The organism is Aeromonas molluscorum, assembly GCF_051376105.1.
Lineage (GTDB): Bacteria > Pseudomonadota > Gammaproteobacteria > Enterobacterales > Aeromonadaceae > Aeromonas > Aeromonas molluscorum.
The window spans coordinates 455,072-684,424 of sequence record NZ_JBPQCY010000001.1 but is presented as its reverse complement, the minus strand read 5'-3'; the positions used below and the strand labels follow the sequence as shown (position 1 = coordinate 684,424).

The 229,353-nt window shown below is 59.2% G+C and carries 210 protein-coding genes, 6 tRNA genes, 2 pseudogenes and 1 riboswitch (1 of these 219 running past the window's edge); of the genes and pseudogenes, 135 read left to right on the top strand and 83 right to left on the bottom strand.

All coding sequences use genetic code 11. From position 1 onward, the window contains the following. Positions 1-55 precede the first annotated feature (55 nt). Positions 56-1,075, top strand: coding sequence for an adenosine deaminase (locus ACSMDR_RS03270; RefSeq protein WP_436467009.1), 1,020 nt, complete (start codon positions 56-58; stop codon positions 1,073-1,075). Between the two features lie 70 nt (positions 1,076-1,145). On the opposite strand, the gene ACSMDR_RS03265 is transcribed toward ACSMDR_RS03270, so the two are convergent. The 3 genes from ACSMDR_RS03265 to ACSMDR_RS03255 all read right to left on the bottom strand — a co-directional run bounded on the left by ACSMDR_RS03265 (position 1,146) and on the right by ACSMDR_RS03255 (position 4,590). Further along, positions 1,146-2,267, bottom strand: a complete 1,122-nt coding sequence (locus ACSMDR_RS03265; RefSeq protein WP_436467008.1) for an alkene reductase — start codon at positions 2,265-2,267, stop codon at positions 1,146-1,148. Between the two features lie 471 nt (positions 2,268-2,738). Then, positions 2,739-3,257 (bottom strand): hypothetical protein, encoded by a 519-nt coding sequence (locus ACSMDR_RS03260; RefSeq protein WP_436467007.1) that lies wholly within the window; start codon positions 3,255-3,257, stop codon positions 2,739-2,741. Between the two features lie 406 nt (positions 3,258-3,663). Next, a complete protein-coding gene (locus tag ACSMDR_RS03255; RefSeq protein WP_436467006.1) occupies positions 3,664-4,590 on the bottom strand; it encodes a cation diffusion facilitator family transporter in 927 nt (308 codons plus the stop codon). A gap of 179 nt (positions 4,591-4,769) precedes the next feature. On the opposite strand from ACSMDR_RS03255, the gene ydiJ reads away from it, so the two are divergent. The 6 genes from ydiJ (at position 4,770) to ACSMDR_RS03225 (ending at position 13,621) form a co-directional block, all read left to right on the top strand. Then, on the top strand, positions 4,770-7,847 hold the full coding sequence (ydiJ, locus tag ACSMDR_RS03250) for a D-2-hydroxyglutarate dehydrogenase YdiJ (protein ID WP_436467005.1): 3,078 nt from the start codon (positions 4,770-4,772) through the stop codon (positions 7,845-7,847). After that, positions 7,847-8,335 carry a hypothetical protein gene (locus ACSMDR_RS03245; protein WP_436467004.1) on the top strand — a complete coding sequence of 163 codons (489 nt, stop codon included), beginning with the start codon at positions 7,847-7,849 and terminating at the stop codon, positions 8,333-8,335. The genes ydiJ and ACSMDR_RS03245 overlap by 1 nt, the downstream gene beginning before the upstream one ends. An 84-nt stretch (positions 8,336-8,419) precedes the next feature. Then, a complete protein-coding gene (locus ACSMDR_RS03240; protein ID WP_436467003.1) occupies positions 8,420-8,869 on the top strand; it encodes a hotdog fold thioesterase in 450 nt (149 codons plus the stop codon). Positions 8,870-9,061: 192 nt separating this feature from the next. Beyond that, positions 9,062-10,945: a DEAD/DEAH box helicase gene (locus ACSMDR_RS03235; RefSeq protein WP_005900008.1), complete on the top strand. Its 1,884-nt coding sequence runs from the start codon at positions 9,062-9,064 to the stop codon at positions 10,943-10,945. An 815-nt stretch (positions 10,946-11,760) separates the two neighbouring features. Then, positions 11,761-13,023 carry an MFS transporter gene (locus tag ACSMDR_RS03230; protein WP_005900006.1) on the top strand — a complete coding sequence of 421 codons (1,263 nt, stop codon included), beginning with the start codon at positions 11,761-11,763 and terminating at the stop codon, positions 13,021-13,023. A gap of 115 nt (positions 13,024-13,138) precedes the next feature. Beyond that, positions 13,139-13,621 carry a GNAT family N-acetyltransferase gene (locus ACSMDR_RS03225; protein ID WP_436467002.1) on the top strand — a complete coding sequence of 161 codons (483 nt, stop codon included), beginning with the start codon at positions 13,139-13,141 and terminating at the stop codon, positions 13,619-13,621. 82 nt (positions 13,622-13,703) lie between these two features. Here ACSMDR_RS03225 and ahpF read toward each other — a convergent pair whose 3' ends face one another. The 3 genes from ahpF to ACSMDR_RS03210 all read right to left on the bottom strand — a co-directional run bounded on the left by ahpF (position 13,704) and on the right by ACSMDR_RS03210 (position 17,108). Next, entirely contained in the window at positions 13,704-15,287 is a 1,584-nt protein-coding gene (ahpF, locus tag ACSMDR_RS03220; protein WP_436467001.1) for an alkyl hydroperoxide reductase subunit F, read from the bottom strand. 108 nt (positions 15,288-15,395) lie between these two features. Beyond that, on the bottom strand, positions 15,396-15,962 hold the full coding sequence (gene ahpC, locus ACSMDR_RS03215; protein ID WP_436467000.1) for an alkyl hydroperoxide reductase subunit C: 567 nt from the start codon (positions 15,960-15,962) through the stop codon (positions 15,396-15,398). Between the two features lie 696 nt (positions 15,963-16,658). Continuing rightward, positions 16,659-17,108: a CBS domain-containing protein gene (locus tag ACSMDR_RS03210; RefSeq protein WP_005899998.1), complete on the bottom strand. Its 450-nt coding sequence runs from the start codon at positions 17,106-17,108 to the stop codon at positions 16,659-16,661. Positions 17,109-17,339: 231 nt separating this feature from the next. On the opposite strand from ACSMDR_RS03210, the gene queA reads away from it, so the two are divergent. The 7 genes from queA to nlpI all read left to right on the top strand — a co-directional run bounded on the left by queA (position 17,340) and on the right by nlpI (position 24,464). Next, on the top strand, positions 17,340-18,392 hold the full coding sequence (gene queA / locus ACSMDR_RS03205; protein WP_005899996.1) for a tRNA preQ1(34) S-adenosylmethionine ribosyltransferase-isomerase QueA: 1,053 nt from the start codon (positions 17,340-17,342) through the stop codon (positions 18,390-18,392). 120 nt (positions 18,393-18,512) lie between these two features. Beyond that, complete coding sequence (gene tgt / locus ACSMDR_RS03200) at positions 18,513-19,649, top strand: tRNA guanosine(34) transglycosylase Tgt (protein ID WP_005899995.1); 1,137 nt, start codon at positions 18,513-18,515, stop codon at positions 19,647-19,649. Between the two features lie 54 nt (positions 19,650-19,703). Next, on the top strand, positions 19,704-20,036 hold the full coding sequence (yajC, locus tag ACSMDR_RS03195) for a preprotein translocase subunit YajC (protein ID WP_005899993.1): 333 nt from the start codon (positions 19,704-19,706) through the stop codon (positions 20,034-20,036). An 18-nt stretch (positions 20,037-20,054) separates the two neighbouring features. After that, complete coding sequence (secD, locus tag ACSMDR_RS03190; RefSeq protein ID WP_005899991.1) at positions 20,055-21,908, top strand: protein translocase subunit SecD; 1,854 nt, start codon at positions 20,055-20,057, stop codon at positions 21,906-21,908. A 10-nt stretch (positions 21,909-21,918) separates the two neighbouring features. After that, positions 21,919-22,863, top strand: coding sequence for a protein translocase subunit SecF (secF, locus tag ACSMDR_RS03185; protein WP_005899990.1), 945 nt, complete (start codon positions 21,919-21,921; stop codon positions 22,861-22,863). A gap of 191 nt (positions 22,864-23,054) precedes the next feature. Continuing rightward, the gene (locus ACSMDR_RS03180) at positions 23,055-23,423 is read left to right on the top strand and encodes a rhodanese-like domain-containing protein (RefSeq protein WP_436466999.1); all 369 of its coding nucleotides are present in this window, start codon (positions 23,055-23,057) and stop codon (positions 23,421-23,423) included. A gap of 90 nt (positions 23,424-23,513) precedes the next feature. After that, positions 23,514-24,464 (top strand): lipoprotein NlpI, encoded by a 951-nt coding sequence (nlpI, locus tag ACSMDR_RS03175; RefSeq protein WP_436466998.1) that lies wholly within the window; start codon positions 23,514-23,516, stop codon positions 24,462-24,464. Positions 24,465-24,542: 78 nt separating this feature from the next. Here the strand turns inward: nlpI and ACSMDR_RS03170 are convergent, their stop codons facing one another. Beyond that, positions 24,543-25,415 carry a U32 family peptidase gene (locus ACSMDR_RS03170; protein ID WP_436468186.1) on the bottom strand — a complete coding sequence of 291 codons (873 nt, stop codon included), beginning with the start codon at positions 25,413-25,415 and terminating at the stop codon, positions 24,543-24,545. Positions 25,416-25,477: 62 nt separating this feature from the next. Next, entirely contained in the window at positions 25,478-26,473 is a 996-nt protein-coding gene (ubiU, locus tag ACSMDR_RS03165; protein ID WP_005899981.1) for a ubiquinone anaerobic biosynthesis protein UbiU, read from the bottom strand. Positions 26,474-26,658: 185 nt separating this feature from the next. Between ubiU and ubiT the strand changes: the two genes are divergently transcribed. Beyond that, positions 26,659-27,186: a ubiquinone anaerobic biosynthesis accessory factor UbiT gene (ubiT, locus tag ACSMDR_RS03160; RefSeq protein ID WP_436466997.1), complete on the top strand. Its 528-nt coding sequence runs from the start codon at positions 26,659-26,661 to the stop codon at positions 27,184-27,186. On the opposite strand, the gene ACSMDR_RS03155 is transcribed toward ubiT, so the two are convergent. After that, positions 27,145-27,552: a hypothetical protein gene (locus tag ACSMDR_RS03155; RefSeq protein WP_436466996.1), complete on the bottom strand. Its 408-nt coding sequence runs from the start codon at positions 27,550-27,552 to the stop codon at positions 27,145-27,147. The two genes, ubiT and ACSMDR_RS03155, sit on opposite strands and share 42 nt — an antisense overlap. A 157-nt stretch (positions 27,553-27,709) precedes the next feature. Here ACSMDR_RS03155 and trmJ point away from each other — a divergent pair, with 157 nt between their 5' ends. The 20 genes from trmJ to ACSMDR_RS03055 all read left to right on the top strand — a co-directional run bounded on the left by trmJ (position 27,710) and on the right by ACSMDR_RS03055 (position 46,741). After that, positions 27,710-28,438, top strand: coding sequence for a tRNA (cytosine(32)/uridine(32)-2'-O)-methyltransferase TrmJ (gene trmJ / locus ACSMDR_RS03150; protein WP_005907030.1), 729 nt, complete (start codon positions 27,710-27,712; stop codon positions 28,436-28,438). A gap of 89 nt (positions 28,439-28,527) precedes the next feature. Beyond that, complete coding sequence (iscR, locus tag ACSMDR_RS03145) at positions 28,528-29,031, top strand: Fe-S cluster assembly transcriptional regulator IscR (RefSeq protein WP_040319317.1); 504 nt, start codon at positions 28,528-28,530, stop codon at positions 29,029-29,031. Positions 29,032-29,083: 52 nt separating this feature from the next. Further along, positions 29,084-30,298: an IscS subfamily cysteine desulfurase gene (locus tag ACSMDR_RS03140; protein ID WP_436466995.1), complete on the top strand. Its 1,215-nt coding sequence runs from the start codon at positions 29,084-29,086 to the stop codon at positions 30,296-30,298. A 43-nt stretch (positions 30,299-30,341) separates the two neighbouring features. Next, a complete protein-coding gene (gene iscU / locus ACSMDR_RS03135) occupies positions 30,342-30,728 on the top strand; it encodes a Fe-S cluster assembly scaffold IscU (protein ID WP_005907033.1) in 387 nt (128 codons plus the stop codon). 15 nt (positions 30,729-30,743) lie between these two features. Further along, entirely contained in the window at positions 30,744-31,067 is a 324-nt protein-coding gene (gene iscA / locus ACSMDR_RS03130) for an iron-sulfur cluster assembly protein IscA (protein ID WP_005907034.1), read from the top strand. A 9-nt stretch (positions 31,068-31,076) separates the two neighbouring features. Further along, positions 31,077-31,595, top strand: a complete 519-nt coding sequence (gene hscB, locus ACSMDR_RS03125) for a co-chaperone HscB (RefSeq protein WP_005907035.1) — start codon at positions 31,077-31,079, stop codon at positions 31,593-31,595. 28 nt (positions 31,596-31,623) lie between these two features. Continuing rightward, positions 31,624-33,471, top strand: a complete 1,848-nt coding sequence (gene hscA / locus ACSMDR_RS03120; protein WP_436466994.1) for a Fe-S protein assembly chaperone HscA — start codon at positions 31,624-31,626, stop codon at positions 33,469-33,471. A gap of 1 nt (position 33,472) precedes the next feature. Next, positions 33,473-33,811 (top strand): ISC system 2Fe-2S type ferredoxin, encoded by a 339-nt coding sequence (gene fdx, locus ACSMDR_RS03115; RefSeq protein WP_005907038.1) that lies wholly within the window; start codon positions 33,473-33,475, stop codon positions 33,809-33,811. A gap of 184 nt (positions 33,812-33,995) precedes the next feature. After that, positions 33,996-35,285: an aminopeptidase PepB gene (gene pepB / locus ACSMDR_RS03110; protein ID WP_436466993.1), complete on the top strand. Its 1,290-nt coding sequence runs from the start codon at positions 33,996-33,998 to the stop codon at positions 35,283-35,285. Next, complete coding sequence (gene pepB, locus ACSMDR_RS03105) at positions 35,282-36,565, top strand: aminopeptidase PepB (RefSeq protein ID WP_436466992.1); 1,284 nt, start codon at positions 35,282-35,284, stop codon at positions 36,563-36,565. Before pepB (ACSMDR_RS03110) ends, pepB (ACSMDR_RS03105) begins: the two co-directional genes overlap by 4 nt. Positions 36,566-36,942: 377 nt before the next feature. Beyond that, the gene (gene ndk, locus ACSMDR_RS03100) at positions 36,943-37,371 is read left to right on the top strand and encodes a nucleoside-diphosphate kinase (RefSeq protein WP_005907853.1); all 429 of its coding nucleotides are present in this window, start codon (positions 36,943-36,945) and stop codon (positions 37,369-37,371) included. 171 nt (positions 37,372-37,542) lie between these two features. Then, positions 37,543-38,646: a dual-specificity RNA methyltransferase RlmN gene (rlmN, locus tag ACSMDR_RS03095; RefSeq protein ID WP_005907851.1), complete on the top strand. Its 1,104-nt coding sequence runs from the start codon at positions 37,543-37,545 to the stop codon at positions 38,644-38,646. Positions 38,647-38,673: 27 nt separating this feature from the next. Next, positions 38,674-39,450, top strand: coding sequence for a type IV pilus biogenesis/stability protein PilW (pilW, locus tag ACSMDR_RS03090; RefSeq protein ID WP_436466991.1), 777 nt, complete (start codon positions 38,674-38,676; stop codon positions 39,448-39,450). Beyond that, a complete protein-coding gene (locus ACSMDR_RS03085) occupies positions 39,440-40,366 on the top strand; it encodes a RodZ domain-containing protein (protein WP_005907849.1) in 927 nt (308 codons plus the stop codon). Before pilW ends, ACSMDR_RS03085 begins: the two co-directional genes overlap by 11 nt. A 9-nt stretch (positions 40,367-40,375) precedes the next feature. Then, on the top strand, positions 40,376-41,491 hold the full coding sequence (gene ispG, locus ACSMDR_RS03080) for a flavodoxin-dependent (E)-4-hydroxy-3-methylbut-2-enyl-diphosphate synthase (RefSeq protein ID WP_005907848.1): 1,116 nt from the start codon (positions 40,376-40,378) through the stop codon (positions 41,489-41,491). Between the two features lie 162 nt (positions 41,492-41,653). Beyond that, the gene (gene hisS, locus ACSMDR_RS03075; protein WP_005907847.1) at positions 41,654-42,931 is read left to right on the top strand and encodes a histidine--tRNA ligase; all 1,278 of its coding nucleotides are present in this window, start codon (positions 41,654-41,656) and stop codon (positions 42,929-42,931) included. A gap of 3 nt (positions 42,932-42,934) precedes the next feature. Further along, positions 42,935-43,585, top strand: coding sequence for a YfgM family protein (locus tag ACSMDR_RS03070; protein ID WP_436466990.1), 651 nt, complete (start codon positions 42,935-42,937; stop codon positions 43,583-43,585). Beyond that, on the top strand, positions 43,578-44,771 hold the full coding sequence (gene bamB, locus ACSMDR_RS03065; protein WP_436466989.1) for an outer membrane protein assembly factor BamB: 1,194 nt from the start codon (positions 43,578-43,580) through the stop codon (positions 44,769-44,771). The genes ACSMDR_RS03070 and bamB overlap by 8 nt, the downstream gene beginning before the upstream one ends. A 74-nt stretch (positions 44,772-44,845) precedes the next feature. Continuing rightward, entirely contained in the window at positions 44,846-46,330 is a 1,485-nt protein-coding gene (gene der / locus ACSMDR_RS03060) for a ribosome biogenesis GTPase Der (protein WP_436466988.1), read from the top strand. 168 nt (positions 46,331-46,498) lie between these two features. Continuing rightward, the gene (locus tag ACSMDR_RS03055) at positions 46,499-46,741 is read left to right on the top strand and encodes a zinc ribbon domain-containing protein (protein WP_436466987.1); all 243 of its coding nucleotides are present in this window, start codon (positions 46,499-46,501) and stop codon (positions 46,739-46,741) included. 142 nt (positions 46,742-46,883) lie between these two features. Here ACSMDR_RS03055 and ACSMDR_RS03050 read toward each other — a convergent pair whose 3' ends face one another. Then, positions 46,884-48,257, bottom strand: a complete 1,374-nt coding sequence (locus ACSMDR_RS03050; protein ID WP_436466986.1) for an amino acid permease — start codon at positions 48,255-48,257, stop codon at positions 46,884-46,886. 427 nt (positions 48,258-48,684) lie between these two features. Here ACSMDR_RS03050 and ACSMDR_RS03045 point away from each other — a divergent pair, with 427 nt between their 5' ends. After that, positions 48,685-48,951, top strand: a complete 267-nt coding sequence (locus tag ACSMDR_RS03045; protein WP_436466985.1) for a hypothetical protein — start codon at positions 48,685-48,687, stop codon at positions 48,949-48,951. Positions 48,952-49,079: 128 nt separating this feature from the next. On the opposite strand, the gene ppsR is transcribed toward ACSMDR_RS03045, so the two are convergent. Then, entirely contained in the window at positions 49,080-49,892 is an 813-nt protein-coding gene (gene ppsR, locus ACSMDR_RS03040; protein WP_436466984.1) for a posphoenolpyruvate synthetase regulatory kinase/phosphorylase PpsR, read from the bottom strand. A gap of 305 nt (positions 49,893-50,197) precedes the next feature. On the opposite strand from ppsR, the gene ppsA reads away from it, so the two are divergent. Then, positions 50,198-52,570 (top strand): phosphoenolpyruvate synthase, encoded by a 2,373-nt coding sequence (gene ppsA / locus ACSMDR_RS03035; protein ID WP_436466983.1) that lies wholly within the window; start codon positions 50,198-50,200, stop codon positions 52,568-52,570. 161 nt (positions 52,571-52,731) lie between these two features. On the opposite strand, the gene ACSMDR_RS03030 is transcribed toward ppsA, so the two are convergent. Continuing rightward, positions 52,732-53,271 carry an isochorismatase family protein gene (locus ACSMDR_RS03030; protein WP_436468185.1) on the bottom strand — a complete coding sequence of 180 codons (540 nt, stop codon included), beginning with the start codon at positions 53,269-53,271 and terminating at the stop codon, positions 52,732-52,734. 40 nt (positions 53,272-53,311) lie between these two features. Between ACSMDR_RS03030 and ACSMDR_RS03025 the strand changes: the two genes are divergently transcribed. After that, positions 53,312-53,728, top strand: a complete 417-nt coding sequence (locus tag ACSMDR_RS03025) for a hypothetical protein (protein ID WP_436466982.1) — start codon at positions 53,312-53,314, stop codon at positions 53,726-53,728. A 69-nt stretch (positions 53,729-53,797) separates the two neighbouring features. Here ACSMDR_RS03025 and ACSMDR_RS03020 read toward each other — a convergent pair whose 3' ends face one another. Both ACSMDR_RS03020 and ACSMDR_RS03015 read right to left on the bottom strand, forming a co-directional pair. Beyond that, positions 53,798-54,004, bottom strand: coding sequence for a hypothetical protein (locus ACSMDR_RS03020; protein ID WP_436466981.1), 207 nt, complete (start codon positions 54,002-54,004; stop codon positions 53,798-53,800). Continuing rightward, on the bottom strand, positions 54,004-54,519 hold the full coding sequence (locus ACSMDR_RS03015) for a lipocalin family protein (RefSeq protein WP_436468184.1): 516 nt from the start codon (positions 54,517-54,519) through the stop codon (positions 54,004-54,006). Before ACSMDR_RS03015 ends, ACSMDR_RS03020 begins: the two co-directional genes overlap by 1 nt. Before the next feature lie 351 nt (positions 54,520-54,870). On the opposite strand from ACSMDR_RS03015, the gene ACSMDR_RS03010 reads away from it, so the two are divergent. After that, positions 54,871-55,704, top strand: a complete 834-nt coding sequence (locus ACSMDR_RS03010) for a MetQ/NlpA family ABC transporter substrate-binding protein (RefSeq protein WP_436466980.1) — start codon at positions 54,871-54,873, stop codon at positions 55,702-55,704. Between the two features lie 98 nt (positions 55,705-55,802). Here the strand turns inward: ACSMDR_RS03010 and ACSMDR_RS03005 are convergent, their stop codons facing one another. After that, complete coding sequence (locus ACSMDR_RS03005; protein ID WP_436466979.1) at positions 55,803-56,525, bottom strand: phosphatase PAP2 family protein; 723 nt, start codon at positions 56,523-56,525, stop codon at positions 55,803-55,805. A gap of 299 nt (positions 56,526-56,824) precedes the next feature. Between ACSMDR_RS03005 and ACSMDR_RS03000 the strand changes: the two genes are divergently transcribed. The 7 genes from ACSMDR_RS03000 (at position 56,825) to dedD (ending at position 65,381) form a co-directional block, all read left to right on the top strand. Next, a complete protein-coding gene (locus tag ACSMDR_RS03000; protein WP_436466978.1) occupies positions 56,825-57,958 on the top strand; it encodes a 4-phosphoerythronate dehydrogenase in 1,134 nt (377 codons plus the stop codon). Positions 57,959-58,089: 131 nt separating this feature from the next. Next, entirely contained in the window at positions 58,090-59,106 is a 1,017-nt protein-coding gene (locus ACSMDR_RS02995) for an aspartate-semialdehyde dehydrogenase (protein ID WP_005904167.1), read from the top strand. 245 nt (positions 59,107-59,351) lie between these two features. Then, a complete protein-coding gene (locus tag ACSMDR_RS02990; protein WP_436466977.1) occupies positions 59,352-61,424 on the top strand; it encodes a FimV/HubP family polar landmark protein in 2,073 nt (690 codons plus the stop codon). A 109-nt stretch (positions 61,425-61,533) separates the two neighbouring features. Then, on the top strand, positions 61,534-62,343 hold the full coding sequence (gene truA / locus ACSMDR_RS02985; RefSeq protein WP_005904171.1) for a tRNA pseudouridine(38-40) synthase TruA: 810 nt from the start codon (positions 61,534-61,536) through the stop codon (positions 62,341-62,343). A 118-nt stretch (positions 62,344-62,461) separates the two neighbouring features. Further along, positions 62,462-63,325, top strand: coding sequence for an acetyl-CoA carboxylase, carboxyltransferase subunit beta (accD, locus tag ACSMDR_RS02980; RefSeq protein ID WP_005904174.1), 864 nt, complete (start codon positions 62,462-62,464; stop codon positions 63,323-63,325). A gap of 2 nt (positions 63,326-63,327) precedes the next feature. Next, entirely contained in the window at positions 63,328-64,596 is a 1,269-nt protein-coding gene (gene folC / locus ACSMDR_RS02975; protein WP_436466975.1) for a bifunctional tetrahydrofolate synthase/dihydrofolate synthase, read from the top strand. 50 nt (positions 64,597-64,646) lie between these two features. After that, positions 64,647-65,381: a cell division protein DedD gene (gene dedD, locus ACSMDR_RS02970; protein WP_436466973.1), complete on the top strand. Its 735-nt coding sequence runs from the start codon at positions 64,647-64,649 to the stop codon at positions 65,379-65,381. Positions 65,382-65,453: 72 nt separating this feature from the next. On the opposite strand, the gene ACSMDR_RS02965 is transcribed toward dedD, so the two are convergent. From ACSMDR_RS02965 to ACSMDR_RS02950, 4 genes are all read right to left on the bottom strand, one after another. Continuing rightward, positions 65,454-65,798: a TusE/DsrC/DsvC family sulfur relay protein gene (locus tag ACSMDR_RS02965; RefSeq protein ID WP_436466972.1), complete on the bottom strand. Its 345-nt coding sequence runs from the start codon at positions 65,796-65,798 to the stop codon at positions 65,454-65,456. 20 nt (positions 65,799-65,818) lie between these two features. Next, on the bottom strand, positions 65,819-67,975 hold the full coding sequence (yccS, locus tag ACSMDR_RS02960; RefSeq protein ID WP_436466971.1) for a YccS family putative transporter: 2,157 nt from the start codon (positions 67,973-67,975) through the stop codon (positions 65,819-65,821). Positions 67,976-68,103: 128 nt separating this feature from the next. Continuing rightward, the gene (locus ACSMDR_RS02955) at positions 68,104-68,760 is read right to left on the bottom strand and encodes a Bax inhibitor-1/YccA family protein (protein ID WP_427263191.1); all 657 of its coding nucleotides are present in this window, start codon (positions 68,758-68,760) and stop codon (positions 68,104-68,106) included. Positions 68,761-69,109: 349 nt separating this feature from the next. Further along, complete coding sequence (locus tag ACSMDR_RS02950; RefSeq protein WP_436466970.1) at positions 69,110-70,702, bottom strand: ABC transporter substrate-binding protein; 1,593 nt, start codon at positions 70,700-70,702, stop codon at positions 69,110-69,112. A 94-nt stretch (positions 70,703-70,796) separates the two neighbouring features. Between ACSMDR_RS02950 and ACSMDR_RS02945 the strand changes: the two genes are divergently transcribed. The 6 genes from ACSMDR_RS02945 to maiA all read left to right on the top strand — a co-directional run bounded on the left by ACSMDR_RS02945 (position 70,797) and on the right by maiA (position 76,404). After that, complete coding sequence (locus tag ACSMDR_RS02945; RefSeq protein WP_436466969.1) at positions 70,797-71,441, top strand: TIGR01621 family pseudouridine synthase; 645 nt, start codon at positions 70,797-70,799, stop codon at positions 71,439-71,441. Beyond that, positions 71,441-72,169 (top strand): HAD family hydrolase, encoded by a 729-nt coding sequence (locus ACSMDR_RS02940; protein WP_436466968.1) that lies wholly within the window; start codon positions 71,441-71,443, stop codon positions 72,167-72,169. Before ACSMDR_RS02945 ends, ACSMDR_RS02940 begins: the two co-directional genes overlap by 1 nt. A 215-nt stretch (positions 72,170-72,384) precedes the next feature. After that, the gene (hppD, locus tag ACSMDR_RS02935) at positions 72,385-73,482 is read left to right on the top strand and encodes a 4-hydroxyphenylpyruvate dioxygenase (RefSeq protein ID WP_436466967.1); all 1,098 of its coding nucleotides are present in this window, start codon (positions 72,385-72,387) and stop codon (positions 73,480-73,482) included. A gap of 68 nt (positions 73,483-73,550) precedes the next feature. After that, complete coding sequence (locus tag ACSMDR_RS02930; RefSeq protein WP_436466966.1) at positions 73,551-74,690, top strand: homogentisate 1,2-dioxygenase; 1,140 nt, start codon at positions 73,551-73,553, stop codon at positions 74,688-74,690. A gap of 37 nt (positions 74,691-74,727) precedes the next feature. After that, positions 74,728-75,723: a fumarylacetoacetate hydrolase family protein gene (locus ACSMDR_RS02925; RefSeq protein ID WP_436466965.1), complete on the top strand. Its 996-nt coding sequence runs from the start codon at positions 74,728-74,730 to the stop codon at positions 75,721-75,723. A 45-nt stretch (positions 75,724-75,768) separates the two neighbouring features. Further along, positions 75,769-76,404, top strand: coding sequence for a maleylacetoacetate isomerase (maiA, locus tag ACSMDR_RS02920; protein ID WP_436466964.1), 636 nt, complete (start codon positions 75,769-75,771; stop codon positions 76,402-76,404). Positions 76,405-76,490: 86 nt separating this feature from the next. Here maiA and ACSMDR_RS02915 read toward each other — a convergent pair whose 3' ends face one another. The 4 genes from ACSMDR_RS02915 to ACSMDR_RS02900 all read right to left on the bottom strand — a co-directional run bounded on the left by ACSMDR_RS02915 (position 76,491) and on the right by ACSMDR_RS02900 (position 79,572). Then, positions 76,491-76,925, bottom strand: a complete 435-nt coding sequence (locus ACSMDR_RS02915) for a PAS domain-containing protein (RefSeq protein ID WP_436466963.1) — start codon at positions 76,923-76,925, stop codon at positions 76,491-76,493. A gap of 8 nt (positions 76,926-76,933) precedes the next feature. Further along, a complete protein-coding gene (locus ACSMDR_RS02910; RefSeq protein WP_436466962.1) occupies positions 76,934-77,977 on the bottom strand; it encodes a response regulator in 1,044 nt (347 codons plus the stop codon). 86 nt (positions 77,978-78,063) lie between these two features. Next, positions 78,064-78,957: a LysR family transcriptional regulator gene (locus ACSMDR_RS02905; protein WP_436466961.1), complete on the bottom strand. Its 894-nt coding sequence runs from the start codon at positions 78,955-78,957 to the stop codon at positions 78,064-78,066. A gap of 72 nt (positions 78,958-79,029) precedes the next feature. Next, entirely contained in the window at positions 79,030-79,572 is a 543-nt protein-coding gene (locus ACSMDR_RS02900) for a DUF2982 domain-containing protein (protein ID WP_436468183.1), read from the bottom strand. A 289-nt stretch (positions 79,573-79,861) separates the two neighbouring features. Here ACSMDR_RS02900 and ACSMDR_RS02895 point away from each other — a divergent pair, with 289 nt between their 5' ends. The 4 genes from ACSMDR_RS02895 to ACSMDR_RS02880 all read left to right on the top strand — a co-directional run bounded on the left by ACSMDR_RS02895 (position 79,862) and on the right by ACSMDR_RS02880 (position 84,147). After that, the gene (locus ACSMDR_RS02895) at positions 79,862-81,835 is read left to right on the top strand and encodes a putative bifunctional diguanylate cyclase/phosphodiesterase (RefSeq protein ID WP_436466960.1); all 1,974 of its coding nucleotides are present in this window, start codon (positions 79,862-79,864) and stop codon (positions 81,833-81,835) included. A gap of 64 nt (positions 81,836-81,899) precedes the next feature. After that, positions 81,900-82,625, top strand: a complete 726-nt coding sequence (gene nfsA, locus ACSMDR_RS02890) for an oxygen-insensitive NADPH nitroreductase (RefSeq protein WP_436466958.1) — start codon at positions 81,900-81,902, stop codon at positions 82,623-82,625. Between the two features lie 177 nt (positions 82,626-82,802). Further along, complete coding sequence (locus ACSMDR_RS02885) at positions 82,803-83,570, top strand: DNA repair protein (protein ID WP_436466957.1); 768 nt, start codon at positions 82,803-82,805, stop codon at positions 83,568-83,570. Position 83,571: 1 nt separating this feature from the next. Continuing rightward, positions 83,572-84,147: a VOC family protein gene (locus tag ACSMDR_RS02880; protein ID WP_436466956.1), complete on the top strand. Its 576-nt coding sequence runs from the start codon at positions 83,572-83,574 to the stop codon at positions 84,145-84,147. A gap of 21 nt (positions 84,148-84,168) precedes the next feature. Here ACSMDR_RS02880 and ACSMDR_RS02875 read toward each other — a convergent pair whose 3' ends face one another. Further along, the gene (locus ACSMDR_RS02875) at positions 84,169-85,371 is read right to left on the bottom strand and encodes an MFS transporter (RefSeq protein ID WP_436466955.1); all 1,203 of its coding nucleotides are present in this window, start codon (positions 85,369-85,371) and stop codon (positions 84,169-84,171) included. Positions 85,372-85,460: 89 nt separating this feature from the next. Between ACSMDR_RS02875 and ACSMDR_RS02870 the strand changes: the two genes are divergently transcribed. Further along, positions 85,461-86,354: a LysR family transcriptional regulator gene (locus tag ACSMDR_RS02870; protein WP_436466954.1), complete on the top strand. Its 894-nt coding sequence runs from the start codon at positions 85,461-85,463 to the stop codon at positions 86,352-86,354. A gap of 44 nt (positions 86,355-86,398) precedes the next feature. Next, the gene (gene cysB / locus ACSMDR_RS02865) at positions 86,399-87,373 is read left to right on the top strand and encodes an HTH-type transcriptional regulator CysB (protein ID WP_436466953.1); all 975 of its coding nucleotides are present in this window, start codon (positions 86,399-86,401) and stop codon (positions 87,371-87,373) included. 106 nt (positions 87,374-87,479) lie between these two features. Here the strand turns inward: cysB and ribA are convergent, their stop codons facing one another. Further along, positions 87,480-88,073 (bottom strand): GTP cyclohydrolase II, encoded by a 594-nt coding sequence (gene ribA / locus ACSMDR_RS02860; protein ID WP_436466952.1) that lies wholly within the window; start codon positions 88,071-88,073, stop codon positions 87,480-87,482. A gap of 255 nt (positions 88,074-88,328) precedes the next feature. Between ribA and cmk the strand changes: the two genes are divergently transcribed. The 6 genes from cmk (at position 88,329) to pyrF (ending at position 93,510) form a co-directional block, all read left to right on the top strand. After that, on the top strand, positions 88,329-89,021 hold the full coding sequence (gene cmk, locus ACSMDR_RS02855; RefSeq protein WP_436466951.1) for a (d)CMP kinase: 693 nt from the start codon (positions 88,329-88,331) through the stop codon (positions 89,019-89,021). Positions 89,022-89,114: 93 nt separating this feature from the next. Next, positions 89,115-90,785, top strand: coding sequence for a 30S ribosomal protein S1 (gene rpsA / locus ACSMDR_RS02850; protein ID WP_436468182.1), 1,671 nt, complete (start codon positions 89,115-89,117; stop codon positions 90,783-90,785). 92 nt (positions 90,786-90,877) lie between these two features. Beyond that, positions 90,878-91,162 carry an integration host factor subunit beta gene (gene ihfB, locus ACSMDR_RS02845; RefSeq protein WP_005908129.1) on the top strand — a complete coding sequence of 95 codons (285 nt, stop codon included), beginning with the start codon at positions 90,878-90,880 and terminating at the stop codon, positions 91,160-91,162. A 158-nt stretch (positions 91,163-91,320) separates the two neighbouring features. Beyond that, positions 91,321-91,617, top strand: coding sequence for a LapA family protein (locus ACSMDR_RS02840; RefSeq protein ID WP_005908128.1), 297 nt, complete (start codon positions 91,321-91,323; stop codon positions 91,615-91,617). A gap of 9 nt (positions 91,618-91,626) precedes the next feature. Then, positions 91,627-92,793 carry a lipopolysaccharide assembly protein LapB gene (gene lapB, locus ACSMDR_RS02835; RefSeq protein ID WP_436466950.1) on the top strand — a complete coding sequence of 389 codons (1,167 nt, stop codon included), beginning with the start codon at positions 91,627-91,629 and terminating at the stop codon, positions 92,791-92,793. Positions 92,794-92,808: 15 nt separating this feature from the next. Continuing rightward, positions 92,809-93,510, top strand: a complete 702-nt coding sequence (gene pyrF, locus ACSMDR_RS02830; RefSeq protein WP_005908125.1) for an orotidine-5'-phosphate decarboxylase — start codon at positions 92,809-92,811, stop codon at positions 93,508-93,510. Here pyrF and rrtA read toward each other — a convergent pair. After that, the gene (gene rrtA / locus ACSMDR_RS02825; RefSeq protein WP_005908123.1) at positions 93,485-94,063 is read right to left on the bottom strand and encodes a rhombosortase; all 579 of its coding nucleotides are present in this window, start codon (positions 94,061-94,063) and stop codon (positions 93,485-93,487) included. The two genes, pyrF and rrtA, sit on opposite strands and share 26 nt — an antisense overlap. Here rrtA and ACSMDR_RS02820 point away from each other — a divergent pair. The 5 genes from ACSMDR_RS02820 to ACSMDR_RS02800 are packed head-to-tail and all read left to right on the top strand — an operon-like array spanning position 94,029 to position 96,899. Continuing rightward, complete coding sequence (locus ACSMDR_RS02820) at positions 94,029-94,685, top strand: tRNA-uridine aminocarboxypropyltransferase (protein WP_436466949.1); 657 nt, start codon at positions 94,029-94,031, stop codon at positions 94,683-94,685. The two genes, rrtA and ACSMDR_RS02820, sit on opposite strands and share 35 nt — an antisense overlap. Positions 94,686-94,698: 13 nt before the next feature. Continuing rightward, positions 94,699-95,388 carry a 7-cyano-7-deazaguanine synthase QueC gene (gene queC, locus ACSMDR_RS02815; RefSeq protein WP_436466948.1) on the top strand — a complete coding sequence of 230 codons (690 nt, stop codon included), beginning with the start codon at positions 94,699-94,701 and terminating at the stop codon, positions 95,386-95,388. Positions 95,389-95,439: 51 nt separating this feature from the next. Continuing rightward, positions 95,440-96,111: a 7-carboxy-7-deazaguanine synthase QueE gene (gene queE / locus ACSMDR_RS02810; protein ID WP_436466946.1), complete on the top strand. Its 672-nt coding sequence runs from the start codon at positions 95,440-95,442 to the stop codon at positions 96,109-96,111. Beyond that, entirely contained in the window at positions 96,112-96,342 is a 231-nt protein-coding gene (locus ACSMDR_RS02805) for a DUF3820 family protein (RefSeq protein WP_005907980.1), read from the top strand. Beyond that, positions 96,339-96,899, top strand: coding sequence for a cob(I)yrinic acid a,c-diamide adenosyltransferase (locus ACSMDR_RS02800; protein ID WP_005907978.1), 561 nt, complete (start codon positions 96,339-96,341; stop codon positions 96,897-96,899). The genes ACSMDR_RS02805 and ACSMDR_RS02800 overlap by 4 nt, the downstream gene beginning before the upstream one ends. Before the next feature lie 103 nt (positions 96,900-97,002). On the opposite strand, the gene ACSMDR_RS02795 is transcribed toward ACSMDR_RS02800, so the two are convergent. Beyond that, complete coding sequence (locus tag ACSMDR_RS02795) at positions 97,003-97,404, bottom strand: H-NS family histone-like protein (RefSeq protein WP_436466945.1); 402 nt, start codon at positions 97,402-97,404, stop codon at positions 97,003-97,005. Positions 97,405-97,722: 318 nt separating this feature from the next. Beyond that, positions 97,723-97,894: riboswitch (Lysine riboswitch) on the top strand. A gap of 84 nt (positions 97,895-97,978) precedes the next feature. Here ACSMDR_RS02795 and ACSMDR_RS02790 point away from each other — a divergent pair. Together ACSMDR_RS02790 and ACSMDR_RS02785 are read left to right on the top strand one after the other, a co-directional pair. Continuing rightward, a complete protein-coding gene (locus tag ACSMDR_RS02790) occupies positions 97,979-99,553 on the top strand; it encodes a Na+/H+ antiporter NhaC family protein (protein ID WP_436466944.1) in 1,575 nt (524 codons plus the stop codon). A gap of 85 nt (positions 99,554-99,638) precedes the next feature. Then, the gene (locus tag ACSMDR_RS02785) at positions 99,639-100,220 is read left to right on the top strand and encodes a thymidine kinase (protein WP_040319358.1); all 582 of its coding nucleotides are present in this window, start codon (positions 99,639-99,641) and stop codon (positions 100,218-100,220) included. 112 nt (positions 100,221-100,332) lie between these two features. Here the strand turns inward: ACSMDR_RS02785 and ACSMDR_RS02780 are convergent, their stop codons facing one another. Then, positions 100,333-101,670, bottom strand: coding sequence for a flavohemoglobin expression-modulating QEGLA motif protein (locus ACSMDR_RS02780; protein ID WP_005907973.1), 1,338 nt, complete (start codon positions 101,668-101,670; stop codon positions 100,333-100,335). A 154-nt stretch (positions 101,671-101,824) separates the two neighbouring features. On the opposite strand from ACSMDR_RS02780, the gene ACSMDR_RS02775 reads away from it, so the two are divergent. Beyond that, entirely contained in the window at positions 101,825-102,280 is a 456-nt protein-coding gene (locus ACSMDR_RS02775) for a type III secretion system chaperone family protein (RefSeq protein WP_083940412.1), read from the top strand. 228 nt (positions 102,281-102,508) lie between these two features. Continuing rightward, positions 102,509-102,596, top strand: a tRNA-Ser gene (locus ACSMDR_RS02770). Between the two features lie 207 nt (positions 102,597-102,803). Here the strand turns inward: ACSMDR_RS02770 and cspD are convergent. Further along, positions 102,804-103,022, bottom strand: coding sequence for a cold shock-like protein CspD (cspD, locus tag ACSMDR_RS02765; protein ID WP_005907684.1), 219 nt, complete (start codon positions 103,020-103,022; stop codon positions 102,804-102,806). 230 nt (positions 103,023-103,252) lie between these two features. On the opposite strand from cspD, the gene clpS reads away from it, so the two are divergent. Together clpS and clpA are read left to right on the top strand one after the other, a co-directional pair. Continuing rightward, positions 103,253-103,570, top strand: a complete 318-nt coding sequence (clpS, locus tag ACSMDR_RS02760; RefSeq protein ID WP_005907683.1) for an ATP-dependent Clp protease adapter ClpS — start codon at positions 103,253-103,255, stop codon at positions 103,568-103,570. Positions 103,571-103,629: 59 nt separating this feature from the next. Then, a complete protein-coding gene (clpA, locus tag ACSMDR_RS02755) occupies positions 103,630-105,882 on the top strand; it encodes an ATP-dependent Clp protease ATP-binding subunit ClpA (RefSeq protein WP_436466943.1) in 2,253 nt (750 codons plus the stop codon). Between the two features lie 65 nt (positions 105,883-105,947). Here the strand turns inward: clpA and infA are convergent, their stop codons facing one another. From infA to aat, 3 genes are all read right to left on the bottom strand, one after another. Beyond that, a complete protein-coding gene (gene infA / locus ACSMDR_RS02750; RefSeq protein WP_005300033.1) occupies positions 105,948-106,166 on the bottom strand; it encodes a translation initiation factor IF-1 in 219 nt (72 codons plus the stop codon). A gap of 68 nt (positions 106,167-106,234) precedes the next feature. Continuing rightward, positions 106,235-106,951, bottom strand: coding sequence for an arginyltransferase (locus ACSMDR_RS02745; protein WP_436466942.1), 717 nt, complete (start codon positions 106,949-106,951; stop codon positions 106,235-106,237). After that, positions 106,948-107,655, bottom strand: a complete 708-nt coding sequence (gene aat / locus ACSMDR_RS02740) for a leucyl/phenylalanyl-tRNA--protein transferase (protein ID WP_436468181.1) — start codon at positions 107,653-107,655, stop codon at positions 106,948-106,950. Before aat ends, ACSMDR_RS02745 begins: the two co-directional genes overlap by 4 nt. Before the next feature lie 20 nt (positions 107,656-107,675). Here aat and ACSMDR_RS02735 point away from each other — a divergent pair, with 20 nt between their 5' ends. After that, the gene (locus ACSMDR_RS02735) at positions 107,676-108,146 is read left to right on the top strand and encodes an outer membrane lipoprotein (protein ID WP_005907676.1); all 471 of its coding nucleotides are present in this window, start codon (positions 107,676-107,678) and stop codon (positions 108,144-108,146) included. Positions 108,147-108,335: 189 nt separating this feature from the next. Here the strand turns inward: ACSMDR_RS02735 and trxB are convergent, their stop codons facing one another. Both trxB and ACSMDR_RS02725 read right to left on the bottom strand, forming a co-directional pair. Further along, positions 108,336-109,286, bottom strand: coding sequence for a thioredoxin-disulfide reductase (gene trxB, locus ACSMDR_RS02730; protein ID WP_005907674.1), 951 nt, complete (start codon positions 109,284-109,286; stop codon positions 108,336-108,338). Between the two features lie 411 nt (positions 109,287-109,697). Further along, positions 109,698-110,117, bottom strand: coding sequence for a hypothetical protein (locus ACSMDR_RS02725; protein ID WP_436466941.1), 420 nt, complete (start codon positions 110,115-110,117; stop codon positions 109,698-109,700). A 202-nt stretch (positions 110,118-110,319) separates the two neighbouring features. Between ACSMDR_RS02725 and lrp the strand changes: the two genes are divergently transcribed. From lrp to purF, 8 genes are all read left to right on the top strand, one after another. Further along, on the top strand, positions 110,320-110,811 hold the full coding sequence (lrp, locus tag ACSMDR_RS02720; protein WP_005300047.1) for a leucine-responsive transcriptional regulator Lrp: 492 nt from the start codon (positions 110,320-110,322) through the stop codon (positions 110,809-110,811). A gap of 191 nt (positions 110,812-111,002) precedes the next feature. After that, on the top strand, positions 111,003-113,501 hold the full coding sequence (locus tag ACSMDR_RS02715; protein WP_436466940.1) for a DNA translocase FtsK: 2,499 nt from the start codon (positions 111,003-111,005) through the stop codon (positions 113,499-113,501). Positions 113,502-113,557: 56 nt separating this feature from the next. Further along, positions 113,558-114,166 carry an outer membrane lipoprotein periplasmic chaperone LolA gene (gene lolA, locus ACSMDR_RS02710; protein WP_436466939.1) on the top strand — a complete coding sequence of 203 codons (609 nt, stop codon included), beginning with the start codon at positions 113,558-113,560 and terminating at the stop codon, positions 114,164-114,166. After that, a complete protein-coding gene (locus ACSMDR_RS02705) occupies positions 114,166-115,503 on the top strand; it encodes a replication-associated recombination protein A (RefSeq protein ID WP_436466938.1) in 1,338 nt (445 codons plus the stop codon). Before lolA ends, ACSMDR_RS02705 begins: the two co-directional genes overlap by 1 nt. A gap of 303 nt (positions 115,504-115,806) precedes the next feature. Continuing rightward, complete coding sequence (gene serS, locus ACSMDR_RS02700; protein ID WP_436466937.1) at positions 115,807-117,102, top strand: serine--tRNA ligase; 1,296 nt, start codon at positions 115,807-115,809, stop codon at positions 117,100-117,102. A 235-nt stretch (positions 117,103-117,337) separates the two neighbouring features. After that, a complete protein-coding gene (locus ACSMDR_RS02695; protein WP_436466936.1) occupies positions 117,338-118,927 on the top strand; it encodes an AbgT family transporter in 1,590 nt (529 codons plus the stop codon). A gap of 123 nt (positions 118,928-119,050) precedes the next feature. Next, positions 119,051-119,542 carry a CvpA family protein gene (locus tag ACSMDR_RS02690; RefSeq protein WP_224432737.1) on the top strand — a complete coding sequence of 164 codons (492 nt, stop codon included), beginning with the start codon at positions 119,051-119,053 and terminating at the stop codon, positions 119,540-119,542. Between the two features lie 18 nt (positions 119,543-119,560). Further along, entirely contained in the window at positions 119,561-121,081 is a 1,521-nt protein-coding gene (purF, locus tag ACSMDR_RS02685; RefSeq protein ID WP_042042894.1) for an amidophosphoribosyltransferase, read from the top strand. A gap of 84 nt (positions 121,082-121,165) precedes the next feature. On the opposite strand, the gene ACSMDR_RS02680 is transcribed toward purF, so the two are convergent. Continuing rightward, complete coding sequence (locus ACSMDR_RS02680; RefSeq protein ID WP_436466935.1) at positions 121,166-121,765, bottom strand: Yip1 family protein; 600 nt, start codon at positions 121,763-121,765, stop codon at positions 121,166-121,168. 151 nt (positions 121,766-121,916) lie between these two features. On the opposite strand from ACSMDR_RS02680, the gene miaE reads away from it, so the two are divergent. Continuing rightward, the gene (gene miaE, locus ACSMDR_RS02675) at positions 121,917-122,684 is read left to right on the top strand and encodes a tRNA isopentenyl-2-thiomethyl-A-37 hydroxylase MiaE (RefSeq protein WP_436466934.1); all 768 of its coding nucleotides are present in this window, start codon (positions 121,917-121,919) and stop codon (positions 122,682-122,684) included. A gap of 148 nt (positions 122,685-122,832) precedes the next feature. On the opposite strand, the gene ACSMDR_RS02670 is transcribed toward miaE, so the two are convergent. The 6 genes from ACSMDR_RS02670 to pspF form a co-directional block, all read right to left on the bottom strand. After that, positions 122,833-123,633, bottom strand: a complete 801-nt coding sequence (locus ACSMDR_RS02670; RefSeq protein ID WP_005905299.1) for a peptide ABC transporter ATP-binding protein — start codon at positions 123,631-123,633, stop codon at positions 122,833-122,835. A 97-nt stretch (positions 123,634-123,730) separates the two neighbouring features. Further along, a complete protein-coding gene (locus tag ACSMDR_RS02665; RefSeq protein WP_436466933.1) occupies positions 123,731-124,729 on the bottom strand; it encodes a peptide ABC transporter ATP-binding protein in 999 nt (332 codons plus the stop codon). Between the two features lie 70 nt (positions 124,730-124,799). After that, on the bottom strand, positions 124,800-125,693 hold the full coding sequence (locus ACSMDR_RS02660; RefSeq protein ID WP_005911941.1) for an ABC transporter permease subunit: 894 nt from the start codon (positions 125,691-125,693) through the stop codon (positions 124,800-124,802). Further along, positions 125,677-126,636, bottom strand: coding sequence for an ABC transporter permease (locus ACSMDR_RS02655; RefSeq protein WP_005911944.1), 960 nt, complete (start codon positions 126,634-126,636; stop codon positions 125,677-125,679). The genes ACSMDR_RS02660 and ACSMDR_RS02655 overlap by 17 nt, the downstream gene beginning before the upstream one ends. A gap of 120 nt (positions 126,637-126,756) precedes the next feature. Beyond that, the gene (sapA, locus tag ACSMDR_RS02650) at positions 126,757-128,352 is read right to left on the bottom strand and encodes an ABC transporter substrate-binding protein SapA (RefSeq protein ID WP_436468180.1); all 1,596 of its coding nucleotides are present in this window, start codon (positions 128,350-128,352) and stop codon (positions 126,757-126,759) included. Positions 128,353-128,435: 83 nt separating this feature from the next. Further along, complete coding sequence (gene pspF, locus ACSMDR_RS02645; protein ID WP_436466932.1) at positions 128,436-129,488, bottom strand: phage shock protein operon transcriptional activator; 1,053 nt, start codon at positions 129,486-129,488, stop codon at positions 128,436-128,438. A gap of 195 nt (positions 129,489-129,683) precedes the next feature. Here pspF and pspA point away from each other — a divergent pair, with 195 nt between their 5' ends. The 21 genes and pseudogenes from pspA to alr all read left to right on the top strand — a co-directional run bounded on the left by pspA (position 129,684) and on the right by alr (position 151,183). Continuing rightward, positions 129,684-130,361 (top strand): phage shock protein PspA, encoded by a 678-nt coding sequence (gene pspA, locus ACSMDR_RS02640; RefSeq protein ID WP_005907557.1) that lies wholly within the window; start codon positions 129,684-129,686, stop codon positions 130,359-130,361. 3 nt (positions 130,362-130,364) lie between these two features. Continuing rightward, positions 130,365-130,601: an envelope stress response membrane protein PspB gene (pspB, locus tag ACSMDR_RS02635; RefSeq protein ID WP_005907556.1), complete on the top strand. Its 237-nt coding sequence runs from the start codon at positions 130,365-130,367 to the stop codon at positions 130,599-130,601. Positions 130,602-130,695: 94 nt separating this feature from the next. Then, complete coding sequence (gene pspC, locus ACSMDR_RS02630) at positions 130,696-131,103, top strand: envelope stress response membrane protein PspC (RefSeq protein WP_005907555.1); 408 nt, start codon at positions 130,696-130,698, stop codon at positions 131,101-131,103. Continuing rightward, positions 131,100-132,515, top strand: coding sequence for a YcjX family GTP-binding protein (locus tag ACSMDR_RS02625; RefSeq protein ID WP_436466931.1), 1,416 nt, complete (start codon positions 131,100-131,102; stop codon positions 132,513-132,515). The genes pspC and ACSMDR_RS02625 overlap by 4 nt, the downstream gene beginning before the upstream one ends. 185 nt (positions 132,516-132,700) lie before the next feature. After that, the gene (locus tag ACSMDR_RS02620; RefSeq protein WP_436466930.1) at positions 132,701-133,726 is read left to right on the top strand and encodes a YcjF family protein; all 1,026 of its coding nucleotides are present in this window, start codon (positions 132,701-132,703) and stop codon (positions 133,724-133,726) included. 178 nt (positions 133,727-133,904) lie between these two features. Continuing rightward, entirely contained in the window at positions 133,905-134,828 is a 924-nt protein-coding gene (locus ACSMDR_RS02615) for a LysR family transcriptional regulator (protein WP_436466929.1), read from the top strand. 207 nt (positions 134,829-135,035) lie between these two features. Then, a complete protein-coding gene (locus ACSMDR_RS02610) occupies positions 135,036-136,181 on the top strand; it encodes an ABC transporter substrate-binding protein (RefSeq protein ID WP_436466928.1) in 1,146 nt (381 codons plus the stop codon). A 153-nt stretch (positions 136,182-136,334) separates the two neighbouring features. Then, the gene (locus tag ACSMDR_RS02605; RefSeq protein WP_436466927.1) at positions 136,335-137,348 is read left to right on the top strand and encodes an ABC transporter ATP-binding protein; all 1,014 of its coding nucleotides are present in this window, start codon (positions 136,335-136,337) and stop codon (positions 137,346-137,348) included. Next, positions 137,345-138,313: an ABC transporter permease gene (locus tag ACSMDR_RS02600; RefSeq protein WP_436466926.1), complete on the top strand. Its 969-nt coding sequence runs from the start codon at positions 137,345-137,347 to the stop codon at positions 138,311-138,313. Before ACSMDR_RS02605 ends, ACSMDR_RS02600 begins: the two co-directional genes overlap by 4 nt. Before the next feature lie 7 nt (positions 138,314-138,320). Next, positions 138,321-139,136: an ABC transporter permease gene (locus ACSMDR_RS02595; protein WP_436468179.1), complete on the top strand. Its 816-nt coding sequence runs from the start codon at positions 138,321-138,323 to the stop codon at positions 139,134-139,136. Between the two features lie 29 nt (positions 139,137-139,165). Further along, entirely contained in the window at positions 139,166-140,596 is a 1,431-nt protein-coding gene (locus tag ACSMDR_RS02590) for a gamma-aminobutyraldehyde dehydrogenase (protein ID WP_436466925.1), read from the top strand. A 213-nt stretch (positions 140,597-140,809) separates the two neighbouring features. Beyond that, positions 140,810-141,604: a phenylalanine 4-monooxygenase gene (gene phhA / locus ACSMDR_RS02585; RefSeq protein WP_436466924.1), complete on the top strand. Its 795-nt coding sequence runs from the start codon at positions 140,810-140,812 to the stop codon at positions 141,602-141,604. 55 nt (positions 141,605-141,659) lie between these two features. Continuing rightward, entirely contained in the window at positions 141,660-141,998 is a 339-nt protein-coding gene (locus tag ACSMDR_RS02580) for a 4a-hydroxytetrahydrobiopterin dehydratase (RefSeq protein ID WP_005910398.1), read from the top strand. A gap of 162 nt (positions 141,999-142,160) precedes the next feature. Then, positions 142,161-143,708 carry a transcriptional regulator TyrR gene (tyrR, locus tag ACSMDR_RS02575; RefSeq protein WP_005910400.1) on the top strand — a complete coding sequence of 516 codons (1,548 nt, stop codon included), beginning with the start codon at positions 142,161-142,163 and terminating at the stop codon, positions 143,706-143,708. A gap of 241 nt (positions 143,709-143,949) precedes the next feature. After that, a complete protein-coding gene (gene yfiR / locus ACSMDR_RS02570; protein WP_436466923.1) occupies positions 143,950-144,504 on the top strand; it encodes a regulatory sequestration protein YfiR in 555 nt (184 codons plus the stop codon). Then, positions 144,501-145,728, top strand: a pseudogene (gene dgcN / locus ACSMDR_RS02565) (diguanylate cyclase DgcN/YfiN). Before yfiR ends, dgcN begins: the two are co-directional and overlap by 4 nt. A 32-nt stretch (positions 145,729-145,760) precedes the next feature. Continuing rightward, positions 145,761-146,240: an outer membrane lipoprotein YfiB gene (yfiB, locus tag ACSMDR_RS02560; RefSeq protein WP_436466922.1), complete on the top strand. Its 480-nt coding sequence runs from the start codon at positions 145,761-145,763 to the stop codon at positions 146,238-146,240. Positions 146,241-146,446: 206 nt separating this feature from the next. Further along, entirely contained in the window at positions 146,447-147,562 is a 1,116-nt protein-coding gene (locus tag ACSMDR_RS02555) for an ATP-NAD kinase family protein (protein WP_436466921.1), read from the top strand. A gap of 102 nt (positions 147,563-147,664) precedes the next feature. After that, a complete protein-coding gene (locus ACSMDR_RS02550; RefSeq protein WP_005905617.1) occupies positions 147,665-147,943 on the top strand; it encodes a YfcL family protein in 279 nt (92 codons plus the stop codon). Positions 147,944-148,041: 98 nt separating this feature from the next. After that, positions 148,042-149,706, top strand: a complete 1,665-nt coding sequence (locus tag ACSMDR_RS02545) for an AMP-binding protein (protein ID WP_436466920.1) — start codon at positions 148,042-148,044, stop codon at positions 149,704-149,706. Between the two features lie 412 nt (positions 149,707-150,118). Further along, entirely contained in the window at positions 150,119-151,183 is a 1,065-nt protein-coding gene (alr, locus tag ACSMDR_RS02540; protein ID WP_436466919.1) for an alanine racemase, read from the top strand. Positions 151,184-151,304: 121 nt separating this feature from the next. On the opposite strand, the gene ACSMDR_RS02535 is transcribed toward alr, so the two are convergent. Next, a complete protein-coding gene (locus ACSMDR_RS02535) occupies positions 151,305-152,990 on the bottom strand; it encodes an aspartate:alanine antiporter (protein WP_005905620.1) in 1,686 nt (561 codons plus the stop codon). Between the two features lie 769 nt (positions 152,991-153,759). Continuing rightward, a tRNA-Asn gene (locus tag ACSMDR_RS02530) sits at positions 153,760-153,835 on the bottom strand. Positions 153,836-153,968: 133 nt separating this feature from the next. Between ACSMDR_RS02530 and uvrB the strand changes: the two genes are divergently transcribed. The 3 genes from uvrB to ACSMDR_RS02515 all read left to right on the top strand — a co-directional run bounded on the left by uvrB (position 153,969) and on the right by ACSMDR_RS02515 (position 157,032). Further along, positions 153,969-155,981: an excinuclease ABC subunit UvrB gene (gene uvrB, locus ACSMDR_RS02525; protein WP_436466918.1), complete on the top strand. Its 2,013-nt coding sequence runs from the start codon at positions 153,969-153,971 to the stop codon at positions 155,979-155,981. Next, complete coding sequence (locus ACSMDR_RS02520; protein ID WP_436466917.1) at positions 155,978-156,259, top strand: YkvA family protein; 282 nt, start codon at positions 155,978-155,980, stop codon at positions 156,257-156,259. The genes uvrB and ACSMDR_RS02520 overlap by 4 nt, the downstream gene beginning before the upstream one ends. A 125-nt stretch (positions 156,260-156,384) precedes the next feature. Continuing rightward, positions 156,385-157,032 (top strand): DedA family protein, encoded by a 648-nt coding sequence (locus ACSMDR_RS02515; protein ID WP_436466916.1) that lies wholly within the window; start codon positions 156,385-156,387, stop codon positions 157,030-157,032. Positions 157,033-157,097: 65 nt separating this feature from the next. Here ACSMDR_RS02515 and ycaO read toward each other — a convergent pair whose 3' ends face one another. Further along, on the bottom strand, positions 157,098-158,858 hold the full coding sequence (ycaO, locus tag ACSMDR_RS02510; protein ID WP_436466915.1) for a 30S ribosomal protein S12 methylthiotransferase accessory factor YcaO: 1,761 nt from the start codon (positions 158,856-158,858) through the stop codon (positions 157,098-157,100). A gap of 254 nt (positions 158,859-159,112) precedes the next feature. Then, positions 159,113-159,427, bottom strand: coding sequence for a quaternary ammonium compound efflux SMR transporter SugE (gene sugE / locus ACSMDR_RS02505; RefSeq protein WP_005906869.1), 315 nt, complete (start codon positions 159,425-159,427; stop codon positions 159,113-159,115). Between the two features lie 361 nt (positions 159,428-159,788). Here sugE and asd point away from each other — a divergent pair, with 361 nt between their 5' ends. Next, positions 159,789-160,904 carry an aspartate-semialdehyde dehydrogenase gene (asd, locus tag ACSMDR_RS02500; protein WP_005906868.1) on the top strand — a complete coding sequence of 372 codons (1,116 nt, stop codon included), beginning with the start codon at positions 159,789-159,791 and terminating at the stop codon, positions 160,902-160,904. Positions 160,905-161,046: 142 nt separating this feature from the next. Here the strand turns inward: asd and ACSMDR_RS02495 are convergent, their stop codons facing one another. Both ACSMDR_RS02495 and ACSMDR_RS02490 read right to left on the bottom strand, forming a co-directional pair. Then, complete coding sequence (locus tag ACSMDR_RS02495; RefSeq protein ID WP_436466914.1) at positions 161,047-162,210, bottom strand: trans-sulfuration enzyme family protein; 1,164 nt, start codon at positions 162,208-162,210, stop codon at positions 161,047-161,049. Between the two features lie 32 nt (positions 162,211-162,242). Then, positions 162,243-163,272: pseudogene (locus ACSMDR_RS02490) on the bottom strand (isopenicillin N synthase family dioxygenase). Between the two features lie 472 nt (positions 163,273-163,744). On the opposite strand from ACSMDR_RS02490, the gene ACSMDR_RS02485 reads away from it, so the two are divergent. Beyond that, positions 163,745-165,082 carry a GGDEF domain-containing protein gene (locus tag ACSMDR_RS02485; RefSeq protein ID WP_436466913.1) on the top strand — a complete coding sequence of 446 codons (1,338 nt, stop codon included), beginning with the start codon at positions 163,745-163,747 and terminating at the stop codon, positions 165,080-165,082. Between the two features lie 85 nt (positions 165,083-165,167). Here the strand turns inward: ACSMDR_RS02485 and ACSMDR_RS02480 are convergent, their stop codons facing one another. Then, positions 165,168-165,806 (bottom strand): NAD(P)-dependent oxidoreductase, encoded by a 639-nt coding sequence (locus tag ACSMDR_RS02480; protein WP_436466912.1) that lies wholly within the window; start codon positions 165,804-165,806, stop codon positions 165,168-165,170. A 101-nt stretch (positions 165,807-165,907) separates the two neighbouring features. Between ACSMDR_RS02480 and ACSMDR_RS02475 the strand changes: the two genes are divergently transcribed. Continuing rightward, positions 165,908-166,810 carry a LysR family transcriptional regulator gene (locus tag ACSMDR_RS02475; RefSeq protein WP_436466911.1) on the top strand — a complete coding sequence of 301 codons (903 nt, stop codon included), beginning with the start codon at positions 165,908-165,910 and terminating at the stop codon, positions 166,808-166,810. Positions 166,811-166,897: 87 nt separating this feature from the next. On the opposite strand, the gene folD is transcribed toward ACSMDR_RS02475, so the two are convergent. Further along, a complete protein-coding gene (folD, locus tag ACSMDR_RS02470; RefSeq protein WP_436466910.1) occupies positions 166,898-167,752 on the bottom strand; it encodes a bifunctional methylenetetrahydrofolate dehydrogenase/methenyltetrahydrofolate cyclohydrolase FolD in 855 nt (284 codons plus the stop codon). 215 nt (positions 167,753-167,967) lie between these two features. Between folD and ACSMDR_RS02465 the strand changes: the two genes are divergently transcribed. From ACSMDR_RS02465 to ykgO, 6 genes are all read left to right on the top strand, one after another. Beyond that, positions 167,968-168,044, top strand: a tRNA-Pro gene (locus ACSMDR_RS02465). A 67-nt stretch (positions 168,045-168,111) separates the two neighbouring features. Further along, positions 168,112-168,188 (top strand) — tRNA-Arg (locus ACSMDR_RS02460). Positions 168,189-168,224: 36 nt separating this feature from the next. Continuing rightward, positions 168,225-168,300, top strand: a tRNA-His gene (locus ACSMDR_RS02455). A 61-nt stretch (positions 168,301-168,361) separates the two neighbouring features. Then, positions 168,362-168,445 (top strand) — tRNA-Leu (locus ACSMDR_RS02450). Between the two features lie 392 nt (positions 168,446-168,837). After that, a complete protein-coding gene (locus ACSMDR_RS02445; protein ID WP_436466909.1) occupies positions 168,838-169,107 on the top strand; it encodes a type B 50S ribosomal protein L31 in 270 nt (89 codons plus the stop codon). Beyond that, entirely contained in the window at positions 169,104-169,229 is a 126-nt protein-coding gene (gene ykgO / locus ACSMDR_RS02440) for a type B 50S ribosomal protein L36 (protein ID WP_005909330.1), read from the top strand. The genes ACSMDR_RS02445 and ykgO overlap by 4 nt, the downstream gene beginning before the upstream one ends. A gap of 85 nt (positions 169,230-169,314) precedes the next feature. Here ykgO and ACSMDR_RS02435 read toward each other — a convergent pair whose 3' ends face one another. From ACSMDR_RS02435 to ACSMDR_RS02425, 3 genes are read right to left on the bottom strand one after another with little or no spacing between them, the layout of a single operon-like run. After that, positions 169,315-170,085, bottom strand: coding sequence for a transporter substrate-binding domain-containing protein (locus ACSMDR_RS02435; RefSeq protein WP_005909332.1), 771 nt, complete (start codon positions 170,083-170,085; stop codon positions 169,315-169,317). A gap of 60 nt (positions 170,086-170,145) precedes the next feature. Then, positions 170,146-170,961, bottom strand: a complete 816-nt coding sequence (locus ACSMDR_RS02430) for a carbon-nitrogen hydrolase family protein (protein WP_436466908.1) — start codon at positions 170,959-170,961, stop codon at positions 170,146-170,148. Positions 170,962-170,969: 8 nt separating this feature from the next. Continuing rightward, positions 170,970-172,121: a methionine aminotransferase gene (locus ACSMDR_RS02425; RefSeq protein ID WP_436466907.1), complete on the bottom strand. Its 1,152-nt coding sequence runs from the start codon at positions 172,119-172,121 to the stop codon at positions 170,970-170,972. Positions 172,122-172,236: 115 nt separating this feature from the next. On the opposite strand from ACSMDR_RS02425, the gene ACSMDR_RS02420 reads away from it, so the two are divergent. Continuing rightward, positions 172,237-173,127 (top strand): LysR substrate-binding domain-containing protein, encoded by an 891-nt coding sequence (locus tag ACSMDR_RS02420; protein WP_436466906.1) that lies wholly within the window; start codon positions 172,237-172,239, stop codon positions 173,125-173,127. Positions 173,128-173,201: 74 nt separating this feature from the next. Continuing rightward, positions 173,202-173,450 (top strand): DinI-like family protein, encoded by a 249-nt coding sequence (locus tag ACSMDR_RS02415; RefSeq protein ID WP_005906260.1) that lies wholly within the window; start codon positions 173,202-173,204, stop codon positions 173,448-173,450. A gap of 88 nt (positions 173,451-173,538) precedes the next feature. On the opposite strand, the gene ACSMDR_RS02410 is transcribed toward ACSMDR_RS02415, so the two are convergent. From ACSMDR_RS02410 to dcuC, 5 genes are all read right to left on the bottom strand, one after another. Next, positions 173,539-174,315 (bottom strand): DUF2927 domain-containing protein, encoded by a 777-nt coding sequence (locus ACSMDR_RS02410; RefSeq protein ID WP_436466905.1) that lies wholly within the window; start codon positions 174,313-174,315, stop codon positions 173,539-173,541. Beyond that, positions 174,312-174,815 carry a M48 family metallopeptidase gene (locus ACSMDR_RS02405; RefSeq protein WP_436466904.1) on the bottom strand — a complete coding sequence of 168 codons (504 nt, stop codon included), beginning with the start codon at positions 174,813-174,815 and terminating at the stop codon, positions 174,312-174,314. Before ACSMDR_RS02405 ends, ACSMDR_RS02410 begins: the two co-directional genes overlap by 4 nt. A 155-nt stretch (positions 174,816-174,970) precedes the next feature. Beyond that, positions 174,971-176,614, bottom strand: coding sequence for a hypothetical protein (locus ACSMDR_RS02400; protein ID WP_436466903.1), 1,644 nt, complete (start codon positions 176,612-176,614; stop codon positions 174,971-174,973). Between the two features lie 216 nt (positions 176,615-176,830). Further along, positions 176,831-178,492 carry a bifunctional metallophosphatase/5'-nucleotidase gene (locus ACSMDR_RS02395; protein WP_436466902.1) on the bottom strand — a complete coding sequence of 554 codons (1,662 nt, stop codon included), beginning with the start codon at positions 178,490-178,492 and terminating at the stop codon, positions 176,831-176,833. Between the two features lie 94 nt (positions 178,493-178,586). After that, on the bottom strand, positions 178,587-179,939 hold the full coding sequence (gene dcuC, locus ACSMDR_RS02390) for an anaerobic C4-dicarboxylate transporter DcuC (protein ID WP_436466901.1): 1,353 nt from the start codon (positions 179,937-179,939) through the stop codon (positions 178,587-178,589). A 370-nt stretch (positions 179,940-180,309) separates the two neighbouring features. Here dcuC and ACSMDR_RS02385 point away from each other — a divergent pair, with 370 nt between their 5' ends. Then, a complete protein-coding gene (locus ACSMDR_RS02385; RefSeq protein WP_436466900.1) occupies positions 180,310-180,921 on the top strand; it encodes a DUF922 domain-containing protein in 612 nt (203 codons plus the stop codon). 115 nt (positions 180,922-181,036) lie between these two features. Here ACSMDR_RS02385 and mnmC read toward each other — a convergent pair whose 3' ends face one another. Further along, positions 181,037-183,052 (bottom strand): bifunctional tRNA (5-methylaminomethyl-2-thiouridine)(34)-methyltransferase MnmC2/FAD-dependent 5-carboxymethylaminomethyl-2-thiouridine(34) oxidoreductase MnmC1, encoded by a 2,016-nt coding sequence (gene mnmC / locus ACSMDR_RS02380; RefSeq protein WP_436466899.1) that lies wholly within the window; start codon positions 183,050-183,052, stop codon positions 181,037-181,039. A gap of 90 nt (positions 183,053-183,142) precedes the next feature. Here mnmC and fabB point away from each other — a divergent pair, with 90 nt between their 5' ends. Continuing rightward, on the top strand, positions 183,143-184,354 hold the full coding sequence (gene fabB / locus ACSMDR_RS02375) for a beta-ketoacyl-ACP synthase I (protein WP_436466898.1): 1,212 nt from the start codon (positions 183,143-183,145) through the stop codon (positions 184,352-184,354). A 51-nt stretch (positions 184,355-184,405) separates the two neighbouring features. On the opposite strand, the gene ACSMDR_RS02370 is transcribed toward fabB, so the two are convergent. Both ACSMDR_RS02370 and ppnP read right to left on the bottom strand, forming a co-directional pair. Then, the gene (locus tag ACSMDR_RS02370) at positions 184,406-184,945 is read right to left on the bottom strand and encodes a GNAT family N-acetyltransferase (protein ID WP_436466897.1); all 540 of its coding nucleotides are present in this window, start codon (positions 184,943-184,945) and stop codon (positions 184,406-184,408) included. Positions 184,946-185,074: 129 nt separating this feature from the next. Further along, positions 185,075-185,359, bottom strand: a complete 285-nt coding sequence (gene ppnP, locus ACSMDR_RS02365; RefSeq protein WP_436466896.1) for a pyrimidine/purine nucleoside phosphorylase — start codon at positions 185,357-185,359, stop codon at positions 185,075-185,077. Positions 185,360-185,629: 270 nt separating this feature from the next. Between ppnP and ACSMDR_RS02360 the strand changes: the two genes are divergently transcribed. Further along, entirely contained in the window at positions 185,630-186,868 is a 1,239-nt protein-coding gene (locus ACSMDR_RS02360) for a dicarboxylate/amino acid:cation symporter (protein WP_436466895.1), read from the top strand. Between the two features lie 176 nt (positions 186,869-187,044). On the opposite strand, the gene ACSMDR_RS02355 is transcribed toward ACSMDR_RS02360, so the two are convergent. Further along, positions 187,045-187,449, bottom strand: coding sequence for a MerR family transcriptional regulator (locus tag ACSMDR_RS02355; RefSeq protein WP_407919112.1), 405 nt, complete (start codon positions 187,447-187,449; stop codon positions 187,045-187,047). A 125-nt stretch (positions 187,450-187,574) separates the two neighbouring features. On the opposite strand from ACSMDR_RS02355, the gene ACSMDR_RS02350 reads away from it, so the two are divergent. Beyond that, complete coding sequence (locus ACSMDR_RS02350) at positions 187,575-188,738, top strand: thiolase family protein (RefSeq protein WP_436466894.1); 1,164 nt, start codon at positions 187,575-187,577, stop codon at positions 188,736-188,738. Here ACSMDR_RS02350 and ACSMDR_RS02345 read toward each other — a convergent pair. The 11 genes from ACSMDR_RS02345 to ACSMDR_RS02295 form a co-directional block, all read right to left on the bottom strand. Further along, the gene (locus ACSMDR_RS02345; RefSeq protein ID WP_436466893.1) at positions 188,735-189,955 is read right to left on the bottom strand and encodes an EAL and HDOD domain-containing protein; all 1,221 of its coding nucleotides are present in this window, start codon (positions 189,953-189,955) and stop codon (positions 188,735-188,737) included. The two genes, ACSMDR_RS02350 and ACSMDR_RS02345, sit on opposite strands and share 4 nt — an antisense overlap. Positions 189,956-190,231: 276 nt before the next feature. Continuing rightward, positions 190,232-191,506, bottom strand: coding sequence for an outer membrane protein transport protein (locus tag ACSMDR_RS02340; protein WP_436466892.1), 1,275 nt, complete (start codon positions 191,504-191,506; stop codon positions 190,232-190,234). A 231-nt stretch (positions 191,507-191,737) separates the two neighbouring features. Then, positions 191,738-193,027 carry an outer membrane protein transport protein gene (locus ACSMDR_RS02335; protein ID WP_436466891.1) on the bottom strand — a complete coding sequence of 430 codons (1,290 nt, stop codon included), beginning with the start codon at positions 193,025-193,027 and terminating at the stop codon, positions 191,738-191,740. A gap of 391 nt (positions 193,028-193,418) precedes the next feature. Beyond that, entirely contained in the window at positions 193,419-194,174 is a 756-nt protein-coding gene (locus tag ACSMDR_RS02330; RefSeq protein ID WP_436466890.1) for a DUF3379 domain-containing protein, read from the bottom strand. Further along, positions 194,167-194,748 (bottom strand): sigma-70 family RNA polymerase sigma factor, encoded by a 582-nt coding sequence (locus ACSMDR_RS02325; protein ID WP_436466889.1) that lies wholly within the window; start codon positions 194,746-194,748, stop codon positions 194,167-194,169. Before ACSMDR_RS02325 ends, ACSMDR_RS02330 begins: the two co-directional genes overlap by 8 nt. Beyond that, complete coding sequence (locus tag ACSMDR_RS02320) at positions 194,748-196,148, bottom strand: hypothetical protein (RefSeq protein WP_436466888.1); 1,401 nt, start codon at positions 196,146-196,148, stop codon at positions 194,748-194,750. Before ACSMDR_RS02320 ends, ACSMDR_RS02325 begins: the two co-directional genes overlap by 1 nt. 224 nt (positions 196,149-196,372) lie before the next feature. Then, positions 196,373-197,800, bottom strand: coding sequence for a vWA domain-containing protein (locus ACSMDR_RS02315; RefSeq protein WP_436466887.1), 1,428 nt, complete (start codon positions 197,798-197,800; stop codon positions 196,373-196,375). A gap of 49 nt (positions 197,801-197,849) precedes the next feature. After that, complete coding sequence (locus tag ACSMDR_RS02310; RefSeq protein WP_005908607.1) at positions 197,850-198,770, bottom strand: VWA domain-containing protein; 921 nt, start codon at positions 198,768-198,770, stop codon at positions 197,850-197,852. Beyond that, entirely contained in the window at positions 198,767-199,267 is a 501-nt protein-coding gene (locus tag ACSMDR_RS02305) for a DUF4381 family protein (RefSeq protein WP_436466886.1), read from the bottom strand. The genes ACSMDR_RS02310 and ACSMDR_RS02305 overlap by 4 nt, the downstream gene beginning before the upstream one ends. Beyond that, positions 199,264-200,175 (bottom strand): DUF58 domain-containing protein, encoded by a 912-nt coding sequence (locus tag ACSMDR_RS02300; RefSeq protein WP_436466884.1) that lies wholly within the window; start codon positions 200,173-200,175, stop codon positions 199,264-199,266. The genes ACSMDR_RS02305 and ACSMDR_RS02300 overlap by 4 nt, the downstream gene beginning before the upstream one ends. Next, on the bottom strand, positions 200,166-201,116 hold the full coding sequence (locus tag ACSMDR_RS02295; RefSeq protein WP_436466883.1) for an AAA family ATPase: 951 nt from the start codon (positions 201,114-201,116) through the stop codon (positions 200,166-200,168). The genes ACSMDR_RS02300 and ACSMDR_RS02295 overlap by 10 nt, the downstream gene beginning before the upstream one ends. A gap of 183 nt (positions 201,117-201,299) precedes the next feature. Between ACSMDR_RS02295 and fadI the strand changes: the two genes are divergently transcribed. The 4 genes from fadI (at position 201,300) to ACSMDR_RS02275 (ending at position 206,024) form a co-directional block, all read left to right on the top strand. After that, positions 201,300-202,610 carry an acetyl-CoA C-acyltransferase FadI gene (fadI, locus tag ACSMDR_RS02290; RefSeq protein ID WP_436466882.1) on the top strand — a complete coding sequence of 437 codons (1,311 nt, stop codon included), beginning with the start codon at positions 201,300-201,302 and terminating at the stop codon, positions 202,608-202,610. Then, positions 202,610-204,757, top strand: a complete 2,148-nt coding sequence (gene fadJ / locus ACSMDR_RS02285; RefSeq protein WP_436468178.1) for a fatty acid oxidation complex subunit alpha FadJ — start codon at positions 202,610-202,612, stop codon at positions 204,755-204,757. Before fadI ends, fadJ begins: the two co-directional genes overlap by 1 nt. 352 nt (positions 204,758-205,109) lie before the next feature. Next, positions 205,110-205,250: a TIGR02808 family protein gene (locus ACSMDR_RS02280; protein WP_005895982.1), complete on the top strand. Its 141-nt coding sequence runs from the start codon at positions 205,110-205,112 to the stop codon at positions 205,248-205,250. A gap of 213 nt (positions 205,251-205,463) precedes the next feature. Continuing rightward, positions 205,464-206,024, top strand: a complete 561-nt coding sequence (locus ACSMDR_RS02275; RefSeq protein WP_436466881.1) for a YaeQ family protein — start codon at positions 205,464-205,466, stop codon at positions 206,022-206,024. Between the two features lie 132 nt (positions 206,025-206,156). Here ACSMDR_RS02275 and minE read toward each other — a convergent pair whose 3' ends face one another. Genes minE through minC form a run of 3 tightly spaced genes read right to left on the bottom strand, consistent with a single transcriptional unit; the run spans position 206,157 to position 207,994 of the window. Then, positions 206,157-206,423, bottom strand: coding sequence for a cell division topological specificity factor MinE (gene minE, locus ACSMDR_RS02270; RefSeq protein WP_005895976.1), 267 nt, complete (start codon positions 206,421-206,423; stop codon positions 206,157-206,159). 2 nt (positions 206,424-206,425) lie between these two features. Next, a complete protein-coding gene (gene minD / locus ACSMDR_RS02265) occupies positions 206,426-207,238 on the bottom strand; it encodes a septum site-determining protein MinD (RefSeq protein WP_005895973.1) in 813 nt (270 codons plus the stop codon). 18 nt (positions 207,239-207,256) lie between these two features. Continuing rightward, positions 207,257-207,994, bottom strand: a complete 738-nt coding sequence (gene minC / locus ACSMDR_RS02260; RefSeq protein WP_436466880.1) for a septum site-determining protein MinC — start codon at positions 207,992-207,994, stop codon at positions 207,257-207,259. A 106-nt stretch (positions 207,995-208,100) separates the two neighbouring features. Between minC and ACSMDR_RS02255 the strand changes: the two genes are divergently transcribed. Next, complete coding sequence (locus ACSMDR_RS02255; RefSeq protein WP_436466879.1) at positions 208,101-208,385, top strand: YcgL domain-containing protein; 285 nt, start codon at positions 208,101-208,103, stop codon at positions 208,383-208,385. A 533-nt stretch (positions 208,386-208,918) separates the two neighbouring features. On the opposite strand, the gene ACSMDR_RS02250 is transcribed toward ACSMDR_RS02255, so the two are convergent. The 5 genes from ACSMDR_RS02250 to pabB all read right to left on the bottom strand — a co-directional run bounded on the left by ACSMDR_RS02250 (position 208,919) and on the right by pabB (position 215,476). Then, entirely contained in the window at positions 208,919-210,289 is a 1,371-nt protein-coding gene (locus ACSMDR_RS02250) for an L-serine ammonia-lyase (RefSeq protein WP_005895965.1), read from the bottom strand. 291 nt (positions 210,290-210,580) lie between these two features. After that, positions 210,581-211,963: an L-serine ammonia-lyase gene (locus ACSMDR_RS02245; protein ID WP_436466878.1), complete on the bottom strand. Its 1,383-nt coding sequence runs from the start codon at positions 211,961-211,963 to the stop codon at positions 210,581-210,583. A 142-nt stretch (positions 211,964-212,105) separates the two neighbouring features. Next, positions 212,106-213,404, bottom strand: coding sequence for an HAAAP family serine/threonine permease (locus ACSMDR_RS02240; protein ID WP_005895960.1), 1,299 nt, complete (start codon positions 213,402-213,404; stop codon positions 212,106-212,108). 216 nt (positions 213,405-213,620) lie between these two features. Then, positions 213,621-214,190: a CoA pyrophosphatase gene (locus ACSMDR_RS02235; RefSeq protein ID WP_436466877.1), complete on the bottom strand. Its 570-nt coding sequence runs from the start codon at positions 214,188-214,190 to the stop codon at positions 213,621-213,623. Continuing rightward, entirely contained in the window at positions 214,187-215,476 is a 1,290-nt protein-coding gene (pabB, locus tag ACSMDR_RS02230; protein ID WP_436468177.1) for an aminodeoxychorismate synthase component I, read from the bottom strand. Before pabB ends, ACSMDR_RS02235 begins: the two co-directional genes overlap by 4 nt. A 287-nt stretch (positions 215,477-215,763) precedes the next feature. Between pabB and ACSMDR_RS02225 the strand changes: the two genes are divergently transcribed. After that, the gene (locus tag ACSMDR_RS02225; RefSeq protein WP_436466876.1) at positions 215,764-217,290 is read left to right on the top strand and encodes a fumarate hydratase; all 1,527 of its coding nucleotides are present in this window, start codon (positions 215,764-215,766) and stop codon (positions 217,288-217,290) included. A 342-nt stretch (positions 217,291-217,632) separates the two neighbouring features. On the opposite strand, the gene ACSMDR_RS02220 is transcribed toward ACSMDR_RS02225, so the two are convergent. Further along, positions 217,633-218,112: a cell division inhibitor gene (locus ACSMDR_RS02220; RefSeq protein ID WP_436466875.1), complete on the bottom strand. Its 480-nt coding sequence runs from the start codon at positions 218,110-218,112 to the stop codon at positions 217,633-217,635. A gap of 231 nt (positions 218,113-218,343) precedes the next feature. Here ACSMDR_RS02220 and ACSMDR_RS02215 point away from each other — a divergent pair, with 231 nt between their 5' ends. Further along, the gene (locus ACSMDR_RS02215) at positions 218,344-218,544 is read left to right on the top strand and encodes a DUF4250 domain-containing protein (RefSeq protein ID WP_005895947.1); all 201 of its coding nucleotides are present in this window, start codon (positions 218,344-218,346) and stop codon (positions 218,542-218,544) included. Between the two features lie 427 nt (positions 218,545-218,971). After that, on the top strand, positions 218,972-221,446 hold the full coding sequence (locus ACSMDR_RS02210) for a glycogen/starch/alpha-glucan phosphorylase (RefSeq protein WP_436466874.1): 2,475 nt from the start codon (positions 218,972-218,974) through the stop codon (positions 221,444-221,446). A gap of 388 nt (positions 221,447-221,834) precedes the next feature. Here ACSMDR_RS02210 and ACSMDR_RS02205 read toward each other — a convergent pair whose 3' ends face one another. Further along, entirely contained in the window at positions 221,835-223,241 is a 1,407-nt protein-coding gene (locus tag ACSMDR_RS02205) for an SLC13 family permease (RefSeq protein WP_436466873.1), read from the bottom strand. A gap of 154 nt (positions 223,242-223,395) precedes the next feature. Next, positions 223,396-223,833: a thioredoxin TrxC gene (gene trxC / locus ACSMDR_RS02200; protein ID WP_436466872.1), complete on the bottom strand. Its 438-nt coding sequence runs from the start codon at positions 223,831-223,833 to the stop codon at positions 223,396-223,398. Between the two features lie 133 nt (positions 223,834-223,966). On the opposite strand from trxC, the gene ACSMDR_RS02195 reads away from it, so the two are divergent. From ACSMDR_RS02195 to ACSMDR_RS02185, 3 genes are all read left to right on the top strand, one after another. Continuing rightward, entirely contained in the window at positions 223,967-226,753 is a 2,787-nt protein-coding gene (locus ACSMDR_RS02195) for a hybrid sensor histidine kinase/response regulator (protein WP_436466871.1), read from the top strand. A 222-nt stretch (positions 226,754-226,975) separates the two neighbouring features. After that, positions 226,976-228,712, top strand: a complete 1,737-nt coding sequence (locus tag ACSMDR_RS02190) for an ABC transporter transmembrane domain-containing protein (RefSeq protein ID WP_436466869.1) — start codon at positions 226,976-226,978, stop codon at positions 228,710-228,712. A 106-nt stretch (positions 228,713-228,818) separates the two neighbouring features. Beyond that, positions 228,819-229,353, top strand: the start of a protein-coding gene (locus ACSMDR_RS02185; RefSeq protein WP_436466868.1) for an ABC transporter transmembrane domain-containing protein. The gene runs 1,217 nt beyond the window's last position; the window shows 535 of its 1,752 coding nt (coding positions 1-535); the start codon lies at positions 228,819-228,821; the stop codon falls past the right edge of the window.

Here is a 229,353-nt window from a genome sequence, read left to right as displayed (position 1 = left end):
CCATGGCACCTAATGAAACCGGGTGTACCAGTACTTAACTCAAGGGAGCGACATCATGGATGACTTCATCGCAGGTTTGCCCAAGCTGGAACTGCATCTGCACCTGGAAGGCACGCTGGAGCCTGCCTTGATGCTGCATCTGGCCGAGCGCAATGGCTTGACCCTGCCCTGGGCCGATGCGGCCACCCTGACGGCCGCCTATCAATTCGACTGCTTGCAGTCCTTCCTCGATCTCTACTATCAGGGCTGCAATGTCTTGCGCCAGGAACAGGATTTCTTCGATCTCACCTGGGCCTATCTAGAGCGCTGTGCGAGCGAGCAGGTGGTGCATGTGGAGGTCTTCTTCGATCCCCAGGCCCACACCAGCAGGGGCATCCCCTTTGAGACTGTGCTGGCGGGGATAGAGGCCGCGCTGCGGCAAGGCGAGCGGGATTTGGGGATCAGTTTTCGGCTCATCATGAGTTTTCTGCGCCACCTTGGGGAAGACGCTGCTCTGACCGCCCTGGCCCGGACCGAGCCCTGGCTGGATCGGATCCACGGCATCGGACTGGACTCTTCCGAGTTGGGTTATCCACCGGAGCAGTTCACCCGTCTGTTTGCCCGCGCCAAGGCGCTGGGCCTGCCGCTGGTGGCCCATGCCGGGGAGGAGGGGCCGGCCGACTACATCTGGCAGGCGATTCGTCAACTCGGGGTGCGGCGTATCGACCACGGGGTTCGCTGCTCCGAGGATCCCGACCTGTTGCGCTTCCTGGCCGATACCCGGCTGCCGCTTACCGTCTGTCCGCTCTCCAATGTGCGACTCAGGGTCTTCCCCACCATGGCGGATCACACTGTGTTGACGCTGCTCGAACAGGGACTCTGCGTCACCATCAACTCTGACGATCCTGCCTACTTCGGGGGATATATGGCGGCGAATATGCGTGCTCTGGTGGCGGAGCTTGGTGCCAGCCGCGAGCAGTTGTGTCGCCTGAGCCTCAACGCGGTGGAGGCGAGCTGGCTCAATCTGGAGGCCAAGGCGAGGCTGACCCGCAGCATTCTGGGTTATGCCGCCTGTCAGGGGGTCAGTCTGAGCTGAGCCCTAAGGAGGGCAGAAGAGAGCAATATCACAAGAAGGCCCTGCGGGGCCTTCTTGTGTGTGAGGGGGGTTAAGCGAGCTGCTGCTCTGTCTGCGGCTGGTAGACGGGGTAGTCGGTGAGGCCGCGCTCGCTACCACCAAACAGGGTGGCCGGATCGTGGGGGGCGAACGGATAACCGTGCCGCAACCGGTTGGGCAGATCCGGGTTGGCCACGAAGGGGCGACCAAAGCCAATCATGTCTGCCCAACCGGCCTGGAGGGCAGCCCGTGCCCGCTCGCCATCATACTTGCCCGCATAGATGAGGGTGTTGGGGAAGGCCGCACGCAGTCCCTGCTTGAAGTTTTCCGGCATCAGGGGCGCATCGTCCCAGTCCGCTTCGGCGATATGCAAATAGGTGACGTTGAGCTCAGCCAGCAAGGTTGCGGCGGCCAGATAGGTCTGCTCCGGGTTGGCATCCACAGTGCCGTTGAGAGTGGTCAGCGGGGCGAGGCGCACGCCGACCCGATCGGCCCCGATTTCGCTGCTGACCGCTTGTGTCACCTCCTTGAGGAAGCGCAGGCGATTTTCCAGCGAGCCACCGTAGTTGTCGGTGCGGGTGTTGGACTCGGAGTCGAGGAACTGGTTGATGAGATAGCCGTTGGCGGCGTGCAACTCTATGCCGTCAAAGCCGGCCAGCATGGCGTTGCGGGCCGCCTGGCGGAACTGGCCGACCACGGTATCTATGTCTTCCTGAGTCATGGCTCGCGGGGTCGTCGTCTCCACAAAGCCTGGCGCATCGCTGCCGTTATCGACAAACACCTTGACCCCAGCGGCCTTGATGGCTGACGAGGAGATGGGTTGGGCGCCACCGAGGTTATCGGGGTGCGTGACCCGGCCCACGTGCCAGAGCTGGGCGAACATGACCCCGCCCTTGGCGTGGACGGCGTCGGTGACCAGTTTCCATCCGGCCACCTGCTCGGCACTGTGGATACCCGGCGTCCAGGCGTAGCCCTTGCCCATGGAGTCGACTTGGGTACCTTCACTGATGATGAGACCGGCCTCGGCGCGCTGGGCATAATAGGTTGCCATCATGGCGTTGGCCGCATCGCCGGGCTGGCTGGCGCGGGAACGGGTCATGGGGGGCATGACGATACGGTTGTTGAGGTGAAGCTGGCCGAGGCGCAGCGGGCAGAACAGGGGATCATGGCTCATCTGGGTGTCCTCATCGGGTTGATGAAGTCACTCTAGCGAGACATATCATTGAGATAAACCCAGGTATTCTCAAAAGAGTGCTGCATTTATGTCAACAATGTGATCAGGGAAAGAGTCGGAGCTGACGGCCTCAGGGAGGCGACGGATTCTTTCCTGATCTGAATGGAAGGGGGGCAAGCTATTTATATGGACATACTCTGATATAACGAACCAGGCTGCGTTTAATTTAACACTATGTTCACGTCGGGAGTTTTAATATCGATCTGTCAAATACAGACTGTGGAATAGGTGGTGTTGTTCTACATCAATAAAGCGAACGAATTTATTTAAATGTATAATAATATTTTTCGATTAATTATATGCCCGCCCTGGCGGGCGGGAAATGAAAGATGGGAGGCATTGCCTCCCATCTTTGCTATTAAACCAGCTTGATGCTGCGTATCCGCCTGACACTTCGGAGCCGAATCTTGCTTAGGAGCCGGTATAGGCTGCACCCTGAACATGACCTTGTTTGTCACTCAGGCAGGACCAGGGCGCCTGGGCACCTGGTACTTCAATAGTGACGCCCACCCCAGCCTCTGAGTCCAGTACCTCAAGCACATTGAGTTTGCTGACGGCTGTCCCAGTCTTGCTTGCTACGGCCTTCAGACAGGCGCTCTCGGCAGCGCTGGCTTTAGCTTTATTGGCTGGGGCGGCTTTCCCTGCAGCTTGAGCCGGTTGGCAGATGCCAGAGCCCTGCTTGCTGGTATAGGAGACATCATACTGGGTGCCTGTCTTGCTGATGGAGAGGGTGACGCCGCCGCCCTTGGCCTCATAGAAGTCATCGCTGTATTTTTTGAGCTTGGCTTCTTTGCCATTGATGTAAACGGGGCCGCCAGCATCGGCGTGCAGTTCGATCTGGCCTGGACACTGGTAGTTCAACTGAGGAATGGCAGCACTGGCAGAGCCAGCCACGAACAATGCCGCCAGTGTGATAAAAGTCTTTCTCATGGGGTTTGCCTTTGAAGGTTTAATAACAGGTTATTGATGGTTGTCAGGCGAGTATTAATTCCATTGGGAGTAGTGGTGAGCCAAATCATCATGAAGCAATAAATAGCTGCGAAACGTAATTTTGGCAATCACTTTTTATTTGCAATACGGATAGCGGTGATTGATTGTCGCAGCAAGGTAAATATTTTTCGTTTATCTGGTTTTTATTAAATCATACCAAGTTGGGTAAATGTGATGCAGAAGATAGGCCCGCGCTGGGTATTGAGTGCGCGACGGGAGCCGGCAAGCTGAGGGAGAGGGAAATGGCGCCGTGTTGAGGTTGGTGGCATGGACGGCGATACAGGTAGGAAGCGGTCTGGACGCGGGGCAGGGCCCCGCGTTGCGTGCAGTTAATTACAACCAGTCTTTACAGCCAGCGCTTTTCGCGGGTGAAGCAGACCGACAGCCAGGCGTCCCCCAGGGTGTCGCCGAGGCGGGACCAGAGCTCCTGGCGCAGGGCATCCTGGCGCTCGACAGGCCACTCCTGATCCGGGGCCACCAGGATGTTGAGCTCGAGATCGAAGCGGCGGCCGCTTTTCGCCAGATGACTGTGGCACTCGAACCCGTAGCGCTGGCGCAGGGCCTCGATTTCGCGCGCGACCCGCCGTGGCACATCTCCTTTGGGAGCTACTTTGAGCACCTCCCGCAAGTTGCGGCCCAGTACCTTGATGGGGATCAGGGTGGCGCACAGGGCAAGCAGGGTGACCAGTATGGGGTCAATGTAGCGGTTGTAGTGGCCGTAACCGATGGCGTCCAGGCCGATGGCGACCACGAAACCGATGAGCAGGGTAGCACTGAGCAGGGTATCGACCAGCCACTCCTTGGAGTCGACGCGCACCAGTTCGGAGTTGACCCGTTCGGCAACCGCCGCCTCGACGTGGTAGATGATGGCGCAGAAGAAAGTGCAGACGGCGGCGTAGATGAGGGCGTGGCCGAGGTCTATCTCTCGTCCTCCCTCCAGCAAGGAGGTGATGCCGCTATAAAGCGCGCCGAGGCAGAGCAGCAGTATGATGGTGCCGTTGATGACGTTGGTGATGGGCTCAAAGTGGGCGTAGCCGTACTGAAAGCGATCGTCGGAGGGACGTGTGACCAGGTAGGCGGTGACTAATCCTAAGCCCGTCATGCCCATGCTGAACAGGGTGAAGATGCCATCGAGCATGATGGCGTTGGAACCGGCGAACAGACCATAACCGATCCCGAAGATGGCGAAGCTGATGCAACCAAACAGTGACAGTGTCAAAGCCTGTTTTTCGGTGGTGATAAACGTACTGATAACATGGCTGAGGTGAGCCATAACAATCCTCCTTTCAAATGGTGAATAATGGTGAATATTGCCGATCGCAAGCGGTTTTCTTGCTGATATACTGGCCGCCACATGTGAGCTGACCGCCCATGACTCGGCCAACGCCGCCGTGTCGGGCCGTCGTAGTCGCCGGTACGCCGGCATAAAGCAATGGAAGGCAACAAGGATTCATGATCCCGAGACTCGATTACCAGGACAGTTTGTCACCCACAACCCTGCAGTTTCTTGAGTTGCTAGGGCGCTGTGCATTTCGTGGTGATATCGAAAAGTCTTATGCAAGCCGGTTGGCGATGGCGACGGATAACAGCGTCTATCAGGTAGTCCCACAGGCGGTACTCTATCCGCGCAGCACGGATGATATAGCGACCTTGCTCAAGCTGGCTCAGGAGCCTGCTTACCAGAGCCTGAGCTTCTTCCCCCGCGGCGGCGGTACGGGCACCAATGGCCAGTCTTTGGGCGGCGGCATTATCGTCGATCTCTCCCGCCATATGAACCAGATCCTGGAAATTAATCTGGAGCAGGGCTGGGTGCGTGCCCAGGCCGGGGTCGTCAAGGATCAGCTCAATGCCTACTTGAAGCCCCATGGCTATTTTTTCTCGCCGGATCTCTCTACCTCCAACCGCGCCACCTTAGGGGGAATGGTCAACACCGATGCTTCGGGGCAGGGGTCGCTCGTCTACGGCAAGACCTCGGATCATGTGCTGGGTTTGAAGGCGGTGCTGGAAAACGGTGACATCATGGCGACCGAGCCAGTCACCGGCGCGCGTCTGGCGGACAAACTGGCGCTGGAGAGCCGGGAGGGGGAGATTTATCGCACCCTGTATCGCATCGGCCGCGAGCGCCGCGCCGACATAGAGGCCATCTTTCCCAAACTCAACCGCTTCCTGACCGGTTACGATCTCAAGCACCTCTATAGCCCGCAAACCGACACCCTGGATGCGAGCCGGGTACTGTGCGGCTCGGAAGGCTCCTTGGGGTTCATCACCGAAGCCAAACTCAACATCACCCCCATTCCACGCTACCGGACCCTGGTCAACGTCAAGTACGACAGCTTCCCATCAGCCCTGCGCAATGCCCCCTTCATGGTCGAGGCCCACGCCCTGTCGGTGGAGACCGTGGATTCCCGGGTGCTGGGACTGGCCCGCGCCGACATCATCTGGCATTCGGTGAAGGATCTGATCCAGGACGTGCCGGGCAAGGATCTGCAGGGACTCAACATCGTCGAGTTCGCCGACACCGACGAGCAAGAGCATCAGGCCAAGGTGGCTGAATTGCGCCGCCGCATCGATGCGCTGCTGGCGCGCGGGGAAGCGGGCATCATTGGCTATCAGCTGTGCAATCACCTGCCGAGTATCGAAACCATCTACGGCATGCGCAAAAAGTCGGTGGGGCTGCTTGGCAACGCCGAAGGGCGCAAGAAGCCGGTGGCCTTCACCGAAGATACCGCCGTGCCGCCAGAGTCCCTGGCTGACTTCATCATGGAGTTTCGTGCCCTGCTCGACGGCCACGGCCTCGACTACGGCATGTTCGGCCACGTCGATGCGGGGGTATTGCACGTGCGTCCCGCGCTGGACTTGTGCGATCCCGAGCAGGAGGTACTGCTGCGGCGCATCTCGGATCAGGTGGTGGCGCTCACCGCCAAATATGGCGGCTTGATGTGGGGGGAGCACGGCAAGGGGTTTCGCTCCGAATACAGCCCCGCCTTCTTCGGTGAGCTGTGGGAGGAACTGCAACGGGTGAAAGGCGCTTTTGACCCAGGTAACCGCCTCAATCCCGGCAAGATCTGCATGCCCTATGGCAGTGGTGCCGAGCTGGTGTCGGTCGATGGTCCCAAGCGCGGCAAGTTCGACCGCCAGATCCCCATTGCGGTGCAGGAAAGTTACACCCGCGCCATGGATTGCAATGGCAACGGCCTCTGCTTCACCTTCGAGACCGACTCCCCCATGTGCCCCTCGGTCAAGATAAGCCGCGACCGCCGCCACTCGCCGAAAGGTCGGGCAGGACTGATGCGCGAATGGTTGCGTCAACTCGCCGAGCAGGGCTTCGATCCGCTGGCAGAGGAGGTGGCGCTGCAAAGCCGTGGCTTAGCGATAAAGGGGATAGTCGACAAGTTTCGCAATACGGTGGCCCGCAGTCGTGGCCAGTATGACTTCTCCCACGAGGTGATGGAGGCGATGGAGGGGTGCCTGGCCTGCAAGGCATGCACCAGCCAGTGCCCCATCAAGGTGGATGTGCCAAGTTTTCGGGCTCGTTTCATCCAGCTCTATCACGCCCGCTACCTGCGTGGTCCCAAGGATTACTTCGTCGGCACCGTTGAGAGCTATACCCCCTGGCTTGCCAAGATGCCCAAATTGGTCAACTTCTTCCTGGAAAAGGAGTGGGCTCAGCGCCTGAGCGCCAAGAGTATCGGTATGGTGGATGTGCCGCTACTGAGTATTCCGACCCTGAACGAGGAGCTGCGCGACGATCGTGCCCGCTACTTCGACCTTGCCGGGCTGGAAGCCATGAGCGCCGAGCAGCGAGCCAAGGTGGTGCTGCTGGTGCAAGATCCCTTCACCAGCTATTACGATGCCCCCGTGGTACGAGACCTGGTCCGACTGATGACCAAACTCGGTTATCAGCCCTATCTGTTGCCTTTCCAGCCCAACGGCAAGCCTCAGCATGTGAAAGGCTTTTTGCGCGCCTTCGCCCGCACCGCAGCCAACAGTGCGCAATTTCTTAACCGTCTGGCCCGCCTCGATGTGCCGTTGGTGGGGGTCGACCCCTCCCTGGTGCTCTGTTATCGCGATGAGTATGTGAAAGCGCTGGGTTCAGCCCGCGGTGACTTCCAGGTACTGCTGCCCCAGGAGTGGCTGCTTTCTCTTCCGGCCGACACCCTGCCCCTTGCCAGGCCCACCGCGGATGTAGATGAAAAAGGAGAGGCTGAGCCCTGGTATCTGTTTGCCCACTGCACCGAGAAGACGGCCAAACCGTCGACTCATGGTGACTGGGGTACTTTGTTTGGCCGCTTCGGCGCTCGTTTGCAGCCTGTGTCGGTGGGCTGTTGCGGCATGGCGGGCACTTATGGTCACGACGCCAAGCAGGTGGACAATTCCAAGGGGATCTATGCCTTGAGCTGGGCCGAGCCGCTTTCCCGTCTGCCCAAGGCGCGCTGTCTGGCCACCGGCTATTCGTGCCGCAGCCAGGTCAAACGGATGGAGGGGGAGAAGCTCAAGCATCCGCTGCAGGCCCTGCTGGAACTGCTCTGATGCTGACGCTTCCCAAGCGGTTTCGGGTGCCGCAAGCCTTTCGGCACCCGAGTTTTCTGTTGCTGCCGGTCAACCCGACCCAGGCTGTGGTGGAGTTTGTGGCCATGTTGCGCGAGCGGGAACAGTTGCATCAGCTGTTTCGCCCCCAGGATGTCTGGCCTTCCGCCCAGTTCAGCCTGAGCCAGCATGAGGAGGATCTGGCCTGGCAACGATCCGAGTTTCTGGCCAAGCGATCGTTTGCCTATGGCCTCTGGAGCCCGGATCGGGAGCCGCAATTTTGGGGCGGGGTCTATCTCTACCCCTCGGTGCTGCCGGAGGTGGCGGTGGAGCTCTTCTTCTGGAAGGTGGCCGAGGCGCCGCTCACCGATGCCGAGCTCGAAACCGAGCTGCGGGCCTGGCTCGGCAAGGTCTGGCACTGGCCCGAGCCCTGCTTGCCGGGGCGGGAAGTGCCCTGGGCCGAGTGGCCCGGCATCAGCTATCCCTGGTAAACCGGATGCCGACCTGCTCAGGCTGGCTGCATCTGCCAGCTTGTTCCCCATGATGTTCACCCCATTTAAGGAGATCTGCAGTTCATGAGCGATGATAGACAGGCTATCTGGCAACAACCTCTGAGCTTGGCGCAGCTAAACGCGACATCGGCCAACACTCTGATGGCCCATCTGGATATCTGCTACTCCGACTTTGGGCCCGATTGGCTCGAGGCGACCATGCCAGTGGACGCGCGCACCCATCAGCCTTTTGGCATGTTGCACGGCGGTGCTTCTGTGGTCTTGGCGGAGAGTCTGGGATCGGTGGCGGCCAATATGTCGGTTGGCAGCGACAATTATTGCGTCGGCCTTGAGATTAACGCCAATCATCTGCGTGCCAAGCGGGAAGGGGTGGTGACAGGGCGCTGCTCGCCCCTGCACCTGGGGGCAACGACTCAGGTGTGGCAGATAGAGATTCGGGATGAAAGGGCGCGTTTGCTTTGTATTAGTCGTTTGACCGTTGCCGTGCTCAAACACAAGCGGGACAAGGGCTAGCGAGCATTGCGATCTGCTATCACGCACCATGGCTGAAAAATAAGCAAGCCATAGTCGCAAGATCCCTCTATAATTGCCAACGTCTTGAGAGGCTTATCACATTTTTCAAGACAGCAGAACAAAGTGGCGCTATAATCGCCGCCTTTTGCTATTCCGCGGTGTTTAGCCGCCTGCCTTAATCTGGAAGAATCTATGTCTGATACCGAACAACTGCCCCTTTTTAGTGAGCTTGGACTGGCCGCGCCCGTATTGAAAGCGCTGCAGGACGTGGGCTATGAGCGCCCGTCACCAATCCAGGCCGCAGCAATTCCCCACCTGATGGCGGGACACGATCTGCTGGGGCAGGCGCAAACCGGTACAGGGAAGACCGCTGCTTTTGCCTTGCCTCTGTTGTCTCGTCTGGAAGCTGGTAACCGCAACACCCAGGTTTTGGTGTTGGCTCCGACCCGTGAACTGGCGCTGCAGGTTGCAGAAGCTTGCCAACGTTATGCCAAGCACATGCCGGACTTCCACGTCCTGCCCATCTACGGCGGCTCCTCTTACGAAACCCAGACCCGCGCCCTGCGTCGTGGTGCCCAGGTTGTCGTGGGTACCCCTGGCCGTGTGATGGATCTTATCCGTCGCAAGAACCTGGACCTCTCTGGCCTGAGAGCTCTGGTACTGGACGAAGCCGATGAAATGCTGCGTATGGGTTTCATCGACGACGTGGACTGGATCATGGATCAGTGCCCGAGCACTCGTCAGGTCGCGCTGTTCTCTGCCACCATGCCGGACCAGATCCGTCGTGTTGCCCAGAAGCACCTGAAGCAGCCAAAAGAGATCAAGATCATCACCAAGACGTCCACTGCACCGACCATCCGCCAGCGCTACTGGCAGGTAACCGGTCTGCACAAGCTGGACGCCATGACCCGTTTGCTGGAAGTCGAGCCCTACGAAGCCGTACTGGTGTTTGTTCGCACCAAGAACGCCGCCGAAGAGCTGGCTGGTAAACTGGCCGCTCGCGGTCACGCCTGTGAAGCCCTGCACGGTGATATCCCGCAGAAGTTGCGTGAGCGTACCGTCGACAAGCTGCGTCAGGGCCAGTTGGACATCCTGATCGCCACCGACGTGGTCGCCCGTGGTCTGGACGTTGAGCGTATCACCCACGTGGTGAACTACGACATCCCTTACGACACCGAATCCTACGTACACCGTATCGGCCGTACCGGTCGTGCCGGTCGCAAGGGGGAAGCCATCCTGTTTGTTGCTCCCCGTGAGCGCCGCATGTTGCGCGCCATCGAGCACGCCACTCGTCAGGCCATCGAGCCGATGAAGATGCCGAGCACCGAGGACATCAACCAGCACCGTATGACCAAGTTCAAGGAGCGCATCCGGGAAACCATGATGGGCGAAGAGCTGGAGCTCTACCTGAACCTGGTGAACGAGCTGATCGAAGAAGATTCTGCCGATCCGCTGGAGCTGGCTGCCGCACTGGCCAAACTGGTACAAGGCGACCAGCCGTTGTTGCTGGATGACTCCATCCCTGAGCCGCAGTTCAATGCGGGCAGCGGTCGTGACTTCGAACGTCGTGACGGTGGCCGTGACTTCGGCAGCCGTGATGCGGGTGACCGTGGTGATCGTCCTGCTCGTCGCATGCCGTCCCTCGAGCCGCGTCCGCTCAAAGACAACCCGGATGTGGAGATGGAGCGCTACCGTGTAGACGTGGGTGCTCATCACGGCGTCAAGCCGGGCCAGATCGTTGGCGCCATCGCCAACGAAGCGAACATCGAGAGCCGCTTCATCGGTAACATCGACATCGCCGATGACTTCTCCACCGTCGACTTGCCCAAGGGCATGACTGCCGACGTACTGGAAGTGATCAAGAAGGCTCGTGTCTGCCAGCGTCCTCTGCAGATCACTCGCTATACCGAAGTGCCTGCCGGTACCAACACCGCGCCGCGCCCTCCGCGTAGCGATCGTCCTTTCAACAAGGATCGCCGCCCCAGCGGTGACCGCCCGTTCAACAAGGGTGGGGAGCGCCGTGAAGGTGGCTTCAATAAAGATCGTAAATTTGCTGGTAAGCGTCGCGACAGCTAAGCGCTAATACCATGCCAAGAGGCCGCTCATCGAGCGGCCTTTTTTATGCTTGCAAATTGTAGTCACAACGATGATGCGCTCACCCCGTAGCCGGGTAATTCCCTTTTGGCTCCACCTTGGTTCAAGGTGCTAGGCAAGCGGGAGCCTGCATCGAGAGACTACCGAATTTGCCATTGCCATACCGGTGGCCATGGCTCTTTCTGGTTTAGGTTCATGGCCAACACATGGGTGGCTAAAGCACTGTTGCCCCAGTGGTTGGGATGGGCATCCGCCTCTATGGGCTCGGTAGATGCAGATAACGCTGTTCAGCGTCGTTTATCGCGCGAACGCCACGGCAGGATGCGGCCATGACGCTATCACGGCCAATGAGACTGCACTCAACCTAGCCATTGGAGTTGTGCGGGCTTGGGAAGGCTTGCGACATGGTTCTCTCTGCTTGAGGGGCGGTGGGGTTATCTTGCTGGATTCGGGAGGCGGAAATCGCCCATCTATATATGGCCTCTAGCCTGAGAGCCGAGGGGGCAGGATCAAGACCCTGTATGGCGGGTATATTGTTAAGGGGCATCCAGGTCTCCTCGATGCTCTTGTTTTACGGGGTAACGACCAGGGAGATAACCCCTCGATAAGTTCGTGAAGCAGACTGCGCTGGCAATTCAGTGGAGGTTAGATGGGCCTCCGGCTATGAGTTGATTATCCGGGGGCCTGGTGCAGCATGGGGGCAACTGAGTCAGCCATGGTGACGCCGTATGGGTTGAAGCTCACGTCATTTATCCGTAGCCTGTGTGGTTCTGGCTTGAAAAAAGGGTGGCTTGTCTATGGCAGCAACGCGGTTGCAAGGGGTGATTTCTCCCCTGATAAGTTTAGTGATCTTCATTCTGGGTCATGGCTTGATGAGCACACTGCTGACGATGCGGCTCTCGGCCGAGCAGGTAGATGCTCAGGCCATAGGCCTGGTTTCTGGCGCCTACTTTGCCGGTCTGGTACTCGGCTCCTTTGCCAATGCCCGTCTCATCATCAGAGTGGGCCATATCCGTGCCTACGCCGCCTATGCCTCTCTCATCTGCACACTGACCATACTGCATGGTCTCATTGTCGATCCCTGGGTCTGGGCCGGGCTCAGGCTGCTGGGGGGCTTTGCCACCGGCGGCCTGTTTGTGGTGCTCGAATCCTGGATGCTGGTCTCCAGCACCCCGGCCAATAGGGGCAAGTTGATGTCCCTCTACATGATATTGCTCTACGGTGCCTTGGCCGCCGGTCAGCTGCTGCTCAAGGTAGTAGACCCCATGATGCTGGTGCCATTTGCCCTGTGCGCCATGGCCGCCTCTCTCTCAGTGATCCCGCTAGCTCTCTCCAGGGTTGCCATGCCCGCCATGATACAACCCCAGAAGGTGGGCTTTCTCGAGTTGTTCCGCCTCACGCCGGCAGGCATGTGGAGCAGCATGACCTCGGGCCTCATTTTGGGAGCCATCTATGGTCTGCTGCCGCTGTTTTTCACCGACAGTGGCTACCCCATCGAGCGGGTAGCCAACATGATGGCCGTGGTGATCCTGGGGGGGATGTGCCTGCAATACCCAATCGGGCGCATATCGGACCGCTTCGATCGGCGCCTCATCATTGGCGTCCTTGCTGCCCTGCTCTCCGTCATCGCCTTGCTGATGGCGGCATTGCCCGCGCCTCAACCTCAGTGGTTGATGACCGGACTCATCTTCCTGTTTGGCGGCCTGGCGTTCTCGATTTACCCCCTGAGCCTCAGCCATGCCTGTGATGAGCTCAAGCCGGATCAGGTACTCAGTGCCAACCAAGGGTTGTTGCTCTCCTATAGCCTGGGCGCCATGATAGGACCGGTGCTCGCGCCAACCGCCATCCACCTGTTTGGTCCCCAGGGCCTGTTTGCCTACTTCTGCCTGTGCGGCGTGTTGCTGACGCTGTTTCTGGTATGGCGTCAACGGGTTAGAGCGCCAGTCCCCCTGGCCGAACATCAGCAGTTTATGCCGGTGCCTCCCAATACACCCATGAGTGCCGAGCTTGAACCCAGACCCGATGTGGAGCTGGCAGAGCCCCAGGGGCAGACGAGTTAGCCGGGTACTGACCTGGTCAGGATCCGGGCTGAGCAGGACAAATAGCGTAAAGGACCTTGATGCCATGGTGAGACCCAGAGCGCAAGAGAGGCCAGCAGATCATCGAGGAGTTCATATGCAGACCGAGCTGGTGGCCATGAGCCAGGCTTATTATGAGAGTTATGTGGCACAATCTTGGCGTGACTATGCCGAGGAGAATGTGGCGACCGGTCGTTGGCCACTGGCCGGGGCAGTCGCGCGAGCCCAGGCCGAATATGAGGCCCTGCTGCCTCAAGGGTTGGATACCGCCGATCATCGACTGTTTGAGATCCGTGATGGGGAAGGGCAGACAGTGGGTGGGCTCTGGTTTGCGCTGCGAGGATCCGATGAGGGGCGCAGCGGTTTCGTGTTTGACATAACCATCTTGCCCCATGCGCGGCGCCTGGGCCATGGGCAGCGGGCCTTCGAGTTGCTCGAGCCCCTGGCCCGCGACTTGGGGCTTGCCAGCATAGGATTGAACGTGTTTGCCAACAATCCGGCGGCCTTGGCCCTCTATCGCAGGTTGGGCTATGAGGTGACCAATATCGCCATGAGCAAGCGGCTCACTCCACGGGAGTGACTGGGCGGCCCTGAAGCGATGCCCGAAACGGGAATAAAAAAACCGGTGCCTTGGCACCGGTTTGCGATCGGGTTGGTCGAGGTTAGGCCAGGGCGGGCTCAGCTTGTTGAACCTGAGCAGGCTCAGGGGTGCGGATCAGGTGATCAAATGCCGCCAATGCTGCGGTGGCACCCGCGCCCATGGAGATGATGATCTGCTTGAACGGCACCGTAGTGGCGTCCCCTGCGGCATAAACACCGGGCAGGGAAGTGGCGCCCCTCGCATCGATTTCTATCTCGCCAAAGCGGGTCAGGGCAATCTCGCTCCCCTTGAGGAACTCGGTGTTCGGTACCAGACCTATCTGGACGAAGATGCCCGCTACCGCCAGGTGCTTGATTTCCCCGGTGGTGCGATCTTCATAATCCATCCCCACCACCTTGCTGCCATCGCCTATCACTTCGGTGGTGCGGGCGCTCATGATGATGTCGATGTTGCCCATGGAGCGGGCCTTCTTCTGCAATACGTCGTCGGCACGCAGGGTATCGGCGAATTCCACCACAGTGACGTGCTCGACGATGCCAGCGAGATCGATGGCGGCTTCGATACCTGAGTTACCACCACCGATCACCGCCACGCGCTTGCCCTTGAAGAAGGGGCCGTCGCAGTGCGGGCAGTAGGCCACGCCCTTGGTGCGGTATTCGACCTCACCCGGTACGTTCAGATCGCGCCAGCGGGCACCGGTCGCCAGGATCACGGCGCGGCTCTTCAGAGTGGCACCGGAGGCCAGCTCCACATTGACATAACCATCCTTGCTGATGGCGGCGGCACGCTGTTCGGTGATCACTTCCACCCCGTACTGCTTGACGTGCTGCTCCAGGCTGGCGGCCAGCTTGGGACCTTCGGTGTAGGTCACGGAGATGAAGTTCTCGATGCCGACGGTGTCCATCACCTGGCCACCGAAACGCTCGGCGACGATGGCGGTACGGATCCCTTTGCGGGCGGCATAGATGGCGGCGGCTGCCCCCGCCGGGCCCCCCCCCACCACCAGGACGTCGTAGGGCGCTTTCTCGCTCAGCTCGGCGGCCTTGCGTTCTGCTGCGCCGGTATCGAGCTTGGCAACGATCTCCTCCAGGGAGATGCGGCCCTGACTGAACGGCTGGCCATTCATATAGACGTTTGGCACGGCCATGATCTGACGCTCATTCACCTCATCCTGGAACAGGGCACCGTCGATCATGGTGTGGGTGATGCCGGGGTTCAGGGTCGCCATCAGGTTCAGGGCCTGCACCACGTCCGGGCAGTTATGGCAGGACAGAGAGATATAAGTCTCAAAGTGGAACTCGCCCTTCAGGTTCTTGACCTGCTCCAGCACGGCCGGATCGGCCTTGGAGGGGTGGCCGCCGCTTTGCAGCAGGGCGAGCACCAGGGAGGTAAATTCATGACCCATGGGGATGCCGGCAAAATGAACACGCGGGGCCTGGCCCTGGGGCGCGATGCTCATGGAAGGCTTGCGGGCATTACTGCCATCAGTCATGGAAATTTTGGGGGACATGTCGCTGATTTCGCGGGCCAGGGCCAGCAGCTCTGCGGACTTGTCGCTGTCATTGCCGGACACGCTGATCTCGATAGGATTGACGATGTACTGCAAGTAACCGTTGAGCTGCTGTTTGAGGTTGGTATCTAACATGGTCGAATTCCTTCTTGTTATTGCGGGTCGGCACATTACTGGATTCAGAAAGCTATGGGCCAGAAAGCAGACCGGCCCTTGAATGGGCCGGTCTTGGAGGAGGGAGGCTTAGATTTTGCCTACCAGATCCAGGGACGGCGCCAGAGTGGCATCACCCTCTTTCCACTTGGCCGGGCACACTTCACCCGGGTGGGAGGCAACGTACTGGGCAGCTTTGACTTTGCGCAGCAGTTCCAGAGCGTCACGACCAATGCCACCAGCGTTGATTTCAACGATCTGGATGATGCCCTGCGGGTCGATGACGAAGGTGCCACGGTCAGCCAGGCCAGCTTCTTCAATCATCACGCCGAAGTTGCGGGTGATGGCACCAGTCGGGTCACCAATCATCGGATACTGGATCTTCTGGATGGTGTCGGAAGTGTCATGCCACGCTTTGTGAGTGAAGTGGGTGTCAGTGGAGACGGCGTAGATCTCGACGCCCAGCTTCTGGAATTCGGCGTAGTTGTCAGCCAGGTCACCCAGCTCGGTCGGGCAAACGAAAGTGAAGTCAGCCGGGTAGAAGAACACCACGGACCACTTGCCTTTCAAGTCAGCGTCGGAGACCTGAACGAATTTGCCATTGTGGTAGGCGGTAGCGTTGAACGGCTTGATCTCGGTATTGATATAGGTAGACATCTATTTGCTCCTGTGTGTCCCTGGGGCAACGATTTGCGACCCTGGGTTAGTTGACTGGGATGATGATAGGGCCATTTCCCAATCGGTTAAAGCGGCAATTATGAATCGGACAAATCTGTTTTTTAGATTAACCATCTTGCCTGTACCCAGGATGAATATACCGATCAATTTAGAATAAACATATGTTTTCTAAAGATAAGGAAGATGTTAAATCCAGCTTTACCCCATGCTGGAGGGGAAGTGTGAGGCGAAGGTGGTGTAGCGCCGGGAATCGGCGCTGGATGGGCAGTGATGAGCGGCTTGATCCGGAAAGGTCGCCCCAGCAAAGGAGATCTGCGCAGGCCCTGGGTCTTTGGTTTCCTGGGGGTTATCTGCGCGAAAATGACAGATAAAAAAATCCCGGCGCCAGGGCCGGGGTATCAAAACAAAGGAATGGCAATAAAAATAAAGACTCACTACGGGGTGTGCAAACTTGCAGAGAATGAGAAGACGCTAGGGTGGTTGCACGCGCCACAGGCATCTTCTCGGCAAACATTGCATGGGGGAATAATAGTGTGATCAATATCACATTGCAATGGCTTTATGTTCTTTTAAAGTCAAAATTGGTCATTAAAAAAAGGTTAATGGCGAAAATATCGCCTAAATAAATCTATTTTTGTAATTTAATTACCAAATCTAGATCTGTTCACTACAGCATTAGTCAGTGATGGGTGAGGGGTCACTGTCTTCCATCAGCTCCAGCAAGTTGATCGCCACCGTGATCATATCCGACTCGGTGACTATGCCGACCAGCTGTCCCTTGTCTTGTACCGGCAGGCAGCCATAGCGATGCCGTTGCAGATACAGTGCGGCTTCTTTGATACCGGCATGGGGGCTGACGGTGGCGACTTTGCGGGTCATGATCTCCTCGAGACGCACGCTGTCGGTAAATTCGGCCTCCCGTTCAGGGTCAATGAGCAATAGCTTGGATTCGCGCGTTGCCAGTATGTCGGTGAGTGTAACCAGGCCGAGTAGCTGCCGCTGTTCATCGACGATGGGAATATGGCGGATCCGCTCCTGCTGCATCAGGTCCATCGCCTGCTTGACGCTGTTGTCCGGCCCCAGGGTGAAGGGCTGCTCTGTCATTATCTCGCTCAGGGTCATCATGCGAACCTCCTTGGGACCAACCTTGTGTGGCTCACTTCACCCTAGCCCAGTGGCGAGGGGCAAAACATGATCGGAGTCAAGGGGGAAGGCAATAGCCAAATTAACTGATCCTGGTTCACAAAGCGGGTCTGTACCCCTTGTATCCCTTGTGTTTTTGGCCTTTTCGGTTGCCATGCCTGTGGGGGATAACTAGACTAGCCGCCGATCCTATTGCCAAGCCAAGTAGTCACGATGCAAGTATCCGATTTTTCCTTTGAGTTGCCCGATGAGCTGATCGCCCGCTATCCCATGAGCGAACGTACTGCCAGCCGTCTGCTTCAACTTGATGGCGACAGCGGCGCCCTGCGCCACGGCCAATTTGTCGACGTACTCGACCTGCTCAATCCCGGCGATCTGCTGGTGTTCAATAACACCCGGGTCATTCCTGCTCGCATGTTTGGCCAGAAGGCCAGCGGCGGCAAGCTGGAGGTGCTGGTAGAGCGTATTCTGGATGAGAAGAGCGTATTGGCCCATGTGCGCGCCTCCAAGGCGCCCAAGCCAGGCACCCGCCTCATACTCGATGGGGGTGTTGAAGCCGAGATGCGCGCCCGTCATGACGCCCTGTTCGAGATCCACTTCCTGGATCCCCGCCCCGTGCTCGACATCCTCGACGCCATCGGCCATATGCCGCTGCCGCCTTATATCGACAGGCCCGATGAGGATGCCGACAAGGAGCGCTACCAGACCGTTTACAACCAGAAGCCGGGTGCCGTGGCGGCGCCGACCGCGGGTCTGCACTTTGACGAGCCGCTGCTCGAGCGGATCAGGGCCAAAGGGGTGGAGACCGCCTTTGTCACTCTGCATGTGGGGGCGGGAACCTTCCAGCCGGTGCGGGTGGACAAGATTGAAGATCACCACATGCACTCGGAGTATGCCGAGGTGCCACAAGAGGTGGTCGACGCCATCGCGGCGACCCGTGCCCGTGGCGGCCGAGTCATTGCCGTGGGTACCACTTCGGTACGTTCGCTGGAGAGCGCCGCCAAGGCGACCCTGGCCCAGGGTCAGCCGCTGGCGCCCTTCTTCAGCGACACCGACATCTTTATCTTCCCCGGCTACCAGTTCCAGGTGGTCGATGCCATGGTCACCAACTTCCATCTGCCCGAGTCGACCCTGATCATGCTGGTCAGTGCCTTCGCCGGGTATGATAACGTGATGGCGGCCTATCAGGCGGCCGTGGCCGAGCAGTACCGTTTCTTTAGCTACGGGGACGCCATGTTCGTCACCCGTCGCCGGGCGAAGGTATAAACCTCGCCCTTCAGAAGCCGTTCAGGGACTGTTTGGCAGGATCCTGGCCGGCTTCTTGTTGTATCGGGCCCATCGGGTCCCCTGCTGTCAGACTGTTTCTCTGACTGAATCGAGGTAGCAATGAAATTTGAACTGAAAACCACCGACGGCCGGGCCCGTCGCGGCCAGCTGGTGTTTGAACGTGGCGTGGTCCAGACCCCGGCCTTCATGCCGGTCGGCACCTACGGCACCGTCAAGGGGATGACCCCGGAAGAAGTACGCGAGACCGGCGCCGAGATCCTGCTGGGCAACACTTTCCACCTCTGGCTGCGGCCGGGCCAGGCGGTGATGCGCGCCCACGGTGATCTGCACGATTTCATGAACTGGCAGGGTCCCATCCTGACCGATTCCGGTGGTTTCCAGGTATTCAGCCTGGGGCACATTCGCAAGATCACCGAGGCGGGTGTGCACTTCCGTCACCCCATCAATGGCGAGAAGATCTTCCTCGACCCCGAGAAATCCATGGAGATCCAGTACGATCTGGGCTCCGACATCGTCATGATCTTCGACGAGTGCACCCCCTATCCGGCCACTTACGAAGAAGCGCGCAAGTCCATGGAGATGTCCCTGCGCTGGGGCAAGCGCTCCCGCGACAAGTTTGATGCCCTGGGCAACAAAAATGCCCTGTTCGGTATCATCCAGGGCTCCGTGTATGAAGAGTTGCGGGACGTGTCCCTCAACGGCCTGCTGGAGATCGGCTTCGATGGTTATGCGGTCGGCGGTCTGGCGGTGGGCGAGCCCAAGGAAGACATGCACAGGATCCTCGAGCATGTCTGCCCGAAAATTCCGGCCGACAAGCCACGCTACCTGATGGGCGTGGGCAAGCCGGAAGATCTGGTGGAAGGGGTACGCCGTGGCGTCGACATGTTCGACTGTGTGATGCCGACCCGCAACGCCCGCAACGGTCATCTGTTTACCACCGATGGCGTGGTCAAGATCCGCAATGCCAAGTATCGCGAGGATACCAGTACCCTGGATGCCGATTGTGATTGCTACACCTGCAAGAATTACACTCGCAGCTATTTGTACCATCTGGACAAGTGCAACGAGATATTGGGTGCCCGTTTGAATACTATTCACAACCTGCGTTATTACCAGCGAGTGATGCAGGGTTTGCGGGACGCGATCGAGCAGGGTAAATTAGACGACTTTGTGACTGAGTTTTATCGTCGGCAAGGGAAGGCCGTGCCTCCATTAGCTGAAGAAAACGTGCAATAACAACAACGTAGCAGCGCGTTGTGTCTTAAATCCATATCAATAAGAGGTTGTTAAATGAGCATTATCTCCAAGGCCTATGCAGACGTCGGTGCCGGTCCCCAGGGTGGCGGCATGGAAATGATCATCATGCTTGCCGTGTTTGGCCTGATCTTCTACTTCATGATCTATCGTCCGCAAGCCAAGCGCGTGAAGGAACATAAAAACCTGATGAGCTCACTGGCCAAGGGTGACGAAGTGCTCACCTCCGGCGGCCTGGTCGGTAAAATCGCCAAAGTCTCCACCGAGAACGACTATCTGGTACTGGCCCTGAACGATCAGACTCAGGTCACCATCAAGCGTGATTTCGTCACCGCCGTTCTGCCCAAAGGTTCTATCCAGTCCCTTTAATCTCCCAAGGAGCACAGCGTGTTAAACCGCTATCCGCTGTGGAAATACCTGATGGTGATCATCGTGATCGCCATCGGTTTTCTATATGCAGCCCCCAACCTGTACGGTGAGGATCCGGCTCTGCAAGTCTCCGCCAGTCGCGGTGCCGAGGTTCAGCTCAAGACGCTGGACCAGGTTAAAGCGATCCTGGATGAGGCCGCTATTCCGGTCAAACATGCCGCCTTCGAACACGACCAGATCCTGGTGCGTTTTACCAATACCGAAGATCAACTCAAGGCCCGTGATCTGGTTGCATCCAAGCTGGGTGACAATTTTGTCACCGCGCTGAACCTGGCACCCTCTACCCCGGCCTGGCTCGAGGCGATCGGCGCCAACCCCCTCAAGCTGGGTCTCGACTTGCGCGGTGGTGTGCACTTCCTGATGGAAGTGGACATGGCCGAGGCGCTGGTCAAGCAGCAAGATCAGATGGTGCAAGATTTTCGCACCGAGCTGCGGACTCAGAAGATCCGTTATTCTGGTGTGCGCCGGGCAGGCGATCGGGTTGAAATCCTGTTCCGTGATGAAGCGGATCAAGAGAAGGCCATCGCCCATCTGCGTCGCCTGAATGCGGATCTGACCTTTAACAGCGAGCAGAAGGGTAATGATTTCCTGATCCTGGCCTCCCTGAGCGAAGCCAAGATCAAGGAAGTGAAGAAGTACGCCCTCGAGCAGAACATCACCATCATCCGAAACCGGGTCAACGAGCTGGGCGTCGCCGAGCCGCTGGTGCAGCAACAGGGTGCAGAGCGCATCGTGGTTGAGCTGCCTGGTATTCAGGACACGGCCCGCGCCAAGGAGATCCTGGGCGCAACGGCGACCCTGGAATTCCACATGGTGGATGAGACTGCCGACCCTCAGGCTGCCGCCGATGGCCGGGTACCGCCGAGCTCCAAGGTGTATACCGATCGCAATGGCCGCCCTGTGGTGCTGCAAAAACGCATCATTCTGACCGGTGATCATATTGTCGGTGCCCAGTCCGGTTTCGACGAGTACAGCCGTCCTCAGGTCAACATCAAGCTTGATGGCCAAGGTGGCAACAAGATGGCCAACTTTACCAAGGACAACGTTGGTAAAGGCATGGCCACCGTATTCATCGAGTACAAGCCGGTCGGTGAGCCGGGTCCCGATGGCAAGCGTAAGTTCCGCAAGCAGGAAGAGGTGATCAACGTCGCGACTATCCAGTCACGACTGGGTAGCCAGTTCCGCATTACCGGAATAGACAATGCCAACGAAGCCCACAACCTGGCGCTCCTACTGCGTGCCGGTGCCTTGATTGCGCCCATCCAGATTGTGGAAGAGCGCACCATAGGCCCGAGCCTGGGGCAGCAGAACATCGACTCCGGTCTGCAGGCCATGGGTTATGGCATGCTCGCCATCGTTATCTTCATGGCGCTCTACTATCGCAAGTTTGGCCTGGTGGCCAACCTGGCGCTGGTGGTCAACGTGGTGCTGATCATCGGGCTGATGTCCATGATCCCCGGTGCCACCATGACGCTGCCGGGGATTGCCGGCATCGTATTGACCATGGGCATGGCGGTGGATGCGAACGTGCTGATCTTCGAGCGTATTCGTGAAGAGCTCCGAGCCGGTCGCGGTGTGCAACAGGCCATCAATCTGGGTTATGAGAAGGCGTTTGGCACCATTGCCGACTCCAACATCACCACCCTGATCACCTGCATCATACTGTTTGCGGTCGGTACCGGCGCCATCAAGGGCTTCGCCCTGACCCTGGCCATCGGTATCCTGGCCTCGATGTTCACCGCCATCACGGGAACTCGTGCCATCGTGAACCTGGCCTGGGGCGGCAAGCGTCTCGACAAGCTGCCGATCTGAGGAAAGAGCCATGCATGAGTTATTGAAAACCGACAAAGCCATACCCTTCATGCGCTTTGCCAAACCGGCCTCTGCCCTCTCCATTCTCTTCGTGGTGCTGGCTTTTGCCAGCCTGTTCACCAAGGGCTTGAACTGGGGACTGGACTTTACCGGCGGCACCATCATCGAGGTGGCCTTTGAGCAGACCATTGAGCTGCCCAAGGTGCGCAATGTGCTGGAAAGCAAGGGGATAGAGGGCGCGACCGTGCAGAACTTCGGTTCTAGCCGCGACGTGCTCATCCGTCTGGCGCCGGAAGAGGGGCTGCAAGCCCAGCAGCAGGGTGACAAGGTACTGACTGCGGTCAAGACCTTGGGCGATGCCCAGATCAAGCGCGTCGAGTTTGTCGGCCCTGCGGTTGGGCAAGAGCTGGCGGAACAGGGCGGCCTCGCCATCCTGGCAGCGCTGCTCTGTATCCTGGCCTACATCAGCTTCCGGTTCGAATGGCGACTGTCGGCCGGTGCCGTACTGGCGCTGGCTCACGACGTCATCGTTACCCTGGGTTTCTTCTCCTTCTTCCAGTGGGAGTTTGACCTGACGGTACTGGCGGCCGTGATGACGGTGGTCGGCTACTCCCTCAACGACACCATAGTGGTGTTTGACCGGGTGCGGGAGAACTTCCGCAAGCTGCGTCGTGGCGATACTGCCGAGATCCTGGATGTCTCCATGACCGAAACCCTGAGCCGTACCCTGATAACCTCAGGTACGACGCTGGTGGTGGTGGTGGCGCTGTTCCTCAAGGGGGGCACGCTTATCCATGGTTTCGCGACGGCACTGCTGATAGGTATCGGTTTCGGTACCTACTCCTCGGTCTATGTGGCGAGCGCCTTTGCCATGTTCATTGGCATCAAGCGCGAGCACATGATGCCGACGCAAGTCGATAAAGAAGGGGCAGATCAACCCGATATCATGCCCTGATTTCTGGTCGACAGCCTTAACGAAAGAGAGCGCCTGCGGGCGCTCTCTTGTTTTTGGAGTGCCAGGTGTTGGTGGGGCAGGGAGGGGGGAGTGACAAATACGCCCATCCCCCGTATGGTCATGGTTTGTCATCTTCCTGGTTGGCTATCATGCCCGCCGTTGTTCGCCATTCCTGACAGCAAGGAGCCTTTATGCAACACAGTCCCCGTTTCCTCGCTTTGGTCGAGGCCGTCCGTGGCCAGATCGCCGAGACCGATGTGCACCAGATAAAACGCTGGCAGGATGAGGGGCGTACCTTTCACCTGATTGATGTCCGCGAGGAGAGCGAGTGGGCCCAGGGTCATCTGCCGGGTGCCAGCTACCTCGGCAAGGGCATCATAGAGCGCGATATCGAGGCCCGTTATCCGAGCCCTGACACTGAACTCTTCCTCTATTGCGGCGGTGGCTTTCGCTCCATACTGGCGGCCGATGCCCTGCAGAAGATGGGATATCGCCATGTGGTCAGCGTCGATGGAGGCTTTCGGGGCTGGTCCGAGGCTGGATACCCTGTCGAATCCTGATTTATTTGTCGGGAAGCGGATCAGCCACATGACAAAGCCTTGCTTCCTCTTTACCATATGCCAGGTCAAGGGTCTGCGTCGGAGTGTTCATTGAGCGTCAGTAAAGGGATGGGATACCTGCTCGGTGTCCTGGTGTTGCTGCCCCTGTGGGGATGCAGCAGTAGTAGTCAGGTAGAGCCCCCTAAAGTTACCCAACCGCAGCCCACTTCGCTGGTGCTGGCGACGCCGTTACAGGTTTCCTATCAGAGCGAACTGGCACTTGCCCGTCTGGGACAGATGCTGGGTGAGATGGAACTGACCCCTGAGCAACGTGCCGAGCTGTTCTACGAGCGTGCCGTGGTGTTCGATCGGGTGGGACTGCGCTCCCTGGCCCGGCTCGACTTCAACCGCGCCTTGCGCGAGAAGCCGGACTTTGCCGAGGCCTACAACTTCATCGGTGTCTATCTGGTTCAACAGCAGAACTATGACGAGGCCTATGAGGCGTTCGACTCGGCGCTGGAGCTGGCGCCAGATTATGACTATGCCTACCTCAATCGTGGTATCGCCCTCTATTACGGCAACAGACCATCACTGTCTATTTCGGACATGAAGCGTTTCTATGAGGCCCAGCCCGAAGATCCCTACCGGGCACTCTGGTTTTATCTGGCCGAGCGCAAGCTCGACGAGTCGACCGCCATGAGTCACCTGCGGGATCACTTGAACAAGCATGGTGATGATGCCTGGAACTGGGATCTGGTGCGCCTTTATACCGGCCAGATCAATGCGACCCAGCTGATGGGCAGCGTGGTGAAAGGAGTCAAGGATAACCGTGAGTTGGCCGAGCGCCTGTGCGAGACCTACTTCTACCTCGGCAAGTTCGAGCTGTTCAAGGGGAACCGCAAAGAGGCGATCAGCTACTTCAAGCTGGCGCTGGCCAACAACGTCTATGACTTCATCGAGCACAGATATGCGTTGCTGGAGCTGGAGCTGATGGCGAGAAAGTCGCCGCCGCCGGGCAGTCAGACCCAGAGCGAGCAAAACAGCAAACCCGCTGCACTCTGAGTTGTGCTGTTAACATAAAGGCCTCATTGCGAGGCCTTTATTGCTTTTATCGAATGGGGTCGCTCTCGGCTTGACGACTCATTGAACCAGGCTAATGCCCGGGATCTGGCGCCAGTAGCCGTTGCATTCGCGATCTCCGAAGAGGGGCAGGGGGGTCAGACCTTGCTGATTTGCCCTAAACTGGGCCAAGGTATCCAGGGTATCCATGCCTTGTGGCGAAAGACGTACCACATCCACCAGACCCGCCATACCGGCAAGCTCGTTGCCCAGGTTGTAGCAGTAGCCGGACTGGGTCTGGATCCCATTGAGGTTGAACAGCGGTTGTCCCTCCCGACTCAAAGCCTGACGCCCGGTCGGGTAGTGGATGCAGGCCAGCTCACAACTATCCTTGGGTTTGTCCAGGGAGCGCGCGGTGAAGCAGCGGGCCGAATAGGCCAGCGGCAGATAACCATGACCGAACACTTCCACTTCGAAGTGCTGACGCTCTTTTCCTAAATCCTGCGCGAGGGCGACTAGCCAGTCGCGGGAGAGTTCCACCGGCATTACCCAGCGTTTCATGCCATGCCTTAGCAGCATGCGCAGTACCTCGGCGTTGTAGGCATTAATGGCGGGGCCGCAGACGAAAGGCACGCCCGCCTCCCGGGCGAGCTGTACCGCACCCAGATCGTTGGCCTCTATCATCAGTTCGCCATTGTCGACCAGCCGCTTGACCTCTTTCAGCTCGGAAGGGGCAGAGATGAGTGCCAGTGTGGAGAGCACCGCCTGTTTGCCGCTCGCCGCGACCAGCCTGGCGAGTTCTATCCACTCATCCACCTTGAACTCGCGGCGTTTGCTGCACACCGTCTCTCCCAGATAGATAATGTCGGCATCGCTGGCCATGGCGGCCTGATAAAAAGCCTGAGTGTCGGTTTTGGGCCAGTAGAAGAGCAGGGGCCCGAGAGAAAATTGCATCATATGAGTTCCTTGTTGTCACAGCGACAGAGCCAGAAAGAGAGTTGCATCATAGGAAGGCCTTACTGCCACTGGCGATGATAGGCACCCAGGGTCGTTTGACTTCCCTCGGAGACGCGGGCGAGCTGGGCATCCCACTCGGGCTTGACGTTGTAGTGCTCGGGATCGCTCAGGTAGCTGTCGATGGCCGCGCGCCACACCCGGGTTACTTGTTCGACGTAGGCCGGGCTGCGCTGACGCCCCTCAATCTTGACTGACTGGATCCCGGCACCAAACAGCTCGGGTAGCAGGCCCAGGGTGTTGAGGCTAGTGGGCTCTTCCAGGGCATGGTAGGTCTGGCCATCCACCTCGAAGCGCCCCTTGCACAGGGTGGGGTAGCCCGCGTTTTCTCCGGGGCCGTAGCGATCGATCAGCACCTCGTTGAGGCGAGATTCGAGGCCGGCTGGGGTCTCCTCCCAGCGGACGAATTTGGCCGGTGAGCAGGCACCGACCGTGTTGGGGCTCTCCCCGGTCAGGTAGGAGGAGAGATAGCAACGCCCCTCCGCCATGATGCAGAGGCTGCCAAAGGCAAAGACCTCCAGGCCGACATCGGTCTCGCGCGACAGCTGCCTGACCTGATGCATGGAGAGTACCCGGGGCAGCACTATGCGGGCTGCGTTGAACTCTTGCTGATAGAAACGGATGGCGGCGGCATTGGTGGCACTGGCCTGTACCGAAACATGCAGCTCCATCTCGGGGTAGCGGCGGCTGGCATAATCGAGCACGGCCAGATCGGCGATGATGAGGGCGTCGGCGCCGAGCGCCACTCCTTTGTCAACTGCCTGCTGCCATCTGGCATCCTGGTTTGGATGAGCAAAGGTGTTGATGGCGATATGCAGTTTTCGGCCATGCTGATGGACATAGTCGACCGCTTTTTCCAGTTTGCCACCATCGAAATTGAGGCCGGCGAAGTGGCGGGCATTGGTGTCATCCTTGAAGCCGATATAGACGGCATCGGCGCCATTGTCCACGGCGCTTTTTAGGGCCGGCAGGTTCCCGGCCGGGCAGAGTAATTCCATCGGTTGTGCTCCGATAACGCAAAAGTGTCCCGATTGTATGCAGGGTCGCCGTCACGCTTTTTGACCTGAGGCAGTTTTCGGTGGCTTTACCCATAGAGGGTTAACCGCGCACAAGTTTGATTTTCAACAGGATCCATCTCTTCGGCCTGTGTTTGAATGCCCGAAAACCTCATGAGGAGAGAACCGTGTTTCAACAACTGCAGCACCGTCTGATCGAACGGGCCCCCCAACTGTTGCGCCGCCCTTTGGGATTGGTGCCCTTTACCCTGCAACGCAGGCTGATGGAGCCCTTGCTGGCTCGGGTGTTTCGAGAGGCCATCGCTGACGGGGATCTCGACTTCCTGACGGGCAAGTGGTTGAAGGTCGAGGTGACGGATCTGGCACTGCGCTGGTTCATCAGCTTGCGGGAAGGGTATCTGGTATTGGCCGAAGGGGCGCCTCGGGTGGATGTCTGCTTCAGCGGTGGCAGCAAGGATCTGATCCTCATTGCGGCGCGCAAGGAAGACCCGGATACGCTCTTCTTCCAGCGTCGCCTCAAAATTGAAGGGGATACTGAACTCGGCCTCGAGCTCAAGAACCTGATCGACAGCCTGGATTTGGCCTCTTTGCCTGCCTTGCTCAAGTACCCCTTGCTGGATCTGGCCTACTTTATCGAGCGGGAAGGGGCGGCATCAGAGCAAGCGGTGGCGACGGCGCAAGGTGCTGCGCTTTAGTTGTAACACCAGCCCCGGGGTGTGATGACGATGCCGGTGCCTTGCCCAGAGACAGCGCAGGGCCCAGCCAGCAATCAGCAGCGCCAGCCAACCCCCTTGCTCGAGCTGGCCCAAGGCAATGGCCAAGCCGAGCAGGAGAAAAGGTTGCGCCTCATAGAGCCACTCGGGGCTAATCCAGCGGTGCAGCGGATAAACGACCAGGTCGGTGCGCCTGTAGCTGGAACGCATCATCCAGAGCATGGCGCCGCAGCCAAACAACAGCGCGCCAGCCCCCCATATCAGGGGGCGATGATCGAGCAGTAGCAACAAGCTGCCCCCGCCCAAGTAAATACTTGGCAAGCTTTCATATAGTCTGCGTGGCAACATGCCGACATACCTCGACGTGATCTTCCTATCTTGTTAGTCCCGACTCCCTGGGGGATTAGTTCCCTCTTATCTGTGAAATGGATGCCATTTACGATGCCAAAAGGGGGATTGGCTATGTTACAATTGCGCGCCATTTTTCACGAAAGATTGACCGGGCATGTTGGATAAGATTCGTATCGTCTTGGTAAACACCTCTCACACCGGCAACATGGGGTCGGCCGCTCGCGCCATGAAGACCATGGGCCTGAGCAATATGATACTGGTTGATCCCCAGGAGCTGCCCGATAGCCATGCCAACGCCCTTGCGGCTGGCGCCAGCGATATACTGGCCAATGCCCGGGTCGTTGCGACCCTGGATGAGGCGATCGCCGATTGCGCTTTGGTGATTGGCACCAGCGCCCGCTCCCGTACCCTGAGCTGGCCCATGCTGGATCCGCGCGAAGCAGGAGCGAAACTGGTTAGCGAGGCGAGCCAGTATCCGGTCGCGTTGGTATTTGGTCGTGAGCGCACAGGCCTCACCAATGACGAGCTGCAGAAGTGCCACTTTCATGTAGCCATCCCGGCCAATCCCGAGTACAGCTCCCTCAACCTCGCCATGGCGGTGCAGACCCTCTGCTACGAAATACGCATGCACTGGCTGGCTAACCAGGAGCAGGCACCTGAGCCCATGAACGAGGTCGCCTACCCGAGTGGTGAACAGCTTGATGGGTTTTATCGCCATCTGGAGCAGACACTGCTGCAGACCGGCTTCATTAGCGAAGAGCATCCGGGGCAGGTGATCAACAAGTTGCGTCGCCTGTTCAATCGGGCCCGCCCTGAGGCGGTCGAACTCAACATCTTGCGCGGCATATTGACGTCGGTTCAGAAACCAAGACCCCAGGATTAATCCCGACTAAAACGGTCAACTATATACTTGACTGATTTAGTCGGGTATGTGACCATAATTGCCAATTGGTTCGCAAGACGGTAACGGATATGAGACTGACTTCCAAAGGACGTTATGCAGTAACAGCCATGCTAGATGTGGCGTTGCATGCTGATCAGGGGCCTGTGCCCCTGGCTGATATTTCCGAGCGCCAGGGTATCTCTCTCTCTTATCTGGAACAGTTGTTTGCCCGCCTGCGCAAGCATGGTCTGGTGAGCAGTGTGCGGGGACCCGGCGGCGGATATCGACTCGGTCTGGATCCGGCGGCCATCTCGGTCGGCCAGGTGATCACCGCAGTCGATGAGTCGGTCGACGCCACCAAGTGCTTGGGTAAAGGCGGTTGCCATGGCGGCACCCAGTGCCTGACCCACTCTCTGTGGCGCGATCTCAGCGAACGTATCTCCAGTTTCCTAGGTGATATCTCCCTGGCCGAACTGGTCGGGCAGGCAGATGTACGCCGCATTGCTGACAAGCAAGATGAACAGATGAAGACCGTGTTGTCCCTGGTTGACCGGGTAGAACGCGGTGATGTGAGCTTGAAAGTCCAACTATAAACGTGCTTTCCACAGCCAACCGATGTGTGGTGGGTCTGTAACGGAGAAAAAGATGAAACTGCCTATATACCTTGATTATTCGGCAACCTGCCCTGTTGATCCCAGAGTCGCAGAGAAGATGATGCAGTGCCTCACCATGGATGGCCTGTTTGGCAATCCGGCTTCCCGTTCTCACCGTTTCGGCTGGCAGGCCGAAGAGGCGGTCGATCTGGCCCGTAATCAAGTGGCAGAGCTCATTGGTGCCGATCCCCGCGAGATCGTGTTCACCTCTGGTGCGACTGAATCCAACAACTTGGCCATCAAGGGCATAGCACATTTCTATGCCAGCAAGGGCAAGCACATCATCACCTCCAAGACTGAACACAAAGCGGTGCTCGACACCTGCCGTCAGTTGGAGCGTGAAGGCTATGAAGTGACTTACCTCGAGCCCATGCCCAACGGTCTGTTCACCCTCGAGCAGATTGAAGGCGCCATGCGCGACGACACCGTGCTGGTCAGCATCATGCACGTCAATAACGAGATCGGTGTGGTGCAAGACATCGCCGCCATTGGCAACCTGTGCCGTTCGCGCAAGATTTTCCTGCACGTCGATGCCGTTCAGAGTGCCGGCAAGATCCCGGTCGATGTCGAGGCGCTCAAGGTCGACCTGCTCTCCGTCTCCGCTCATAAAGTTTATGGCCCCAAAGGCATAGGTGCTCTCTATGTGCGCCGTAAGCCCCGTGTTCGTCTGGAAGCCCAGATGCACGGTGGCGGCCATGAGCGCGGCATGCGCTCCGGCACTCTGCCGACTCACCAGATTGTCGGTATGGGCGAGGCGTTCCGCATCGCCAAAGAAGAGATGGCCAGTGAAGCACCACGCATGATGGCCCTGCGTCAGCGTCTGTGGGACGGGGTGAAAGACATCGAAGCCGTTTACATCAACGGCGATCTCGAGCAGCGCGTGCCGGGCAACCTCAACGTCAGCTTTGCCTATGTGGAAGGGGAATCCCTCATCATGGCACTCAAGGATCTGGCGGTTTCTTCGGGCTCGGCCTGTACCTCTGCCAGCCTGGAACCCTCTTATGTGTTGCGCGCCCTGGGCCTGAACGACGAGCTGGCACACAGCTCCATCCGTTTCAGCATGGGTCGCTTCACCACAGAAGAAGAGATCGACTACGCAGTCAAGCTTATCCGTGACTCCATCGGTCGTTTGCGCGAGATGTCTCCCCTGTGGGAGATGTACAAGGACGGCGTCGATCTGAACACGGTCGAATGGGCACACCACTGATCCTCAAGGTCAGTGGCTACAACGGAATCAGCAGGAGTTAATCATGGCTTACAGTGAAAAAGTAATAGACCACTACGAAAACCCCCGTAACGTCGGTGGTTTCGACAAAAACGATCCCAGCATCGCCACCGGCATGGTCGGCGCCCCAGCGTGCGGCGACGTCATGAAGTTGCAACTGAAGATCAGCGACGCTGGCATCATCGAAGATGCCAAGTTCAAAACCTATGGTTGTGGCTCTGCCATTGCCTCCAGTTCCCTGGTGACCGAATGGGTCAAGGGCAAGACTCTGGACGAAGCGGCTGGTATCAAGAACACCGACATCGCCGAGGAGCTGGCACTGCCACCTGTCAAGATCCACTGCTCCATTCTGGCTGAGGATGCCATCAAGGCAGCCATCGCCGACTACAAGCAGAAGAAAGGTCTCGTTTAAGGTCCGGAGAGCAGTATGGCCATTACCATGACAGCATCCGCGGCAGAGCGGGTATCCAGTTTTCTGATCAACCGGGGCAAGGGCTTGGGCCTGCGTCTCGGCGTCAAGACCACCGGCTGCTCAGGGCTCGCCTATGTGCTGGAATTCGTCGATGAGTTGAATGACGGGGACAAGGTGTTCGAGCAAGAGGGTGTCAAGATCATCGTCGATGCCAAGAGCCTTGCCCATCTGGATGGCACCGAGCTGGACTTCGTCAAGGAGGGCCTCAACGAGGGCTTCCAGTTCAATAACCCCAACGCCAAGGGCGAATGTGGTTGTGGCGAAAGTTTCAGTGTCTAAGGGTCGCTCATGAACCATTTCGAGTTGTTCGGTCTGGCTCCGGGGTTCGAGATCGATACCCGGCAGCTAGGGGATACCTACCGCCAACTGCAAACTCAGTTCCATCCTGATCGCTTCGCCACCGCTCCCGAACGGGAGCGGCTGGCCTCAGTGCAGCAAGCCGCTCGCATCAATGATGCCTTTTCTACCCTCAAAGCGCCTTTGCTGCGTGCCGAGTACCTGCTCTCCCTGCGTGGCACCGACATTCGAGCTGAACAGCAAACCCTGCAAGACACTGCGTTTCTGATGCAGCAGCTAGAGTGGCGTGAGCGCCTCGCAGACCTCAAGTGCGATGCGCAACCTGAGGCGGCCATCGCGGATTTTCGCCGCGAAATCGACCAGGAGCACCACCACCTAATGCAACAGCTGACCCAGACTCTCGCCAGTGGCGAGGATCCCAAGGCGGCCGATTGTGTGCGCAAACTCAAGTTCGTCGACAAGTTGTTCGAAGAGCTGGAGCGCTTCGAAGACTCGCTGTTCGAATATTGATCTTCTAACGCTGGAAATGTGATTACCCATGGCATTACTGCAAATCGCCGAGCCCGGCCAGAGCGCCGCGCCTCATCAGCATAAACGTGCCGTCGGCATCGATCTGGGCACCACCAATTCGCTGGTTGCTGCGGTACGTAGCGGTCAGGCCGATACGCTCAATGACACCGCTGGCCGGGCCCTGCTGCCTTCTGCCGTTCACTATCAGGCTGACAGCATTCGAGTCGGTTTCGATGCGAAAGCCGAGGCCGCCCAGGATCCCCAGAACACCATCATTTCGGTCAAACGCATGATGGGCAAGGCGCTGGCAGATCTGGATCTGCGTCAGCAACCCTATGAATTCGTGGCAAGCGACAATGGGTCACCCCAGATCCTGACACGTCAGGGGTTGGTCAATCCGGTGCAGGTCTCGGCCGAAATACTCAAGAGTCTGGCTGCCCGTGGTGCCGCGACCCTGGGCGGCGACCTCGATGGCGTCGTCATTACCGTGCCCGCCTATTTCGATGATGCCCAGCGTCAGGGCACCAAGGATGCGGCTCGTCTGGCCGGTCTGCATGTGCTGCGTCTGCTCAATGAACCCACTGCTGCCGCCATCGCCTATGGCCTGGATTCCGGGCAGGAGGGGGTTATTGCCGTCTACGATCTCGGCGGCGGAACCTTCGACATCTCCATACTGCGCCTGCATCGCGGCGTGTTTGAGGTGATGGCCACCGGTGGCGATTCAGCCCTGGGGGGCGATGACTTCGATCACCTGCTTGCCGATTGGCTCAAGGCCCAGGCCGGGTTGGATGGTCAGCTCGATGCTCGTCTGCAACGTGAGCTGCTCGATGCCGCGACCGCCATCAAACATGGGTTGACCGATGCAGACTCTGTCTCGTGCGCCTTCGCCGGTTGGCAGGGAGAGCTCTCCCGTGTCCAGTTCGATGCCCTCATACTGCCCCTGGTCAAACGTACCTTGCTGGCCTGTCGCCGCGCCCTGAAAGATGCCGGTCTCAGCGCCGCTGAAGTGCTGGAAGTGGTCATGGTCGGTGGCTCTACCCGAGTGCCACTGGTGCGTGAGCAAGTCGGTAGCTTCTTTGGTCGTACGCCGCTCACCAGCATAGATCCGGACAAGGTAGTGGCCATAGGCGCCGCCATCCAGGCCGACATTCTGGTGGGCAACAAGCCTGATGCCGAGATGCTGCTGCTGGATGTGATCCCGCTCTCTCTGGGACTCGAGACCATGGGCGGCCTCGCCGAGAAGGTGATCCCGCGCAACACCACCATACCCGTGGCCCGCGCCCAGGAGTTCACTACCTTCAAGGATGGTCAGACGGCCATGGCAATCCACGTGGTGCAGGGGGAACGGGAGCTGGTTGCAGATTGCCGCTCCCTGGCCCGCTTCACCCTGACCGGGATCCCGCCGATGGCGGCGGGTGCTGCCCACATCCGCGTCACCTTCCAGGTGGATGCGGACGGTCTGCTGTCGGTCAGCGCCATGGAGAAATCCTCCGGGGTACAGGCCGACATTCAGGTCAAACCCTCCTATGGCCTGGCAGAGGATGACATCCTCAACATGCTGACCGCCTCCATCGAACACGCGGAGCAGGACATGGCCGCGCGCATGCTGGCAGAACAGCAAGTGGACGCGGACCGGGTGATCGAGAGCCTCAATGCCGCGCTGGCCGTGGACGGCGAGGCGCTGTTGAGTGCCCGCGAGCGCACCGAGATCGACGCCGCCATCGCCCATCTCAAGCAGATGCGGCAGTCCGGTTCGACCAATCAAATAAAAGATGCCATCGAGGCGGCGGATGCTGCCAGTGGCGAGTTTGCCTCCCGTCGCATGGATGCCTCCATCCGCAAGGTGCTGACTGGCCAAGACGTTAACAAGGTGTGATATGCCGAAACTGATCATTTTGCCCCATCCCGAACTCTGCCCGGAAGGGGCTGCCCTGGAAGGGGCAAGCGGTGAAACCATATTGGACATAGCCCTGCGCAACGGCATAGAGATAGAGCATGCCTGCGAGAAATCCTGTGCCTGCACCACCTGCCACTGCGTGGTACGTGAGGGGTTTGATTCCCTGGAGCCGAGCGATGAGCTGGAAGATGACATGCTGGACAAGGCCTGGGGCCTGGAGCCTGAGTCCCGTCTGAGCTGCCAGGCGCGTCTGGCCGATGAGGATCTGGTGGTGGAGCTGCCCAAGTACACCCTCAACCTCGCCTCCGAGCGTCACTGATTGCGCACTGGTTAATTGAGCATGCAGTCAGTCCTGACATAAAAGTGATATGGTGAAGGCCGTGACCCGAAAGGGGACGGCCTTTTTTATCGCCCGATTTTCCTGGTTCGGCCAGTGTGGATTGAGAGCGTGAAGCCGACAGTGTTGCCAAAAAGAGTATGCCAAAGAAAAGGAAGCAAGAGAGATGGCTGAGATGATGAATGTAGTGTTGTCCACCCAGACTGCCCCTGCTCACTGGGGCGAGGGTGCCCTGCTGAGTTTTAATGGTGATGAGACCCGTGTGCATCTAGACAAAGAGCCGATGCGTGCCATCCAGCGTGCCGGTCGTCGCCTGGAGTCTTCCGGTATCAAGCGGGTGCGTTTGATGGGGGAAGGCTGGGATCTGGAACGTCGTTTTGCCTTTGCCCAGGGGTTTTATGCCGCCAAGGGTGAGCGGACGCTGGAATTTGGTGAGCAATCGGTGCAAGACGCCAAGGCTCTCGATGGCCTGCTCAAGGCGAGTGCCTGGGTGCGGGACGTGACCAACGGCTGTCCGGAAGAGATCTACCCCATGAGTCTGGCTGAGTCCGCCCTGCTGCTCATTCGCGGTCTGGCCGGTGACAAGGTGACCGCGCGCATCACCAGCGGTGAAGCCTTGAAGGAGGCCGGTCACATCGGCATCTGGTCGGTGGGGCGGGGCAGTGAGCGTGAACCCGTGCTGCTGGAGCTTGATTACAACCCGACTGGCAATCCCGCAGCCCCGGTGGCCGCAGCCTTGGTAGGCAAGGGCATTACCTTCGATTCCGGCGGTTACAGCATGAAGTCATCCGATGGCATGCTGCCGATGAAGTCCGACATGGGTGGCGCAGCCATGGTGACCGGCGGTCTGGCACTGGCCATCGCCCGTGGCCTGGACAAGCGGGTCAAGCTCATCCTCTGCTGCGCCGAGAACCTGGTCTCCGGCCACGCCTTCAAACTCGGTGACATCCTCACCTATCGCAACGGCATCAGTGTCGAGATCCAGAATACCGATGCCGAGGGCCGCCTGGTACTGGCCGATGGCCTGCTGACGGCGGGCGAAAGTGGTGCGCCTTATATCCTGGATGCCGCGACCCTGACCGGCGCCGCCAAAATGGCCTTGGGACGTGACTACAATGCGTTGTTCGCCCTGGATGAGACCGAGCAGGCTCGTGGTCTTGCCGCCGCCAAGGCGGAGAATGAAAAAGCCTGGGTGTTGCCGCTGGAGACCTGGCATCAGGGCCAGCTCGGCTCCTCGTTTGCCGACATGAGCAACGTGGCCACCGCCGAAGGCACGGCCGGTGCCACCACAGCCGCCGCATTCCTGTCGCGCTTCGTCCGTGACGAGGGCAAGGGGTGGCTGCACATGGATTTGGCGGGCGCCTACCAGAAAGCGGGCAACGATCTCTGGGCCACCGGTGCCAAGGGCCACGGCCTGCGTACTATCGCGCGTTGGCTCAAGGAGGTGTGCGCATGAACATCTGGTTAAGCCGTGAATTTGCCGCCGCCGAATGGGGCGAAGGCGCCCTCATTTCGCACCGTGTCGACGGTGCCCAGATCCATCTGGTGAGTGCGACCCCCTTGTCCGATATCCAGCAGGCGGCGCGCCGCCTCTGCAGCCAGGGGATCCACAGGGTCAGCCTGGCTGGCCACTGGGACAGGGAGCAGCAGTGGGCCTTCGCGCAAGGATTGCAGACCCCGAAGCGGGAAGTGGAACTGCAATGGGCCACCTGCAGCGAGGAGGACAGGGCAGAGCTGGAGGCTCGCTGGCTGTGCGGACGCTGGGTACGCGAGATGACCAATGCCACGCCCGAACAGCTGGGGCCGCTGGACTTGGCGGTAGAGGCTGCCGCTTTTATTACCGAGCTGGCGCCTGACCGAGTAAGCCATCGCATCCTCAAAGGGGAAGCCCTGGCCCAGGCGGGCTGGGTCGGTCTCTATCAGGTGGGACGCGGCAGCGATCGCGAGCCCGTCATGCTGGAGCTGGACTTCAACCCGAGCAAGGATCCCAAGGCCCCCGTCGCGGCGGCCCTGGTCGGCAAGGGTATCACCTTTGACTCGGGTGGTTACTCCATGAAGACCTCTCAGGGCATGCTGACCATGAAGCATGACATGGGGGGCGCCGCCATCGTCACGGGCGCCCTGGCGCTGGCCATGCTGCGCGGCCTGAACAAGCGGATAAAGCTCATCCTCTGCTGCGCCGAGAACCTGGTCTCGGGCCACGCCTACAAGCTGGGCGATATCCTGACCTACAAGAACGGCACTACGGTGGAGATAGTCAACACCGATGCCGAGGGGCGTCTGGTGCTGGCCGATGGTCTGCAGCTCGCGGCCGAGTCAGGCGCGCCGCTCATCATCGATGGCGCCACCCTGACGGGGGCGGCGGTGATGGCGCTGGGGGGGCGTTACAATGCCCTGTTTGGCCTGGACAAAGGCTTGGTTAACCGGGCCATGGTCTATGCCGAGTCCGAGCAGGAGCCCGCCTGGCCGCTGCCACTCGAACCCTGGCATAGCCAGCAGTGTCCGTCCCACTATGCCGACACCGCCAATAGTCGCCCGGTGCCGGGGGGGGGCCCGGGTGGTGCCTCCAACGCGGCCGGTTTCCTCTCCCGCTTCGTTGCCAACGAGGGGCAGGGCTGGCTGCACGTCGATCTTGCCGCTTGCTTCAACGAAAATGGCGATGGCCTCTGGGCGCCCGGGGCCAATACCCTTGGGATGCGCACCATGGCCCGCGCCCTGCTGGAAGAGACCCGCTGAGCAACGTTTGAGACGCTGCTGCTCTGTGATGAACAAGGCGCCATGATGGCGCCTTTTTACCTTGGCAAGGCCAAAATGGCCGAGTGTGGGCGTCAGCCGCTGCTTGCTGGCCTGAATGTATGAGGCGGCTGTGGCGGCGATACGGGGTTACGATCCAAGACGGAGAGGTCAGCTTTTACGGCTTTTACCAAGAGATCGTGGGGAAGAGCACGTTTTTTGTGCTTGAGCTGCGGCAAGATAGGCGGGCATGTTGTTTTAACGATGAATTTGTTTAACAAAAAGTTACCTTATTGTGTGTTATTCCAGTTTTTGTTTACGTATAATCGCCGCCGAACATGAATTCTCATCATAATTCTCTGTAGTTTAAGGAAGATCTAATGGCTATCGAACGTACCTTCTCTATCGTCAAGCCGGATGCTGTCAGCAAGAACTTGATCGGTGCCATCTACAACCGCTTTGAGAGCGCGGGTCTGCGTATTGTTGCAGCCAAGATGATCCACATGAGCGCTGAGCAGGCCGGTGGCTTCTATGCCGAGCACAAAGAGCGCCCATTCTATAACGCGCTGGTGACCTTCATGACTTCCGGTCCTGTCATGGTGCAAGTGCTGGAAGGTGAGGATGCCATCCGTCGCAATCGCGAAATCATGGGCGCCACCAACCCGGCCGATGCCCTGGCCGGTACCCTGCGCTCCTGCTTCGCAGAGAGCATTGATCGCAATGCCGTGCACGGCTCCGATGCCCCGGCCTCTGCGGCTCGTGAAATCGCCTATTTCTTCAGCGATGACGAGATCTGCCCGCGCGCCTGATGACGCTGGCAGTGACATTTAGCAAAGGGAGCTCCGGCTCCCTTTCGTTTTTTGGCGAAAAGCCCGATAACCCCGTATGCTGCGGGTGGAAAGGCAGACACATTATTTGTACAATGCCGCCCCCTGACGACTGTCAGCAATAATTTTGTAGTTTGTGGACTGAGGCCTTTGATGAGCGAAACAAAAATCAACCTGCTGGATCTCGATCGGGATGCCATGCGTGCCTTCTTCGTCGAGCTAGGCGAGAAGCCGTTCCGGGCAGATCAGATAATGAAGTGGATCTATCACTTTGGTTGTGATGATTTCGATCAGATGAACAACGTCAACAAGGCGCTGCGTGAACGCCTCAAGACCATCGCCGAGATCCGGGCCCCGGAGATCAGCCGCGAGCAACGTTCTGCTGATGGCACTATCAAGTGGGCACTGCAGGTCGGCGATCAAGAGGTTGAGACTGTCTATATCCCGGAAGGGGACAGGGCGACCCTGTGCGTCTCCTCTCAGGTCGGTTGTGCCCTGGCCTGTACCTTCTGCTCGACCGCTCAGCAAGGCTTCAACCGTAACCTCAAGGTCTCCGAGATCATCGGCCAGGTATGGCGCGCCGCCAAGGTGGTGGGGGGCAAACGACCCATCACCAACGTGGTGATGATGGGCATGGGTGAGCCGTTGCTCAACCTGGCCAACGTGGTGCCGGCCATGAAGCTGATGATGGATGACTTTGGTTTCAGCATCTCCAAGCGTCGCGTCACCCTCTCTACCTCGGGGGTGGTCCCCGCGCTGGACATGCTGGGTGACCAGATTGATGTGGCGCTGGCGATCTCGCTGCATGCGCCGAACGACAAGTTGCGCTCCGAGATCATGCCGATCAACGACAAGTACAACATCGAAGACTTCCTCGCAGGTGTGCGTCGTTATCTGGCCAAGTCCAATGCCAACGGCGGTCGGGTCACGGTGGAATATGTGCTGCTCGATCATATCAATGACGACATGCAGCAGGCCCACGAGTTGGCCAAGGTGCTCAAAGACACTCCCTGCAAGATCAACCTGATCCCGTTCAACCCTTTCCCGGGTAACCCCTTTGGCAAGCCGAGCAACAGTCGCATCGACCGTTTCTCCAAGGTACTGATGGAGTACGGCTTCACCGTCATCGTCCGCAAGACCCGGGGCGAAGACATCGATGCGGCCTGTGGCCAGCTGGTGGGGGAGGTGATCGACCGCACCAAACGCACCATGAAAAATCGGATGCAACAGGAAGGGATTTCCGTCAAAATGGTCTAACCGCTAAGCCATTGTATAGTCAGGGAAATGGATACACGTAAATTGATACTGGTGGCGGCGCTTTACGCGCTGTCCGGCTGCGTGACCGAGACTAGCTACGTTGGCCCGAACTCGACACAACGCGAAGTCGGCCCCGATCTCAAAGCGGCAGCCCAGACCAGACTGGATTTGGGCCTCCAATATTTGCGTCAGGGCAATGCCGAACAGGCGAAGTTCAATCTGGACAAGGCTCTTCAGTACGATCCTGATAATGCCCAGATCCAGGTCGGCTTTGCCTATTTCTTCCAGCAGGTCCAGGACTACAAGTCGGCAGAGGCGAGTTATCGGAAAGCCTTGGCCATGGATCCGACCAATGCTGACGCGATGAACAACTATGGGGCCTTCCTCTGTAATCGCGGCCGATTCGACGAGGCCGACAAGGCATTCAACCAGGCCATCGCGCAACCTGACTACGTCAAGGTCGCCAATACCTATGAGAATGCGGCTATCTGCGCGTTGCAAAACAATCGAAAAAAGAAGGCGAGCGAGTACTATCATCTTGCCCTGGGGTATAATCCCCGAGATCCAAGGTTATTGCTGGACTTGGCCGAGCTTTCCATGAAAGATGACAAGCTGACCGATGTGCAGGATTATCTCGTTCGTTATGCGGCCGTGGCCGATGAAAACGAAGAGAGTCTCTGGTTGAGACTGCGTCTCGCCCAGTCGATGGACAAACCGGCATTACTTCACCAATTCGGGACTGAGCTGGTACAGCGCTTTCCCTCTTCGCCACAAGCCAAGCGTTACTTAGCCAATGACTATTGAACAGCAACACGACTCTCAAGACGAATCTCAGGCAGCAGGCCCAGGCCAGCTGCTGCGCGCCGCTCGCGAACAGCTTGGCTGGACCCGTGAGCAGGTAGCCTCACGCCTTCATCTTCGTCTGACCCTGATTGCGGCTATCGAATCAGACACTTACGATAAAAATACTGCTCACACCTTTATCCGTGGCTACTTGCGTACTTATGCCAAGTTGGTCAATGTGCCGGAAGAGACTGTCCTGGCCGCCTACACCAAGTTGGGACTGACGCCGCCGGACAACATTGATATGCAGAGCTTCTCGCGCCGCTCCCGTCAGCAGGCCAACGACAGCCGCCTCAAACTGGTGACCTGGTTGGTGATCCTGGCGCTGATCGGTCTGTCCGTCGCCTGGTGGTGGCAGAGTACGGCCAAGCGTTCAGCCGGGGAGGATGCACTCGCTGCCAGCGAGATGAGTACACCAGCTGAGCCACAGGCATCGACCGAGATCAATGAGGCGACTCAGGGTGAACTGCCTGTCGAACAGGCCGGTGCGGTTGACGAGGGGAGTGTATCAGCCCCTGTCGTTGAGCAGAGCACCACCGCGAGCGAGGCCGTCAGTACAGCCCCGGTTGAAGATGCTGTGGTCAGTGATGCTGTTGCCACCGTGCCTGACTCCGCAACGGATACTGCGGCCAGCGTTCCCCAACTCAAATTGAACTTTGCCGCCGACTGCTGGCTCGATGTGAAAGACAGCACGGGCAAGACATTGTTCAGTGGCCTCAAGAAGGCCAATGATGAATTGACCCTCGCCGGGACAGCCCCCTTCAAGTTCATCATAGGGGCGCCCATGGCCGTCAAGATTGAATTTGAAGGCAAGTCCATCGACATGAGCCGTTACAACAATGGCCGGACCGCCAAGTTCGCGTTGCCGCAGGAGTAAGCTCTACCCATGTCCGCTCACCAATCCCCGATCATTCGTCGTAAATCCAAGCAGATCATGGTGGGTAATGTACCGGTTGGGGGCGATGCCCCCATCACGGTCCAAACCATGACCAACACCAAGACCACGGACGTGGCCGCCACCGTCGAGCAGATCCGGCGCATCGAACGAGTAGGTGCTGACCTGGTCCGGGTCTCAGTGCCGACCATGGAGGCAGCTGAAGCCTTCAAGCTCATCAAGCAGCAGACCAATATCCCCATCATTGCCGACATCCACTTTGACTACCGTATCGCCCTGAAAGTGGCCGAATACGGCGCCGATTGCCTGCGCATCAATCCAGGCAACATCGGTAGTGAAGAGCGGGTACGTGCCGTGGTTGCCTGTGCACGGGATCTCAATATTCCGATCCGTATCGGCGTCAACGGTGGTTCTTTGGAGCGGGATATCCAGGAAAAATATGGCGAGCCGACGGCTGAGGCACTGCTTGAGTCTGCCATGCGCCACGTGGATTACCTGGACCGCCTCAACTTCGATAACTTCAAGGTGAGCGTCAAGGCATCCGATGTCTTCCTCGCCGTGGGTGCCTATCGCCTGCTGGCCAAGCAGATCGACCAGCCCCTGCATCTGGGCATTACCGAGGCGGGTGGTTTTCGCGCCGGTGCCGTCAAGTCCGCCATTGGCCTGGGCATGTTGCTGGCCGATGGTATCGGCGACACCTTGCGCATCTCCCTGGCGGCGGATCCGGTGGAGGAGGTCAAGGTCGGTTTCGATATCCTCAAATCCCTGCGCATTCGCTCTCGTGGCATCAACTTCATCGCCTGTCCCTCCTGCTCCCGTCAGGAGTTCGATGTGATAAGCACAGTCAATGCCCTGGAAGAGAGGCTCGAAGACATCATTACTCCCATGGATGTCTCCATCATCGGCTGCGTGGTCAATGGCCCGGGTGAAGCCCTGGTCTCGGATCTCGGTCTGGCGGGTGCGGCCAACAAGAGTGCCTTCTATGAAGGAGGCCTGCGGGTCGACCGTCTGGACAACAAGGATCTCATCCCCGTGCTGGAGCGCCGCATCCGTGCCCGTGCCGCCATGCTGGATCCCGCCAACCAAATCCGGATAGACAAAGCTTAAACAGTCTGCTGATCCCTATCAGCCAGCGCCGGACAGCCAAGGCCTGAGTCCTTGCTGAGCCGGTTGAGCCATCATGCCGCACTGGAACTGCCCCGATTTTACCTCGGGGCTGAAAATCCCTATAATGCGGCCACATTTCACGTCTTTTTTTCGAGTAGCAACGTGGCAAAACAGATTCAAGCGATTCGCGGTATGAATGACTGCCTGCCGGAGCAGAGCCCGGTATGGCAGAAAGTGGAACAGACCCTGCGTCAGGTCGTCGCCAGCTATGGCTATAGCGAAGTGCGCATGCCCATCGTCGAGCAGACTCATCTGTTCAAGCGCGCCATCGGTGAAGTGACCGACGTGGTCGAAAAAGAGATGTATACCTTCGAGGATCGCAACGGTGACAGCCTGACCCTGCGCCCGGAAGGGACCGCCAGCTGCGTCCGTGCAGGTATCGAGCATGGCCTGCTCTACAACCAGGAACGCCGCATGTGGTATATGGGCCCCATGTTCCGCCACGAGCGTCCCCAGAAGGGTCGCTATCGCCAGTTCCACCAATTCGGTGTCGAGCTGTTTGGCGTCAATGGCCCGGACATCGATGCCGAACTCATCATGCTGACCCACCGCTTGTGGCGGCTGTTTGGCATTCAGGATCATGTCTGCCTGCAGCTCAACACCCTGGGTCAGAGCGAGGAGCGCGCGGCCTATCGCGACGCGCTGGTCGCCTATCTGGAGCAGTACAAGGATGAGCTGGACGAAGACAGCCAGCGCCGCATGTACAGCAACCCGCTGCGGGTGCTCGACTCCAAGAGTGAGCGCGTTCAGGAAATTCTGGTCGGTGCCCCGCGTCTGTTTGATCATCTGGGCGAGGCCAGCCTGGCCCACTTCGAGGGGCTCAAGAAGCTACTCGATACCGCCGGCATTCAATATGAAGTCAATGAGCGCCTGGTACGGGGTCTGGACTACTACAACCTCACCGTATTTGAGTGGGTCACGAGCAGCCTGGGCGCCCAGGGCACAGTCCTGGCCGGTGGCCGTTACGATGGTCTGGTCGAGCAGCTCGGTGGTCAAGCCACCCCAGCGGTCGGCTTTGCCATGGGCATAGAGCGGCTGGTGCTGATGCTCGAGACCCTCGAGCTCAATGCTGACATTCGCCCTGCGGTCGATGTCTACCTGGCGATGGTCGGTGAGGGGATAGAGGCCGCTGGTTTCCAGTTGGCCGAGCGGCTGCGCGATGCGTTGCCCGATCTTCGTCTGATGAGCCATTGTGGTGGCGGCAATTTCAAGAAGCAGCTTAAACGTGCCGACAAGAGCGGCGCATCCATTGCCCTGATCCTCGGTGAGTCCGAGGCACAAAACGGGGAAGTGACCATCAAATATCTGCGTGGCCAGGGGGAACAACAGACCCTGAAGGTCGACGCCGTCATTGCCCTGCTGGCAGTCAAAGGAGAGTAAGCCGTGGAAGTGTATACCACCGAAGATCAACAGGTTGAGGTTATCAAGAGCTGGTGGAAAGAGAACGGAACCTCGGTGATTGCCGGGACCGTCATCGGCTTGGTCGGCCTGTTTGGCTGGCGCTATTACAACGAATATCAGCAGACAAGCAAGGAAACGGCTTCCCAGGCTTACAACCAGCTGATTCAGGTCCTGGCCAAGGGTGACGATGCCGCCTTTGCCCAGGCGCAGACCTTCATCGGTGAGCACAAGGGTGAATCCTACAGCGAGCTGGCGGCCCTGCAACTGGCTGCCGCCGCCGTCAAGGCCGGCAAGCTGGATCTGGCCGAGCAGCAGCTTGGCCAGGTGGTCGCACAGGGTGACGAGAGTGTGCAACCCATTGCTGGCCTGCGTCTGGCCCGGGTGCTTGGCGATCAAGGTAAGTTTGACGATGCACTGGCGCAGCTCGACAAGATAAAGAGCGAGGCCTTCAAGGCCCAGCTTGCCGAAGTGCGTGGCGATCTGCTGCTCAAGCAGGGCAAGCCGGAAGAGGCCCGTGACGCCTATCAAGCCGCAGCCGATGCCGGTGGCCTGCAAGCCAGCCCCGAGCTCAAGCTGAAGATGGACGACCTGGCTCTGCCGACCAACGTCAATGCAGGAGCGCCGGATGCGTGATCTGAAACGTGACCTTAAAAGGGTGGCGCTAGGCACCGCCATCGCCGTGGCGCTGCAAGGCTGCTCCCTGTTCAGCAAGGATGAAGATCTCAACCCCATGGCGGCATTGCCCCAGGTTGAGTCCAGCTTCCAGGCCGATACCCTGTGGAGCAGCTCTGTGGGAGATGGCATAGGCAACTTCTACTCCCAGCTGCGCCCCGCGGTCGAGGATGATGTGATCTATGCCGCCGCCCGTGGCGGTGACGTGACCGCCTTCGACCGTGCGAGCGGCAAGGAGCTGTGGAGCGTGGATCTGGCGGACCTGCCGGTCAACGAAGACAAGCGCAGCGCCCGTCTCTCCGGCGGTCTGGTGTCTCGTTATGGCAAGCTATTCCTTGGCTCCGAAAACGGCCAGGTCTATGCCCTGGACGAAAAAGACGGCGCCGTGCTCTGGCAGACCAATGTGCCGGGCGAAGTGGTTGCCAGCCCAGCGGTCGAGGATGGCCGGGTCGTGGTACTGACTACCTCGGGGCGTCTGGTCGCTCTGGATACCGATGAAGGCAAGCTGCAATGGACCCTGTCCGAAGAGCAGCCGCCGTTGACCCTTCGCAGCACAGGTTCCCCTGTCATTACCAATGGTGCCGTCTTGTACGGACGCGCCGATGGCAAGGTGGGCATAGCCCTGCTCAGCAACGGTCAACCGGTGCGCCAGTCCAAGGTTGCCGATCCGCGCGGCGCCACCGAACTGGATCGCATGGTAGATGTGGATGCCGCACCGCTGATTGCCGGTGATGAACTCTATGCCATCGCTTACAATGGTCAGTTGATGGCCCGCAAGCTGATGACTGGCGACGAGGTGTGGAAGCGCAAATATTCCGGCTATCGCGACATGGCGGTGAGCGGTGATGCCATCGTGCTGACCGACAGCCGCAGCCACCTGTTTGCCATTGACCGTCGCAACGGTCTGGAGCTGTGGTCCAACACCCAGCTGGAAAATCGCAGCGTCACAGCTCCCGTCGTCTTTGGTGACTACGTGGTGGTGGGCGATGTGGAAGGTTACCTGTATTGGCTGGATCGTACCGACGGTACCATCAAGGCGATGCAGCAGCTCGATAGCAGTGGTCTCTATGCCGCCCCTCTGGTGGATGAAGATGTACTGTATGTACAGAGCCGTGACGGCAAGTTGTACGCTCTTAAGCGTCCCTGATCGTCCGATAATATGATTATCCGGCTCCTGGTCTTCGGACCCGGAGCCTTTGTCGTCTTGAGAATGAGGCTTTTATGACTCCTGTAGTAGCCCTGGTGGGCCGCCCCAACGTGGGGAAATCCACCCTGTTCAACCGCCTGACCCGTACCCGGGATGCCCTGGTGGCAGATTTCCCCGGCCTGACCCGGGATCGTAAATACGGCCAGGCGAAGCTGGGCGAGCTGGAATTTATCGTGGTCGATACCGGTGGTATCGATGGCACCGAAGAGGGGATCGAGCTGAAGATGGCCGAGCAATCCTTGCAGGCCATCGAAGAAGCCGATGTGGTGCTCTTCATGGTCGATGCCCGTGCCGGTCTGACCGCCGCGGATCAGGCCATCGCCGAGCACCTGCGCAAGGCCCAGAAGAAGGTGTTCCTGGTCGCCAACAAGACCGACGGCATCGATGGCGATTCCGCCGTGTCCGAGTTCTATTCCCTGGCCCTGGGCGAGGTCTATCAGATAGCCGCCGCCCATGGTCGCGGTGTGCTGAGCTTGCTGGAGCTCTCTTTGGCCCCGCACCTGGAAACCTTGGTCGATGAGGACGATGCGCAAGAAGAGGAAGAAGAGGACTTCGATGAAGAAGCCCTGCTGCGCATGGTAGCCGCCGGTGATCTGGACACCAAGGAAGACACCAAGGAGACCCCCTTTGCCGACTTGCCCATCAAGTTCGCCATCGTCGGTCGCCCCAACGTCGGTAAATCCACCCTGACCAACCGCATGCTGGGTGAAGACAGGGTCATCGTCTATGACATGCCGGGCACCACCCGCGACTCCATCTATATCCCCATGGAGCGTGACGAGCAGAAGTACGTCATTATCGACACCGCCGGTGTGCGTCGTCGTGGCAAGGTGCACGAGACGGTGGAAAAGTTCTCTGTCATCAAGACCCTCAAGGCCATCGAAGATGCCAACGTCTGTCTGCTGGTGATCGATGCCCGCGAAACCATCACCGATCAGGATCTCAGCATCCTGGGCTTCGTGCTCAACACCGGTCGCTCAGTGGTACTGGTAGTGAACAAGTGGGATGGTCTGGACACCGAGGTCAAGACTACTGTCAAGAATGAGTTGGACCGTCGTCTGGGCTTCATCGATTTCGCTCGCGTGCACTTCATCTCTGCCCTGCACGGCAGCGGTGTCGGCCACTTGTTTGAATCCATCCAGGAGGCGTACCAGTCCGCCACGCGCCGTACCAGCACCGCCATGCTGACCCGCATCATGCAGATGGCCCAGGAAGATCACCAGCCGCCCATGGTGAACGGTCGCCGGGTCAAGCTGAAGTATGCCCACGCCGGTGGTTACAACCCGCCCCGTATCGTGATCCATGGCAACCAGCTCAACGATCTGCCCGATTCGTACAAGCGCTATCTGATCAACTATTTCCGCAAGTCTCTCAAGATCATGGGCACCCCGATCCGGGTCGAATTCCAGGAGTCGGTCAACCCGTTCGAGGGTCGGAAGAACACCATGACCCTGAGTCAGGAGCGTCAGCGCAAACGCCTGCTCAAGATGAAGAAGTAAGACCAAACGGCTGCCTCAGGGCAGCCGTTTTACTTTGATGTAGTGCAATTCCCGAGGTTGCTCCCCATGCTATCTTGACCCTGACAACCGGCAGCAGCCATGCTGACAAGATAAGGATCTGGCCTGAGGCTGGCTCAAGCCAGACCTCATCTTATGAGGACCATCATCATGAATGAATACACCCCCTGTTGCCCGGTCTGTGCGGCCGAGCTCGATCCGCGCCATGACGAACAGCAATGCCCCGGTTGCCAGGCTGTGCTTCGGTTTGAGGCCAGCTGCCCCGATTGCGGCGCGCCCCTCGAGCAGTTGCAGGGGTGCGGTGCGGTCAACTATTTCTGCCAGGATTGCAGCAGCCTCATCTCCAAACACCGGATCGTATTTGCTATCCGGCAGGGCGGGGACGGCGAGTAGAGCGAAGGTCATGTCGCCGCCAGAGGTCAAACTCTTCAAGGAGATAGCCGACAGGTGATGTGTCATAAGAAAGAGGCGCCCAGGGGGCGCCTCTTTTATTGGGTTTGACTCGGCCTCTTGTTGGGCCTCTGCGGTGTTGGCGTCAGGCCGGGTTGACGGCGGCGGCCAGGCGTTTGCGTTTGAACTGGTAACCGATGGCAAGCACCAGTATCCAGACCGGGATGAGCAGCACTGAGATCTGGATCCCCGGGGTCAGGTACATGATGATCAGGATGCCAGCCATGAAGGCGAGGCAGAGGTAGTTACCAAAGGGGTGCCAGAATGCCTTGAACTTGGGCTCGACCCCTTGGGCCTGCTTGGCCTTGCGAAACTTCAGATGCGCCAGGCTTATCATGGCCCAGTTGATGACCAGGGCCGACACCACCAGCGCCATCAGCAGCTCGAATGCCTTGCCCGGGATAAGGTAGTTGATCAGCACGCACAGCAAGGTGGCGCCAGCCGAGATGGAGATAGCCGCCACGGGCACGCCGCTTTTGCTGGTTTTGAGCAGCGCCTTGGGACCATTACCCTGCTTGGCCAGGCCAAACAGCATGCGGCTGTTGCAGTAGACGCAGCTGTTGTAGACCGACAATGCGGCGGTCAGCACCACCATGTTGAGCACGGTTGCCACCAGGTTGCTGTCCAGGGCATGGAAGATCATCACGAAGGGACTGCCACCTTCCACGACCTTGCCCCAGGGATAGAGGGACATCAGCACGGCCAGGGCGCCGATATAGAAGATCAGGATGCGATAGATCACCTGATTGGTGGCCTTGGGAATGCTCTTTTCGGGGTCGTCCGCTTCTGCTGCCGTGATCCCGACCAGCTCCAGACCGCCGAACGAGAACATGATCACCGCCATGGCCATCACCAGACCGCTGATGCCGTTGGGGAAGAAGCCACCCTGATCCCAGAGGTTGCTGATGCTGGCATCCGGACCGCCACTGCCACTGGCCAGCAGGTAGCCGCCAAAACCGATCATGCCGACGATGGCGACCACCTTGATGATGGCGAACCAGAACTCCATCTCGCCAAAGGCTTTGACGTTGGTGAGGTTGATGGCATTGATCAGCACGAAGAAGAGGGCTGCCGACATCCAGGTCGGGATCTCGGGCCACCAGTACTGGACATAGATGCCTACCGCTGTGAGCTCGGCCATGCTGACCAGCACGTACAGTACCCAGTAGTTCCAGCCGGAGGCGAAACCGGCAAAGTCACCCCAGTATTTGTAGGCGAAGTGACTGAATGAGCCAGCCACCGGCTCTTCCACCACCATCTCACCGAGCTGGCGCATGATGAGGAAGGCGATGAAGCCGCCGATGGCGTAGCCGAGCAGCACAGAGGGGCCCGCCATCTTGATGGTCTGGGCTATCCCGAGAAACAGGCCGGTGCCAATGGCGCCGCCCAGAGCGATGAGCTGAATGTGGCGGTTCTTGAGGCCGCGCTTGAGCTCATCTCCTTGTGGTTGAAGATCCATACTGAGTCCTTTTGATGCGTCTTTCCGTCACCTTTGTCACTTCGTTGCCAAAAGCTGACGAAATCTGTACTTATTTCGTTACATGGTGCCATTACCTGTTTTTCATGTTGGCTACCAACCGCAGCAGAATAGTGATAAACGCCTCTTGTTGCACCTGTTTTTGCTATCATTCGCTGGTTTTTTCGTCTCTAGTTAGTCTTTTATTGAGGTTGTTCTCACTTTCTCTGGTTGTTGCTCAATATCCAGGCACCTGGTTTTCCCGGTATTGACCTTGGTTGTCATTCATGGTTAATGATGGTGGGGCTCATTTGGCTTTCTTTTGTTCACTCTTCCGTGGGATTCTCTTGTTTATCTTTGTTCGTAACAGGTGGGGCGAGGCAGTCAGTGACAAAATCCGTATGAAGAACTAAGGGAGGCGGAGTCTGGCATGATGAAGATAGTGGAATGGGTCATGGTGGCCCTGTTGTGGGGTGCGCTGTGCCTGGCACCGCTGCTGCTGTTGTTGGCTCTGGGGGCTCTGTTGTGTCTTGGCCTTCTGGCTCAGGCTAGCTGGCCTTGGGTCATGGCAGGGGCTGGCCTGCTCGGCCTTGGACTCGGGATCTGGCTGGCGGAGCGGGTGCGCCATGGTAATGGGTTGGTCTCCTTCTACGGCAAGTTGATGAATAACCGCGAGCTGAACGACCCAAAGAACTGACCACGGGTAAGTAGGTGCCAGTGGCCCGCAACCCGCAAGGAACAAAGAGCCCTGATCCCGCATTGGCGTGATCAGGGCTCTTTGCATGGCAAGTTGCACCTGGGTTTTGGTGTGGTTCAGGGTCGTTGTCAGTAGAGCTGGCGGCGCATGCCGGTGCCTTCCAGGATCTTGGCACTGATCTCTTCCACCGAGTGCGCGCTGGTATCGAGGAAGCGGATGGCCTCCTGGCGATAGAGGCGCTCCACGCTCGCCAACTCCTGTTGACACTGTTCCAATGAGGAGTAGCGACTGTTGGCTCGGCGCTGATTGCGGATCTCGTGCAGCCTGTCCGGGGTGATGGTCAGCCCGAACAGCTTGTGGCGATTGGCTTTGAGGGCAGTGGGCAGCTCGAGGGTCTGCATGTCCTGCTCGATGAAGGGATAGTTGGCGGCACGCACGCCAAATTGCAGCGCCAGATAGAGGCTGGTCGGCGTCTTGCCACAACGGGAGACGCCGATGAGGATGATGTCCGCCTCGTCGTACTCCTTGGTGGTGATGCCATCATCATTGGCCAGGGCGAAGTTGACCGCCTCGATGCGATCGTCATAGAGCTTGCGATTCTCCATGCCGTGGGTGCGATGCAGGCGCGGGGTGGCCTTGATACCAAGCTCTTGCTCCAGAGGGCTGACGAAGGTGTTGAGAAAATCATGGCTGCTGGCGTGGGCTTTGAGCACCTCTTTACGTACCTGCGGGTCGACGATGGTGTGGAACAGTATGGGACGCACCCCGGTTTGGCGGAACTGCTCGTCGATGCGCATGCGGACCAGACGTGCCTTCTCCAGGGTTTCCACGAAGGGGATGGTGACCTGCTCGAAGATCATGGGAAATTGGCTGAGCACCGCGTGACCAAACACTTCGGCGGTAATGGCAGTGCCATCTGAAACATAAAAAACGGTGTGCACTGGCCTCTCCCTTTTTACTTGCTGCGAAGAAAGTATCTCTCGATACCAAATGACTATTGTCAACCGATCTGCCGTTTCCAAGTTGTGAACTCGGTTGCAAACCTGAATCGTTACCTTTTTGTGTTCGCATTGTAGAATGTCTGTGTCATTCGGCCTATCCCCAAATCTTGCGTGGGGATTTTTTTAACCGAGAGAAGAAAACGTTTTCTCGGCGGGCGGCGACAGCACAAACTAACAAAAAAAGCACACAACAAGGCACAGACGGTGCCCCTGCACCCTGGCCCCACCAACCTGGAGACATGCAAATGCAACAGTACGTACTTTGGTACGAACAACTCGGAATGCAAGATGTAGAACGAGTCGGCGGCAAGAATGCATCCCTTGGCGAGATGATCAGTAACCTTTCTGGTGCCGGTGTGTCCGTGCCGGGTGGGTTTGCTACCACGGCGTTTGCTTTTAATGAGTTTCTGGAGCGTAGCGGGCTCAATGATCAGATCCATGATCTGCTCGACCGCCTGAATGTGGACGACATCGCGGCCCTCGGCGCCGCCGGCAACCAGATCCGCCAGTGGGTGATTGATGCTCCTTTCCAGCCGGAACTGGAAGAGGCCATCCGCAGCGCCTATGACAAGCTCAGCGCCGGCCTCGATGCCTCCTTTGCGGTGCGCTCCTCCGCCACCGCCGAAGACATGCCCGATGCCTCCTTCGCAGGTCAGCAGGAGACCTTCCTCAACGTGCGCGGCATCGATGCCGTCATGACCGCAGTCAAGCATGTGTTCGCCTCCCTGTTCAACGATCGCGCCATCTCCTACCGGGTGCATCAGGGGTATGATCACAAGGGTGTTGCACTCTCTGCCGGCATCCAGCGCATGGTGCGTTCTGACTTGGCAGCCTCCGGTGTCATGTTCACCCTGGATACCGAATCTGGCTTCAACGACGTGGTCTTCATCACCGGCAGCCAGGGGCTGGGGGAGATGGTGGTGCAGGGCGCAGTCAATCCGGACGAGTTCTATGTCCATAAGCCGACCCTGAAAGCGGGTCGTCCTGCCGTGGTGCGCAAGACGTTGGGCTCCAAGCTGCTCAAGATGACCTACTCCAGCGATGCGGGTCATGGCCGCCAGGTCAAGATTGAAGATACCCAGGAGACAGAGCGCAACCAGTTCTGTATCAACAATGATGAAGTGATGGAGCTGGCCAAGCAGGCGCTCATCATAGAGCAGCACTATGGCCGTCCCATGGACATCGAATGGGCCAAGGATGGTCAGGATGGCAAGCTCTACATAGTCCAAGCTCGTCCCGAGACGGTGCGCAGTCGTCAGGAGGCCAACACCCTCGAACGTTTTGCACTCAAACAGGCGGGCAAGGTGTTGATAGAAGGGCGCGCAATCGGTCACAAGATAGGCGCGGGTCCGGCCCGGGTCATCAGCTCCATCAGCCAGATGGACGAGGTGCAACCCGGCGATGTACTGGTGACCGACATGACGGATCCGGATTGGGAGCCCATCATGAAGCGGGCCTCGGCCATCGTCACCAACCGCGGTGGCCGCACCTGCCACGCCGCCATCATAGCCCGCGAGCTGGGCATTCCCGCCGTGGTCGGCTGTGGCGATGCCACGGATCACATTGCGCCGGGCCAGCTCATTACCGTCTCCTGCGCGGAAGGGGATACCGGTTTCATCTATGATGGCCAGCTTGACTTCGAGGTGGCGGTGACCGAGGTGGGCAACATGCCACGGCTGCCCATCAAGGTAATGATGAACGTCGGCAACCCGGACCGGGCCTTCGACTTTGCCCAGCTGCCCAACGCCGGTGTGGGTCTGGCGCGACTCGAGTTCATCATCAACCGCATGATAGGGGTACACCCCAAGGCCCTGCTGGAATTTGACAAGCAGAGCCCGGAGCTCAAGGCCACCATCACCAAGATGATCGCCGGCTACGAGAGCCCCCGCGAGTACTACATTGCCAAGCTGACCGAAGGAATCGCCACCCTGGCCGCCGCCTTCTGGCCGGAGCGGGTGATAGTGCGGATGTCGGACTTCAAGTCCAACGAGTACGCCAATCTGGTGGGGGGTCGTGGTTACGAACCCCATGAAGAGAACCCCATGATAGGCTTCCGCGGTGCCTCCCGTTATATCGCCGACAGCTTCCGTCCTTGCTTTGCGTTGGAGTGTGAAGCCATGAAGCGGGTGCGCGATGTGATGGGGCTGACCAACGTCGAGGTGATGATCCCCTTCGTGCGCACCGTGAGTGAGGCGGAGCAGGTGGTGGAGATCCTTGCCGAGAACGGCTTGCGCCGCGGTGAACGGGGTCTGAAAGTCATCATGATGTGCGAACTGCCCTCCAACGCCCTGTTGGCAGATCAGTTCTTGCAGCACTTCGATGGCTTCTCCATCGGCTCCAACGACATGACCCAGCTCACCCTGGGGCTGGACAGGGATTCCGGCCTCATCGCCCATCTGTTCGACGAGCGTAATGATGCGGTCAAGGCGCTGCTGGCCATGGCCATCCAGGCCGCTCGCAAGGCGGGCAAGTATGTCGGCATCTGCGGTCAGGGCCCGTCTGATCACCCGGACTTCGCCGCCTGGCTGGTGGAGCAGGGCATCGACTCGGTGTCGCTCAACCCCGATACCGTCGTCGATACCTGGCTCTATCTGGCCGAACAACACAAGGGACATTAAGTCTGCCCGAGTGATGTTTCATGACATAAAAACGGCGCCTTCTGGGCGCCGTTTTTATGGTGGGGCAGCTCGCCCTCATCTGGGGATGCACCGCTGGCATCCGGGCGCCGAACGCGGCTTCTCCCAGGCCAGCCAAAAAGCGTCGCCGCCGGGCGGCAGCGCTATTTCACTAGCGGGAGGATCGAGCGAAATGCCGGATCGCGGCAATCCCCGAGCAGTTCATAGAGGCACATCTCCACCGAGCCCAGCTCGGCGCCCCGTGCGGCCAGCTTGGTGATGGCAAGCTCCTTGTTGGCGGCGATGCGAGCTGACACCGCATCGACCACCAGCGTGGCGGCCAGCCCGGCCTCGAGCAATCCCAACACCGTCTGATAGACACAGATATGCGCCTCTATGCCGCACACCAGCCAATGCGTCACACCGCTTTGGTTGATGGTTGCCGCCACCTGCGGCTCGCCCAGGGCGCCAAAGCTGAATTTGGGCAATACGGGCGCCCCGGCTTGCAGTGACTGCAACTCAGGTACCGTTGGCCCGAGCTTGTCCGGGTTTTGCTCCAGCCAGATCACTGGCAAGCCCAGTGCCTGTATGCCCTTGATCAGGATGGATACATTGGCGATCAAGGGTGTACTTCCCTCGACCAGCCGTGCCAATTTGCCCTGAATGTCGACGACCAACAGACCGGTGTGATTGCGATCCAGCATACAGCCCCCTTGATAGGTGTGGACGGGAAGCCATGTCATCATGGAACCCCTTGCCTTGCATAAATGGAAACAGCCTGTGCTGACACCCATGGTGGGCGGCGCCAGGAGCCACGGCAACTTGAGATTTGCCAGCGGCGATCACAACCCTTTCCACCGGCCCCTGCCATCAGCGGTATCAACAGAGCTCGATCGATTTTTCACCGTCAACCACGATTTCATCAACGATGGTTATGTGCATGAAGAGCATCATCCTGTGTATGTCCCTTGCCAGCCTGTTGGCCGGTGGTGCCAGTGCCACGCCACGCATGGCCGATGGCCAGGCGCAGGGGGCAGCAAGGATCCCTGCTACACCGCGGAGCAGAACCGCCAATCGGCCATCATGAATGCCGCCAAGATGCGGGCGATGGAAAATGCCAGCAATGCGGTCAAGTATCCCGCGGCGGTTGCGTTAACCTGATTCCCTATTCCAACGCCTCGGCAGTCACTGATGCCGAGGCTTTCTATCAGCCGGTTTTCATAAAACAACTCACTGTTTATCATCGAGATCATCTGCTCTTGGCAAGATGGAGATGAGGCGCCGCCACCACTGCTCAGCCTGATTGATGGAGATGATGAATAGGCTTGTGGCAAAGGAGAGGGGTACACGGGTTTCTTTATCTGGATAACGGTGGTTGATAGTGAAGACGGTACTCATCGCCATGCCGACCCGTTCGCTCTCTGTCAATACCGGCACTATTTTTGCTGAACGTAGACAAGATTTTTTGTGTCAAAACCCCGTGCCTCAGACATCTCGACAAAGCGGCTGATCACATCCGCTTTAACGGATGGCGTTCTGGCAAGCAACCATAAATAGTCCGTGTTAGGCCCGGAGATAAAGGCATAGCCATCCTCTTGTGGCTCCAGTGCAAATACCACATAAGAGCCATAAAATGGCCCAAAGAAAGAGACCTTGAGATAACCTTCCGAGTCAGCGCCCACAAAATATGCCCTGCCTTTGGCCTCTTTCCACTCGTTGTCCGTCTCGGAAAAGCCTCGATTGATAACCAACACTCCACCATCAGCATTTAAGCTGTACTCGGCGTTGACCTGACTCAAACCACGCTCAAATGAATGATCCAGTCTGGCGATTTCATACCACTTGCCCAGGTAGTTGTTGAGCTTGAAATCCGAAACGGGAGTGACAGTCTCCGGCATACCCAGGCAACCAGCTAGCAGCAGAGCGCTCAGCATCAGCACCGTTTTTCTCAATTCAACCTCCAGATACTCATCAAGCGGGCGGTCAGAGCCCACACCAGCTTCATCCGATGACCTGTGGTCATGGGGACCCATCCCATCCTATGCCGGATGGGGCCTGGATGGCGAGATGATCCTTGACTCATCCAAATGGTCGCCCAGGACGCTGCACTGCGGCGATCCGCGCCAAGGCGCGCTTTGAGTGCAAGCTCATGGGATTTTGTTGCTTGGCGAAGAGGGTGGGCTCTGTTATGGTATTTGAAATTGGCCGTTTAGATGGCTGGATGGTTGTGGTGTTCTGTGTCAGCAACCAAGTTCCGCCATCTGGCCACCGTTTCTCGACCATCATTTTGACAGGGAGTCCCCATGCAGCGCCGTTCCTTCTTCAAGCTTTCCGCCCTTGCCTTGCTGGCCGCCAGCAGTGCCTTTTCTGCCACCGCGGCCCATGCTGCCGCCCCTCTCAAAAAAGAGATTGTGATTGGCACGACGGTGGGGGACTTTGCCGACATGGTGACCGATTCCATCAAACCGCAGCTGGAGGCCAAGGGCTACCAAGTGAAGCTGGTGGAGTTCACCGATTATGTGAGTCCCAATATAGCCCTGGCCGATGGCTCGCTCGATGTGAACTGTTTCCAGCACAAACCCTATCTGGAGAGCTTTGCCAAGGACAGGGGCCTGTCGCTGAGCCCCATCACCCAGGTGCCGACCGGCCCCATGGGCCTCTATGCAGGCAAGCTCAACACCCTGTCTGCCTTGAAAGAGGGGAGCACGGTGGCGCTGCCCAATGATCCCAGCAACCAGGCGCGGGCGCTCTTGATGCTGCAAGACATGGGCTGGCTCAAGCTGAAAGAGGGCATCAACCCCCTCAAGGCGAGCGAGTTTGACGTGGTCGGCAACCCCCATAATCTCAAGTTGGTTCTGCTGGAGGCGGCCCAGCTGCCCCGCTCGCGGGAAGATGTGGACTTTACCGTTATCAATGGCAATTATGCGGCCTCGAGCGGTATCCCCTTTACCGAGGGGCTCTTCCTCGAACGCAGCTATGACTTCATCAACTGGGTCGTGGTCAGGAGCGGCGATGCCGACACGCCATTTGCCAAGGATGTCGCTGCCGCCTACAACTCCGCCGCGTTCAAGGCCTATGCCGCCAAGCGTTTTGTCGGTTACAAATACCCGCAGGGGTGGCAGGCGAACCAAGGCTAAGTCGAGCCCCATTGCACATTGTTTGATATGACAACGGGCACCTCAGGGTGCCCGTTGTCATATTTGCCAGGGTAGGCGTCACTGGTGGTGATTGACGGTCAATAGTGGCGTAGCCACCAGCGGGCGGCGAACAGGGCGGTCAGGCTGCCGAGCAGGGCGCTTGCCAGCACGTCCAGTGGCCAGTGCATACCGATCAGGGTGCGTGACAGAGCGATGGCGAGCGCCCACAGCGGCAGCAGCCAGACCCCGCGAGGGGCTCGGGCCAGCCAGATCAGACCGAAGAATTGGGCAAGGCTCATGGCGGCGATACTGTGGCCGGAGGGGAAGGCGTAACTCACTTCCGCCTGCCAGTGGTTGCCGAGCAACTGGGGCAGGGCCAACAGCTGGCTCGCCGCATGCACCTGTTCGCTGCGCACCTCGACCTTGCTGGCGTAGAACTGCTGGATGGCAGGGATCAGCTGTTGGCTCTCCAGCCAGAGCAAATAGGGCCGCGGCTCCTGAGTCAGGTGTTTGAGCAGGCTCTTGATGACCCAGTCGCCAGCGAGCACGGCAAAGAGGGCGCCACCCAAGGCCAGCAGGGCGGGCAGAGTGAGGGCCAGTTTATAGCGGGTCAGCAGCAGCAGGGCTGCGATGCTGATGGCAAGGCCGGGAATATCCACCATACGGGTGAGGGCATAGGGCCACCACAACCAGTCCGATTGCAGGGCGTTGACCATAAAAGGCTGCCAGGGCAGGCAGAGCAGCAATATCAGCGGCAGGATCAGGGCGGCACTGAACGCAAGCGCCTGGCTGCGCGGCAATGAAGAGGGATGGGTTGGCATAACGGGGCTCGTAACGGTGCGTGGGGCAACAGGTAACAAAGAGGCGACATTGTGCCAGTCTCCGCTTGTCGGTCAAGCCGCGAGATGGGGCCAACAACATGGTGTTACAAATCAGTGCGGTGGCCAATGTTGGTTCACGTATCAGCGCCTGGCCACTTGGTCTGTATGGGCTGGGGCGGTCAAGCGTCCGTGGCGGTAGAAGAGAGAAGAATAAGTGTCTGACCCGTTGCCTTGTATGGGCTAGAATGGCGCGGCTGTGGCCGGTTGTGAACATCCGTCTTGAACATGAAGAGAGCCCAATGAAGATCGTCGTCGATGAAAATATGCCCCATGCCTGCGAGTTGTTTGCCGAATTTGGCGAGGTGGTTCCCTTGCCCGGACGGCATATCACCGCGGCGGATCTGCAGGATGCCGATGTGTTGCTGGTGCGCTCCGTAACCCGGGTTGATGCCAGTCTGCTTGCCAACTCCCCCAGGCTGAGCTTCGTTGGCACCGCCACTATAGGCACGGATCATATCGACAAGGCTCTGTTGGCGATGCGCAACATCCCCTTTTTCAGCGCTCCGGGCTGCAACAAGCAGTCGGTGGGGGACTATGTGCTCTCCGCCCTGCTGGTGCTGGCCGAGCGTTATGAGCTGACCCTGGCGGGCATGAGCCTGGCCGTCATCGGAGCAGGCAACACGGGAGAGTGCGTGGCAGGCAAGGCCGAGGCGCTCGGCATGCGGGTGCTGCGCTGCGATCCGCCTCGGGCGAGGGCAGGGGAGCTGGCGGCTGAGGGGGAAGGGTTTGTCGACTACCCGGATGCCCTTCGCGCCGACATCGTCAGCTTCCATGTGCCCATCACCTCTGAGGGTCCCGATGCAACCTACCACCTGCTCGATGCCGCCCACATCGCCGCCCGTCCAGCCGGGCAGATCCTCATCAATGCGTCCCGTGGCGAGGTGTGGGACAATCAGGCCCTGCTCACCCGCCAGCGCGGCGAAAGCCCGTTGCGGCTGGTGATGGATGTGTGGGAAAACGAGCCCCACATTCTGACGGCGCTGGTAGACCATACCGAGCTTGCCACCCCTCATATTGCCGGTTACAGCCTGGAGGGCAAGGCGCGCGGTACCTGGATGCTCTATCAGGCACTGTGCCAGCAGACGGGGCGTAACCCGCGCGGGGATCTGCACAAGTTGCTGCCCACGCCGGATGTGAGCGAGCTCACGCTTGGACGAGGGCTTGATCAGGGCCTGATCAAGCAGCTGGTGCATCTGATTTATGACGTGCGCCGCGATGATGCCCGCTTTCGGAGTCGACTCGCCATTGAGGGCAGCTTCGATGGCCAGCGCAAGGACTATCCCGAGCGGCGCGAGCTCTCGGCCCTGCGTCTGAGCGGTCCCTTCGCAGCGGCCCCCGCCTTGGCTGCGTTGGGTTTTGACTGCCAGCGCTGAGTCCGTCAAGGGGGGCTGAGCATCCCGTTATCACAGAACAAGTACCACCGATTTACAGCCATAGACAAGCAGGATGCGTCCTGCAGCGGGAGGGCCCAGAGCCCTCCTTAGTCATTTGAGAGGAGAGAATGATGAGCCAGCAGTTTAACGTAGCGGTATTGGGCGCAAGTGGCGCCGTTGGTCAGACCATGATCGAGATCCTGGCAGAGCGTAACTTCCCGGTCGCTACCCTTTATCCCCTGGCCTCCAGCCGCAGCGCCGGTGACACGGTGCGATTTGACGGAAAAAACCTCGAGATCCTGGATGTGGAAGAGTTCGACTGGAGCAAGGTCGAGATAGCGCTCTTCTCCGCCGGTTCCGAAGTGTCTGCCAAGTGGGCACCTATTGCCGCCGAACAGGGTTGCATCGTCATCGATAACACCTCCTGTTTCCGTTATGACGAAGATGTGCCCTTGGTTATTCCGGAGGTGAACCCGAATGCCCTGGCCGATTTTCGCAATCGCAACATCATTGCCAACCCGAACTGCTCCACCATACAGATGCTGATGGCGCTCAAGCCCCTGCATGACGAAGTGGGCATTGCCCGCATCAATGTGGCGACCTATCAGTCTGTCTCGGGTTCGGGCAAGGAAGGGGTGAGTGAGCTGGCTGGCCAGACCGCCAGGCTGCTCAACGGTCTGCCGGCGGAGGTGAGCGTCTACCCTCATCAGATCGCCTTCAACCTGATCCCGCAGATCGATGAGTTCACCGACAACGGCTACACCCGTGAAGAGATGAAGATGGTCTGGGAGACCCAGAAGATCCTGGGGGATGCCAGCATCGCCGTGAACCCCACCTGTGTGCGGGTCCCGGTGTTCTATTGCCACGCCGAGGCGCTGCACGTCGAGCTGCACCAGCCGCTGGATGCCGAACAGGTCAAGGCCCTGCTGCGGGTCGCGCCCGGTATCAACCTGTTTGACGACGATGCCAGCTATCCGACGCCGGTTGGCGACGCCACCGGGCAGGATGACGTCATGGTCGGTCGCATCCGTCAGGATATTTCTCACCCTTGCGGTATAAATATGTGGATCGTGGCCGATAACGTTCGTAAGGGCGCGGCGACCAACAGTGTGCAAATTGCCGAACTGCTGATCCGCGACTACCTGTAAGCTCCTATCGACACTCGGCCTCTCGTCCAAGAGAGGCCGAGTGTGATCGAAGTTGCAGGAAGCGGCTTCGATATTCCCCCTTAATATCAATTAATTAACTTTACCCCTACACTCGGGCACGAATTGGGTGCTATTTGCGTCGGATGACTGGCTTGAGACTCGAGCCTGATTTATATTGAACCGACTGTTTTGGGGCAACTATCCAGATTTTTCAATGTGATAGGCCGTCATACGAAGGAACGAACATGGGACACTCCCGCATAACACTGGCGACGCTGCTCGCGTTGAGTCTGCTCAATACCACTTCTGCTTCTGCCGAAGAGGCCAGCCGGGATCCCTTCTTCGTGGAGTTGAAGGGACCCGATGAACCTGCAAGCCAGGTGACTCGGCCGACTCAGCCCGCGACGCCCGTGCAGCGTCAGGCCCAGCCGGTACGCTCACCGCAACCTATTGCCTCCCTCAATCAAGGGGGCCGCCGTTATGGTCCGGTTCGTTCCACCGATACCCTCTGGAGCCTCGCCAGCAAGCACAGACCGAGCAGTCGGGTCAGTGTCTACCAGACCATGGTCGCCATTTACGACAAGAATCCCGCCAGCTTTGCCGATGGCAACATCAATCATATTTTGGTGGGTTCCAGCATCACGCTGCCGAGCGAAGCTGAAGCGCGCCGTCACACGGATGCCCAGGCTCGCCAACGCTTCAACAGCGATAACGCCAGTTGGAAAGGCTTGAGTCCCAAGTATCTTGCCAGCAAACAGAGTGTTCAGCCTCAGGCCAAGCCGCCTGTCAAGCCGGCCCCTAAGCCGAGCGTCAAGCCTGCCTCCGCATCGGCAGCCCCGATACCGGTCCCGGTCGTGGCCCCGGTATTGGCGGCTGCTGCGACCCCCGCCAAGGTGCCCGGCGAAGTCAGCAAACTGGCCAGCGGCGCACAGACAACGGCACTGGCCAATGTCGCCAGTGGTGCCCCAGCGCCCTTGCCGGTCGCAACTGAAACTGTTCAGGGCAAGCCGGTTACCGAGATGGCCCTGGCGCTGGAAGATGCCAATGCCCAGCTCGGTCAAGTAACCGAGATGAATCACCGGCTCAAGATGCGCCTGCAGTCCCTGACCGAGGAGGTCGAGACCCTCAAGGCGCAGCTGCAAGATCAGCTTGTCTTGCAAAAAGAGGTGGCCGAGCTCAGGGCCAACCCTGTGCCGCCTGTGGCGGTAGCCCCTCCGGCGCAGAACTGGCTGACCGACTTGCTCGCGTCACCTTTGAACCTCGCCATGATCATACTGTTGCCCGTGTTGCTGGTATTGGCGTTGGTGACGCTCTGGCTGCGGGCCCGTGCCCGGCGCGAGTTGGAAGAGCAAGAGAAGAATCTCTCCGAGACCACCTCCGTGGTGATGGGGCAGGAGATGAGCGAGTTCGATCAGCTCATCGGTGCCGACATTGATGAAGAGCCTGTTGCCCGTGCCGCGCCTGCTGTCGATGAAGCGGCTGCGCACCGAGTTGAGCCGGACGATCTGGACCTGGTATTTAGCGACGAAGGGGAGCAGGTTCGGGAAGCCGAGATGCGGGATCCTGAACTGGTGCCCGAGTTGGATCTCGCCGCCGATGAGCAGTTCGAGCGCCCCGAACAGCCCGAAATGGATCTGGCCAGCGAGTTCAATCCGGCTGCCGATCAGGAGCTGATGAGCGAGGAGGAGCTGCAAGCCGCCCTGTTTGCGGATCTCAATGCCGAGCTTGATGCCGAAGAGGATCGTTTCGCCGCCCAATCTCCCGAGGGCAGTGCCGCCCTTGAGGATGATGAGCTGCCGGAGCTGGACTTCAGCGATCTCGATACCAGCCTGGACGACGAACCCGTGTCCGGCACTGATCACACATCTCAGACTGCAGACGAGTTGCTGGCTGAGTGGGGCATGAGCCCTGAGCCAGCCAAGGATCCCAATGAGTTGGCCCTGGCCGATTTCGAGGATGCCTTCGCAGAAGTCGAACCCGGCGAGGAGCTCAAACCCAGGGCTGAGGCTGCGGCCGATGACTTCGTCGAGATAGACAGCCTGTTGGCCGATGCCAATGCCAACCAGAGCGAGCAGGAGCCTTATCAGGGGTTCTCCCTGAATGTGGGACTGGATGGTTTCCCCGAGGTACTGCCAGAGTCCGACGGCTTCGATGTGGATGCCGATGACGGCGGCGTGGGTGCCAAGCTGGATCTGGCCCGGGCCTACCTTGAGATAGATGACAAGGAGAGTGCTCGCGAGCTGCTGGTCGAGGCGTCCGAGCAGGGCAACGATAAGCAGCGTAACGAGGCCGAGAAGCTGCTCAAGCGGCTGGCCTGATAGCTGGATGCAAGCAGGGCGACCCCAGGGGCGCCCTTCTTTTTGGGATATTTGTGCCTGTGTGGGTATAATTCGCCGCGTTTTCTCTCAAAGAGTGATACTCAGACTCATGCGAATTGCCCTAGGTATTGAATATGACGGCAGCCGGTATTTTGGCTGGCAGCGTCAACGGGAAGTGATCAGCGTCCAGCAGGAGCTGGAAAAGGCCCTCAGCCGCATCGCCAACCACGAGGTGAGCATACAGTGCGCCGGGCGCACCGACGCCGGGGTGCATGCCACCGGTCAGGTGATCCACTTCGATACCCAGGCCATCCGCAGCGAGAGCGCCTGGACGCTTGGCGTGAACTCCAACTTGCCCCCCGACATCGGGGTGCGCTGGGTGAAGGAAGTGGATGAGGGCTTCCATGCCCGTTTTAGCGCCACCGCTCGTCGCTACCGCTATGTCATCTATAACCATAACTTCCGCCCCGCCATCCTTGGCAGCGGCGTCAGTCACTACCACGAGACCCTGGACGCAGCCCTGATGCACCAAGCCGGCCAGAGTCTGCTTGGCGAGCGGGATTTCACCTCGTTTCGCGCCGCGGGTTGTCAATCCAAGAGTCCCTGGCGCAATGTGACCCACCTGTGCGTCAGCCGGTCCGGTCCCTACATAGTGCTGGATATCCGCGCCAACGCCTTCTTGCATCACATGGTGCGCAACATCACCGGCTCCCTGCTGCTGGTGGGCCAGGGACTCAAACCCGTGGAGTGGATAGCCGAGGTGCTGGCCGCCAAGGATCGTGACGTGGCCGGCCCCACCGCCAAAGCCGGTGGCCTCTATCTGGTTGACGTCGATTATCCTGCCGAGCAGGGGCTGCCCAGGCTGCCGCTCGGCCCGCTCTGGCTGCCGGACTCGGCACCGGGTACGACCAGTTTTTAGTAACTGCGCCCGAAAAATTGTGGTTTAATGATCCGTCGTTTATTGCCATCGAGCCGTAAGTCATTGAACTATCAAGGCTCGATGCGTATTGTCAGGCACAAAAGCATTAAGGAATTCCATGAGCTGGCTTGAGAAGATCCTTCCCAAGAGCAAGATCACTACCCCCCGTCGTCATAACATCCCGGAAGGGGTGTGGACCAAGTGCGGATCTTGTGAACAGGTGCTCTACCGGGCAGAGCTGGAGCGCAACCTTGAGGTTTGCCCCAAATGTAACCATCACATGCGCATTACCGCCCGTGCTCGCCTCGAGTGTTTCCTCGACGCAGATGGTCGCAGTGAAATCGGCGCCGAGTTGGAGCCGCAGGATATTTTGAAATTCAAGGATTCCAAGCGCTACAAGGATCGTTTGTCCGCCGCCCAGAAAGAGACGGGGGAAAAAGATGCGCTGGTGGTGATGAAGGGAACCCTTAAAGGGGTGCCTGTCGTCGCCTGTTCGTTCGAGTTCTCCTTCATCGGTGGTTCCATGTCCTCCGTGGTCGGTGCCCGCTTCGTGCGCGCCGTCGAGGAGAGCATCAAGGAGGGCCGCGGTCTGGTCTGCTTCTCCACCTCTGGTGGTGCGCGGATGCAGGAAGCCCTGTTCTCCCTGATGCAGATGGCCAAGACCAGCGCGGCGCTGGACAGACTCACCAAGGCGGGTCTGCCCTATATCTCTGTGCTGACCGACCCCACTATGGGCGGTGTGTCTGCCAGTCTGGCCATGTTGGGCGACATCAATGTGGGCGAGCCCAAGGCATTGATCGGCTTCGCCGGCCCCCGTGTCATCGAGCAGACGGTACGCGAGAAGCTGCCAGAAGGCTTCCAGCGCTCCGAGTTTCTGCTGGAGAAGGGCGCCATCGACATGATCATCGATCGTCGCGAGATGCGTGATCGTCTTGCCAGCTTGTTCGCCAAGCTGATGAACACCCAGGTCGTCGAAGACTGAACATGAGTTCAAACATGCAACAATCTCAAAGCCGGTCGCTGGTCGACTGGCTTTCTTATTTGGAGCAGATCCATCCGGTCAATATCGACATGGGTCTGACACGGGTCGGCGAAGTTGCACGGCGCATGGGGCTGACTAGGTTGCCCGGCAAGGTGCTGACGGTCGCCGGAACCAATGGCAAGGGCTCTTCTTGTGCCATGGCTGCCAGCATCCTGATGGCCGCCGGTTACAGGGTCGGGGTCTACTCATCCCCCCATCTGCTGCGTTTCACCGAGCGGGTGCGCCTCGATGGCCTGGAACTGGACGAGCAGGAGCACTGCGCCGCTTTTACCGAGGTGGAGGCGGCCCGCGCAGAGATAGCGCTCACTTTCTTCGAGTTTGCCACCCTGGCCGCGCTCTGGTTGTTCCGCCGCCATGCTCCCGATGTGATATTGCTGGAAGTCGGGCTGGGTGGCCGGCTCGATGCCACCAATGTGGTGGAATCCGATGTGGCTATGATCACCAGCATCGCCCTGGATCATTGCGACTGGCTCGGCGATACCCGCGAGGCGGTGGCGGTGGAGAAGGCCGGCGTCTATCGGGCGGACAAACCCGCCATCAGCGGTGAGCCCCATCCTCCGGCGACGATCGCCAGCGAGGCGGCGCGCCTCGGCGCTCATCTTTATCAAGTAGGCCGCGACTTCAGTGGTCAAGCCCGTGAAGATGCGAAGGCCGGCTGGGATTATCGGGGGCTGCAATGCTATCAAGGCTTGCCAACGCCCGCATTGCCCTTGATGAATGCGGTTACGGTACTGGCGGCCCTCGAGCGGCTCGGCTTGACGTTGCCCGAATCGGCAATCCGCAAAGGGTTGCGTGATGCGCGGCTGGCCGGCCGGATGCAGCGCTTGCAAACCGAGCCCCTGGTCATCGTCGATGTGGCCCACAATCCCCACTCTGCGGCCTATCTGGCCAGTCAGCTGAGCGCCATTCCGTGCAGCGGAGTACGCCGTGCCGTGGTCGGTATGCTCAAGGACAAGGACATGGCGGGGTCCCTTGCCGAGCTCGACGGCCTCATCGACAGCTGGTATCTCGCGAGCCTTACCGGGCCGCGCGCCGCGAGTGCGGGCCAGCTGGCGGATGCGCTGGGACAGGGGCAGGGGCGCGTGACACAGCATGATGCCGTGACTGAGGCTTATCAGCAGGCGCTGGCCGACTCGAGTCCCGCCGATGTGGTCATTGTCTTTGGATCGTTTTACACTGTTGCCGATATTCTGGCGACACAACCGGCCTGAATGCGCTATGCGCGCCGGGCTGGGTAGCAACACAAGGGTAGGAGTAAGGTTTGGCTTCTAAGTTCCAAAACAGATTGGTGGGCACGGTTATTCTGGTGGCTCTGGTGGTCATCTTCTTGCCTGACATGCTTGATGGCCAGAAAATCGCGCAAAAGGACGACGCTTTCGCGACTATCCCGCTGCGCCCCGAGCTCGAGCCTGCCAAGCCCGCGCTCCAGGTCTCTGCCGCCAGTACCCTGCCCAGCGATCATGATGCGAGCAAGCAGCAGGCTGCTGCTGCGCAGCAGTGGCAGGTCGAAGAGGTGTCAGCGCCTGTGACCTTGGGTCAGCAAGGCGCGGCAGCGCAGGCGGCCAGCCAGCCGATCGTCAAGCCAGAGCCCGTGGTTGCTAAGAAACCAGAGCCGGTCAAGGCACAACCCAAGCCAGTGCCAAAGCCGCAACCCAAGCCTCAGGTCAAGCCGGAGCCCGCCAAGCCACAGATCAAGAGCATGGACGATCTGCTGCAGAGCAAGCAGCTGGTCACTCAGGCCGCGCCGGCACCGGCTCAGGGCAGCTGGGTCCTTCAGTTGGGCGCCTTCCGCAACAAGGACAGTGTCAATGCACTGGTGAGCAAGTTGCGGGCGTCGGGTTACTCGGCTCATACGGTGCCACGCACGCCGGTACAGGGTCAGATCAACCGGGTCTTCATCGGCCCGGATGTCTCCAAGGCCAAGCTGCAGGGCATACAGGCCAAGGTGAGTCAGCAAACCGGCCTGAGCGGCTCTGTGGTGGCTTACAACCCTTGATGACGGTGGGGCAGTCTTCAAGCTAACTAAAAAAGACCGCGCCTTGGCGCGGTCTTTTTTATTGGTGGCGTTTTAGATGCACTTCACCGGCTTGGGCAGACCCGCTATCTTGGTCGCCTGCTTGGCAGGTCCCAGGGGGAACAGCTTGTAGAGATAGCGGCTGTTGCCTTTCTGGGGGCCAAACTGCTTTTCCATCGCCTTGACCAGGGCACGAATGGCGGGGGAGGTATTGAACTCCAGATAGAAGGCCCGCACGAAACGCACCACTTCCCAATGGGATTCGCCTAGCTCGATATTCTCCTGGGCGGCCAGCACCACGGCCAGCTCCTCACTCCAGTCGTTCACATTGAGCAGATAGCCCTTGGTGTCGGTCTCGATAGTGCGCCCGTTGCATGTCAGCACCGAATTATCGGACATGAGTGCCTCCTTGGGGCAAGTCATGATGGGGTCGGCATGGTAGCGTCTTGGGGCGCGGTGAGCAACCGGCTCTGGTTGGCCAGCGCCAGCAGCTCATCGGCTAGTTGGCTGATGCGATTCAGCTGCTGGCTCAGCATCAGCTGCTCCTCCGTGCTCTCCTGGGCGGGCAGAGGGCAGCTGGTCTGCGCCTCCTGGGGGTCATCACCGGCCAGCTGACCCGCAGCCAGGGCCAGGGTATGGCTCAGGTGGCGGCTGATCTGGCTGAGCCCCTCTATGGGTTCGAGTTGATCCCGGTGGGCACCCAGCGCCGAGATGTAGGAGAGCAGGGCGTGATTTCGCCAGGTCAGGGTGAAACAGAGATCCAGGAAGCGGCGCCTGCGCTGGGGTTCGACCAGCATGCTCTGCCAGGCCATGGCCAACTCGCTGTCGGCCAGGTGGGCATTCTTGCGGGCGATGCGGTAGTCCAGGGATTCATCGCGGCGCAGGTGCAAGCTGGCGAGTACCGCCTCCAGATAGCGGGCGTTTGCCGACAGCGAGTTGGCGATGAGCTGCGGCAGACGCTTGTACTGCCAGTCCGGCCACAACCAGGCCACCAGGGCGTAGGAGAGCAGGCAGCCGAGCAGGGTATCGAGCAGGCGGGGGCCCAGGATGGCAAAACCGATGCCGTCGAGCAGGTTGAAGGCCATCAACACATAGAGGGTGATGAAGCAGACTGCGGCGCTGTAGTTGCTGCGCACCTGAGTGAAGAACAGGAAGGCGGCCAGCCCCATCACCACCAGTTGACCATGCAGGTCCGGCAGCAGCCAGAGAATGGGCACGCCAACCAGCAGGCCGGCAAAGGTGCCAAGCATGCGCTGCATCAAGCGGCGCCGGGTCGCGCTGTAGCTCGGTTGGCAGACAAAGAGCACAGTCAGCAAGATCCAGTAACCCTTGTCCAGATGGAAGGCCTGCAAGATGCCATAACCCACCACCAGTCCAAGCGACAGCCGCAGGGCATGGCGAAATACCATGGAGTCAAGGCTCAGGTGCTGGCGCAACTGGGTCAGCAAGGGGATGTGTGGCGGCCTGGCCAGGGGGGGGAGACTCCCTGGCGTTATCGCCGGGTTTTGCAGCTCCTCGGCACTGGTCAGTAGCTGATTGATGCTGGCCAGATTGCGGCGCAGAAACTTCATCGGGGTCAGCAGGCTCTTGGGATAGTGCTGCTTGAGGTGAGTGAACTCGAGCTGATCGCCAAGGGCTTCCAATGCCCAGCGAATGCGTTTGGGATGGCGATAGGGGCTGTGCACCAAGATGGCGTAGCCGAGCTGCTGGCAGGCTTCCGCCAGTTGTAGCAGGACTTCCTGGAAGCCATCGATGACCAGCCCCTGTTTCAGTTCGGCTTCGAGCTGGCTATAGGGGTAGTGGCTCGAGGTGGCACGTTCGTGTATTTCAAGTGCCAACAGATAGAGGCGCAACAGACCCGCGAGTTCGGGGGCCGGTTGGCGGCGCTGACTGTGCAGCCGGGCATTGAGGGCCGTCTTGGTGAGATTGAGGGAGCCGACCAGCTGGATGTTGAGCTGGGCCAGGTTGTGGCGAATGGCTTGGGCGCCGTGTTCATCGGCAGGAAAGAAGCGGGATTTTTCCCGCAGATAACGACTCAGGGCAAAGTAACTCTGGGCGAGCTGTTCGTGCAGAGTCTTGTAGGGCAAAAGCCAGAGCCAGATGAGCGATACCACGCCGTACCAGAGGGCGCCCGCAGTCAGCACCAGCGGTTGGTAGAAGAGATCCGGTGCCTTGGCGGCGCCGAGCATGGTGTAAATGGCAATCAGGAGCGAGCCGAAGCTGATGGTCGCGTAACGCTGTCCCAGGGCGCCGACCATGACGAATAGGAAGGTCGAGCCAGCCAGCCCGATGGCAAACAGCCAAGGTGTCGGAAACAGGTACTGGACGCAGAGGGAGGCGAACAAGAAGCAGAGCAGCGTCATGGTCAGATTCTTGACCCGTCCCCAGAGACTGTCGTCGGTTTCGGCGATGGCCCCGGCGACGACCCCGAGAGAGAGCAGCACGGTGAGCTGGATATCGCCACTGACGAGGGCGATGGCGAGCAGACCCAGTATGGCGATGAGTACCTTGAGGGCAAAGTAGACATGGCTGTCTGTGAGCAGGCGGCGCAGCAGGCCGGAATATTCAACAGGCATGGGGGAGGAGAGTCTCTTGCGATTCGAGGTCATCAGTGTAACGCGAACGCCATCAAATGACCCTGATTTGGATCAGGCTGGCCGGGGAGTATGCAATAAAAACCCCGCCGAAGCGGGGTTGCTGGTCATCAGTTGCGGTTGCCGCCGAGCAGGCTGAGCAAACTCAGGAAGATGTTGTAGATAGACACATAGAGCGTCACGGTGGCGGAGATGTAGTTGGTCTCGCCGCCGCGCACTATCTGCTGGGTCGTCAGCAAAATGGCACCGGAAGAGAACAGCATGAACATGGCGGACAAGGCCAGGCTCAGGGCGCTCATCTGCAGGAAGATGTTGGCGACCATGGCCACCAGCAGCACCCAGAAACCGACGAACAGCATGCCACCGATGAAGGAGAGATCCCGCTTGGTGGTCAGGGCATAGGCAGACAGACCAAAGAAGGTCAGCGCCGTACCGCCGAGCGCCGTCATCACTATCTCGCCGCCGCCATTGTTCATGTACATGTTGATGATGGGGCCAAGGCTGTAGCCGAGCAGGCCGGTCAGGGCGAAGGTGAATACCAGGCCCATGCCGTTGTCACGGTTCTTCTCGGTCAGGAACATCAGACCGTAGACCCCAACCAGGAAGATGGCCCAGTGCAGGGGCGGCATGTTCATCACAGTGGCAACGCCGGCGACAATGGCAGAGAAGCCCAAGGTCAGGGAGAGCAGCATGTAGGTGTTACGCAGCACCTTGTTGGTATCACGTACGGCACCTCGGGTGCCGGTATAGACAGAACGGGTATCCATCTTGTTTTCCTCGTTGGTACTGGGAGGGACGAACCTTGTCGTCCCTTCGCCCTATTGTATGGGGAACAAATGGGGATGACGAGAAGCAATTTCAAGTCGACACCCAGATGACTGGGAACACTATTCCAGAGCCATTATGTATTGTATCTGAACAAGGGCTGGTCGGAACCCCAGACCTGCAAGGTTCCAAGCGCCACCATTGTCTGCTCGACCAGCGTTGTATCAGCCGTTCTGAGATAGCCAAGTGGAGAGTTAGTGGATCATTTTCCCCAGAGCAAACACCTGCCCCATCTTGGAAACAGCAGGCCCACAGTGATGCGGGCCTGCTCTCTTGGCTCGGCGGCGCGGGTCAGCCCGACTGCTCAACCAGTGCCGTGAGGGCCACGCCTTTATCGCAGTACATGGCCTTGTCAGCCTGGATCAACCACTGCTCCGCGCTCCAGCCGCTCTGGTAGTGACTGACGCCGATGCTGATCCCCACTTGCATGGTTTGGCCGTCTGTCTCGAAGGGGGCGGCCATGGCGAGCCGGATCACCTCGGCCACGTCGTGTGCCTGTTTAAGGTTGTAGCCGGGCAGCAGCAGGATAAACTCGTCCCCCGCCAGCCGGGCAAAGAAGCATTGATGGCCGATGGCGCTGGTAATTCGGTGGGCTAGTTGGCAGAGGATGGCATCCCCCTGGCTGTGCCCGAAATTGTCATTGATGCGCTTGAAATCATCGAGATCGCAAAACAGCAGGCAGCCTGGTGCGGGTTGGACTATCTGCTCGCGCAGCCGATTCATCAGGCTGAGGCGATTGGGCAGGCCTGTGAGGGGGTCGCGCTGGGCGAGCTGCATGATCTCCGATTCGCGCAGCTTGCGCAGGGCAACCTCCTTGCTCAATCGGTCGTTGCAAAGCCAGAGATAGAGAGCCAGCACCAGGATCAGGACGGTGGCAGCCAGACTCAGCATGAACCAGGGACGCCAGAATACCCACTGGGCCGAGGGCGCATGGTAGAGAAAGTCGGCCAGGGGGACTGTGTGTTTGAGGAGACCTATCTCCACCAACTGGTCGAGAATATGTTCGAAACGCGCCGGGTTCATGTAGCCTATTTCCACATAAAGCGGCTGTATCATCTCCTTGCTGACCTGCAACTCGTATTCCATGTGTGCCTGGGAGCGAGTCAATCCATATTGGTCACGAAGCAGCGTGATGGCTTCTTGAGGATGGGCCAGGGCATATTGCCAACCGCGCAGACTGGCAGCACGAAAGCGTTCTACTCTGTCCGGGTGTTCGGCCTGGTTTGCCTGAGTGGTAAAGAGCATGTCGCTATAAAAATCCACGCCGTAGTTGCGTGGACTGATGACGGAGACAGGGATGCCCCGCTCCTCCAGATAGAAGGGTTCATTGCTCAGATAGGCATTGAAGATGTCGACTCGCCGCTCCACCAGATCGTCGATGTTGACCGAGGTCTGCAACGGGATCAGCTCATCTTCGCGGATCCCTTGATAGAAGAGGGTGGCAAGCAACTCGGCGTCCTGATGCTCTGGGAACATCATGATGCGTTTGCCACGCATGCCGGCAAGGGTGAGAATATTGCTGTCGCGCCGGGCGAGGAAAATGGACGGGGAGTGCTGGAAGATGGCAGCCAGCGCCAGAAGGGGCTCGCCTTCGGCGTACTGGGTTAACACTTCGGTATTGCCGACGCCAAAGTCGGCGCGTCCGCTCAACACCTCAGCCACCGGACTTAGCCCCTTGCCCCCCTGGCGGATCTCCACGTCCAGGCCCGCTTCTGCGTAAAATCCTTTGGCCTTGGCCATGTGATAGCCAACAAACTGGGGTTGATGCAGCCAGCGCAGCTGCAACACAACGCTGTCTGCACTGGGCGCAATATCTTCGTTGGCCTGAGCGGAAGGAATGGCCTCAAGGCAAAGCAAGATCAAGAAAAATAGGCATCTCATCATCCGTGTGAGTCTTCAACTTGTGAGCCAGTGTGGGGTGTTATTATCGGGCACGTTTGAGTGCCAACTACCATGAGAATACGTCAAAATGTCGCCTATGTATCGAATCCTGTCACAAAACGAACACTTCCTGGTCCTCGCCAAAGGGCCTGGAATTGGCATGCATGACGAAGCGGGAGTTTCTGGTCTGGTGAGTCTGGTGCGAGCCGATACCGGGCTCGAACTCTATCCGGTGCACCGGCTCGACAAGATGACCTCGGGCTTGCTGTTACTGGCCCGCACCCCGCAGGTGAATCGGGCGCTGAGCATGAGCTTTGCGCAGCGACAAGTGAGCAAGCAGTATCTGGCTCTTTCTGACTGCAAACCCAAGAAGAAGCAAGGCTGGATCAAGGGCGACATGCAAAAAGGGCGCGGCGGTAGCTGGTTGCTGACCCGCAGCCTGGATAACCCTGCCATCAGCTGGTTTGATTCCACGCCAGTCCGTGAAGGATTGCGCCTGTTTCGCATCAAGCCCCAGACCGGCAAAACCCACCAGATCCGGGTTGCCATGAAGAGTATCGGAGCCCCCATTCTGGGCGATGAACGCTATGGTGGCAGCCCGGCCGAGCGCGGTTATCTTCATGCCTGGCGTCTCGACTTTACCCTTTGGGATACCCCTTTTGCCTTTGAGTGTCCCCCGGAGCCCGGTTCGGCATTTGCCTGCCCTGAGCTGGCGGCGGCGATTGCAAGGCTGGCTCCTTGATGACACCCGGTGCATGTCCAGAACCCGCACTGCCGCTCGGGCCTATCGGTGAGGGCCTTATTCTGGCCGACTTTGATGGTACTCTGGCGCCAGGGGACAGCCATGCTGGTCTGCTGCGTTTCATCTTGGGCAGGCGCCGCTGGCCATTGATGCTGTCTCCTCTGCTGCGGTTGGGCGCGCTGCTCTCCCTCTTGCCTGCGAGGTGGTTTGCCAGGGGGAGAGGGTGGGGGATCCGCCTCATCTGGTGGAGCATCACCCTTGGGCTCTCTCCCCTGGCCTGGCGCGCCTTGGTGCGTGCATACAGCGCCAGCCGTTTGGGCCTCTTTGCCCCTGCCATGGCACTGCTTGCGAGCTACCACCACAGGCTCTGGATAGTGTCGGCCAGCCCGCGGGCCTTGGTGCGAGGCCAGCTTGCCTTGGCATTTGCCCAAGCGCCTGCCTGCCAGCCCTGGCCTGCTCATATTGAGGCGACCCGGTTGCGTTATGCCTGGGGCGGCTTGATCCCGCACCACTATTGTCATGGCGCCGCCAAAATCACGCCCGCCATGACCCGGCGCCAGGTCGCGCTCTGCCTGAGTGACAGCCTGCACGATCTGCCGTTGTTGCGTCTGGGCACTGTGGCATGGCTTGTCAACCCCAAACCCAGCCTGTTGCGCCGCGCCAGGGCTCGACTGCCTCGGATTGTGGTCAAGCAGTGGCGGTTGCCGGGCGTGCACACTGAATATTGAGCTCGCTGTAAGCGAAAACTGACAGCATGCATCGCGGGCAAGGCCGTCACTACAAGTCGGGATCTTGCTTGTCACATATCGTTTACATTTATCATCCCCTTTAGCATGGCGACTATCTGAGCCTGCCCTCTTTCTTTCCCGCGGCAGCGCACCTCTAATGAAACAAGTTGTTAACACCTATCCGTTCAACCTGATTTCGTGCAAAGGAGCGCACCATGATTGCAGCCAAGGCGAGTGCAGCCAACACCATCAATCCTCTCGGCACAGACGGCTTTGAGTTCGTCGAATACACGGCGCCCGATGCGAAGGGTATCGCTGCGCTCAAGGCGCTGTTTGTCTCCCTCGGTTTCGCCGAGGTAGCCCGTCACAAACACAAAGAGTGCTGGCTTTATCGCCAGGGGGAGATCAATTTCGTGGTCAATGCCGAGCCGCACTCCCAGGCCGAGCAGTTTGCCAGTGTCCATGGCCCGAGTGTCTGCGGCATGGCCTTTAGAGTCGAGGATGCGGGCAAGGCGCAGCAGTATGCTCTGGCTCAGGGAGCCAAGCCCTTTGCCGGCAAGATAGGCCCGATGGAGCTCAACATTCCCGCCATCTACGGCATTGGCGAGAGTACGCTGTCGTTTGTGGACAGATATGGCGCACAGGGCTCCATCTATGACGTCGACTTCGTTTTTTACCCCGGCTGGCAAGCCCGTATGGATGAGGTAGATGCAGGCCTCTACGAGATAGATCACCTGACCCACAACGTGCAGCGGGGCAACATGGATGTCTGGTCGAACTTCTACGAGCGGATCGGCAATTTTCGCGAGATCCGTTACTTCGACATCGAGGGCAAGCTGACCGGTCTGCACTCTCGCGCCATGACGGCCCCCTGCGGCAAGATCCGCATCCCCATCAACGAGTCGTCCGACGACAAATCCCAGATAGAGGAGTACCTGCGCCAATACAAGGGGGAGGGGATACAGCATATCGCCATGGCCTCCACGGATATCTACCAGACTATCCGTACGCTGAGGGAGAGAGGGACCGCCTTTATGTCGACCCCTGATACCTATTACGAGAAGGTAAATGAACGGGTGGCCGGTCATGACGAAGATCTGGCGGCGCTCAGGGAGCTGAGCATCCTGATCGATGGCGCCCCCACCAAGGATGGCATTTTGCTGCAGATCTTCACCGATACGGTGATAGGCCCCGTCTTCTTCGAGATCATCCAGCGCAAGGGTAATGAAGGCTTCGGCGAGGGGAATTTCCAGGCATTGTTCGAGTCTATCGAACTGGATCAGATCCGCCGGGGAGTGCTCAATGATCAATAAGGCCGGGACGAGCCGCCGGGCTCGCCTCTTTTTCCGTTGCGGGCACGGGCGCGTGCCAGGAGTCTGCCATGCGTAACTGGATTAATTTTCCCCACCGGGAGGGCACGGCGTCGCGCCAGGCTCATGCCGACTTGCCCGAGCAAGCCATTTTCGAGCGTGAACTCGGGCGCTCCGGCTTCTTCGGCCCCGCTACCCACATGCACCACAAGCATGCCCCGACCGACTGGAGCAGCTGGGAAGGACCGTTGCGGCCAAGGGCTTTCGATCTCAATGGCCTCCATGAAGAGATAGACTCACTGTCGCCCTGGGTTGTGCCGGATGTGCTCCATAACGCGCACTGTCGTTACCGGGTCTGGCGGCTGGCGGACAAGATGCCCTTCCTGGTACGCAACGCCGATGGCGATGAGTTGCTGTTCATCCACGAGGGCAGTGGCGAGCTGTTCTGTGACTATGGACACCTTAGCTTGCGCGATGGGGACTATGTGGTGATCCCCCGGGGTACCATGTGGCGCATTGAGCCGCATGAACCCCTGTTCATCCTGCTCATCGAGGCGACCAATGATGGTTATCAGCTGCCGGACAAGGGGCTGGTGGGCAATCATGCCATCTTCGATTCGGCCGCCCTGGCGGTGCCAGCCATCGATGAAGCCTTTCTCGCCCAGCAAGACGAGCAGCCCTGGTCGTTGCAGATCAAGCGCCACAATCAGGTCTCTGTGGTGACCTGGCCTTTCAACCCCCTCGATGCCCTCGGTTGGCACGGAGACTTGACCCTGGTCAAGCTCAACTGGCGCGACATTCGCCCGCTGATGAGCCATCGTTATCACCTGCCGCCCTCGGCACACTCCACGTTTGTGGCGAGTCGCTTCGTGGTCTGTACCTTTGTGCCGCGCCCCATAGAGAGCGACCCCGGTGCGCTGCGGGTGCCTTTTTATCACAGCAATGATGACTTTGATGAGGTGCTCTTCTATCACGCCGGTGACTTCTTCAGTCGCGACAACATAGAAAAAGGCATGGTCACCTTCCATCCCGCCGGCTTCACCCACGGCCCCCATCCCAAGGCGTTCGCGGCGGGACAGGCCTATGCCAAGAAGTTCACCGACGAGGTGGCCGTCATGCTCGATACCCGGGATGCCTTGCAGGTCGGGGATCTGTGTGAGCGGGTCGAGAATGGCCAGTATGTCAACAGCTGGCGGCCACAGCCGAAATAGCCCCAACCGCATTTGTGCATTGAGAGAAGGAACAAGGATGAAACTGGCAACCCTGAATAATGGTCGCCGCGACGGCGCCCTGCTGGTGGTGAGTCGCGATCTCGGCCGGGCCGTGCAAGTACCGCAGATAGCTCCGAACCTGCAGGCGGCCCTGGATGAGTGGCACAGGTTGGCGCCCCGTCTCGAGGAGGTCTATCAGGCCTTGAACGAGGGGCGAAGCGATGGCCCCTGTGCTGGCGCCTTCCCGTTTGATGAGGGGGCCTGCCTCTCACCGCTGCCCCGCGCCTATCAGTGGCTCGATGGCAGCGCCTATGTCAACCATGTGGAGCTGGTGCGCAAGGCGCGTGGCGCCGAGATGCCGGCGAGCTTCTGGCACGATCCCTTGATGTACCAGGGGGGCTCGGACAGCTTCCTGCCGCCCCGAGGCCCTATCTTGATGGCCGACGAGTCCTGGGGCATCGATTTCGAATCCGAGGTTGCCATCATCACCGACGACGTGCCCATGGGCACGGGCAAGGAGAAGGCGGCGCGTCATGTGCGGCTGCTGATGCTGGTCAACGATGTCAGCCTGCGCAACCTCATTCCGGGGGAGCTGGCCAAGGGATTTGGCTTCTTCCAGTCCAAGCCATCGAGTGCTTTCTCCCCCCTGGCCATCACCCCGGACGAGTTGGGGGAGGCGTGGCGCGAGGGCAAGGTGCACCTGCCACTACAGACGCACCTCAATGGCACCCTGTTTGGCGCACCCAATGCCGGGGTGGACATGACCTTCGATTTTCATGACCTCATCGCCCATGGGGCCCGTACCCGGCCCCTGGGCGCGGGCACCATCATCGGGTCCGGCACCATCTCCAACTATGACCGCAGTGCGGGCTCCTCCTGCCTCGCCGAGCGACGCATGCTGGAGATAATCGAGTCGGGCCAGGCCACTACTCCCTTCCTGCGCTTTGGTGATACAGTGTCCATCGCGATGCAGGATCGCAATGGACTGAATCTGTTTGGGACCATATCGCAGCGGGTCACCCAAGCAGATTGACATGCAGAGGCGGGCACAATCGGCCCGCCAGGACAGGGACAGACTATGTTGCAGTTGTATGGATATTGGCGCTCGTCAGCAAGCTATCGAGTACGTCTGGTGTTGCAGCTCAAAGGGCTGAATTACGAACAAAAGACGGTGCATCTGGGCAAGGGCGAGCAAAAAGACAAAGTATTCAAGCGCATTAATCCCCAGGGGCTGGTGCCCTTTCTCACCGATGATGAGATTGAAATAGGGCAGTCGGTGGCCATCATGGAGTACCTTGATGAGACCTATCCCGCCCACCCCCTAATGCCTTCCAAAGCCCAGGACAGAGCGCGGGTACGCCAGATAGTCAACATGATTGCCTGCGATGTGCATCCTCTCAATAACTTGCGGGTGCTCAACTACCTGGAGCAGGATTTGAACTTGGGGCAAGAGAGGCGGGATCAGTGGTATCGCCACTGGATCGATGAGACTTTCCGCGCCCTGGAGCCACTGTTGATGACCACGGCGGGTGTCTACAGCGTCGGTAACGAGGTCACACTGGCCGATTGCATGCTGGTGCCGCAAGTCTACAACGCACGTCGCTACCAGATGTCGCTGGATGATTATCCCACCATAGCCCGTATCGTTGCCAACTGTGAGCAGCTGCAGGCCTTCGTCAAGGCGGCTCCTGAGCAGCAACCCGACGCGTCCTGACCCCATGGCCGATACAACAACGCCCCCGCATTGCGGGGGCGTTGTTGTTTGGTGCGCCAGAATGACTGGCCGTCGGCTGCTTGGGGTCAACTGGCCGAGCGGGCCTGGCCGAGCAAGATGGCCTCGTCGGTGGCGTCGTAGATCATGACGCCGATATGGGTGACTTGGCCGCTGAAATCGGCCAGAGGCACCAGTGTCAGGTTCTGGTACATGAAGGGGGCCGCCCCGGTAATGGGGCGGTAGTTGGAAAAACGCAGCAGATAAGGGCGCTGCTCCCAGGTACTGAAGGCCCGGTTGTTGAGGGTGAACACCTGATTGGCCTTGCGCTCGAACCAGGGTCTGTCCAGCTCCTCGAACAGGGTGAACAGCTCACGGTCGCGCACCTCGGCGGCCAGACGGCCACTGTGGCTCTCCATGAAACCGTTCCACACCTGGACCTTGAACTGGCGATCCAGCACGATCAGCCCTACATCCAGGTTCTGGACAATGTTCATCAGCCAGTGAAATTCCCGTATTTCCATGTGAACTCCTAGAGCAGGTGTTGAACCTTGTGGTTCATGGTGGTGATGGAGTCCTCGGTAAACAGCAGCAACAGATCGCACTGCACCCCATAACCCTGGATCTTGTAGTTGATCTCTATGGCCAGGGTGCGGCGCCAGCGGCTCTTGTTGGTGTCGATGAGCTCGTGAATGGGCCTGTGCTGGCCCAGCAGCACCGGATGGCCTTGGCTGAAGTGGGTATCGAGCTGGGCGCTGAAGCCGCGCAGAAAGGCGCCTATCAGCACGTTGGCCGTGTCCATCAGCAGTTCCAGCTCGGCGGCCCGGTCGAGTTCGCCTTCATGTTTCATCAAGCGGGCCAGATCGGTGAAGCTGGCGTCGTGAAACAGGAGCAGCGCCTCACCGGCGATACCGGCCCCGATGAAGCCTTGGCACACGGCCGATAAGGTGTCCGACTCGGCGGCGGACGAGAGCGCCATGTGCAGTTCGGAGACCTCGAGTACATTGACGTTGGGGATGGGCAAGATGACGAAGGCATCGAGCAGGCGGGCCAGCAGATCGGCGGCCTGACCCATGGCAACGTTGGCCAGCTCTTGATAGAGATCCCGGGTCTGGGGGCTGAGTTGCAGCTCGGCCTGCGGCGTCGTACCTACCAGGGGACCATCGGCGCCGGCCAGGGCCACTGCTGGCTGAGATGAGACTTGTTCATGCCTGGGTTGCCAGAACCCCTGTTGGCGCAAGAAGGTTTGCAGCGTTTCGGGGGAGGCGGGTTTCTTGATGAAATCCAGCGCGCCCAGGGCCATGACCCTGGCATAGGCTTCGGGTTGTATGTCCCCCGAGACCACCAGTACCTTGCTGCGGATCCCTTCCCGCTGGAGGGTCTCCAGCACGCCATAGCCATCCATCTCCGGCATGGTGAGATCGAGCAACACCAGATCCCCATGACCCATCAGGATCTGCTCCAACCCTTCTATGCCGTTGGCTGCCTGGTGCAGCGTGATGGCCCACTCCTTGGGCAGGGCCCGGGCCAGCTGCTTGCGGGCAAAGCCCGAGTCATCACATATCAGTACATTCATGGGGCCGCCCTCTTATAAAAATCATGAAGATAAGTGTGGCCCGTCCGCCTCAAGCGTCATGACGTTGGGGTGGGCAACGGTGAACGCTAACGATCCCGTCGGTAACGTTCCGAATATTTTTCGATAAACTCGGCAAACAGCTTAACACGCAGCGGGGAAAAATTGGGTTGAGTCACCAGCATGTAGAAGGGACGGCTAGTGCTTTTCCAGTCAGATAGCACCGGATGAAGCTGACCCGCCTGCCTGGCCTGGTGTACCAGATGGAGTGGCACATTGATGATGCCCATATGTTGAGTGGCGGCACGGACGGCGGCCTGGGTCTGGCTCACGGTCAACTTGGCCTGGGTGCGAACCTCGGCAAGCCCCCCTTCCCGGTTGTTTAGCTGCCAGTGCTGGTGTGGCCAGCAGTAGATGAGGTCGTGCTCTTCCAAGGCGTGCGGGTGCGCGGGTTGGCCCCGTTTCTCCAGGTAAAGGGGGGAAGCAAACAGACCGTATTCTACCCGGCCGAGCAGGGTGGCATGATCCAGGGTTTGCGGCAGTTCACCGTTGAAGAACACCAGATCCCTGTCTCCCTCGAACAGCCGTTGATGATCATTGGTCTGGCAGATGTCGAACTGGACTTCGGGGTGATGCAAGGAGAAGTCGGCCACCATGTCGATGAGCAGGGTGCTGGAGAGGGCGATCGGTGCCGCCAGCCGGATAAGACCGGCCAAGTCGGCTTCCTTGCCCTGGATCTCGCCCGTGGCCTGTTCTATCTGGGCCAGCGGCGTACAGAGTCGCTCGTAGTAGCGCAATCCTTCGTCGGTGAGGCGGATCTTGCGGGTGGATCTGTGCAGCAGAGGATAGCCGAGGCTCTCTTCCAGATGAGTAATGCGGCGACTGATACTGGCGGTGGGCATGCCCAGCGCACTGGCAGCGTGGGAGAAGCCCCCCTCCTGTACCACCTTGACGAATAAATAGAACTCTTCGATGTACTTCATAGGAGGTATGGAACTCGAGTCAAACAGTGACCTTAAGAAGCGCTCCCCTCCTTGGCAAGGGTAATCATGGCTTTAATTGATCTGGATTAGGTTCGACTCGAGTTGGTATTGATGCAACAGGCGCACGAAGTCATCAGGCTCCCGGTCCAGGCTGCTCACCGGCACCAGCAGATCGTAACCTATCAGTGCCCTCAGCCGGGTCATGCGATTGGCCAACATGGCGATCACGCCGTCATAGTGTTGACCCTCACCGGATCGATAATGGCTCTCCTCGAACAGGTCATCGAACTGGCTGGCGCAGGTGCCTGTCGGGCAGTCTGCTTGTTCGCTCCGCAGTACCTGCATCAGCACGGCCCGTTGCTCGGTGAGTATGCCCACCGCCAGTCGGGGTGTGATCAAGTTCAAAAAACTGTCGTAATCTTTTATCCGCAAACCAATGTAGGGGATTTCCACCAGATCCCAACCCAAATGGATACGGGGTCGGTCAATTCGTTGAATATTTACCCATTTGAGAACCCAGCCCCCGTGTCTGTGATGATATTGCAAGCAGTCATGACACAAAGAGAGACTAAAATGAGGCTCTCTTAGCTTCAATGAGCCGATAAACAAGGTCATCAGACCAGCCAGCAAGCCGCAATAAATAGGGATTAGTGGTTGTTCACTAAAGAAAAAAAGTATAGAAATCATAGTAATGGTTACTATTAACCCGAGCAATACCAGTGTGAGTCCGTTTCTTCTGACCATGGGTTGTACGTGCAGTGTTTTCATATGAGGACGACCTTGCCGCTCTTCCTATACTCTCAGTCTAAGCCCCATATCAATATATGTTGTAGTCAGGCAGATATGGCGCCGTGGACGATCGTTCCTCACTCTCAAGGAACAAGCTGATGAATCACCATAACAGATGAACACGCTCGACGAAGGCACCCTGGATAGCTTTGAGGTGCTGCACACACCTATCTGGGTCTATGACATCCTCCATCACCGCATTTTTTGGGCCAATGAAGCCGCCCTCGCTATCTGGGAGGCGAGTTCACTCGCCGAACTCAAGGCGCGCGATTTTGGTGCCGACATGGCCGATGCCATCGCTCTGCTGCTCCAGCGCTATCTCGGTGACTTCCAACAGGGGCGCAGTTACAGCGAGTGGTGGAGCCTCTCCCCAAAGGGGGTCAAGAAGCAGGTCTACCTGCGTTTGTCCGGGGTGCAGCTGGCGGGCCGCCTGATGATGATGACCGAGGCGGTGATCGATGCCGACAGCCTCCATCAGCAATCCTCCCTGGCCACCGGTGATACCCTGGCCTGTCTATTCGATGATGATGGTCAGCTGGTGAGTGGCAATCACCACTTTGACGCCTGCTTCGGGGGCAGTATTGACGCCCTTGGGCAGGTCTTCTCCGGTAATGACGATGCGTTTTTCAATAAGCTTGCGCAGCTCGATGAGGTGGTTGCCGAGGGGGAGTGCCGCACCCTGCGGGGGATGCGCTGGTTCCAATACCAGTTTCGCCATATCCAGCAGGGGGCTCAGACGCTGCTCACCATGCGAGACATCACGGATCGCAAGCTCGAAGAGCTGGAACATCGTCATCTCGCCTGGCACGACTCCCTCACCGGCCTGCTCAACCGTTACGGTTTGATGAAGTCGCTTGAGGCTTACTGCGGCATGGGGGGCCGCTTTGCGCTGGTGTTCATGGATCTGGACAATTTCAAGCTGGTCAATGACAACTATGGCCACAAGGCTGGTGACCGCCTGCTCGAGCGGGTGGCCGGTCGTCTCAAACAGGTGTGCCCGCGGGATGTTGAGTTGGCCCGACTCGGCGGCGATGAATTTACTGCGCTGGTGCCTTTGACGAGCGGCAGCGAACGGGCTGAAGAGGTCGCCGACCTGATGCTCTCCCAGATGAGCAAACCGTTGCAGCTGAGTGGCGTGCCGGAGGTGACTATCGGCGGCAGTATTGGCATTGCCGTCTATCCGGACGATGCCGATGATGGTGACAACCTGATCACCCGCGCCGACATGGCCATGTACCAGGCCAAGCAGATGGGGCGGCTGCGTTGGCAGCGTTTCACCCCCAGCATGCAGCAGAACCTGCATCGCAAGCTGACCCTCAAGCAGTTCCTGGCCAAGGCGATAGGCCGCCAGGAACTCAGTCTCTGCTATCAGCCTCAGGTCGATGCCGCCAGCCAGCAACTGCTCGGCTTCGAGGCACTGATCCGCTGGCATAATCCCGTGCTGGGTCAGGTCTCCCCGGGGGAGTTCATCCCCCTTGCCGAGGAGATGGGGCTCATTCGCGAGATAGGGGGATGGGTACTGGACAAGGCCCTGGCCCAGATGGCTCAGTGGCAACGCCAATTCGGGGTACGGGTGCCGGTCTCGGTCAATTTGTCCGGTTTTCAGCTCGCGCCCTCGCTGCCCGAACAGGTGGCCGCTTCGCTCAGGGAGCATGGGGTGGATCCCCATCTGCTGACCTTGGAGCTGACCGAAACCGTGTTGATGCTCGACATGAACGGTTGCATCGGCATTCTGGATCGCCTGAGCGATCAGGGGATCAAGATAGCCATCGATGATTTTGGCACTGGCTACTCCTCCCTGGCCTATCTCAACCGGTTGCCTATCGACACCATCAAGCTGGATCGCTCCTTCGTGGTGGGCCTCAACCTGCCGGTGATCCGGGCCACGGTTGCCATGGCGACCAGTCTGGGGCTGGGCATCATGGCCGAGGGAGTCGAGGAGGAACATGAGCTGGTGGCATTGCGTACCCAGGGGTGCCATGTGTTCCAGGGCTTCCTGTTTGGCAAGCCGATGACGGTGGCCGAGATTGAGGAGAGCCGCTTCATCGTCTACTGCCCGGTGGGGGAGTTTGTCCTCGGCCAGCATTAGATGAAGAGGGCCTTGGGGCCCTCTGTTTTTTTAGGTTAGAGTGTGACCCTTGTCAGGAGACAGCATGAACCAGACCATAGATCTTATTCTCTCTCATCGTTCTATTCGCCAGTTCACCGCGGCTCCCATCACTGCGCAGCAGCTAGATCTCATTTTGCAGGCGGCCCAGGCGGCGGCCAGCTCCAGCTTCCTGCAAGCCAACAGCATCATTCGGGTGACGGACACGGCGCTGCGTCAGCAACTCGCCCAATTGGCGGGCCCCCAGCCTTATGTGGCCCAAGCCGCCGAGTTTCTGGTGTTCTGCGCCGATTTTCATCGCCACTTGCAAATAGTGCCGCAAGCCCACACTGGGTTCGTCGAGCAGCTGATGATAGGGGCCATCGATGGCGCCCTGATGGCGCAAAATGCCTTGCTGGCCGCTCAATCCCTTGGCCTCGGCGGCGTCTATATCGGCGGCATTCGCAATCACCCGCGTGACGTGGTGACACTGCTCGGTTTACCCAAGCATGTGATCCCGCTGTTTGGTCTTTGTCTGGGTCACCCTGAGCAGCTGCCTGAACAGAAACCTCGTCTGCCCCAAGCCATGGTGGTGCATGAAAACCGTTATCCGGAGCAACTCGATAGGGAACTGCTCGCCGATTACGATCGCCAGATCCAGAACTATTATGAGGCCCGCAGCAGCAACAACAAGGTGCAGACCTGGAGCAGCCAAATCGAGGCCACGCTGGGTAAAGAGGCGCGCCCCTTCATGGATGCTTTCCTGCAATCCCAAGGATTTAACCTCAAGTAGAGCCTCACCGCTGGGGAGCCTGGCCTGTTTGGCTCAAGTTATGACGGCGGTGGACGATATTAAAGGCGCTCTCTCCTGGGTGATGACTTGGTGAGACTGTGAGCCCTGCAGGCTATCGCACTGGGGTAAGCTGTTGTAGGATCAGGCAATTGGATAGGGAAGGAACGGATAAAGCCTATGATTTTAACACTGATATTGCTGTCGATTGGCGCGCTCCTGTTTCTGGTGATCGCCTATAACGTCATGCAGCAATATAAGCAGAAGGCGGAAGCCGACAAGCGCCAGGCCATTGCCAAGCACAAGTCCATCGCCGATGAGACCGAAGAGGTGCTGCTCAACGTCAACCTGGTTCCCTTCTCCAAGAATATGGTGTTACTGCTCCAGCACAGGATCCTGGACGCGTATCGCGCCATTGCTCAAGTGATGCCGGGCAACGCTCAGATCCGTCAGCGTGTGCTGGACGTGCAGACCCAGATCAAGAATGTGCGGGAGAACTACAGCAGCCACGATGAGGGCCACTTCAAGACGCCGGAGTCTGATCGCCAGGCGATCCAGATGCTGCAGCTGGTCAAGAAGATGCGCGCCGTGCTGCGGGTCGAACACAACAAGGGCAAGATAGATCCCCAAGGCTTTGCCCAGGAAGATCGCCGCCTCGAGCTGATGCAGCTCAAGATCAACATTGCCAACCTGCTCAAGCGCGCCATGGATGCCCAGATCCAGGGGCAGTATGGGACCTGCCGTCAGCTGTTCACCAAGGGGCTGGCGGCGGTGAGCAATGTCGGCGACAAGGATGCCTATTTGCTGGCCCGGGAGGAGGACATGCGCCTGGGACTGCAATCTCTGGATGATCATCTGGCCCAGCAGAGTGAGTCCGAGCTGCAAAACATCAAGGACAAAGAGACGGATGAACTCGACATCCTGTTCCAACCCAAGAAGAAGTGGTGACATGACGCACATCCTCGACGAGAAACTGGGGCCCATGGCCCCTTTTGTTATTGGTCTGCTGCGGGAGTTGGACGCGCTGGGCATCGATCTCCTCCACCCGGAGATCGATCACCTCTGCTATCGCGCTGCCAGCCTGGATGAATACCTGCTCTTGAGGGACCGCCTGGCCGATGCCGGAGATCTGCTGGTGGAGGGCATGATCGGAGGGCGCCCGATCGCCACTTATCGCTTGCATCAACCGCTGAAGATCCAAATGTTGAGCAAGGATGGTCGTGCGCTTGATATCCAGGTGCCCTGTATCGAATTAGCAGCGCCAAAGCCGGGACGCAATCATCAGGCGGGTCTGGAGCATATTGAGCTGGTGGTGGCGAGTCTGGCTGCCCTGATTGCGGCGCACCCCCAGCTTGCCTTCAAGACAGGCAACATGGGGGACAGCCGCAATCCTGACGTGGGTCTGATGCTCAGCTCGGGGCAGGTGAAGTTCCACCTGCGCTCCCTCGAAGCTGTCATTGCAGAAGAGATTGGCACGGCGGCAGTGGTGCCGGTGCCGGGGGATTATTTCGTGCAGCAAGATTAAGAAGATAAAGCGCGGGTCAATTCAAATGGCCAGCGGCTGATCGCGATGGGCCTTCTGGCGGGCCAGCCATAAGGATAGCCCCGCCGTGACCAACAGCACCAGCTCTATTCCCAAGACCAGCCCCGGCAACTGCCCCCGCTCCCAGAATGGGTGCAGATAGAATCCTCCAAGACTCGCCCCCAGGTAATAAGCCACCAGATACAGTGAAGAGGCCAGTGCCCGGTTGTGCTCCACGTGCTGACCTACCCAGGCGCTGGCACAGGCGTGGGCGAGGAAGAAGCCAAAGCTCGACACCAGCAAGCCCCCGAGAATGAACGCCAGCGTCTGGCCGAGCAGCAACACTCCCCCCAGCGCCATCAAGGCGATCCCCACGAGCAGCAACTGTTCTGCCCCGATACGTTGGGCGCAGCGGCCACTGATGGAGGAGGCCAGAGTGCCCGATAGATAGGTCAGAAACAGCATGCCGAGCCACTGGGGGGGCAGGGCGAACGGCTCCGCCGAGAGCAGAAAGGTGAGATAACTGAACTGATTGAGGAACACCAGGAAGTTGAGGCCGCCGATGAAGTAGGCGCCGACTAGCAAGGGATTTCGCAAGTGGCTTCCTAGCGCCAGCCTGAGCTGGCCGGGACTGGCCTGAGTTGGTGTGAAGTTGCGCTGAACCGGTAGCAACCATACCACCAGGGGAAAAAGCAGCACGCTGATGATGCCTATGCCCAGAAAAGTGGCGTGCCAGCTATCAAACCAACCAGCCAACAGACCACCGAGTACCCGGCCGGCAATGCCTCCCAGGGAGTTGGCGGCGATATAGATGCCCACCGCCGAGATGAGCGCGCGGCGATTGAACTCCTCCCCCATATAGGCGATGGCGGTGGCTGGCAGCCCGGCCAGCAACATGCCTTGCAGGATCCGGAGCACGACAAGGGATTCAAACTGTTCGACCAGGCTTGCTATCAGAGAGAGCGCAATGGCACCGGCCAGGGTCCACAGCATGACCCGGCGGCGACCAAAGCGGTCGGCCAGACGGGCGCAGACCAGCAAGGCGAAGGCGAGCCCTGCGGTGCAGCCCGCCAGCGTCCAGCTGGAGTAAAGGGAACTGATGGAGAACCTGCTCGCCAGCATGGGGAGGAGGGGATGGGTCTGGTAGAGATTCAGAAACACCAGAAATGAGCCCAGGCTCAGGGCCAGGGTAGCCCGTAGCCACTCGCGACTTCCTACTTCGATCATGGGGATACTCCAAGGTTTTCCCTAGATTAGTGGGTCGCCCTATATAAATATAATATATTTAAGTTATCCAACTCATAACGAGAATTGATATGGACTTCAAGCAACTCGGCTATCTGCTGGCGGTACGGGATACCGGATCCTTCACCCGGGCGGCTCAGCAACTGCATGTGGCACAACCAGCGGTCAGCATGGCTATCGCCAAGCTGGAGCAGGCATTGGCGCTGCGTCTGTTTGACCGCCAGGACAAGTCGGTGCGACTCACCCCTGAGGGGGAAGTACTCTGTCGTCATGCCGAGCGCCTGCTGCTGCAGATGCATCAGGCCGAAGCCGAGATGGCCGAACTCAAGGGATTGGAGCGAGGGGAGGTGCGCATCGGCATCCCTTACATGATGGGGTCTTACTATTTCCCCCCCATTTTGATGGCCTTCAAGCACCAGTACCCCGGTCTCAAGATCCGAGTGGAGGAGGCAGGTACCCGGGAGTTGCTCAGTCGCATGGTGGCGGGGGAGCTGGACTTGGCCATTCTGATCACCAGCGATTTACCGCCCGCCCTGGAGGGGGGGCAGCTGCTGCGCGAGGAGATGCTGATGGTGGTGGGGCAGGATCACCCCTTGCACGGGGCCAGTCGCGTCACCCTGGCCGAGTACTTCCAGCAGGAGCTGGCGGTGTTTCGCCGTGGCTTCTATCACAGGGAGCACATGGAAGCGCTCGCCCAGGGGCTCGGCATAGAACCCAACATTGCTTTCGAGAGCAATCTCATCCCCTTGCTCAAGGCGGTGGTGCGCCAGGGCTTTGCGGTGAGTACCTTCCTGCGCATGGTGGTAGAAGAGGACGCTGAGCTGGAGGGCATTGCCTTTGAACCGCCCATCTACCTGGATCTTTGCGTCGCCTGGCGGCGGGGGGATCCCCTCTCTCTGGCCAATCGGGCCTTGCGAGATTTCCTGCTGTCACAGCCCATGACAGAAACGAAGGCTAATAACTAAAAGTTTGTTAGTATTAGTTGAAGTCGTCTTTAGAGCCTAACATCATGAAACTCCAACAGTTGCGCTATATCGTGGAAGTTGCCAACCACAGATTGAACGTGTCGGCGACGGCGGAGAGCCTGTACACCTCTCAACCCGGGATCAGCAAGCAGGTTCGTATGCTCGAAGATGAGCTGGGAATTCAGATATTTGAACGCAGCGGCAAGCATCTGACCCAGATCACCCCGGCCGGGCGAGACGTGATCAAGATTGCCAATGAGATCCTGGGCAAGGTGGAAGGCATCAAGTCGGTGGCGAGCCAGCATACCCACCCCGAACAGGGGACCTTGCACATCGCCACCACCCATACCCAGGCCCGTTATGCCCTGCCGGATGTGATCAAGGGTTTTATCAAGCGCTTCCCCAAGGTCTCCCTGCACATGCATCAAGGCACACCGACCCAGATCAGTGAGGCCGTGGTGAAAGGGTTGGCGGATTTTGCCATCGCTACCGAGGCGCTGCACCTCTATGAAGATCTCATCATGCTGCCCTGCTATCACTGGAATCGCAGTGTGATAGTGCCGCGCGGTCACCCGCTGACTCAGGTGAGCAAGCTCTCCATCGCCGACATTGCCCACTTCCCCCTGGTCACCTATGTGTTCGGCTTCACCGGTCGCTCCGAGCTGGATACCGCCTTCAATCGTGCCGGCTTCGAGCCCAACATCGTATTTACCGCCACGGATGCCGACGTTATCAAGACCTATGTCCGCCTCGGGGTTGGCATTGGCGTGATGGCGACCATGGCCATGGACAAGCAGACGGACACTGATCTGGTGGCGCTGGATGCCAGTCATCTGTTTGCCCACAGCACCACCAAGATTGGCTTTCGCAAGGGCTCATTCCTGCGCACCTACATGTATGACTTTATGACCCGCTTTGCGCCGCACCTGACCAGAGATGTGGTCGAGAAGGCCATCGCCATGCGATCCAGTGACGACGTCGATGCCATGTTTGCCAACATTGACTTGCCAGTTCGCTGAAGATTGCTGGCCCCTGAAAAGATGACGATGGCCCAACGGGCTGTGTCATGCGCAATAAAAAACGCCTCCGATGGGAGGCGTTTTTTATTGCGCAGCAAGAGACCATTTATTTCTTCAGCATATGGTCGAGCTTGCTCGCCTTGGTGGCGAGATAGAACTCGTTGTGGGGATTGCGTCCCTCTTGTAGTGGCACCCGCTCGGTGACGGGGATGCCAAAGCTCTCCATCGCCTTGACCTTGCGTGGATTATTGGTCATCAGACGCAGGCTCTTGATCTCGAGTGCCTTGAGCATATCGGCGCAGATGGTGTAATCGCGCATGTCCGCAGCAAAGCCGAGGGCCACATTGGCCTCGACCGTATCGGCCCCTTGATCTTGCAGATGATAGGCGCGGATCTTGTTGAGCAGACCTATGCCACGTCCTTCCTGACGAACATAGAGGAGCACGCCGCGACCGGCTTCGGCAATATTCTGCAGGGCTGCCTGCAGTTGAAAGCCGCAGTCGCAGCGCAAACTGAACAGGGCATCGCCGGTCAGGCACTCGGAATGAATGCGGCCGAGTACGGGGTCATCCCCGCTGACATCGCCCATCACTAGGGCGGCATGATCTTTACCGGTGCCAACTTCCTGGAAGCCCACCAGGGTGAAGGTGCCCCAAGGGGTTGGCAATTTGGATTTGGCCACGAGAGTAATGCTACTCATGGGGTACTCCTTAACAACGAGGACGCGAAAAAAGGGGATCAGTTTAGCGCGCCTCGCGCTCCGCGACCATCAGAACCCGTCAGGAAGAGCCTGAATCCCTAGAAGAAATCCTGTACACAAAAAGCTCAGTTACGACAGCTTTTACACGGAACTGTGCGTTGGCGACTGCCAGCGACCTCACATTTGGGTATACTCTGCGCCCATTACCTCATCCCCGCCGGGATGATGCGCAACATCAAGTGCAGGAGATATGATATGCCCCATATGGCCCCCGTAATGACAGTTGATGGCCCGAGCGGTGCCGGTAAAGGCACACTGTGCCAGTTGCTGGCCGAACAGCTGGACTGGCAGCTGCTGGATTCCGGTGCCATCTACCGGGTTCTCGCCCTGGCGGCGCTGCACCATGATGTGGAGCTCGAGAGTGAAGCGGCGCTGGTCCCCCTGGCTGCCAATCTTGATGTGCAGTTCCCTGTTGAAAATGGCCAAATGAAGGTAGTACTGGAGGGTGAAGACGTCTCTCGTACCATCCGCACCGAGACGGTAGGCAATGCGGCCAGCAAGGTTGCCGCCTTCCCGCGCGTGCGCGAAGCCCTGCTGCGCCGTCAGCGCGCATTTCGTCAGGCCCCGGGTCTCATCGCCGATGGACGTGATATGGGCACAGTGGTTTTCCCCGAGGCCGAGATCAAAATTTTCCTTGACGCAAGCGCCGAGGAGCGGGCCCAGCGCCGCTATAAGCAGTTGCAAGATAAGGGCTTTGATGTTAACTTTGAGCGTCTTTTAGCCGAGATTCAGGAACGTGACGATCGCGACAGAAATCGCGCCGTAGCGCCACTGAAAGCGGCTGAAGATGCCTTGGTGGTGGATTCCACCGCGCTGACCATCGATGAAGTACTGGCAACGGTCTTATCTTATGCGAAGCAACAACTCAATGATGTCAGCTCACGCTGACATCGGTCGTCTGCGCCAAGGATGGAGCAGATTATTTCAAACAGCCCCGCTGGTGCCGGATTGCTAGTGGATGTTTCACTTGTGACACAAACAATGATCGAATCTTTTGCTCAACTCTTTGAAGAGTCCCTGAATTCCGTTGAAACCCGTCAAGGTTCCATCGTTAAGGGTACCGTCGTTGGTATCAAGAACGGTTTCGTACTGGTTGATGCCGGTCTGAAATCCGAGTCTGCCATTCCTGCTGAAGAATTCAAGAACGCCCTGGGCGAGCTGGAAATCAGCGTAGGTGACACTGTCGACGTAGCTCTGGACTCTATCGAAGATGGTTTCGGCGAAACCAAGCTGTCCCGCGAAAAAGCCAAGCGCCACGAAGCCTGGCTGCAGCTTGAGAAGGCTTACGAAGAGCAAGCTACCGTTATCGGTATCATCAACGGCAAGGTCAAGGGTGGTTTCACCGTTGAACTGAACGGCATCCGTGCCTTCCTGCCGGGTTCTCTGGTTGACGTGCGTCCGATCCGTGACACCGCTCACCTGGAAAACAAAGAACTCGAGTTCAAGGTCATCAAGCTGGACCAGAAGCGCAACAACGTTGTTGTTTCCCGTCGTGCCGTGATCGAAACCGAGAACACCTCCGAGCGCGAAAGCCTGCTGGCCAACCTGCAAGAAGGTCAAGAAGTTAAGGGTATCGTCAAGAACCTGACCGACTACGGTGCATTCGTAGATTTGGGCGGTGTTGACGGCCTGCTGCACATCACCGACATGGCGTGGAAGCGTGTTAAGCATCCTTCCGAAATCGTCAACGTTGGCGACGAGATCTCCGTCAAGGTACTGAAGTTCGACCGCGAGCGTACCCGTGTATCTCTGGGTCTGAAGCAGCTGGGCGAAGATCCCTGGGTTGCTATCGCCAAGCGTTACCCGGAGACCACCCGTCTGTCTGGCCGCGTGACCAACCTGACCGACTACGGCTGCTTCGTTGAAATCGAAGAAGGCGTTGAAGGCCTGGTACACGTTTCCGAGATGGATTGGACCAACAAAAACATCCACCCGTCCAAAGTTGTCAACGTTGGCGACCTGGTAGATGTCATGGTCCTGGATATCGACGAAGAACGTCGTCGTATCTCCCTGGGTCTGAAGCAGTGCAAATCCAACCCATGGCAGCTGTTTGCCGAAACTCACGCCAAAGGCGACCGTGTTTCCGGCAAGATCAAGTCCATCACTGACTTCGGTATCTTCATCGGTCTGGATGGCGGCATCGACGGCCTGGTTCACCTGTCTGACATCTCCTGGAACAACCAGGGCGAAGAAGCCGTGCGTGAATTCAAGAAAGGCGACGAGATCGAAGCCGTTGTTCTGCAAGTGGATCCGGAGCGTGAGCGCATCTCCCTGGGCGTCAAGCAGATCGAAGAAGACCCGTTCAACAAGTACCTGGCTGACAACAAGAAAGGTGCTATTGTGATCGGTAAGGTTACCGAGGTTGATGCCAAGGGTGCCGTGATCGAACTGGCTGACGGCGTTGAAGGCTACCTGCGTGCCTCCGATGCAGCCCGTGACCGCGTAGAAGACGCGACTCTGGTTCTGTCTGTTGGTGACGAAGTTGAAGCTAAATTCATGGGCGTTGATCGTAAGAACCGCACTGTAAGCCTGTCCGTCCGTGCTAAGGACGAAGCTGACGAGCGTGTTGCTATCGATAGCCTGAACCAACAAGAAGAAGTTGTGTTCAGCAATGCTATGATGGAAGCGTTCAAAGCAGCCAAGGGTGAGTAATCCTTGATGCAAGAAAAGGGCGGCATCACGCCGCCCTTTTTTATTTTTACGTAATGAATATTGCATGTGATCGGGGAAGGAGATTTAACCTTATGACCAAATCAGACCTCATCGAACAACTGGCTGCGAGCCGCATGCATATGCCGGCTAAAGATGTTGAGGCCGCTATCAAGGAGATCCTTGAGCAGATGGCATCGACCCTGCAAAATGGCGATCGAATTGAGATCCGCGGTTTTGGCAGTTTTTCTCTGCACTATCGTGCTCCGCGAGTCGGGCGCAATCCCAAGACTGGCGACAAGGTGGAATTGACGGGCAAATATGTCCCGCACTTCAAGCCGGGTAAAGAGTTACGCGAACGCGTCAACCTCGTTGAATAATGCAGAAAACGGCATACCTGAGTATGCCTTTTTTGTTTTCGTCTCTTTAATTGTGTCAATTCGCTTGTTTCTGAAAGTCTTTTTCCTTTCTCTCTAGAGTCTGTCGTGGATTTTAAGGATAATCATCAGGTCTTTTTCGATACTGACAGGAAGATCCTATGAAGCGTATCTTGGCCCTTATCCCCCTGGTGTTGGTCTTTATCTTCACCCTGGCCCTCGGCTCACAGAATGGTCAGTTGGTGCAATTCAACTATCTGATTGCCCAAGGCGAGTTTTCTCTTTCCCTCTTGCTTGGTCTCTTTTTCGGTACTGGCTTCCTGCTTGGCTGGCTGGTATTTGGCCTCTTATTCCTGCGTCTCAAACTGCAGAATCGCACCTTGAATCGTACCGTGCGTAGGCAATCTCGCCAGTTGGAATTAGCCACTGCATCGGACAAGGGGTCCGGTAAGGAATAACGCTCCTCCATGCTTGAACTGCTTTTCCTGTTGTTACCCATTGCAGCCGGTTACGGCTGGTATATGGGGCGCAGGAGTGTTCGCCAGGACACCCAGAAACAGAGCAACCAGTTTTCCCGCCAATATGTGGCGGGCCTTAACTATTTGCTCTCCGACGAGTCTGACAAGGCTGTCGATCTCTTCATTCAGCTGCTTGAAGTCGACAGCGACACCATTGAAACCCATCTATCCCTCGGCAATCTGTTTCGCCAGCGTGGCGAGGTCGATCGCGCCATCAAGATCCATCAGAACCTGGTCAGTCGTGAGCTGACTCGCGAACAGCGTCAGCTTGCCCTCCAGGAGCTGGCGCGGGATTTTCTGGCCGCAGGTCTACTCGACAGGGCTGAGGCCATCTGGGTTGAGCTGTGTGAGGATGCCGATTTCGAGGAGACTGCGCTCACCCAGTTGCTGATCATTCATCAACAGCTGCGAGATTGGCAGCAGGCTATTCTGGTTGCCCAGCGTCTGCAGAAGTTCCCCGGCAAGAAGCTGGCCGATCCCATCTCCCATTTTCATTGCGAGCTAGCCGAGCAGGCGCTGATGGATGGTGACCTGAATGAAGGGCGTGCTCGTTTAAGAAAGGCGCTGGGGGTCAATCCCCATTGCGCTCGAGCCAGTCTGCGCCTGGCCAGGCTGGACATGGCAGAGGGCGATTATCAGCAAGCGAGTCGCGAGCTGCTGCGAGTCTTTGAACAGGATATCGATTTTGCCTCGGAAGCCATGCCACTGCTGAGTGACTGCTACGAGCAGTTGGGGCGCAGTGCCGAGCTGATCCCGCTGCTCGAGAAGGCGGTGGAAGATCACGCCGGAGTGAGTGTCACTCTGGCTTTGGCCAAATTGGTGGGAGAGCGTGATGGCTTGAACCAGGCTCGTGCTCTGGTATTGCGCCAATTGCGTCGCCACCCCTCCATGAAGGGGTTCTACCAGCTGGTAGGCTTCCAGCTTGCCAGTGCAGAGCCAGGGCCCGCCAAGGAGAGCCTGGAGCTGTTACAACAGCTGGTTGGCGAGCAAATCAAAATAAAATCAACCCACAAGTGCCGCCAGTGCGGCTTTGCCACGCACTCCTTGTTCTGGCAATGCCCCTCTTGTCGGCAGTGGGGTTCCATCAAGCCGATCCGTGGTCTGGACGGTGAATAACCTATAGGAAGAGAGATGTTAGATCCCAAAGTTCTGGTTGCGCTGGATTATCAGTGTGAAGCCGATGCCCTGGCCTTCGTTGAACGGGTCTCACCGGCCCAGTGCCGTCTCAAGGTTGGCAAGGAGATGTTTACGCTGTTTGGCCCCCAGTTCGTGCGCCAGCTGGTTGCCAAGGGGTTCGACGTCTTCCTGGATCTGAAGTTTCACGATATCCCCAATACGGTCGCCAAGGCCGTTGCGGCCAGCGCCGAACTGGGTGTCTGGATGGTGAACGTGCATGCCAGCGGGGGAGAACGCATGATGCAGGCCGCAAAGGAAGCTCTCGCACCTTATGGTGATAAAGCACCGCTGCTCATCGGCGTGACGGTATTGACCAGCATGGAGCAAGACGATTTGCGCGGTATTGGCCTGGATATCAGCCCGGCCGAGCAGGTGCTGCGCCTGGCTCGCCTTGCCAAGGTATCAGGACTCGATGGCGTGGTATGTTCTGCCAACGAGGCGAAGGCGTTGAAGGCCGAGTTGGGTGATGAGTTCAAGCTGGTGACTCCTGGCATACGCCCTGTGGGCGCGGCGCAGGGAGATCAACGTCGGGTGATGACGCCGAGTGAGGCTATGGCTGCGGGTGCGGACTATCTGGTGATAGGACGCCCGATCACCCAATCTGGCGATCCGGCCCTTACGCTTACGGAAATCAACGACGATCTCGCCAGCCACTAACCAGTAGCGTGAGCAGGCCAAGCACCAGGCCTGCTCCCGCACCAACCAGATGTGATCCTATGTGTACCTTGGCCCCGATCAGCATGGCAGCCGGGCCATCCCCGCCAGAGTAGTGATCCAGCCCCAGCTTGATGGCAATCCCAAGCAGCATGAGCCACCCCGAATGACGGCGGTGACGAATGTCTTGAATGGCCCCCCAAACGAAGAGTCCATGCAGCATGCCGGACAGACCCATGTACCATTGGGTGTGCGGATAGCCATACCAAAGGCCCAGGCCAACGGCGAGACTGAGCACGGTCAGCAGCAGTGGCAAGGCCCAGCCCTGCAGGTAATCACAGAACAAGGCGTAGAGCACCAGCAGACCGGCGAGGTTGAGCAGTAGGTGCCACAGATTGGTGTGAGCCAGATTGCCTGTTATGATGCGCCACCCTTCGCCCTGAGCTATCAGCGTCCGGTTGAAGGCGATGAGGTCATTTGGCACGGTAAAGAAGAGGATCAGGCAGGCGAGTGAAAGCGTGATGAGCCAGAATAGCCCAGATTTGACTGACAACATGAAAGGGCCCAACGAACAAAATAGTCGCTACTGTACACGCTGCGCCCGCGCCCTTAAAGCTTGTCTATGCGAATATATTTATCCGGTTGAGAATCGGGCTCCCCTGGTCATTTTGCAACACCCGACTGAGGTGGGGCACCCCAAGGGAACCGCAGCCCTGCTGGCCGCCAGCCTGACTCAGGCCCAGATCTGGGTCGGGGAAGCGTTCGGCGAACACCAGGCGTTGGCGCAGTTGCTGACCAGTCGTCCCTGTTTTCTGCTCTGGCCCGATGAGCAGGCCCGGTCTCTGGCCGAGTTGCGGGCCTTGCCCCCGACCTCATCCCATGAGGAGCCTTGCTTTGTGCTGCTCGATGGCACCTGGCGCAAGGCGTATAAAATGCTGCAACTGAACCCGGCTCTGGCCGCCTTGCCGCGCATTGCCCTCGCCACCGCCGAAGGCCAGTACCTCATACGCAAGAAGCCTTTTGCCACGGCTTTGTCGACCCTTGAGGCGGGCTATCATCTGTTATCGCAATGGGAGGGCGACGCTGCCAAATACGCCCCTTTGCCGAGTCTATTCCATCGTCTCAACGAGCAGTGGCTCTCCTATTCGACGTGCAAGCCAGCGAGCTTGCGCCCTTAAGAGGATCTATCAAGTGAAAAAAGCAGTTGTCGTGTTCAGTGGCGGTCAGGACAGTACCACCTGTCTGGTACAGGCCAAGGCGCAATATGACGAGGTTCACGCCATTACCTTCGATTATGGCCAGCGCCATCTGGCCGAGATTGAGACGGCCCGTGCCTTGTCCAAGGTGCTGGGTGTGGCTGCCCACAAGGTGATGGATGTCACTTTGTTGGGGGAGCTGGCGGTGTCGGCCCTGACCCGGGACCATATTCCGGTCAGTGGCGAGTTGCAGGACAATGGCTTACCCAACACCTTCGTACCGGGGCGCAACATACTGTTTCTTACCCTGGCGGCCATCTATGCCTATCAGGTGGGTGCCGAGGCCGTGATCACCGGGGTCTGCGAGACTGATTTTTCCGGTTATCCCGATTGCCGCGACGAATTCGTTAAGGCGCTCAACCATGCGGTGGCATTGGGGCTGGATCGCGGGTTGCGCTTCGAAACCCCCCTGATGTGGCTCGACAAGGCTGAGACCTGGGCGCTAGCCGATACCTTTGGCCAGCTGAACCTGGTGCGCGAACAGACGCTCACATGCTACAACGGCCTCATTGGTGATGGTTGTGGTACTTGCCCTGCCTGCATATTGCGCCGCCGTGGCCTGGATCAGTATCTGGCCGATCGGGTGGGCGTTAACTTGCGTCTGCAACACAAACAGGGGCGCTAGCCTTATTCACCCCGAGCGGGGTCACAGTGATTGGTAACCAGTAGTTTTATGATGCTCTACCCGATTAACGAAATTTTTCAGACCATACAGGGGGAGGGGGTGTTCACCGGCCTGCCCGCTATCTTCGTGCGCTTGCAGGGCTGTCCCGTCGGCTGTCCCTGGTGTGACACCCGTCATACCTGGGTGGTGGATCCGGCGCGCCAGGTGCCTGTCAGCCAGGTATTGGATTGCTCCAACGAATCCGATGGTTGGAGCCCGATGAGCGGCGCTCAGGTATTGGCCAGTCTTGCCGAGTTGGGCTATCGGGCCAAGCATGTGGTGATCACCGGAGGGGAACCTTGTCTCTATGACCTGAACGAGCTCAGCGAGACCTTGCACCAGGCTGGCTATCAGCTGCAGATAGAAACCAGCGGCACCAGCGAGATATTGACCCATCCGGCTACCTGGGTCACCGTCTCTCCCAAAATAGGGATGGCAGGCGGGCTGACAGTGCTGCCCAGTGCCTTGGCGAGGGCCAATGAGATCAAGCATCCAGTGGCCATGATGCGGCATGTCGAGGAGCTGGATGACTTGCTATCTGGCGCCCAGTTGCGTGAGGATGTGGTGATAGCGCTGCAACCCATCAGCCAGAAGCCCAGGGCCACCGAGCTTGCCATGGCGGTCTGTATCGAGCGTAATTGGCGCCTCTCTATCCAGACTCACAAATATCTGGAAATCGATTAAATGACCACCTTGCCCGACGAACAGATATTGCTGAGCCTGGCCAAGCCAATGCCTTATGGTAAATATCGGGGGCGCAGGCTCATCGATTTACCTGAACCCTACCTGGTGTGGATGGCCAGAAGTGGATTTCCGGCTGGCTCCTTGGGGCAATCGCTGGCATTGGCGTATGAGATAAAATTAAATGGGCTCGAAGCAATGATAGTCCCCATCATAGATAGGATATCAGTATGAGAATATATACCCGACAAGGCGACAAGGGGATGACCCGATTGGCTGATGGTAGCCGCATTGCCAAGAGTCATCAGAGAGTAGCCAGTTATGGCGATATAGATGAATTAAATTCTCATATAGGTCTTCTTGCTGCGAAAATAACCGATCAGCAATCTCAGGTATTAGCCGAGCTGACACTCATTCAACAGGAGTTGTTTGACCTGGGCGGCGAATTGGCCTTTTCGAGCGAGGCGCAGTCGAGTGCTATTTGGCAGGTCAGGGAAGAATGGACGGCACGATTGGAATCCCAGATCGATCACTACACTGAACAATTACCCCCGCTGCGCCAGTTTATTCTACCCGGTGGAACTGAGGCTGGCGCCTTGGCGCATGTGGTGCGGACGCTGACTCGGCGTTGTGAGCGACAACTGCTTGTCCTGGCGGAACAAGAGCAGATCAACCCTGCCGTTATTCCCTACGTTAACCGGCTAAGTGACTGGTTCTTCACTCTGGCTCGCTATCTGGTATGCCAAGAGGGCAAGCCGGAAGTGCATTGGGTCAAGGCGGCAGACAGATGAATGCCAGTATGGCTCTGCCAGCAGACAGAACGTAGCCTTGTTTGGATCAGGCAAAAAAAAACCTCGCTATGCGAGGTTTTTTCATGGGCAATACCTGGATCTATTAGATAGCGAAATCTGCCAGGGATTTACCAGCTTCAACAGCCTTGGCGATGGCAGAAGGCATGCGGCCCTGACCGGTCCAGGTTTTCTCGACACCGTTGTCGTCATAACGGTATTTCGGCGGACGCGGAGCGCGCTTGCTGCCTTTAGCCGGTTCGGAGGAGGGGGCTGTGCTAACCAATTCAGCCGGGTCGATCCCCGCGGCTTTCAGCATTTCGGTATATTCATTGATTTTACGTTGACGCTCTTCGCGAGCCTGACGATCTACGGCTTCATCTTGCTGACGTTCAGCAACGATGGTGGAGAATTTCTCCAGCCCTTCTTCCAGTTGTTCCAGGGTCAGCTCACGGCAAGCGGCACGCAGGCTACGGATATTCAGCAGTACTTTCAGAAATTCAGTCATAGTGGTTACCATGCGAGCAAGAAAGGGATAATTATTGGATAACTATTTTCTGGTAATTTATACGTCAGGATGACATTAAGTCAAGTCGAGAGAATTAATAAATAATGATTAGAAATTAAGAACATTATTTTTTAATCCCTGTCGATGGGTTAATTAGGGTGTAAAACCCCATTAATGTGGCTGTCAGGTTAAAATCTCGCCGAATGCAGGCTGCGTAAAATCTCTCACTGGCATTGGGCGAAAGATCTTGATTCGAATGAGTATTAAATCAAAAAACTTGATATAAAATATCATCAGGATAAAATACCCGCCGAATACCTTTTAAGTAGAGGCGCGCTGCCTATAACTACTCATGCGGAGGGTGATGCCTGTGAAGCATGAGGAAAGGAGCCAGCGCCGAAGTGATCATGCCATCATGCAGGGTCGCTGGGATTGCATCGAACAGGTGCAGTACTGCCATAGTCAATCACTATGGAGCGCTACTGAAGGGGCTGAGGAGTAACCCTTCACGGGCTCATTTTCTTCTTTATCCTCTCGGTAGATCTCCACCTTATGTTGTAGGTGTCAAGAGATCATGGACATTACCCATTACGCCGATTCGGCGTGGTCCCTCATTCCCCCTTTAGCGGCAGTCATACTGGCTGTCACGACCCGCAAAGTGCTGCTCTCTCTCGGGGTTGGCATTGTGCTGGGTTGTTTGCTGGTAAACCAGTTTGTGCCACTGGCCAGTGCCGAGTATCTCGGCCAGGTGGCCAAGGGGATCTTCTGGGCTGACGGTGCCTTGAATGGTTGGAACGTCAACATACTGGTGTTCCTGCTGCTGCTGGGTGGCATCATCAGCTTGCTGACGGTGTCGGGCGCGACTCTGGCATTCGCAGAATGGGCCGCGCAGCGTATCCAGGACAGACGGGGGGCAAAGATGCTGACCGGCCTGCTGGTGTTCCTGTTCTTCATCGATGACTATTTTCACAGTCTGTCGGTGGGGACCATCTGCCGTCCGCTGACCGATCGTTTCAATATATCCCGGGCCAAGCTGGCCTATCTGCTTGACTCAACCGCAGCCCCCGTCTGTGTATTGATGCCGATCTCCTCATGGGGGGCCTATATCATCGCGCTCATCGGTGGCATCTTGACCGCCCATGGTATTCAGGATCAGAGCCCGATATCTGCTTTTGTGCAGATGATCCCCATGAACTTCTATGCCCTGTTCACCCTGGCCATGGTGTTGGTGGTGATCGTGTTCCAGCTCGACATCGGTCCCATGCGTGAGCATGAGCAGCGTGCCCTCAAAGGGCAGTTGTGGGATCCGGCCAAGGGCGTGCCTCCCGGTAGCAGCGGCGATCTGCCCGTCTCCAGTCGCGGCCGGGTCATCGATCTGGTGTTGCCAATCCTGACCCTGACCGCGTCCACCGTCTATTTCATGATGGCCACCGGGGCTGCTGCCCTGGCCGAGAAGGGGTTGCCGTTCGGGGTACTGGGCGCGTTCGAAAATACCGATGTGGGCGCTTCCCTGGTCAATGGCGGCCTGTGCGGGCTTGGGGTCGCCGTGGTGCTGACCTTGCGCATGGGGCTGAGCCTGCGTACCTGGCTCGAGGTCGTCAAGCACGGTGTCATGGCTATGCTGCCCGCCATCTACATTCTGGTGTTTGCCTGGGCCATAGGCGCCGTCATTCGCGATGTGGAGACAGGGAAATACCTGGCTTCCCTGGCTCAGAGCGGGCTGCCCATCGAGTTGCTGCCCGTGGTGATGTTCTGCCTCTCCGGCGCCATGGCATTTGCGACCGGCACCAGCTGGGGGACCTTCGGCATAATGTTGCCCCTGGCCGGTGACATGGCCGCCGCCAGCGAGATAAGCATGATGTTGCCGATGCTCTCTGCCGTGCTGGCCGGGGCCGTATTCGGCGATCACTGTTCACCGATATCGGATACCACCATCCTCTCTTCCACCGGCGCCGGTTGCCATCATATCGATCACGTGATGACTCAGCTGCCTTATGCGCTGACCATTGCCATCGGGGCAGCCTTCGGTTACCTGGTGCTGGGGGCGACTCACTCGGTCACCGCTGGTTTTGTTACCAGCGGCGTCTGGTTCCTCGGGGTGACACTTTTCTATCTTAGAGCCAGTCAGAAGGCGGCAGTCACCGCCTGATGAATGACGAGGGGCCTGTGGGCCCCTTTGTTTTTGGCGTCATGCTGCGTTAGCATGCGCGCCATAAATTGGTATCGGAGCAAGCATGGCCTCATTACATTACAAATTCGCCGCGATGAACTCGGGAAAATCCACCCAGCTTATCCAGGCGCACTTCAACTATCTCGAGCGGGGCATGCACCCTCTGGCCATGACGCCAGCCATTGATGACAGATCCGGACTCGGGGTGATCAGCGCCAGGGTCGGGTTGGAATTAAAGGCGGAGGTGTTTAGCGATAACTGCGATCTGTTCGAGATGGTCAAGGCCCGTCATGCCGAGCAGGCCATCGATGTGTTCATCGTCGATGAGGCGCAATTTCTCACCAAGGAGCAGGTCTATCAGCTGGCCAGGGTGGTGGACGAGGCGGGGATTCCCGTGATTGCCTATGGCCTCAAGATAGACTTCCGTGCCGAGCTGTTTCCCGGCTCCTACCATCTGCTCTGTCTGGCTGACAAGGTGGAAGAGCTCAAGAGTATCTGCTGGTGTGGCAACAAGGCGCACATGAATGCCAGGGTCAATGCCGATGGCCAGGTCGCGCGGGATGGCGCTCAGGTGGAAATAGGAGGCAATGCCCGTTATGTCTCCCTGTGCCGTAAGCACTATCTGGCTGGCCGGGCATTTCGTTAAGTTCAGGTTGCGCAGGTTTTAGCAAACATAAAAAGGGCCCTGTCGGGCCCTTTTTATGTTTGGTTCAAGGCCGAGTAACAGGACGAGGCTCGGCGCGGGCGTGCCGGAGCGGTTAATCGAATTCGCTATCGACCGGGGTGATGATGGGATCGGCTACCGGCAGACGATGGAACAGCTGGCGAAAGTGTTGCTGCACCCGGCCGATATCGACAAGGGACATGCCGGAGGCGAAACCGAACCAGACATAGAGACCGGTCAGGTCGCGGAACATGGGGGGCAGGTACTTGGGGGCAGCGATCAAGCCTTCCAGATAGTGCTGATAGAGCACGGGGATGTCGTCCAGGGTCACCTTGCCCACAAACAGCATCGGCAAGATCTCGGGTACCCCTTCCAACACGGCGCTGCGAATGAAGTTGACCGTCTCCACATAGCCCTTTACATAGGAGAGATCCTTGGTAAAGCAAGCCCCTCCCTCCACCATGCCGCCCCGGAACACCCGCTGGGTGATCTTGTAGGCATCATGTTCGCTCGCGCCCTTGTCCAGAAAATGGCGATAGAGTTCGATGAAGTCCGCACCATTCTCGGCCATGTCGATGGCCATCACCCTGTCCGAGATACGTTTAGCCCTGTCCGGGAAGGAGCTGAAAGTGAGGGTCTCTATCAGAACCGCCAATCCCTCCTGGCAGGCCGTGATGCGCGGCGAGCCGGCACTGAGCCAGGTCGCATAAGGCTGCTGTCGGCCATTGAGGGTGGTACCGACATGAACCCACCCCTCGTGGACCTCCAACACCTGCAAGTCGAGCTCGGAGAAGCGGGCATGACTGCTCAGCTTGATATAGTCACCGCCAGCTGCCGCATCCGAGACGATGCCATCGCTCAGCTTTACCTGCACCTGGCCGTCGCGAAAGTAGCTGGATAGTTTGTCCTGCAGCCGGTCTACCGCAGCCTGCCCCTCAAACTCCTTGGGGTAGGGGCGCACCAAATGGCGGGCACCCGGCAGGGAAAAGATATCGCACAACCGCTCTCCCAGCTCACGCAGTGTCTTGCGATCGCCCCTCAGGTGATCCCGGGCCGAACCATAGAGGCGTTGACTGTAACGCAGAAAATCGGGCTGGCCGCGTTGGCGCAGCATCTCGATCACCACCATGTACTGATCGACGTTGGCTTGCAGTATGCGGCCCAAGTCATCATGGGGGCCCAATTTGCGGCGGATCCTGTCCCTGAGCTCCTTGAGCTCCAGGTACTTGTTACGTGGGTCGAACCCCAGATCCAGGCCCTGATAGAAGTTGGTATCGATAGCTGGCAGAGTCTTGCCGCCCTTGGCCAGAAAGTCATGACGGATATGGTGGGGCCATTTGATGGCATCCAGAATGCGGATCGGCTTTTGCAACACCAGCAGCTCATCGGAGAGGGACTTGAGGTGCAGGCGATATTTCTCTTGGATGGTCATCGACACTCGGTTCGGGCTGCGCGCAGGTGGGCTGAGTATATGGACTGTCAGTGTCAAAAAGAAGCGCAAACAGAGGCGGGCAGGGGCCTCTACTTTAGGTTGACCACAAATTGGTTTAGACTGCGCCCCTCGCTTTCAAGAGTCCCATAACGTCATGATGAATACACCCAGCTCCGAAATGATAATGCGTTGGCTGCAACAGGCTCGTATCGAGCATTATGTCTGCGATCAGTGCCATGGCATCCATATCGTCTCCCTGCAATCTGTGGAAGGCATCCAGGAGAGCCGCGTCTTTGTTGAAGAGGAAGGATTGTTGTTCTCCTCCGAGCTGGAAATTCGCCCTGCGGCGCTGTTGCCCATGGTGGCTGAACTGGGTCGGCTCAACATGCAATATCCCTCGCTCAAGGTGTTTCTCGACATCATTGATGACAACTTGCCACGACTAGTGGTCGGCCATACGGTGTTCACCAAGGCGGGTCTTACGGTCGAACAGTTCATCTTGTTTGTGCAGAGCACCATAGCCGCGACCCATGATGTGGTTGCCGAGTGTGAGCGTTTGGGCTTCCTAAACCTGGTTGATGTGGTGGTTGAACCGGGATCTGTGCATTAATCCGGCAGTCGAACGCGGGAGGCAGAGAAAGCCGTTGACGGGCGAGCGGCTTTCCCCTAAATTACGCCCCGTTGTCGCGGCCAAGGCCATGAGCGATCCTGATGATTGAACAGGTAAAATAGCAGTCAGAAAATTTGGTGGGGTGTCCGAATGGCTGCCCACCGACGAAGTCGGAATAGAAGCACGCAACCCGTGCTCCGAAAGCCACTTCAAAGCAGTAAAAAATTTGGTGAGGTGTCCGAGTGGCTGAAGGAGCACGCCTGGAAAGTGTGTATACGGCAACGTATCGAGGGTTCGAATCCCTCCCTCACCGCCATATTGAAAAGCCCGGCTCAGGTCGGGCTTTTTGCTGTCTGGCATTCGTCAATATTCATCATCTTTGTCCCCTTCAGGCGAGGGAGCGTTTTATATTCCCGCTATGGCACTTGGCTGGGGGTAAGTGATGGTTGCTGTGGGCGGAAGCAGAGATAAATAAAAAATCCGGCCTAAAAGAGGCCGGATTTTTTATTTATCCAACCTTGACTCAGATGTTTTGTGCTTCATTCGGCACAATAACAGCGGCATGATTGCCCTTTGGACCCTGTTGAAGCTCAAACTGCACAGCTTGACCCGCTTTCAAGGTTCTGTAACCTTCCATTTGAATGGTGGAGTAGTGGGCGAAGATATCGTCACCGCCCCCTTCCGGACAGATAAACCCAAATCCTTTTGCGTTGTTAAACCACTTGACTGTTCCGGTTGCCATACATCTACATCCTTTTATTGATTACCCTAAAGTCGTTGAGTAACCTGCACCAGCCCATTATAACTAGATATATCAGCCTAATAATGGTGGGGCGCCGATTAGCAAGTAACCAATTTAGTCCAACTGATGGTCGAGTCAAGAAGTTGTTAACAAGTCATGTGATCCAGTTAACAAGTCTATTGACAGCCTGACGCCAGGCGGTAGTAATCTAGAGGTACCCAAGCACAATCATGAGTAAGCAAAAAGAACTCTTTGTTAATGAAGAGATTGCGCAGTCCGAGAAGACCAAGCTGCAGCCGCCATCCATGTACAAGGTGCTGCTCAATAATGATGACTACACCCCGATGGAGTTCGTGGTTGAAGTCTTGCAGCGGTTCTTCCGGATGGATCTGGATAAGGCTACCCAGATCATGCTGAGTGTGCATTATAGTGGTAAGGGAGTCTGTGGCACCTTCACCGCCGAGATAGCGGAGACTAAGGTGGTCCAGGTCAATACCTATTCACGTAATAACGAACATCCACTGCTATGTACGATGGAAAAGGCCTAAACGACATGACGTGATGACAGAACGACACCACATTGTTGCTGTACTTAGGGGAGGTGCCTATGTTGAACAAAGAGCTAGAGAAGACGCTGAACGAGGCTTTCAAGCTCGCTCGCGATGAGCGTCACGAATTCATGACCGTTGAGCACCTGTTGTTGGCCCTGCTGGATAACAGCTCAGCCCACGAGGCCTTGAGTTCATGTGGTGCGGATGTGGAATTGATGCGCAAGGAGATCGCCGCCTTCATCAATCAGACCACACCGTTAATTGCCGCCGATGACGAAGACAGAGAAACCCAGCCAACTCTAGGTTTCCAGCGTGTGCTGCAACGCGCAGTATTCCACGTGCAATCTTCGGGTCATACCGAAGTCAGTGGTGCCAACGTGCTGGTGGCCATCTTCAGTGAGCAGGAGTCCCAGGCTGCTTACTTCCTGAAAAAATCCGACATTAGCCGACTGGATGTGGTCAATTTCCTCTCCCATGGTGTGCGCAAAGACAACAAACCAGACACCCCGCAAAACAATGCCGATGCTGACGATGATGTCTCAGCCGCCCAGATAGAGAGCTTTGCCACTAACCTCAACCAGCTGGTGCTGGAGGGACGAATAGATCCCTTGATTGGTCGCGATCAGGAGCTGAGCCGCACCATCCAGGTATTGTGCCGCCGCCGTAAAAACAACCCTTTGTTGGTCGGGGAAGCCGGCGTGGGCAAGACTGCCATCGCCGAGGGTTTGGCTTATCGCATCGTCAAGGGGGATGTGCCTGAAGTCATTGCCGGCAGCACCATCTATTCCCTGGATATGGGATCCCTATTGGCCGGTACCAAGTATCGTGGTGACTTCGAGAAGCGCCTCAAGGTGCTACTCAAACAGATTGAGCGCCAGGAAGGAGCCATTCTGTTTATCGACGAAATACACACCATCATAGGTGCAGGGGCGGCATCCGGTGGTCAGCTGGATGCGGCCAACTTGATCAAGCCTCTGCTTTCCAATGGTCTGCTGCGTTGCGTGGGTTCAACCACCTACCAGGAATATGCCCAGATCTTCGAGAAAGATCGCGCCTTGGCGCGCCGCTTCCAAAAGATAGACATCGTAGAACCGACCATAGATGACACGACTCGCATCCTGATGGGTCTCAAGAGTCGCTACGAGGCGCATCATAGTGTGCGCTATACCGCCAAGGCCATTCGGGCTGCGGCCGAGCTCTCAGCCAAGTACATCAATGATCGCCATCTGCCGGACAAAGCCATTGATGTGATCGATGAAGCTGGGGCGGGGCAGCGTATGCTGCCAGTGAGCAAGCGCAAGAAAGTGATCAATGTGGCCGAGATTGAATCCATCGTGGCCAAGATAGCGCGCATTCCGGAAAAATCTGTTTCCTCTTCCGATAAGGAGGTGCTCAAAAATCTGGAGCGCAACCTCAAGATGGTGGTATTTGGTCAAGATAAGGCCATTTCGGTGTTGACCGATGCCATTCGTCTCTCTCGTTCAGGGTTGGGGAATGAGCGTCGTCCTGTCGGTTGCTTCCTGTTTGCTGGCCCAACAGGGGTGGGGAAAACAGAAGTCACCCAGCAGCTCGGGAAGGCGCTTGGAGTCGAGATGCTGCGCTTTGACATGTCGGAATACATGGAGCGTCATACTGTCTCCAGGCTGATTGGTGCACCGCCCGGCTATGTTGGTTTTGAACAAGGGGGCCTGTTGACTGATTCAGTGATCAAACATCCCCATGCCGTATTGTTGCTTGATGAGATAGAGAAGGCGCACCCGGATGTGTTCAACCTGTTGCTGCAGGTCATGGACAATGGGACTCTTACCGATAATAACGGTCGCAAGGCAGATTTTCGCAACATCATCTTGGTGATGACCACCAATGCGGGTGTCCAGGAGACTCAGCGAAAGTCCATTGGCTTCCAGCAGCAGGATCTCAGCCACGACGCCATGGAGGTGATCAACAAGACGTTCAGCCCAGAGTTCCGTAACCGGCTTGATCACACTATCTGGTTTAACCATCTGGATATGGCGGTGATCTACCAAGTGGTCGACAAGTTCATCGTCGAACTTCAGGTACAGCTGGACGCCAAGGGAGTATCCCTTGAGATATCGGAAGGTGCCCGTCACTGGTTGGCTGAGAAGGGCTATGACAGGGCGATGGGAGCTAGACCCATGGGGCGGGTCATTCAGGAGCACCTCAAGAAACCCCTGGCCAATGAGATCCTGTTTGGTTCACTGGTCGATGGGGGTATCGTCAAGGTTGAAGTAGTAAATGATAGCCTCAGCTTCGATTTTCAGGTCGATGTTGAAGCCGTGCCTCACTAAATAGAAACCACGAAACGACAAAAAACCCCAACCATCAGGTTGGGGTTTTTTGCTGAATTCCTGGCTTAGCGAGAGCGGAAAACAATACGACCCTTGGAGAGATCGTAGGGAGTCAGAGCGACTGTCACCTTGTCGCCAGTCAGGATACGAATGTAGTTTTTGCGCATCTTGCCGGAAATGTGAGCGATAACCACGTGACCATTCTCCAGTTCCACACGGAACATGGTATTGGGCAGGGTTTCCAAGATAGTGCCCTGCATCTCAATACTGTCTTCTTTAGCCATTGAATCCTCTTGATAAGCCACAACAAAAATCCGCTGGATCATGCCGGATTTAAGCCAATGTGTAAAGTTTACTCGGGCTTGGTGGCGATATTTTTCCATTCACCCTTAATGAGTCGCTCATGGGGAAGGAAACGACTCTTGTATTTCATCTTGCGGCACTCCTCAACGTGATAGCCCAAATAGAGCCAGTGACGGCCAGTTCGCCGCCCCAGATCCAGTTGGCTTAAGATGGCAAAGGTGCCGATAGATCGATCGGCAAAGGCGGGGTCGAAAAAGGTATACATGGCGCTCAAGGCGTGGGGCAGGAGATCCGTGACTGCCACACCGATAAGCCGGTTATTCTGATGGATCTCGAGATAGAGCGGCGGCATCCAGTCACAGTGCAAGAAGCCCTTGTACTGGTTGCGGCTGGGAGGATACATGCTGCCGTCCCGGTGTCGCTGGCGGATATAACGTTCATACAGCTGATAATATTCGGGCTTATCGCCATAGCTAAGCACCAGGGAGAGATCCCGGTTTTGTTGCAGGATCCGCTTCTGGCTGCGACTCGCTACAAACTGCTCGCTGTGGATACGCAGAGACTGACAGGCGTTGCAGCTCGGACAGTGGGGGCGATAGATATCATTGCCGCTGCGGCGAAAGCCAGCGGTCAACAAGCGCTCGTAACCATGAGCATTGAGCAGGTCGTTATCCATCAGTACCAGCAACTGCTCCTGTTGATGTTCCAGATAGCTGCAGGCATGTTTGGGAGTCAGGCCTACTTTGAGGATCACTTCTTCAGTCATAGGTTGATGGACCTCGTTTGCCAGCACCCTTCACGCAGTGGTTGCTGTCGCAGTGTCGCCAGCGCCGCCAAAAACTGGCTACGGGGCCACTCTTCGATGCCCAGGGTAGCCAGGAAGCTGTTTTGCATCTGGCAGTCAATGAGGGCCCCGCCGTGGCATTCAAAATGGCGGCACAAGGCCCACATGGCCACTTTTGCACCGTTATCTATACGGCTGAACATGGATTCGCCACAGAAGAGGCGACCGACGGCGATACCATAGAGCCCCGCCTGCAACTGCCCGTCTTGCCACACTTCGATGGAGTGAGCGTGCCCCTGACGATGCAGCGCCTGGTAGGCCGCTATCATCTCATCGCTGATCCAGGTACCACTGGCGGTGGGCCTGGGGGCGGCGCAGGCGGCGATAACCTGATTAAAGGCGCGATTGATGGAAATATCGAATGAATGACGGCGCAAAAACTTTTTCAGACTGCGCCCGACATGCAGGCGTGAGGGAACTATTACTCCACGGGGGTCCGGCGACCACCATAGCAGGGCCTGATGGGGTTCATTCCATGGAAAGATCCCGTTGTGGTAAGCTGCGAGCAGACGAGGAGGGGAGAGATCGCCCCCGATCGCCAGCAGGCCATTGGGTTCATCCAGAGCGTGTTTGGGGTGGGGGAACCGGGTCGGCTCATCATCCAGTTGGGTCAGGTAACAAGACATAGCATCGAGAGGTTTCATAGATGAAGGCCATTATCCTGATAGTATCCAGCCTGCTGTGCTTTGTCACGGTGCAGGCCAGTGCCGAGGTCTATCAACGCAATACGGCGCGGCCGGTCAACCAGGTGGTATTTGGTCAGGTCGAGACGATGCGCAACATCACCCAGCGTCAGGTGATTGAGTCTGAACAATCCGGCTGGAAGACGTTGGGTGGGGCACTCATCGGGGGCTTGCTTGGCAACCAGTTTGGCGGCGGTCATGGCCGGGAGATAGCCACCGCGGTGGGGGCCTTGGCGGGTGCCGGTGCGGCGCAATATTACCAGTCCGGCACTGAGGTGGTGGAGAACAAACTGGTGGAGCTGCTGATCCGCAATGATCAGGGGGCACTGGTCAATGTCATTCAGGATTTTGATTCGAGCATGGTCTTCGCCCAGGGCGATAAGGTTCGTATCCTTTACTTTGATGATGGAGTGCGGGTCGACAAGACTTATTGAATTCTCGCCTCGCCCCAGAGTCGTCAGCCTCTGTCAGCTGAGCTGAGTAGTAGACAAGCGCGGTGTGGGCCGATGAAGAAGGGCAGCGTGCGGGCTAGAGGGCGATACGCGTATCCCGGAGACAACAAAGGCATGCCGGGGCATGCCTTTGTCATTTTCATCACCTGCCCCTACTGGGGCTGGCGGCGCTTACTGCGCATCGAGGAAGCGTTCAGCATCCAGGGCGGCCATGCAACCAGTCCCGGCCGAGGTGATGGCCTGACGGTAGTTGTGGTCGGCCACGTCGCCTGCGGCGAATACGCCTTCAATGCTGGTTTGAGTGGCGAAACCTTGCAGACCGCCGCGTACCAGCAGATAGCCATTCTCCATGGCCAGCTGACCTTCGAAGATCTGGGTGTTCGGCTGATGGCCAATGGCGATGAAGACTCCCATCAGCGGCAGCTCAGAGGTGCTGTCATCCTTGGTGCTGCGCAGCCGGATGCCGGTCACACCCATGTCGTCGCCCAGCACTTCGTCCAGGGTCTGATAGGTGTGCAGCACTATGTTGCCACTGGCTACCTTGTCATGCAGGCGCTTGATCAGGATCTTCTCGGCGCGGAACTCGTCGCGACGATGGACCAGATGCACCTTCTTGGCGATGTTCGCCAGATAGAGGGCTTCTTCCACGGCGGTATTGCCCCCGCCAATGACGGCCACTTCCTGATTGCGATAGAAGAAGCCATCACAGGTGGCGCAGGCGGAGACGCCGCGCCCCTTGAAGGCCTCTTCAGAAGGCAGACCCAGGTATTTGGCAGAGGCGCCTGTGGCGATGATCAGGGCATCACAGCTGTACTCGCTGCTGTCGCCCTTGAGGCGGAACGGGCGCTCATTCAGGGACACCTCGTTGATGTGATCGAACAGGATGCGAGTATCAAATTTTTCCGCATGCTCTTTCATTCGCTCCATCAACGCAGGACCGGTCAGTCCTTCCGCATCACCGGGCCAGTTCTCCACTTCCGTGGTGGTGGTCAGCTGACCGCCTTGCTGCATGCCGGTGACCAGCAGTGGATTGAGGTTGGCACGGGCTGCGTAGACGGCGGCCGTGTAGCCTGCCGGGCCTGAGCCCAGGATCAGCAGCTTGCTGTGAATGACTTCGCTCATGGTGTGATTTCCGAGACGTAATGAGTTTGCGCGATTGTAGGGAATTCGTGATCCAGGGTCAAAGGGCAGTGCATCGATTGTGTTAATCGATAGTCGGTGCGGGCTGGCGCGCGTTCGGACATCAAAAACCGCCCATCGCGGGCGTTTTGTACTCTTCGCGACTTGCTGGCAAGTGGGATCAGTCCAACAGGGTCTGGGAATGGGTGACGACAAGGCCGTGGGCTTTGGCAGAGAACCATTTACCGCCATCGGGTTCAGGCCGTTGATCAGGTGGTTGTCGGCAAGCAGGGCGGCTTTAGTCGCCTTTATCTGCCAGACGGATGAGGACGGGCAGGGTAGCGTTGTTGAGGGCCAAGGCAGCGGTACGAGCCACGGCGCCGGCCGAACCATGGCTTCATGGCGGCAGTACGTTCACGGGTGACAAGTTTCGGCGCAGTGACGCCTGGACACCGGCGTGAATAGACATGCGATCGGCGATGCCGGACATGGGGACCAGCGAAGGCAGACCACCCCAGGCATCGCTGACTGGCGGGTAAGCGATGCAGAACAGAGCGCAGTTGCCAGCACAGGGGGCTGGGGCAGACCCGGCACCAGAGGGCGGTATAGGTAAATGGCACTTGGTGGGGTCACTGGATGGCAGCTTGGCTGCATGGGCTCTTTGACCCCGACTGTCATCTGCGACGTTGCAAAAATATCAGCAGCAGCGGCCAATATTTCGGCGCCAGCAGCGTGATAGTCTGCGTCAGTGAAGCCGATGCCAGTTCCTGCGCCGCGTTGGACGAAAACAGTATGGTTTCGTGCTGCCAGTTCACGTACACTGGCCAGAACCATGCTTACGCGATATTCATGGTTTTTTATTTCTTTAGGTACACCGATAATCTTGCTCCCCCCTTGTCTATAGATCGGTGTTTTATGTTGCTCCGTTGTCGGGCAACATGTGCGCCTCGCATATTCAGGTATTGACAGGATTTGTGACCATAATTATAAAATGACTGGTGATTCTTACCAAAAAATAGCCAAAGGATGGAATAAAATGATGGAAGCTAAGAGTCGGCTAAAGGATTTGGACAGGATTGATCGCAACATTCTCAATGAACTGCAAAAGGATGGCAGGATTTCGAATGTTGAGTTGTCCAAACGAGTTGGCCTGAGTCCCACACCCTGTCTGGAACGGGTTCGTCGCCTGGAGCGACAAGGCTATATCGAAGGATATGCCGCTATTCTGAACCCTCATTATCTGGATGCTTCTCTGCTGGTGTTTGTGGAAATCACCCTGAACCGGGGCGCCCCGGACGTGTTTGAACAGTTCAATAAGGCGGTTCAAGTACTCGAAGAGATCCAGGAGTGTCATCTGGTCTCCGGTGATTTCGATTACCTGCTCAAAACCCGCGTCAGCGACATGTCTGCCTACCGCCGTCTGCTTGGGGAAACCCTGTTGCGACTGCCTGGCGTCAACGACACGCGCACCTATGTGGTGATGGAAGAAGTTAAACAGAGCAGTCGTCTGGTAATTAGTACCCGATAGAGTATTTTGTGCTGTGATGTGACAGGCAATTGATGCATCATAAAATGAGAAACGAGCGGCCAGTCCGCTCGTTTCTGCTTGTCGAGTCTGTCGCATCAATGGCTGGGCAGGCTGACAAGTGATAGGTTTTTCAGGGATACTGGGCCCCCTTGTCCCACGCGTTATCATGTTTTTCAGAAAGGAGCCGGAGTTTGGCCGAGAAAAAGCTGTTTACTCCTTTATCAGGCACCCAACGGATCTTCGAAGCCGTCTTGATCGCCATCACACTGCTGGCTGCCTACCTCTTGCTTGCCCTGCTCACCTACCACCCTGCCGATCCCGGCTGGTCCCAGACCTCCTGGGAAGGGGACGTGAAGAATCTGGCAGGTAGCGCCGGTGCCTGGATAGCCGATATCACCATGTTCACCTTCGGGGCCTTCTCCTACCTGGTACCGCCTTTGCTGGTGCTGCTGGGGTGGAGTCTGTTCTGGCGGCCGAGCCGCTTGCTGGAAGTCGACTACCTTACCCTGTCGGTGCGCATTGTTGGTTTCATATTGACGGTACTCGGCATGTCGGCCATCGCCAGCATGAACTTCAATGACATGCAGAACTTCTCGGCCGGTGGCCTGGTCGGCGATGTGATAGCCTCGGCCGTGATCCCGCTGTTTGGCGGCGTCGGCGCCAACCTGATGCTGCTCTGTTTCGTGGCAACAGGCATCACCCTGTTCACCGGCTGGTCCTGGCTCACCATAGTCGAGCGGATCGGCGGTGCCTGTACCGGGTCAGTCTCTGCCCTCTATCACTTGCCCACAACTTTGGGTAACTGGCTCAGTGGCGGCTGGCGTCAACCCCGCTTTGAGGGACCGGATCCCTTGCTGGAAGGCAGTGCCGGCACCCTGGCCCTGGATGACGAGGACGACGATGAGCCTCACGGTGGCTGGTTGCGCCAGGCCAAGGCGCCCCAACAGGGCAGCAAGGGGAAGAGGGCGGCCAAGTCTGAGGAGTGGTTGCCTGAGCTGGACGAAGATACCTTCCAGTTCGATCCTGATTTTGACGATGATGAGGAGCCGGCGCCGGCCCCCGTCAAACGTGCCCAGCGCCCCCGCCAGCCGGTGGTGATGGCCAATGAGGATGATCTGGACCTGCCTTGGGCTGACAATGGTGACGAGGCCCCGAGCCCGGTGCCCCGTCCTGTCTCCAAACGCACTACCATGGCCAATATGGCACCGCTGCCGAGTCTGGACCTGCTCGACCGCCCCCCGGCCAAGACCCAGTCCATGAGCCCGGAGGAGCTGGAGCGCATGGCGCGCCTGGTGGAGGCCAAGCTTGCCGACTATAACGTGCAGGCCAAGGTGGTCGGTGTCTATCCGGGCCCTGTCATCACCCGCTTTGAACTCGACCTGGCCCCCGGCATGAAGGCGAGCAAGATAACCAACCTCTCCCGCGATCTTGCGCGCTCGCTCTCCGCCAGCAGTGTACGGGTAGTGGAGGTGATACCCGGCAAGACCTTTATCGGTATCGAACTGCCCAACCGGGTTCGCCAGACGGTCTACATGCGCGAAGTGGTGGATTGCGAAGATTTCCACAACAGCGAGAGTCCCCTGACCATGGTGCTTGGCCAGGATATCGCCGGCGAGCCGGTGGTGGTGAACCTGGCCAAGATGCCGCACCTGCTGGTGGCCGGTACTACCGGCTCGGGCAAGTCGGTCGGGGTGAACACCATGATCGTCTCCATGCTCTACAAGGCGAGCCCGGACGATCTGCGCTTCATCATGATCGATCCCAAGATGCTGGAACTCTCGGTCTACGAGGGAATACCCCATCTGCTCACCGAGGTGGTGACCGACATGAAGGATGCCGCCAATGCCCTGCGCTGGTGCGTGGGCGAGATGGAGCGTCGCTACAAGCTGATGTCGGTGGTCGGGGTACGTAACCTCAAGGGCTATAACACCAAGGTGCAGATGGCGGCTGATGCGGGCAACCCCATGCGCGATCCGCTGTGGCGCCCGGGGGATTCCATGGACCAGATGGCTCCCGAGCTTGAGAAACTGCCGCACATAGTGGTGGTGGTGGACGAGTTTGCCGACATGATGATGATCGTCGGCAAGAAGGTTGAAGAGCTGATTGCCCGTATCGCCCAGAAGGCGCGGGCGGCCGGTATTCACCTGATCCTGGCGACCCAGCGTCCCTCGGTGGATGTGATCACCGGCCTCATCAAGGCCAACATCCCGACCCGGATCTCCTTCCAGGTGTCGAGCAAGATAGATTCCCGCACCATCCTGGATCAGGGCGGCGCCGAATCCTTGCTCGGCATGGGCGACATGCTCTACATGCCGGCCGGTACCTCCAACCCGACCCGGGTTCACGGCGCCTTCGTCGATGACCATGAGGTACACAAGGTGGTAGCGGACTGGAAACTGCGTGGTGAGCCGAACTACATCGAGGAGATCCTCTCCGGTGAGTCGGATGAGGGTGGCAGCAGCGGTGGCGGCGATGTCGGCGACGAAGAGCTGGACCCTCTGTTCGACGAGGCGGTGGCCTTCGTGGTGGAATCGCGTCGAGGGTCTACCTCCAGCGTGCAGCGCAAGTTCAAGATCGGTTACAACAGAGCGGCCCGCCTCATCGAGCAGATGGAGAATCAGGGCATCGTCAGCAGCCCCGGTGGCAACGGCCAACGGGATGTGCTGGCACCGCCGCCGGTGCGTGATTAACCCTTTTGTGTCCTGGCCATGCCCTTAGCGGGTGTGGCCTTTTATCGAGAGACCTTATGAAAAAACAGTTATTGATGGGAAGCGTACTGCTCATCGCCAGCAGCCAGGTCTGGGCCGATGCGGCCAGTGATCTGAAGCAGAAGCTGGCGGCTGTCAACCTCTTCTCCGCCCAGTTCCAGCAGACTGTCTTTGACAGCAAGGGCAAAGAGCTGCAGAAGGCGAGCGGCGATCTGCTTGTGTCGCGCCCCAATCGTTTCAACTGGCACACCAAGAGTCCGGATGAGAGCCTGATCGTGGCCGATGGCAAGGATGTCTGGATCTATGATCCCTTCGTCGAACAGGTCACCGCCCTCAAGTTGCAGGATGCGGTGGTCAATACTCCCTTCATCCTGATCGCCAGCAGCGATGACAAGTACTGGAAAAACTACGACGTGACCGAGCAGGACGATGTCTTTACCGTCACCAGCCGCAACCAGGACGAGCTGATCGCCTCCTTCCGTATCACTTTCGACAGGCAGGACAACATCAGCCGCTTCGATGTGAAAGAGGCTCAAGGCCAGTGGAGCGAGTTCACCCTGAGCGGTTTCAACCGCAAGCCGGCGCTCAAGGGCAACGAATTCGTGTTCAAGACGCCCAAGGGGGTCGCGCTGGACGATCAACGCTGATGAGCAATCTCTCGTTAGACTTCTCGTCGGACTTTCGTCCGCTGGCCGCACGGATGCGGCCGCAGACCCTTGACCAGTACATAGGGCAGCAACACATTCTGGGGCCGGACAAGCCCCTGCGCAAAGCCATCCTGGCCGGTCACTGCCACTCCATGATCCTGTGGGGGCCCCCTGGCACCGGCAAGACCACTCTCGCCGAGCTGATGGCGCACTACTGTCAGGCCGAGGTCGAGCGGCTCTCCGCGGTCACCTCCGGCATCAAGGAGATCCGCGCCGCCATCGACAAGGCGAAGGAGAACAGCTGGCGCGGGGTGCGCACCATCCTCTTCGTCGATGAGGTGCACCGCTTCAACAAGAGCCAGCAGGATGTGTTCCTGCCCCACATCGAAGATGGCACCATCACCTTCATCGGCGCCACTACCGAAAACCCTTCATTCGAACTCAACAACGCCTTGCTCTCCCGAGCCCGGGTCTATCTGCTCAAGCGGCTGGAAGAGGAAGATATCCTCGCCATGATCGATCAGGCGCTGACCGACTCCCGTGGCCTCAATGACGCCACACTGACCTTTGCGCCCGGGGTGAAGGAGGCGCTGGCCAAGGCGGTGGATGGGGATGGGCGCAAGTCTCTCAACTACCTGGAGCTGCTGGCCGACATGGCCGAGGCCAACGGGGCGGGGGAGCGGCTGATTGACAGTGCCCTGCTCGCCGCCGTGGTGGGTGAGCACGTGGCCCGCTTCGACAAGGGGGGGGATCACTTCTTCGATCTGATCTCGGCGGTGCACAAGTCCATTCGCGGCTCGGCGCCCGATGCGGCCCTCTACTGGTATGCCCGCATGGTGAGTGCCGGTTGCGATCCGCTTTATATTGCCCGTCGTTTGCTGGCCATTGCCTCGGAAGATGTGGGCAATGCCGACCCCCGTGCCATGCAGGTGGCGCTCTCGGCCTGGGATTGCTTCCATCGCATCGGTCCGGCGGAAGGGGAGCGGGCCATCGCCCAGGCCATCGTCTATCTCGCCTGCGCCCCCAAGAGCAATGCGGTCTACACCGCCTGGAAGGCGGCGCTCAACGATGCCAAGAACCTGCCGGACTTCGAGGTGCCGCCGCACCTGCGCAATGCACCGACCAAGTTGATGAGTGATTTGGGCTATGGCGCCGAGTACCGCTACGCCCACGACGAAGCTGGCGCCTACGCGGCTGGCGAAAGCTACTTCCCACCAGAGCTCGCTGGCAAGCACTATTACCAGCCGACGGACAGGGGACTCGAGAAGCAGATAGCCCAGAAACTGGATTACCTGCGTGAGCTGGACAAGCAGAGTCCGCGCAAAAGAGACAACTAGGCTGCGAGTCCGGAGATTGGTATGCCAATCGACCGGATCGGCGAATATCGACTGTCTCATGCCCCCAAACTTGGCAAAAACGACAGCAATAGTCCCTGTTCGGGCAGGGGGGCGGTCTGCTACACTGCCCCTCTGACCCCGTTTGTCTCGGCCTTGCGCCATCTTCTTGATTTCGAAGGCCTGATTTTGCAGGCTCGATCCTGAAGACCCGGGGTGCGCCAACCGATGTTAACTTCTGGATCTGTTCTCTCGCCAGGTTTGATGACCCAGGCGCAGGTCCCATCTGAAAAAAGTAGGTAAACCATGCTGGATCCCAAATATCTGCGCAGCGAAATCGATGAGGCTGCCGCTCGTCTGGCGACACGTGGCTACGTTCTGGACGTAGCGGCGGTCAATGCTCTGGAAGAGAAGCGCAAGGATCTGCAGTCCCGCACTCAGGAGCTGCAGGCCGAGCGTAACGCCCGCTCCAAATCCATCGGTGAGGCTGCTCGCCGTGGGGAAGATGTGGCGCCGCTCAAGGCCATCGTTACCAAGATCAACGACGAGCTTGAAACCAGCAAGGTCGAACTCGAATCGCTGCTGCGTGATATCAAGGACATCGCTGATGGCATGCCGAATCTGCCAAGCGACACCACCCCGGCTGGGCGCGACGAGAACGACAACGTCGAAGTACGCCGCTGGGGCTCTGTCCGTGAATTTGATTTCACGCCGCGGGATCACGTGGAAGTGGGTGAGGGCCTCAAGGGTCTGGACTTCAAGAATGGCGTCAAGCTCTCCGGCTCGCGCTTTGTGGTGATGAAGGGTCAGATTGCCCGCCTGCACCGCGCCCTGGCGCAGTTCATGCTGGACCTGCATACCCAGCAGCACGGCTACACCGAATGCTACGTGCCTTATCTGGTGAACCCGGACAGCTTGTATGGCACCACCCAGTTGCCGAAGTTCTCCGACGATCTCTTCAACACGGGTATCGTCTCCGACGCCGAAGAGGGCAGCAAGGAGCGCAAGCTCTCCTTGATCCCGACCTCGGAAGTGCCGCTCACCAACATGGCCCGTGACGAGATCTTCGACGAGCAGGAACTGCCCATCAAGATGACCGCCCACAGCCCCTGCTTCCGCTCCGAGGCTGGCTCCTACGGTCGTGATACCAAGGGCCTCATCCGCATGCACCAGTTCGACAAGGTCGAGATGGTGCAACTGGTTCACCCGGAGCAATCCTGGAACGCGCTGGAAGAGATGGTGGGGCACGCCGAGAAGGTGCTGCAACTGCTGGAGCTGCCATATCGCGTGATGGCGCTGTGCACCGGCGACATGGGCTTTGCTGCTGCCAAGACCTACGATCTGGAAGTGTGGCTGCCGGCTCAGGACACCTACCGTGAGATCTCCTCCGTCTCCAACTGCACCGACTTCCAGGCGCGCCGCATGCAGGCTCGGGTACGTATCGACGGCAAGCCCCAACTGATCCATACCCTCAATGGCTCAGGTCTGGCCGTGGGCCGCACCCTGGTCGCGGTCATCGAGAACTATCAGCAGGAAGATGGTCGAATCGCCATCCCGGCTGCCCTGCAGTCCTATATGGGTGGTCTGACCCACATCGGCTAACCTGTCCCATTTGAATTCAATAAGCCATGGATTTCCATGGCTTTTTTGTTTCTGACGCTCCCATTCATATTGCATTCAGTTAGCCGAGGGTAAAAGGCTTGCGGTTAATTCATCGAGGATTGACTTCGGCTCGGTGATCAGGATGCGTACTCCGTCCTTGCTCAGGTTCACTAGAAACGCAGGCGTATCGGCTGCACCGACCGACAGCATGTTTCAAATGGATAAGGAGTAATTGATGACGTCGAGGACGACACCATTGGCGCCTGCGCGCCCCGGCCTGTTCAATCGCTTTTTGAACGGAGTCGAGTGGCTCGGTAATTTGCTGCCACACCCCATCACTTTATTTGCCCTCTTCTCCCTCGCCCTGATCCTGGCCTCCGGCATTGCCGCCTGGTTTGGCGTCAGCGTGGTGGATCCGCGTCCGGAAGGGGCGCCCGGTCGCAGTGCGGACGGCATGATCACTGTGGTCAGCCTGCTCAGCGCCGAGGGACTGCAACGCATCGTCTCCAACCTGGTGACCAACTTCACCGGCTTCGCGCCGCTGGGCACTGTGCTGGTGGCGCTGCTCGGGGTGGGCATTGCCGAACACTCAGGCCTGCTCAGCGCCGCCATGCGGGGCATGGTGATGAGCGCCTCCCGCCGCATGGTCACGCTGACCATCGTCTTTGCCGGGATCATGTCCAACACGGCGGCCGAGCTTGGCTACGTGGTGCTGATCCCCCTGGCGGCCATGATCTTCCACTCCCTGGGTCGCCATCCTCTGGCGGGTCTGGCGGCGGCCTTTGCCGGTGTCTCCGGTGGCTACTCTGCCAATCTGCTGCTTGGCACCGTGGATCCCCTGCTCGCAGGCATCACCCAGATAGCGGCCCGCATCATAGATCCCGGCTATGTGGTCGGCCCCGAGGTGAACTGGTACTTCATGTTCGTCAGTACCTTCCTCATCACCGGCCTGGGCGCCTGGGTGACCGAGAAGATAGTCGAACCCAAGCTCGGTAAATATGACCCGAGCGAGGCGAGTGTCTCTCTGGATCAACAGGCAGAGTCCCTGACTGCCCGGGAGAAGCGTGGCCTCTGGTCGGCCCTGGTGGCCGTGCTGGTGGTCAGCGGCCTGCTGGCGCTGACCGTGGTACCAGCGGATGGCATATTGCGCCATCCGGAGACGGGGGCCATTGCGGGCTCTCCCTTCCTGCACGGCATTGTCGCCTTCATCTTCGTCTTCTTCGCCGTACCAGGTTTTGTCTACGGCAAGGTCGTGGGCACCATGACCAGCGACAAGGACGTGATCAAGGCGATGTCCACCAGCATGAGTACCATGGGCATGTACATCGTGCTGGTGTTCTTTGCGGCCCAGTTCGTTGCCTACTTCTCCTGGACCAACTTCGGGACAGTGTTTGCGGTCAAGGGGGCAGGGGCCCTGCAGGCTCTGGGCCTGACCGGTCCTGGTCTCTTCTTTGGTTTCATACTGATGTGCGCCGTCATCAACCTGATGATTGGTTCAGCATCGGCCCAGTGGGCGGTCACGGCGCCCATCTTCGTGCCCATGCTGATGCTGATTGGTTACTCCCCTGAGGTCATCCAGGCGGCATACCGGATCGGGGATTCAGTGACCAACATCATCACCCCCATGATGAGCTACTTCGGCTTGATCCTGGCGGTGGCGGTGCGTTACCAGAAATCCTTAGGGATAGGCACGCTCATTGCGACCATGCTGCCCTATACCCTGGTATTCCTGCTGGGCTGGAGCCTGCTGTTCTATGCCTGGGTGTTTGTGCTGGGGCTGCCGGTCGGCCCGGGCGCCGCCACTTTCTACCCGGCACAGGGCTAAGTCATCAGGGGCGCCAACTGGGCGCCCCTTCATTTTTGGCGGGGAAGGGAAGAAGTTTCCCAAGCAATCCGCAATCGTTTTTGTTAGAATTCGCCGCAATTTTGCAAGACACACGAACGACTCATGGTTTGGATTGATTACACAATTTTGGGCATCGTTGCCCTCTCAGCCCTGATAAGCCTGGTGCGTGGTTTCGTCAAGGAAGCCATGTCCCTCGTTACCTGGTTTGTCGCCTTCTTTATCGCCAGTAACTTCTACCCCGATCTCGCCGTCTTCTTCACCTCCATCACCGATCAGCTGCTGCGCAATGGCTTGGCCATCGCGGCCCTCTTCGTCGCAACCCTGATCCTTGGCGCCATCGTCAACTATGTGGTGGGGGAGCTGGTCAACAAGACGGGGCTATCGGGTACGGATCGGGTACTCGGCATCTGCTTCGGTGCCCTGCGTGGTGCGCTCATCGTCAGCGCCCTGCTGTTTTTTATGGATACCTTCACCAGCCTGCCTCAGGCGGATTGGTGGCAGGGATCCCGGTTGATCCCCGAATTCGGGCTGGTCATCCAGTGGTTCTTTGATTTCATGCAGAACTCATCGAGTTTTCTTAAACAGGTACAGTGACTTCGAGGTAGCAAGGACATGTGTGGTATTGTCGGTATAGTTGGCACCACCCCCGTCAATCAGGCCCTCTACGACGCCTTGACGGTGTTGCAGCACAGGGGCCAGGACGCCGCCGGGATCGTGACCATTGATAGTGGAAACTTCCGGCAACGCAAGGCCAACGGCCTGGTGAAGGACGTGTTTGAAGTGCGTCACATGCAGCGACTGAAAGGGCATATCGGCATTGGACATGTCCGATATCCCACCGCCGGCAGCTCCAGCGCCGCGGAAGCCCAGCCTTTTTACGTCAACTCCCCCTATGGCATGGTGCTGGCCCATAACGGCAACCTCACCAACGCCAAAGATCTGAAAGAGCAGCAGTTCAAGGTCGCTCGCCGCCACATCAACACCACCTCGGACTCCGAAGTGCTGCTGAACGTGCTGGCTCACGAGCTGGATCTGTGCGACAAGATGGCGCTGCGTCCGGAAGATATCTTCCAGGCCGTGCGCAAGACCCATCAGCAGATCCGTGGTGCTTACGCCGTGGTCTCCCTGGTGATAGGCCATGGCCTCATCGGTTTCCGTGATCCCAACGGCATACGCCCGCTGATCCTGGGTCGCCGTATCGATGAGCAGGGCCAGCTCGAATACATGCTCGCCTCCGAGAGCGTGGCACTCGATGCCATCGGGTTCGAGACGGTACGGGATGTGGCGCCGGGCGAGGCCATCTACATCACCGAGCAGGGCCAGCTCTTCTCCGAGCAGTGCAGCGATGCGCCGCAGATAAACCCCTGCATCTTCGAATACGTCTACTTCGCTCGCCCGGACTCGTGCATCGACAAGGTCTCAGTCTATGCTGCGCGCCTCAACATGGGTCGCAAGCTGGGCAAGAAGATCGCCCGTGACTGGGACGATCTGGACGTGGATGTGGTCATTCCCATCCCGGAAACCTCCTGTGATGTGGCGCTGGAAATCGCCCACACCCTGGGGCTGCCTTACCGCCAGGGCTTCGTGAAGAACCGCTACATAGGCCGGACCTTCATCATGCCGGGCCAGACCCAGCGCAAGAAATCGGTGCGCCGCAAACTCAATGCCATCGGCTCCGAGTTCAAGGGCAAGAAGGTGTTGTTGGTGGATGACTCCATCGTCCGCGGCACCACCTCGGAGCAGATCATCCAGATGGCCCGGGAAGCTGGCGCCGCCAAGGTCTACTTCGCCTCGGCCGCCCCCGAGATCCGCTTCCCCAACGTCTATGGCATCGACATGCCAACCGCCAACGAGCTGATCGCCCATGGTCGTGAAGTGGAAGAGGTGTGTGCGCTTATCGGTGCCGACGGGCTGATATTCCAGGATCTGGAAGATCTGGAAGAGGCGGTGCGTGAGCTGAACCCGGAACTGCGTCACTTTGAGACCTCGGTGTTCAACGGTAACTACGTGACTGCGGATGTGGATCAGGCTTATCTGGATCACCTCAACTCCCTGCGCAACGACGACAACAAGGCGGTGCGTGAGTGGCAGGAAGAGACCAACAATCTGGAAATTTTTAACGAAGGCAGTTAAACGTTTTCCAGGTTGTGTGAGACAGCATGCAAGACAACGGAGGCCAATGGCCTCCGTTTTTCATGGGCGTTAGCCGCATTCCGGCTAGCTGGTAAAGACGGGCCCCAGCCCCCAATCCCAGACGAGCACAGTCCCCGCCATCAGGCAGACCAGCAACACCAGGCCGCAGGTCACCATGGAGCTGGCATAGATGAAGCCTTGCTCCTCGGGGATATGCATCAGTATGGGGATGCCGGTGTAGAGCAGGTAGATGGACCAGGCCAGCCCCACCAGGCCCACCAGCATGATGAACCACATCACGGGATAGAGGGCGGCAAAGCCGGTCATGAACAGCGGGGTTGCCGTGTAGGCGGCCAACTCGAGGGTCTGGGACATATTGGGGTTGGCGCCGAAGGTGCGGGCCATCCAGAGTGCCAGTACTGCCAACAGGACGACGGCGACCATGAGCGCCAGATACATAGCGCTCGCCATCCAGACGCCGCTACTCATGGTCAGCATGATGGGATCGCTGCGACCCACTTGCCAGCCAATGTGCACGGCGGAGAAGTAACAGCAGACGGCGGGGATCAGCGCCATCAGCGCGACATGGGTGAGGCTGTGGCCGACGGTTTCCTGGTGGTCGTCTATGTCGTGCCACTCATCTTTCGGGTGGGCGTAAAGCCCCCATATATGGTTCAGGATCATGATATTACCCCTAAATATGGCGAACCTCGGCTGGTTTGCCCTGCCATTAGTTATTGTTAATGATCTCCTGGTCGTCAAGGCGGGGGCTGGACTCGAGTTCCCCGCCAAGATCCGGTAACATGGCGCCCCCATCCCGTATCGAGGTCATTCGATGGACGCCTTGCTCGCGCCAGTTCGCCAATTTCTGCACTGTGACACCCCGGATGAATGGATTGAGGTTGCGCGGGATCCTGCCAATCTGCCCACACTGCTCATCGACCATGCCAACTGCGAGAACAAGGCCGCGCTCACCGCTCACAGTCTGGTGCGTCGTTACTGTCTGCCCAAGGGCAAGCGCCACCTATTGCCCAAGCTCGATTTTTACCGGGAGCTGGATGCCTTGCCTGAGAAGGCGCAGATCCTGGGCAAACGCACCATGGGGGAGGAGGCCAGGACGGTCTTTGACGAGCTGGAGCGCAACGAACTGCTGGTAAAGATGGTGCGTCTCATCCAGGAGGAGTTGCACCATTTCGAACAGGTACTTGAACTGATGGCGGCGCGCGGCATTCATTACGGCGCCGTGAACGCTTCCCGCTACGCGCGCAGCCTGCTGCAACATGTGCGCACCTATGAGCCTGCCGCCATCGTCGACAAGATGATCATCGGCGCTTATATCGAAGCGCGTTCCTGTGAGCGTTTTGCCAAGTTGGCACCCCATCTGGATGAGGAGCTGAGTCGTTTCTATACCTCTTTGCTGCGCTCGGAGGCGCGTCATTACCAGGACTATCTGGCGCTGGCCGAGCAGTACGCCGGTGAGGATATCAGTGAGCGCGTCGCCTTCTTCGGTGCATTGGAGGCCGATCTCATTCTCACTCCCGATGAACAGTTTCGCTTCCACAGTGGCCCCCCTGTCAGATCTGACAGTGGTTGCACCCAGTAGGGACACCTATGCTTGCAAGGGTTCCTTACTACAAGCGACGCAAGATGCATTTTTGAGCGCAATTCCCGGCCACAGTGCCGGGATTTTTTATGGCGTAACGGAAGGGGAAACAAGGCGATGTCGCCAGCCGTGGCTGGCGGTGGCAGGATCAGCGGCGATATTCGTTGTTGTAGTTCTGGATAAGCTTCTTGGTCACTGTGTGCTGAGGGTCGGCAAAGACCTTGAGGGTCTTGCCCCGCTCCACCACCTGGCCATCATGCATCACCAGCACCTCGTCGCTGATGTGGCTGACCACCCCCAGATCGTTGGCGACCAGCACGTAGCTGAGCCCCATGGTCTCCTGCATCTCCAGCAGCAGATTGATAATCTGGGAGCGCACCGAGATATCCAGGGTCGACAGTGCCTCATCGGCCACCACGATTTTGGGATTGAGGATCAGCGCCCGGGCCAGGGCAACCCGCTGTTGCTGGCCCGCCGACAGCATCTGGGGATAGAAGAAGGCGTGATCCGCGAGCATGCCCACCATGCGCAGGGTCTGCATTACCTTGTCTTCGCGTTCCTCTTCACTCATCTCGGTATTGAGGCGCAGCGGTGTCTCCAGGATCTGGCCAACCCGGATCTTGCGATTGAGGGAGGAGTTGGGGTCCTGGAAGATCATCCGCAGCAGCTTGCAGCGGGTCTGATAGTCCCCATGGCGCATCAGCTGCCCCTCGATGTGGATCTCGCCGCTGGAAGGTTCAATCATGCCTGCCAGGATCCGCGCGAGCGTGCTCTTGCCCGAGCCCGCCTCGCCAACAATCGCCAGGGTCTGGCCTACTTCGAGATCGAAGGAGAGCGGTTTGACAGCCTGTACGGCGCGGGAACGAAACAGACCGGTACGGTTCTGATAAGTCTTGCTAAGCGACCTGACCTGTAGCAAAGAGGGGGAAAACGTGGGCTCGTTCAACACAGGTATGACTCCGGGATCAGCATCACGACGGGAACATGGATCCGCGTCCTGGGATGAATGCGTTCAGGCATGGTGGCGCACAACAGGGGGCTGGTCATCATTTCTTGGGCTCCTCCATGTTCAGGGGGAAGTGGCAGCTGAACTGATGGCCCTTGATCTTGCTCATCAACGGGGTCTGTACACACAGCTTCTGGGCGTGGGGGCAACGTGGCCCGAGTCGACAGCCGATAGGCAAGTGCTGCAAGGGGGGGATAACCCCGGGTAAGGTCTCGAGCCTGGACTTGTGGCGTACCAGCTTGTCAAAATCCGGGATCGACTGGAGCAGTGCATGGGTATAGGGGTGATGGGGCGAACCCAGGATCTGCTCTCGAGTGCCCACTTCCACCATCTGGCCGCAATACATGACGTTGATGTTGTCGGTCAGATTGGCGATGGCGGCGATGTCGTTGCTGATGATGAGAATGGTGGTGTTGCCCAGTTTGTTCATCTTGTCGAGCAGACGCAAGATCTGGGACTGGGTGGTGGACTCCATGGCGCTGGTGGGTTCATCCGCCACCAGCAGTCGCGGCTGGTTGGCAATTGCCATGGCGATCATCACCTTCTGGCACATGCCATCCGACAATTCATGGGGATAGGCCCGCATCACCTTGCGGTGATCTTTCACGCCCACTCTGTGCAGCAGGGCGATGGCCTGCTTCTTGCGCCACTGGAAACTTTGCCAGAGCTTGCCCTTGAAGGCGGTCGTGGGAATGGCGGATTCCAGCTGGGTGCCTATCACTTCCGACGGGTCCAGGCAGCTGGTGGGGTCCTGGAAGATCATGGCTATCTCGCGACCCATGATGCGGCGCCGCTCTCTGGGCTCCATGGTCAGCAGATCCATGTCATTGAAGCGCATCCGATCGGCCCGCACCGTCCAGTTATCCTTCTGGATACCGACGATCACCTTGGCCACCAGGCTCTTGCCCGAGCCGGACTCTCCCACCAGACCGCGGATCTCACCCTCGCTCAGGGTCAGGCTCACCTTGTCCACCGCCTTGACCTTGCCCTGTGGGGTGTCGATTTCGATGGTGAGGTTGCGTATATCGAGCAGCGGCATCAGGCATCTCCTCTTGTGAGAGTGTCACGCATGGCAATGCCGAGGTTGCGTACATCATCGGTCACGCCCATCAGTCATTCCCCTCTTTGAGTGCTTCTCTTATCCCTTCACCGACCAGATTGGTGACCAACACGCTGAACAGGATGGCCACCCCTGGCAGCGTGACTGTCCAGGGCGCCAGATAGATGAGATCGCTCGAGTCGGCCAGCATGGTTCCCCACTCCGGTTGTGGGGACTGGGCACCGAGGCCGAGAAAGCCGACTGCCGAGATATCCAGTATGGCTGCCGACAGGGTGCGGGTGGTCTGGGCCACCAGGGTCTCGACGATGTTGGGCAGCACGGCCAGTCGCATGATGCGCCAGGGAGGCGAGCCGTCGAGGCGGCTGGCGATGATGTACTCCTTCTGCATCTCGGTATGCACGGCGTTATAGGTGGCGCGAATGAAGGGCGGGATCAAGGCGAGGGTGATGGCGATCAGGGTATTGCCAAGGCCGGGTCCCAGGATGGCCACCATGATGATGACCATCAGCAGTGAAGGGATGGAGAGCAGGGTATCGAGCAGATGGTGCAGCACGCTCGATTTGAGCCCGCGGCTCATGCCGGCCAGCATACCGATCAGGGTGCCGATCACCATGGCGATCGCCACCACACCCAGGGCATAACCGAAGGTGAGCCGGGCGCCGACCACCAGTCGCGACAGCATGTCGCGGCCCAGATCATCGGTACCGAGGAAATAGTCGATATTGCCGCTGTTGGCCCAGGAGGGAGCCAGCAGCAGGTGCTCGCTGTGCTGTTCATCGATGCCATAAGGGACCAGCAACGGGCCTATCAGGGTGAGCAACAGCAGGGCGACAAAACACCAGAGCCCGGCCATGGCCAGCGGATTGCGACGATAGGCCGCCCAAGTCTGCTCCAGGGGAGAGAGGATGCGCAGCTCGGGGTAGAGATTATCCTTGTCTTGCATACAACTCCTTGCGCCGCGCCGGATAGATGAGCGTGGTCAGCAGGTCGGTACTGACACTGATGAAGATGACGAAACCGGCAACCACCAGGGTGGCGCCGCGGATGGCGGCATAGTCCTGCAGGGCGATGCTGTTGATGAGCCAGCGGCCTATGCCGTGCCACTCGAATACCACTTCGGTGATCATGGCGGAGGTGAGCACGCTGCCGAGCTGCAGACCGAGCAGGGGCAGCACCGGGGGCAGGGCGTTCTTCAGGCCATGGCGCCAGACTATCTGACGGCGGGAGAGGCCGCGGCTGGCAGCAGCCTTGATATAGTTCTGCTTCATCACGTCGATGAGCGAACTGCGCACGTGACGGATCACCTCGGTGGTGGGTACCACGGCCAGGACCAGAGAGGGCAGTATCATGTGGCGCAGGGCGTCGTGCAGCGCGGCTTCCCGCCAGGGCTCCTTGCTCAGCAAAACATCGACCAGAGCCACCCCTGTGATGGCGGGCACGTCATAGAGCAGACTGAGCTGGCCGGAGGCGGGCAGCCAGCCGAGATCCAGGGAGAAGAACATCACCACCAGCAGCGCCAGCCAGAACACGGGCACCGCATAGCCGATGAGGCCGGCGGTCATGATGCTCATATCCAGGCCACGGCCCTGATAGAGGGCCGCCAGGGTGCCCAGGGGAATGCCGATGCACAAGGAGATGGCAAACGCGGCGACGCACAGGCTCAAGGTTGCCGGGAAGTAGTGGCGGATCTCATCGAACACCGGGCGGCCCGAGACGCTGGATATACCCAGATCCCCTTCGAAGATATGGCGCAGGAAGTCGGGGTAGCCACCCCAGAAGCTCGGCTGCTGGCCGAGCAGGCGATAGTCGAGCAGATAGGCGACCACTGTCAGTGCCAGCAGGGTGATGAGCAGCAGACTGATACGACGCAATATATAAAGCAGCATGCTAGCGCCCCTGCGACTGGATTAAGACGTCGCCCCTTCGGGGACGAATGACCACGCCATTGCTGTCAGCAGACAGGCCGAGGGTTGGCCATGGCAGATATGATGTCTGGGTCGGCATGCTTACTCCCTGTGAACCTGATTGAAGGAGGTGCCACCGAAGGGCATCAATTCCAGCCCCAGCACGTCCTTGCGGCTGGCCTGGATACGCAGGGCATGAGCCAGGGGGATCAGGGGCAACTGCTCGTTGAGCATGCGCTGGGCATAATAGTAGTTGCGTAGCCGGAACGAGAGCTTGCCGCTGCCTACCGCATCGTCGAGCAGTTGATCGAAGGCCGGGTTGCACCAGCGACTGTCGTTGTTGCCCTGAGCCACGGCGTTGCAGCTCAGCAACTGACGGAAGAAGTTGTCGGGGTCGGCGTTATCGGCCATCCAGCCCGATAACAGGCTGTCGTAATTTCCTTTGCGCAGGCGGCGCTCTATGACGGGAGCCTCTTGCTGCACGATGCGCAGCCGTATCCCCACCTCAGCCAGATCGTTGCGGATGAGCTGAGCCGTCTTCAAGGCGTCCGGGTTGTAGGGACGAGAGCCCGGCGGCACCAGCACCTGCATCTCGAACCCCTGGGGCAGTCCCGCCTCCTTGAGCAGGGCGCGAGCCCGCTCGAGATCCTGCTTGCGACTCGGCGAACTGGGATCGTAACCCCATGAGCGTGGTGGCAGCAGACTGTTGGCGCTCTGGCCAGTCCCGAAATAGACGGCCTGCAACAGATTGGGCACATTGATGGTACTGGCGATGGCCTGGCGCACCTGCACCTTGTTGAAGGGAGGCCTGCGCGTATTGAGGGCGAGGAAGGCTACGTTCATGCCGGGCTGCACCGCCAGGGTGAGATCATCATGCTGCTGGATCACCGACAGCTGACTGGCGGAGGGGTAGCTCATCACATCGCATTCACCGGTGAGCAGCTTGGCGAGGCGCTTGGAGGATTTGGGGGTGATGTCGTAGACCAGCTGTTCAAGGGGCGCCGGGCCACGCCAGTAGCCGGGATGGCGCTCGAAACGGATGAACTCGTTGTGACGATACTCCTTGAAGCGAAAGGGACCTGTGCCGATGGGGTGGCTGTCGAGCAGGGCAGGGGTGCCGGCGGCCAGCATGGCCTGGCCATATTCGGCCGAGAGCACCACCGCATAGTCACTCGCCAGAGTGGCGAGGAAGGAGGCGTCGGGGCGAGTGAGCTCGAACACCACCTGATAGGGGCCCGTCTTGTGTACACTGCGCAGCAGGTGATCCAGCCCCAGGCTGGCGAAATAGGGGTAGTGACCGCCAGAGACAGGGTGATAGGGGTTCGCGCTGTCAAGCAGGCGCTGCCAGGTGAACACCACATCATCGGCGTTGAGGGGGCGGCTTGGCGAGAACCAGGCGGTGTGATGGAACAAGACATCCTGGCGCAGGTTCAGCGTGTAGATGAGCCCATCCTCGCTCACCTGCCAGTCGCGGGCCAGACTGCCGTGCAGTGCCAGGGTGTAGGGATCAGACTCCAGCAAGCGATCGTAGAGGGGGCGGGCGCTGGCATCCAGGGTTGCCCCCGAGTTGGCCAACTGGGGGTTGAAGGTTTGGGGCGCCCCTTCGCTGCAGTAGATGAGCCCCGTCTTGGAGGCCTCTGTCTGTTTCTGACAGCCGCCGAGTAGGAATAGACTGGCGAGCAGCAGTGGTGTGAGCATTCTCATTATGAAACCATGTCGTTAGCAAGTTGGCGAAGCCGATGGCCCCCATGGTGGCGACCTGTCGCAGGGCGCTCCACCTTTCAGACGGGGTCATTCTCCCCGTCCAGCAGCTGATATTTGCGCAACATACCGCGAAACTGATGGTAACTCAGGGTCAGCAGTTGGGCGGCTTTGCGCTGATTATACTGGGATTGTCGCATCGCTTGCTTGAGTAAATCTATCTCGACGCTCGCTACCTGGGTTTTCAGATCGCAAGGCAGCGTCGGCAGGGTGACTGAAACAGCCTCGTTTGTATCAACATCTTGCTCCCTTGCTCCTCGTTCGGTGTCGATGCCGGGCGCCGTGCGACGGGCGCCGGGACGCCAGGGGGAGTCGAAGGGATTGATCACCAATTCGGCCAGGGCCAGTCTGGGATTGGCCTGGCGATAGATGCTGCGTTCGATCACGTTCTTGAGTTCGCGCACATTACCGGGCCAGTCATAGTCGTGCAACAGCGCCTTCGCCTGCCGGGAGAAACCGGCAAAGAGATCGTAACCCAGCTCCCGGGTCATGCCATGGGCAAAATGTTCCGCCAGCAACATGATGTCGTCGCGCCGCTCCCGCAGGGGAGGCAGCGTGATGACATCAAATGCCAGCCGATCGAGCAGGTCATGGCGAAAGCCGCCACGATCGGCCAGGGCTGGCAGGTCTTCATTGGTGGCGCACACCAGCCGCACATCCACGCTGAGCGCCTTGGCGCCGCCCACCCGTTCGAACTCACCATATTCAATCACCCGCAGCAATTTCTCCTGGACCCGGGCGCTGGTGGTGGCCAGCTCGTCGAGAAAGAGGGTGCCCCCATCGGCGCGTTCGAAACGGCCCTGATGACGCTTGGCGGCGCCAGTGAAGGATCCCGCCTCATGGCCAAACAGCTCGGTTTCCAGCAGACTCTCACTCAAGGTGGCGCAGTTGATGGTGACAAAGCTTTGATCCCAACGCGGCGAGAGATAATGTAGGCGGTGAGCGATCAGCTCCTTGCCGGTGCCGCGCTCGCCGATGATGAGCACTGGTTTGCGCAGTGGCGCCAGGCGTGAGGTCTGTTCGATGATCTCGAGGAAGGCGTTTGATGCCCCCAGCAGGCTTTCCGTGGCCATGATGGTCCCTGTGGTTGATAAAAGCTGGTCAATATTACCAAGAGTTGGTTATTTTTATCACCCACCTGTTCTTCATACGAGTCACGTGGCATAGTGTTTCTATATAAATCATTGAGTTAGAAACAATTAAATTTTTGGCATGGTGGTTGCATTATTCGATTGGTAAACCATGTATGCAATCAAAGGAGTCTCATCATGAGCATTTTTTCCCGGTTAGCCGACATCATCAACTCCAACCTGACGGCCCTGCTGGACAAAGCGGAAGATCCGCAAAAAATGGTGCGCCTGATCATCCAGGAGATGGAGGACGAGTTGGTCAAAGAGCGCTCCAATCTGGCCCGCTTCCTGGCCGATCAGAAAGAGATTGGTCGCCAGGTCAGCCGACATCAGGAGCGGGTCGAGGAGTGGCAGGGCAAGGCCGAGCTGGCACTCTCCAAGGGGCGTGAAGATTTGGCCCGCGCCGCCCTCATCGAGAAGAAAAAGCAGGCAGAGCTTGGCGAAAACCTGGAGCGCGAGCGTCAGGCCGTGGATGCCGGTATCGACAAGCTGGGCGATGAGATCCGCCAGCTCGAGGCCAAGCTCGAAGATGCGCGCGCCCGTCAGAAGGCCATGGTCATTCGTACCGAGGCGGCCAGCAGCCGCTTGAATGTGCAGAGCCAAGTCGCCCGTGGCGGCAGTCAAGGGGTGGTCGACAAGTTCGAGCGCATGGAACGCCGCATTGATGAAATGGAGGCCCGCGCCGATCTGGGGCAGTCCGACAAGACCCTGGCCAGCCAGTTTGCCGAGCTGGAAGTGGATGATCAAATCAGCCGCGAGCTGGATGCCCTGCGCCAGAAGATGGGTCAGGCCAGCGACGGCAAACAGGGAGAGTAATGCATGGAAGACATTCTTGGCATATTCGTGGCGCCCATCATGGTCTTCATGGTGGTGGTGGCCCCCATCTGGCTGGTGCTGCACTACAGGGCCAAGGGGCGGATCGGAGTCGGTTTGGCCGATAACGAACGGGATCAGTTGCAGGGCCTGCTGCAAAAAGCCGACAAGATGCAAGAGCGGGTCGGGGCCCTCGAGTCCATTCTGGACGCCGAGGTACCTGGCTGGAGGAACAAGGTATGAGCTTCGCTATGCCGAATGATGAGTCCTGTATGAGCATGTCCGGGGTCTCGGTATCCAAGCAGGACGCCGAGGTACCTGGCTGGAGGAACAAGGTATGAGTGAATCCTTTGGACAAGAGAGCCGCCGCAATCTCTATCGCGATCCCCAGAAGGGGCGGATCGCCGGTATCTGTGCCGGTCTCGCCGATTACTTCGGGGTCGAGACCTGGATAGTGCGGCTGCTGGCCATCAGCGGCCTCATCTTCGCAGGTTTTATCACCTTCACCGCCTATATCGCGGCCTGGTTTCTGCTCGACAAGAAGCCGGTGCTGTTGACGCCCGACTCGCCCATCCCTGCGACGAGCCGGATGAAGGCCCATAGCTGGCAGGCGGGCATGACGCCGCTGCAGGCCCTGGACAAGGTGAGCCGCGAGTTGGCCGCCCTGGAGCCCAGGGTGCAGCAGATCGAGAAACTGGTGACCTCCAAGGAGTTCACCCTGCAGCGAGAATTCAACAAACTTTGATACGCACTCTGGAGAGAAAGCTCTCGGCCTTGCAGCACAAGGCCGAGGACGCGGTGAATCGGGTCAGTGACCGGCACCTGCGTCTGGCGGTGACCGGCTTGTCGCGCAGCGGCAAGACCGCCTTCATCACCGCCCTGGTCCATCAGCTCGAGCATGCCGCCATCGATGGCCGCCTGCCCCTCTGGGATGCCGCCCGGCAGGGGCGTCTGCTGGGGGCGCGCCGCGTGCCCCAGCAGAATCTGCATATCCCGACCTTTGCCTATGAGCGGGGGCTGGGCAGCCTCTTTGCCGAGCCCCCCGCCTGGCCGGAGGCGACCCGTGGCGTGGCCGAGGTACGCCTCGAGTTGCGTTATCGCACCCGCCACCCTCTGCGTCGCCACTTGGGGGAGGTATCGACCCTCTATCTGGACTTGGTGGATTACCCGGGGGAGTGGTTGCTGGACTTGCCGCTGCTTGAGCAGAGCTACGAGCAGTGGAGCGAGCAGGTGCGCGAGCAGCTCAAACGCCCCGCCTTGCACGCCCTGGCCACCCCCTGGCAGCTGACCGAGCAGGGCGAGCCCTGGCAGCCGGATCGGGCTTTTGATGAAGGAGAGGTCGCCCGCCTCGCCGAGCGTTACACCGCTTACCTGCATGCCTGCAAGCGTGAGCTTGGCTTGCACCTGATCCAGCCTGGCCGCTTCGTGCTGCCGGGCGAATATCAGGGCGCTCCCATGCTGCAATTTGTGCCCTGGGTTTGGGGTCCCCCCACGGGAACACTGGGGGATGATAGCTTGTATCTCACCCTCAAACGCCGATTCGAGCAGTACAAGCAGCATCTGGTGCAGGGGTTTTATGAGCAGCATTTTGCCGGCTTCGATCGCCAGATCGTGCTGGTGGACTGCCTGCAACCCCTCAACGCCGGGGCCGAGAGTTTTGACGACATGCAGCAATCCATCGCCCGCATCATGGAGAGCTTTGCCTATGGCAAGAGCAGCTGGTGGCGCCGACTCTTTGCCCCGCGCATCGACAAGCTGCTGTTTGTGGCGAGCAAGGCCGATCACGTCACCCCGGAGCAACATGGCCCCCTGGTCTCCTTGCTGCAACATCTGGTGCAGCGTGGCCGTGGCCAGGCCCGTTTCGAGGGCATAGCGACCGAGTGTCTGGCGCTGGCCTCCATCAAGGCGACCGAAGCGGGCAAGGGAATGGCGGGGGGGCGCGAGTTTCCTGCCATCAAGGGTACCGGCCTCACCGGTGAGCCGCTGCTCATTTTCCCGGGAGAAGTGCCGGCCCAGATCCCATCTGCCGCCTGGTGGCAGGGTCAGCAGTTCGAGTTCCAGGCTTTTCGCCCCTTGCCCATGAGCCCCCATCAGGCCATGCCCCACATCCGTCTCGATGCCGCCCTGGAGTTCTTGCTGGGCGACAAGCTGACATAGCCGTCATCGGCGTTGATCAGGCGCAGCCTGATACCGAATCAAACACCTCGCCGTCTTTTCCGAGCGACAAGCTGCAAAACGAACTCATGGGGCTCAGCACCGCGCCGCTGCCATGTTGAACCGATGATCAATTACATAGCGTCGGCCCTGATCTCGATATCTGGGGCCGGAGAGAGGAGAACTGCATGAATGAGCTAAAGCAGGAGCCCAGGTTGCAGGGCAGAGTCGTGCTGGAAGAGCCAATCTCGCCCCCGGAACCTGCCCCCCTGGCCAGAGCCCGGGTGCTGGAGTATGAGAGTTTCGAGCGACAGGAGGCCCTGGACGAACTGACCGAGGTCGAACCCGCCTTGACGGTGCCCCCCCGTCGCCGTCATCGGCTGTTGGCCTGGGGGCTGGGGGCGGTCGGTCTGCTCTCCCTGGGGCAGTTTGTCGGCTTTCTCTATGAGAGCTTCCTCGCCTCGCCATTCTGGGGCGGAGCCTGGCTGCTCGCCTCCGGCCTGGTGCTGGTCGGCACCGCGACCGTGGTCGGGCGCGAGTGGCTGCGGCTGCGCAAACTCAAGCGGCGCCAGGATGTACGCTCCAAAGCCGAGGATCTGCTGGCTCATCAGGGGGTGGGGCAGGGGCAGGATTTTTGCGAGGCCCTGGCGGCGCGCAGTGGCGACAAGGGGCGGGAGGGCTATCAGCGTTGGCTCGCCCAGCTCGATGAGAGCCACAGCGATCGCGAGGTGCTGACCCTGTATAGCCAGCTGGTGCTGACCGAGCGCGACAAGCTGGCCCAGGCACGGGTGGCCAAGTGGTCGGGGGAGGCGGCGGTGCTGGTGGCACTCAGCCCCTTGGCCACGGTCGACATGATGCTGATGCTGTGGCGCAACTTGCGCATGATTGAAGACATTGCCGATGTCTATGCCATCGAACTCGGTTACTGGAGTCGCATTCGCCTTATTCGTCAGGTGTTTCGCAACATGCTCTATGCCGGCGCGACTGAGCTGGTGACCGAGGTGGGCCTGGATCTGCTGGGGGCTGAATTGACCGCCAAGCTCTCGGCCCGCGCGGCGCAAGGGGTGGGGGCGGGTCTGCTGACGGCAAGGCTCGGGCTGCGCACCATGGAAGCCTGCCGCCCGCTGCCCTGGTGCGCGGATGAAAAACCCAGGCTCTCCGAGATGCGCAAGGGGTTGGTGCGCAAGATAGCGGGGTATCTCAACAAACCCTGATAGCCCCGATCACCCTCTGTACCTTGCTGATATGACCCATGCCCCTGTCGCGCTTGATGAGCCACAGGGGCATGGTTTTAATCGGCAGCCCATGTACCGGCATCATGGAGCCCCTTTGGTGAGGCGCCCGTTTACGGTTAAGCTGGCATCAAATCGTGATAATCGGCAAGGATGCCCGATGAACTTTACCTTTCGCCAGATCCGTTATTTTGTGGCCGTGGCCGACAGCTTTTCTGTGAGTCGCGCCGCCGCCGAATTGCACATCTCCCAGTCGGCGGTCACCAGCGCCATTCGCGAGCTGGAGACCGAGCTGGGCGCTCCCCTGTTCGAACGCAACCCGCGTGGCGTCACCCTCACCACCCAGGGCCATCAGTTTTTGCTCCATGCCCGCCGGATCCTCGGCGCCATGACCGAGGCGAGCCACTCCCTCAAGGCGGTGGCCCAGCGGGATCAGGGGCGGCTCACCATCGGCGTGACCACCTTGGTGGCGGGTTACTACCTCTCTGAGGCGCTTGGCCGCTTTCGCCGCGCCTTTCCGGCGGTACAGATCGAGGTGAAGGAGGATGAACAGCCTTTTCTGGAGCACCAGATCGTCAACGGCGAGGTGGATGTGGGGATCCTGATGACCAACCGCACCATCCGGCAAGAGGCGTTCGATACCGAGCTGCTGACCCGCTCGCCGCTGCGACTCTGGCTCGCCGCCAATCACCCCCTCTGCGCCGAATCGACCCTCTCGCTGACGGCGCTGGGGGAGGAGCCGATGATCTCGCTGACCGCCGATCAGCTCGATCAGATCATCGGTGGCGGCCTGCGCCGCTACGGAATCTCCCCCCGTATCGTGCTGCGCACCGCGTCGGTGGAGGCGGTGCGCAGTCTGGTGGCGAGCCAGCTCGGGGTCGCCCTGTTGCCCGATTTTGCCTATCGCCCCTGGTCGCTGGAGCAGGAGCGGGTCGAGGCGCGCACCATCAAGGAGCCCATTCACTCCATCGACATCGGGCTGGTGTGGCGTCGTGGTTCACGGTTGGACTGGACGGCGCGGGAATTTATCGACATCGCGCGGGATCAGAGCCGGTTACGGGCCCGTCAGGCACTCCATCGCTAGCCATCTCTTGAGGGGGGGTTACTAAAATTCAGATTCATATGAATTCGATATCGATTTCGCTGATACCTGAGCCACCAAAAATTGAAATACTCATCGTACTGCCACTCCCCTAAGCTCATCACTGGTTAACAGGATGTTAACGCCACTGCGGCGTTCTCTTCAGCTGATGCCGGCTGAAGCAAGTCAACACGATGCAAGGAGTGCATGATGAAATTGACCCCTCTTACCCTGGCCCTGCTGCCGGCCTTGCTGGCAAGCCCGCTTCAGGCCGCCCCGACCGAACTCGGCAAAGGAGAAGGACAGCTCAATATCGTGGCCTGGGCTGGCTATATCGAGCGTGGCGAGACCGACAAGAGCTACGACTGGGTGACCGGCTTCGAGCAGGAGACCGGCTGCAAGGTCAGCGTCAAGACGGCCGCCACCTCGGACGAGATGGTGGCCCTGATGAACGAGGGGGGCTTCGATCTGGTGACCGCCTCCGGCGACGCCAGCCTGCGCCTGATTGCCGGTGGCAAGGTGCAAGCGTTGAATCTGGCGCTCATCCCGAGTTACAGCAAGATTGATCCTCGCCTGCAGAATGCACCCTGGCACACTGTGGAGGGCAAGCACTACGGCGTGCCCTACCAGTGGGGCGGCAACATCCTGATGTACAACACCAAGGTGTTCCCCAAGGCGCCGGACTCCTGGAACGTGGTGTTCGAGGAGCAGACCTTGGCCGACGGCAAGTCCAACAAGGGGCGGGTGCAGGCGTTCGACGGCCCCATCCACATCGCCGATGCGGCCCTCTATCTGATGACCCATCAACCTGCGCTCGGCATCAAGGATCCTTACGAGCTGAACGAGGAGCAGTACAAGGCTTCTCTCGATCTGTTGCGCAAGCAGCGCCAGCTGGTGGGACGCTACTGGCATGACGCTTTTGTTCAGATCGATGACTTCAAGAACGAAGGGGTGGTCGCGTCCGGCTCCTGGCCGTTCCAGGCCAACACCTTGATCGCCGACAAACAGCCCATCGCCACCACTGTACCCAAGGAAGGCGTAACCGGTTGGGCCGATACCAGCATGGTGCACAGCGATGCCAAGAACCTCACCTGTGCCTACAAGTGGCTGGAGCACTCCCTGAACAACAAGCTGCAGGGGGATCTCGCCTCCTGGTTTGGCTCGGTGCCGGTGGTGCCTGCCGCCTGTGATGGCAATGCCCTGCTTGGCCCGCAAGGGTGCAAAACCAACGGCATCGACAACTTCGACAGGGTTCACTTCTGGCGTACCCCTGTGTCCCAGTGCAAGAGCCAGGGAACCTGTGTGCCCTATTACCGCTGGGTCTCTGACTATATCGCCATTCTGGGTGGTCGCTGAGGTTGGTTGAGCCCGGGGATCCGCGCGTCCTCTGCACGACCGCTCGGTCTGCGACGACACTGCAATCCTCTGGATGGCCGCTCAGGCCGCGAAGATAACATCTGGCGGGCCGGACAGGAGTCCGGCCAATCCCTGCACAGACAAGGACGCTCCATGAACGCCGTACAATTTGACCGGGTCAGCCGCCACTATGGCGAGGTGAAGGCGGTCGACGACATCTCTTTCCAGATCCCTTCCGGGGAATTCTTCACCCTGCTGGGCCCGAGCGGTTCCGGCAAGACCACCTGCCTGCGGATGATCGCGGGCTTCGAGTACCCGAGCGAGGGGGAGATCCGTCTGTTTGGCGAGCCCTGCTCCCGAGTGCCGCCCTATGATCGCAACCTCAATACCGTGTTCCAGGATTATGCCCTCTTCCCCAACATGGATGTGCGCGACAACATCGGCTACGGCCTGATGATCAGGGGGGTGGCCAAGGCGGAGCGTTATCGCAAGGTGGACGAGATGCTGGAGCTGGTGCGCCTGCCCGGCGTCGGCAACCGCAAGCCCGGCCAGCTCTCCGGTGGCCAGCGCCAGCGTATCGCCATCGCCCGGGCGCTTATCAACCAGCCGCGCATCCTGCTGCTGGATGAGCCGCTGGGCGCGCTCGATCTCAAGCTGCGCGAGCAGATGCAGCTTGAGCTCAAGGCGTTGCAGCGCCAGCTTGGCATCACCTTCATCTTCGTTACCCACGATCAGCAGGAGGCGCTCTCCATGAGCGATCGGATCTGCATCTTCAGTCAGGGCAAGATCGAGCAGATCGCCGCGCCGGATACCATCTACGATGCTCCGGCGACGCCGTTTGTGGCCCGCTTTGTCGGCACCGTCAATCTGTTCGAGGGAGAGCAGGCCAGACGGTTGTGCGGTGACGAGCGCCAGATGATGGTGCGCCCGGAGCGGATCCGGCTCAGTGAGGCAGGCTGTCCCGGTTGGTCGGGGGAGATCCGCGAAGTGGAGTATCTGGGCCCCTTCGTCCGTTATCGGGTCGATTTGGGGGAGCAGCTCGAGATCATCGTCAACCACCCCAATGAGGGGCAGGTCCGTCTGACCCGTGGCAGCCAGGTCAGCCTCAGCTGGCCGGAGCAGGCCATTCATCGCCTGACCGCCGCTGATCAGGGAATGCAGCCATGAGTATCCCTCACAGTGCGAGTCTAGCCATGAACCATCAGCCCGAATCTGCACGTTTCAGGCCGCTGCGGCGCCTATCTACTCTGCTCTATGGTCGACCCGGCCTGTTGCTGGCGATCCTGCTGGGGCCGCCCCTGCTCTGGCTCGGCATCATCTATGTGGGATCCCTGCTGATGCTGCTCTCCAACGCCTTCTTCGGGCTGGACGAGTTCAGCGGTCAGGTGCGCCACGAGCTGGGGCTGCAGAATTTCGTCGCCCTGCTGCGGCCGGAGAACCTGGACGTCATTGGTCGCACCGTCGGCATGGCGCTGCTGGTGACCCTGGCCTGCGCCCTGCTCGGCTTCCCCATCGCCTACTACATGGCGCGCTACACCAGTGGCAAGACCCGTGCCCTGTTCTACGTGGGGATCATGCTGCCGCTCTGGTCCAGCTATCTGGTGCGTGTCTATGCCTGGAAGCTGATTTTGGCCAAGGAGGGGGTGATAAGCTGGCTTGCCGACAGCATGGGGCTGGATTGGTTGCTGGACGGCATTCTCTCGCTGCCGGTAATAGGTGGCCCTTCGCTGTCGTTCTCGCGGCTCGGCACCTTTATCGTGTTCGTCTACGTCTGGCTGCCCTTCATGATCCTGCCCATTCAGGCTGCGGTGGAGCGGATCCCGCGCTCCCTGCTGGAGGCGAGCAGCGATCTGGGGGCGACGCCAGCCCAGACCTTCCGCAACCTGATCCTGCCGCTGGCGCTGCCCGGTGTGGTGGCGGGTTCCATCTTCACCTTCTCGTTGACGCTCGGTGATTACATCATCCCCGGCATCATAGGCAACTCGACCATGTATATCGGTCAGGTGGTCTACATGCAGCAGGGCACGGCGGGCAACCTGCCCTTCGCCGCCGCCTTCTCGCTGGTGCCCATCCTCATCATCGCCGTCTACCTCACCATCGCCAAACGGCTGGGGGCATTCGATGCGCTCTAATACCTCAATAAAACAGGATCATGGCAGCCAGCCCTCCGGCCTGCTCAGGTACGCGGCCATCGGCGGGCTCTTGTTCCTGCACTTGCCGATCCTGTTCATCTTCCTCTACGCCTTTACCAGCGAGAGCAAGAGCTACCAGTTTCCGCCCCCCGGGCTCACCCTCAAGTGGTTCGAGGTGACCCTCAATCGCCCCGATGTGTGGCGCGCCATCCAGCTGTCGCTGGAGGTGGCGGGACTGGCGACCCTGGCGGCCATGGTGCTCGGCACCCTGGCGGCGGGAGCCATCGCCCGCAGCCGCTTCTTCGGTCAGGAGGTGGTGTCGCTCTTGCTGGTGCTGCCCATCGCGCTGCCCGGCATCGTCACCGGCATCGCGCTGCGCTCCGCCTACGGGTTGATGGAGATCCCGTTCAGTTTCTGGACCATCGTTATCGGCCACGCCACCTTCTGCGTGGTGGTGGTCTATAACAATGCGCTGGCCCGTTTTCGCCGCACCAACCAGTCGCTGATCGAGGCATCGATGGATCTCGGGGCCGACGGTTTCCAGACCCTGCGCTATGTCATCCTGCCCAACCTCGCCACGGCGCTGCTGGCGGGGGGCATGCTGGCCTTTGCCCTCAGCTTTGACGAGGTGATCGTTACCACCTTCACCGCGGGCCAGCAGACCACGCTGCCCATCTGGATGTATCAGGAGCTGATCCGTCCCCGTGACAGGCCGGTCACCAACGTGGTGGCCCTCATCATAGTGGCCTTCACCACTATCCCCATTCTGCTTGCCTACTACTTCACCCGCGATGGCCAGGACGTCGCCGGCAGTGGCAAATAATGACTCAACGCCTGCGCAAGGATGCAACCATGAAATTCTCTACCCAACTCTTGATCGATGGCCAGTTCGTGACCGGTGACGGCCAGGCAGAGCCCATCCTCAACCCGGCCACCGGCGAGCTGCTCGCCTCGGTGCCTGAAGCCTCGTTCGAGCAGGTGAACCGGGCGGTGAACGGCGCCCAGCGCGCCTTCGCCCAGTGGAGCCGCACCACCCCGGCGAGCCGCAGCAACCTGCTGTTGCGTCTGGCCGATCTCATCGAGCGCCACGCGGAAGAGTTCGCAGCGCTGGAATCCCTCAACTGCGGCAAGCCCTATCTGGCGGTGCTGGGTGACGAGCTGCCCGCGGTGGTGGACTGCTTCCGCTTCTTTGCCGGGGCAGCCCGTTGCCTGCAAGGGCCGCTGGCGGGGGAATACATAGAGGGACACACCAGCATGATCCGCCGCGATCCCATAGGGGTGGTGGGCAGTATCGCCCCCTGGAACTACCCGCTGATGATGGCGGCCTGGAAGATGGCGCCTGTGTTGGCAGCGGGCAATACGGTGGTGCTCAAGCCCTCCGAGCAGACCCCGCTCACCGCCCTGCGCCTGGCGGAGCTGGCCAGCGAGATCTTCCCGCGCGGCGTCATCAACGTCATCTGCGGGCGGGGCGAAAGCGTGGGGGCGCCGCTGGTGGAGCATCCGCTGGTGCGCATGGTGTCGCTCACCGGCGATATCGCCACCGGCCAGAAAATTTTGCAAAGCGCCGCCCGCACCATGAAGCGCACCCACCTTGAGCTGGGGGGCAAGGCGCCGGTCATCATCTTCGACGATGCGGATCTGGAGGCCGTGGTGGCGGGGATTCGTACCTTCGGCTTTTACAACGCCGGGCAAGATTGCACCGCCGCCTGCCGCATCTACGCCCAGGGCAAGATCTACGACAAATTCGTCGCCGCCATGACCGAGGCGGTGGCCTCCATCAAGGTGGGCAGCCAGTACGAGGAGGGGGTGGAGATGGGGCCGCTCATCTCGGACCGGCAGCGCAACCGGGTCGCCAGCTTCGTCGAGCGGGCCCAGAGCAGTGGCCATGTGGAGGTGACGGCGGGGGGCAAGATCCGCCCCGGCAACGGCTTCTTCTTCGAGCCGACCCTGATCGTCCATGCCCGTCAGGAGGATGAGATAGTGCGCCGGGAGGTGTTCGGCCCCGTGGTGTCGGTAACCCGTTTCAACGATGCCGAGCAGGTGGTGCAGTGGGCCAACGACTCGGACTATGGCCTCGCCAGCTCGGTCTGGACCCGGGATTTGAGCCTCGCCAGCAAGGTGGCCAGCCACCTGCAATATGGCTGCACCTGGATCAACACCCACTTCATGCTCACCTCGGAGATGCCTCATGGCGGCATGAAAATGTCCGGCTACGGCAAGGATCTCTCCCTCTATGCGCTGGAGGATTACACGGTGCCGCGCCATATCATGGTCAAGTTATAGGGGGGATTTGCTAGCGGTTGTCACATTTTATTTACATGCTTTGATAAGCAGCCGACCTTGGGTCGGCTGCTTTTTATGGGGAGAAATCGTTACAGTGATCCCATCAGGTGCTCTGTCAGTGGATTGACTAGAGAGTGCCTTCCGAGTCGACCGCGTCGGCTCACCGACATGGCGACCGACTCGCCATCGCCACGGATGCCGCAGGATGCCAGCATGGGAAATCAGTACACAGCGCACCAGCCCGACAATCGGGGATTTATCGATTACAGCCGTGAAGAACATGCCACCTGGCAGATCCTGATCGAGCGCCAGTTGCCTTGTCTGGCGGGACGGGCCTGCGCCGAGTATCAGGCCGGGCTGGATCTGCTCGACCTGCCCCGGGATCGCATTCCCCAGCTGGACGAGATCAATGCCGTGCTCACCCCCTGTACCGGCTGGTCCGTGGTGGCCGTGCCGGCACTCATCTCTTTCGATCGCTTTTTCGCCTTGCTCGCCAACCGCCAGTTTCCGGTGGCCACCTTCATTCGCCGTCGGGACGAGCTCGATTATTTGCAAGAGCCGGACATCTTCCACGAGATTTTCGGCCACTGTGCCATGCTGACCAACCCGGCCTTCGCCGACTTCACTCACACCTATGGCCAGCTGGGGCTCGGTGCCAGCAAGGAGGAGAGGGTCTTCCTGGCGCGGCTCTACTGGTTCACGGTGGAGTTTGGTCTGCTTGATACTCCTGCGGGGCTGCGTATCTATGGGGGCGGTATTCTCTCCTCCATCGGCGAGACGGCCTACGCCCTGTCCGAGACGCCGCGCCGCACCCCTTTCGAGCTGCAAGATGTGCTGCGTACGCCCTATCGCATCGACATCATGCAGCCCCTCTACTATGTGCTGCCGAGCCTGGACAGCCTCTATTCCCTGACCCGGGATGAGATATTGGCGCAGTTGGCCCAGGCCAGACAGCTTGGTCTGTTCAGTCCACTCTATCCCCCCAAACCCATGCAGGCGGCCAGCTAGGCGGCTCAGGGCCAAGCTTCTGGCGGGCCACGTCCATTTTATCAAGGAGAAATACATGTCTGAATTGGCAAACCAGCGCTGTGAAGCCTGCCGGGCCGATGCCCCTAAAGTGAGTGAACAGGAGCTGGCCGAGTTGATGCATGCCATCCCCGATTGGCAGCCGGTGAGCGAGCAGGGAGTGCTGCAGTTGCGCCGGGAGTTTATCTTCCGCAACTTCAAGGAGGCGCTCGCCTTCACCAATCGCCTGGGCGAGCTGGCCGAGGCCGAGTTTCACCACCCGGGCATCTTGACCGAGTGGGGCAAGGTGACGGTGACCTGGTGGACTCACAAGATCCAGGGTCTGCACCGCAATGACTTCATCATGGCGGCGCGCACCGACGCTCTGTTCAAATAGCACAAGGGGATGTCCCCGGGGTGGGGCAATGACGCCTTGAACGCGGGCCCGCCCGGTGCAAACCGGGGCGGGCCCTCATTTTTACCGGGCAAGTCTCGCACTGGCGGGGGGGAGACGTTATTATCACGCCCATCATGAAGTTAGCCAGGAAGCCTGCCTCGAATGCGTCTTGAAGTCAGCTGTGAAGACCGCCTGGGCCTGACCCGGGAATTGCTCGATCGTCTGGTGGAGCACAACATCGATCTGCGCGGCATCGAAATCGATACCACAGGCATCATCTACCTCAACTTCCCCGAGCTGGAGTTTCGCGACTTCCAGCACCTGATGCCCGAGATCCGTCGCATCCCCGGGGTACACGACGTCAAGACCGTCCCCTATCTGCCCTCCGAGCGTGAACACCACGAGATCCGCGCCCTGCTCAAGGCGCTGCCGGATCTGGTGTTTTCCCTCGACAGCCGTGGTCGCATCACCCAGGTCAACCAGTCGGCGCTGACCACCCTCAACCTGCCGCTGGAGGAGGTCAAGGGCGTGGCACTCGGTTCCCTGATCAAGGGGTTTGCCTTCACCCGTTGGCTCGAGTCGAGCGACATCAAGCCGCAAACCTGCAAGCTGAGCCTGGGCGGTGAGGAGTACCTGGCGGATCTGATGCCGCTCTTCGTGGCCGAGGAGAAGGGCAAGCAGGCGCTGGCGGGGGCCGTGGTGGTGCTCAAGTCTGCCCGTCGGGTCGGCCTGCATTTCAGCGCCCTGCATGCCATCGAGGTGGGTGGCTTCGAGCATCTGCAGGCAGAAAGCCCCAAGATGAGACAGGTTCTGACCGAGGCCAGCAAACTGGCGATGCAGGATGCCCCCTTGCTCATCGTCGGCGAAACCGGCACCGGCAAGGAGCTGCTGGCCCGCGCCTGCCACGGTGCCAGCCTGAGATCCAGCCACCCCTTCATGGCCCTCAACTGCGCCGCCATGCCCGATAACGTGGCCGAGAGCGAGCTGTTCGGTTACGCCCCCGGCGCTTTTGGCAATAACACCGAAGGCAAGCGCGGCGTGCTCGAGCTCGCCAGCGGCGGTACCCTGATGCTCGATGAGATTGGGGACATGTCTGCTCATCTGCAGACCAAGTTCCTGCGCGTGCTGCAAGACGGGGTGTTTCGCCGGGTCGGTGACGAGCAGGAGGTGAAGGTCAATGTGCGCTTCATCTGCACCACCCAGAAGCAGTTGCTGGATCTGGTGGCCGAGGGCAAGTTTCGGGAAGACCTCTATTACCGTCTCAACGTGCTGAGTTTGTCCCTGCCACCCCTGCGCGAGCGCAAGGCGGATATCATGGCCCTGGCCCAGCAATTCGTCGCCCGCTTCGCCAGCGAGTTGCAGCGTCCCAAGCCGCGCTTCACCCGCAACATGGCGGAGTACCTGACCGCCTATCGCTGGCCGGGTAACGTGCGCCAGCTGCGCAACTGCCTCTATCGCGCCATGACGCTGCTGGAAGGGGATGAGATAGGTCCCGAGCAGATAGACTTGCCGGTGGCGCCCGACGCCATGCCACTCATCGACGAGTGGTTCGAAGGAGCCCTGGACGAGGCAGTCAAGCGCTTCGAGAGCCGGTTGCTGGCGCGTCTCTATCCCGCCTTCCCCTCGACCCGCCAGTTGGCCAAGCGGCTCGGGGTCTCCCACACGGCCATCGCCAACAAGTTGCGAGAATATGGCATCGGCAAGAAGTAAGTGCCGCGCTCGCCGCATAACACAAAGAGGCCATGTGACCTCTTTGTGTTATGAACAAGGCGGGCCTGTCCCTATGCGTCATGGCCCCGATTCGCAGGGCCGTTGCCTCCCTGAGGGTGGATGACAAGGGTCAGCATGAGGTCCAATGTTGACAAGACGCGCCCTGGCGCGGCACTGTCGGGCTAACCCTGTGGTTCAGGGACATGCTAGGATCTGTGCCACTATCTCAATGATCAAACCTATGCACCTATCGTATCTGCTTCATCTGTTTGCCGGTCTCTGCCTGCTGGCAAGCTCGTTGGCCCTGGCCGATATCCAAACCCATAGTCGTGGCACGCAAGCCGAGGTACGCGTCGAGCATGTGCGCCAGACGGTGCTCGATATCCTCAGCTATACCCGCTGGCCAGTCGAACCTCCTACGATGCGGCTCTGCGTGCTGGGGCCGACAGAATATGCCGACAACCTGTTTCATATCAGCCAGCAGGCCAATGGCCGCCGGGTCACGGTCAGTCGCTACAACGTGGGCGACCCCTTGGTCCCGGACCACTGCGATGTGCTCTATTTGGGGGATATAGGGGAGGCCGAACGGCTAATTCTGTTCGCCCGCCTGCGGGGTCATGCCTTGCTCAGCATTAGCGAACAGGCGGGGCCTTGCAGCACCAGCAGCGTTTTCTGTCTGCAAGTGAACGACGATCGGGTCCGCTTCAACGTCAATCTCGATGCGCTGGCCCTGAGCGGCGTCAAGGTACACCCAGCCGTGCTCAAGCTGGGGCGGGCTGGCGAGGCGTTGCCATGATCCCCTTCATCCGCCTCGGCAAGAAAAGACTGACCTTGCGTCAGAGTCTGGATCGCACCCATCTGATGGTCTCCCTGACCGGCGTCTGCCTGGTCGGGGGGCTGCTCACCGCCATGGCCATGTTCTCTCTGCGTTTTTACACGGATCACAATCTCGAGCTGGTGACCCGGGCCATCAGCTACACAACGGAAGCCGCCGTGGTGTTTCAGGATGGGGAGGCGGCCCGAGAGGCGCTGCAAAATATTGCCTCCCGTGAGGACGTGGCCGAGGTGAGCATAGTGCTCGCCTCGGGGGTGCCGCTGGCCCGGTGGTCCAGACCGGCCTCCTTGCCCTGGTTTGCTCTGGAGCGGCAGCTGGCCGAGCTGGTACTGCCCGGGCCCATCGAGCTGCCCATGGTTCACAATGGCCATGAAATTGCCCGTATCAAGCTGGTCGGCCATGGCCAGTATCTGCTGCGCTTCCTGGTGCAGGTGCTGGCGGCCATGTTGATCTGCATGCTGCTCAGTACCTTGGGCGCCCTCTATATTGCCCGTCTGATGCAACGCTCCATCACGATACCGCTGAGCGCCTTGGCAAAAGTGGCCCACGGAGTCAGCCGCGAACGTTCTCTCACGCTGCGGGTGCCCGAAGCGGGTATCGCAGAGCTCGATACCCTGGGCCAGGACTTCAACTCACTGCTCGATGAGCTTGAAGCCTGGCAGGAGCTTCAGCAGCGCGAAAATGCCAGCCTGCTGCATCTGGCCACCCACGACACCCTGACCGAGTTGCCCAACAGGGCACTGTTTGAGGCGCGCCTGCAACAGGCGGTGAGGAGTGAGTGGCGAGCGCTTCTCCCTGCTCTACCTCGATTGCGATGACTTCAAGCAGATCAACGATAATCTCGGCCATGGCGCCGGGGATGAGGTACTGGTGGCCATCGCCCGTCGAGTCAAGCATCAGCTCAGGCCACAGGACTTGGTGGCCCGGCTTGGCGGCGACGAGTTCGTGGTGCTGCTCAGTCCCATCTCGGCCGATCAGGATGTGGTCGATATCATCAGTCGCATCCGTCAGGCGATGGCCGAACCCATTGCTCTGGCCGATGGCAGTCGGCTCGAGTGCACCGTCAGCATAGGGGCGGCCCATTTTCCCGGCGACGGCGACAGCGCCGAGGCCGTGCTGCAACATGCCGACCAGGCCATGTACTTTGCCAAACGGCAGGACAAGGCGCTGCGGGCCCGGGGTTAAAGGTTCACACACCCACTAGAGGAAAATACGTAATGAAGATGGCTATTCGCGTCGCCCTGATTGGAGTCTTGCTGGCACTGCTTGGCGGTTGCGCGACCCAGACGGGTTTGAACGCCGAGCAGATCGCCATGCTCAAGGAGCAGGGGTTTAGGTTGACCGAGGAGGGCTGGACTCTGGATCTCTCCAATCGGGTGCTGTTTGCCAACGATGTGAGTGAACTCAGCGAGCAGACCAGGGGGACGGTGCGCAAACTGGCCGACAGCCTGCAATTGGTTGGATTGAACCAAATTCGCATCGAGGGCCACACCGATACCAACGGCCCGGCGGATTACAATCAGCGGCTCTCTTTGACCCGCGCTCAGTCCGTGGCCGATGTCATGGTCTTAGCCGGTATGGTCCCTGCCAACTTGACCATTCAGGGACGGGGCGAAGTTGAGCCCATCGCCGACAACAAGACCCGCGAGGGCAGGGCCCAGAATCGTCGGGTCTCCATCGTCATCCCCAATCAGTAAGCAAGTGGCGATGAGCGCATGATGCGCGGGTGTGTGATGCAAGGGAAGGGCGCCACTGGCGCCCTTCTTGTCATTGGACGCAGGCAGGCTTCCTATTTTGAGACCCGGGATGGATAACCGGCAATGATGCAGGCTCTGCCCCTTGTCCCCCGGCGGGCGGCGGTTAGAATAGCCGCCAATAGCGAAGGCATGCAGGGAGGTGAGGGATGTTTCGACTAGGACTTATCATCAATCCGGTCGCCGGCATCGGTGGCCAGGTTGCCCTCAAGGGCAGTGACGGCATGCTGGCCGAGGCGCTCGCCCGGGGCGCCGTGCCCAGGGCCAATGAGCGTGCCCGTCAGGCGCTGCAGCCCCTGTCGGGGCTGGCTCAATCATTTGAAATTGTGACGGTGGCCGGTGAGATGGGGGGGCGGCTTGCCCATGAGCTCGGCCTGCGTCATCGCATTGTCTATACCCCCGAATCGCCCCAGACAACCCCGCAAGACACCAGGGTGGCGGCGCGCTTGATGATGGAAGCTGGCGTCGATCTGCTGCTGTTTGCCGGCGGTGACGGGACGGCCAGGGACATCTGTGCCGAGGTGGGCGAGCAGTTGCACGTGCTCGGTATTCCGGCTGGCTGCAAAATCCACTCTGGCGTCTACGGTGTGACCCCCCAGGCCAGCGGCCGGGTCGTGGCCCGGATGATCGAAGGCGAGCTGCTGAGCCTGATCGAGGGGGAGGTGATGGATATCGACGAGGTGGCCTTTCGCGATGGTCGGGTCCGAACTCGTCACTATGGTCAGCTCAGGGTTCCGAACGATCTGCGCTACGTACAGTCGGTCAAGCAAGGTGGCCGGGAGAGTGAAGAGCTGGTGCTCGAAGAGCTCGCGGCCGAGGTGATAGAGCAGATGGAACCCGATACCCTCTACCTGATGGGATCAGGGGGGACCGTTGCTGCCTGCATGGCTCAGCTTGGTCTGGAAAATACTCTGCTCGGTGTGGATCTGGTGGAAAATGGTCAGCTGATCGGGCAGGATCTGGGCGCTGACGAGATCCTGACTCGGATCCGTGGCTGCCACTGCCGACTGATCATTACCCTGATAGGCGGCCAGGGGCACCTGTTTGGTCGCGGTAATCAGCAGCTCAGCCCGGAGGTGATCCGGGCGGTCGGTCTCGACAACATTCAGGTGTTGGCGAGCAAGCGCAAACTGGCGGCTCTGGAAGGGCGCCCTCTGCTGGTGGACACCGGTGACGAGGCGCTGGATCGAGCGCTGTGCGGTTATCGCCGTATCACGACAGGATATAGGGATCAGGTCATCTACCCGGTGGCCAACCCACAATAGCACTGCAAGGATGCGGCAGGCCCTGTGGAACCCGATCAACCGGATCAGGGTTCCAACCCCAAGTTATCTTGCCGGCAATCCCGGCGAATGAGGCTGCGTTAAATGACGATTCATGAATTTGAACACAAATTGTTGGAAATGATAGACAGCATGGTGGCCACGGCGACCGAAGATGAGCTGTTTGCCGGGGGCTATCTGCGGGGCCATATCTCCCTGGCAGTGGCTCGGGCCGAGCTGGAGGGCAAGAACCTGATAAGAGACGTGAAGAGCTATGTGCTGCGCAGCCTCAACGACGCCATCTTGCAGGGTGAACTATCGGAGCAGGATGAGACCCTGGTGCAAGCCATGTGGAAACGACTGCAACTGCAGGCAGAAGCTTGATCCCAGGCACATTTCAAACACAAGTTTAAGGTTGTGCTTTCCCGAAGGTTAACAAAAGGTTAATAATAAACGACCTCATTTGTTTCAGGGAAAGCACCATGACCTGCGCCTCTACCATAGCCCAACGGCTGCCGCTCGAGATGCTCTATCATTGGGAACAACAGTGCCCGGATCGAGTCTATCTTCGTCAGACCATCAATCGTCAGTATCAAGATTTCAGCTGGGCCAGGGTCGCCGACGAGGCGCGTCGCCTGGTGACTGCCCTGCGTGCCCTGGGGTTTGAGCCCGGGGACAAGATAGCCCTGCTCTCCAAGAACTGCGCCCAGTGGTTCATCGCCGATCTGGCACTGCAGATGGGACAGTATGTGAGCGTGCCCATCTATCCTACCGCCAACATAGACACCATTGAGTATGTGCTGCGCCACAGCGAGGCCAAGGCGGTATTCGTCGGCAAACTCGACGACTGGCAGAGCCAGGAGGCGGGTCTGCCCCAGGAGTTGCCACGCATCGCCATGCCTTATGACACCATGCCGGCCCAGCACCAGTGGGATGCCCTGCTGGCCAATCATGAGCCGGCCCGGGATCTGGCGCCGCAACGGGGGGAGGATCTGCTCAGTCTGGTCTACACCTCCGGCAGTACCGGCAAGCCAAAGGGGGCCATGCTCAGCGTCGAGCGCTATGCCTGGTCTTGCGAGAAACTGGTCGAGGCCGTTGAGCTGAGGGAGACCGATCGCGGTTTTTCCTACCTGCCCCTGGCGCATATCACCGAGCGGGTCTACATCTACGGCGGCAGCCTGTTTAGCGGCGCCGAGATCAGTTTCCCCGAATCTCTGGATACCTTTATCGAGGATGTGAAACGCTGCCGTCCCACCGTCTTTATCTCGGTGCCCCGTCTGTGGGCCATGTTCCGCATCAAGATCCACGAAAAACTGCCTCAAAAGAAACTAGCTCTGCTGCTCAAGATCCCCTTTGTCAGCACGCTTATCAAACGCAAGCTGCAACAGGGGCTGGGATTGGATCAGGCGAGGGTGCTGGGCTGCGGCTCGGCCCCGGTGGCCCCGGCGCTACTCACTTGGTACCACAGCATAGGGCTCAATATCACCGAGGCCTGGGGCATGACAGAGAACCATGCCTACGCGACCCTCAACTACCCGTTCCGGGCCGACAAGATAGGAACAGTCGGCAAGGCTGGGCCCGGTATTCGCATCATGATCTCCCCTGAGGGAGAAATTCTCTGCGGCGGCGAGGGCATGATGCTGGGCTACTTCAAGGATCCGGAACACAGCGCCGAGGCCATCGACAGCGACGGCTGGCTGCATACCGGGGACATGGGCAAGCTCGACAGTGAAGGCTACCTCACCATCACGGGGCGGATGAAGGATGTGTTCAAGACGGCCAAGGGCAAGTATGTGGCCCCGGTGCCCATCGAGGGCCTACTCGGTCAGGAGTCCATCATCGAGCAGCTATGCGTCATCGGTTACGGGATGCCTCAGCCCATCGCTCTCGTGCAGCTCTCGGAACAGGCCATGAAGGGGAACGGCGCACAGATCGATGCCGAGCTGGAGGCGGCCCGCCAGCGGGTCAACAACAAGCTCGAGTCTCACGCCAGACTGCGGGGCATATTTGTGGTCAAGACCCCCTGGAATATCGAGAACGGCGTGTTGACCCCGACCATGAAGATCCGCCGTCACCTGCTCGAGCAAAAATATGCCGAGCTGGGAGACAAGTGGCCCGCCGATCGCAATGTGGTGCGGGAATCCTGACGCTCTACCGTCTCTCTTCCACCGACAAGCCCCGCCATGCGGGGCTTTTTTGTGGCAAAGCGGAGTCTGGGAGAGTGATGGTAGAGAGATGGACTGTGATATGCGTGAATTTGTGGGGGATTGTTTTACATGCAGAAGGTTTGGCTAGTAATGATGGCTGTAATATGCCACTTTAATAGATTGTTATTTTGTTTGTTATGTGTTTTTTTTGTTAAAAGAGAGCAAAAAGCTGTAACCTCTATCGTATACTGCTTCCATCGTGAACCGGCCCATTGGCGAGCTTTCGTCCAGCCTGGCAGGCCGGGGATCCATCACCTGCCGTCTCCTATTTTTGCGAACCACAAGGATCGCGAAACGGCATTGTTTTGCCCGATTATCGCCGGTGGTAGCGGTAAGTGAACAGGAGGTTCCAGTGAGAGCGGAGATCAGCGTAGCGGCATTACGGCATAACTTGGCGGTGTTGCAGGCCCAGGCGGGGGATCGCCGGATCATGGCGGTGCTCAAGGCCAACGCTTATGGGCACGGCATGTTGCAGATGGCGCAGGCGCTGGCCGAGGCCCCGGCGATTGCCGTGGCCCGTGTCGATGAGGGGATCCAGCTGCGCCGCCATGGCATCGCGCAGCCGATCCTGGTACTTGGCGGGTTTCACGAGTCGGCGCAGCTGGCGCAGATGGCCGAGTGGGGATTGCAGACGACCCTGCACTGCCACGAGCAGCTCGCGCTGCTGGAGCAGGCGGCGCCGAGCCACCCCGTTAGCCTCTGGCTCAAGATAGACACAGGGATGAACCGGCTCGGGATCCGGGGGGAGGATCTGCCCGATGTGCTGGCGCGTCTTGCGAGCTGCCCTTCGGTGACTCAACCGGTGCGGCTGATGACCCACTTCGGCCGCGCCGACGAGCTCGCCTGTGAGGCAACGGCCGAGCAGATCACCCGTTTTCATGCCCTGACCCGCCACCTGCCGGGGGAGAAGGCCCTGGCCAACTCGGCCGGCTTGCTGGGCTGGGCCGATGCGCTGGGGGATTGGGTGCGACCCGGACTCGCGCTCTATGGCATCTCCCCCTTCGCCGGGGAGAGCGGGTGCGATCGTGGATTGCGCCCAGTGATGACCCTCAAGAGTCGGCTGATGGCGGTGCGCGACTGTCCGGCCGGGGCGCCGGTTGGCTATGGGGCCCACTGGCACGCCCCCGATGCCACCCGGCTCGGCGTGGTGGCGACCGGCTACGGTGACGGCTACCCCAGGCTGGCGCCGATGGGGACGCCGCTACTTGTCAATGGCCGCGAGGTGCCGATCGTCGGGCGGGTCTCGATGGACATGCTGACCGTGGATCTCGGCCCGGCGGCGACCGATAGGGTGGGGGATGAGGTGGTGCTGTGGGGAGAGGGGCTGCCGGTCGAACGGGTGGCCGAGCACATAGGCACCATCCCCTACGAACTGGTGACCCGACTGACCGGGCGGGTCGAGCTGCAGATGCGTTGAGTCGCCAATCGCCAACAGGCCGCCCACGGGCGGCCTGTTCGTTGTCATGGCAAGGTAAAAATTGACCTGCCCCGGATACGACGACGCCTCCGATGAGGAGACGCCGTGGGGCAGGGAAGCGCTAGAACCAGAAGCCGATGATGAAGGAGCCGGCCAGGGTGAGCATGACGTTAGCCACCGCATAGGTGCCAGCATAGCCGAGCGCCGGGATCGAGCTGTTGGCCGCCTCGTTGACCACGTCCATGGCGGGGGCGCAGGTCCGGGCCCCGGTAATGGCACCGAGAAGCAGGGCCGGGTTCATCTTGAGCACCCAGACCCCGAACAGGTAGCCCACCAGCACCGGCAAGGTAGTGACCAGCATGCCGGAGAAGAGCACCACGGCGCCGACCTGGCTCAGGTGATCCAGAATGCCGCCACCGGCCTTGAGGCCCGTGCTCACCATAAAGACGGCCAGACCCAGATCCTTGGCCAGACGCAAGGCGCCCGGCGGCACATAGCCGACCGTCGGGTGGTTGGCGCGCAGGTAACCCATCAGGATCCCCGCCAGCAGTAGACCGACAGCGTTGCCAAGGCCAAATTCCAGCTGACCGAATACCAGGGAGACGGAGCCTATCAGCAAGCCGAGCACGAAGAAGGTGGTGAAGGCCACCAGATCCGTGGTCTGGCTGTGAATGCTGATGAAGCCTATCTTGTTGGCGAGATGCTTGACCCTGATTTTCTCGCCGCTGATCTGCAGCACATCGCCCTTTTGCAACATGATGTTGCGATCGAACGGCATCTCTATCTGGGAGCGCACCACCCGGTTCAAGAAGCAGCCTTTCTCGGTGAGGTTGAGCTCCACCAGATGGCGGCCCACCACGGAATCATTCTTGACCACTATCTCTTCGGTGACGATTTGCAGGTCAAGCAGGTTCCTGTCAAACACCTCCTTGCCGTTGCGATAGCTCACATCCAGCTTCTCGTGGCTCTCCGGATAACCCACCAGGGCTATCTCGTCCCCTTCCTGAATGACGGCGTCGCCATCGGGGCTTGCCAGTATGCCGTTGCGGCGGATCCGCTCCACATAGCAACCGGTGTGGGGATAGATACCGGTCTCACGCAGGGTGCGGCCCCCGATCCAGGCGGCAAGTTCCGGGCCGACCCGGTAGGCGCGGATGATGGGCAGGTAGGTCTTGCGGTTCTCATTGTCAGACAGGCCGCGCTCGCGGGCTATCTTCTGCGCCTCTGTGCTGAGATCGAGTCGGGCCAGGGAGGGCAGGTAGCGCACCACCAGCATCAGTCCGACCAGGCCCACCAGATAGGTGAGCGCATAGCCGATGCCCATGTTGTCGAGCACGGGCTGCATGTCGGTGCCATGGGGCAAGTTCAGCAAGCCGCTGCGCAGGGCATCCTGGGCCCCGACCAGGGCAGGGGTCGAGGTGAGTGAGCCTGCCAGTATGCCCGCCGCCATGCCGGGTCCCAGATTGAAGAACTTGGCCAGGCCCACGGTCAGCAGCAGCGCCGTGAGTAATATCACCAGGGTCAGGGTGATGTAGTGGATGCCATCGCGCAGGAAGACGCTGAAGAAATGGGGGCCCGCCTCTATGCCAACACAGAAGATGAACAGCATGAAGCCGACATTTTCCGTGGTGGCGGAGAATTGGAACCCCATCTGACCGAACAGCAGGGCGGTGAACAGCACCCCTATGGTGTTGCCAATCTGGAAGTTGCCTACTCGCACCTTGCCAAGCAGCAGGCCGAAAGCCAGTACCACGAACAGCAGGAGGGAGTCGCTTTGATGTAGCAGTGTCACGAAATCTATGGTCATGCCCGGACAAACCGAGAGAAAAGTGGGGCCGATATTGTGCCGCATCCCCCGCCAATAAAGAAGTGCCGGTTGGGACAAAGCTGCAAATTGGGTGACAACATTCAGGCGGTAGATTGCCTTGGGGGGAAAGGACGGGTTTTTCCGTCTGTGAGAAGCGCTGTCAATTAGTGATTCATGCTGTCTATTCCAGGAGACCCGCGTTGCCGATCGGAATTTATAGAATCCTGTATCACGTAAAAAATAGCAGTGATTACAGAGCAAGCTGCTGCCGGTTTGGCACGTAGGTTCCGAGTGTCAGGATCCTGACATGGTGCCAAATGTGCAACTGACCCATTGCGTCTGGGGTTGGTAATCCTGCATCAAAAAAGATCCTTTGGACGTCAAGAAAAACCGATCCGGGGCGGCGCTGCAAAACAGCATAAAATCGGGTTTGCTGCGGAGGACCAAGATAAATAGGGGCTGAATGAGCCAAACCCACGCCGGGTCTGGGCTGGCGTGACTTACCCACAGATTCTGTGGATAACCCTGTGTGTGAAAATTGAAAACAGGCCGCTAGCCCACGCCAATACTGGGCTGCAAGTGCTGTTCAAAAAATACCGGCAAATAATTGTTTGCATAAAAATCAAATAGTTAGATGCAACAGAACAAAACGCTGCAGGGGGAGTGAGGGCGAATAAAGGGGAGTGCTGTCAAGCCGTGGCAGCTTGTGCATTAAATTTGGTAGGGAGGGGCACTAAAGTGGATAACTTGCACCGAGATGGTGAGGAATTGGCTCCCTCGACTGGACTCGAACCAGTGACATACGGATTAACAGTCCGCCGTTCTACCGACTGAACTACGAGGGAACATCAGGCAAGGAGGAGCACTATACAGATGTCGAAAGGCGGGGTCAACCGCCGACTGGGGGAGGAGAGCGATACCCGGTGGGGGGCAACTCGGGGTACACTTGCTCTTTGCCGATTTTTGTCCGGAGTCTTCATGAGCAAGTCGTTTCAACTCGTCAGCCAGTTCTCCCCTGCGGGGGATCAGCCAGCCGCCATCAGCCAACTGCTCGAGGGGATAGAGTCCGGGCTCGCTCACCAGACGCTGCTCGGGGTGACCGGATCGGGCAAGACTTACACCATGGCCAACGTGATAGCGACCCTGAACAGACCCACCATGATATTGGCGCCGAACAAGACATTGGCCGCACAACTTTATGGGGAGATGAAGGAGTTCTTCCCCGAGAACTCGGTCGAGTATTTCGTCTCCTATTACGACTACTACCAGCCGGAAGCCTATGTGCCGACCACGGACACCTTCATCGAAAAGGATGCGTCCATCAACGATCACATCGAACAGATGCGACTGTCGGCCACCAAGGCGCTGCTGGAGCGGCGGGACGTGATCATCGTCGCCTCGGTGTCGGCCATCTACGGTCTGGGGGATCCCCAAGCTTACCTGAGCATGATGCTGCACCTTAAGCTCGGCGACGTCATCAATCAGCGAGACATATTGCGCCGCCTGGCCGAGCTGCAATACAGCCGCAACGACCTGGCCTTTCAGCGCGGCACCTTCCGGGTGCGCGGCGAGGTGATCGACATTTACCCGGCAGAATCGGACAAGCTGGCGCTGCGGGTCGAGCTGTTTGACGAAGAGATAGAGCGACTCTCTCTGTTTGACCCCCTGACCGGAGCCATCGAGCAGACGGTGGTGCGTCACACTATCTATCCCAAGACCCACTACGCCACCCCCCGTGAAACTATCCTGGGCGCCATCGATCACATCAAGGAAGAGCTCAAGGGGCGGCGCGAACAGCTTATCTCCCTCAATAAACTGGTGGAGGAGCAGCGCATCAGTCAGCGTACCCAGTTCGACATCGAGATGATGCAGGAGCTGGGTTACTGCTCCGGCATCGAGAACTACAGTCGCTACCTCTCCGGCCGGGCCCCCGGTGAGCCGCCGCCCACCCTGTTTGATTACCTGCCGGGCGATGGCCTGCTCATCATCGACGAATCCCATGTGACCGTGCCGCAGATAGGCGCCATGTTCAAAGGGGACAGATCCCGCAAGGAGACCCTGGTGGAGTACGGCTTCCGCTTGCCCTCTGCCCTGGACAACAGACCGCTGAAGTTCGACGAGTTTGAGGCCCTGATGCCGCAAACGGTGTTTGTCTCGGCCACCCCCAGCCCCTATGAACTGGAGAAATCCGGCGGTGATGTGGTGCAGCAAGTGGTGCGCCCCACCGGCCTGCTCGATCCCGAGATAGAGGTGCGCCCGGTCGGTACCCAGGTGGACGATCTGCTCTCCGAGATCCGGCTGCGGGTCGCGGTGAATGAACGGGTGCTGGTCACGACGCTGACCAAGCGGATGGCGGAGGATCTCACCGAGTATCTGGCGGATCACGATGTGCGGGTGCGCTACCTGCATTCGGACATCGATACGGTCGAACGGGTCGAGATCATCCGCGATCTGCGGCTTGGCAAGTTTGATGTGCTGGTGGGTATCAACTTGTTGCGCGAAGGTCTCGACATGCCGGAGGTCTCCCTGGTGGCCATACTGGATGCGGATAAAGAGGGTTTCCTGCGCTCCACCCGTTCACTCATCCAGACCATAGGCCGGGCTGCCCGCAACTTGAACGGCCGCGTCATCCTCTATGGGGATCGCATCACCAACTCCATGCAAGTGGCCATCGAGGAGACGGAGCGACGCCGTGCCCTGCAGCATGCCCATAACCTCGAGCACGGTATCACCCCCAAGGGGCTCAACAAGGCGGTGGGGGACATGATGGACATGGGCGGCAGTCGCATCTCGGGCAAGACTGGCAAAGGGAGTCGCAAGGCCGCCGAGCCGCAAGGGGAGTACCATGCCCGCACCACCAGCGAGATCACCAAGGAGATCAAACGCATGGAAGAGCAGATGTTCCAGCATGCCCGGGATCTGGAGTTCGAGCAGGCCGCCGCCTTGCGCGACAGCATCCAGCGGCTGCGTCACGAGTTGATCGAAAGTTGAGGCCGCTGCGCGCCCTGTTCGGTATTGGGCCCAGGTTGCGTCGTCTCTACCGGGGCTTTCGCCACCCGGCCACTCCGCTCTGGGCCAAGGGGCTGGCACTACTGGTGTTCGCCTATGGTCTCAGTCCCGTCGATCTGGTGCCGGACGTCATCCCGGTACTGGGCTGGGTGGACGATCTCACTCTCTTCATCTGGTTGATCTGGGGGTGGGAATCCTGCCTGCCCGCCCAGGTGCGTCGGGCCATCAGTGAGACAAATGGAGAGAAAAAAGGGACGTAAATAGCCCGGCGCTGGCCGGGGCTTCCCCGAGCCCCTGGCCATGGACGCGGCGAAATTGTGGTGAGCGGGGGGAAGGGGTAGACTCGCCGCACCCTGATACACCTATCTTCCTCGCGAGCCTGCCCATGGATCTTATCTTGTCCCTCGTCGACTTCATCCTGCACATAGATGTCCACCTCAAGGCACTGTTTGCCGATTACGGCGTCTGGATCTATGCCATTTTGTTTCTCATCATCTTCTGCGAGACGGGGCTGGTGGTGATGCCCTTCCTGCCCGGTGACTCCCTGCTGTTCGCCGCCGGGGCGCTTACCGTAGACAGCGCCCTGGATGTGCATCTGCTCAGCGCCCTGTTGGTGCTGGCTGCCGTGCTCGGCGATCTCACCAACTACACCTTGGGTCGGCTGTTTGGGGAGCGGCTGTTCAGCCGCTCCGATTCGCGCCTGTTCCGTCAGGATCATCTGCACCAGACCCATGCCTTTTTCGCGCGTCATGGCGGCAAGGCCATCATCATTGCCCGCTTCGCCCCCATAGTACGCACCTTTGCCCCCTTCGTGGCCGGCATGGGCAAGATGAGTTATCCCCGTTTTATGGCCTTCAATGGCGTCGGCGCCCTGTGCTGGGTGCTGGCATTCGTCTATGTGGGGCACTTCTTCGGCAACCTGCCTCTGGTCAAGGAAAACTTCACCCTGCTCATCTTCGTCATCATCGTCATCTCTTTGCTGCCCATGGTGATTGCCGCCGTGCGTGCCAGGCTCGGCAAGGGACAGTCATAGGGCTGCATCCCCTTGCCGACATAAAAAACCGGGCCACTTGGGCCCGGTTTTTTATGGGGATGAATTTACTGCCAGTTGAAGTTGCGTTTGGCTTTTTGCAGCTTCTCATAGGCTGCTAGCAGCTTCTGATGCAGCGGGAACTGGCTGAGGGACTCATCGGCCGTCTCCAGCCCGTGGAAGTGCGCCTCGCCAGTGGCATGGGCCCAGGCCTGCGCCAGGGTCTGCTCACCATACATGCGGGTGAAGACGGCTTTGTACTGCTCGGGCTCGCGCTCTTCGTCCAGGAAGAGTTCGACACAGCTCTTGAGGGCGCGATAGTAGTTGGCGCGCTCCGGGCTGAACACCGACTGGTTGTACTCCATGGTCCAGTTGATCAGATCCAGCGCCGTTTCCAGTTCGCCAGCAGCCAGGGCCAACATGGCCTTGAGCTCGCCGATGCGCAGGGTGTGCAGGGCGGTGCCCTTGGCGGCGGCGATGCCGAGCAGTTCGCGCACCCGGGTACGTTCGTCGTGACCTTCCTCCTCCAGCTGGTCATAGAAGGCCATGTACTGTTCGGCATCCCATGCCAGGGAGGGCAGGGCCAGGATCACTTCCCGCAGGTTGGCGCCCATGTTGTTGTTGGCCATCAGCAAGTCTTCGGCCGGATAGATGTCTGACATGCCCGGCACCAGAATACGGCAGGCGTAGACGTCAAGGTGCTCGTAGTCGGCGATGTAAACCGGCTGCTCCAGCTCGTGGAAGATGCCGATCAGGTGATCGAACTCCTCCTGGGAGGTGCCACGGAAATCCCAGTCGGCAAATTCAAAGTCGGACTCCTCTTTGAACAGATCCCAGCTGATGAGGCCGGAAGAGTCGATGAAGTGGGTCTCCAGGTTGTGGTGATCCGCCACTTGCTCGTTGTCAAAGGAGGGGGCGACGAACACATCCAGATCTTTCAGACCACGGCCTTGCAGCAGTTCGGTCACGGTACGCTCGAATGCCACTTCGAAGCGCGGGTGGGCACCGAAGGAGGCGAAGCTGGTGCCGTTGCTCGGGTTGAGCAGCACCACGCAGATGACCGGATAGCGACCCCCCAGCGAGGCATCGAAGCTGTAGATGGGGTAGCCTTCGGCTTCCAGTGCGGCGATGGAGGCAGCAATGCCGGGATAACGGGCGATCACCTCGTTCGGGATCTCGGGCAGGCTGATGGCCTCGGCGATGATCTTGTTCTTCACGTGGCGCTCGAACACCTCGGACAGCCCCTGGGTGCGGGCTTCCGTCTTGGTGTTGCCGGCGCTCATACCGTTGGAGACATAGAGGTTGCCGATGATGTTCATCGGGATAAAGACGGTCTGGTGATCAGACTGACGCTCGAACGGCAGGGCGACGATGCCGCGCTCCTCGTTGTTGGACTGCAAGTCCACCAGCATGTCGGCGGTCACTTCCCCTTCCGGGTTGTAGAAGTGGCGGGTGAAGTCATCGAGCAGGCCAGCCGGGAAGTGATCGCCCTCGATCGGGAACCACTTCTCGTTCGGGTAGTGCACGAAGTCGCCATTGGCTATCTGTTTGCCCAGATAGAAGTCGGCGAAGAAGTAGTTGGTGGAGAGGCGCTCGAAATATTCACCCAGGGCCGAGGCCAAGGCGGCTTTCTTGCTGGCGCCTTTGCCGTTGGTGAAGCAGAGGGCGCACTCCTTGTCCCGGATGTGCACGGACCAGACGTTGGGCACGGGGTTGAGCCAGGAGGCCTCTTCGATATCAAATCCCAGGGCCTGCAGCTTGGTCTGGAACCGCTCGATGGAGTCTTCCAGCGCCGCGTCCTTGCCGGGTATAAAAGTGTGGTCTGTCATCACAATGTCCTGATTTTATGGGCTCATGTTTTGGCCGCAGATAATAGCAGGGGTTGCGCCATTTGGCAGGCAAAAACGGTGCTAAGTGGCCCGGGCAGGCGGCGATAAAGCGGGGCTGATGCCCTCGGGTGAACGGGGCTGTTCGACCAAGGGCGCGTGGTTGGGCATGGTCCGGTGCGGGGGCGATAAGCCGGTGGCGTTACCGCCAGGCTGAGGCGGTGCCCGGCTTGGCGGACACAGTCTGTCAATGATCGTCAACCGATGGCTTTGAGACCCAGGATGCCGCCGATGATGAGTGCGAGGCAAAACAGTCGCGCCGCCGTGGCGGGCTCGCCAAACAGCAAGATCCCCATCAGCACAGTGCCAACGGCGCCGATGCCGGTCCAGACCGCGTAAGCGGTGCCCAGGGGCAGATGCCTGACCGCCATGGCCAGCAACAAGACGCTAACCCCCATGGCGGCGAGCGTCAGCAGGGTAGGAAGGGGGCGGGTGAAACCTTGGGTGTATTTGAGGCCAATGGCCCAGGCAATCTCGAACAGGCCGGCGACGAGCAGCAATATCCAGGGCATGAACATCTATCCATCAGGGGGCAGGGTCGTCCCTGCCAGCGGTCAGGCAGCGGGGTCGTCCCCGCCGGGCGCGATGGCCGTTGGACTCATCTTGCCAGAGCGGCATCGGCCTTGCCAAGGAGTGGGTGGGGTTCCCGGGGCGCACCGTCGATTGATATTGCAGCAAACGGCAGGGATTATTGCGCAAATCGACTTGCGTCCCTCGCCACAATCCGTAATGTGGATAGACACATTTTTCGCAGCAGAATTTTATCGAGCCAAGATCTGAGTGACGCCAGCTTAGGCGTCAGGAGGCACATGCCTTCCAGGTCGGAACGATAGAGGATCCGCACTATTAAGCCGTTATCCAGGGTAGGACATTATGAAAAAAGTAGGTTTGGTCGGTTGGCGTGGCATGGTGGGCTCTGTCCTGATGAGCCGGATGCAGGAAGAGCAGGATTTTGCGCACATTCAACCCACCTTCTTCACCACCTCCCAGGCCGGTGAGGCCGCCCCCAATTTCGGCGTCGATGCCGGTCTGCTTCAGGATGCCTTCAACATAGCGGCGTTGGCCGAGCAGGAGATCATCATCACGGCCCAGGGCGGCGACTACACCAAGGATGTCTATCCGCGCCTGAAAGCCGCCGGTTGGCAGGGTTACTGGATTGATGCCGCGTCCTCTTTGCGCATGGAAGAAGATGCCGTCATCATCCTGGATCCGGTCAATGGCGATGTGATCACCCAGGCACTGGATGCCGGCACCAAGACCTTCGTCGGTGGCAACTGTACCGTCAGTCTGATGTTGCTGGCCCTGGGCGGTCTGTTCAAGGCGGATCTGGTGGAGTGGGTGAGCGTGGCTACCTACCAGGCGGCCTCTGGTGGCGGCGCCCGTCATATGCGTGAGTTGATCACCCAGATGGGGATATTGCGTGATGAAGTTGCGGTCGAGTTGGCGGATCCCGCTTCTGCCATCTTGGACATTGAACGCAAGGTCACCGAGAAGACCCGCTCCGGCGACTTGCCGGTGGACAACTTCGGTGTGCCCCTGGCTGGCAGCCTGATCCCCTGGATAGACACCAGGCTCGACAACGGCCAGAGCCGGGAAGAGTGGAAGGGTCAGGCCGAGACTAACAAGATCCTCGGCATCGAAGCTGCCCCGGTGCCGGTCGATGGCCTGTGCGTACGCATCGGCGCCCTGCGCTGCCACAGCCAGGCGTTCACCATCAAGCTGAAAAAAGATGTGCCGCTGGCCGAGATCGAAGCCCTGCTGGCCGCCCACAACGACTGGGTCAAGGTCATCCCCAACGAGCGTGACATCAGCGCCCGCGAACTGACCCCGGCTGCCGTGACCGGCACCCTCAACATACCGGTTGGTCGTCTGCGCAAGCTCAACATGGGCCCGGAATACCTGGCCGCCTTCACCGTCGGTGATCAGCTGCTGTGGGGCGCGGCCGAGCCGCTGCGTCGCATGCTGCGCATCCTGCTGGCCCGAGGCTAAGGGATAACCACCGCGCGTCGCCGGGCTCAGCGCGATAGCCGTTGACCATGAGTGCGTTAAACGAGAAGGGAAGGCATCAGCCTTCCCTTCTGCTATCTAGGTTTGGCCCGCATGTCGCTGAACCATCACCCTAGCCGCAGGCTCAGTGCTGGCCCAGAGCCGATGCCAGATCGGCAATCAGATCATCGGCATCCTCGACCCCAATGCTCAACCGGATCAGATCCTCGTTGACCCCGGCTGCCACTCGGCTGGCTTCGTCCATGGCGGCATGAGTGGTGCTGGCCGGATGACAGGCCAGACTCTCCAGATCCCCCAGGCTCACCGCCTGTACAAATAGTTGCAACTGATCGAGCAGGCGTGCACAGCGGGGGAAGCCCCCCTCCAGCTCTATGCTGATCATGGCGCCGTAACCTGTGGAGATCTCTCCCAGCACCCCATGGCCAGGGTGATCGGCGAGTCCCGGGTAGATCACCTTTTTGACAGCGGGGTGAGCGGCCAGGAACTGGGCCACCCGCTGAGCGTTATGCAGATGCGCATCCAGGCGCAGCGGCAGGGTCTTGACGCCCCGTTGCAGCAAGTAAGCCTCCTGAGGCCCTATGGGGGAGCCCAGATGCTTGAGTGCCACAGTGCGGATGCGCGCCATCAGCTCATGGCGCGCGGCGACCACCCCGGCGATGATGTCGCCGTGGCCACCGAGATACTTGGTGCCGCTGTGCATGACGATGTCGACACCCAGTTCAAGGGGGCGCAGCAGATAGGGGGTGAGAAAGGTGTTGTCGCAGACGCTGAGGGCACCTACCTTGCGTGCGGCTTCGACCACCATACGGGGATCCACCAGCTTGAGGGTTGGATTGGTCAGGGTTTCGAACAGTACCAATTTTGTGCCCGGGTTGATGTTGGCCAGCAGATCCCGGTCGCTGTCATAGCCGGTGATGCGGATGCCGGCGCGGCTGAAGGTCTGCTTGAGGAAGGCCTCAGTGCCACCATAGAGCGGACCGACATAGGCCACCTCGTCCCCGCTATCGGCCAGGGCATAGAGGATGGCGCTCACCGCGGCCATGCCGCTGGCAACCACCAGCGCCTCGTCTGCGCCCTCAAGGGCTGCAAGTTTCAACTCCAGCTCGGCGGTGGTGGGGTTGGCAAAACGGCTGTAGATGTAGCCAGGGGCCTGACCCGAAAACCGCTCCTTGCCAGCCTGGGCCGTGAAATAGCTGAAGGTACTGCTCTGATATAAAGGGGTCGTCAGGGCGCCGGTCTGGGGATCGAGCCGTTGGCCGCTGTGTACGCTCATGGTCTTGAATTTCATCATCTCTCCGTCATGGCCAGTGGGCTGGCCTCTTATTGTCCTGGGCGCGGCGGCGCCCCGGGTGAATGGTATAGGTACCCTGCCGTTGACAGGGCACCAGCCGGTTCTGAGGGGGTGCCTGTCGGGGCGCTCGCCGTGGCCGGTGGGGTGGCATAGTGGCGGGCCGCCACGTCCGGGTGGGAGCGCAGTCGTCCCTTGAGCACATTCTCCCCCACCTGATAAAAGAGCGGGTTGTCCGGATCGCTCTGAAGGCCTCTGGCCTCGGTCGCGAGCGCCGGGGGCAGTGTCAGCAAGGGCACAGTGGCATCGAGGCGCGCCGCCATGAAGAAGGCACAGGAGAGGCGCGACACCCCGGTGGGTGGAGTGACGACCCGATGCAGGGTGGCCTTGAGGTAACCGTTCGAGGCGAGTTCCAGCAGTTCACCAATGTTGACCAGCAGGGCGCCAGCGCGAGGCGGTGCAGGTGTCCACCCTTGCTCGGTCAAGACTTCGAGCCCACCGTGACTATCTTGCAGCAGGAGCGTGAGGTAGCCGGGATCCTTGTGGGCGCCCACCCCCTGACCGTCCCCCTCATGGCGGCCCGGGTAGTGGATGAGCTTGGTAATGACGGTAGGGGAGCGGGCTCAAGCTCTCATCGAAGACATCGGCAGCTTGTGCCAGGGTTTCGGCGAAAGAGCGGATCAGGGTCAATCCTAGCAGGGTCAACTGCGCCTGCCAGCCCAGCAAGGCTCCCCTGAGTTCGGGCAGGGCCGAAGGCCACAGATTGGGCCCCTGCAGGCGTTGCCAGGGCTGGTGCAGCAAGGCATCGGGCAGGCAGGGCTCTTCGGCCATGATGTCGAACTGTTCACGCCAGTCCGGGCGAGCCCGGGTCAGCTCGGCCCCAACCCGGTTGTAACCGCGAAAGTGGGGGGAGTGCACCATCTGCACCGCCTGTTTCTGATGGTCGTCCAGGGCAAAGAGCCGGGCCGCCAGAGCCAGTAGTTCGCTCTGCTGGCCCAGATCCAGCCCTGTGTTCTCCAGATAGAAGAAACCGGGGTCGCGCGCCGCCCGGCGCAGTGTCATGAGCGCCTGCGTCCTGTGCGGGGCACCCGGCAACAGTTGACCGTAATCCAGGATGGGCAGTGCGCTGGCGGGCTCTGCGGGATCCGTTGACCCACTCCCTTGTTGCGCCAGAGGAGCGGGCGCGGTGCTGGAAACATGACGTGCGCCATGTTGGGGGGAAAGCAGTAACATGAGCACCTCCAACCTGGATCCTGGCGCAACATCCTCGCAAAACGAGGTGTCATTTGGGTTGGAGGAATGCTATCCCTTCGGCTTGGGATGACAAAACAACAAATAATTCTTAGTTATAGACAAAAATCGAAATAGAGTTCGGGTTAGTTGCGTAAATGCTGTTCTCTAGCGAAACGAAACCACTCTTGGCTTGGCGTCGGACGCTCGCTCCCTTAGTATCGAGGCTCATTTGCTACGCTTGGAGCTTGCCTTGACTATTGATCCCGGGCCTGCCAGTCCCTCATCTCTGTCTGGATCACGAGTGGGCCGCGAGCTTGTCTCCTTGATCTGCCTGCTGCTGATCAGCGCCCTGCTCACCTGGATCGGAGTGGCGGCGCGAGGTGGCAGCAGCTTTTCGCTGCTCTGGCCCGCCAATGCCGTCCTGGTTGGCATCTTGCTTCGCTACTATCCCAGGGCTGGCCTGGTGCATCTGCTGGTGGCCCTGCTTGGTTTCCTGCTGGTCGATGCCTGTTATGGCACGCCCTGGCGCAAGAGTCTGTTGCTCAACGGCGCCAACATTCTCACTGTCGCCATCGCCTGGCTCAGCCTGCGCCGCCAGGGACTGGGCCCCGAAGGGCTGATCAGCGCCACGGCCATCCCCAGGCTCATGCTCCGTTGCCAACCCGCCATCCTGGCCGGGGCCCTGTGTGGGGGAGCCGCCGTGGTCTGGCTTGGCAGCTCGACCGGCTGGAAGAGCACCATCATGTGGTACTTGGCCGAGCTGATTAACTTCTCGGTGTTATTACCCAGCCTGCTGACCCTGCCGGGCTCCTGGCGGCAATGTCGCCGGGAAATGTGGCGTGATCGCCGCTATCTTGTCCCGGCATTGCTCTTTCTGCTGCTGGTACTCCTGCTCGACAAGCATCTGGGGGGCCCGGGTCTGCTGGTGCTGCCGGTGCCTGCGCTCATCTGGCTGGCACTCTCTGGCAATCGCTTCTTCACCTGTCTGGCTACCTGCGCCGCTTCTCTCTACATGTTCACCGTGCTCGATGATCAACTGCTGTATCAATGGAGCAAGGATGCGGCCACCGTCTATTCGTTTCGCACCGGCATCTCCATACTGGCCCTGAGTGCCATCACCACGGCCTGCGCCGTGGCCGAGCGGGATCAGTTGTTCGCCCGCTTGCAGCAAGTGGCGAGTCATGATCATCTGACCGGGGTGCTCAATCGCGGCGCCTTCAGTGAGGCGACCGAGCAACGATTGGCTCGTGAAGGGGGTGGCCTGCTGCTGCTTGATGTCGATTTCTTCAAGAAGATCAATGATGAACACGGTCATCCCACAGGGGATACTGTGTTGGTGCAGTTGTGCCAACGACTGGAAGAGTTGTTGCCACCCCGGGCTCTGCTCGGACGCATGGGCGGTGAAGAGTTTGCGGTCTTGCTTGCGCCGGGGGTGGAGAGCGAACTGGCGGATCAGGCCGATCGCCTCATTCAAGGGGTGGCTGATCGTCCCCTGGCGCAGGCAATGCGGGTCACTATCAGCGGTGGCTTGCGCCAGGCCGCTCCAGGGGAGAGCCTGAGTGAGCTGCTGGCCGACGCCGATCTGGCGCTCTATCGCGCCAAACAAGCAGGACGCAATCGCTGGTGCCGGGCGACATGAGCCAGCTTGCCTGATGCAAGCAGAGTAGGGAGGCCATGGCCTCCCTACTCTTTTATTGAGCGCATATTGCGCCCCATGGGCTGACTCAGTAGCCCAGGGTGAAGCGCTGGCGCAGATGGGCTGGTTGCTCGGCCTCATTGAGGATGGCATCGGCCAGATCGCCGACGGTGATCTCGGCCGGTTTATCATCCAGGAACAACACCTGATCGCCCCCCAGCCGGTATTGGCCAGTGCGCTCGCCCGGCACCAGCATGACGGCCGGGGAGACGAAGCGCCAGTCGAGTTCAGACTCGCTGCGCAGTGCGCTGAGCCCATCGCGAGCCGCCAGGGCCCCCTGTCGCCATTCAGCCGGAAATTCAGGGGTATCGACCAGCTGGATCCCGGGGGCGACTTCCAGACTGCCAGCCCCGCCGACCACCAGCAGCCAGCCTGTTACCGCCTTGGTCGCCTGCACGATGGCGGCGGCCCCTTTGAGGTACTGCTCATAGATGTCCGGGGTGGCCCAGCCAGGGTTGTAGGCACTGATCACGCGATCGTGACCGCTGATCGCCAACGCCAGTGCCTGGGGATCCTGAGCATCCACTCCTAGCACCTGGAGTTGCGGATGGGGAGCAAGTTTGCTGGTATCGCGCACTATGGCAGTGATGCTGTGACCACGGGCAATGGCTTGGTCCAGGACGGCACGGCCGACAAAACCAGTGGCGCCTATCAGGGCAATCTTCATGGGAAACTCTCCTGCGTTATTAAGATAGGGCTAGCCTACGCCTCCCGGTGTGATTTAATAATCCAGTAGAGTTTTCATTCACTAATAAGTGGGGCTTAATAATGGAGCAGCTTAGACGCTACGCCATCTTCGCCGCCGTGGTGGAGGCGGGGACCATGACGGGGGCAGCCAAGGTCCTTGGCATGACGCCCTCGGCAGTGAGTCAACATATCAGCCAGCTCGAGACCCTGCTTGGCCTCACCCTGCTGCACCGTTCCACTCGCCGCCTCGACTTGACCGAGGCGGGGGAGGTGGTGTGGCAGGGCTGTCAGTCCCTGCGCCAGACCCTGGCCCAGACAGAGCTGCGGCTTGGGGAAGTTCGCGACAGTTTGATGGGGGAGGTGAGGATAACTGCGCCCGTGGGCATGGCGGGCCTGCCTCTGGTCCAGGCACTATCCCCCTTGCTGCAAGCTCATCCCGGCTTGCGCCTCATCATCATCGCCGATGACGAGAAGCGTGACCTGCTCAAAGAGCGCATCGATGTGGCATTGCGAGTCGGCACCCTGGCCGACTCAAGCCTGGTGGCGCGCCATCTCGGCGAGACGCGCATGTTACTGTGCGCTTCTCCTGCCTATCTGGCCCGGCGTGGGGTGCCGACTCGCCTTGCCGAATTGACGAGTCATGACTGGTTATTGGCGGATCTGCCCGGGGTTGGTTTGACCCTGCCGGACGAGCAGGGCGTGCCGCAGCAGCTGCGGTTCTCGCCCAGGGTCCTGTGCAACAATGTGTTGCCCTTGCGCCAGTTTGCCCTGGCGGGGCAGGGCATTGCCTTGCTGCCCGAGACCGAAGTGGCAGACGATCTGGCGCAGGGATACCTGCAGGAGGTGCTTCCCGGCCACAGGATGGCGGCCATGGCGCTGCATGCCATCACGCCCGAGCGCGAGGTCTCTCACAAGGTGCGGCGGGTATTGGCGGCGTTACAGGATCATTTTGGGCGCAGCGCCGAGGTTCGCCGACGGAAGTGATGCGGCGGAGCGGTTGGCAGGGGAGAAGACGTTGGAAAAAGAGAAAGCAGGCCTGGGCCTGCCTTCTGTCACTGAGATCCTGCGGTCTTAGCTGTGGTAGTCGCGGCAGGCGATCAGGGTGTTTTCCATCAGGCTGGCCACCGTCATGGGACCGACGCCGCCCGGAACCGGGGTGATAAAGGCGGCATGGCTGCGGGCGGTGGCGAACTCGACATCACCCACCAGACTGCCATCGGCGAGGCGATTGATGCCCACATCGATCACCAGGGCACCCGGCTTCACCCACTCACCCGGGATAAAGTTCGGTTTGCCGACGGCGACAACCAGCAGATCGGCGCGGCGGACCTGGGTCTCCAGATCCTGGGTGAAGCGGTGGCAGGTCGTAGTCGTGCAACCGGCCAGCAGCAGTTCGAGGGTCATGGGGCGACCGACGATATTGGATGCCCCCACCACCACGGCGTGCAGACCATGGGTCTTGACGCCGGTGGCTTCGATCAGCGTCATGATGCCCTTGGGGGTGCAGGGGCGCAGGGCGGGAATACGCTGTGCCAGTCGGCCGACGTTATAAGGGTGGAAACCATCGACGTCTTTGTCGGGACGGATCCGCTCCAGCACCTGGGTGGTGTCGAAGTGGGCGGGCAGCGGCAACTGTACCAGGATGCCATCAACCTCGGGGTCCAGGTTCAGCTGGTCAATCAGGGTTAGCAGCTCGTCCTGACTTGCCTCGGCGCTCAGATCGTAGGAGCGGGAGATGAATCCAACTTCCTCACAGGCGCGGCGCTTGCTGCCGACATAGACCTGAGAGGCGGGATCGGCCCCTATCAGTATCACAGCAAGCCCGGGGGCACGCTGCCCGGCGGCGAGCCGCTGCTGGACTTCGGTTGCTACCTGATTGCGAATCGTTTGCGCAACCTGTTTTCCGTCAATGATTTTGGCAGACATCGTTCTTCACTCACCATGGGTTCAACTGTGCGCATTGTCGCATTTTTTTAGCTGGGATGTTAGCGGCGCGATGCGGGCGGGCAAGAAGTAGACACTTGAATTTATTGATGGAAAAATTCGTTGACGCTGGCTCGAGCGCTTGGGTATGATGCCCGCCCGTTGCCCATCAGCCTTATCGCAGATAAGCTGTTGGCTGCAAGTGAAATGTAGTATCTCGGTGATTAGCGCAGCCCGGTAGCGCATCTGGTTTGGGACCAGAGGGTCAAAGGTTCGAATCCTTTATCACCGACCATTTTTATCGACAATGCATCGTGTATGGCCAATTGAAGTGCTGGATGTGAGGTGTTGTTGAGCAAAATGCGCCCTTAGCTCAGTCGGATAGAGCAACGGCCTTCTAAGCCGTGGGTCGCAGGTTCGAATCCTGCAGGGCGCACCATCTTGCTGCGGCAAGCATGGTCAGATGTTTTCAGTGGTGGCTGTAGCTCAGTTGGTAGAGTCCCGGATTGTGATTCCGGTTGTCGTGGGTTCGAGCCCCATCAGCCACCCCATTATTGTTGCCTGCTGGTATCTTGCGCGTTGAGCAGAAGGTGCGAGCAGCGAAAGTCCTTTGCGGAAGTGGCGAAATTGGTAGACGCACCAGATTTAGGTTCTGGCGCCCTAGGCGTGAGAGTTCGAGTCTCTCCTTCCGCACCATGCTTTATCGATAGAGTCGGATGATCTTCCTGCATCCAAAAAGAAAGGCCCGTCACTGACGGGCCTTTTTGCATCTGGAGTGCCCTCTGCCAGCTATGTAGAGGTGTCCTATTGCACCTGTCTTTCTCCCCTTGTCATCACGGGGACTGCTCTCTTTGCCGTCACCGATTCTCTTCCTCTGTGCCGTTCGTCCATTGTATTGGCTGATGGGCTAGTCATGCCCTTTTGCCTTTTTGCTCTTTCCTCGATGGGCGGGTCTGTCGAGGCTGGTCTGGGTGATCCGTCAGGGGCACTCCTTTATGGTTTCTTGTGCAAAGTCGTTGATGGATATTGATAACTCTTCTTGATTGGGATATTTTGTGTTTCGTTATAACATAACAATTGAGGCGATTATGAAACCTGATACTCATCCCGAGTACCGCAAGGTGCTGTTTCACGATGTAACGGCCAATAGCTATTTCCTGGTGGGGTCCACCCTGAAGACGGATCGCACTCAGATATGGGCGCAGGATGGCCAGGTGTACCCTTATCTGACACTGGATGTTTCTAGCGCCTCTCATCCCTTCTACACCGGCAAGCAAAAGCAGGTGGGCACCGAGGGGCAGGTGGCGCGCTTCGGTCAGCGCTTTGGTGCTTTCCTCGGCAAGCAGGGGGCGGCATGAAGGTACTCGCATCCCTTAAATCGGCCAAGACACGTCACCCTGACTGTCAGCTGGTGCGTCGCCGCGGCAAGTTGTTCGTGATCTGCAAGAGCAATCCGCGCTTCAAGGCGCGGCAGGGATAAAGGGAGGCCACGGCCTGTCTTCAATGAGAAGGGCGACCCATGGTCGCCCTGTATTGTCTCTTCGTGTGCCGCAGCTAGCCTGCCATCAGAGCAGATTTTCGAGCTGATATTTCTTGAGCAGTTTGTCGAAGGTGCCATCGGCCTTGACACTATCGATGGCTGCGTCAAACGCCCCCTTGAGCTTGTCGTTGTTTTTGCGCAGCGCCACTGCCACCCCTTCGCCCAGGATCTTGTCCTGGGTGCCATTGAACTGGGGACCCACGAACTCAAACTGCTTGCCCATCTCTTTTTCGAGGAAGCCGACCTTGAGCTGCACCATGTTGCCGAAGGTGTAGTCGGCGCGGCCGGACTGCAGATCCAGCATGGGAGACTGTGCATTGACGTAGCGTTTGATGCTGGCCACATCGCCATAGCGTGCCGTGATGAAGTTATCCTGGGGGGTACCTTCCTGCACGGCGATCACCTTGCCCTTGAAGTGGGCCGGATCATCGCTGAAGTCGGCGGCCTTGTCGCTGCGGCCCACGAAGCGGTTTTGCATCATGTAGTAGACCTTGCTGAAGTCGACCTTCTGGCGCCGCTCATCCGTGATGTTCATGGAGGACATGATGGCGTCGTATTTACGTACCTGCAGGCCCGGCAGCAAGGCATCCCAGGGTTGGTTGATCACCTCGCACTCGGCCTTCATTGCGGCGCACAGGGCGTGGGCCAATTCGACTTCGAAGCCGCCTACTTTGCCGCTGCTGTCGACCATTTCGAAGGGGGGATAGGTGGCATCGGTGGCGATCACCAGGGGTTTGGCGACAGCCTGGCCTGTGGCGGTCAGCGCCATCAGCATCATTATTGCATTGAGTTTCATGGTCAATCCCTTGAGTGTGGCGTCATGCGCATAGTCGTGAGTATTTAACGTGGGTCGGCTTCATGGGCCGACGCTTATCTTGCGATGATCGAGGGCTGGCAACTGGCGACGCAGTGTGCGCTGGGCGGCCAAGTCCAGGGTGGCGATGGCCATCCCCTGACCCTCTTCGATCCGGGCCAGGATCCGGCCCCAGGGATCGATAATCATGCTGTGGCCGAAGGTGCGGCGTCCGCCCGGGTGATGTCCACCCTGAGCCGATGCCAGCACGAACGCCAGGTTTTCCACCGCCCGAGCCCGCAGCAGCAGCTCCCAGTGCGCCTGTCCCGTGGTGTGGGTGAAGGCGGCGGGCAAGGCGATGAAATCGGGCGCAGGCCCGAGCCGGAATAGCTCGGGGAAGCGCAAATCGTAACAGATCCCAAGGCGCAGCTGGCCCCAGGGCAGGGGATGGCTCACCACCTCCCGGCCCGGGCTCATGGTCGCGGCCTCGTCATACTGCTCCTGCCCGGTGCAAAAGCCAAACAGGTGCAGCTTGTCGTAGCGGCTGGCGAGCTGCCCTCGCGGGTCGATAAGCAGGCTGCTGTTGTGCATCTTGCCGGGCTCGTCGCTTACGAGCGGCAATGTGCCCGCCAGTAGCCAGATCCTGAGCTCCCGGGCCAGCCCCTGGGCCCAGGCCAGCAGAGGGTGATCGCTCACGGGGGCGGCCAGGGCAACCCGCGCCCGCTCGTCGGCGGGCATCAGGTAGAAGTATTCCGGCAGCTGGGCAAACTCGGCCCCCTCGGCCGCCGCCTGGCGCAACAGGGCCTCGGCCTGGGTCAGGTTGGTGGCGAGGCAATCCCCGGACACCATCTGCAACACGGCGACACGCACTGAATCCATAGTGCCTCCTAGACGCCGCATAGGCGCTCGGCGCCGGCCAGCAGGGTGTCATCATCCTTGGAGAAGGAGAGGCGAATGACCCGTTGATCCGTGCCGTCGTGATAGAAGGCCGAGACGGGAATGGTGGCGACCCCGTGATCGCGGATCAGGCGTTGTACGAACAGGCTGTCGGCCTCGTCGCTTACCCGCTCGTAGCTGGCCAGCATGAAGAAGCTGCCCGCCGAGGGCAAGAGGGTAAAGCGTGACTCGGCCAGGGCCGAGACCAGCAGGTCCCGTTTTTGCTGGTAGAAAGCGGCCAGCCCCTGATAGTGAGCCGGTTGCTGCAACAGGTGGGCAAAGCCGTACTGCATGGGGGTGTCGGCGGCGAACATGGCGAATTGGTGCACCTTGCGGATCTCCTCCATCAGCGGGCGGGGGGCCACGCAGTAACCCACTCGCCAGCCGGTGACATGGAAGGTCTTGCCAAAGGAGAAGACGGCGACGGAGCGCTCAATCAGCTCAGGGTAACGGATCACGCTCTGGTGCAGGGCGCCATCAAATACCACATGCTCGTATACCTCGTCAGAGAGAATGATGATATCGGTGCCTCGCACCAGGCGGGCGAGCCGCTCTTGATCCGCCGCCTGCCAGATGGTGCCGGTCGGATTATGGGGGGTGTTGAGCACTATCATGCGGGTGCGGGGCGTGATGCGCGCCGCCACCTCATCCCAGGGGATAGTGAAATCCGGAGCCTTGAGGGCGATGACCACAGGGGTGGCGCCCTGCAACTGGATCATGGGGCGATAGCTGTCGAATGCGGGCTCGAACATGATCACTTCATCCCCTGGATGAACCAGAGCCGTGATGGCGCAGAACAAGGCTTCGCTGGCACTGGCGGTGATGGTGATCTCCTCGCCGACATCATAGGTGTGGCCATAGCTGGTCGCTATCTTGGCCGCCAGTTGTTCGCGCAACTCGGGCAGCCCCGTCATGGGTGCATATTGGTTTTCACCCGCGAGCATCGCCTCGTGGGTCACCCGGATGAGCGCGGGATCGCAGGGGAAGCTTGGCGCTCCCTGAGAGAGATTGATGCTGGGATGGCGCGCGGCAAGATCCCCAATCACGCTGAAGATGGTGGTACCCACCTGGGGCAGTTTGCTGATGATACGGGGAGAAGACATGACGCCATCACCTGAATGTGTGGAAGATGTCTCTGTTTTAGCGCCCTGAACCCTTGCCCGGCAAAGGATTATTCGGCATGGTATGCATGAGTTTTTCTCAAGCATGGAGGCTTGTATGTTAACGACCCAGCCGCGTAGCCAGTTGCCCCTGTATGGGTTGCAAGTATTCGAGTGCGCCGCCCGTCATCTGAGCTTCACCCTGGCGGCCGATGAGCTGTGTGTGAGTCAAGGCGCCGTGAGCAAGCAGATCGCCCAGCTGGAGGCACGCCTTGGCCATCTCCTCTTCCTGCGCGGCACCCGCTGCCTTAGTCTCACACCGGCCGCCGAGCGGTTGCTACCTTTCGTCAGCGAGGGGCTAGCCCGCATGGGGGAGGGGTTGGGCGCCCTGCAAATCTTGCCGCGCCAACAGGCCATCAGCATCAAGGTGCCCTCCTGCGCCAGCCGCTGGTTGCTGCGTCGGTTGCAAGACTTCGAAGGTGAGGCGGTCGAGGTACGCGGCAGCCATAGCCATGGCATCGACTTTGCCCGCGAGCCGTTCGATCTTGCCATCGTCTATCAACCCACTCAGGCCCGGCTGCTTCACAGCCAGCCACTGTTTCGAGAGCGGTTGACCCCCATCTGCACCCCTGCCTTTGCGGCTAAATACCAGTTGTTTGAACGCCCCATCACCGATCTGCTGGCACTGCCGCTACTGCATGCCAGTGCGGACAGACGCGACTGGCGGAACTGGTTCGCCACCTTTGTCGAAACGCCCTGGTTGCCTCAGGGAGGGCAGCTATTTGATACCCTGGATTTGGCGATGAACGCAGCGCTTCAGGGTTTTGGTCTCTCCCTTGGAGACCCCACCATAGTGGCAGAGGAGTTGGAGACAGGTGCGCTGGTAGCCCCCTTTGCCCCCATACTCAGCACGGATCATGAATATGCCCTGCTGGCTCGCCCCGACAGCCAGCAGCCTGGTGTGCGTCAGGTCTATCAGTGGCTACAGGGGGGGCCTCCTCATCCCTGACATTTTTCGTCGAGCGCGCTTTACAGACGCCAAAAATACTGTATAAAATCACAGTATCAACATGAGAGGTGCTTATGCGTCTGGAAATCATCATCGACAGGAAAAAACAGGTCTCCCCCGATACCATGGCCGCCCTGGAGCAAGAGTTGCTCAAACAGTTGGGCCGTCGCTTCCCCGATATCCAGGTGCGGGTGGCAGGGGGCAGCAACATGGCGCTCAACATCACTCGGGCCAGCAAGGAAGATAAAGTGCTGGTGGAAGAGCTGGTACAGGAAGTGTGGGAAAACGCCGAGAGCTGGCTGCCGGAAACAAGCGCGGCCTGATAGGCCTCGCCATCTCGGATGAAGCATGGCGCTGCTTGGGCGCTGATGTTCCCGGTGCTCGTTATTCGTGCGTTGCGGGTAGGGAGGCCTAGAGGCCGGCCCACCGCTTGAGGCTATGCTCCTGCACCCGGCGGTTTGCCTGCAGTATGTCACCCTGGGCCTTGAGGCTTCTGAGTACGGCTGGCAGGGCGGCATCTACCTCTGCTTGGGTCATGCCGGGAGTCAAGGCCGGGTGGTAAGCCATCTTGAGCAGTAGATAATCGAGCCCGGTCAGGAAGCTGTCGGTGCTGCGGTCATTGAAAATGGAGGGGAAGACGGCATCCGAGTCATTGGGCAGCCCCATGACCTGGGTTAACTCTTCCACCACACAATCGAGAAAGCGTCCCTGGTCGCGACTGGCATCGACCGGGATGATGATGCTGGCCCGGCGGATGGCGCCTTCCTGGTCGGTGACATAGTTGGCGATGCACAAGCCATCGGCCAGGGCGGCCTGGATCGAAGGACTTTGCCCCATCAACTGTCTGGCCCAGCGCGTCACCTGCGAGCGACGGGTCATTACCAGGGTGAGGTTGGCTTTGGATGGATCCTGGACCAGCGTCACGCTGTGACCCGTGATATGACTCAGGTGCGCCGCCTGGATTTTCACCACGTCAGCTTGCAGCGGTTTGTCGCCGACTTCGTTGACAAGCCGGATCCGCACCGGCTGGCGCCAGCGGTTGAAGTGATCCTGCCCCTTATCCTGATACTCCCGTTTGAGTGCCACCTGATGAAAACTCTCCACCAGATAGGCATCCTGTTGCCAGCGCTCCAGGGCCTGGGCACTGTGCAGGGCAAGCAGTAGCAGCAGGCCGCTCAGATATTTCACTGGGCTCCCTTCTCCAGATCCCGCCAGGTGAGCCAGAGCCGCAGATCAAATTCCAACTGGTGATAATCGGGCTCCATGTGCTGGCAGAGCTGGTAGAAGGCCTTGTTGTGATCCTTCTCCTTAATATGTGCCAGCTCATGCACCACGATCATCTTGAGAAAGGCAGGGGGAGCGGCCTTGAACAGGGCCGCGATGCGGATCTCGTTCTTGGCTTTGAGCTTGTTGCCTTGCACCCGGCTGACATAGGTGTGTAGACCCAGGGCGTCCTTGATCACGTTGATCTTGCCATCGAAGATCACCTTGGCCAGGGGCGCTGAACTGCGGAGGTAACGGTTCTTGAGATCCATGGTATAGGCGAGCAGGGCCTTGTCATTCTGGATGCTGTGGCTGTCGGGGTAGCGTTTGGCGAGAAAATCGCCAAGCTTGCCGCCCTCGATCAGCTGCAACACTTGGGCCTTGAGGGACTCGGGATAACCGCCGAGATAGGTCAGTGCCGTCATGGAACTCCTGTCGGGTCAATGGGACAGATAAAAAGGACGCTCATTGTAGCCAATGAGCGTCCTTTTTTATATCCGGGCCTGTCAATCTCAACCAGCGCCGCCATTGGGAGCTCTTTGGTCGCTGGTGACGGTTCCCATCCGATCTCGTCATCGACTCAGTGGCGACGATAGAGACCGGGATCCACCTCGCTGTAGTGCGTTTGCAGATAGCGGTAGAAAGCCTGAGTGGAAGGCGAGGATGCAGGTTTGAGCCCCTCCGCCAGTTTCTCTGGCTTGGCAATGATGAACTTGGGCTGCTGGCGCCGCAGATCCTGAAGCACACGCTCGCGCACGTCATAGGGCGGGTTGACGTTGCTGAAGAAGAGATAGGCAGAGGCGGGCTGGCGATCCGTCCAGAGGTAATACTGAGGTTGAATGGCATCGACCCAAATCTTGTCCTGAGGGGTGGTCTCGGCCAGGATACGATCGACTCGCACTTGAGCGGCGGCATTGAAGGGGCGCCCCTTCTGGGTGCCCTCCCAGGCGTTGTTGATCATCAGGGCCAGCATGGCCAGGCTGGCTATCCAGGGGGTGGCGGAGCGTACATCCCAGGCCCGCCACAGGGGGAGCAGGATCAGCACGGGCAGGGCCCACAGCAGGCTGGCACCCAGCACTTCGCTTACCCTGTCCAGGCTCCACTCCTTGTTGCTCCAGCCAAACACCAGTTGCTGGGCCAACAGCCAGCTGGCGGTGAGTACCACCAGCGAGATGCAGAACAGACCCATCAGATCGCTCTGGCGCTCGCTGCGATCGAGCAGGCAAGCAAGCGGCAGCAGCCCCAGTTGCAGATAGAGCACATCATAGTGATCAAACACATGACCCGAGACCGAGTTGGCAATCAGGGTGAACAGCACGCCGAACAGGGTGGCGAACAAGGCGGGCAGATGCCACTCCTGACGTCGGCTCAGCATCAGCAACACGAAGGCGGGCAGCAGCATGATGAGGCCGGTACGCAGCAGGCCAACCGCGCCTACGTAGATGGAGAAGCCGTTGCCATAGCTGCCTTCGAAGAAGATATCGAAGGCGTAGTATTTGAATTCGGCCAGCAGCTGATGTTGCTGAAAATAGCCATAGAGGGGGGCGCCGATCAGTGCCAGTCCAAACAGGCTGGAGAGCAGCAACAGCAGGGCATCACGCCACTGCTCGCGCAGACACCAGCAGAGGAACAGGGTCAGGTACCAGGCTCCCCAGAGGGCTCCGTTGTTGGCACGCATCCAGGCGACGATGGCAAAGGTGAGCCCGGCCACCAGGGCTGGCCACCAGCGAAACTCCTTGTCCAGCAGCAGGGCGATGAAGGCCCACTGGGCGATCAGTGCCAGGTGGAATGTCCAATCTTCCGTCATGTTGCCGTAGTAGTAACGGGTGCCATAGAGCGCCAACACCGCCAGCATGGCGCCCAGCCTGGCCTGAAATGAGAGACCGAGCTGGTTGAAGGCCTGCCAGCTTGCCAGCAGGCCGAGCCAGCACAGGGCCAGCTCCAGCAGCCAGATACCGCGAAAGCCGTCCAGCTGGTAGCCAAGGGCATCCAGGGCGAAGATCATGGGCCCCTTGATGTCTATCATGTCGCGATAGAGTATCCCCCCCTCGGCCCACATCTTGCCCATCACGGCAAAGAGCGAGGCATCGAAGCCCGGGGCCATGTCGTAAAACAGGGGGTTGCGCAGGCAGAACAGGCAGGCGATGAGCCCGGTCAGCAGGACAGCAAGGGGCTGCAGCGGCGGGTTGTTGCGCGAAGAAGAGAAACGAATGAAGTGATTCATGAGGCCTGGATCCTTTGCCTGAGCATGCGAAAGCGGGCCTATCTTGCCGAGCCCGCGCCCCCGATGCAATGGGGGCGCGGGCCGGAAGGAAAATAATCCCGCTTACCGGGCCACTCTTAGGGATTCTCGAACTAAAAACAGCCACTTATCACAGGTTAGTGTGCGTTTGGCTCCGCGCCAGTCGCTCGCCTTCTGGTCGATCCCCTGTGAGTCAGCTCAATCGGGCACAGCGCCAGCCCGGTAGTGGATCAGCGGCGCCGGGGCAGGCAGCTCCGGGTGCTGGCGTGCCCAGCGAATGAACGCATCGGCCAGGGTAATGCCCAGCTCCTGGTTATGCTGGGTCAGGGTGCGGGCGAGCGCCGTATATCCCTCCTTGCCAGACGCCGTGTAGGCGCTTGATACGCCACGATAGACGCTATTGGCTTCCACCGGCTGCCAGTGGCCGGGGGCGGCCTCCCATTCCAGCTGGCGGATGCGCTCGCCCTTGGGCAGCGCGGCCAGATAGTGGAAGCGGATCCCGGCGGTGTAGGGGAAGCTGCCGCTGCCATTGCCGACCAGGCCATTGTCGGTGGCGTTGTCGATGGCACCTTCCAGCGCTTCCGCCAGCTCATGACCGTGCACCCGGTAGAGGGTGAGGGGGATGGCGAAGGGCAACAGTTGACCGGCGATGTCGGCCTCGGTGAGCGGGCCTTGCTCGAGGGAGCAGCGCACGCCGCCGCCGTTGTGGAGCGCGAAATCGACCTGCCCGACCTGCTCGCGAGCCCCGGACAACATGGCCGCGGCAACCAGCGGTGCGACCTGGCTGCCATGGGGCAGCTTGGCATCGGGGATCCGTTGATGCAGCAATGGTTGGCCCAGCCGGGTGACCACCTTGGCTGCCATCTCTTCGAGGGCGGGGCGGTAGCGGCGCGCCATGTGATCTTCGATAAGCGCGTCCGGCTCACAGAAGGTCAGGTTGGCTGGCACCTGGCCCTGATAAGGCCAGGGTTGCCAGGGCAACCACTCTATCTGTCCCTTGCTGGCAATGACCCGGCCCTGGCCATCGAAGCTGAGCTCGCAGACCCCCAGGCTTTGGGCACTGTGGCCTGCGTGGAGCAGCGCGACGCCATTGATCATCAGCGGATAATCCCCCTCGCTTGGCAGACCCAGCTGCGTGAGATCCCCAAGCAGGCTGTGGGTATGACCACCAATGATGAGGCTCAGTGCGGGGAAACGCTCGGCCAGCAACTTGTCCTGCTCAAGACCCAGGTGACTGAGCAAAATGATGTGATGTATGCCTTGGCTGCGGATATCGCCGAGGTGGCGGGTCAGGGTCTGGGCCACGCCGTGAAAGCGGGTATGTTCGTCCGGATTGGCGATGGCCGCCATCTGGGGAAGCGTGATGCCGAGCAGGGCAAAAGGTATTCCCCCCAGTTCGCGTACCAGCCAGGGCTGGCTGACATCATGGAGATGAGGCAAGCCGCGCAGCGGGAGCGGGCAGTCGACTGGCTCCTGGCTGCTGTCCAGGTTGGCGGCCAGCACAGGGAAATCCAGCTGACGCAAAAACTCAACCAGAGGGCCGTTGCCCAGATCGAACTCATGATTACCGAGCACCATGGCATCGGGGGCGAGCAGGCTGAGCAGGTCCGCATTGGCGCGACCCTTGAAGCGGTTGAAATAGAGCGAGCCCTGGAAGGTGTCTCCCCCGTGCAGCAAGAGGCTGGGGATGCCTGCGGCTGCGGCATCGCGGCGCAGTTGGCGCACTCGGGTCAGCAAGCGGGCATAACCGCCGCTCTGGCACAGCCACTGGGCCTGCCCCGGTGGGCTGAAACGTACTTGGGCACCATCGAAGTGGGAGTGGCAGTCACTGAAATGGGCAAGTTGAACCGTCATACTCATATCGGTCCTCCTTTGGGGGAAAGAAGGGGGAGAGTCTACCTTAGGTGCGGGAGGGGATGCCAGCCCGGCCCTCCATAGGGCCGGGCTGGTCAGGTTAAGCGGGTACCATGATCTGAGTGGCAATCAACACCACGGCCAGGCCAACGGCGACCGGCACCGAGGTACGCTTGACCACCTCGAATGGCGAGAGATTGGCCATGCCCGAGCAGGCAACCACCACCCCTGATACCGGCGATATGGTGCGGCCCAGGTTGGAGGCTTGCAGCATGGGGATCACCAGATAGGCGGGGTTGATGCCAAGGCTGGTGGCCAGATTGGGGATCAGCTCAACGAAGGCGTAGAAGGGGGCATTCCCCGACCCTGTGGTGAAGGCCGCCAGGGTGGTGATCACCACCAGGGAGAGCATCATCACCATGCCGCCGGTACCGAGATCCTGCGCATGCGCCAACAAGGTGTCGATGAAACCTATGGTCATCAGGCCTTGGGCAAAGACCCCGGCACCGACCAGCAGCATGACCACGCCGGCAAAGGCGTCGGCCATATGACGCCAACATACCTGCAGGCCATCGAGCAGCCCCTTGCCATCCCGATGACGGGCGAGCTCCAGCAGCGCGGCCAGGGTCAGACACATGACGATGATGGTGACGATGTCGAGCTGGGGACCCAGCTTGCCATCGAAGATCAGCACCCCGATGATGGGTGCAAACGGCAGTATGGCGTAGAAGGCGGGGGCGTTCGTGATGAGATCGCTGGCCGCCACTTTCTCGTTCACCTCACCGGAGCGGCGGTCCAGATAACGCTGCCAGAAGAAATGGGCGACCGCCATGCAGGCGATGGCGATCAGCGAAATGGGCAGGGTCAGCTTGAAGGCAAAGTCGAGCAGCTCCATGTTGGCGGCCTGGGCGGCTATCACCACATCTCCCGAGGTGGGAGAGAGAATGATGGCGGCGGGGGAGGCGCACACGGCGGCGGCGGCGCCCCGGGAGATGCCCATATTGACCATCAGCGGGAACAGGGTCGCCATCAGCAGTACCCCAAGACCGGTGGCCGAGCTGACGGCCAGGGACATGGCACAGGCCACCAGGTAGGCCGCGACCAGCAGCACATAAGGGGACTTGATGACGCCAAGGGGCTTGCTCGCGATTTTGACCAGTATGGTGTTGGCACCTATGTGGCTCATGTAGCCAGCGAAGCCGCACAGCACCATGATCAGCATGCCCAGACCACCGCCTCGGCTATTGAGCAGGAAGCGGACATATTCAAAGATGTCGGTGATCACGTTGCCCGTGCTGGGTACGCTGGCAGGCAGCACGGGTTTGCCGAGCAGGGCCGTGATGGCCAGCAGCATCAAACCACCGCTGAGCAGTATGCCGGTGGCAGAGTAGCCCTTGAAGATGCAGCGACCCACGATGAGGGTCACCAGGGTGCCAATAATAAGTTCAACCATATCCAGGTTCCTGTTGGTAAATGGAGGCTAAGTGCGGCCCTGAACGCCAGAGGCACGGCACTACGGAGGTGGGTATTCGTTCGGTTGGCGCTAATGTAACTAGCAAATTAGTCTGCAATGTTGATTAAGGTCAGCAAATCATGGTGCTATATCGGCTCATTACCAGTGAAATGATGAAAGTGGGTCATGCCGCACATATTTCTTGCCTCACCCTGGTTGCGGTGAAAATAGAGTATAGAGAGGGCTGCAAGTTGCGAAGATGAACGGCAGGTATCATGATGAGACTTGCGCAGGGCGCTAGTTAATTAATATATTGATTATTCATCATATTCACACACCAGATGGCAACGATGAGGCGGCGTAGATCACCATGGGCAAGTTGTACAACCTGGCTTGGGGACTGAGTCTGCTGTGGACCGCCGCTGTGGGGGCCACCCAGGCCCATTACACCGGGGTCAAGATAGAGCCGGACATCCGGGTCGACTTCCAGTTTTACAAGGTCAAGGGCGCCACCATGCAGGCGGCCCTGGCACAGGCGTCCAGCATTGGCCCCAAGGGAAGCCTTGGCCAGCAGGGGCTCGGCATGGCCAGCTATCAGCTCAACTGGTCCATGCTGGCCTATCCCCTGGCCGGAAACTGCAGTCTCAACGGTGTCAAGGTAACGACTCGCATCAAGGTGATGGTGCCCGAGTGGGTCAACAAGTCCCAGGCCAGTGTGCGTGAGCAGCAAAACTGGAACATCATGGTCGGGGCCATGCTCGACTACGAGAGTCGTCACAAGGACATAGTGCAAGAAACCGCCAGTGCCATCGGTTTCAAACTGTCGCAACTCCCCCGCAGCAATGACTGCGCAGCTTTGCGTCATCAGGGCGATCTGCAGGGGCAGGCGCTGCTGGCCCAGGCCAAGTCCCGCTTCGCCCGGCTTGCCGAGCAGACCGACCATGGCCGCAAGTTGGGGCTGAGCTGGCCTTTCAATCCTTGAGGCGAATGACTCACTCCTCTTTTTTCATGGGATGAGCGGTCAGGTCAGATAACGGACGCCGCCAGTGGGTCAACCCGCTGGCGGCGTTTGGTTTTATCGGTTTCCTTGAGCGAACTCAGCGCACTGGCTTGCCCTTGAGCCACTTGCGCACCCAATAACGGGCGGGATGCAGGGCGGCCAGCAGATCCTTGGCCAAGGGCAGGGGATCGCCACAGATCTCGCTGGCGAGCAGTTCGCCGCACAGTGGCGCCGAGCAGAGCCCGCGTGAGCCCAGAGCCCCCAGCACGAACAGGCCTGGATAGAGCGGCAGCGCGTGCTCGGGACGCGCCTTGAGCGCCAGCGTCTCCAGTTCGCTCAGGGCCTGGACCCGAGCCACGGGCCCCACCACCGGCAGATGATCCCGACTGGCGCAGCGCACTCCGACCCTGGCGTCATTGCTGCTGATATCCACCTCGGCAGGCCAGCTCTGATCCGGCAGACAGGCTTGCAATCTCGCCTGGTTCTGTACCTGTTCGTCTGCGCGAAATGCCAGATCGCTCTGGTTACGGCCATAGCTGGCGCCGATACAGTGCTGGTTGTTGTGCGCCGGGGTGAGGTAGCCATCGTAACAGAGCACGGTTTTCAGCTCGCCCAATGTTGCCGTGCTCGGCACATGGCTCACCTGACCGCGCACCGGGTAGAGGGGCAGCTCGGCAAAGGGGAGCAGGGCGGGCAGTTGATGACCGGCTGCGACCACCAGATTGGGGGCCTGCCACTGGCGGCCATCGGCCGCGGTCACGTGCCAGCCATCGCAGTGCTCGTCGACAGTGGTGATGGGGGTGCCATATTCCAGTTGCAGCAAACCGCTTGCCTGCGCTTCATGTAAGGCGGCCCGGGTCAAGTCAGCCGGGCAGAGCCAGCCTCCCAACGGATAACTGACGCCACCAAGGCCCATGGGCAGGCCGCAGGCTTGCGCCACCTCGGCGTCGCTCAAGGGGCGCATCAGCTCGGGGGGGAAGGGACCTTGCGCCATCTTGCCCAGCTTTTGCGCCGATTTGTCATCAAAGCCCAGCTGCACCACGCCGCATAGATCGAAGGCGATGGGTTGCCGTTTGGCCAGCTGCAACAGTCGCTGGCGGGCGAAGCCGAAGGCGAGGGCATAGAAGCGTGACAGGGCGTCGTGTTCGCCACCTAGCAGAGGATACAGGGCACCCTGCCGATTGCCGGAGGCGCCGGTCGCAGGCTTGTCATCTTCACACAACAAGGTGACGCGTCGGCCCCGCTCCACGAGCGACAGTGCCGTCATGGCCGAGGCGATGCCCCCTCCGATGATGAGAACCTCGCCGGGGCGCCCTGCGGGGCGGGCGTAGCACGGGGCCAGGCTCGGGGCATCTTGTTTGCCCTGGCGATAACCGGCCAGCATGGTGCGCTTGTTGCCATGGCCCCTGACCTTGTCGATGTGAAAACCAGCGTCAATCAGACCGCGGCGCACGAAACCGGCGCAGGTAAAGGTGGCGACGCTGGCACTGGGGCGGGCGAGCCGGGCCAGATCGTCAAACAGCGCCTGGGTCCACATCTCGGGATTCTTGGCCGGCGAGAAGCCATCCAGATACCAGGCATCGATGAGGCCATCGGCGGGGCAGGGCCACTGGGGCAGGGCGTCTTTGATGTCGCCGAGCCAGAGATCGAGGCGCACCCGGCCCCCTGCAAACAGCAGGCGATGGCACCCCTCGACCGCCAGCGGCCACTGGGCGACCAAGTCGGCGCTGAAGTCGGCCAGCTCGGGCCAGACGGCGAGGGCTTGGGCCAGATCGTCTCTGGTTAGGGGGTATTTCTCGACGCTGATAAAGTGCAGATGCGAGCCGTTGCCGGCTTGGGGGCCATGTTCCAGAAAGGCGGCCATTGTGGCCAGGAAGTTAAGGCCGGTGCCAAAACCTGTTTCACCCACCACAAAACTGTCACTGTCATGATGGCAGAATCGTGCCGGCAGGCCATTTTGCAGTAAAAAGACGTAGCGGCTTTCACTTAGACCGTTATCATTGGAAAAGTAGACATCGCCGAAGTCACTGGAAATCGGAGTTCCCGCTTCATTCCAGTCTAATTGGGCATGATGTAAGGATGTTTGACTCACGTTTTCCTCTGCTCGCGTCACTTAATCGCGGGCATTCTACGTGAAAGCAGACCAGTTTGGCAGCCGAAAGCGGGTAGACTTGGTGCCAGTTTTTCCAGACGAGATGAATTAATGAGAAGAGTAGTGATCACCGGTATCGGCGTCATCTCCAGTATCGGCAACAACAAGGAAGAAGTGCTGGCCTCCCTCAAAGCAGGTAAATCCGGCATCACCTATTCCGAGCAGTTTGAACAATACAACCTGCGCAGCCGTGTCTGGGGCAACATCAAACTCGATCCCTCTGAGCTGATCGACCGCAAGGTGATGCGCTTCATGGGTGACGCTGCTGCCTATGCCTATCTCTCCATGCAGCAGGCCATCGATGATGCCGGCCTGCCGGAAGATCAAGTCTCCAACGAGCGTACCGGCATCGTGGTCGGCTCAGGTGGCGCTTCTGGCAAGAACACCTCGGAGTCTGCGGACATCGCCCGTGAGAAAGGGGTCAAGCGTGTAGGTCCCTACATGGTGCCACGCACCATGTCTTCCACCACCTCAGCCTGCCTGGCGACCCCCTTCAAGATCAAGGGTGTGAACTACACCATCAGCTCTGCCTGCGCCACCTCTGCTCACTGCATCGGTCACGCCATGGAGCTGATCCAGCTGGGCAAGCAGGACATTGTCTTCGCGGGCGGCGGTGAAGAGCTGGACTGGTCCTCGACCATCCAATTCGACGCCATGGGCGCCCTGTCCACCAAGTACAACGACACCCCTGAAAAGGCGTCCCGTACCTATGATGCGGACCGTGATGGTTTCGTTATCTCCGGTGGCGGCGGCATTCTGGTGGTCGAAGAGCTGGAACATGCCCTGGCCCGTGGTGCTCACATCTATGCCGAGCTGACCGGTTACGGCGCCACCTCCGATGGTTACGACATGGTCGCACCGAGTGGTGAAGGCGCTGTGCGTTGCATGAAGATGGCGATGCAGGGTGTGGGTAAGGTGGATTACATCAACACCCACGGCACCTCCACACCGGTTGGTGACATGAAGGAGCTGGAAGCGATCCAGACCCTGTTTGGTACCACAGGTCCCAAACTCTCAGCCACCAAGGCCATGACGGGCCATGCCCTGGGCGCCGCCGGTGTGCACGAGGCCGTTTACTCCCTGTTGATGATGCAGCATGGCTTCATCGCCCCCAGCATCAACATCGAGACCCTGGACGAGAAGGCCGTGGGCCTGCCCATCGTACGTGAGTACGAAGAGGCGGATCTCAATACCGTCATGTCCAACAGCTTCGGCTTTGGCGGTACCAACGCCTCCCTGGTATTCAGCAAATTCAAGAGCTGAATCCCGCCGGGATGAATAGCAGAAGGGCGCCTCAGGGCGCCCTTCTTGTTTTTACCGATTGGATATTGGGACGCTTGTCAGGGCGGCGCAGGTTGAGAGCCCATCATTGATGCGGCGCTCCATGTAGAGGGCACCATCACCGTATTCGGCCAGGGACTTGAGGGTGTGAGCCGGAGTGAATCCCTGACGCAGCCAGAAGGCGGGAGCATCCTGTACCGCCACCAGTCCAAGCCTGGTGTAGCCCGAACGGCTGGCATGGCTCAGGGCCTGATCCAGCAGTGCCTGTCCCATTCCTTGACCGCGAGCCCGGGCCGAGACGGCGAGATCGTGCAGATAGAACTCTTCCTCTCCAGCCAGTGCCATCATGGGTTGGGAGAGGGGCGGCGGCTGATGCGCTCGCCAGGGGTGACAGAGCAGATAGCCGAGCACGACCCCCCTTACCTCGCCAACCCAGCAACTCTGGGGGGCCAGCTCGGCCTTGTTGCGCATGACACTGAGGGGCTCAGGGCTCAGTTGATGGTAACACTCGGCCTGGATGGCCATGATCTGGGGCCAATCTTCTGGCGAGACGGGGCGGATCTGGATGCTCATGACTGTCGATTGAATCCTGATAACGGCCTCACAGCTTAACTAAGGGCGGTGGCAAAGAGAAGAGGCTCTCTGGCAGCGATTTGGCCATGAAAAAAGGGGCCTAAGCCCCTTAATGTTTCATCTTTTGATTTAATTCAAAAATTCGCACAGATAGGCGCTAGGTGTGCTCACCTTGAGAGAGAAGGAGGAGTGGCCTGGTACCTCGAAAGCCTCCCCTTGGCCATAGGTCTGCCAGTCGCTGGCGCCCGCCAACTGTATGGTCAGACTTCCCTTGACCACCGTCATGCGCTCAGGGGCGCCGGTGTTGAACAGGTATTCACCGGCGGCCATGACACCAACGGTAGATTGCTCACCATTTTGCTCGAAGCCGATGGATTTTACATTTCCGTCAAAATACTCGTTTACTTTCAGCATCTTTCTATCCCTGTATATGCGGTTGACCGAGTCAAGCTAGCACAGATAATAGTCTGTGGGCATAGCAAAATCGTGATTATTTAACTTGTTCCTTTTGAATCTTAACTTTGTTGCAAACTTATCAATAAATCTTCGTCATAAATTAGCGATTTAAAACAGCAGATAAATATGAGATAAATCCGCCCGGCAGGGGAATGAGCAGGAATTCATTCCCCTGTTTGGTTAATTGCACTAGGAAAGTGTGACATCTATTCGTTTAAGGAACATTTTGTGTTAACTAAAGGACTCATTAAGAACATTGGCTTCCAGGTCGTGGTTGCCATGCTGCTGGGTACAGTGGTCGGTGTGCTCATGGGCGAGCAAGCCTCCATCTTTGCCCCCCTTGGCAGCCTGTTTATCCAGCTTATCAAGATGCTGGTGATCCCTCTGGTGGCCGTGGCCATCATCTCGGGGGCTGCCAATCTGGGCGCCAGTCCGGCGGCGGGCAAGATAGGGGGCAGTACCCTGGTATTCTTCCTCGGCACCTCTGCACTGGCCGTCTTCCTGGCTCTGGTGATGGGACAAGTGTTCCAGCCGGGTAGCGGAGTCGATCTCAGCTCGATGAAATCGCTCTTCTCCGGCGATTATGCCGACAAGGGGGAGTTGCCGGATGCGGTTGCCACCTTGCTTGGCATGATCCCGACCAACGTTTTCCAGTCCCTCAACGAGGCGAACATATTGCAGATCCTGGTGTTCTGTATGTTCCTCGGCATTGCGTTGGCCAAACAGCCTCAGGCGCGAGCCAAGCCGTTGATCGATGGTCTCAATACCCTGGTCGATGCCTTCGTCTGGATGATCAACAAGGTGATGCTGATAGCGCCACTGGGGGTGTTTGGTCTGATGGCCGATGCCATCGGTACCTACGGCTTTGATGTCCTCTCGCTGGTATTCAACCTGTTTGTGGTTTACGTGGCCGCCATCCTGGTGTTCGGTTTCGTCATCTACCCGCTGCTGATCGCCGTCTTCTCCAACACCCCTGTGCTCAAGTACATGTCAGCCATGAAGAAGGCCCAGGTTGTTGCCTTCTCTACCGCCTCCTCCATGGCGACGCTGCCAGTCACCATGGAAGTGTGCGAGAAGGAGCTCAAGGTGAGCAACAGCACGGCGGCCTTCGTGCTGCCTCTGGGCGCGACCATCAACATGAGCGGCAACGCCATCTATTACGGTCTGGTCGCCATCTTCTTCGCGCAGGTGTTCAACATCGATCTCTCTCTGGGAGCCTGGGTTGCCATCATACTGACCTCCACGCTGGGAGCCATCGGCCAGGCAGGGGTGCCGGGTCCGAGCTTCCTGGTGGTCGCCGTGCTGCTGGCTGCGGGTATCCCCATCGAAGGTCTGCCGTTGCTGTTTGCGCTGGATCGCCTGTTTGACATGATCCGTACCGCCCTCAACATCACCGGCGATGCAGCATGCGCCGTCATAGTGGACAGATTCAGTCCGGATTATGACGCTGCCCGCTGGCAGAAGTAACACCAGGCTCTTTGCTCTGGTTTATTCCCGGTTCGGGGATCATTAATAAAAAAGAGGGGCCATGATGGCCCCTCTTTTTTCTGCCCGTCCCGTTGCGAAGCGGTTTCACACCATCTTCGGAGCCGTTGAAAGCGCCCTGCGCTTGGCGCCTATATTCGCATGTTAACCAGGACTCCTTAACTCTCTTCCTTGGTCAGCTGTTGCAAGGAGTGCTGGCAACGCTGCTTGGCGGCGTCCAGTTCCAGTAACACCATCTTGATATCTTCCAGCTGCTGGTTCAGGGTCTGGCGCTTCTCCTCGATAAGGGAAAGCATGCTGCGCAGCTGGGTTCGGCTGCTCTTGTCCGCGTCATAGAGATCAAACAGTTCGCGAATGTCGGCCAGACTGAAACCCAGGCGCTTGCCGCGCAGGGTCAGCTTGAGGCGCACCTTGTCCTGGCGGCTATAAATACGGGTCTGACCCTGACGAGTGGGGGTCAGCAGACCCTGATCCTCGTAGAAGCGGATGCTGCGGGTGGTTACATCAAACTCTTTGGCCAGCTCGCTGATGCTGTAGCTGCGGGCCTCATCCTTGGGGTGCATCATAGTGTCGTCTTGGCTGTCAATCCTGGCTGGCACCTTACCCAAAGCGCTGCTTGGTCGCAAGTGCTTGTCCTTCAAGGCACATCCCCTTATGTTACCGATATGTAATCAGGAGAGTCATCGAGATGGATATCGTCATTGTTGCCGCCAAACGTACCCCCATGGGGGCCTTTCAGGGGGCCCTTTCAGCCCTGAGTGCTGCCGAACTCGGTGCCTGTGCCCTGGCTGCCACCCTGGCCCAGGCCGGTGTGAGCCCAGACCGGATAGATGAGGTATTGATGGGCAATGTGCTGGCGGCGGGTATGGGCCAGGCCCCCGCACGTCAGGCGGCCCTGGGGGCTGGTCTGCCGGTGAGCGTGCCATGCACCACAGTCAACAAGGTATGCGGCTCGGGCATGAAGGCGGTGATGCTGGCTGCCGACAGCCTGCGCCTGGGGCAAGGGGAGATGATATTGGCAGGAGGGATGGAGAGCATGAGCCGCGCCCCCTATCTGCTCGACAAGGCGCGCAGCGGTTTTCGCATGGGGCATCAGCAAGTCCAGGACAGCCTGTTCCTCGATGGCCTGCAGGATGCCTATGACGGCCAGTTGATGGGGGTCCATGCCCAGGCAAGTGCGGACAGGGCTGCCATCGGTCGCGCCGAGATGGATGCCTTTGCCATTCGTTCCCTGGCGCGGGCATTGCGCGCCCAGCGGGAGGGTGACTTCGTCGCCGAGCTGGCCGAGGTGCATCAGGGCGACAGACTGCTGCTGGCCGAGGATGAGCAACCCGGCAAGGCGCGTCCGGACAAGATCCCCAGTCTCAGAGCCGCATTCCGGCCAGATGGCACCATTACGGCCGCCAACAGCAGCTCCATCTCGGATGGCGCTGCGGCGCTGCTGTTGATGCGTGAAGAGACGGCCCGAGCCGAAGGACTGGTGCCGCTGGCCCGGATCCGGGGTTATTTGAGCCATGCGGGTCTGCCTGCCGAATTTGTCTCGGCGCCGGTGAGTGCCATCAACCGTTTGCTGGCGCAGCTTGGCTGGCGCAGTGATGAGGTCGATCTCTATGAGGTGAACGAAGCCTTCGCCATGGTCAGCATGCTGGCGATGCAAGGATGTGGCATCGGGGCTGAGCGACTCAACGTCAATGGTGGCGCCTGTGCCCTGGGTCACCCATTGGGGGCGAGTGGCGCTCGGGTGCTGGTAACCCTGATCCATGCCTTGCGAGCACGGGGGTTGAAACGCGGCATGGCCTCATTGTGCATAGGCGGCGGCGAAGCCACTGCCCTGGCACTGGAGCTTGTCTAGTCTTTGTTCATGGCACTCAGCTGTTCGCTCACCCAGGCGGTGGCGCTCAGATAGAGCTGGCTGACCTTCTCTTCATTGAGGCCCAGGCGCGCGGTGCGCATCTGAACCCTGGGCCAGTTCGCGTTCTCATAATCTTCACAAAATGCCAGGTAGAAACCGAGCTGGCCATCCCGGCTCAGCAGAGCCTGGCGGATCTCGTCCGTGATGGGCACGCTGCCAAGCAGGGTGGCCATGGATTGTTCCATCAAGACGTCCAACAAGGAGAAGAGCCCCGCCATAAAGGCTTGCTGGCTTTGGGGGGCCGGGGCATGGGCCAGGGCCAGCAGCTCGCAGAAACGGGCCCGTATGAGCGACATCTGGTAGAGCTCGGCACTCTTGCCCTGGCCGGCACTGCTCGCGGCTATCAGGGTGACGAAGCGCTTGAGCTGGGCATGGCCTAAATAGATGGCGGCCTGGCGGAAGGAGGCGATGGGCTTGCTGTGCCCCTTGAGGTTATTGACGTAGCGCAGCAGCTTGAGGGAGAGGGAGACATCCTGGCCAAGCAGTTGCTCTATCTTGTCGAGATTGGGCTCGGGTTGATTGACCTCATTGAGCAGCTGGATCACCACCACCTGGGTTGGCTGCATGGTGGCGCGCTTGACCATTTCGGGGCGACTGAAGAAGAACCCCTGAAACAGACTGATGCCCAGCGCCTGGGTCTGCTCGAATTCCTGTTTGCTCTCAACTTTCTCGGCCAGGTAGGTGAGCTTGAGGTGGCGATGACGGCCGATGAACTCTTCAATCTGGGGCAGAGTGCTCAGACGCAAGTCGAACTTGATGATCTGGATCCAGGGCAGGAAACGCTCCCAGTCCGAGGACATGCTGAAGTCATCCAGCGCCAGTCGGTAACCGAGCTGGTTGAGCTGCTTCACCTTGGCCAACAGGGCATCATCGGGCATCGCATCTTCGAGGATCTCGATCACCACCTGCTCGGGGGGCAGACACTCAGCCAGTCCATCCAGCAGGGTGTCGTGGGAGAAGTTGATAAAGCAGGGGCGACCGCCCAGCAGTTGGTCAATGTTCTGCTGCAAGAATTGCTCGACTACCAGACGCGAGGTGGCCTGCTGGGAGGAGATGTGCGGGAAGACGTTATCCAGGCTATCGCGAAACAGCAACTCATAGGCATGAGTCTGCAGTTTGCTGTCCAGTATCGGCTGCCTGGCCACGTAGGAATACATGGAACTCTCCGTGATGAATAATGGCTTGATAGTATGGCGAAGCGGCGGACTATGCCAGCTTGCCGAGGAGAAGCAAGCGTAATAACGTCCTGGGGTTAGATGAGATGGGTCAGTATCTGGCGATGGCCAGGCAAGGGCTCTCTCTGTTCGTGGTTCTGAGCGCACGCGGGGGAGTGCCGGTCCGCTGTGATGGTGTCATTATTGCCCGCCATCGAGAGAAAAGGTGCCCCCTTCCGAGGGCCCTGTATATTGATGATTTTTAGTTAGAGACGGCATTTAGAATAAATAGTTGAGCTGCAGGCCGGCCAGCCAGGCATCTCCTTCGGAGCTGCCCTCGAAGGTGGAGCGGGTTGCCGCTATGCCCGGTTTGAGCTCCATGGACTCACTGACAGCCGCCTGCTTGCCATCGATGAAGGTCAGTCCCAGATCCAGGCTCAGCGCCGAACTGAAACGATAACCTGTGCCCAGGCTGTACCAGACGCGATCCGAGTCGGGTATTGAGATGGTGCGACGTTCGGCGGGCACCGGACTCTTGTCATAGGCAAGGCCGGATCTCAGCTGCCAGGCCGGGGTCAGCTGATAGGTGAGGCCCAGGGCATAGCGCCAGCTGTCCTGCCACTGCTCATCCTTGATGTGCATGGTGCCGTGATTATCCAGTTCGGCCTCGAGCTGGGTAAAACGGCTCCAATTGGTCCAGTTGATACTGGAGTGCAGTGCCAGCGCCGGGGTGAGTTGGTGGAACAGCGCCAGCTCGGCGCTGGCTGGCAAGGCCAGATCCAGCTTGCCCTTGTCCTTGAAGGGACGTCCCTGTTCATCGATGCCGATGGCATCGCCCTCGAGGGTGAGGGTCACATCATGGCGATAGGAGAGGCCGACCCGGGTCTGCGGCGAGTATTCATAGAGTGCACCCAGGTTCCAGCCCAGGGCCCAACCATCTCCCTGGAGATGCTTGGCTATCATGTCGTTGGCGGGGAAGGTGCCGCCCACTTCGCCCTCGCCCTGTATGGCATCGAGCCCGGCGCCAAATGACCAGTGCTGATTGAGGCGATAAGCCAGGGCCAGCCCCAGATCCAGGGTGCGGATGTCGGAGACATTGCCAAAATGGCCGGCGTTGTAGCGGCCCGGCATCTCGACCCCCAAGCCGAAATAGGAGTTGGCAGACAGACCCAGGCGCCACTCTTCATTGAGGGGAATGATGAGCGACAGATTGGGCACCCAGGCGGCATCGGCGATGTCATGGGCGCTGGCATCCAGGGTGACCGGGCCCCGAGCCGTCGGCACCCGGGTTTCTCCTTCGATGTTGACGTCGGGGCGGACATAGATGACGCCGCCGGAGAAGGCCACTTGCTCGAAGCGGGTCATGGCAGCGGCATTGCGCGACAGCACGCTGGCATTGTCTGCGATGGCGGCCTCGCCGGCGAAGGCGCGGCCCATGCCAGTGGCAGACTGCTCGGCGAGCTGGAAGCCGGCGGCTTGCACCAGGGCGGGGCAAAGCAGCAGAACGAGCAGGCCGGGGGTTGATGGATGGAGTACTACATTTCTCAGGCTCATATCAGCATTTTTTATTGTGTATAGAATAGAGGCGGGATTTTATCTGGTGCGACCACGTTTGCAATCTGGAGCATGGCGCTCTGGTTAAAAGAGGGGAAAATCCTGAGGTAAGCCGGATAACAGGCTGATACAAAAAGAAAAGCGTACAGCTGTTTGCTACAGCTGTACGCTGAGTGGCTTGAAAAGAACAAAAAAAGAGCGCCCCAGGGCGCTCTTTTTGATGTTCGGCTATCAGAACATCATGTTGAACTGGGCAGAGGCCAGGAAGGCGTTGCCATGGGAGGTACCTTCCCAGCGCAGGGGGCTGTCATGACCGGTCAGTCCTTCGCTGACATCGACGGACTTGCCATCGATGTAGGCCATGCCGAAATCGACGCTCATGTCCGGGCTGATGTGGTAGGTGGCGCCAGCGCTGTACCAGACGCGATCCGAGTCAGGAATGCTCAGGCTGCGGTATTCGGCTTCGATCGGTGTGTTGTCGTAGGCGAAACCGATGCGTGCTTCCCAAGCCGGGTTGACATACCAGGTGCCGCCGATGGCATAGCGTACCGAGTCCTTGAACTTCTCCGGCTTGTTGAGGCAGACCCCAGCCCCGTCGGTGCTGACACAGCTATCACTGGTGGCGTTCAGCTCTTCGAAGGAGCTCCAGTCGGTCCAGTTGACCGAGTAGTGCACGGCAAACTGTTGGTTCAGACGATGGTAACCGGCGAATTCCGCCTGAGCAGGCATGTCCAGACCCAACTTGCCATCCACAGTCTGGAAGCCGGAGGAGGTTCCCTTGTAGTCACCGTCGAAGGTGATGTCGACCTGGGAACGATACGTCAGGGCGAAGCGGTTGTTCTCGTTGTACTCATACATGGTACCGACGTTCCAGCCCCAACCCCAGTCATCCCCTTTCATGTGGGCAAGTTTGGTACTGGGGCTGACAGGGGCCCCGCCCAGCTGCTGGCTGACCACAGGGGCCAGAGCACCGGCACGGCGGTTCAGTTCGGCTTCTGCATAGACCAGATTCAGACCGGCACCCAGGCTCCAGTTGGAGTCGATGCGGTAAGCGATGTTGGGGTTGAAGTTGATGGTCATCAACTCGGTATTGCCCGCCGCGGCACCACCGGTGAAGTCATCTGAGTACTCGGTGGAGAGACCGTAGTTGGAGAACATCGCCAGACCCCAGGCCCACTGCTCATTGATGGGCTGGATGAAGTAGGCGGCCGGTACGAACGCATCCGGGGCTATATTGTTCTCGCTGGAGTCAATCGCACCTGCAATTTTACCGTCGACATCCACATCCGGGTGGATATAGGTGCCAGCGACAGAGACCGCCATCTTGTCAAAGCGGGTCATCGCAGCCGGGTTGCGGGCCAGCACTGCGGCGTTATCGGCAATGGCGGCTTCACCGGCAAAAGCACGGCCCAGACCGGAGGCTGAGTGTTCATTGAGCTGGAAAGCAGCTGCAAAAGTGTGTGTGCTGGCCAGTGTAAGGGCGGCGGCAATCAGGCTTTTCTTGAAAAAGGCAGTAGTCATGGAGTTCTCTCTATTTTTTGGCAGATTTTTTGCCATGCAATCCCGGCGCAATCGCCGCAAAAGCTGACAAGATCCGTTGTTATGTTCGCATCTTCCCAATAGTTGCTGGTGTGATTCTATGGATCTGGTAGGAGGTAAGAAATCAGACCAGTGAGAGCAGAATACATAAAAGTATCTATTGTGTTAATGATTTGTTTTATGTTGGCGGCAAAATGAGCAAATGAGGCACCTATCGCTGTTTTAATCAGCGATTCAGGCGGAGGGCAGCAAATAAATATTTTGGCGTTTTGGCGGGAAATTGTGCCGAACGAGCGACTAACTAGCGGGTAAAAGAGAAAAAACACGCAGAGTACATCTGACTCTGCGTGCGTTAACGGTGATGATGCGTCCCTTAGATGGACCAGTGCAGGCGGGATTCGATCTGCTTGGATATGGGATCCAGCGACTCGCGCATATCGCCAATCAACACCAGGTTGGCGCCCTTGAGTTTGATGATCTCGCCCTTGAGCTGGCCATCATCGAAGTTGTGATCCAGCTGCAGTGGCACATGCTTGGGCACCAGGAACAGGGTGACGGGTCCCATCTTGCCTTGTAACACCATGTGCAGGGCCGGGCCCTGATAGAAGGCGCAGTGGTTGACATAGGTGATCCTTGCCATGCCCTGCATGTTCATCAGGGTGGCGCCATATTTTTCCATCTTGGCGTTGATGGTTTGCAGCGACACCTGTTCGTCGACACCCTGGATGAAGGGCTCTTCACCATAGACATGGGCCAGGGCCACCTGAGCCAGGGACACGTCGCTTGTCTGGGGGAGTGGCCAAGGCACCCAGCGAGTACTGACCCCGATCAGGAAGGCGATGGAGGCGGCGATGGCCAGGGGTTTCCAGCCAGAGACGGTACGGGGTGGCAGCGTGACGACCTTCTGCTGGGGCTCAGGATCGGTGAGCATGGCCTGCTTGAGCAGCAGACGCTCGGCCAGCCCCGGCGGCACCTCAACGTCCATCGCCTTGCCGAGGGCGGCATCAAACTGCTTCATCTCCTCGAGCCATTTGCGATTGGCAGGGGATGCGTTGGCCATGTCGGCAAACTCTTCCCGTGTGTCGTGAGGATCGACGACAGCCTGGCGACGAAACTCCAGCTCATCCATTACTGTGCCCTCTCTGTTGTGCGGATGACTCCATGGCCTCTCGGATCTGATTGCGTGCTCGAAACAGTCGGGTCATGACGGTGTTCTTGTTCAGGCCCAGCTGCTGGGCTATCTCTTCGCCGCTAAAACCGCCAACCACTTGCATCAATAACGGCTCCTGATATTCGTCCGGCAACCGGGCAATGTGGCGGCGCAGCCACTCATGCTCCATTTCCTGTTCGCTGTGCAGTGCGTCGCTGTCGCTTTGGGGGAATTCATCCAAATCGATGAGATCGAACTGCTTGCGCTCGAACCGGCGTGCATTCTCTCGCCTCAAGATGGTGATGAGCCAAGCCTTGGCAGCCTTGTCATCGACGAGGCTGTCTATTGCCCGCCAGGCGCGCAGGTAGGTCTCTTGCACCAGATCTTCCGCGACATGAGGATCCCGGCATAGCCAGTAGGCGTAGCGGTAGATATCCCCATGCAGGGCATTGACCAGGGCTTCATATTTTCTTTGTTTATCCGCCATACCCTCATTGACCGGGGATGGCGTCGGTTTCTTTCCCACTTTCTTGCGAAATAGCGATATCGCCATCAGTGCGCTTCCTTGTGGTGATCTGTGCCGTTCAGCCAGGCGACTCGTCTGAGTAAAGTGGCCAGCCCTCTCGTCTCATAGGCATCAAGGCCAAGGGCGATCGCTGAGCCATCAAAGTGATTCAGTGTACCAAAACAGGCGGCCTCCAGGGTATCGAGCCGTATGGACAGCTCATCATCCAATGGAAGATCCCGCAACCAGATGATGGCTGGGTGGCGGGGGGCGGGCCAGCGCAGCTTTGCCCAACGCAGCAGGGCATGACGACTCCCGTCAGGGTCAGCTTGGCAAAGGGCGAGCTGCACTGCATAAAAAGCGCGCCATCTGGCCTGACGGCGCAGGCCGCTCGCCAGCAACAAGGTCAGCAGTGTCCAGCCGAGCAGGGGCAGGGGGCCAACGCGGGTCGGCCGGGGAGGGGGAGAGCCCGGTTGGTCGGCGGGGGGGGCGGTAACGTTCAAACGCGTGGCGGCCAACGTCAGCAGCTCTTCCCGCCCGGTGTGAGTATTGAACCAGGGCAGCTGGATCTCGGGCAGCCAATAGACACCGGGAGCCTCGGCCCGCAGAGCCTGGCGCCACTCCTGTTCAAAGAGCAAACGGCCGTTGGCAAGAAAGCGTTCATGACGCTGCCCACCATCTCCCAATACCCTGAGCCCAGCTAGATGCAGTGTGGGTAGCGCCACGCGGCTGCCATCTCCATCCTCGAGGCGCAGACGCAGAGTGCGAATGATGGGCTCGCCAAGGGCGACGCTACGGGCCGGGGTGAATTGCTGGGTGAGGGTGATGCGCCTGGCCACCAGCGGCAGGGGCGCCTTGTCTATCTGTATGATGGAGGGTGCGGCGCGACCGGAGACGGGTTCTTCATGACCATCACGTTGATAACGTGCCTGAAGTCTGGGCGCCATCAGGGTGAACTGACCCGCGCTCCTGGCCTGCAACAGCCAGCGGCGAGTCAGCACGCCGCTCTCGCCGGGCCGGGCTCCGGGGTGCCACTCATCATCTCCCAGGCGTCGAATATTGAGATCCGGGTGCTCGGGCTCATTGAGGCTGGGATCCACGATCTGATCCGGCAACCAGAGTCTGAGTTCATAGATAAAGGGCTGACCGGGGTAGAGGGGACCTTGATGATCAACGCTGGCGCGCAGCACCACCCTGGGCTCAGGGGGCGCGGTTACTGCCTGGTTGAGGGACTTGTTTGGCAAGGGAGTGGGCGCGATACGCCAGCTGCCCAGGTTGAGCGCAGGCAGGCTGTCGGCGCTGCCGTGCAGGGGGATCAGCCAACGGGTTTGGGGCCCGGACTCGCTCATGCTCTCGAGCCGGGAGATCCTGCCCACGGCGAACTGGCGCAGCAAGGGTTGAATATCAAGGGTATCGAGAGGCCAGTGCCCCGGCACTTCGATCAACAATAACCAATCCTCGGCACCCTCCTGAGGTAGCAGCTCGACCCTGGGGGCCGCTGCGGGGGCGAGATCCCTCTCCTGCTGAGGAAGTGCCGCAGATGACCCCGCAGAGGGTGCCGGTTGCCCGCCTGTTCCGCTTACCCCTTGGCCCGGCGCCAGAGCGAACAGCAGGCCCAGCAGGGCACCAAGTGTCCCCCCTCGAGACGCTGAGACAAGGGGGCGCAAAGGGCTCACCAAGGTGACACCGGCAACGGCTGCAGGCCTCGGCGCAGGGCCTCCTTGCGTAACCGCTCTTTGAGCAGGATCACGGGGGGGGCGGGGTCGGCCGGGGCCTCTGGCTGGCTCTTCGCCTCATCAGGGGCCTTGTTGGGGCTGGCCTGGGGAGGGGGGCTGCGTTCGAGCAGAGTCAGATTGTAACGGGCATCGCTGTTGTCCGGGTCAAGGGCCAGGCAGGCCAGATAGGCGAGTTTGGCCTCTTCCAGGCGGCCCAGCTGCACCAGGGCATTGCCGCGATTGTAATGGGCGGTGGGACTCTTCTGCTCGCCATAGGCCGCCAAGGCACGGTCGAAATCACCGGTGCGATACCAGGCATTGCCACGCCAGATGGGATCGTGCAATGCCAGGGCTGCGCCATGATAATCTCCAGCCAGATATGCAGCCTGCGCCTTCGCTTGATCCTGCTCTGTATTTGCCGCCCGCACAGGCCCCTGGAGCGGCAGACAGAGCAGCAACGCCAGCCAGAGGGTACCGCGTCTGGCCAGCAGTGCCAGCAGCAGCAAGGGCAGCAGCAGCCAGGGGCCCAGATCTTGCCGGTGCGCAGGGTCCGGCGCCAGACCGGTGGGCAGGGGGGCGAATAGAGGCAGGCGAGTACCCAGGGGGTGCAGCTCACCGCCGAGGCGAGCGGCTAAATCCGTCATCTGGTTGATATCGGGGGCTGGCAGGCTGCGTCTGCCCAGCGCTTGAGCCAGTTCGGGAGAGAGTTGAACCGGCTGCGCCGTGGCCGCGAGCAGTATATCAAGGCGAGGGGCGCTTGCCTGGCGCAGGCACTGCCAGCGTCCCTGGCAGGGCCAAAGGTCGGTTATGCGCCGGATCTTATCCGGGGTCAGGCCATCGGTTATCAGCAGCAGACGGGCAGTTTGGCCCGCCGGGATCTGCGCCAATCCCAGCGCCAGGGCTCGCTCGGGGTTGTCGCCTTGCGACGGCATGATACTGGGTCGCAAGTCCGGCAGCAGGCGGGCGATCGCCTCATGATCCCGGGTGGCTGGCATGGCCAGATAGGCATCGGCGGCAAACAGGATCAGGGCGATCCGCTGCCCCTGGCTTTGAGCCAGCAGATCTTGCAGTTGCAGGCGCACCCGAGTGGCGCGATCCGGTGCCAGGTCCTGGGCCTCCATGGAGCCCGCAAGACTCAGCAGCCAGATGTCCAGAGGAGGGGCTGTCTGCTCGGTTTGGCCCCGAACCAGAGCCGGGCCGCACAGAGCCAGGATCGCGGGTAGCGCTGCCCACCAGCGCCAGGGGATCGCAGGCTTGGAGCCGGGCAACAGATAGCGACGCATCAGGGGACTAAGCAGCGGTGACTGACGACGCAGGCGCCAACCGAGCCAGAGCCAGGGGAGCAAGGCCAGCAACCACCAGGGACGCAGCAGGATTAGTTCCATGGCTGGCCTCCGCTCGAAATAACTGGCCAAGTGTGCACTGCCTTTATCCTCATCCTGGCCTCCTTAGCCCCGGCAGCAGAAGCAGGGTGAAAAGGAATAGTGGCCATGGATAGAGTTCGGTCAGGGGGCGGTAGCTGTGACCTGCCCTGGCACCCGGTTCCAGCTGGTCGAAGCGCTGATTCATGGCAAGGAGATCTCCTTGGGTGCGAGCGCGAAAATAGTGACCCTGTCCCAGAGTGGCCAACTCGGTGAGCAGGGGTTCATCCAGCTCTGTACTGGGGTCTGGCTGTGCCGGGGTCAGCGCTTGGCTGTCTGGATCCGCACCAACCCCCAGGGTGTAGATCTTGAGTCCGGCGGCGACGGCCTGACGAGCCTGAACCAGGGGATCGGCAGTGCCCGCCGTGTTGCGACCATCGGTGATCAGCAGCAGCGCCGCCTCGCGATCAGCTTCTTTATGGGTGTTGGCGAGGGCGATGGCCTCACCGAGCGCCGTGGTACGTCCGACCAGATCAAAATCCAGCTCATCGGCCAGAGTCAACAGCGCTTGGGTCTCTTCTGTCAGCGGGCTGAGCAGGTAGGCGTGGTCGGCGAAGACGATGAGGGCGATCCTGTCACCTTGTCTGGCCAGGATCAGCTGCTTTATCTGTTTGCGCACCGCACTCAGCCTGTCTTGCTGCTGACTGCCGTCAAACATATCCGGGGTGCGCATGCTGTCGGAGAGATCCACGGCCAGCAGCAGATCCCGGCTGTCTTGATACTGGACGATGGGCTCACCGATCAGTTGAGGACGGCACAAGGCCAATACCAGTGCTCCCCACAACAGGGCGCCATACCAGAGTGGCAGACCGCCCTGTGAGCCTTGCAACGCAAAGCCGTCATGGTGCAAACGAGGGCGATGCAAGGGGGGCAGGGAGCGTACCAGCAGGGGCAGCACCAGGGCGAGGGCGAACCAGGGCCAGGCCAATATCATCCGGCCCCCCCTTGGAGATAGCATCGGCCGAGCAGCAGTTGGCGACCCAGGCGCAGGTAGTCGGCATGGATCGCCAGGCATTGGGACTGACTCGGTGATCGGCCGCCATAGAGCCACTCATCCCACTGGTGTTGCCAGCGCAGGAAATCAGTCGGGCCCTGGCTGTCGAGCCAGGCGAGCCAGTCGGCACCTTGCAAGGTACGGCTTATTGGCCAGCGGCGCAGCCCCTCCTGGCGCAACCTCTCATGCAACCCGACGAACCAGAGACGCTGATCGCCTGCTGGTGGCACCCCGGTGGCCTGGCGCCAGCACCAGTACAGCCAGATCCGGTGGCCAAGCCAGGCGAAGGCGCCGAGCAGCACCAGGAGCAGGGCCAGCAGGAGCAGGGCGCCGAGGCGCGGGTCCAGCCAGCCCGCATCAAGGGGCGGGCCTGGGTGAATATCCCGGATCTGCTCGGCTATCTGTCGTGTGACAATGGTGGCGGTATCCATGGTCATAGGGATTGCCACTGGGTTTGCAGGCTCTGGCCGCTATCGAGCAAGGTCAGGCGCTGCACCAGGGGCAGCAGTCGGGCCTGGCTCAGGGCCAGGTGCTGCTCCGCCTGGACCCGGTAACGGCGCACGAACTGAGGGCTGGAGCCATCGAGCCAGCCCGGGCCGAGTGGACCCGTCACCGGCAGTCGTTCGGTTGCATCGAGGTTGGCTTCCAGGGGATCGCGGAGTTGCCAGTAATGGATGTCGTGGCGCCGGGCGATGAGCCTGAGTTGCCGCTCTTGCGCGGGGGGCGGTGGCATGTGGTCGCTGATGATGGTCAGGCGCGCCCCGTGGGGCAGCCGGGGGCGCAGCCGCTCAAGCGTCTGCGCCAGGGGAGTCGGCAAGGGACGGCGCTCGAGTCCGGTCAGGTAATGGCGGCAGATGGCTGGCAACAGCGGCAGAGGAGAGCCCTTGCAGGTGAGGGTTTGAGGGCTTGTGCTGTGAATATGCAATGTCTGGGGATGACGCTCGCCTCGCCAGAGCAGGGCCGCGGCCAGCTCGCACGCCAGCTGGGCCTTGAGGCGCTGTTTCGAGCCGAAATAGAGGCCAGGTGAGAGGTCGAGCAACAACCAGTGATGCTGCTCCTGCTCCTCTTCATAGAGGCGGGTGAAGGGGCGGCCGAGCCGGGCCGTGACCCGCCAGTCTATGTGGCGCACCTCATCTCCAGCCTGATAGGGGCGCAGCTCGCGAAAGCTCAGACCGGGCTGGCGGCGCTGGGCACCGCGCTGGGATGGGCTCTTGCGCCGCGTGACCTGGGGCCCTCGGGTCAGCAATCGGGTGGCGAGCAGACAGGCAAGGGGCAGTTGCAACTCGGGAGGCCAGCGGTTGGATGCCGGATCTTGGCTGGGCGAGGCGCCATGGCTCAGGGGCATGGCACCCAGTCCAACAGGCGGCGAATGATCTCTTCGGCATCGACACCTTCTGCCTGGGCCTGATAGCTTGGCAGCAGGCGATGGCGCAGCACGGCCGGAGCCAACTGCTGTATGTCTTCGGGCAGCACATAGTCCCGTCCAGCCAGCCAGGCGCGGGCGCGGGCGGCGCGGGCCAAGCCCAGACTGGCTCTGGGGCTGGCACCAAAATCGATCAGGGTGCCCAGCTCGGGGGCTATGCCGCTGCCCGGCCGGGTGGCACAGATCAGCTGCACCAGATAGTGAGCTAGCCTGGGCTGCATCATGACATCCAGTACGGCATCGCGAGCCGCTTGCAAGGCATCTGGGCTGATGAGGCAGGGTGAGGGAGGCAATGTCTCCCCCCGTTCATTGAGCTGCAGTATGGCGAGCTCCAGCGCCGGGCTCGGGTAATCAACATTGAGCTTGAACAAGAAGCGATCGAGCTGGGCCTCGGGCAGGGGGTAGGTCCCCTCCTGCTCGATAGGGTTCTGGGTTGCGGCCACCATAAAGAGACCCGGCAGGCGCCAGCTCTTCTTGCCTACCGTGATCTGACGCTCGGCCATGGCTTCGAGCAGGGCGGATTGCACCTTGGCTGGCGCCCGGTTTATCTCGTCGGCCAATACCAGGTGATTGAACAAAGGGCCTGGCTGGAACTGAAAGCTGGCATCCTGAGGGTGAAATACCTCGCTGCCGGTGAGATCGGCCGGCAGCAGATCCGGGGTGAACTGAATGCGGGCAAAACGCCCCTCGATGGCCGTCGCCAGCACCTTGACTGCCCGGGTCTTGGCCAGACCCGGCGCCCCTTCGATCAACACATGCCCTTCACATAACAGGGCGATGAGCAGGCCGTCGATGAGTTCGCCCTGCCCCAGGATCTGGCTGGCAATATGCTCGCGTACTTGTCGAAATTCGGCCAGAGCCATGAGATAAACCTATTGTTTTAATAGAAGTTGATCTTTTTATACTCCAGATACTCTCAGGGTGCGAGAACCGAGTCCCTCCCGGTACAGATTTAGTTTCAATCAGCCGTATGAAACTTGTGAGCGGATTGTTAAGATGTGGCGCAATGAGGTCTGACCTCTACCTGATTAACCCAAGGAGCCAGGATGAAACAGCCTTTACAACTGACGACTCGCCAGGGCGAACGGATTGCCGTCGTGGCGGGTCTGCGTACGCCCTTCGCCAAGCAGGCCACCGCCTTTCATGGGGTGCCGGCGGTGGATCTCGGCAAGTTGGTGGTGAGCGAGTTGCTCGCCCGCACCAATCTAGATCCCGCCCTCATCGATCAACTGGTGTTCGGCCAGGTAGTACAGATGCCGGAAGCGCCCAATATCGCCCGCGAGATAGTGCTGGGTACTGGCATGAGCGTCAGCACTGATGCCTATAGCGTGTCGCGCGCCTGCGCGACCAGCTTCCAGGCCGTGGCCAATGTCACCGAGTCCATCATGGCTGGTACGGTCGACATCGCCATCGCCGGCGGTGCCGACTCCTCCTCTGTGTTGCCCATCGGCGTCAGCAAGCGGCTGGCCCGCGCTTTGGTCGATCTCAACAAGGCGCGCACTTTCGCACAAAAGTTTGCCATCCTGCGCCGACTCGGCATCAAGGATCTGCTGCCGGTACCGCCAGCCGTGGCCGAATACTCCACTGGCCTCTCCATGGGTCAGACCGCTGAACAGATGGCCAAGAGCCACGGTATCAGCCGCGAGGCGCAAGACGCCCTGGCGCACCGCTCACATAGTTTGGCCGCCCAGGCCTGGGCCGAGGGCAAGCTGGCTCAGGAGGTGTTTGCCGCCCATGTGGCGCCTTACAAGGCAGCCCTTGAGCGCGACAACAATATTCGCGAGAGCTCTGACCTGGCAAGCTACGCCAAGCTCAAGCCGGTGTTTGATCGGATGCATGGCTCTGTCACCGCCGCCAATGCCACCCCGCTCACCGATGGCGCCGCCGCCGTGCTGCTGATGCGCGAAGGGCGTGCCAAGGAGCTTGGCCTGGAGCCGCTCGGCTTTATTCGCAGCTTCGCCTTTTCCGCCATCGATGTCTGGCAGGACATGTTGATGGGGCCCTCCTACGCGACCCCCATCGCTCTGGACAGGGCAGGCATCACCCTCAGCGATCTCACTCTCATCGACATGCATGAGGCATTCGCCGCCCAGACCCTGGCCAACGTCAAGATGTTCGCCAGTCGCGATTTTGCCCGGGACAAGCTGGGCCGCGACAGCGCCATTGGCGAGATCGACATGGATAAATTCAACGTGCTGGGGGGCTCATTGGCCTATGGTCACCCCTTCGCCGCGACCGGAGCGCGCATGATCACCCAGACGCTCCATGAGCTGCGCCGTCGTGGTGGTGGATTGGGACTCAACACCGCCTGTGCGGCGGGTGGGTTGGGTGTGGCCATGGTGCTGGAGGTGGAATGATGAGCGAACAAACTTTTTCCCTGGATATTCGTAAAGACGGCATCGGCATCCTCACCATGGACGTGCCGGGCGAGAGCATGAACACCCTCAAGGCCGCTTTCGTCGATGAGATCCGCATCGTGCTGGAGCGGGTGCGGGCCAATAAGGATCTGATCGGCCTGGTGATCACCTCCGGCAAGAAGGACTCCTTCATCGCCGGGGCCGACATCAGCATGCTGGACGGCTGCACCAGTGCCGCAGATGCTCAGACCCTGTCCCGGGAAGGGCAGATCATCTTTGCCGAGATCGAAAATCTCACCATCCCGGTAATCGCCGCCATTCACGGTCCCTGCCTGGGGGGCGGCTTGGAACTGGCCCTGGCCTGTCACGGCCGGGTTGCGAGCGACCATGGTAAGACGGTGCTGGGGGTGCCTGAGGTACAACTCGGCTTGCTGCCGGGCTCCGGGGGGACCCAACGTCTGCCGCGCCTCATCGGAACGGCCAAGGCGCTCGATCTCATGCTGACTGGCAAGCAAGTGCGTGCCAAGCAGGCGGGCAAGATGGGCCTGGTAGATGAAGTGGTTCCGCTCTCCATATTGATGGAGGCGGCCATTGCCTTGGCTCGCAAGGGCAAGCCGCGCCATGTTTTGCGGCGCGATCTGCAAGGCAAACTGCTCGAGACCAACAAGCTGGGCCGCAATGTGCTCTTTGATCAGGCGCGCAAAGGGGTCAAGGCCAAGACCCGTGGCAACTATCCGGCGCCCGAGCGCATCCTGGAAGTAGTGCGCATCGGCATGGAAGAAGGGATCCAGGCTGGCCTGGCTGCCGAGTCGCGCTGCTTCGGCGAACTGGTGATGACCGCGGAATCCGCCGCCCTGCGCTCGCTCTTCTTCGCCACGACCCAGATGAAGAAGGAGGTGAGCTATCAGGGAGCCGCGCCACGCAAGATAGGCCATGCCGCCGTGCTAGGGGGAGGGCTGATGGGGGGCGGCATTGCTTATGTCACCGCCACCAAGGCCGGGGTGCCGGTGCGGATCAAGGATGTGGCGCAGGCGGGGATCAGCAACGCCATGCGCTACAGCTATGACTTGCTCAACAAGAAGCTCAAGCGCCGTCATATATTGCGCAGCGAACTGGAGAAGCAGATGAGCCTGCTGTCCGGCTCCCTGGATTTCTCCGGCTTCCAGCGGGTGGACATGGTGGTGGAGGCCGTGTTCGAGGATCTGGCCCTCAAACACCAGATGGTGCAGGACGTGGAGCGCGAATGCGGCGAACAGACCATTTTCGCGTCCAATACCTCCTCGTTGCCTATTCATCACATAGCCGAAGGGGCTGCGCGGCCGGGCCAGATAGTGGGCCTGCACTACTTCAGCCCGGTGGACAAGATGCCGCTCGCCGAGATCATTCCCCATGCAGGCACCAGCGCCGAGACGGTGGCCACCACCATCGCCTTTGCCCGTGCCCAGGGCAAGACGCCCATCGTGGTTAAGGATGAGGCCGGTTTTTATGTGAACCGGATCCTGGCCCCCTACATGAACGAGGCGGCGCGCCTGGTACTGGAAGGGGAACCTGTGGAGGTGCTCGATGGCGCCCTGCTCGATTTCGGTTTCCCGGTCGGCCCCATCAATCTGCTCGATGAAGTGGGTATCGATGTGGGGGCCAAGATCTCCCCCATACTGGAGCGGGAACTGGGCGGCGAACAGTTCCAGGCTCCCAAGGCATTTGACAAGTTGCTGCAAAACGATCGCAAGGGACGCAAGAACGGCAAGGGTTTCTACCTCTATGGCAAGGCGGCTCCGCGCAGCTGGCTAACCGGCAGAGAGGGCAAGAAGAAAGTTGACGAGAGCGTCTACGAGCTGCTCGGGGTCAAGCCCCAGGCCAAGCTTGCCAAGAGTGAGCTGGTGGAACGCTGTGTGCTCCTGATGCTCAACGAGGCGGCGATGGCCCTGGATGGCGGCGTGATAGCCTCGGCCCGGGACGGCGACATAGGTGCCATCTTCGGCATCGGTTTCCCTCCGTTCCTTGGCGGCCCCTTCCGCTATATGGATAACTTGGGGATTGCCGAGCTGGTGGCGCGACTCGAGTATTACCAGCAGCGTCATGGCGAGCGCTTCGCACCCTGCAGCCGGCTCAAGGCGATGGCGGCCGAGGGGCAGCGCTTCTATTGAAGAGGGCCCGGCTATCCGTCGGCTCAGGGGTTGTTATCCCATGATGCATAAAGAGGCGACCCAGGGTCGCCTCTTTTTATGGGCATCTTGCTAGCACTGTGATGCTGTTTCAAGCGGGATGGGGGCTAATCGGCACGCGGGCTGTCGATCTGGGGCTTGGCGTGGGAAATGATTGCCTTTAAATACCCCAAAATATTGATCTAGCGCAATCCTACCCCCTATATATTCCTTTGGTGGCATAGGCGAGGGCGGCGTATTAGGCTCCAATAGGAACGAAAGTAGTCAAGAGTGCGGCCCAAGCCGCCATGGACATTCGCGCCAGAGATGGGCGTCATAGGACAAAGGACACATCATGAGCTTTCTTGAACAAACCATCTGGACAGTATTGGGCTATGGCGTCATGCCCTTCATCTTCCTGAGTGGCTTCGTGGCGGTGGCCGTGACCTGTTGCGTGCTGCTCAACGCCTTTGGGGTGCAGTCCGCCGAGAAGTGAAGCGCATGGCTGCCATGCCTTCCCACGCTATAGCGCGACACAACAATGCCAGTCGAGAGACTGGCATTGTTGTGTCTGGGCCCCAGCTCTTGAACCTGGGGCAGGGCCTCGCGACAGGGTCGATGAGCATGAAGGTCGAACCCAGGGGGAAATTTGATTACACTGGCGGCCATCGCAGTAGCGTCTCGTATTTTGCATCCAATAAGGTCCCTCATGGCTCTCAAGGCAACCGTATTCAAGGCACAGCTCTCCCTCTCTGACATGGATAGGGGGCTCTATCAGGATTTCTCCCTCACCCTGGCCCGTCACCCTTCCGAAACCGACGAGCGCATGATGATCCGCCTCGCGGCTTTTGCCTGGCATGCTGCCGAGCGACTTGAATTTACCAAGGGGTTGTCAGCGGACGATGAGCCTGAGCTGTGGCGCAAGAATTACTCCGATGAGATTGAACTCTGGATTGAGCTGGGCCAGCCGGATGAGCGCCGTCTCAAGAAGGCCTGCAACCGTTCGCGCCAAGTGGTGCTCTATCTTTACGGTGGTCGTGGTACCAGCGTCTGGTGGAAGCAGAATCAGGGCAAGCTTTCCCTGCATGACAACCTCAGCATCATAGAGCTAAGCGACAGCCAGACACAGCCTCTGGCGGCCATGATAGAACGCACCATGCAGCTTACCTGCACCATCTCCGACGGCCAGCTGTGGGTGAGCAATGGCAAGACGGAAGTGACGCTGGATCCTCTGATGCTGCAGGGCAAGCAGGCACACGAGCTGGTCTGAACGCCGTCCAATGGGCGGGCCATTCCCTGAGGAGTCTCTGAGCGGCAAGGGGGATGAGAGAAAGAAAGGAACCGGATCCTGGGTCAGGATCCGGTCTCATTGAGGGAAAGGGTCACGCATAGGGCGCCTGGCTTATCCCTTTTTGTCATCGGCGAAGGTGATGTTGAGTTCGAGTACCGACAACTCATCACTCTTCTTGTCCAGCTGTACCGTGATCTTCTCAGGGTCTATCTGCACGTATTTACGGATCACATCGAGAATATCTTGCTTGAGCTGGGGCAGGTAATCCGGCCCCCCTCTGGAAGAACGCTCGTGGGCAACGATGATCTGCAGCCGCTCCTTGGCCGTCTGGGCCGTCGCCTGCTTCTTGGTAGAACGAAAATAATCAAAAATAGACATGCTTAACTCCCGAACAGTCGGCTAAAGAAGCCCTTCTTTTCTTCTTGCAGGAAACGGAATTCGGTGGCGTCTCCCATCAGACGGGAAACGGCATCTTCATAGGCTTTGCCCGCATCGGACTCTTTGTCCAGGATGACGGGTTCTCCCGAGTTGGAGGCGCGCAATACCGCCTGGGATTCTGGGATGACCCCAAGCAGTGGGATGGCAAGGATCTCCTGCACATCTTGCACGCTCAACATGTCACCACGGCTGACCCGAGTCGGGCAGTAGCGGGTGAGCAGCAGATGCTCCTTGATGGGATCCTCACCGCGCTCGGCCCGGCGAGACTTGGAGGCCAGGATCCCGAGGATCCGGTCCGAGTCGCGTACCGAGGAGACTTCCGGGTTGGTGGTGACGATGGCCTCATCGGCAAAATAGAGTGCCATCAGAGCACCGGATTCTATTCCGGCGGGGGAGTCGCAGACGATGTATTCAAAACCCATCTCGCCCAGCTGATCCAGTATCTTCTCGACCCCTTCCTTGGTGAGGGCATCTTTGTCTCTGGTCTGGGAGGCGGGCAGGATAAAGAGATTCTCGCTGCGTTTGTCTTTGATAAGGGCCTGGTTGAGGTTCGCTTCGCCATTGATGACGTTGACGAAGTCATAGACCACACGGCGTTCGCAACCCATGATGAGGTCGAGATTACGCAGGCCGATATCGAAATCGATGACCACCGTCTTGTGGCCACGCTGGGCCAGCCCTGTACTCAATGCCGCGCTGGTGGTGGTCTTGCCAACGCCACCCTTGCCGGACGTAACGACTATGATTCGCGCCATTCTCGCTTCCTTGTAACTCTATTTGATACGGTCTATTCGGAGTTGTTCTTGATCCAGCCGGATATGCACCGGCTGCTCAGTCAGGCCTGCTGGCAACGCATCGCTGAGCTGGAAGGTGCCCGCGATGGAGATAAGCTCGGCCTGTAATTGTTGGCAATAGATGCGGGCATCGGTATTACCGCGCGCCCCGGCTATTGCCCGGCCCCGCAGGGCCCCGTAGATATGAATGCTGTCATCGGCCAGGACTTCGGCGCCAGGGCTCACTGAGCCGAGCACGACCAGCGAGGTGCCCGCCGCATAAATCTGCTGGCCGGAACGAACCGGGCCCACATGAACCTTGCTGGCAAGCAGGGGGGCGGGCACTGTGCTGGGCAGCGGCAGATCGACGACAGGCACATCGTTGACGGTGAGATTGGCCACAGGCTCAGGCAGAGGGTCTGCCTTGCGACTGCGGCCGGAGCTCATGACGGCCAGGCCTGCGGCCTTGGCGGCTATCTTCATGGACTCACTCTTGGCCCCCGTAATGCCAACCAGCACAAAGTCTTCCGACTCGACCAGCGCCTTGAGTTCGTCAAAATCCGGTTGTTGCTCGAGTTTTTCCACATTGAGCACCAGAGGCGCACAATTGAAAAACTGTGGCGCCAATGCCACCTTGGCGGCCAATAACTGGCGTATCTTGTCCGGCGCGGCATCGTTGATATGCAACACAGAAATAGTGAAGGTAGTCCCTTTCAATTCGTTATCGCGCTCAACCATGACTTTCCCCGAGACAGAGACGGTAATCCGTTATTGTTATTGATGGTCTGATGTTATAGTTTGCCCACTTCCGAGGCAATAAACTCAATGGATTATATCAATTTACATGTTGTGTGCAGTCTATAAAAGTCGCAAAAAAGCTGACACCTATCTCTTTGTCGAAAAAAGGGATGATTTTTCCCGAGTTCCGGCTCCCCTGATGCAGACCTTCGGCACGCCGCAACTGGTGCTGATGACCAAGCTCACCCCAGGCAAGCCCCTTGGCATTGCCAGTGTGAGCCGGGTGATGGAGATGCTGACACTGCAAGGTTTCTACCTGCAAGTACCGCCGCCGGTGGAGAACCTGCTCGAGCAGCACAAGTTGGCGCAACAACCCGAGCAGACCCTCTGATATTACTGGACGCAAGCTGTCGTTTGGCAAGTGCGGGTCTTTTGAGGGCGGTTGTTAATCTCGCACATCGCAGCGCGATCTCTTTATTACCCACGGAGCCCCCTGACATAATTGCTGGCGGCCCTGAGGGCCGCCGATAATTTCTCTGCCAATTGAGGACGATAAAGTCTGTCGCCTTCGAATGAGCCTTGAAAATAATATTTTCAAACAGCGACCAACTTGTATAAATATACAGTTGTTTTCCCTCGCCATTATTTCCATCATCTCCCTTCTTGATCTGGCTCCCTTCCTTTGGCGCACTTTTTGCGGCGCGGCCTGCTTTTGATTGCATGTTTGGCGTGAGCCACAGGGGATAAGCGTGGCTGGCATGTCAGGGGACAGCCGGGCTCGACCCGGTCAATGGGATAGTGGCTGAGGTGGGCTTGGGAAGCCAGTGCTGAGGCGCGCGGGTGGTCGGCTATCCCTTTGAGTGACAAATGGCAGACAGCAAAAAGGCGGGAAGTGTCCCGCCTTTTATCATGATGTGCGCAGCGTTATTCGCAGGAGACTTGCATCACCTTGATGGCCAAGCCACCACGGGAGGTTTCCCGGTACTTGGAGTCCATGTCCTTGCCGGTGATGTACATGGTCTCAATAACCTTGTCCAGTGACACGCGCGGCTTGGAGGTGCGACGCAGGGCCATGCGCGAGGAGTTGATCGCCTTCATGGAGGCGATGGCATTACGCTCGATGCAGGGAACCTGAACCTGGCCACCGACCGGATCGCAGGTCAGACCCAAGTTGTGCTCCATGCCTATTTCGGCGGCTTCACACACCTGTTCCGGGCTACCACCCATCAGCTCGGTCAGACCGGCAGCGGCCATGGAGCAGGAGACACCCACTTCGCCCTGGCAGCCGACTTCGGCGCCGGAGATGGAGGCGTTCATCTTGTAGAGCATGCCAACGGCAGCGGAGGCCAGATAGAAACGGGTGTATTCGTCACGGCCAACCGGCTGGATGAACTTGTCGTAGTAGGCCAGCACGGCGGGGATGATGCCGGCGGCGCCATTGGTGGGGGCCGTGACCACACGGCCACCGGCGGCGTTCTCCTCACTCACCGCCAGGGCAAACATGTTGACCCAGTCGATGATGCTCATGGGATCGTTCGACAGGCTCTCGTTGGTGGTGAGCTGACGGTAGAGCGGCGCGGCGCGGCGAGGTACTCGCAGGGGGCCTGCCAGTATCCCTTCGGTACGGCAACCACGCTCGATGCCTTCACGCATGGTGGTCCAGATCTTGCCGAGTTTCTTGTAGATCTCTTCCGGCGTGTTGAAGCACTTCTCGTTTTCCATCATCAGGGAGGAGATGGAGAGGCCGGTCTGGCTGCAATGGGCGACAAGCTCTGCGGCACTCTTGAAGGGGTAGTTGACGGCCATGTCGCCGCTGTCGGCCTTGCCGAAGTTCTCTTCATCGACGATGAAACCACCGCCGATGGAGTAGTAAGTCTTGCTGTACAGCTGGGTATCTTCGATGAAGGCGGTCAGCTTCATGCCATTTTCGTGCAGGGGCAGTGCCTCGTCATGAAAGATCATGGCGTCCTGCGGGAAGCTGACCGTGTGGCAATGCAGGCCGATAGGCAGGCGGCCGGTCTGTTCGACCCGGGAGATGAATTCGGGGATGCCATCGATATCGACATTCTCAGGCAAGTTGCCGGCCAGGCCCATGATGATAGCGGTATCGGTATGATGACCCTTGCCGGTCCAGGAGAGGGAGCCATAGACATCAACCTGGATCCGGGTGACTTCACGGATCTTGCCGCCTCCACGCAGCTCGTCCACGAACTGTTTGGCCGCTTTCATCGGGCCCACAGTGTGGGAGGAGGAGGGGCCAACACCGATTTTGAAAATATCAAAAACGCTGATCATCTAATAGTTACCTCTGGGTAGAAGCCGACGTGTTGCCAGCTTGCAAAAAAGGGGTGATCCATGGCGCTTGCGTCGTGACATCGCCCTAAGGTCCTGGACCTGATAACGGCAGTGTAACGCGGCTCGCCTTAAAAAAAGTTGAAATAGATCTATTTTTGTTGAATCAAGGCCGCGAGTATAAAATTTATTTTGATGCTTATCCATTTTGTTAAGCGCTTAGCAAACGTTTTGCAAAAAAATACCCGGCCAGGCCGGGTATTGCAGGATAAATGGGGCTCGAATGGCCTTTTGTTAACACTCGGTGATGTTCACCGCCAGGCCACCCCGGGCCGTCTCCTTGTACTTGGTCTTCATATCGTTGCCGGTTTCCCACATGGTCTTGATCACCTTGTCGAGTGACACCTTGTGTTCACCGGTACCGCGCAGGGCAAGGCGGGCGGCGTTGATGGCCTTGACCGCACCCATGGCGTTGCGCTCTATGCAGGGTACCTGCACCAGGCCACCGACCGGATCGCAGGTCAGGCCCAGATTGTGCTCCATGCCGATCTCGGCGGCATTCTCGACGATGGCCGGGCTGCCACCGAGCAGTTCGGCCAGGGCACCCGCGGCCATGGAGCAGGCGACGCCCACCTCACCCTGGCAACCGACCTCGGCACCGGACAAGGACGCATTCTTCTTGTAAAGGATGCCGATGGCGGCGGCGGTGAGGAAGTAGCGTATCAGCAGATCGTCATCCACGGTGCGCACGAAGCGATCGTAATAATGCAGCACGGCGGGGATGATACCGGCCGCCCCATTGGTCGGTGCCGTCACGACGCGGCCCCCGGCGGCGTTCTCTTCATTGACGGCCAGGGCGAAGAGATCGACCCACTCCATCACCATCAGCGGATCTTTATTGAAGTTGGTTTCGGCGCTGAGCTGACGAAGCAGCGCCGGGGCGCGTCTGCGCACCTTGAGCCCGCCGGGCAGTACCCCCTCCTGCTGACAGCCCCGCGTCACGCAGCCTTTCATTGCCTGCCAGATCTTGCGCAGCCCTGCCACTATCTCCTGTTCGCTCCGAAACACCTTCTCGTTGGCCAGCATGAGACCGGACACTGAGAGTCCGCTCTCCTGACAGTGGGCCAGCAGTTGGGCGCCACTCTCGAATGGATAGGGAATGGGATGACTCGCCTCGAATGCCGCAGCGTCGGCCCGGGCGTTGGCGAAGTGGCTCTCTTCGATGATGAAGCCGCCCCCGATGGAGTAGTAGGTCTGGGTCAGCAGCAGTGCCTGGCCTTCATAGGCGCGCAGCGTCATGCCGTTGGAGTGGGCGGGCAGGGTCTTGCGACGGTTGAAAATGATGGCGCCATTGCGAGGGAAGGCGCTCGATTGCTCGCCGGCAAGTTTGAGGGTCTGGCTCTGCTCGACCTCGGTCAGGAAGGCGGGGATCCCTTCAATGTCGACACTGTCTGGTTCGAAGCCAGCCAACCCCAGGATGATGGCCTTGCCGGTACCATGGCCCTTGCCGGTCTGGCCGAGGGATCCATAGCATTCGGTCTCGACCCGGCTGGTGCGAGCCAGCAGCTTGCTCTCCTTTAGCTGGGTCACGAAGGCATGCGCGGCCCGCATGGGACCAACGGTGTGGGAGGATGAGGGGCCTATTCCGATGGAAAACAGGTCGAAGACACTGATCATGACATCACTCCGATTATGGATTTTGTCTAAACATTGTAAATTTTTTGTAGTCGATGGGAAGAGGGGGAGCTGAGGGATGTGATGGCCGCATGAAAAAGGGCTGCCGAGGCAGCCCTTTGAAACCCTTTATCTGTGCGCAGGCTTAGCCAAACAGCTGATAAAGGATGGCGGAGATGGCGATGAGGCCCATGGCGGTCACGAACACGTTGCTGATCTGACCCTGATACTTGGCCATGGCCGGGACGCGTTTGATGGCGTACATCGGCATGATGAACAGTATGGTGGCGATGATGGGGCCACCCAGGGATTCAATCATGCCCAGGATAGAGGGGTTGACCACGGCAACGACCCAGAGGGTGATGACGAAGAAGCCGATGATGATCATGTCGATCAGCTTATGGTTCGGCTCTTTACCTGTGCCACGGATCTGCTGAACGATCAGGCCTTTGAGACCTTCACGGGCACCCAGATAGTGACCGAAGAAGGAGGACACTATGGCCACGAAAGCAACCAGCGGACCGAAGTAGGAGATGATCGGACTCTCGTGCTGGTTGGCCAGGTAGGAGAGAACGGCGATGTTCTGGGCCTTGGCCTCAGCCAGCTGAGCCGGGCTCAGACTCATGACGCAGGAGAAGACGAAGAACATCACGAAGCCCAGCAGCAACATGGCGGTACGCTTCAAGATGGCATCGGACTTGGCCACGGCATTGTCGCCGTGCTCGCGACGTTGCGCCAGAGCGAAGCTGGAGATGGCCGGGCTGTGGTTGAAGGAGAACACCAGTACAGGGATGGTCAGCCACAGGGTGGTTGCGAAATCCTTGCCGGAGGGGACCTGGGAGAGAGCGGCACCGCTCCACTCCGGGATCAGGTAGAGGGAGATACCTGCCAGTATGGCGATCAGGGGATAGACCAGGAACTGGGTCACCTTGAGCATCAGCTTCTCACCGGCCAGCATCACGGACATCATGCCCATGATCAGCACGATGGAGAGGATCCAGCGCGGTGGCGGCGTCATGTGCAACTGGTTGACGATGAAGCTGTCGACCGTGTTGGTGATGCCCACGCCGTAGATCAGCACTATGGGGTAGATGGCAAAGAAGTAGAGCAGCGTGATGAGCTTGCCGGCGCCGACGCCAAAGTGCTCTTCGACGACTTCAGTGATATCCGCGTTCGGCTTCTTGGAAGAAAGTACGAAACGGGCCAGGCCACGGTGTGCCAGATAGGTCATGGGACCGACCAGCAGCGCCATGCAGACCAGCGGCCAGAAGCCACCCATACCCGCATTGATTGGCAAGAACAGGATGCCGGCACCGACGGCGGTACCAAACAGGCTGATGACCCAGGTGGTGTCCTGTTTTCCCCAACTACGAGATTGAACGGAGCTTGTTCCTTGCTCCTTGGCGACCGCAGCGTCCTGTGCGTGAGAGACGGTATTTGACATGTGTCTGACCCCAGATGTGTAGTTTTTATTAATCCGGCGCAAGGATACTGGCTTTGCAGGTAAAAATGTTGATCAAATTCACTTTTCCATCGTCGAAACCCGTACTTTTTTATGGAAACGTGATCAAAAGAAGATAATTTCAATTTTTGTTTATCATTTGCGGTGTTATTTGAATGTTAAATCCCGCATTTGGCTCGAAATTATGTCAATAAAATGTTATTTCGCTGTCTGGGTGACCAGCTGGCGGATCATGCTGGCGGTGGCTCCCCAGATGTATCTGTGCTGCCAGGGGATCCAGTGCAGCGTGTAGTGTTGGCCACGGCGCTCTATTGGCATGCTGACATAGTTGCCAAGGTCTTGCAGGTGCCAGAGGGGGACTTCGAAGGCCGCGGTGACCTCATCGGCATTCAGTTGCAACCGGTAATCGGCGTTGAGCAGACCCACTACGGGCAACACCTCGAAGCGCGATACAGTGGGTAGCCTGGGCAGATGACCAAACAGCCGGATCTGATCGGCGGCGATGCCTATCTCTTCATGGGTCTCCCGCAGCGCCGTCTGGTAGAGGTCGTCATCCCCCGGATCCTGGCGCCCGCCCGGAAAACTTATCTCCCCGGCGTGGTGGCGAAGGTGTCGGCTGCGCTCGGTGAGCAATAGATGCAGGCCATCGGCTCGCTCGACCAGGGGTATCAACACCGCAGCAGGGCTCAGTGCCGGGGCAGGGGAGTGCAGAGGGGCGCTCGGGAGGCTCTGTAATAAAAAGCGGGTCAGCAGCTCGGCGTGGGTCATGACGATGGTTGCTCGAGCAGGGGCAGGATCCGGGCCAGCTTGTCAAAGGTCTCCTGGTATTCACTGTCGACCTCGGAGTCGGCAATGATGCCCCCTCCCGCCCAGCAATAAAGGCTCCCTTCGGTGGCGAGCAAGGTGCGGATACAGATGCTGGTATCCATGCGGCCATGCTGACTCAGGTAGCCAATGCTGCCGCAGTAACCGTTGCGTCTGTGGGGTTCGAGCTCCTCGATGATTTCCATGGCGCGGATCTTGGGAGCCCCCGTGATGGAGCCGCCAGGGAAGCAGGCCCGCAGCAGATCCACCCCTTGCCAACGAGCATCCAGCTCACCATGAATGGTTGACACCAGGTGATGGACCGCCGGGAAGGATTCGACCGCAAACAGCTGTGGCACGCAGACGGTGCCCGGTCGACTGACCCGGCCTATGTCGTTGCGCAGCAAATCCACGATCATCAAATTCTCCGATCTATCCTTCTCGGCCTGAGCCAGCTCACGGGCGCAGGCGGCATCGGCCAGGGGATCTGGCTGGCGGGGGCGGGTGCCCTTGATGGGTTTGGTCTCTATATGGCGGCCATCGAGCAGCAGGAAACGCTCGGGGGAGAGGCTCAGTATGGCGCTGTCCGGCAGCCTGAGGAAGGCGGAAAAGGGGGCGGCGTTGGCCGCGCGCAACCCCAGGTAGGCGAGCCACTCATCCCCTTGATAGGGCGCGCTGAAACGCTGGGTGAGATTGATCTGGTAGCAATCCCCAGCGGCCAGGTAATCCTGAATGCGGGCGAATTTGGCGCCATAGTCGTGGCGGCTCATGTTGCTCTGCCAGGGGCCAAGCAGCTGGAAGGCTGATGGCTCTGGCGCTTGCTGCTTATTCCACCAGAAGAGACGGCGCGCCAGTCCGGTTTCTGAACCCCAATGGACCAACTGCCACTGTTGTCGGGCCTTGTCATGAATGAGGGCCCAGTCATAGATACCGACCGCCATGTCGGGGATGGTCAAATCGGCCTCGGCCTGCTCGGGGAGTTGCTCGAAGTGCCGACCCAGATCGTAACCAAACAGACCCAAGGCGCCGCCGATAAAAGGCAGATCGCAGCCAGGGGAGACGAGCTCCCCGAGCAGCGCTTGCTGGGTCTTTGCCAACAGGCTGAGCGGGTCTCCCGGCAAGGTCTGTGATGCACCATCTTGCCACCTTTGGGTCAACCTACCCCGGGTGGTCAGGGTCGCCCGTGGATCGGCGGTGATGATGTCGAAGCGGTTGTCCGGGCCCATGGGGCCCATGGATTCGAGCAGCATGGCCCAGGGCTGATGGTGCAGCCGGGCAAACAGGGTCGCCGCGTCACTTGCGTCGGGCAGAGGATGAATGTGCAGGTCTGGTTTCATTTTTTGTTACACAGGCAACAGTTTGCGTGCTGGTCCCTAGCCGGTATGGGGTGGCAAGCGTATCATAGTGGCCGCGAATGTTAGAAAAAACACGCCGCGCCCCGACATTGGAAGGGACTTGAATGCCTCTCCCTAGCGCGGCCAATATGGAAGCCCTTGCTTTGCTGCCGTTCGTGAAGACAAGGACCAGTGAGGATGATATGAGCATCATAAAAAAACAGGATTTTATCGATTCCGTCGAAGGCGCCCTGCAGTACATCTCCTACTACCACCCCCTCGATTTCGTCAATGCCATGAAAGAAGCCTATGACAAGGAAGCCAACCCGGCGGCCAAGGATGCCCTGGCCCAGATCCTGATCAACTCCCGCATGGCTGCCGAAGGGCGCCGTCCGCTCTGTCAGGACACAGGTATTGTGACCTGCTTTGTCAAAATCGGTATGCAGGTGCAGTGGGATTCTGATCTCACCGTGCAACAGATGGTGGACGAAGGGGTACGCCGCGCTTACACCAATCCGGACAACCCGCTGCGGGCCAGCATAGTGGCCGACCCGGCCGGTAGCCGTAAAAACACCAAGGACAACACCCCTGCCGTGGTGCATATCGACATGGTGCCGGGCGACAAGGTTGAGGTGAGTGTGGCGGCCAAGGGCGGTGGTTCCGAGAACAAATCCAAGATGGCGATGCTCAACCCATCGGACGATATCGTCGAGTGGGTGCTGAAAACGGTGCCGACCATGGGCGCGGGCTGGTGCCCTCCTGGCATGTTGGGGATCGGCATTGGCGGCACCGCCGAGAAGGCCGCCGTGCTGGCCAAAGAGTCTTTGATGGAGCACATCGACATTCAAGAGCTCAAGGCGCGCGGAGCCCAGACCACGGAAGAGAAGCTTCGTCTCGAGCTCCATGACAAGGTCAACAAACTTGGTATCGGTGCCCAGGGGCTGGGCGGCCTCACCACAGTACTGGATGTGAAGATAAAGTCAGCGCCGACCCATGCCGCTTCGAAGCCGGTGGTGATGATCCCCAACTGCGCCGCCACCCGCCATGTTCACTTCGAACTCGATGGCACTGGCCCTGCCGAATTGGCTGCACCTTCACTGGCCGACTGGCCCGAGATCACCTGGGAAGTGGGCGACAATGTGCGCCGGGTCAATGTGGATACGGTGACTCGTGATGAGATAGCTACCTGGCAGAGCGGCGAAACCGTGCTGCTCTCTGGCAAGATCCTGACCGGACGCGACGCCGCCCACAAGCGCATCGCCGACATGTTGAAAAACGGCGAAGGTCTGCCAGAGGGGGTCGATTTCACCAACCGCTTCATCTATTACGTCGGCCCGGTAGATGCTGTGCGTGACGAAGTGGTCGGCCCGGCGGGCCCTACTACCTCGACCCGGATGGACAAGTTTACCGAGATGATGCTGGGCGAGACGGGGCTTATCGGCATGATAGGCAAATCGGAACGCGGTCCGGCAACGGTCGAGAGTATTCGCCAGCACAAAGCCGTCTATTTGATGGCCGTTGGTGGTGCTGCCTATTTGGTGGCCAAGGCCATCAAGAAGGCTCGGGTCGTCGCCTTTGCCGACCTTGGCATGGAGGCCATCTATGAATTCGAGGTGGAGAACATGCCGGTCACTGTGGCCGTGGATGCCAGTGGCAACAATGTCCACGAGACTGGCCCGGCCATCTGGTCAGCCAAGATTGCCGAGCTCGACGGCAAGCTATCTTCCTGAGCCATAAAAGAAGCGCCGGCCAGGTTTATCAGCACATGACCTGGCACGCGCATCAGCTTAAACGGCGGCCCCAGGGCCGCCGTTTTACTTTGACAAGATGTCGGTGTTAGCGTTCATCAGCCAATCTGCTCTCCTCTATTTCCGAGGATGAAACGCACTGTCACTGACAGGGCTGAGAAAATTGAACCCCGGCGTCCCAGCCCCAGCAAAACGACCGCTAACGGAACGCACAACACTATTACAGGGCTGGCAGCTCATGGCTTTCATCATGACAGCGGTCAGGCTGAACCCGATAGTGAGACTCCAACGGGCAGCATGCCGTTGTCTCGTCCCTACGAAGAGTCAGTGGTTGAGGTAGATATCTTGCCCTGCATAGTGCACGGCCTTGTCGGTGGCGCTCTGAGCATGAAAATAGTGAGTTAGCACCCCATGGTGCTGGCTCAGGTGATGCAATCGACCTGTGTCCAGACTGATGGTTTCCGGTAACCAGGTCAGCACTGCGGCACAGCGGCTCTGACTGAGGGCTTGTTCCAGGGTGCGCTGCCAGTTCTTTATCTTGTGACCATGGACAACCAGCACATGGGCTGGATTGATGCCGTTGGCTTGCAGTTGTGCCGCAATCGGCAGGCCCGGGGGGGCTATCAGCAGGATCCAGCCTTTTGCCGCTTGGCTCGCCTGGCTCAGTGCGCCCAGCAGTTGCGAGCTATTGAACTCGGCCCCCGAGGCTGGGGAACTTGGCCGGCGACTCAGATAGCGGGTCGGCCAGGGTTGGGTCAGTCCGGCGATAAGGGGAGCAAGAGGGCGGCTCATTGGCTGGTTCATCTGCGTTTCCTGTATGAATTACCACGCTGTATATGTATACAGTAGTTGTATCTAGTCCCTCAGACAAGTCATTTGTGCTCAAAAATGTGACGCAGATATCCAGGTGAATTCATAACATTTTGATATGTATGTTTTTTATTTTTTTTACTCAGGGGTGTGGATTGTATGAAAAATGGACAGGGCTGCGATAAAGGGCCATGGTTATACAGTGTTTAACAGAGGAGCTGAACCATGGATGCCAGTACTTTGCAGCGCCTAGATGCCAATATCTTGCTAGGCATAGTCAATGAGAAGCTAAGGCTCGAATGCGACAATCTCGATGAACTGCTTGCTTACTACGACATGAGCGAGGATCAGCTTGCCACCCGCCTGCAGCAGATTGGTTATCAATATGACGGTGTCAGCAACCAGTTTAAATCCGGGCTGTTGTGAGTCCGGTTTAAATTCGGTTAACTCGTCGGGATAAAGCAGCCGCCTATTGGGCGGCTGTTTTTGCAATCTGGCGGGTGACAGTTGATGGCGTTGAATTGAAAACGATTTCAAGCGTTTGACTATTTTCAGATATTTTCAAGCCATCAAAAATCCATGCAAGCTCTGAAAACCTATTCACGATTTTTATTTTTTGATTTACTTATAACTTAATGAAATTAAATGGTTTTTGTGTTTTTTGTGGAAGGGTGTCAGGAAAGGGTTTTCATGGCGAAACTGTCATTCTCATACATTAAACTGTGACTTGCGTTAACTTTTCTGGCAACGTCATTAGCTAGTATGCCCACGCCGGAACATATTCTCAGATAACAATAATCCCGGTCCCTGGCGGGTAATCAAATTATTATTAAGTAACGAAGGAAACAGCGTTATGGCTACCAAGAAGAAGACAGAGCTGGACCTGCAACTGAACAAGGATCAGCTCAAGGCGAGCATAGTGCGCCATCTGCGCTCGACATTGGGCACCAGCGAGCAGAAAGCCTCACCTCAAGCCTGGTGGAAGGCAACCGCCGCCGCCGTCAATGAGCAGGTCTACGAACGGCTGACCCGCACCCAGCAGACTCATTTCAACAAAGATACCCGAGCTATCCACTACTTCTCGGCCGAATTCCTGATGGGGCGGCTGACCTCCAACAACCTGCACAACCTATCCCTTTATAGTGTGTGTGAAGAGGCGCTGCGCGAGCTGGGTCTGGAGCTGACCGACCTGTGCGAGCAGGAGCCTGACATGGCGCTCGGCAACGGTGGTCTGGGTCGACTCGCCGCCTGTTTCATCGATTCCCTCGCGACCCTGAACTACCCGGCGGTGGGTTATGGCCTGCACTATGAGCACGGTCTGTTTCGCCAGGAGATCCAGGATGGTCGCCAGATTGAGCGCCCGGACTCCTGGCGTGAATATGGCAACCCCTGGGAGATCTGCCGTCCCGAGTCGGTGCAGGAGATCCCCCTGTATGGCTACGTCGAGACGGTCTTTGGCGACAAGGGTGGCCTGAAGAAGGTGTGGCATGCCGGTCGCAAGATCAAAGGAGTGCCTTGGGATATTCCCGTGGTCGGGTTCGGCGGTCACACCGTCAACATATTGCGGTTGTGGGAGTCTCGTGCCTCTGAGTTCTTCGATTGGGATGTGTTCAACGCAGGGGGCTATGTCGACTCCCAGGCCGAGAAGGCCCAGGCCGAGACCATCTCCAAGGTGCTTTACCCCAATGATGAGACGGATGCGGGCAAAGAGCTGCGCCTGATCCAGCAGTACTTCTTCTGCGCCTGCTCCATCAAGGACATCATGCGCCGCTACAAGCGGGTGCATGGCAGTGACTTCAGCAATTTTGCCGCGCAAATTGCCATTCAGCTCAACGATACCCACCCGACCGTGGCCATCCCTGAGTTGATGCGGGTGCTGGTGGATGAGGAAGACTTGAATTGGGATGCCGCCTGGGCCATCTGCTATCAGGTCTTCTCCTACACCAACCACACCTTGCTGCCAGAAGCCCTGGAGAAGTGGAGTGTCAGTCTGTTCGAGAAGGTGCTGCCCCGCCATCTCGAGATCATCTACGAGATCAACGCCCGCTTCCTCGGCGATCTGGTCGAAGCCAAGTGGCCGGGTGATGATGTCATCAAGGCCAAACTCTCCATCATCGAAGAGGGGGAGGTGCGCAAGGTGCGCATGGGCAATCTCTGTGTCATCGGCTCTGCCAAGGTCAACGGCGTGGCCGAGATCCACTCCAAGCTGGTGAAAGAGGATCTCTTCCCCGAATTTGCCGCCCTCTGGCCTGATAAAATGTGCAATGTCACCAACGGGGTCACCCCGCGTCGCTGGCTGCTTGCCTGTAACCCGGAGCTCGCCGCCCTCTATGACGAGGTGGTGGGCAAGGAGTGGCCTCTGCAGCTGGACAAATTACGCGGCGTGGTCAAGTTTGCCGACGACAAGGCGTTCCAGCAGCAGTTCATGACCATCAAGCGTCATAACAAGGAAAAGCTGGTCAAGGTGATCAAGGCCGAGACCGGGATCGAGGTGGATGCCAATGCCATCTTCGATATCCAGATCAAGCGCCTGCATGAGTACAAGCGTCAGCAGCTGAATCTGATCCACATCATGGCGCTCTATCGTCGTCTGCTGGCCAATCCGGACTATGACATGCACCCAAGGGTGTTCATCTTCGGATCCAAGGCGGCCCCTGGCTACAAGCTGGCCAAAGACATCATCTATGCCATCAACAAGCTGGCGGAGCGGGTCAACAACGATACCCGTATCCAGGGCAAGTTGAAGGTGGTGTTCATGCCGAACTACCGGGTCAGCCTGGCGGAGAAGATGATCCCCGCCGCCGACGTGTCCGAGCAGATCTCTACCGCCGGCTACGAGGCATCGGGCACCGGCAACATGAAGCTGGCATTGAACGGTGCCATCACCATAGGGACCCTGGATGGCGCCAACATAGAGATAGTGGAGGAGGCGGGTGCCGAGCATTGTGCCATCTTCGGGCTGAACGTGGATGAGGTGAAGGCCCTCAAGGCGCGGGGCTACAACCCCTATGACTTCTACTATGCCAATTCCGAGCTCAAGGCGGTGCTGGACTGGTTCGATACCGACTACTTCACCCCGGGCAAGCCCGGAGAGCTCTCCTCCATCAAGCGCTCCCTGCTGGAAGGGGGCGATCCTTACCTGACCCTGGCTGACTTTGCTGCCTACTCGGAAGCGCATCAACTGGTGGATAGCTGGTATCGGGATCCGGCGCTCTGGGCCAAGAAGGCGATCATCAACTCGGCGACCATGGGCAAGTTCAACTCGGACCGATCCATTCAGGATTATGTCGAGCGGATCTGGAAACTCGAGCGCTGTAAAGTCGGTTGATACAGCCCTTGTGTTCTAAGCCCCCGCAATGCGGGGGCTTTTTTATGCGAGCGATCCGCTGACAAGCGTGCGCCAATCTGGCTTGGCTTGGCTTGGCGTGAGCCGGGCAGGGGGCAAACCCTGGCGCTGGCCAGACAGATTGGGTGAGTAGAAGGGCTGACTGAGCCGAGCTGTCGCCGCTAAGGCGATGGGGAGGCGCGGGGCTTATCGGCCCAAGGTGCGACCTGTCTCGCCAGATGTCCCTGCGCAAAGGCCCGCGGCCTTAGATTTCGCGTCTCTGGTGGGATGCGCTGCATGCGGCTTCATGCTGGCAGGTCATTAACCTGTCGGGATACGTCATAAAAAAGCCCCCGTGATGTGGGGGCTGGCTGGAGGACTCGGTAAGGCGTTAGAGAATATCTCCTACAAAATAGGCCAGGATGGCGAGCAGCAGGGTGAACACCAGGTTCAGGGCCAGACCGGCGCGCATCATCTCTCGCTGCTGAATATGGCCGCTGGCAAAGACAATGGCGTTGGGTGGCGTGGCAACGGGCAACATGAAGGCACAAGAGGCGCCGATGGCAATCAGCACTGACATCACCACGGGAGAGACGCCCAGTGCTTCGGCCACCCCGGCAAACAGGGGGATAAGCAGGGCCGCGGTCGCCGTGTTGGAGACCAGTTCGGTCAGGAACACCACGAAGGCAGCCAGGATCAGCAGCACGATGAACAGGTTGGCGTGGGCCAGCAGCTCGGAGAGGTGCTCTGCCAAAAAGGCGCTGGTACCAGTGGCTTTGAGAATGGCGCTCAGGGTCAGGCCGCCGCCAAACAGCATCAGCACGCCCCAATCGGTGTTCTGGTTGATGTCATCCCAACTGGCGACCCGGCTGATGGCGATGGCGATGATGGCGCCGATGGCGATCAGGCTGTCGAACTGAGGGATGCCGCCGAGCGCCTTGGCGATGGGCTGGGAGCCTATCCAGAGCGCAACAGTGATCAGGAAGATGGTCAGGGTCGCTTTGCGATCCCGGGTCCAGCTGATGGTGACCTGCTGACTTTCAACCCTGTGACTCAGGTCTGGACGGGTAACCAGGTAGAGCAGGGCGATGCCGCAGGGCATCAGAATGAGCACGACCGGCATGCCGAACTTCATCCAGTCGGTGAAGCTGATGCCCATCTGGGCTGCTGCGATGGCATTGGGTGGGCTGCCAACTAGCGTGCCAATGCCCCCAATGCTGGCGCTGTAGGCGATGCCAAGCAGCACGAACACATAGGTACGGCGATCCCGCTGGCTGTCGAGTTGTGACAGCAGACCTACCCCGAGGGGGAGCATCATGGCGGCGGTGGCCGTATTGCTGATCCACATCGACATGGCCGCCGTGATGGTGAACAGCAAGATGGCGCCCCAGACGAGGTGGCCGCGAGCCAGCTGCATCACCTTGGCGGCCATCAAGCGGTCCAGCCCCTGTTTGGAGAGGGCGGCGGCCAGCGCAAAGCCACCGAAGAAGAGGAACAGTATGGGGTTGGCAAAATCGGTCAGCGACTTGGCCATGTCGAATACCCCAAGCAGGGTCGCGAGCAGGGGAATGAGCAGGGCGGTAACCGTGACATGCAACGCCTCGGTCAGCCAGAGAATGGCGATGAAGACCAGGATACCCAGCCCCTTGTTGACCATGGGATCAAAGGGCAGCCATGCCAGCATGGCGCACAACAGCAGTATATCGGCGATGACGATGCCGGATCTGATGTCTAGCCAGCGGGACTGTGCATTCGGGGCGGGGTCTTGGGTGACCTTGGGTTCGACAGAGCTTTGCATAAGGCGTTCTCGGTTAATTTATGGTTGTTGTTGTGTTGCCGAGATTACGTTCATTAGCGCGTTTCAAACAGGGCCAGATCACCAAATTTTGGGGAGGCTCACAGAGCCCTGCACTCGCGTCACACTCGGTAAACATTTACAAAACAACGCATTATCAATCAGAGGTTGTTTTTTCGGCCAACCACTGTTTGAACACCATTTTCGGCATGGAACCCGCCTGCTGGGCGATGAGGCGGCCATGGCGAAACAGCAACAGGGTCGGTATGCTGCGAATGCCGTAGCGGGCCGCTATCTGGGGTTGTTGCTCGGTATCGAGCTTGACGAAGCGCACCCCCGGTTCGAGTTCCCGGGCAACCTCGGCAAAGATGGGGGCGAACTGCTGGCAGGGGCCGCACCAGCTGGCCCAGCAATCAACCACCACGGGCAGATCGGACTGGATCAGGCTGTCGAAGTGTGCCGCATCCCCCTCTATGGGGGTGTGGGCAAACAACGGCTGGCCACAGCGGCCACACTTGGCATCCTCGGGGGATTTTTCAGTGGGCAGCCGGTTTCGAGTCCGGCACTGACTACAATAGGTGGTGATGCTCGTCATGGGATGCTCCTCTATCTGTTGTGCGCTGATTTATCACATATATTTCACTTTCAGGGCAAGCTGACGCTAACATGGTCACGCCTTGATATCTTCTGTCTTGCGGGAGCACGTCACACATGAGAGTGAAAACGGGATGAATAGTAACACAAGGTCCAACCGCCTGATCTTATGTGTGGTCATCGTCACACTGCTGCTGTTTAGCGGTTACTGCTGGCGTCTGCTCAGCCAGCAGCAACGGGCTTTCGACTTGAGTGTGGCTGCCGAGCTCATTCTCAATCGGGTCAATACTGACACCGTTTACCTGTTGGGACACGAGCAGGCCAATGATGAGCAGGTGCAGCTACGCCTCGAACAGCTCTCGCTCAATCTGGACAAATTTGTGCGTAAAGTGCAGCAGGATCCGGATTCTGCTGCCAACCCCTATGCCCAGGCGCTGCTCCATAACGTTGAACGCTATCTACTCGACTTGACCCGCCTATCCTCCATGGATATGGGGCTCTCATACATAGAAAGACCCTTCCTGCAGCAGCTGCAGACTGCACTGAGCGATACCCAAGCCGATGCCAGCCTGCAACTGGCCTTGAACAGCCTGGCCCAGCAGGTTCATTACCTGAAACGAAACTGGGATCCCGCCGATGAGAAGGTCATCAACCAGCTGATCCAGCAGTTGGGCACTCACAGCGACAAGGTGCCGTCCCTGCGCAGCCTGATCCAGCTCACACAGGATGTGACCGAACAGGTCGGTGCCTATCACAAGCTGCGCAATCAGGTGATCGACATGCACGAGCTCGAGGGGTTGGTCGATTGGAAGCAGAACAAGATCCGCCAAGCCTCGGAGCTCAAGAGCCGCTTCTTCCTGCTGGTGCTGGCCGGAGCCCTGATCAGTTTTGCCCTGGTGGCCCTGACTCTCTGGCGACGCAACCAGCGACTGAGCGAACTCTCCCGGGAGACCGGGTTGTTGGCGCAGGCCAAAAGCGATTTTCTGGCCAACATGAGCCACGAGATCCGCACCCCCATGAATGCCATCATCGGCTTCAGTACCCTGGCGCTGCAGACGCCGCTCAGCCAGCAGCAACGAGATTACCTTGGCAAGATAAAGTCCTCCTCGGACACCTTGCTGCTGCTCATCAACGACATCCTCGATTTGACCAAGGTCGAGTCCGGCAAGCTGAGTCTGGAAGAGATCGATTTTGACCTGGCCGAACAGATAGATTCCCTGGCGGGCATGTTTGCCGACCTGGCAGAGCGCAAGCAGGTTGAGGTGATCATCAACAAATCGGTGGCTGTACCCGATTTTCTGCGTGGTGATCCCCTGCGCCTGGGCCAGGTATTGGTCAACTTGGTTAACAATGCCATCAAGTTTACCGAACGTGGCGAGGTGGAGGTTGCCATTACCCTCGCCAATGCTGATCCCATGCGAGTGCGTTTTAGCGTGCGTGATACCGGCATCGGTATTGCCGAGGAGAAGCTGACCCAGCTATTCCAGCCCTTCACCCAGTTGGAGGCGGGTAATACCCGCAAATATGGGGGATCTGGTCTTGGCCTCAACATCTCCCAGCGGCTGGTGGAGCTGATGGGGGGCAAGATCACCGTGCAGAGCAAACCGGGGGTAGGTTCTTTGTTCCAGTTCGAGATCCCGATGCACAAGGCGCTCTATGGGGTCTCGGGGCGGCGGGTCTTCTTCGAACAGGAGCCGCTCGTGCTGGTGATGGATGACAACGAGCTGGTGCTCGAGCTTATCAGCGGCATGCTGAGCCGATCCGGCGCCAAGGTGATACAGGCCAACAGCGTCTCGCGGGCTCGTGCCGTGTTGCATGAAGAGGGCAATAAGCTGCAACTGGCCATCTTCGACTGGCGAATGGGCCAGGAAGATGGTCTGGATCTGGCGTTGGAGATGAGCCAGCACAACCAGTGGCGACTCATCCCCATTCTGATGACCAGCGCCTGGGCGAAGGAGGGGTTGCAGGTACGGATGGAGAGCATAGGCCTCAACCACTTCCTCGCTAAACCCATGACGGAGAATGCCTTGCTCGCCAAGGTGGATGAACTGCTCAATGGCAGCTCCTTCGACAGGCGGATGCGCCAGGCTGAGGCGCAAGGGGATCAGCAGAACTTCCACGATCTGCTTCAGGGCACCCGGGTGCTGCTGGCGGAGGACAACAGGGTTAACCAGCAGCTCATCCTTGAGTACCTCAAGCGGGTCGATGTGCAGGTGACCGTGGTCAGCAATGGTCGCGAGGCGGTGGAGCGGGTCGCCGAGCAGCCGTTCGACGTCATCTTGATGGATCTGCAGATGCCGGTGCTGGATGGTCTGGATGCGACCCGGCAGATCCGCAAAATGGTCGACAAGCACGATGTGCCTATCATTGCTCTCACCGCCAGTGCCATGCCCGGAGACAGGGAGCGTTGCTTGGGCGTTGGCATGAATGGCTATGTCACCAAGCCGGTCAGCAAGCTGGATCTCTACAATAACCTCATCCAGTGGCTCAAGCCGGCAACGAGTAGTCAGGTGGTGGTCAAGCCCCCGGAGACCATGGATTTACTGGACCTGCCAGATGCCCTGCATCGGCTCGATCAGGACAGGGAAGCGCTGCAGATCCTGTTCAAACTGTTCATGGCGGAGCATAAAGATGACCTGTGGGAGATCCGCTCCGCCCTGCGTCGTCAAGACCCCAAGGCGGCGATGGGGCTGCTGCACACCCTCAAGGGCGTATCGGCCAACATCTCTGCCAGGCGACTCAATCTGATCGCCGCCGAACTCGAACGGCGATTGAATCAGGAGGAGGAGCTCAATGAACAGGATCTGGCTCGCTTGCAGCATATCTTCAGCCAAACCCGGGATAAGGTATCCCACTTCTTGCTGACGGGGGATGGCAAGGAGATGCTCATGCACGGCGAGGGGCGACTGCCACGCTTTTAACCCAAGTTTGCCGGACATGTCGCGAGGGGCCTGCTGGCCCCTTCTCTTTGATTGTCTTTCGCACCGGCGTCGACCAACGAGGGCCCATCAAATAGCAATTATTCTCACGACAGCCACTTCGCGCTATCATGTTGGCGCTGTGACCATGCCTGTTTGGGCATTTTCTTCGCCCGCCATGCGGGCCCTTGCCTATGGCACCGCCTTCATCATCAAGGATCCTGTGTGAGCGTATTTCTTCGTCTGGGTTGGTTTTTCAAGGAGCAGTGGCGCCGTTATCTCATTGCCATCTCGCTGCTGGCTGTGGTGGCGCTGCTGACGGCCATCCCGCCCAAGATAGTGGGCTGGGTAGTGGACGGCATTGGCAGTGGTCAACTCGATCAGACCAAACTGAACCAGTATCTGCTCGGCTTGCTTGGCCTTGGCATCATCATCTACCTGCTGCGCTACGTCTGGCGGGTGATGTTGTTTGGTGCCTCCTACCGGCTCGCCTATGTGTTGCGCAACCGGCTATTCGTCCATTTCACCCGCATGAGCCCGGATTTTTACCAGCGCCATCGCACCGGGGATCTGATGGCCCATGCCACCAATGATATCCAGGCGGTGGAGATGACGGCAGGCGAGGGGGTATTGACCCTGGTCGACTCCATCATGGTGGGGGCTCTGGTGCTCACCATCATGTGCAGCCAGTACTCCTGGCAGCTGACGTTGCTCTCTTTGTTGCCCCTGCCGGTGATGGCTTACTTCATGAACCGCTTTGGCAAGCAGATCTACAAGGCGTTCAAGTCGGCTCAGGGGGCCTTCTCCCGGCTCAACAACAAAACCCAGGAGGCTCTCTCTGGGGTGCGGGTGCTCAAGTCCTATGCGGTCGAATCCCTGGAAGATGAAGGGTTCGCCGCACTGACCCGGGAGGCGGGGGAGCGCAACATGGCGGTGGCGCGTATCGATGCCAAGTTCGACCCTGTCATCTATTTGTGTATCGGTTGCTCTTATTTCCTGGCGGTGGCGGGGGGCAGTGCCTTGGTGCTCAAGGATGAGATGACCCTGGGTGAGCTGACCAGCTTTACCATGTATCTGGGCCAGCTCATCTGGCCCATGTTTGCCATCGCCTGGCTGTTCAATATCATCGAGCGCGGCAGCGCTGCCTATTCGCGCATCGAACACCTGCTGGGTGAGCAGGGTGAGATTAACGAGCCCGAGGCCCCGTTGCCCTTTACCGGCGCCTTTCCGCTGCAAGCTCAAGGGGTGGGGTTTGCCTTGCAGGATCGCACCTTGCTCGAGGGCATCCAGTTCACCTTGACCGAGGGCAGCATGCTGGGGATCGTTGGCCGCACCGGCGCCGGCAAGAGCAGCCTGCTCAAGCTGTTGATGCGGCTTGCCAATCCGAGCTCGGGCACCATCCGTATGGGGGGCAATGCCATCGATGCCTTATCTCTGGAGGCGCTGCGTCGCCAGTTTGCCTATGTGCCCCAGGAGCCTTTTCTCTTCTCCACGTCCATCGCCGCCAACATCGCCCTGGGCCGTCCCGAAGCGAGCCAGCAGGAGATTGAGCGGGTGGCGCGCATCGCCTGTATGCACGACGACATAGTGCGCTTTGCCAAGGGATATCAGACCGACGTGGGCGAGAAGGGGGTCACCCTGTCCGGCGGCCAGAAACAGCGGCTCGCCATCGCCCGTGCGCTGCTGCTTGACGCACCCATCTTGGTGCTCGACGATGCGCTCTCTGCGGTGGACGCCCAGACCGAACAGCAGATATTGATGGCCCTGAAAGCGCACCGGCGCACCCTGATCCTGGTCAGCCACCGGATGACGGCGGTGGAGCAGGCTAACGAGATATTGGTGCTCGACAAGGGGCATGTCAGTGAACGAGGCAGGCATGAGACCTTGATGATCCATGACGGCTGGTATGCCGACATGGTGCGCTATCAGCGCCTGGAACATGATCTTGAGGAGAGCCTGTGAACGCGATGATGAGAGGGGGCCTTACCATTTACGCTGGCTATTCGCAGGATTGCTGCATCAGCAGGGTGCGCTACCAGCCTCTGGAACAGGATTGGGAGGTGAGTCTGTGAATCCGACCATCAAACGGTTGTTGAGTTATTGTGCTCAATACCCTGTCTGGTTGACCCAGGCCGGGATCTGCCTGCTGCTCGCCACCGGGGCCGAGGTGGCAGGCCCGCTTATCATCAAGCTGTTCATCGATGATTATTTGGCTCCGCGCAATCTCGACTGGCCGATTATCGCCACCCTGGGCGTCAGCTATCTGGGTCTGCAGCTGCTCTCGGCCGCCGGGTTCTATCTGCAATCCTTGCGTTTCAACCGCATCGCCCAAGGGGTGGTACAGCGCCTGCGCGAACAGGTGTTTGCCACCGCCATTCGTCTGCCCGCCAGCTATTTCGATACTCACCGTTCGGGGTCGCTCATCTCGCGCATCACCAACGACACCGAGGCCATCATGAACCTCTATGTGCAGGTGATTGGCCTGCTGGTACAAAAGCTGGTGCTTCTGTGCGGCATCCTCATCTCGATGGCGCTGCTGGACGTTCGACTGATGCTGGTGTGCGCGGCGCTGTTGCCGGCGGTGGGGGCGGTGATGTGGCTCT

Coding starts and splice junctions, on each gene's coding strand:
- ACSMDR_RS03270 (WP_436467009.1), top strand. CDS start 56: ATGGATGACTTCATCGCAGGTTTGCCCAAGCTGGAACTGCATCTGCAC.
- ACSMDR_RS03265 (WP_436467008.1), bottom strand. CDS start 2,267: ATGAGCCATGATCCCCTGTTCTGCCCGCTGCGCCTCGGCCAGCTTCAC.
- ACSMDR_RS03260 (WP_436467007.1), bottom strand. CDS start 3,257: ATGAGAAAGACTTTTATCACACTGGCGGCATTGTTCGTGGCTGGCTCT.
- ACSMDR_RS03255 (WP_436467006.1), bottom strand. CDS start 4,590: ATGGCTCACCTCAGCCATGTTATCAGTACGTTTATCACCACCGAAAAA.
- ydiJ (WP_436467005.1), top strand. CDS start 4,770: ATGATCCCGAGACTCGATTACCAGGACAGTTTGTCACCCACAACCCTG.
- ACSMDR_RS03245 (WP_436467004.1), top strand. CDS start 7,847: ATGCTGACGCTTCCCAAGCGGTTTCGGGTGCCGCAAGCCTTTCGGCAC.
- ACSMDR_RS03240 (WP_436467003.1), top strand. CDS start 8,420: ATGAGCGATGATAGACAGGCTATCTGGCAACAACCTCTGAGCTTGGCG.
- ACSMDR_RS03235 (WP_005900008.1), top strand. CDS start 9,062: ATGTCTGATACCGAACAACTGCCCCTTTTTAGTGAGCTTGGACTGGCC.
- ACSMDR_RS03230 (WP_005900006.1), top strand. CDS start 11,761: ATGGCAGCAACGCGGTTGCAAGGGGTGATTTCTCCCCTGATAAGTTTA.
- ACSMDR_RS03225 (WP_436467002.1), top strand. CDS start 13,139: ATGCAGACCGAGCTGGTGGCCATGAGCCAGGCTTATTATGAGAGTTAT.
- ahpF (WP_436467001.1), bottom strand. CDS start 15,287: ATGTTAGATACCAACCTCAAACAGCAGCTCAACGGTTACTTGCAGTAC.
- ahpC (WP_436467000.1), bottom strand. CDS start 15,962: ATGTCTACCTATATCAATACCGAGATCAAGCCGTTCAACGCTACCGCC.
- ACSMDR_RS03210 (WP_005899998.1), bottom strand. CDS start 17,108: ATGATGACCCTGAGCGAGATAATGACAGAGCAGCCCTTCACCCTGGGG.
- queA (WP_005899996.1), top strand. CDS start 17,340: ATGCAAGTATCCGATTTTTCCTTTGAGTTGCCCGATGAGCTGATCGCC.
- tgt (WP_005899995.1), top strand. CDS start 18,513: ATGAAATTTGAACTGAAAACCACCGACGGCCGGGCCCGTCGCGGCCAG.
- yajC (WP_005899993.1), top strand. CDS start 19,704: ATGAGCATTATCTCCAAGGCCTATGCAGACGTCGGTGCCGGTCCCCAG.
- secF (WP_005899990.1), top strand. CDS start 21,919: ATGCATGAGTTATTGAAAACCGACAAAGCCATACCCTTCATGCGCTTT.
- ACSMDR_RS03180 (WP_436466999.1), top strand. CDS start 23,055: ATGCAACACAGTCCCCGTTTCCTCGCTTTGGTCGAGGCCGTCCGTGGC.
- ACSMDR_RS03170 (WP_436468186.1), bottom strand. CDS start 25,415: ATGCAATTTTCTCTCGGGCCCCTGCTCTTCTACTGGCCCAAAACCGAC.
- ubiU (WP_005899981.1), bottom strand. CDS start 26,473: ATGGAATTACTCTGCCCGGCCGGGAACCTGCCGGCCCTAAAAAGCGCC.
- ACSMDR_RS03155 (WP_436466996.1), bottom strand. CDS start 27,552: ATGTTGCCACGCAGACTATATGAAAGCTTGCCAAGTATTTACTTGGGC.
- trmJ (WP_005907030.1), top strand. CDS start 27,710: ATGTTGGATAAGATTCGTATCGTCTTGGTAAACACCTCTCACACCGGC.
- iscR (WP_040319317.1), top strand. CDS start 28,528: ATGAGACTGACTTCCAAAGGACGTTATGCAGTAACAGCCATGCTAGAT.
- ACSMDR_RS03140 (WP_436466995.1), top strand. CDS start 29,084: ATGAAACTGCCTATATACCTTGATTATTCGGCAACCTGCCCTGTTGAT.
- iscU (WP_005907033.1), top strand. CDS start 30,342: ATGGCTTACAGTGAAAAAGTAATAGACCACTACGAAAACCCCCGTAAC.
- iscA (WP_005907034.1), top strand. CDS start 30,744: ATGGCCATTACCATGACAGCATCCGCGGCAGAGCGGGTATCCAGTTTT.
- hscB (WP_005907035.1), top strand. CDS start 31,077: ATGAACCATTTCGAGTTGTTCGGTCTGGCTCCGGGGTTCGAGATCGAT.
- hscA (WP_436466994.1), top strand. CDS start 31,624: ATGGCATTACTGCAAATCGCCGAGCCCGGCCAGAGCGCCGCGCCTCAT.
- fdx (WP_005907038.1), top strand. CDS start 33,473: ATGCCGAAACTGATCATTTTGCCCCATCCCGAACTCTGCCCGGAAGGG.
- pepB (WP_436466993.1), top strand. CDS start 33,996: ATGGCTGAGATGATGAATGTAGTGTTGTCCACCCAGACTGCCCCTGCT.
- pepB (WP_436466992.1), top strand. CDS start 35,282: ATGAACATCTGGTTAAGCCGTGAATTTGCCGCCGCCGAATGGGGCGAA.
- ndk (WP_005907853.1), top strand. CDS start 36,943: ATGGCTATCGAACGTACCTTCTCTATCGTCAAGCCGGATGCTGTCAGC.
- rlmN (WP_005907851.1), top strand. CDS start 37,543: ATGAGCGAAACAAAAATCAACCTGCTGGATCTCGATCGGGATGCCATG.
- pilW (WP_436466991.1), top strand. CDS start 38,674: ATGGATACACGTAAATTGATACTGGTGGCGGCGCTTTACGCGCTGTCC.
- ACSMDR_RS03085 (WP_005907849.1), top strand. CDS start 39,440: ATGACTATTGAACAGCAACACGACTCTCAAGACGAATCTCAGGCAGCA.
- ispG (WP_005907848.1), top strand. CDS start 40,376: ATGTCCGCTCACCAATCCCCGATCATTCGTCGTAAATCCAAGCAGATC.
- bamB (WP_436466989.1), top strand. CDS start 43,578: ATGCGTGATCTGAAACGTGACCTTAAAAGGGTGGCGCTAGGCACCGCC.
- der (WP_436466988.1), top strand. CDS start 44,846: ATGACTCCTGTAGTAGCCCTGGTGGGCCGCCCCAACGTGGGGAAATCC.
- ACSMDR_RS03055 (WP_436466987.1), top strand. CDS start 46,499: ATGAATGAATACACCCCCTGTTGCCCGGTCTGTGCGGCCGAGCTCGAT.
- ACSMDR_RS03050 (WP_436466986.1), bottom strand. CDS start 48,257: ATGGATCTTCAACCACAAGGAGATGAGCTCAAGCGCGGCCTCAAGAAC.
- ACSMDR_RS03045 (WP_436466985.1), top strand. CDS start 48,685: ATGATGAAGATAGTGGAATGGGTCATGGTGGCCCTGTTGTGGGGTGCG.
- ppsA (WP_436466983.1), top strand. CDS start 50,198: ATGCAACAGTACGTACTTTGGTACGAACAACTCGGAATGCAAGATGTA.
- ACSMDR_RS03030 (WP_436468185.1), bottom strand. CDS start 53,271: ATGCTGGATCGCAATCACACCGGTCTGTTGGTCGTCGACATTCAGGGC.
- ACSMDR_RS03025 (WP_436466982.1), top strand. CDS start 53,312: ATGGAACCCCTTGCCTTGCATAAATGGAAACAGCCTGTGCTGACACCC.
- ACSMDR_RS03010 (WP_436466980.1), top strand. CDS start 54,871: ATGCAGCGCCGTTCCTTCTTCAAGCTTTCCGCCCTTGCCTTGCTGGCC.
- ACSMDR_RS03005 (WP_436466979.1), bottom strand. CDS start 56,525: ATGCCAACCCATCCCTCTTCATTGCCGCGCAGCCAGGCGCTTGCGTTC.
- ACSMDR_RS03000 (WP_436466978.1), top strand. CDS start 56,825: ATGAAGATCGTCGTCGATGAAAATATGCCCCATGCCTGCGAGTTGTTT.
- ACSMDR_RS02995 (WP_005904167.1), top strand. CDS start 58,090: ATGAGCCAGCAGTTTAACGTAGCGGTATTGGGCGCAAGTGGCGCCGTT.
- ACSMDR_RS02990 (WP_436466977.1), top strand. CDS start 59,352: ATGGGACACTCCCGCATAACACTGGCGACGCTGCTCGCGTTGAGTCTG.
- truA (WP_005904171.1), top strand. CDS start 61,534: ATGCGAATTGCCCTAGGTATTGAATATGACGGCAGCCGGTATTTTGGC.
- accD (WP_005904174.1), top strand. CDS start 62,462: ATGAGCTGGCTTGAGAAGATCCTTCCCAAGAGCAAGATCACTACCCCC.
- folC (WP_436466975.1), top strand. CDS start 63,328: ATGAGTTCAAACATGCAACAATCTCAAAGCCGGTCGCTGGTCGACTGG.
- ACSMDR_RS02965 (WP_436466972.1), bottom strand. CDS start 65,798: ATGTCCGATAATTCGGTGCTGACATGCAACGGGCGCACTATCGAGACC.
- yccS (WP_436466971.1), bottom strand. CDS start 67,975: ATGCCTGTTGAATATTCCGGCCTGCTGCGCCGCCTGCTCACAGACAGC.
- ACSMDR_RS02955 (WP_427263191.1), bottom strand. CDS start 68,760: ATGGATACCCGTTCTGTCTATACCGGCACCCGAGGTGCCGTACGTGAT.
- ACSMDR_RS02950 (WP_436466970.1), bottom strand. CDS start 70,702: ATGATGAGATGCCTATTTTTCTTGATCTTGCTTTGCCTTGAGGCCATT.
- ACSMDR_RS02945 (WP_436466969.1), top strand. CDS start 70,797: ATGTATCGAATCCTGTCACAAAACGAACACTTCCTGGTCCTCGCCAAA.
- ACSMDR_RS02940 (WP_436466968.1), top strand. CDS start 71,441: ATGACACCCGGTGCATGTCCAGAACCCGCACTGCCGCTCGGGCCTATC.
- hppD (WP_436466967.1), top strand. CDS start 72,385: ATGATTGCAGCCAAGGCGAGTGCAGCCAACACCATCAATCCTCTCGGC.
- ACSMDR_RS02930 (WP_436466966.1), top strand. CDS start 73,551: ATGCGTAACTGGATTAATTTTCCCCACCGGGAGGGCACGGCGTCGCGC.
- ACSMDR_RS02925 (WP_436466965.1), top strand. CDS start 74,728: ATGAAACTGGCAACCCTGAATAATGGTCGCCGCGACGGCGCCCTGCTG.
- maiA (WP_436466964.1), top strand. CDS start 75,769: ATGTTGCAGTTGTATGGATATTGGCGCTCGTCAGCAAGCTATCGAGTA.
- ACSMDR_RS02915 (WP_436466963.1), bottom strand. CDS start 76,925: ATGGAAATACGGGAATTTCACTGGCTGATGAACATTGTCCAGAACCTG.
- ACSMDR_RS02910 (WP_436466962.1), bottom strand. CDS start 77,977: ATGAATGTACTGATATGTGATGACTCGGGCTTTGCCCGCAAGCAGCTG.
- ACSMDR_RS02905 (WP_436466961.1), bottom strand. CDS start 78,957: ATGAAGTACATCGAAGAGTTCTATTTATTCGTCAAGGTGGTACAGGAG.
- ACSMDR_RS02900 (WP_436468183.1), bottom strand. CDS start 79,572: ATGACCTTGTTTATCGGCTCATTGAAGCTAAGAGAGCCTCATTTTAGT.
- ACSMDR_RS02895 (WP_436466960.1), top strand. CDS start 79,862: ATGAACACGCTCGACGAAGGCACCCTGGATAGCTTTGAGGTGCTGCAC.
- nfsA (WP_436466958.1), top strand. CDS start 81,900: ATGAACCAGACCATAGATCTTATTCTCTCTCATCGTTCTATTCGCCAG.
- ACSMDR_RS02885 (WP_436466957.1), top strand. CDS start 82,803: ATGATTTTAACACTGATATTGCTGTCGATTGGCGCGCTCCTGTTTCTG.
- ACSMDR_RS02880 (WP_436466956.1), top strand. CDS start 83,572: ATGACGCACATCCTCGACGAGAAACTGGGGCCCATGGCCCCTTTTGTT.
- ACSMDR_RS02875 (WP_436466955.1), bottom strand. CDS start 85,371: ATGATCGAAGTAGGAAGTCGCGAGTGGCTACGGGCTACCCTGGCCCTG.
- ACSMDR_RS02870 (WP_436466954.1), top strand. CDS start 85,461: ATGGACTTCAAGCAACTCGGCTATCTGCTGGCGGTACGGGATACCGGA.
- cysB (WP_436466953.1), top strand. CDS start 86,399: ATGAAACTCCAACAGTTGCGCTATATCGTGGAAGTTGCCAACCACAGA.
- ribA (WP_436466952.1), bottom strand. CDS start 88,073: ATGAGTAGCATTACTCTCGTGGCCAAATCCAAATTGCCAACCCCTTGG.
- cmk (WP_436466951.1), top strand. CDS start 88,329: ATGCCCCATATGGCCCCCGTAATGACAGTTGATGGCCCGAGCGGTGCC.
- rpsA (WP_436468182.1), top strand. CDS start 89,115: ATGATCGAATCTTTTGCTCAACTCTTTGAAGAGTCCCTGAATTCCGTT.
- ihfB (WP_005908129.1), top strand. CDS start 90,878: ATGACCAAATCAGACCTCATCGAACAACTGGCTGCGAGCCGCATGCAT.
- ACSMDR_RS02840 (WP_005908128.1), top strand. CDS start 91,321: ATGAAGCGTATCTTGGCCCTTATCCCCCTGGTGTTGGTCTTTATCTTC.
- lapB (WP_436466950.1), top strand. CDS start 91,627: ATGCTTGAACTGCTTTTCCTGTTGTTACCCATTGCAGCCGGTTACGGC.
- pyrF (WP_005908125.1), top strand. CDS start 92,809: ATGTTAGATCCCAAAGTTCTGGTTGCGCTGGATTATCAGTGTGAAGCC.
- ACSMDR_RS02820 (WP_436466949.1), top strand. CDS start 94,029: ATGAGCCAGAATAGCCCAGATTTGACTGACAACATGAAAGGGCCCAAC.
- rrtA (WP_005908123.1), bottom strand. CDS start 94,063: ATGTTGTCAGTCAAATCTGGGCTATTCTGGCTCATCACGCTTTCACTC.
- queE (WP_436466946.1), top strand. CDS start 95,440: ATGCTCTACCCGATTAACGAAATTTTTCAGACCATACAGGGGGAGGGG.
- ACSMDR_RS02805 (WP_005907980.1), top strand. CDS start 96,112: ATGACCACCTTGCCCGACGAACAGATATTGCTGAGCCTGGCCAAGCCA.
- ACSMDR_RS02800 (WP_005907978.1), top strand. CDS start 96,339: ATGAGAATATATACCCGACAAGGCGACAAGGGGATGACCCGATTGGCT.
- ACSMDR_RS02795 (WP_436466945.1), bottom strand. CDS start 97,404: ATGACTGAATTTCTGAAAGTACTGCTGAATATCCGTAGCCTGCGTGCC.
- ACSMDR_RS02790 (WP_436466944.1), top strand. CDS start 97,979: ATGGACATTACCCATTACGCCGATTCGGCGTGGTCCCTCATTCCCCCT.
- ACSMDR_RS02785 (WP_040319358.1), top strand. CDS start 99,639: ATGGCCTCATTACATTACAAATTCGCCGCGATGAACTCGGGAAAATCC.
- ACSMDR_RS02780 (WP_005907973.1), bottom strand. CDS start 101,670: ATGACCATCCAAGAGAAATATCGCCTGCACCTCAAGTCCCTCTCCGAT.
- ACSMDR_RS02775 (WP_083940412.1), top strand. CDS start 101,825: ATGATGAATACACCCAGCTCCGAAATGATAATGCGTTGGCTGCAACAG.
- cspD (WP_005907684.1), bottom strand. CDS start 103,022: ATGGCAACCGGAACAGTCAAGTGGTTTAACAACGCAAAAGGATTTGGG.
- clpS (WP_005907683.1), top strand. CDS start 103,253: ATGAGTAAGCAAAAAGAACTCTTTGTTAATGAAGAGATTGCGCAGTCC.
- clpA (WP_436466943.1), top strand. CDS start 103,630: ATGTTGAACAAAGAGCTAGAGAAGACGCTGAACGAGGCTTTCAAGCTC.
- infA (WP_005300033.1), bottom strand. CDS start 106,166: ATGGCTAAAGAAGACAGTATTGAGATGCAGGGCACTATCTTGGAAACC.
- ACSMDR_RS02745 (WP_436466942.1), bottom strand. CDS start 106,951: ATGACTGAAGAAGTGATCCTCAAAGTAGGCCTGACTCCCAAACATGCC.
- aat (WP_436468181.1), bottom strand. CDS start 107,655: ATGTCTTGTTACCTGACCCAACTGGATGATGAGCCGACCCGGTTCCCC.
- ACSMDR_RS02735 (WP_005907676.1), top strand. CDS start 107,676: ATGAAGGCCATTATCCTGATAGTATCCAGCCTGCTGTGCTTTGTCACG.
- trxB (WP_005907674.1), bottom strand. CDS start 109,286: ATGAGCGAAGTCATTCACAGCAAGCTGCTGATCCTGGGCTCAGGCCCG.
- ACSMDR_RS02725 (WP_436466941.1), bottom strand. CDS start 110,117: ATGGTTCTGGCCAGTGTACGTGAACTGGCAGCACGAAACCATACTGTT.
- lrp (WP_005300047.1), top strand. CDS start 110,320: ATGATGGAAGCTAAGAGTCGGCTAAAGGATTTGGACAGGATTGATCGC.
- lolA (WP_436466939.1), top strand. CDS start 113,558: ATGAAAAAACAGTTATTGATGGGAAGCGTACTGCTCATCGCCAGCAGC.
- ACSMDR_RS02705 (WP_436466938.1), top strand. CDS start 114,166: ATGAGCAATCTCTCGTTAGACTTCTCGTCGGACTTTCGTCCGCTGGCC.
- serS (WP_436466937.1), top strand. CDS start 115,807: ATGCTGGATCCCAAATATCTGCGCAGCGAAATCGATGAGGCTGCCGCT.
- ACSMDR_RS02695 (WP_436466936.1), top strand. CDS start 117,338: ATGACGTCGAGGACGACACCATTGGCGCCTGCGCGCCCCGGCCTGTTC.
- ACSMDR_RS02690 (WP_224432737.1), top strand. CDS start 119,051: ATGGTTTGGATTGATTACACAATTTTGGGCATCGTTGCCCTCTCAGCC.
- purF (WP_042042894.1), top strand. CDS start 119,561: ATGTGTGGTATTGTCGGTATAGTTGGCACCACCCCCGTCAATCAGGCC.
- ACSMDR_RS02680 (WP_436466935.1), bottom strand. CDS start 121,765: ATGATCCTGAACCATATATGGGGGCTTTACGCCCACCCGAAAGATGAG.
- miaE (WP_436466934.1), top strand. CDS start 121,917: ATGGACGCCTTGCTCGCGCCAGTTCGCCAATTTCTGCACTGTGACACC.
- ACSMDR_RS02665 (WP_436466933.1), bottom strand. CDS start 124,729: ATGCCGCTGCTCGATATACGCAACCTCACCATCGAAATCGACACCCCA.
- ACSMDR_RS02660 (WP_005911941.1), bottom strand. CDS start 125,693: ATGCAAGACAAGGATAATCTCTACCCCGAGCTGCGCATCCTCTCTCCC.
- ACSMDR_RS02655 (WP_005911944.1), bottom strand. CDS start 126,636: ATGCTGCTTTATATATTGCGTCGTATCAGTCTGCTGCTCATCACCCTG.
- sapA (WP_436468180.1), bottom strand. CDS start 128,352: ATGCTCACACCACTGCTGCTCGCCAGTCTATTCCTACTCGGCGGCTGT.
- pspF (WP_436466932.1), bottom strand. CDS start 129,488: ATGGCCACGGAAAGCCTGCTGGGGGCATCAAACGCCTTCCTCGAGATC.
- pspA (WP_005907557.1), top strand. CDS start 129,684: ATGAGCATTTTTTCCCGGTTAGCCGACATCATCAACTCCAACCTGACG.
- pspB (WP_005907556.1), top strand. CDS start 130,365: ATGGAAGACATTCTTGGCATATTCGTGGCGCCCATCATGGTCTTCATG.
- pspC (WP_005907555.1), top strand. CDS start 130,696: ATGAGTGAATCCTTTGGACAAGAGAGCCGCCGCAATCTCTATCGCGAT.
- ACSMDR_RS02620 (WP_436466930.1), top strand. CDS start 132,701: ATGAATGAGCTAAAGCAGGAGCCCAGGTTGCAGGGCAGAGTCGTGCTG.
- ACSMDR_RS02615 (WP_436466929.1), top strand. CDS start 133,905: ATGAACTTTACCTTTCGCCAGATCCGTTATTTTGTGGCCGTGGCCGAC.
- ACSMDR_RS02610 (WP_436466928.1), top strand. CDS start 135,036: ATGAAATTGACCCCTCTTACCCTGGCCCTGCTGCCGGCCTTGCTGGCA.
- ACSMDR_RS02605 (WP_436466927.1), top strand. CDS start 136,335: ATGAACGCCGTACAATTTGACCGGGTCAGCCGCCACTATGGCGAGGTG.
- ACSMDR_RS02600 (WP_436466926.1), top strand. CDS start 137,345: ATGAGTATCCCTCACAGTGCGAGTCTAGCCATGAACCATCAGCCCGAA.
- ACSMDR_RS02590 (WP_436466925.1), top strand. CDS start 139,166: ATGAAATTCTCTACCCAACTCTTGATCGATGGCCAGTTCGTGACCGGT.
- phhA (WP_436466924.1), top strand. CDS start 140,810: ATGGGAAATCAGTACACAGCGCACCAGCCCGACAATCGGGGATTTATC.
- ACSMDR_RS02580 (WP_005910398.1), top strand. CDS start 141,660: ATGTCTGAATTGGCAAACCAGCGCTGTGAAGCCTGCCGGGCCGATGCC.
- tyrR (WP_005910400.1), top strand. CDS start 142,161: ATGCGTCTTGAAGTCAGCTGTGAAGACCGCCTGGGCCTGACCCGGGAA.
- yfiR (WP_436466923.1), top strand. CDS start 143,950: ATGCACCTATCGTATCTGCTTCATCTGTTTGCCGGTCTCTGCCTGCTG.
- yfiB (WP_436466922.1), top strand. CDS start 145,761: ATGAAGATGGCTATTCGCGTCGCCCTGATTGGAGTCTTGCTGGCACTG.
- ACSMDR_RS02555 (WP_436466921.1), top strand. CDS start 146,447: ATGTTTCGACTAGGACTTATCATCAATCCGGTCGCCGGCATCGGTGGC.
- ACSMDR_RS02550 (WP_005905617.1), top strand. CDS start 147,665: ATGACGATTCATGAATTTGAACACAAATTGTTGGAAATGATAGACAGC.
- ACSMDR_RS02545 (WP_436466920.1), top strand. CDS start 148,042: ATGACCTGCGCCTCTACCATAGCCCAACGGCTGCCGCTCGAGATGCTC.
- ACSMDR_RS02535 (WP_005905620.1), bottom strand. CDS start 152,990: ATGACCATAGATTTCGTGACACTGCTACATCAAAGCGACTCCCTCCTG.
- uvrB (WP_436466918.1), top strand. CDS start 153,969: ATGAGCAAGTCGTTTCAACTCGTCAGCCAGTTCTCCCCTGCGGGGGAT.
- ACSMDR_RS02515 (WP_436466916.1), top strand. CDS start 156,385: ATGGATCTTATCTTGTCCCTCGTCGACTTCATCCTGCACATAGATGTC.
- ycaO (WP_436466915.1), bottom strand. CDS start 158,858: ATGACAGACCACACTTTTATACCCGGCAAGGACGCGGCGCTGGAAGAC.
- sugE (WP_005906869.1), bottom strand. CDS start 159,427: ATGCCCTGGATATTGCTGCTCGTCGCCGGCCTGTTCGAGATTGCCTGG.
- asd (WP_005906868.1), top strand. CDS start 159,789: ATGAAAAAAGTAGGTTTGGTCGGTTGGCGTGGCATGGTGGGCTCTGTC.
- ACSMDR_RS02495 (WP_436466914.1), bottom strand. CDS start 162,210: ATGAAATTCAAGACCATGAGCGTACACAGCGGCCAACGGCTCGATCCC.
- ACSMDR_RS02480 (WP_436466912.1), bottom strand. CDS start 165,806: ATGAAGATTGCCCTGATAGGCGCCACTGGTTTTGTCGGCCGTGCCGTC.
- ACSMDR_RS02475 (WP_436466911.1), top strand. CDS start 165,908: ATGGAGCAGCTTAGACGCTACGCCATCTTCGCCGCCGTGGTGGAGGCG.
- folD (WP_436466910.1), bottom strand. CDS start 167,752: ATGTCTGCCAAAATCATTGACGGAAAACAGGTTGCGCAAACGATTCGC.
- ACSMDR_RS02445 (WP_436466909.1), top strand. CDS start 168,838: ATGAAACCTGATACTCATCCCGAGTACCGCAAGGTGCTGTTTCACGAT.
- ykgO (WP_005909330.1), top strand. CDS start 169,104: ATGAAGGTACTCGCATCCCTTAAATCGGCCAAGACACGTCACCCTGAC.
- ACSMDR_RS02435 (WP_005909332.1), bottom strand. CDS start 170,085: ATGAAACTCAATGCAATAATGATGCTGATGGCGCTGACCGCCACAGGC.
- ACSMDR_RS02430 (WP_436466908.1), bottom strand. CDS start 170,961: ATGGATTCAGTGCGTGTCGCCGTGTTGCAGATGGTGTCCGGGGATTGC.
- ACSMDR_RS02425 (WP_436466907.1), bottom strand. CDS start 172,121: ATGTCTTCTCCCCGTATCATCAGCAAACTGCCCCAGGTGGGTACCACC.
- ACSMDR_RS02420 (WP_436466906.1), top strand. CDS start 172,237: ATGTTAACGACCCAGCCGCGTAGCCAGTTGCCCCTGTATGGGTTGCAA.
- ACSMDR_RS02415 (WP_005906260.1), top strand. CDS start 173,202: ATGCGTCTGGAAATCATCATCGACAGGAAAAAACAGGTCTCCCCCGAT.
- ACSMDR_RS02405 (WP_436466904.1), bottom strand. CDS start 174,815: ATGACGGCACTGACCTATCTCGGCGGTTATCCCGAGTCCCTCAAGGCC.
- ACSMDR_RS02400 (WP_436466903.1), bottom strand. CDS start 176,614: ATGAATCACTTCATTCGTTTCTCTTCTTCGCGCAACAACCCGCCGCTG.
- ACSMDR_RS02395 (WP_436466902.1), bottom strand. CDS start 178,492: ATGAGTATGACGGTTCAACTTGCCCATTTCAGTGACTGCCACTCCCAC.
- dcuC (WP_436466901.1), bottom strand. CDS start 179,939: ATGGTTGAACTTATTATTGGCACCCTGGTGACCCTCATCGTGGGTCGC.
- ACSMDR_RS02385 (WP_436466900.1), top strand. CDS start 180,310: ATGGGCAAGTTGTACAACCTGGCTTGGGGACTGAGTCTGCTGTGGACC.
- fabB (WP_436466898.1), top strand. CDS start 183,143: ATGAGAAGAGTAGTGATCACCGGTATCGGCGTCATCTCCAGTATCGGC.
- ACSMDR_RS02370 (WP_436466897.1), bottom strand. CDS start 184,945: ATGAGCATCCAGATCCGCCCCGTCTCGCCAGAAGATTGGCCCCAGATC.
- ppnP (WP_436466896.1), bottom strand. CDS start 185,359: ATGCTGAAAGTAAACGAGTATTTTGACGGAAATGTAAAATCCATCGGC.
- ACSMDR_RS02355 (WP_407919112.1), bottom strand. CDS start 187,449: ATGCACCCCAAGGATGAGGCCCGCAGCTACAGCATCAGCGAGCTGGCC.
- ACSMDR_RS02350 (WP_436466894.1), top strand. CDS start 187,575: ATGGATATCGTCATTGTTGCCGCCAAACGTACCCCCATGGGGGCCTTT.
- ACSMDR_RS02345 (WP_436466893.1), bottom strand. CDS start 189,955: ATGTATTCCTACGTGGCCAGGCAGCCGATACTGGACAGCAAACTGCAG.
- ACSMDR_RS02340 (WP_436466892.1), bottom strand. CDS start 191,506: ATGAGCCTGAGAAATGTAGTACTCCATCCATCAACCCCCGGCCTGCTC.
- ACSMDR_RS02335 (WP_436466891.1), bottom strand. CDS start 193,027: ATGACTACTGCCTTTTTCAAGAAAAGCCTGATTGCCGCCGCCCTTACA.
- ACSMDR_RS02330 (WP_436466890.1), bottom strand. CDS start 194,174: ATGGATGAGCTGGAGTTTCGTCGCCAGGCTGTCGTCGATCCTCACGAC.
- ACSMDR_RS02325 (WP_436466889.1), bottom strand. CDS start 194,748: ATGGCGATATCGCTATTTCGCAAGAAAGTGGGAAAGAAACCGACGCCA.
- ACSMDR_RS02315 (WP_436466887.1), bottom strand. CDS start 197,800: ATGGAACTAATCCTGCTGCGTCCCTGGTGGTTGCTGGCCTTGCTCCCC.
- ACSMDR_RS02310 (WP_005908607.1), bottom strand. CDS start 198,770: ATGATATTGGCCTGGCCCTGGTTCGCCCTCGCCCTGGTGCTGCCCCTG.
- ACSMDR_RS02305 (WP_436466886.1), bottom strand. CDS start 199,267: ATGACCATGGATACCGCCACCATTGTCACACGACAGATAGCCGAGCAG.
- ACSMDR_RS02300 (WP_436466884.1), bottom strand. CDS start 200,175: ATGCCCCTGAGCCATGGCGCCTCGCCCAGCCAAGATCCGGCATCCAAC.
- ACSMDR_RS02295 (WP_436466883.1), bottom strand. CDS start 201,116: ATGGCTCTGGCCGAATTTCGACAAGTACGCGAGCATATTGCCAGCCAG.
- fadI (WP_436466882.1), top strand. CDS start 201,300: ATGAAACAGCCTTTACAACTGACGACTCGCCAGGGCGAACGGATTGCC.
- fadJ (WP_436468178.1), top strand. CDS start 202,610: ATGAGCGAACAAACTTTTTCCCTGGATATTCGTAAAGACGGCATCGGC.
- ACSMDR_RS02280 (WP_005895982.1), top strand. CDS start 205,110: ATGAGCTTTCTTGAACAAACCATCTGGACAGTATTGGGCTATGGCGTC.
- ACSMDR_RS02275 (WP_436466881.1), top strand. CDS start 205,464: ATGGCTCTCAAGGCAACCGTATTCAAGGCACAGCTCTCCCTCTCTGAC.
- minE (WP_005895976.1), bottom strand. CDS start 206,423: ATGTCTATTTTTGATTATTTTCGTTCTACCAAGAAGCAGGCGACGGCC.
- minD (WP_005895973.1), bottom strand. CDS start 207,238: ATGGCGCGAATCATAGTCGTTACGTCCGGCAAGGGTGGCGTTGGCAAG.
- minC (WP_436466880.1), bottom strand. CDS start 207,994: ATGGTTGAGCGCGATAACGAATTGAAAGGGACTACCTTCACTATTTCT.
- ACSMDR_RS02255 (WP_436466879.1), top strand. CDS start 208,101: ATGTTGTGTGCAGTCTATAAAAGTCGCAAAAAAGCTGACACCTATCTC.
- ACSMDR_RS02250 (WP_005895965.1), bottom strand. CDS start 210,289: ATGATCAGCGTTTTTGATATTTTCAAAATCGGTGTTGGCCCCTCCTCC.
- ACSMDR_RS02245 (WP_436466878.1), bottom strand. CDS start 211,963: ATGATCAGTGTCTTCGACCTGTTTTCCATCGGAATAGGCCCCTCATCC.
- ACSMDR_RS02240 (WP_005895960.1), bottom strand. CDS start 213,404: ATGTCAAATACCGTCTCTCACGCACAGGACGCTGCGGTCGCCAAGGAG.
- ACSMDR_RS02235 (WP_436466877.1), bottom strand. CDS start 214,190: ATGACCCACGCCGAGCTGCTGACCCGCTTTTTATTACAGAGCCTCCCG.
- pabB (WP_436468177.1), bottom strand. CDS start 215,476: ATGCTGCTCGAATCCATGGGCCCCATGGGCCCGGACAACCGCTTCGAC.
- ACSMDR_RS02225 (WP_436466876.1), top strand. CDS start 215,764: ATGAGCATCATAAAAAAACAGGATTTTATCGATTCCGTCGAAGGCGCC.
- ACSMDR_RS02220 (WP_436466875.1), bottom strand. CDS start 218,112: ATGAACCAGCCAATGAGCCGCCCTCTTGCTCCCCTTATCGCCGGACTG.
- ACSMDR_RS02215 (WP_005895947.1), top strand. CDS start 218,344: ATGGATGCCAGTACTTTGCAGCGCCTAGATGCCAATATCTTGCTAGGC.
- ACSMDR_RS02210 (WP_436466874.1), top strand. CDS start 218,972: ATGGCTACCAAGAAGAAGACAGAGCTGGACCTGCAACTGAACAAGGAT.
- ACSMDR_RS02205 (WP_436466873.1), bottom strand. CDS start 223,241: ATGCAAAGCTCTGTCGAACCCAAGGTCACCCAAGACCCCGCCCCGAAT.
- trxC (WP_436466872.1), bottom strand. CDS start 223,833: ATGACGAGCATCACCACCTATTGTAGTCAGTGCCGGACTCGAAACCGG.
- ACSMDR_RS02195 (WP_436466871.1), top strand. CDS start 223,967: ATGAATAGTAACACAAGGTCCAACCGCCTGATCTTATGTGTGGTCATC.